The sequence below is a fragment of the Mycobacterium celatum genome (assembly GCF_002101595.1).
Classification (GTDB): Bacteria; Actinomycetota; Actinomycetes; order Mycobacteriales; family Mycobacteriaceae; genus Mycobacterium; species Mycobacterium celatum.
Genome location: NZ_LQOM01000025.1, coordinates 57672 through 288357, shown reverse-complemented (window position 1 = coordinate 288357; position 230686 = coordinate 57672). Strand labels below are relative to the sequence as shown.

Annotated in this window: 188 protein-coding genes, 4 tRNA genes and 12 pseudogenes (1 of these 204 running past the window's edge); 81 read left to right on the top strand and 123 right to left on the bottom strand. The window is 67.3% G+C overall.

The genetic code is table 11. The annotated features are described in order from the left end of the window. Window positions 1-584 carry the 3' portion of a hypothetical protein gene (locus AWB95_RS10850; protein WP_062541081.1) on the top strand. Its footprint begins 10 nt before the window's first position, so the window shows 584 of its 594 coding nt (coding positions 11-594); its start codon lies beyond the left edge, outside the window; it ends in the stop codon at window positions 582-584. Window positions 585-589: 5 nt separating this feature from the next. Here AWB95_RS10850 and AWB95_RS10845 read toward each other — a convergent pair whose 3' ends face one another. The 5 genes from AWB95_RS10845 to AWB95_RS10825 all read right to left on the bottom strand — a co-directional run bounded on the left by AWB95_RS10845 (window position 590) and on the right by AWB95_RS10825 (window position 5673). Continuing rightward, entirely contained in the window at window positions 590-1282 is a 693-nt protein-coding gene (locus AWB95_RS10845) for a sensor domain-containing protein (RefSeq protein WP_062541082.1), read from the bottom strand. 172 nt (window positions 1283-1454) lie between these two features. Further along, window positions 1455-3236, bottom strand: a complete 1782-nt coding sequence (ngg, locus tag AWB95_RS10840; protein ID WP_062541083.1) for an N-acetylglutaminylglutamine synthetase — start codon at window positions 3234-3236, stop codon at window positions 1455-1457. A 23-nt stretch (window positions 3237-3259) separates the two neighbouring features. Then, window positions 3260-4441: an acyl-CoA dehydrogenase family protein gene (locus tag AWB95_RS10835; protein ID WP_062541084.1), complete on the bottom strand. Its 1182-nt coding sequence runs from the start codon at window positions 4439-4441 to the stop codon at window positions 3260-3262. Window positions 4442-4449: 8 nt separating this feature from the next. Continuing rightward, window positions 4450-4884 carry an SRPBCC family protein gene (locus AWB95_RS10830; protein WP_062541085.1) on the bottom strand — a complete coding sequence of 145 codons (435 nt, stop codon included), beginning with the start codon at window positions 4882-4884 and terminating at the stop codon, window positions 4450-4452. A 21-nt stretch (window positions 4885-4905) separates the two neighbouring features. Next, window positions 4906-5673 (bottom strand): SDR family oxidoreductase, encoded by a 768-nt coding sequence (locus AWB95_RS10825; RefSeq protein WP_062541086.1) that lies wholly within the window; start codon window positions 5671-5673, stop codon window positions 4906-4908. Between the two features lie 73 nt (window positions 5674-5746). Here AWB95_RS10825 and AWB95_RS10820 point away from each other — a divergent pair, with 73 nt between their 5' ends. From AWB95_RS10820 to AWB95_RS10805, 4 genes and pseudogenes are all read left to right on the top strand, one after another. Continuing rightward, window positions 5747-6718 (top strand): aldo/keto reductase, encoded by a 972-nt coding sequence (locus tag AWB95_RS10820; protein ID WP_062541087.1) that lies wholly within the window; start codon window positions 5747-5749, stop codon window positions 6716-6718. A gap of 2 nt (window positions 6719-6720) precedes the next feature. Further along, a complete protein-coding gene (locus AWB95_RS10815; RefSeq protein WP_062541088.1) occupies window positions 6721-7107 on the top strand; it encodes a DUF2237 family protein in 387 nt (128 codons plus the stop codon). A gap of 379 nt (window positions 7108-7486) precedes the next feature. Then, window positions 7487-8176, top strand: coding sequence for a Type 1 glutamine amidotransferase-like domain-containing protein (locus tag AWB95_RS10810; RefSeq protein ID WP_062541089.1), 690 nt, complete (start codon window positions 7487-7489; stop codon window positions 8174-8176). Between the two features lie 30 nt (window positions 8177-8206). Further along, a pseudogene (locus AWB95_RS10805) lies at window positions 8207-8494 on the top strand (biotin carboxylase); the annotation flags it as partial. Here AWB95_RS10805 and AWB95_RS24115 read toward each other — a convergent pair. The 4 genes and pseudogenes from AWB95_RS24115 to AWB95_RS10790 all read right to left on the bottom strand — a co-directional run. Then, window positions 8479-8636: pseudogene (locus AWB95_RS24115) on the bottom strand (IS982 family transposase); the annotation flags it as partial. The pseudogenes AWB95_RS10805 and AWB95_RS24115 sit on opposite strands and share 16 nt — an antisense overlap. Window positions 8637-8776: 140 nt before the next feature. Further along, window positions 8777-9418, bottom strand: a complete 642-nt coding sequence (locus AWB95_RS10800) for an ATPase (protein ID WP_062541091.1) — start codon at window positions 9416-9418, stop codon at window positions 8777-8779. Between the two features lie 13 nt (window positions 9419-9431). Next, window positions 9432-9788, bottom strand: a complete 357-nt coding sequence (locus AWB95_RS10795) for a type II toxin-antitoxin system Phd/YefM family antitoxin (protein ID WP_062541092.1) — start codon at window positions 9786-9788, stop codon at window positions 9432-9434. A gap of 113 nt (window positions 9789-9901) precedes the next feature. Next, entirely contained in the window at window positions 9902-10666 is a 765-nt protein-coding gene (locus tag AWB95_RS10790) for an RsiV family protein (RefSeq protein ID WP_085168185.1), read from the bottom strand. Window positions 10667-10824: 158 nt separating this feature from the next. Between AWB95_RS10790 and AWB95_RS10785 the strand changes: the two genes are divergently transcribed. The 4 genes from AWB95_RS10785 (at window position 10825) to AWB95_RS10770 (ending at window position 12444) form a co-directional block, all read left to right on the top strand. Beyond that, window positions 10825-11082: a ribbon-helix-helix domain-containing protein gene (locus AWB95_RS10785; protein ID WP_099539739.1), complete on the top strand. Its 258-nt coding sequence runs from the start codon at window positions 10825-10827 to the stop codon at window positions 11080-11082. Then, window positions 11079-11456, top strand: a complete 378-nt coding sequence (locus AWB95_RS10780; protein WP_062539881.1) for a type II toxin-antitoxin system VapC family toxin — start codon at window positions 11079-11081, stop codon at window positions 11454-11456. Before AWB95_RS10785 ends, AWB95_RS10780 begins: the two co-directional genes overlap by 4 nt. A 301-nt stretch (window positions 11457-11757) precedes the next feature. Then, complete coding sequence (locus tag AWB95_RS10775; protein WP_062539880.1) at window positions 11758-12174, top strand: ferritin-like domain-containing protein; 417 nt, start codon at window positions 11758-11760, stop codon at window positions 12172-12174. 15 nt (window positions 12175-12189) lie between these two features. Continuing rightward, the gene (locus AWB95_RS10770) at window positions 12190-12444 is read left to right on the top strand and encodes a hypothetical protein (RefSeq protein WP_062539879.1); all 255 of its coding nucleotides are present in this window, start codon (window positions 12190-12192) and stop codon (window positions 12442-12444) included. Window positions 12445-12513: 69 nt separating this feature from the next. Here the strand turns inward: AWB95_RS10770 and AWB95_RS10765 are convergent. From AWB95_RS10765 to AWB95_RS10740, 6 genes are all read right to left on the bottom strand, one after another. Continuing rightward, window positions 12514-12590 (bottom strand) — tRNA-Ile (locus tag AWB95_RS10765). A 37-nt stretch (window positions 12591-12627) separates the two neighbouring features. Further along, entirely contained in the window at window positions 12628-13458 is an 831-nt protein-coding gene (locus AWB95_RS10760) for a carboxymuconolactone decarboxylase family protein (RefSeq protein ID WP_062539878.1), read from the bottom strand. A gap of 43 nt (window positions 13459-13501) precedes the next feature. After that, window positions 13502-13903 (bottom strand): type II toxin-antitoxin system VapC family toxin, encoded by a 402-nt coding sequence (locus tag AWB95_RS10755; RefSeq protein ID WP_062539877.1) that lies wholly within the window; start codon window positions 13901-13903, stop codon window positions 13502-13504. Continuing rightward, window positions 13903-14157: a type II toxin-antitoxin system VapB family antitoxin gene (locus tag AWB95_RS10750; RefSeq protein ID WP_084707099.1), complete on the bottom strand. Its 255-nt coding sequence runs from the start codon at window positions 14155-14157 to the stop codon at window positions 13903-13905. Before AWB95_RS10750 ends, AWB95_RS10755 begins: the two co-directional genes overlap by 1 nt. A 42-nt stretch (window positions 14158-14199) precedes the next feature. Beyond that, window positions 14200-15564 (bottom strand): TldD/PmbA family protein, encoded by a 1365-nt coding sequence (locus AWB95_RS10745; RefSeq protein WP_085168183.1) that lies wholly within the window; start codon window positions 15562-15564, stop codon window positions 14200-14202. Beyond that, the gene (locus AWB95_RS10740) at window positions 15561-17078 is read right to left on the bottom strand and encodes a TldD/PmbA family protein (RefSeq protein ID WP_062539876.1); all 1518 of its coding nucleotides are present in this window, start codon (window positions 17076-17078) and stop codon (window positions 15561-15563) included. Before AWB95_RS10740 ends, AWB95_RS10745 begins: the two co-directional genes overlap by 4 nt. A gap of 33 nt (window positions 17079-17111) precedes the next feature. Here AWB95_RS10740 and AWB95_RS10735 point away from each other — a divergent pair, with 33 nt between their 5' ends. The 3 genes from AWB95_RS10735 (at window position 17112) to AWB95_RS10725 (ending at window position 20158) form a co-directional block, all read left to right on the top strand. Beyond that, the gene (locus AWB95_RS10735; RefSeq protein ID WP_062539875.1) at window positions 17112-17975 is read left to right on the top strand and encodes a carbohydrate ABC transporter permease; all 864 of its coding nucleotides are present in this window, start codon (window positions 17112-17114) and stop codon (window positions 17973-17975) included. Further along, entirely contained in the window at window positions 17962-18777 is an 816-nt protein-coding gene (locus AWB95_RS10730; protein ID WP_062539874.1) for a carbohydrate ABC transporter permease, read from the top strand. The genes AWB95_RS10735 and AWB95_RS10730 overlap by 14 nt, the downstream gene beginning before the upstream one ends. Window positions 18778-18838: 61 nt before the next feature. Then, a complete protein-coding gene (locus AWB95_RS10725; protein ID WP_062539873.1) occupies window positions 18839-20158 on the top strand; it encodes an ABC transporter substrate-binding protein in 1320 nt (439 codons plus the stop codon). Here AWB95_RS10725 and AWB95_RS10720 read toward each other — a convergent pair. Together AWB95_RS10720 and AWB95_RS10715 are read right to left on the bottom strand one after the other, a co-directional pair. Next, complete coding sequence (locus AWB95_RS10720; RefSeq protein ID WP_062541856.1) at window positions 20155-20985, bottom strand: CbiQ family ECF transporter T component; 831 nt, start codon at window positions 20983-20985, stop codon at window positions 20155-20157. The genes AWB95_RS10725 and AWB95_RS10720 overlap by 4 nt on opposite strands. Next, the gene (locus AWB95_RS10715) at window positions 20982-23015 is read right to left on the bottom strand and encodes an ABC transporter ATP-binding protein (RefSeq protein ID WP_085168181.1); all 2034 of its coding nucleotides are present in this window, start codon (window positions 23013-23015) and stop codon (window positions 20982-20984) included. The genes AWB95_RS10720 and AWB95_RS10715 overlap by 4 nt, the downstream gene beginning before the upstream one ends. A 126-nt stretch (window positions 23016-23141) precedes the next feature. On the opposite strand from AWB95_RS10715, the gene AWB95_RS10710 reads away from it, so the two are divergent. Together AWB95_RS10710 and AWB95_RS10705 are read left to right on the top strand one after the other, a co-directional pair. Then, on the top strand, window positions 23142-23630 hold the full coding sequence (locus tag AWB95_RS10710) for a MarR family winged helix-turn-helix transcriptional regulator (protein WP_062541896.1): 489 nt from the start codon (window positions 23142-23144) through the stop codon (window positions 23628-23630). 116 nt (window positions 23631-23746) lie between these two features. Further along, entirely contained in the window at window positions 23747-26281 is a 2535-nt protein-coding gene (locus AWB95_RS10705; RefSeq protein WP_169714665.1) for an ATP-binding cassette domain-containing protein, read from the top strand. Here the strand turns inward: AWB95_RS10705 and AWB95_RS10700 are convergent. Continuing rightward, entirely contained in the window at window positions 26262-26957 is a 696-nt protein-coding gene (locus AWB95_RS10700; protein ID WP_062541266.1) for a VIT1/CCC1 transporter family protein, read from the bottom strand. The two genes, AWB95_RS10705 and AWB95_RS10700, sit on opposite strands and share 20 nt — an antisense overlap. Window positions 26958-27013: 56 nt before the next feature. Between AWB95_RS10700 and AWB95_RS10695 the strand changes: the two genes are divergently transcribed. Together AWB95_RS10695 and AWB95_RS10690 are read left to right on the top strand one after the other, a co-directional pair. After that, the gene (locus tag AWB95_RS10695) at window positions 27014-28930 is read left to right on the top strand and encodes an acyl-CoA dehydrogenase family protein (RefSeq protein ID WP_062541265.1); all 1917 of its coding nucleotides are present in this window, start codon (window positions 27014-27016) and stop codon (window positions 28928-28930) included. Window positions 28931-29270: 340 nt separating this feature from the next. Continuing rightward, on the top strand, window positions 29271-33377 hold the full coding sequence (locus AWB95_RS10690) for a bifunctional nitrate reductase/sulfite reductase flavoprotein subunit alpha (RefSeq protein ID WP_062541264.1): 4107 nt from the start codon (window positions 29271-29273) through the stop codon (window positions 33375-33377). Between the two features lie 12 nt (window positions 33378-33389). Here the strand turns inward: AWB95_RS10690 and AWB95_RS22985 are convergent, their stop codons facing one another. Continuing rightward, on the bottom strand, window positions 33390-34991 hold the full coding sequence (locus tag AWB95_RS22985) for a hypothetical protein (protein ID WP_139818480.1): 1602 nt from the start codon (window positions 34989-34991) through the stop codon (window positions 33390-33392). Window positions 34992-35366: 375 nt separating this feature from the next. Further along, window positions 35367-35442, bottom strand: a tRNA-Asn gene (locus AWB95_RS10685). A 130-nt stretch (window positions 35443-35572) separates the two neighbouring features. Here AWB95_RS10685 and AWB95_RS10680 point away from each other — a divergent pair. Then, window positions 35573-35815 carry a hypothetical protein gene (locus tag AWB95_RS10680; RefSeq protein ID WP_062541263.1) on the top strand — a complete coding sequence of 81 codons (243 nt, stop codon included), beginning with the start codon at window positions 35573-35575 and terminating at the stop codon, window positions 35813-35815. Between the two features lie 7 nt (window positions 35816-35822). Here AWB95_RS10680 and dnaG read toward each other — a convergent pair whose 3' ends face one another. Both dnaG and AWB95_RS10670 read right to left on the bottom strand, forming a co-directional pair. Then, window positions 35823-37715 (bottom strand): DNA primase, encoded by a 1893-nt coding sequence (gene dnaG, locus AWB95_RS10675; RefSeq protein ID WP_169714667.1) that lies wholly within the window; start codon window positions 37713-37715, stop codon window positions 35823-35825. Window positions 37716-37823: 108 nt separating this feature from the next. Next, window positions 37824-39068, bottom strand: a complete 1245-nt coding sequence (locus AWB95_RS10670) for a deoxyguanosinetriphosphate triphosphohydrolase (RefSeq protein ID WP_062540825.1) — start codon at window positions 39066-39068, stop codon at window positions 37824-37826. A gap of 48 nt (window positions 39069-39116) precedes the next feature. Here AWB95_RS10670 and AWB95_RS10665 point away from each other — a divergent pair, with 48 nt between their 5' ends. Next, window positions 39117-41108, top strand: a complete 1992-nt coding sequence (locus AWB95_RS10665) for a TPM domain-containing protein (RefSeq protein ID WP_062540824.1) — start codon at window positions 39117-39119, stop codon at window positions 41106-41108. Between the two features lie 76 nt (window positions 41109-41184). Here AWB95_RS10665 and AWB95_RS10660 read toward each other — a convergent pair whose 3' ends face one another. Together AWB95_RS10660 and AWB95_RS10655 are read right to left on the bottom strand one after the other, a co-directional pair. Next, entirely contained in the window at window positions 41185-42072 is an 888-nt protein-coding gene (locus AWB95_RS10660) for a type IV toxin-antitoxin system AbiEi family antitoxin (protein WP_062540823.1), read from the bottom strand. A gap of 136 nt (window positions 42073-42208) precedes the next feature. Further along, entirely contained in the window at window positions 42209-43600 is a 1392-nt protein-coding gene (locus AWB95_RS10655; protein WP_099539535.1) for a glycine--tRNA ligase, read from the bottom strand. Window positions 43601-43699: 99 nt separating this feature from the next. Between AWB95_RS10655 and AWB95_RS10650 the strand changes: the two genes are divergently transcribed. Both AWB95_RS10650 and AWB95_RS10645 read left to right on the top strand, forming a co-directional pair. Beyond that, complete coding sequence (locus AWB95_RS10650; RefSeq protein WP_062540822.1) at window positions 43700-44077, top strand: ArsR/SmtB family transcription factor; 378 nt, start codon at window positions 43700-43702, stop codon at window positions 44075-44077. Beyond that, window positions 44074-44466: a Fur family transcriptional regulator gene (locus AWB95_RS10645; RefSeq protein ID WP_062540821.1), complete on the top strand. Its 393-nt coding sequence runs from the start codon at window positions 44074-44076 to the stop codon at window positions 44464-44466. Before AWB95_RS10650 ends, AWB95_RS10645 begins: the two co-directional genes overlap by 4 nt. On the opposite strand, the gene AWB95_RS10640 is transcribed toward AWB95_RS10645, so the two are convergent. From AWB95_RS10640 to recO, 3 genes are read right to left on the bottom strand one after another with little or no spacing between them, the layout of a single operon-like run. Continuing rightward, window positions 44463-44855 carry a hypothetical protein gene (locus AWB95_RS10640; RefSeq protein ID WP_062540820.1) on the bottom strand — a complete coding sequence of 131 codons (393 nt, stop codon included), beginning with the start codon at window positions 44853-44855 and terminating at the stop codon, window positions 44463-44465. The two genes, AWB95_RS10645 and AWB95_RS10640, sit on opposite strands and share 4 nt — an antisense overlap. Continuing rightward, complete coding sequence (locus AWB95_RS10635; RefSeq protein WP_062540819.1) at window positions 44855-45736, bottom strand: decaprenyl diphosphate synthase; 882 nt, start codon at window positions 45734-45736, stop codon at window positions 44855-44857. The genes AWB95_RS10640 and AWB95_RS10635 overlap by 1 nt, the downstream gene beginning before the upstream one ends. Next, a complete protein-coding gene (recO, locus tag AWB95_RS10630; protein WP_085168175.1) occupies window positions 45711-46526 on the bottom strand; it encodes a DNA repair protein RecO in 816 nt (271 codons plus the stop codon). The genes AWB95_RS10635 and recO overlap by 26 nt, the downstream gene beginning before the upstream one ends. A 50-nt stretch (window positions 46527-46576) precedes the next feature. Between recO and AWB95_RS10625 the strand changes: the two genes are divergently transcribed. Next, a complete protein-coding gene (locus AWB95_RS10625; RefSeq protein ID WP_099539534.1) occupies window positions 46577-48046 on the top strand; it encodes an amidase in 1470 nt (489 codons plus the stop codon). A gap of 4 nt (window positions 48047-48050) precedes the next feature. Here AWB95_RS10625 and AWB95_RS10620 read toward each other — a convergent pair whose 3' ends face one another. Continuing rightward, window positions 48051-48695 carry a TetR/AcrR family transcriptional regulator gene (locus AWB95_RS10620; RefSeq protein WP_062541490.1) on the bottom strand — a complete coding sequence of 215 codons (645 nt, stop codon included), beginning with the start codon at window positions 48693-48695 and terminating at the stop codon, window positions 48051-48053. Between the two features lie 63 nt (window positions 48696-48758). On the opposite strand from AWB95_RS10620, the gene AWB95_RS10615 reads away from it, so the two are divergent. Together AWB95_RS10615 and AWB95_RS10610 are read left to right on the top strand one after the other, a co-directional pair. Then, window positions 48759-49802, top strand: coding sequence for an oxygenase MpaB family protein (locus AWB95_RS10615; protein ID WP_232315756.1), 1044 nt, complete (start codon window positions 48759-48761; stop codon window positions 49800-49802). A 17-nt stretch (window positions 49803-49819) separates the two neighbouring features. Beyond that, window positions 49820-50278 (top strand): LGFP repeat-containing protein, encoded by a 459-nt coding sequence (locus AWB95_RS10610; RefSeq protein WP_232315757.1) that lies wholly within the window; start codon window positions 49820-49822, stop codon window positions 50276-50278. Window positions 50279-50282: 4 nt separating this feature from the next. On the opposite strand, the gene era is transcribed toward AWB95_RS10610, so the two are convergent. The 10 genes and pseudogenes from era to hrcA form a co-directional block, all read right to left on the bottom strand. Next, window positions 50283-51179: a GTPase Era gene (gene era, locus AWB95_RS10605; protein ID WP_062541492.1), complete on the bottom strand. Its 897-nt coding sequence runs from the start codon at window positions 51177-51179 to the stop codon at window positions 50283-50285. Window positions 51180-51252: 73 nt separating this feature from the next. Next, window positions 51253-51516 (bottom strand): cytidine deaminase, encoded by a 264-nt coding sequence (locus AWB95_RS10600; protein WP_238600885.1) that lies wholly within the window; start codon window positions 51514-51516, stop codon window positions 51253-51255. A 49-nt stretch (window positions 51517-51565) separates the two neighbouring features. Then, complete coding sequence (locus AWB95_RS10595; protein WP_062539968.1) at window positions 51566-52864, bottom strand: hemolysin family protein; 1299 nt, start codon at window positions 52862-52864, stop codon at window positions 51566-51568. Continuing rightward, window positions 52861-53397, bottom strand: a complete 537-nt coding sequence (gene ybeY, locus AWB95_RS10590; RefSeq protein WP_062539974.1) for an rRNA maturation RNase YbeY — start codon at window positions 53395-53397, stop codon at window positions 52861-52863. The genes AWB95_RS10595 and ybeY overlap by 4 nt, the downstream gene beginning before the upstream one ends. A gap of 7 nt (window positions 53398-53404) precedes the next feature. Next, window positions 53405-53755: pseudogene (locus tag AWB95_RS23720) on the bottom strand (PhoH family protein); the annotation flags it as partial. A gap of 279 nt (window positions 53756-54034) precedes the next feature. Continuing rightward, a pseudogene (locus tag AWB95_RS23715) lies at window positions 54035-54412 on the bottom strand (LAGLIDADG family homing endonuclease); the annotation flags it as partial. Between the two features lie 261 nt (window positions 54413-54673). After that, window positions 54674-55378, bottom strand: a pseudogene (locus AWB95_RS23710) (PhoH family protein); the annotation flags it as partial. A gap of 167 nt (window positions 55379-55545) precedes the next feature. Next, window positions 55546-56280 (bottom strand): 16S rRNA (uracil(1498)-N(3))-methyltransferase, encoded by a 735-nt coding sequence (locus AWB95_RS10580; RefSeq protein ID WP_062539970.1) that lies wholly within the window; start codon window positions 56278-56280, stop codon window positions 55546-55548. A 6-nt stretch (window positions 56281-56286) separates the two neighbouring features. Then, window positions 56287-57426 carry a molecular chaperone DnaJ gene (gene dnaJ, locus AWB95_RS10575; protein ID WP_062539971.1) on the bottom strand — a complete coding sequence of 380 codons (1140 nt, stop codon included), beginning with the start codon at window positions 57424-57426 and terminating at the stop codon, window positions 56287-56289. 47 nt (window positions 57427-57473) lie between these two features. Then, window positions 57474-58517: a heat-inducible transcriptional repressor HrcA gene (gene hrcA / locus AWB95_RS10570; protein WP_062539972.1), complete on the bottom strand. Its 1044-nt coding sequence runs from the start codon at window positions 58515-58517 to the stop codon at window positions 57474-57476. 126 nt (window positions 58518-58643) lie between these two features. Between hrcA and AWB95_RS10565 the strand changes: the two genes are divergently transcribed. The 3 genes from AWB95_RS10565 to AWB95_RS10555 all read left to right on the top strand — a co-directional run bounded on the left by AWB95_RS10565 (window position 58644) and on the right by AWB95_RS10555 (window position 60562). Beyond that, window positions 58644-58949 (top strand): type II toxin-antitoxin system VapB family antitoxin, encoded by a 306-nt coding sequence (locus tag AWB95_RS10565; protein ID WP_062539973.1) that lies wholly within the window; start codon window positions 58644-58646, stop codon window positions 58947-58949. Between the two features lie 150 nt (window positions 58950-59099). Further along, window positions 59100-59696, top strand: coding sequence for a carboxymuconolactone decarboxylase family protein (locus tag AWB95_RS10560; protein WP_085168169.1), 597 nt, complete (start codon window positions 59100-59102; stop codon window positions 59694-59696). Next, window positions 59693-60562 carry a sigma-70 family RNA polymerase sigma factor gene (locus AWB95_RS10555; RefSeq protein WP_085168203.1) on the top strand — a complete coding sequence of 290 codons (870 nt, stop codon included), beginning with the start codon at window positions 59693-59695 and terminating at the stop codon, window positions 60560-60562. The genes AWB95_RS10560 and AWB95_RS10555 overlap by 4 nt, the downstream gene beginning before the upstream one ends. On the opposite strand, the gene AWB95_RS10550 is transcribed toward AWB95_RS10555, so the two are convergent. Further along, window positions 60559-61065, bottom strand: a complete 507-nt coding sequence (locus AWB95_RS10550; protein ID WP_062540125.1) for an MTB12 family secreted protein — start codon at window positions 61063-61065, stop codon at window positions 60559-60561. The genes AWB95_RS10555 and AWB95_RS10550 overlap by 4 nt on opposite strands. Before the next feature lie 48 nt (window positions 61066-61113). Then, window positions 61114-61605: an MTB12 family secreted protein gene (locus AWB95_RS10545; protein ID WP_062540124.1), complete on the bottom strand. Its 492-nt coding sequence runs from the start codon at window positions 61603-61605 to the stop codon at window positions 61114-61116. A gap of 148 nt (window positions 61606-61753) precedes the next feature. Between AWB95_RS10545 and AWB95_RS10540 the strand changes: the two genes are divergently transcribed. Then, entirely contained in the window at window positions 61754-63112 is a 1359-nt protein-coding gene (locus AWB95_RS10540) for a SagB family peptide dehydrogenase (protein ID WP_062540123.1), read from the top strand. Here the strand turns inward: AWB95_RS10540 and AWB95_RS10535 are convergent, their stop codons facing one another. The 3 genes from AWB95_RS10535 to AWB95_RS10525 are packed head-to-tail and all read right to left on the bottom strand — an operon-like array spanning window position 63113 to window position 76085. Further along, window positions 63113-66559 (bottom strand): non-ribosomal peptide synthetase, encoded by a 3447-nt coding sequence (locus AWB95_RS10535; RefSeq protein ID WP_062540122.1) that lies wholly within the window; start codon window positions 66557-66559, stop codon window positions 63113-63115. It lies immediately after the preceding gene. Next, a complete protein-coding gene (locus AWB95_RS10530; RefSeq protein WP_062540121.1) occupies window positions 66556-71094 on the bottom strand; it encodes a non-ribosomal peptide synthetase in 4539 nt (1512 codons plus the stop codon). The genes AWB95_RS10535 and AWB95_RS10530 overlap by 4 nt, the downstream gene beginning before the upstream one ends. Next, window positions 71076-76085 (bottom strand): non-ribosomal peptide synthetase, encoded by a 5010-nt coding sequence (locus tag AWB95_RS10525; protein ID WP_062540120.1) that lies wholly within the window; start codon window positions 76083-76085, stop codon window positions 71076-71078. The genes AWB95_RS10530 and AWB95_RS10525 overlap by 19 nt, the downstream gene beginning before the upstream one ends. 101 nt (window positions 76086-76186) lie before the next feature. Between AWB95_RS10525 and AWB95_RS10520 the strand changes: the two genes are divergently transcribed. The 4 genes from AWB95_RS10520 to nbtC all read left to right on the top strand — a co-directional run bounded on the left by AWB95_RS10520 (window position 76187) and on the right by nbtC (window position 82086). Continuing rightward, window positions 76187-76792, top strand: a complete 606-nt coding sequence (locus tag AWB95_RS10520; protein ID WP_232315679.1) for a GNAT family N-acetyltransferase — start codon at window positions 76187-76189, stop codon at window positions 76790-76792. A gap of 68 nt (window positions 76793-76860) precedes the next feature. Beyond that, window positions 76861-77688 (top strand): thioesterase II family protein, encoded by an 828-nt coding sequence (locus AWB95_RS10515; protein ID WP_062540127.1) that lies wholly within the window; start codon window positions 76861-76863, stop codon window positions 77686-77688. Further along, window positions 77685-79061 carry a beta-ketoacyl [acyl carrier protein] synthase domain-containing protein gene (locus AWB95_RS10510; protein WP_084707122.1) on the top strand — a complete coding sequence of 459 codons (1377 nt, stop codon included), beginning with the start codon at window positions 77685-77687 and terminating at the stop codon, window positions 79059-79061. Before AWB95_RS10515 ends, AWB95_RS10510 begins: the two co-directional genes overlap by 4 nt. Window positions 79062-79068: 7 nt before the next feature. Then, entirely contained in the window at window positions 79069-82086 is a 3018-nt protein-coding gene (nbtC, locus tag AWB95_RS10505; protein ID WP_306306555.1) for a nocobactin polyketide synthase NbtC, read from the top strand. Here nbtC and mbtG read toward each other — a convergent pair. Continuing rightward, a complete protein-coding gene (gene mbtG / locus AWB95_RS10500) occupies window positions 82083-83405 on the bottom strand; it encodes an NADPH-dependent L-lysine N(6)-monooxygenase MbtG (protein ID WP_062540118.1) in 1323 nt (440 codons plus the stop codon). The two genes, nbtC and mbtG, sit on opposite strands and share 4 nt — an antisense overlap. A gap of 112 nt (window positions 83406-83517) precedes the next feature. Here mbtG and AWB95_RS10495 point away from each other — a divergent pair, with 112 nt between their 5' ends. The 7 genes from AWB95_RS10495 (at window position 83518) to AWB95_RS10465 (ending at window position 91789) form a co-directional block, all read left to right on the top strand. Beyond that, a complete protein-coding gene (locus tag AWB95_RS10495; protein WP_238600884.1) occupies window positions 83518-85119 on the top strand; it encodes a (2,3-dihydroxybenzoyl)adenylate synthase in 1602 nt (533 codons plus the stop codon). 55 nt (window positions 85120-85174) lie between these two features. Then, entirely contained in the window at window positions 85175-86200 is a 1026-nt protein-coding gene (locus AWB95_RS10490) for an alpha/beta hydrolase (RefSeq protein ID WP_062540497.1), read from the top strand. A 2-nt stretch (window positions 86201-86202) separates the two neighbouring features. Next, window positions 86203-87045 carry an SDR family NAD(P)-dependent oxidoreductase gene (locus AWB95_RS10485; RefSeq protein WP_062540498.1) on the top strand — a complete coding sequence of 281 codons (843 nt, stop codon included), beginning with the start codon at window positions 86203-86205 and terminating at the stop codon, window positions 87043-87045. A 19-nt stretch (window positions 87046-87064) separates the two neighbouring features. Continuing rightward, complete coding sequence (locus AWB95_RS10480; protein WP_062540499.1) at window positions 87065-87985, top strand: hypothetical protein; 921 nt, start codon at window positions 87065-87067, stop codon at window positions 87983-87985. A gap of 3 nt (window positions 87986-87988) precedes the next feature. Further along, complete coding sequence (locus AWB95_RS10475; RefSeq protein ID WP_062540500.1) at window positions 87989-89479, top strand: flavin-containing monooxygenase; 1491 nt, start codon at window positions 87989-87991, stop codon at window positions 89477-89479. Continuing rightward, on the top strand, window positions 89479-90390 hold the full coding sequence (locus tag AWB95_RS10470) for a MerR family transcriptional regulator (protein WP_062540501.1): 912 nt from the start codon (window positions 89479-89481) through the stop codon (window positions 90388-90390). Before AWB95_RS10475 ends, AWB95_RS10470 begins: the two co-directional genes overlap by 1 nt. Window positions 90391-90577: 187 nt before the next feature. Next, window positions 90578-91789: a sodium-dependent bicarbonate transport family permease gene (locus tag AWB95_RS10465; protein WP_062540502.1), complete on the top strand. Its 1212-nt coding sequence runs from the start codon at window positions 90578-90580 to the stop codon at window positions 91787-91789. On the opposite strand, the gene AWB95_RS10460 is transcribed toward AWB95_RS10465, so the two are convergent. After that, complete coding sequence (locus AWB95_RS10460) at window positions 91786-93135, bottom strand: salicylate synthase (protein ID WP_062540503.1); 1350 nt, start codon at window positions 93133-93135, stop codon at window positions 91786-91788. The two genes, AWB95_RS10465 and AWB95_RS10460, sit on opposite strands and share 4 nt — an antisense overlap. A gap of 332 nt (window positions 93136-93467) precedes the next feature. Here AWB95_RS10460 and AWB95_RS10455 point away from each other — a divergent pair, with 332 nt between their 5' ends. The 3 genes and pseudogenes from AWB95_RS10455 to AWB95_RS24110 all read left to right on the top strand — a co-directional run. Continuing rightward, on the top strand, window positions 93468-93668 hold the full coding sequence (locus AWB95_RS10455; protein ID WP_062540504.1) for a hypothetical protein: 201 nt from the start codon (window positions 93468-93470) through the stop codon (window positions 93666-93668). A gap of 237 nt (window positions 93669-93905) precedes the next feature. After that, a pseudogene (locus AWB95_RS23705) lies at window positions 93906-94019 on the top strand (hypothetical protein); the annotation flags it as partial. Next, a pseudogene (locus AWB95_RS24110) lies at window positions 93992-94114 on the top strand (sodium-dependent bicarbonate transport family permease); the annotation flags it as partial. The pseudogenes AWB95_RS23705 and AWB95_RS24110, both read left to right, overlap by 28 nt. A 25-nt stretch (window positions 94115-94139) precedes the next feature. On the opposite strand, the gene AWB95_RS10450 reads toward AWB95_RS24110, so the two are convergent. From AWB95_RS10450 to AWB95_RS23490, 9 genes and pseudogenes are all read right to left on the bottom strand, one after another. Further along, window positions 94140-95972 (bottom strand): phosphoenolpyruvate carboxykinase (GTP), encoded by a 1833-nt coding sequence (locus AWB95_RS10450; protein ID WP_085168167.1) that lies wholly within the window; start codon window positions 95970-95972, stop codon window positions 94140-94142. A 107-nt stretch (window positions 95973-96079) separates the two neighbouring features. Beyond that, entirely contained in the window at window positions 96080-96445 is a 366-nt protein-coding gene (locus AWB95_RS10445; protein WP_062541235.1) for an ArsR/SmtB family transcription factor, read from the bottom strand. Between the two features lie 81 nt (window positions 96446-96526). Beyond that, window positions 96527-98005 (bottom strand): hydrogenase large subunit, encoded by a 1479-nt coding sequence (locus AWB95_RS10440; protein WP_062541236.1) that lies wholly within the window; start codon window positions 98003-98005, stop codon window positions 96527-96529. Beyond that, window positions 98002-99474 (bottom strand): proton-conducting transporter transmembrane domain-containing protein, encoded by a 1473-nt coding sequence (locus AWB95_RS10435; RefSeq protein WP_062541237.1) that lies wholly within the window; start codon window positions 99472-99474, stop codon window positions 98002-98004. The genes AWB95_RS10440 and AWB95_RS10435 overlap by 4 nt, the downstream gene beginning before the upstream one ends. Beyond that, the gene (locus tag AWB95_RS10430) at window positions 99474-100136 is read right to left on the bottom strand and encodes a hypothetical protein (protein WP_062541238.1); all 663 of its coding nucleotides are present in this window, start codon (window positions 100134-100136) and stop codon (window positions 99474-99476) included. The genes AWB95_RS10435 and AWB95_RS10430 overlap by 1 nt, the downstream gene beginning before the upstream one ends. 10 nt (window positions 100137-100146) lie before the next feature. Continuing rightward, window positions 100147-101091 carry a respiratory chain complex I subunit 1 family protein gene (locus AWB95_RS10425; RefSeq protein WP_062541239.1) on the bottom strand — a complete coding sequence of 315 codons (945 nt, stop codon included), beginning with the start codon at window positions 101089-101091 and terminating at the stop codon, window positions 100147-100149. A 5-nt stretch (window positions 101092-101096) separates the two neighbouring features. Then, window positions 101097-103052, bottom strand: coding sequence for a proton-conducting transporter transmembrane domain-containing protein (locus AWB95_RS10420; RefSeq protein WP_099539533.1), 1956 nt, complete (start codon window positions 103050-103052; stop codon window positions 101097-101099). After that, window positions 103049-103528 carry an NADH-quinone oxidoreductase subunit B family protein gene (locus tag AWB95_RS10415; RefSeq protein WP_062541182.1) on the bottom strand — a complete coding sequence of 160 codons (480 nt, stop codon included), beginning with the start codon at window positions 103526-103528 and terminating at the stop codon, window positions 103049-103051. Before AWB95_RS10415 ends, AWB95_RS10420 begins: the two co-directional genes overlap by 4 nt. Window positions 103529-103698: 170 nt before the next feature. Next, a pseudogene (locus AWB95_RS23490) lies at window positions 103699-103815 on the bottom strand (type II toxin-antitoxin system death-on-curing family toxin); the annotation flags it as partial. A gap of 95 nt (window positions 103816-103910) precedes the next feature. Here AWB95_RS23490 and AWB95_RS10405 point away from each other — a divergent pair. Continuing rightward, window positions 103911-104171, top strand: a complete 261-nt coding sequence (locus AWB95_RS10405; RefSeq protein WP_062541180.1) for an AbrB/MazE/SpoVT family DNA-binding domain-containing protein — start codon at window positions 103911-103913, stop codon at window positions 104169-104171. Next, window positions 104152-104577, top strand: a complete 426-nt coding sequence (locus AWB95_RS10400) for a PIN domain-containing protein (RefSeq protein ID WP_062541179.1) — start codon at window positions 104152-104154, stop codon at window positions 104575-104577. The genes AWB95_RS10405 and AWB95_RS10400 overlap by 20 nt, the downstream gene beginning before the upstream one ends. Before the next feature lie 77 nt (window positions 104578-104654). Here AWB95_RS10400 and AWB95_RS10395 read toward each other — a convergent pair whose 3' ends face one another. From AWB95_RS10395 to AWB95_RS10380, 4 genes are all read right to left on the bottom strand, one after another. Further along, window positions 104655-105863: a cytochrome P450 gene (locus AWB95_RS10395; RefSeq protein WP_062541178.1), complete on the bottom strand. Its 1209-nt coding sequence runs from the start codon at window positions 105861-105863 to the stop codon at window positions 104655-104657. Continuing rightward, window positions 105860-107581, bottom strand: coding sequence for an N-acyl-D-amino-acid deacylase family protein (locus tag AWB95_RS10390; RefSeq protein ID WP_085168165.1), 1722 nt, complete (start codon window positions 107579-107581; stop codon window positions 105860-105862). Before AWB95_RS10390 ends, AWB95_RS10395 begins: the two co-directional genes overlap by 4 nt. Then, window positions 107566-108762, bottom strand: coding sequence for an amidohydrolase family protein (locus AWB95_RS10385; protein WP_062541403.1), 1197 nt, complete (start codon window positions 108760-108762; stop codon window positions 107566-107568). Before AWB95_RS10385 ends, AWB95_RS10390 begins: the two co-directional genes overlap by 16 nt. Window positions 108763-108825: 63 nt before the next feature. After that, window positions 108826-110262 carry an aldehyde dehydrogenase family protein gene (locus AWB95_RS10380; RefSeq protein WP_085168163.1) on the bottom strand — a complete coding sequence of 479 codons (1437 nt, stop codon included), beginning with the start codon at window positions 110260-110262 and terminating at the stop codon, window positions 108826-108828. Between the two features lie 49 nt (window positions 110263-110311). Here AWB95_RS10380 and AWB95_RS10375 point away from each other — a divergent pair, with 49 nt between their 5' ends. Beyond that, window positions 110312-111397 (top strand): Zn-dependent alcohol dehydrogenase, encoded by a 1086-nt coding sequence (locus AWB95_RS10375; RefSeq protein WP_085168161.1) that lies wholly within the window; start codon window positions 110312-110314, stop codon window positions 111395-111397. Here the strand turns inward: AWB95_RS10375 and AWB95_RS10370 are convergent. After that, window positions 111394-111708, bottom strand: coding sequence for a hypothetical protein (locus tag AWB95_RS10370; protein WP_062539354.1), 315 nt, complete (start codon window positions 111706-111708; stop codon window positions 111394-111396). The genes AWB95_RS10375 and AWB95_RS10370 overlap by 4 nt on opposite strands. A gap of 129 nt (window positions 111709-111837) precedes the next feature. Between AWB95_RS10370 and AWB95_RS10365 the strand changes: the two genes are divergently transcribed. After that, window positions 111838-112488 (top strand): TetR/AcrR family transcriptional regulator, encoded by a 651-nt coding sequence (locus AWB95_RS10365; RefSeq protein WP_062539355.1) that lies wholly within the window; start codon window positions 111838-111840, stop codon window positions 112486-112488. On the opposite strand, the gene hemW is transcribed toward AWB95_RS10365, so the two are convergent. Genes hemW through AWB95_RS23255 form a run of 3 tightly spaced genes read right to left on the bottom strand, consistent with a single transcriptional unit; the run spans window position 112485 to window position 114596 of the window. Beyond that, window positions 112485-113657 (bottom strand): radical SAM family heme chaperone HemW, encoded by a 1173-nt coding sequence (hemW, locus tag AWB95_RS10360; protein WP_085168159.1) that lies wholly within the window; start codon window positions 113655-113657, stop codon window positions 112485-112487. The two genes, AWB95_RS10365 and hemW, sit on opposite strands and share 4 nt — an antisense overlap. Before the next feature lie 31 nt (window positions 113658-113688). Then, window positions 113689-114066 (bottom strand): transglycosylase family protein, encoded by a 378-nt coding sequence (locus AWB95_RS10355; protein WP_062539356.1) that lies wholly within the window; start codon window positions 114064-114066, stop codon window positions 113689-113691. Continuing rightward, entirely contained in the window at window positions 114063-114596 is a 534-nt protein-coding gene (locus tag AWB95_RS23255; RefSeq protein ID WP_099539532.1) for an Mce protein, read from the bottom strand. The genes AWB95_RS10355 and AWB95_RS23255 overlap by 4 nt, the downstream gene beginning before the upstream one ends. Window positions 114597-114761: 165 nt before the next feature. On the opposite strand from AWB95_RS23255, the gene AWB95_RS24105 reads away from it, so the two are divergent. From AWB95_RS24105 to AWB95_RS10330, 4 genes are all read left to right on the top strand, one after another. Beyond that, window positions 114762-114857: an Ms4527A family Cys-rich leader peptide gene (locus AWB95_RS24105; protein ID WP_420799413.1), complete on the top strand. Its 96-nt coding sequence runs from the start codon at window positions 114762-114764 to the stop codon at window positions 114855-114857. Window positions 114858-114970: 113 nt separating this feature from the next. Beyond that, on the top strand, window positions 114971-116638 hold the full coding sequence (locus AWB95_RS10340; protein WP_062539357.1) for a nitrite/sulfite reductase: 1668 nt from the start codon (window positions 114971-114973) through the stop codon (window positions 116636-116638). Beyond that, window positions 116635-117363 carry a phosphoadenylyl-sulfate reductase gene (locus AWB95_RS10335; RefSeq protein ID WP_062539358.1) on the top strand — a complete coding sequence of 243 codons (729 nt, stop codon included), beginning with the start codon at window positions 116635-116637 and terminating at the stop codon, window positions 117361-117363. Before AWB95_RS10340 ends, AWB95_RS10335 begins: the two co-directional genes overlap by 4 nt. Continuing rightward, window positions 117342-118106 (top strand): sirohydrochlorin chelatase, encoded by a 765-nt coding sequence (locus AWB95_RS10330; protein ID WP_084707024.1) that lies wholly within the window; start codon window positions 117342-117344, stop codon window positions 118104-118106. Before AWB95_RS10335 ends, AWB95_RS10330 begins: the two co-directional genes overlap by 22 nt. A 76-nt stretch (window positions 118107-118182) precedes the next feature. On the opposite strand, the gene AWB95_RS10325 is transcribed toward AWB95_RS10330, so the two are convergent. The 6 genes from AWB95_RS10325 to AWB95_RS10305 form a co-directional block, all read right to left on the bottom strand. Next, a complete protein-coding gene (locus tag AWB95_RS10325; RefSeq protein WP_085168157.1) occupies window positions 118183-119235 on the bottom strand; it encodes a sulfate/molybdate ABC transporter ATP-binding protein in 1053 nt (350 codons plus the stop codon). After that, window positions 119232-120047 (bottom strand): sulfate ABC transporter permease subunit CysW, encoded by an 816-nt coding sequence (gene cysW / locus AWB95_RS10320; RefSeq protein ID WP_062540849.1) that lies wholly within the window; start codon window positions 120045-120047, stop codon window positions 119232-119234. The genes AWB95_RS10325 and cysW overlap by 4 nt, the downstream gene beginning before the upstream one ends. Beyond that, window positions 120044-120871 (bottom strand): sulfate ABC transporter permease subunit CysT, encoded by an 828-nt coding sequence (cysT, locus tag AWB95_RS10315; RefSeq protein ID WP_062540850.1) that lies wholly within the window; start codon window positions 120869-120871, stop codon window positions 120044-120046. The genes cysW and cysT overlap by 4 nt, the downstream gene beginning before the upstream one ends. Next, window positions 120868-121896: a sulfate ABC transporter substrate-binding protein gene (locus tag AWB95_RS10310; RefSeq protein ID WP_062540851.1), complete on the bottom strand. Its 1029-nt coding sequence runs from the start codon at window positions 121894-121896 to the stop codon at window positions 120868-120870. Before AWB95_RS10310 ends, cysT begins: the two co-directional genes overlap by 4 nt. 123 nt (window positions 121897-122019) lie before the next feature. Next, window positions 122020-122112 (bottom strand): Ms4533A family Cys-rich leader peptide, encoded by a 93-nt coding sequence (locus AWB95_RS24100; RefSeq protein WP_373280794.1) that lies wholly within the window; start codon window positions 122110-122112, stop codon window positions 122020-122022. Window positions 122113-122223: 111 nt separating this feature from the next. Then, window positions 122224-122427 carry a hypothetical protein gene (locus AWB95_RS10305; RefSeq protein WP_062540852.1) on the bottom strand — a complete coding sequence of 68 codons (204 nt, stop codon included), beginning with the start codon at window positions 122425-122427 and terminating at the stop codon, window positions 122224-122226. A 103-nt stretch (window positions 122428-122530) separates the two neighbouring features. On the opposite strand from AWB95_RS10305, the gene AWB95_RS10300 reads away from it, so the two are divergent. Both AWB95_RS10300 and AWB95_RS10295 read left to right on the top strand, forming a co-directional pair. Next, complete coding sequence (locus AWB95_RS10300; RefSeq protein ID WP_062540853.1) at window positions 122531-124531, top strand: glycoside hydrolase family 15 protein; 2001 nt, start codon at window positions 122531-122533, stop codon at window positions 124529-124531. A gap of 143 nt (window positions 124532-124674) precedes the next feature. Further along, window positions 124675-125262 carry a PepSY domain-containing protein gene (locus AWB95_RS10295; RefSeq protein WP_139818477.1) on the top strand — a complete coding sequence of 196 codons (588 nt, stop codon included), beginning with the start codon at window positions 124675-124677 and terminating at the stop codon, window positions 125260-125262. A gap of 89 nt (window positions 125263-125351) precedes the next feature. Here AWB95_RS10295 and lepA read toward each other — a convergent pair. Then, window positions 125352-127272 (bottom strand): annotated as a pseudogene (lepA, locus tag AWB95_RS10290) (translation elongation factor 4). 29 nt (window positions 127273-127301) lie between these two features. Between lepA and AWB95_RS10285 the strand changes: the two are divergent. Then, a complete protein-coding gene (locus AWB95_RS10285) occupies window positions 127302-127889 on the top strand; it encodes a type II toxin-antitoxin system PemK/MazF family toxin (RefSeq protein ID WP_062540855.1) in 588 nt (195 codons plus the stop codon). A 3-nt stretch (window positions 127890-127892) separates the two neighbouring features. On the opposite strand, the gene AWB95_RS10280 is transcribed toward AWB95_RS10285, so the two are convergent. After that, a complete protein-coding gene (locus AWB95_RS10280) occupies window positions 127893-128321 on the bottom strand; it encodes a CBS domain-containing protein (protein WP_062540856.1) in 429 nt (142 codons plus the stop codon). Between the two features lie 93 nt (window positions 128322-128414). Beyond that, a complete protein-coding gene (locus tag AWB95_RS10275) occupies window positions 128415-129080 on the bottom strand; it encodes a hypothetical protein (RefSeq protein WP_211279756.1) in 666 nt (221 codons plus the stop codon). 166 nt (window positions 129081-129246) lie between these two features. Here AWB95_RS10275 and rpsT point away from each other — a divergent pair, with 166 nt between their 5' ends. Further along, complete coding sequence (gene rpsT / locus AWB95_RS10270) at window positions 129247-129507, top strand: 30S ribosomal protein S20 (RefSeq protein ID WP_045376222.1); 261 nt, start codon at window positions 129247-129249, stop codon at window positions 129505-129507. Window positions 129508-129568: 61 nt separating this feature from the next. On the opposite strand, the gene holA is transcribed toward rpsT, so the two are convergent. The 3 genes from holA to AWB95_RS10255 all read right to left on the bottom strand — a co-directional run bounded on the left by holA (window position 129569) and on the right by AWB95_RS10255 (window position 132982). Then, window positions 129569-130519, bottom strand: a complete 951-nt coding sequence (gene holA / locus AWB95_RS10265; RefSeq protein WP_084707464.1) for a DNA polymerase III subunit delta — start codon at window positions 130517-130519, stop codon at window positions 129569-129571. Between the two features lie 82 nt (window positions 130520-130601). Next, complete coding sequence (locus AWB95_RS10260) at window positions 130602-132098, bottom strand: ComEC/Rec2 family competence protein (protein ID WP_085168194.1); 1497 nt, start codon at window positions 132096-132098, stop codon at window positions 130602-130604. Between the two features lie 47 nt (window positions 132099-132145). After that, complete coding sequence (locus AWB95_RS10255) at window positions 132146-132982, bottom strand: ComEA family DNA-binding protein (RefSeq protein WP_085168155.1); 837 nt, start codon at window positions 132980-132982, stop codon at window positions 132146-132148. A gap of 206 nt (window positions 132983-133188) precedes the next feature. Between AWB95_RS10255 and AWB95_RS10250 the strand changes: the two are divergent. From AWB95_RS10250 to AWB95_RS10225, 6 genes and pseudogenes are all read left to right on the top strand, one after another. Then, window positions 133189-133600 (top strand): annotated as a pseudogene (locus AWB95_RS10250) (phage holin family protein). After that, window positions 133587-133808 carry a DUF3618 domain-containing protein gene (locus AWB95_RS10245; protein WP_062540367.1) on the top strand — a complete coding sequence of 74 codons (222 nt, stop codon included), beginning with the start codon at window positions 133587-133589 and terminating at the stop codon, window positions 133806-133808. Before AWB95_RS10250 ends, AWB95_RS10245 begins: the two are co-directional and overlap by 14 nt. A gap of 1 nt (window position 133809) precedes the next feature. Further along, a pseudogene (locus tag AWB95_RS10240) lies at window positions 133810-134139 on the top strand (NAD-dependent epimerase/dehydratase family protein); the annotation flags it as partial. 87 nt (window positions 134140-134226) lie between these two features. Next, window positions 134227-135384: an acyl-CoA dehydrogenase family protein gene (locus AWB95_RS10235; protein WP_062540369.1), complete on the top strand. Its 1158-nt coding sequence runs from the start codon at window positions 134227-134229 to the stop codon at window positions 135382-135384. A gap of 8 nt (window positions 135385-135392) precedes the next feature. Further along, window positions 135393-136484, top strand: coding sequence for an acyl-CoA dehydrogenase family protein (locus tag AWB95_RS10230; protein ID WP_062540370.1), 1092 nt, complete (start codon window positions 135393-135395; stop codon window positions 136482-136484). 2 nt (window positions 136485-136486) lie between these two features. After that, window positions 136487-136909, top strand: coding sequence for a PPOX class F420-dependent oxidoreductase (locus tag AWB95_RS10225; protein ID WP_062540371.1), 423 nt, complete (start codon window positions 136487-136489; stop codon window positions 136907-136909). A 14-nt stretch (window positions 136910-136923) separates the two neighbouring features. Here the strand turns inward: AWB95_RS10225 and AWB95_RS10220 are convergent, their stop codons facing one another. Next, the gene (locus AWB95_RS10220) at window positions 136924-147720 is read right to left on the bottom strand and encodes a type I polyketide synthase (protein WP_062540382.1); all 10797 of its coding nucleotides are present in this window, start codon (window positions 147718-147720) and stop codon (window positions 136924-136926) included. A 302-nt stretch (window positions 147721-148022) separates the two neighbouring features. Here AWB95_RS10220 and AWB95_RS10215 point away from each other — a divergent pair, with 302 nt between their 5' ends. Genes AWB95_RS10215 through AWB95_RS10195 form a run of 5 tightly spaced genes read left to right on the top strand, consistent with a single transcriptional unit; the run spans window position 148023 to window position 156078 of the window. Then, a complete protein-coding gene (locus AWB95_RS10215) occupies window positions 148023-149444 on the top strand; it encodes a condensation domain-containing protein (RefSeq protein ID WP_062540372.1) in 1422 nt (473 codons plus the stop codon). 7 nt (window positions 149445-149451) lie between these two features. Beyond that, the gene (locus AWB95_RS10210) at window positions 149452-152439 is read left to right on the top strand and encodes an MMPL/RND family transporter (protein WP_062540373.1); all 2988 of its coding nucleotides are present in this window, start codon (window positions 149452-149454) and stop codon (window positions 152437-152439) included. Between the two features lie 44 nt (window positions 152440-152483). Then, entirely contained in the window at window positions 152484-153614 is a 1131-nt protein-coding gene (gene pe / locus AWB95_RS10205) for an acyltransferase PE (protein WP_062540374.1), read from the top strand. Window positions 153615-153662: 48 nt separating this feature from the next. Beyond that, on the top strand, window positions 153663-155396 hold the full coding sequence (locus AWB95_RS10200; RefSeq protein ID WP_062540375.1) for an AMP-binding protein: 1734 nt from the start codon (window positions 153663-153665) through the stop codon (window positions 155394-155396). Window positions 155397-155427: 31 nt separating this feature from the next. Further along, entirely contained in the window at window positions 155428-156078 is a 651-nt protein-coding gene (locus tag AWB95_RS10195) for a GAP family protein (protein WP_062540376.1), read from the top strand. Between the two features lie 20 nt (window positions 156079-156098). Here AWB95_RS10195 and AWB95_RS10190 read toward each other — a convergent pair whose 3' ends face one another. Beyond that, window positions 156099-157334: an enhanced intracellular survival protein Eis gene (locus AWB95_RS10190; RefSeq protein ID WP_084707158.1), complete on the bottom strand. Its 1236-nt coding sequence runs from the start codon at window positions 157332-157334 to the stop codon at window positions 156099-156101. A 36-nt stretch (window positions 157335-157370) separates the two neighbouring features. On the opposite strand from AWB95_RS10190, the gene AWB95_RS10185 reads away from it, so the two are divergent. From AWB95_RS10185 to AWB95_RS10175, 3 genes are all read left to right on the top strand, one after another. Beyond that, complete coding sequence (locus AWB95_RS10185) at window positions 157371-158420, top strand: NAD(P)H-dependent amine dehydrogenase family protein (RefSeq protein ID WP_099539530.1); 1050 nt, start codon at window positions 157371-157373, stop codon at window positions 158418-158420. 131 nt (window positions 158421-158551) lie between these two features. Beyond that, window positions 158552-158971: an MmpS family transport accessory protein gene (locus AWB95_RS10180; protein ID WP_062540378.1), complete on the top strand. Its 420-nt coding sequence runs from the start codon at window positions 158552-158554 to the stop codon at window positions 158969-158971. Beyond that, the gene (locus AWB95_RS10175) at window positions 158968-161853 is read left to right on the top strand and encodes an MMPL/RND family transporter (protein ID WP_084707159.1); all 2886 of its coding nucleotides are present in this window, start codon (window positions 158968-158970) and stop codon (window positions 161851-161853) included. The genes AWB95_RS10180 and AWB95_RS10175 overlap by 4 nt, the downstream gene beginning before the upstream one ends. Here AWB95_RS10175 and AWB95_RS10170 read toward each other — a convergent pair. The 8 genes from AWB95_RS10170 to AWB95_RS10130 all read right to left on the bottom strand — a co-directional run bounded on the left by AWB95_RS10170 (window position 161850) and on the right by AWB95_RS10130 (window position 169031). Further along, a complete protein-coding gene (locus AWB95_RS10170; protein WP_062540380.1) occupies window positions 161850-162683 on the bottom strand; it encodes a DegV family protein in 834 nt (277 codons plus the stop codon). The two genes, AWB95_RS10175 and AWB95_RS10170, sit on opposite strands and share 4 nt — an antisense overlap. Beyond that, window positions 162671-163402 carry a diglucosylglycerate octanoyltransferase gene (gene octT / locus AWB95_RS10165; RefSeq protein WP_062540381.1) on the bottom strand — a complete coding sequence of 244 codons (732 nt, stop codon included), beginning with the start codon at window positions 163400-163402 and terminating at the stop codon, window positions 162671-162673. The genes AWB95_RS10170 and octT overlap by 13 nt, the downstream gene beginning before the upstream one ends. Beyond that, window positions 163392-164063, bottom strand: coding sequence for a glucosyl-3-phosphoglycerate phosphatase (gene gpgP, locus AWB95_RS10160; RefSeq protein ID WP_085168153.1), 672 nt, complete (start codon window positions 164061-164063; stop codon window positions 163392-163394). Before gpgP ends, octT begins: the two co-directional genes overlap by 11 nt. Further along, window positions 164060-164428, bottom strand: a complete 369-nt coding sequence (gene rsfS, locus AWB95_RS10155) for a ribosome silencing factor (RefSeq protein ID WP_062539431.1) — start codon at window positions 164426-164428, stop codon at window positions 164060-164062. The genes gpgP and rsfS overlap by 4 nt, the downstream gene beginning before the upstream one ends. Beyond that, complete coding sequence (nadD, locus tag AWB95_RS10150; RefSeq protein WP_269745723.1) at window positions 164425-165030, bottom strand: nicotinate-nucleotide adenylyltransferase; 606 nt, start codon at window positions 165028-165030, stop codon at window positions 164425-164427. The genes rsfS and nadD overlap by 4 nt, the downstream gene beginning before the upstream one ends. A gap of 422 nt (window positions 165031-165452) precedes the next feature. Beyond that, complete coding sequence (locus tag AWB95_RS10140; protein ID WP_085168149.1) at window positions 165453-166898, bottom strand: vWA domain-containing protein; 1446 nt, start codon at window positions 166896-166898, stop codon at window positions 165453-165455. Further along, on the bottom strand, window positions 166898-167773 hold the full coding sequence (locus AWB95_RS10135; RefSeq protein WP_062541015.1) for an AAA family ATPase: 876 nt from the start codon (window positions 167771-167773) through the stop codon (window positions 166898-166900). The genes AWB95_RS10140 and AWB95_RS10135 overlap by 1 nt, the downstream gene beginning before the upstream one ends. 10 nt (window positions 167774-167783) lie before the next feature. After that, window positions 167784-169031 (bottom strand): glutamate-5-semialdehyde dehydrogenase, encoded by a 1248-nt coding sequence (locus AWB95_RS10130; protein ID WP_085168147.1) that lies wholly within the window; start codon window positions 169029-169031, stop codon window positions 167784-167786. A 106-nt stretch (window positions 169032-169137) separates the two neighbouring features. Here AWB95_RS10130 and AWB95_RS10125 point away from each other — a divergent pair, with 106 nt between their 5' ends. Further along, entirely contained in the window at window positions 169138-169989 is an 852-nt protein-coding gene (locus AWB95_RS10125; RefSeq protein ID WP_085168145.1) for a ribokinase, read from the top strand. 14 nt (window positions 169990-170003) lie between these two features. Continuing rightward, window positions 170004-170828, top strand: coding sequence for an enoyl-CoA hydratase/isomerase family protein (locus AWB95_RS10120; RefSeq protein WP_062541424.1), 825 nt, complete (start codon window positions 170004-170006; stop codon window positions 170826-170828). 78 nt (window positions 170829-170906) lie between these two features. Here AWB95_RS10120 and AWB95_RS10115 read toward each other — a convergent pair whose 3' ends face one another. Continuing rightward, a complete protein-coding gene (locus tag AWB95_RS10115) occupies window positions 170907-172949 on the bottom strand; it encodes an NAD(+) synthase (RefSeq protein WP_062541422.1) in 2043 nt (680 codons plus the stop codon). Between the two features lie 58 nt (window positions 172950-173007). Here AWB95_RS10115 and AWB95_RS10110 point away from each other — a divergent pair, with 58 nt between their 5' ends. Both AWB95_RS10110 and AWB95_RS10105 read left to right on the top strand, forming a co-directional pair. Continuing rightward, a complete protein-coding gene (locus tag AWB95_RS10110) occupies window positions 173008-173547 on the top strand; it encodes a cysteine hydrolase family protein (RefSeq protein ID WP_062541423.1) in 540 nt (179 codons plus the stop codon). Between the two features lie 86 nt (window positions 173548-173633). Next, window positions 173634-174470, top strand: a complete 837-nt coding sequence (locus AWB95_RS10105; RefSeq protein ID WP_062541421.1) for an NAD-dependent protein deacetylase — start codon at window positions 173634-173636, stop codon at window positions 174468-174470. A 31-nt stretch (window positions 174471-174501) separates the two neighbouring features. Here AWB95_RS10105 and AWB95_RS10100 read toward each other — a convergent pair whose 3' ends face one another. Next, window positions 174502-175746: a cytochrome P450 gene (locus AWB95_RS10100; RefSeq protein WP_232315749.1), complete on the bottom strand. Its 1245-nt coding sequence runs from the start codon at window positions 175744-175746 to the stop codon at window positions 174502-174504. Between the two features lie 59 nt (window positions 175747-175805). Here AWB95_RS10100 and AWB95_RS10095 point away from each other — a divergent pair, with 59 nt between their 5' ends. Then, on the top strand, window positions 175806-176438 hold the full coding sequence (locus AWB95_RS10095) for a TetR/AcrR family transcriptional regulator (RefSeq protein ID WP_062541419.1): 633 nt from the start codon (window positions 175806-175808) through the stop codon (window positions 176436-176438). A 64-nt stretch (window positions 176439-176502) separates the two neighbouring features. On the opposite strand, the gene proB is transcribed toward AWB95_RS10095, so the two are convergent. The 12 genes and pseudogenes from proB to AWB95_RS10035 all read right to left on the bottom strand — a co-directional run bounded on the left by proB (window position 176503) and on the right by AWB95_RS10035 (window position 191788). Next, on the bottom strand, window positions 176503-177600 hold the full coding sequence (gene proB, locus AWB95_RS10090; RefSeq protein WP_085168143.1) for a glutamate 5-kinase: 1098 nt from the start codon (window positions 177598-177600) through the stop codon (window positions 176503-176505). 16 nt (window positions 177601-177616) lie between these two features. Then, entirely contained in the window at window positions 177617-179086 is a 1470-nt protein-coding gene (obgE, locus tag AWB95_RS10085) for a GTPase ObgE (RefSeq protein ID WP_085168141.1), read from the bottom strand. A gap of 41 nt (window positions 179087-179127) precedes the next feature. Continuing rightward, window positions 179128-179388, bottom strand: a complete 261-nt coding sequence (gene rpmA, locus AWB95_RS10080; RefSeq protein WP_062541680.1) for a 50S ribosomal protein L27 — start codon at window positions 179386-179388, stop codon at window positions 179128-179130. 18 nt (window positions 179389-179406) lie between these two features. Beyond that, entirely contained in the window at window positions 179407-179718 is a 312-nt protein-coding gene (gene rplU, locus AWB95_RS10075) for a 50S ribosomal protein L21 (protein WP_045374535.1), read from the bottom strand. Window positions 179719-179870: 152 nt separating this feature from the next. Beyond that, window positions 179871-182588: a ribonuclease E gene (gene rne, locus AWB95_RS10070; protein WP_085168139.1), complete on the bottom strand. Its 2718-nt coding sequence runs from the start codon at window positions 182586-182588 to the stop codon at window positions 179871-179873. A gap of 342 nt (window positions 182589-182930) precedes the next feature. Continuing rightward, a complete protein-coding gene (gene ndk, locus AWB95_RS10065) occupies window positions 182931-183341 on the bottom strand; it encodes a nucleoside-diphosphate kinase (RefSeq protein ID WP_062538616.1) in 411 nt (136 codons plus the stop codon). A gap of 73 nt (window positions 183342-183414) precedes the next feature. Continuing rightward, window positions 183415-183753, bottom strand: a complete 339-nt coding sequence (locus AWB95_RS10060; protein ID WP_084706928.1) for a DUF4233 domain-containing protein — start codon at window positions 183751-183753, stop codon at window positions 183415-183417. A 35-nt stretch (window positions 183754-183788) separates the two neighbouring features. Beyond that, window positions 183789-185186 carry a bifunctional tetrahydrofolate synthase/dihydrofolate synthase gene (folC, locus tag AWB95_RS10055; protein WP_062538614.1) on the bottom strand — a complete coding sequence of 466 codons (1398 nt, stop codon included), beginning with the start codon at window positions 185184-185186 and terminating at the stop codon, window positions 183789-183791. Further along, on the bottom strand, window positions 185183-187822 hold the full coding sequence (locus AWB95_RS10050) for a valine--tRNA ligase (protein WP_062538613.1): 2640 nt from the start codon (window positions 187820-187822) through the stop codon (window positions 185183-185185). Before AWB95_RS10050 ends, folC begins: the two co-directional genes overlap by 4 nt. 56 nt (window positions 187823-187878) lie before the next feature. Further along, on the bottom strand, window positions 187879-188457 hold the full coding sequence (locus tag AWB95_RS10045; protein WP_062538612.1) for a DUF937 domain-containing protein: 579 nt from the start codon (window positions 188455-188457) through the stop codon (window positions 187879-187881). A gap of 91 nt (window positions 188458-188548) precedes the next feature. After that, a pseudogene (locus AWB95_RS10040) lies at window positions 188549-189803 on the bottom strand (saccharopine dehydrogenase family protein). Further along, window positions 189800-191788 carry a S9 family peptidase gene (locus AWB95_RS10035; protein ID WP_085168137.1) on the bottom strand — a complete coding sequence of 663 codons (1989 nt, stop codon included), beginning with the start codon at window positions 191786-191788 and terminating at the stop codon, window positions 189800-189802. Before AWB95_RS10035 ends, AWB95_RS10040 begins: the two are co-directional and overlap by 4 nt. A gap of 43 nt (window positions 191789-191831) precedes the next feature. Here AWB95_RS10035 and AWB95_RS10030 point away from each other — a divergent pair, with 43 nt between their 5' ends. After that, the gene (locus AWB95_RS10030; protein WP_085168135.1) at window positions 191832-192983 is read left to right on the top strand and encodes an FAD-dependent monooxygenase; all 1152 of its coding nucleotides are present in this window, start codon (window positions 191832-191834) and stop codon (window positions 192981-192983) included. A 50-nt stretch (window positions 192984-193033) separates the two neighbouring features. Here the strand turns inward: AWB95_RS10030 and AWB95_RS10025 are convergent, their stop codons facing one another. The 5 genes from AWB95_RS10025 to clpX all read right to left on the bottom strand — a co-directional run bounded on the left by AWB95_RS10025 (window position 193034) and on the right by clpX (window position 199834). After that, window positions 193034-193582: a transglycosylase family protein gene (locus AWB95_RS10025; protein WP_085168192.1), complete on the bottom strand. Its 549-nt coding sequence runs from the start codon at window positions 193580-193582 to the stop codon at window positions 193034-193036. A 1019-nt stretch (window positions 193583-194601) separates the two neighbouring features. Beyond that, a complete protein-coding gene (mobA, locus tag AWB95_RS10020) occupies window positions 194602-195216 on the bottom strand; it encodes a molybdenum cofactor guanylyltransferase (RefSeq protein ID WP_269745713.1) in 615 nt (204 codons plus the stop codon). A 1-nt stretch (window position 195217) separates the two neighbouring features. Continuing rightward, window positions 195218-196285 (bottom strand): 2-oxoacid:ferredoxin oxidoreductase subunit beta, encoded by a 1068-nt coding sequence (locus tag AWB95_RS10015; RefSeq protein ID WP_062538949.1) that lies wholly within the window; start codon window positions 196283-196285, stop codon window positions 195218-195220. Further along, window positions 196282-198240 (bottom strand): 2-oxoacid:acceptor oxidoreductase subunit alpha, encoded by a 1959-nt coding sequence (locus tag AWB95_RS10010; RefSeq protein WP_085168133.1) that lies wholly within the window; start codon window positions 198238-198240, stop codon window positions 196282-196284. The genes AWB95_RS10015 and AWB95_RS10010 overlap by 4 nt, the downstream gene beginning before the upstream one ends. A 310-nt stretch (window positions 198241-198550) precedes the next feature. Then, on the bottom strand, window positions 198551-199834 hold the full coding sequence (gene clpX / locus AWB95_RS10005; RefSeq protein ID WP_062538950.1) for an ATP-dependent Clp protease ATP-binding subunit ClpX: 1284 nt from the start codon (window positions 199832-199834) through the stop codon (window positions 198551-198553). Between the two features lie 246 nt (window positions 199835-200080). Here clpX and mmuM point away from each other — a divergent pair, with 246 nt between their 5' ends. Further along, a complete protein-coding gene (gene mmuM, locus AWB95_RS10000; protein WP_062538951.1) occupies window positions 200081-200983 on the top strand; it encodes a homocysteine S-methyltransferase in 903 nt (300 codons plus the stop codon). A gap of 24 nt (window positions 200984-201007) precedes the next feature. Here the strand turns inward: mmuM and clpP2 are convergent, their stop codons facing one another. From clpP2 to AWB95_RS09980, 4 genes are all read right to left on the bottom strand, one after another. After that, on the bottom strand, window positions 201008-201643 hold the full coding sequence (gene clpP2, locus AWB95_RS09995; RefSeq protein ID WP_085168131.1) for an ATP-dependent CLP protease proteolytic subunit ClpP2: 636 nt from the start codon (window positions 201641-201643) through the stop codon (window positions 201008-201010). After that, window positions 201640-202224, bottom strand: coding sequence for an ATP-dependent Clp protease proteolytic subunit (locus AWB95_RS09990; protein ID WP_062538969.1), 585 nt, complete (start codon window positions 202222-202224; stop codon window positions 201640-201642). Before AWB95_RS09990 ends, clpP2 begins: the two co-directional genes overlap by 4 nt. A 106-nt stretch (window positions 202225-202330) precedes the next feature. Further along, a complete protein-coding gene (tig, locus tag AWB95_RS09985; RefSeq protein ID WP_062538954.1) occupies window positions 202331-203698 on the bottom strand; it encodes a trigger factor in 1368 nt (455 codons plus the stop codon). A gap of 51 nt (window positions 203699-203749) precedes the next feature. Next, a tRNA-Pro gene (locus AWB95_RS09980) sits at window positions 203750-203823 on the bottom strand. A gap of 126 nt (window positions 203824-203949) precedes the next feature. Here AWB95_RS09980 and AWB95_RS09975 point away from each other — a divergent pair. After that, window positions 203950-204020 (top strand) — tRNA-Gly (locus tag AWB95_RS09975). A 30-nt stretch (window positions 204021-204050) separates the two neighbouring features. Further along, complete coding sequence (locus tag AWB95_RS09970) at window positions 204051-205235, top strand: serine hydrolase domain-containing protein (protein ID WP_062538955.1); 1185 nt, start codon at window positions 204051-204053, stop codon at window positions 205233-205235. A gap of 329 nt (window positions 205236-205564) precedes the next feature. Here AWB95_RS09970 and AWB95_RS24205 read toward each other — a convergent pair whose 3' ends face one another. From AWB95_RS24205 to AWB95_RS09950, 4 genes are all read right to left on the bottom strand, one after another. Then, window positions 205565-205921 (bottom strand): Mtp family mycobacterial-type pilin, encoded by a 357-nt coding sequence (locus AWB95_RS24205; protein WP_084706964.1) that lies wholly within the window; start codon window positions 205919-205921, stop codon window positions 205565-205567. 96 nt (window positions 205922-206017) lie between these two features. Next, window positions 206018-206812, bottom strand: coding sequence for an Fpg/Nei family DNA glycosylase (locus AWB95_RS09960; protein WP_062538956.1), 795 nt, complete (start codon window positions 206810-206812; stop codon window positions 206018-206020). 2 nt (window positions 206813-206814) lie between these two features. Continuing rightward, the gene (locus AWB95_RS09955) at window positions 206815-207294 is read right to left on the bottom strand and encodes a ribose-5-phosphate isomerase (protein ID WP_062538957.1); all 480 of its coding nucleotides are present in this window, start codon (window positions 207292-207294) and stop codon (window positions 206815-206817) included. 91 nt (window positions 207295-207385) lie between these two features. Then, the gene (locus tag AWB95_RS09950; protein ID WP_062538958.1) at window positions 207386-207997 is read right to left on the bottom strand and encodes an Rv2466c family mycothiol-dependent reductase; all 612 of its coding nucleotides are present in this window, start codon (window positions 207995-207997) and stop codon (window positions 207386-207388) included. Between the two features lie 193 nt (window positions 207998-208190). On the opposite strand from AWB95_RS09950, the gene pepN reads away from it, so the two are divergent. Continuing rightward, the gene (pepN, locus tag AWB95_RS09945) at window positions 208191-210767 is read left to right on the top strand and encodes an aminopeptidase N (protein ID WP_085168129.1); all 2577 of its coding nucleotides are present in this window, start codon (window positions 208191-208193) and stop codon (window positions 210765-210767) included. A 57-nt stretch (window positions 210768-210824) separates the two neighbouring features. Here the strand turns inward: pepN and AWB95_RS09940 are convergent, their stop codons facing one another. Genes AWB95_RS09940 through AWB95_RS09930 form a run of 3 tightly spaced genes read right to left on the bottom strand, consistent with a single transcriptional unit; the run spans window position 210825 to window position 212180 of the window. Then, a complete protein-coding gene (locus tag AWB95_RS09940) occupies window positions 210825-211292 on the bottom strand; it encodes a DUF5130 domain-containing protein (RefSeq protein WP_062538959.1) in 468 nt (155 codons plus the stop codon). Further along, window positions 211279-211506, bottom strand: a complete 228-nt coding sequence (gene ctaJ, locus AWB95_RS09935; RefSeq protein ID WP_062538970.1) for an aa3-type cytochrome oxidase subunit CtaJ — start codon at window positions 211504-211506, stop codon at window positions 211279-211281. The genes AWB95_RS09940 and ctaJ overlap by 14 nt, the downstream gene beginning before the upstream one ends. A 38-nt stretch (window positions 211507-211544) precedes the next feature. Then, window positions 211545-212180, bottom strand: a complete 636-nt coding sequence (locus AWB95_RS09930) for an HNH endonuclease (RefSeq protein WP_062538960.1) — start codon at window positions 212178-212180, stop codon at window positions 211545-211547. A gap of 134 nt (window positions 212181-212314) precedes the next feature. Here AWB95_RS09930 and AWB95_RS09925 point away from each other — a divergent pair, with 134 nt between their 5' ends. Genes AWB95_RS09925 through AWB95_RS09910 form a run of 4 tightly spaced genes read left to right on the top strand, consistent with a single transcriptional unit; the run spans window position 212315 to window position 214845 of the window. Continuing rightward, a complete protein-coding gene (locus tag AWB95_RS09925; protein WP_062538961.1) occupies window positions 212315-212713 on the top strand; it encodes a globin in 399 nt (132 codons plus the stop codon). After that, window positions 212713-214278: a glycoside hydrolase family 13 protein gene (locus AWB95_RS09920; protein ID WP_062538962.1), complete on the top strand. Its 1566-nt coding sequence runs from the start codon at window positions 212713-212715 to the stop codon at window positions 214276-214278. The genes AWB95_RS09925 and AWB95_RS09920 overlap by 1 nt, the downstream gene beginning before the upstream one ends. Window positions 214279-214312: 34 nt before the next feature. Continuing rightward, on the top strand, window positions 214313-214546 hold the full coding sequence (locus tag AWB95_RS09915) for a YlcI/YnfO family protein (protein ID WP_084706965.1): 234 nt from the start codon (window positions 214313-214315) through the stop codon (window positions 214544-214546). Beyond that, window positions 214546-214845 (top strand): type II toxin-antitoxin system PemK/MazF family toxin, encoded by a 300-nt coding sequence (locus tag AWB95_RS09910; RefSeq protein WP_062538963.1) that lies wholly within the window; start codon window positions 214546-214548, stop codon window positions 214843-214845. The genes AWB95_RS09915 and AWB95_RS09910 overlap by 1 nt, the downstream gene beginning before the upstream one ends. 14 nt (window positions 214846-214859) lie before the next feature. Here AWB95_RS09910 and AWB95_RS09905 read toward each other — a convergent pair whose 3' ends face one another. The 9 genes from AWB95_RS09905 to AWB95_RS09865 all read right to left on the bottom strand — a co-directional run bounded on the left by AWB95_RS09905 (window position 214860) and on the right by AWB95_RS09865 (window position 230627). Beyond that, entirely contained in the window at window positions 214860-215507 is a 648-nt protein-coding gene (locus AWB95_RS09905; protein ID WP_062538964.1) for a DUF8010 domain-containing protein, read from the bottom strand. Continuing rightward, on the bottom strand, window positions 215495-215908 hold the full coding sequence (locus AWB95_RS09900) for an acyl-CoA thioesterase (protein ID WP_062538965.1): 414 nt from the start codon (window positions 215906-215908) through the stop codon (window positions 215495-215497). Before AWB95_RS09900 ends, AWB95_RS09905 begins: the two co-directional genes overlap by 13 nt. Beyond that, the gene (locus AWB95_RS09895) at window positions 215905-220740 is read right to left on the bottom strand and encodes an NAD-glutamate dehydrogenase (protein ID WP_062538966.1); all 4836 of its coding nucleotides are present in this window, start codon (window positions 220738-220740) and stop codon (window positions 215905-215907) included. Before AWB95_RS09895 ends, AWB95_RS09900 begins: the two co-directional genes overlap by 4 nt. A gap of 49 nt (window positions 220741-220789) precedes the next feature. Beyond that, window positions 220790-222466 (bottom strand): energy-dependent translational throttle protein EttA, encoded by a 1677-nt coding sequence (gene ettA, locus AWB95_RS09890; RefSeq protein ID WP_062538967.1) that lies wholly within the window; start codon window positions 222464-222466, stop codon window positions 220790-220792. A gap of 68 nt (window positions 222467-222534) precedes the next feature. Continuing rightward, window positions 222535-222984 carry a single-stranded DNA-binding protein gene (gene ssb / locus AWB95_RS09885; protein ID WP_062538968.1) on the bottom strand — a complete coding sequence of 150 codons (450 nt, stop codon included), beginning with the start codon at window positions 222982-222984 and terminating at the stop codon, window positions 222535-222537. 214 nt (window positions 222985-223198) lie between these two features. Continuing rightward, window positions 223199-225190 carry a bifunctional copper resistance protein CopD/cytochrome c oxidase assembly protein gene (locus tag AWB95_RS09880; protein ID WP_085168127.1) on the bottom strand — a complete coding sequence of 664 codons (1992 nt, stop codon included), beginning with the start codon at window positions 225188-225190 and terminating at the stop codon, window positions 223199-223201. 30 nt (window positions 225191-225220) lie between these two features. Continuing rightward, the gene (locus tag AWB95_RS09875) at window positions 225221-227560 is read right to left on the bottom strand and encodes a glycerol-3-phosphate 1-O-acyltransferase (protein ID WP_062541441.1); all 2340 of its coding nucleotides are present in this window, start codon (window positions 227558-227560) and stop codon (window positions 225221-225223) included. Continuing rightward, a complete protein-coding gene (locus AWB95_RS09870; protein ID WP_085168125.1) occupies window positions 227557-229155 on the bottom strand; it encodes an HAD-IB family hydrolase/lysophospholipid acyltransferase family protein in 1599 nt (532 codons plus the stop codon). The genes AWB95_RS09875 and AWB95_RS09870 overlap by 4 nt, the downstream gene beginning before the upstream one ends. Next, complete coding sequence (locus AWB95_RS09865; RefSeq protein WP_085168123.1) at window positions 229152-230627, bottom strand: wax ester/triacylglycerol synthase family O-acyltransferase; 1476 nt, start codon at window positions 230625-230627, stop codon at window positions 229152-229154. The genes AWB95_RS09870 and AWB95_RS09865 overlap by 4 nt, the downstream gene beginning before the upstream one ends. Window positions 230628-230686 lie beyond the last annotated feature (59 nt).

Genomic DNA, 230686 nt, shown 5'->3' with positions numbered 1-230686 from the left:
CACTGTTGGCGGCCACCGGAGTCGCTGTAGCGGCCACGCTGGTGGCCGGCTGCCACAGCAATTCGAAGTCGTCGACCGCCACATCGGGAGCAGCCAAACCGACCGCAACCAGTCACGCCTCGACGCCGGCATCACCTGCCGACTACACCAAGCTGCTGATCGGGCCGAAAGACATCAACGCGCCCGACACCTTCACCGCCGGCCCGCCGACACCGAACCCGAATGGCCAGCAGGGCGCGGCGATCACATTCACCGACGACGACGGCAGCCACGTCATCCGCGACACCATCGTGGTCCTTCCGGATCCCGCCGCGGCGGCGAATGCGCTCGATGCGGCCAAGGCGGCGCCGCCCGGCGCCATATCCGGGCCGCCTGTCGCGACGGACGTCGGCGCCGGCGGAACGACGATCTCAGGGGATGCACCCGACAAATCCAAGGGAATCACGGTGTTGATGTTCACCGAGGGCAGGGCGTTCGTCACACTCGAATTCGACGGCCCCAGCGGCATGTCCGCACCGCCGGATTTCGTCAGCGATGTAGGCAAAAAACAAGACGCCGCCATCAAGCAGGGGCTGCACGCCTAACGGCCTTACCGCAGTGGCACTTTCGCGGCGATCTGCCTAGCGAGGTCGACAGCCGAGTTTTTCGGGTCCGGGCTGCAGGTGTTGACGTCGACGATGATGTTGTTTTTCAGCGCCAGCGCGCGTCCGCAGGCCCAGCCACCGGCTCTGGCATTCTGTTGCGTCGCAACCACGCTCAGTATGCCGTCGGCGTTGGATATCGGTCCGGCAGTCCACTCCGTCCCCGACTGAATGTGGCGGTACTGGTGGCACGCCGGCCACTGTTTGGCCGAGTTGTTGAAGAACGCGCCGGCTTGTTTGGCGGTGGGAAACAACACCACCGCCTCCTCGGCGTAATGGGTGAAGTTGTCGCCGTCGTTGAACGCCTGATCGCGCATCGCGGTGAAACCACTGTCCGCATATACCTGGGCCTGCACCGAGCCGTCGATGGCCAGGCATTCCCTGGGTTCCATCGTGGCGCTGTCGTCGGACATCTGGTCGTGTTTCCTGGTGAGTTTCAGTTCGGTCGCGCCCATCACGGGGTTGATCTGCTCGGGAGGCAGCAGCAATCCGTCCAGCTCACGCTCCACAACAGGACGCGGAATGAGCGTCGTGGTGGTGGTGGTTGTCGTCGACTTGGCGCCTTGATTGTCACCGCTGCCGCAACCGGCGGTGAGAATGCAGATGGCGGCGACGGCGAACGCGGTCGCCAGATAGCGCATCTGCGCACCCCCATTCCTGCCGTTGCGAAAACAGATTTCTGCTGCGCCGACCAGAACTTGCGTGTTGTCGAGCCTACCGCGACCGGTGGGGGCCAATGCCAGCAAATTGGCCAATTTCCTGTTCTGCCAGGTGCTCTCAAATTCGCATGCGTGAGGGACTTGAGGGAAGGCCTCAATCCTCGCCGTCGGATTGCGATTCCCCCGGCGTCCACGCCGTCGGCGGGGCGGGCTGACCTGGGAACAAAAAGTCGACGAAAGCCGCGGCCGTGGGTTGCGGTTCGTGGTTGGCCAGTCCGGGACGCTCGTTGGCTTCGATGAAGACATAGTCCTCGCCGGCGATGTCGGGAACCACCAGGTCGATGCCGGTCACCGGGATGCCGATCGCCTCGGCCGCTGCCACCGCGACCCGGCACAATTCGGGGTTCACCTGCGCGGTGACGTCGCGAATCGTGCCGCCCTGATGCACGTTGGCGGTGCGACGCACCCGGAGCCGGGTTCCTTCGGGCAGCACGTCATCCATGATCCAACCGGCCTCGACGACAGTCGCCTCGGTGACCTCGTCGAGCGGGATGGTGGATTCACCACCCGTGGCCTCCGAGCGCCGCCGGCTCTCGGCCGCGATCAGGTCCCGAACGCTGCGATCGCCGGTACCGATGACCTCGGGCGGCAGCCGCAGCGCGGCGGCCACCACCTTGCCGTCGATCACCACCAGGCGAAGGTCCTCGCCGGCGATCCGTTGCTCGATCAGCACTTCGGGATACTGTTCCCGCGCCCGGGCCACGGCGGCGGAAAGCTTCTCCGGGCCGTCCTGCGCGGTGATGCCGACCGTGATGCCCTTGCCCTGTTCGCCGCGAGTCGGTTTGACGACGACCTCGCCGACTTCGGTCAGGAAGGCGTAGTCGGCGTCGTCCAAGGTGGCCAGGCGGGCGCGAGGCACGGTGATGCCGGCCTCTTTGACAAGCCGGCGGGTCAGGCGCTTGTCGTCGCAGCGGCACATGGCGATCGCCGAGGTGTACTCCGACAGCGACTCTCGGGTGACCACGCTGCGGCCGCCGTGGGTCAGCCGCATCTCGCCGGTCTCCGCGTCAAGGACCTCCACCCGGATTCCGCGACGCAGCGCCTCGTCGGCGATGATCCGGGCATAGGGGTTGAGGTCGTCGATCGTTTCCGGCCGCGGGGTGAACAGCGGCTCGTTGATCGCGTTCTTCCGCTTGATCGCCATCACCGGGATGCGGCGAAAACCCAGCTTCTCGTAGAGGGCGATGGCCGCATCGTTGTCGTGCGCGACCGACAGGTCCAGGTAGGCGCGGCCCGTGCGGCGGAAGTGCCCGGCCATCGCGCGGGCCAGGGCTTCGCCGACGCCAGGAAGCGCCGCGGCCGGGTCGACGGCCAGGGTCCACATGCTCGAGCCCCGCTCCGGATCGGAGAACAGCACCTCGTGGTCGACGCCGGTGGCGGTGCCCACGACGGCGCCGTCGTCGTCGCGGACCGCGACCAGGTAGGTCACTGCCTCGGCATGCAGATGGTTGTCCCAGAGCACGTCGACCGGTGCCGGGACCATTCCGCAGCGCACGTACACCCGGTTCATCGCGTCGGCGTCGGACCGGTCGTTCAGCGTCCGCACCGTCACGCCGGGCGGCGCGGCGCCCTCCGGGTCAGAGTCGGTGAAGCGCAGCCGATAGGTGTGGCTGGGATCGATGAAGAACTCGCTCGGCGATTCGGCGACGACGACGTGCGGCTCGCGCGGGTAGATGGAGATGTCGCGCCGCCCGGGCTGTTCCCGTCGCAGCGCCTCGGCCAGGCTCGCGGAATTGGCAAAGGTTTGGCCGAAAATGAGTCGGCCCCAACCCAATTCGAGCTCGACACTTTTGACCATCGCATCCATCAGGTGAGCCGGCGGCGCGTCGTGCAGGCTCAGCGTGATCGCCTCGTCCGAGGGATCGATGGTGCTCATGTCGCCTTGTCTACCCACTTCGCTCAGAGTCCGAACTGGTCGTCGATGATGCCGAGCCAGATCCGCGCGACGTCGATGGCGACCTTTTCGCTGATGAAGGCATGCTGAGTTCCGGTGTACATGTCGCGGAATGCCCGTTCGAAGCGGCTGCCTTCGCGGATCGCGGTGGTGCCGGCCGCCAGATGCGCCCACTCCGCGCAGCTTCGGGCGGTGTCGGTGGCGTGCACGGCGGCCACCCGCATGTCGGCCCGCAAGGTCGGGGTCAGGTCTGCACCGGAGGCGACGGCGGCCTCGGCCGTGCCGAACGCGTCGAGGACCAGCAAGCGGGCGGCGCGCCATGCCGCGACGTGCTGGGCGAGGCCTTTCTGGAATGTCGGGCGGCTGGCCAGCGACTCCCCCATGTCGCTCATTCGATATTTGGTGGCCGCCAGTTCGGTGACGTCGTCGAGCATGCTCTTGGCGACCCCGAGCGCCCACGACGCGTGACCGGCGGCGGTCACCGCCATCAGCCCCATGCGGGTGGCCGGCGACGAGCCGCGGTACGGCTCCCGGCGAAACAGCGGGAACGTCCGGCTTTCCGGCACGAACACGTCGTCGGCGCTGTAGTCGTAGGATCCGGTTCCCTTGAGCCCCTGGACATACCAGCCGTCGCCGAGCGAGATGTCTTCCCGCGCAACGACGGCCACCTGCATGTCGGGAACACCGTCGCTGACCCAGCGCATTTCGCCGTCGTCGAGCGGCAAGAACCCGGCGGCAACGTATTGCGAATGCCCGACACCCGAACCGAAATTCCACGATCCACTCAACCGGTAACCGCCGTCGACCGCAATCCCCTGCCCGTTCGGGAAGAACTGGCCGCCCAGCGTGACGCGGTTGTCGTGGGCCGTGAACACCTCGGCAAAACCTTCGTCGGGCAGGTAGCACGCCGCGGCGAACGTCGACGGCAGGTTCGCGATGCCGACCCAGCCGAACGACCCGTCCTGCCAAGCCATTTCGATCCAGGTCTCGATCATCTCGGCAAACGACGGTTCGACGCCGCCGGCCGCGACGGGATTGAACGCCGACAGCAGCCCGCTGGCCCACATCCCCTCGACAATCGGGGCGGTCAGGGTGCGCTGGCGCTCCGATTCGGCGGCCTCGGCGCGCACGAGCTCCCGCATGCCCCGGGCCAACGCGACGAGCTGAGTACTCGCTGTCGACGTCACCAGGGTCGCTAGCCTTCCAGTGCTTTGGCGGCGCCGGCCAGGATCGCGTTGAAGCTCGAGCGGAGCAGCCGGGAGCTGACCGGCTCCATCAGACTGCCGCCGAAGTACGCCGGATGGGTGTAGCGGGTGACCCAGTCGACGTGCGTGCCGTCGCCGCGCGGGGTGAACGTCAGTGTGCCGCCCTCGTGCTCGAACGGCGGAAACGATCGGAGGATGAGGTAGGAGTAGCTGCGCGGCGGGTCGTACGCCGTGATCTCTTCGCGAAACCAGGTGCCCAGCCCGATCACCCGCCGCACCGCGCCCTCGCCGGGGCCGGTCGTGCCGGGCTCCCAACGGGCTCTAAAGACTGGCGGAGCGGCGGTCAGACTGGCCGGGTCGGCCAGCCAGTCGAAGACCCGTTCAGCAGGTGCGGCAATTGTGCGTTCGATGTGAAGCTCGACCATGAGACCTCCCGTGTCGTCATGCTAAACGCCAAAGACCGGCGCGCCGGCGGGCCCGCCCCGGGCGACCACGAGCGGCATCGACGTGGCCGCATCGGTGCGCAGGATCGTGTGCACCACTTCGATGAGGTCTTCGACGGGCATTAATTTGCCCGGCATACAGCCGCGCGACAACCACAGCGGCACAGCCTGTTTGGCGAGTTCGGGATCCCAGCCCACGTTCATTCCGGTTTGCGCGTCACCTTCACCGCCCGCGCACTCGCCCACGATCAGACAGGTGAAGCCGATGTCTGGGTGTTCGGCCCGCCAGGCTTCCACGAGTCGTTCCAGCGCCGCCTTGCTGACGCCGTACGCGCCGAGGCCCGGCCACGGCGGCCCGAAGGTGCCGGCGTCGGACGAGAGGTAGACCGCTTTGCCGGCGGAGGCGCTCAGATGCGGCATCGCCGCCGCGGTCGCCAGCGCCGCGCCGATGACGTTGGTGTCGAACACGCGCCGCCAGGTGGCCGCGTCGGTGTCGACCATGCGGACCAGCGGCCCGACGGCGGGCGTGTACACCAGGTGGTCGATGCCGCCGAGCGCGTCGGCGGCTTGGCTGATTGCCGCCCGGCACGACGCCTCGTCGGTGACGTCGCATTCGATGGCGGTTGCGCCGGGCCCCGCCTCCTTGGCTGCGGCCTCGATGCGCTCGCGACGGCGGGCGAGAAGCGCGACCCGAGCGCCTCGCTGCGCAAGACCGACGCCGATGCAACGCCCGAGCCCGCTCGAGGCGCCGACCACAACTGTCCTTGACATATTCGCCCTCTCTTGTAACGCCTGCTGCAGGCACAGCGTACAGATCGCGGTGGGTGTCAGTACCGTGAGCGATATGAAATATCTGGACGTCGAGGGAATCGGAAAAGTCAGCCGGATCGGGCTGGGCACCTGGCAGTTCGGCTCGCGGGAGTGGGGCTACGGGGACCAATACGCCTCGGGTGCCGCGCGCGAGATCGTGCAGCGTGCACTTTCCTTGGGAGTCACGCTGTTCGACACCGCTGAGGTGTACGGATTCGGCAAGAGCGAACGAATCCTCGGCGAAGCGCTCGGCGACAAGCGCGCCGAGGTGGCGGTGGCCAGCAAGATCATGCCGGTCGCGCCGCTGCCCCCGGTGGTCAAGCAGCGCGAGCGTGCCAGCGCGCGCCGGCTGCAGCTCGACCGCATCCCGCTCTACCAGGTCCACCAACCCAACCCGGTGGTCCCCGATTCGGTGATCATGCCCGGGATGCGCGATCTGCTCGACAGCGGCGCGATCGGCGCGGCCGGCGTGTCCAACTACTCGCTTGCGCGATGGCAGAAGGCCGACGCCGCGCTCGGTCGGCCGGTGATCAGCAACCAGGTGCACTTCTCACTCGCGTACCCCCGCGCGCTGGACAACCTGGTGCCGTTCGCCGAGCGCGAGAACCGCATCATCATTGCGTACAGCCCACTGGCGCAAGGACTTCTGGGTGGCAAGTACGGCGTCGACAACCGGCCCGGCGGCGTCCGGGCGATCAACCCGTTTTTCGGCGCCGAGAATCTCCGCCGCATCGAACCGCTGCTGCAGACGCTGCGCGCCGTCGCCGCCGACGTCGACGCCAAGCCAGCGCAGGTGGCGCTGGCCTGGCTGGTCAGCTTGCCCGGCGTGGTCGCCATTCCCGGGGCGTCCAGCGTCGAGCAGCTCGAGTTCAACGTCGCCGCCGCCGACATCGAGCTGCCCGCGGATTCCCGCGACGCGCTGACCGACGCGGCCCGCGCGTTCCGGCCGGTCTCGATGGGGCGCTTCGTCACCGACACCGTCCGCGAGAAGCTTCTTCGCCGCTGACGATGCTTGAGCGCAACGTGCTGGGCGGCCCGCTGGAAGAGTGCGGCACCGAGCCGCTCACCGGGTTCTACCGCGACGGCTGCTGCGCGACGGGGCCCGAGGACATCGGCCTGCACACCATCTGCGCGGTGGTGACCGCCGAGTTCCTGGAGCACCAGCGCTCGATCGGCAACGACCTGGTGACGCCGCGGCCCGAGTACCGCTTCCCCGGCCTCACGCCCGGCGACCGTTGGTGTGTCACCGCGTTGAACTGGCTTCGGGCCCACCACGACGGCTACGCCGCCCCGGTCGTGCTGGCCTCCACTCACGAACGCACCTTGGAGGCGGTGCCGCTGGAGGTGCTGCGGGAGTACGCCGTCGACGTGCCCGACGACCTGGGCGAGTTGTAGCGACGCCGTCCTGGCGCGGTCCGGGACCGGTAAACTGGCGCTCTCGACTCCGCGAGAGCAACGACTTGAAGGAATGGCCTCGGTACTACGCCGAGTGATGGAGGATCATGAAGCATCTTGTATCGAACGCGATGCGCGCGGCGGTGTTCGCAATCCCGGTTGCGGTGATGATCTGGGGTGCGCCACTTGCCGGCGCAGTCACGGACGTTGAGGACAATTGTCGTGGCGCCGGTGGCGACTACACGTCGCAGGAGGTGCAACCGCACTGGGGTGCCGCCCCGGTTCTGATCGAGACGTGTTGCACCGCAGGCCAATGCGTTACGTACCGCGACGGCGTAAAGGGACCCACCTACGGAGGGGGTTAGGCGGCCGCGCCGCGGTGACTGGGACGGCGCCGCAACTTCAACCGCTCTATCTGCTGGCGGACAGCCAGCTGCTGTTCTGGAAGCGGCAGGACCGGCTGCTCCTGGATGCAGCGCTCGACGGATTTGCTTGGGACACAGCGTTTAGCGCGGCCTACATCGGCGCCTGCAACGGCGACCGTCCCGAGTTCTACGAGATCTTCGAGGCGGCGATCGAACCGATTGGAATCACCGACCGTCGCATGATCGCTTCGTCGTTCGGCCCCGATGACCGCGCCTTCCTGGAGCGTGCCGAGCTGATCGTGCTGGCAGGCGGCGATGTGCGCAGGGGCTGGAATACGTTCGAAAAGACCGGCATGAAGAACGTGATCCGGCAGCGGTATGCCCAAGGGGCGTTGCTGGTGGGTATTTCGGCCGGCGCGGTCCAACTCGGGCGGTATGGAATCGTCGAGAAATCCGAGCTGCTTGATGTGTTCAATCTTGCGCCGGTGGTCATCGACACGCACGACGAGCGATCCGAGTGGGCACGGCTGGCACGCACCATCCAGTCGCTGGAGGGCGGGGCCACCGGACTCGGATTGCCCTCCGGCGGCGGCGTCGTCGTGCACCCGGATATCACCATCGAGCCGCTACGGCGGCCCGCACACGAATTCCGTTTCGACGGCACCGGCGTCACGCATTCGCTGTTGTACGCCGAAGACGCGTAACCGGCCGGTTCGGCCGTGCACACTTGTGGCATGGACATACGCACCAGCGGGCCTGAGTCCGAGCCACGCCGCACGCTCAACGGCATCTCGGACGTCCGTGCGTTCTTTCACACCAACACCGTGCCGCTGTATTTCATCTCGCCGACGCCGTTCAACCTGCTCGGCATCGACCGCTGGATACGAAACTTCTTCTACCTCACGTACTTTGACTCCTTCGAAGGCGAACATCCGCGGGTGTTCGTGCCGCGGCGGCGCAACCGCATGGATTTCGACTCCATGGAGGATGTGTGCAATTACCTCCTGCGCGATCCCAGCAGCACTTGCGCCACGGCCAAACACACCACAACTCGGCGTCGGTGAGCCGCTTGGGCCGTCCCGGACCACGCCGCGCGGGTCCGAGCACATGATCGTCGATGGTCACATACAGTTCGGTAAGGAGGGCATCGAGGTTCGTCGTCACAAACGTCCATCGATGCCCTCCCACCACATCCGTCACAAGCCGACACGCCGGGACACGCCGCTGCCAGGTCGAATGTGCACTGCCGGCGGGCACGCTCGACGCTTGCCGCAGTCAGTGCACACCGGACGGACAATTGGGAATTACTCATCTAGCGCGGCCGCGACGATGGGCTTGGCCCAAGCCGGCGTGGACGTTAAATCGGACGGCCCGACGATGCGGCCGCGTTCCATGTGCAGCACCAAGACCGGCTGCGGTGCCTGCCCGGCCGCGGGATCAGCGTTCGCTGAGTTGTCGTACACCCGTAGCTCAGTCAGTTCGGGTAGCAATGTCACCAGGTTGATCAGGCTGTGGCGGCAGCGACGGCGGATGTCGGCTTCGGGAATGTCGTGCCCGCCGGCGCGGACCCGTTGTCGCACCCGCTCGATGTGGGCTTCGGCGCTGCCGAGCCCTACGTAGAGGATGTGGACCTCGGCACCACGCTTGGCGGCCTCGGCGAGTAGTCGCGGGATCGTGTTGCCGCCGAGGGTGGTCTCAAAGATGAAGTCGAGGCCTTGATCAATCGCGCACTGCAAGAGCTTTCGACCCTGTTGCCATGCCGCCGCATTAGCCTCGGTCTGGCCAAGTCCGGGATTGGCCGCCATGATCTCGCGTGCCGCCTCGTCAGGGTTGTAGTACTCACCGCCCTTATCGCGGATCGTCGCGCCGACGATGCTGCTTTTGCCGGCGCCATTGACCCCTGCCAGCACGTGTACCTGCGCGGGCCTCGTTGTTTTTCGAGCCATCGGCCGCGCGGGCTCACCGTGGCTGCGCGGTGCGCGCCGCCCTCACCGCGGCGGCGCCCAGTTCCTCCGGCGTGGCATCGAAGGCCGCAGCGACTCCGGCCTTCGCTTTCGGTGTCTGCATGGTGGCCAGCAGCTTGTCGAAGCGCTCAGTGAGATCGTCGAGCGCAGGCGTGGCCGATGCTGTCAGAGCCTCGAATTCGGCATACGACAGCAGTACGGCCCGGGGAGTGTCGTGCTTGGTGATCACCACGGCACCGTTGACGGCAGCCTGTTCGAATACCGCGCCGAACTCGTTTTTGAAGCGACTGGCGGCCACCGTGGGTACATCGACCAGCTTGCCGTCGTGGTTGCGGAAGGAGACCGTGGACATGGCGCTCCCCTCCTTCGTTATCGACACCACACTATTCTAGCCGTTTTGGCTATTTTGTCCGAACGAGACATTTTGTCGAACGTCTCCGTCGTGTCCGGCCGCGAAACCAGGTTTTATGCGAGCATCGGGTCGATCGCCGATCGAGGCACAAGCACCTGCAAGGCTCCGGCCGAGGCGGGCAGCAGTGCGCCCTGATCGAAGAAGAAGTACACCCCGTCGTTGACCACCGCGAAATTCTGGTAGTTGTCCGGGTTGTACAGCGCGCCCGGTGCGATCGGCAAGGGCGGCGGCGTGGGCGTCGCGGCCGCCGGCTGTCCCGGTTGCGCCGGCGGCGCGGCAGGCGGTGCCTGCTGCTTCTGCAGTTCGGCCTGGACGATCGGCCCGACGGTCTTTAGCGGATCGTCCACCCGCCACAACGGCGTGTGTTCTTTGTCGTCCGAAGCGGCCGTGTAGGTGATCGCCTTGCGATAGGTCTGGTCCCAGTTGAACGCCTTCCACGTCGTCTTCGGGCCGCCGACGTTTTGGTACACCTTGAACACGACGGCCTGCGTGCCGCGCGGGGGAATCGCCGAGTTGTATTCCGTCGGCTTCATCGTCAGCTCATAGGGTGTATCGCTGGGCGCGCCCGACTTGGCCGTGTTGAGGAATCCGTCGCGCGTCTGGGATACGTATTCGGCGACCGACTTCTGATCGGGATAGTCCAGCGGGATGCTGATGTCGACGTTGTACCTGGGGTCGGACAGCTGGATCTCACACGTACGGCCGGTATTGGCGCCCTTGAGGTCGGCGCAGTAGTCCTTCGGGGCAGCCTCGGCAATACCGGCAGAGCCGAAGATGGCGGTGGCCGCGACGAGCACGACGATGCTGAAGAAGCGCATAGGTTGAATCCCTCCAAGCAAACGTGGCACCGCGCCGCGGACGAGATGGGCGGGCGGAGCTACCGCTGCATACCGTAGTCCAGGGCCGAGCGGCGTCGGTGTGCTCCGGCCGTGTCGCGCCCGAGGCGGTTATACATCACTAGATGTATGGTGATGTCGTGCGCACGCAAATCACCCTTACGGATGAGGAGATCGAGCTTCTCGATCGCGCCGCCAAAGCAAGCGGTGCATCGCGGGCCGAACTCATTCGTCGGGCAATTCGCGCCACTTACAGCAGCGGAAGCAAAGAAGACCGGATGGCGGCGCTGAAGCGAAGTGCCGGCAGCTGGCGTAGACGCGACTTCACCGGCTCCGAGTACGTCGACGCGGTTCGCGGCGACCTCAACGAACGCCTAAACCGGCTCGGCCTGGCGTGAAGCTGCTCGACACCACGATCGCTGTCGACCACTTGCGCGGCGAGCCGGCCGCTGTCGGCTTTCTCGCGACGGTCATCGAGAGCGGCGAAGACTTAGTGGCCAGCGAATTGGTCCGATTCGAGCTCCTTGCAGGCGTACGCGATAAAGAGCTCGATGCGCTCGAGGAGTTCTGCTCCGCCCTGCGTTGGGCCGCAGTAACCGAGGAAATCGCCCGCGTTGCCGGAGGGCTTGCCCGTCGCTACCGACAAAGCCACAGCGGTATCGGTGCCGTTGATTACTTGATCGCGGCCACCGCAATCGTCATCGACGCCGAACTGCTCACGACCAATGTGCGCCATTTTCCGATGTTCACCAGGTTGGAGCCGCCGTACTGACCTCGTTGGGGCCTTCAGCTGGTCGGCGCCACGATGACGCCGCCTTGGCCGAAAAGCTCGGTGGCCCATTGGTGATGCCGCTGCTCCGTTAGTGTCCTGAGCCAGTAATTCGACACCAGCCCGGAGCGTGCCTCAGAACCGTCCAAGGCGCGCCGAGCGTGGGGGGAAGTACACAATCCGCCCACTTCTCGTCCATATCCCCCACGTTCGACGAACCGAAGGGAACTCGGCGCCCAGCCGTCATCGGTGCTGGTGAGGCGAATACGTTTCAGCGCGCGGTCTTCGGTGAAACCTAAGCCACATGGACACCGGCACTTTTCTCGAACGGCTCAACGAGGATCTGGCTACCGAGTATCAGTCGATCGTTCAGTACACCCAGCACATCGCAACGATCAAAGGACCCGAATACCACTCGATCACCGAGGAATTGGATAGGCACCTCGCCCAAGAGCTGCAGCACGCCAAGATCCTCGCTCAGCAGATCGATTTCCTCGGCGGTACGCCGACCGTGACAGTGCCCGACGTCCCGGACGCTACCGACGGCGCGTCGGCGTTGAAGGCCGATGTGGAACTGGAACGGCGTCAGCTGGACCGCTACCGCCAGCGCGTGATGGAGGCAACCGACTTGGGATTGCCCGATGTCGCCGAGGCATTACGGCCGTTGCTGCAGCAAACGCAGGATCACGTGCGGGAACTGGAAGACGCACTCGGCGGCTGAATCCCCCATCGACTAATGCCTGAAGTATTTGGCGACGACCGCATCGACGACGTCACACCTGGCGACATGATCGCCGTCGACCGCGGCTCTGGCGAACAGCTCTACAAAGTGGTGTTCAAGGACGCGGGCAACGACGGCTATGTCGTGACGCTCGAAGACGACGACGGTGAAACCTTCCAGCTCGAACTAGCTGCAGGCACAGTGGTGCGAACGCATCTGGAATCGAAGTGGGAATCACCGCAAAGTCCTACACGGCACACCGAGGGCTAGCCTATAGACGGTGCCGACGCCGCGGCGGCCTGAAGTCAAGCAAGCATCAGCCGAGGTCATACAGAAATATGGTGGGGCGGGCGGGGCTCGAACCCGCGACCAACGGATTATGAGTCCGCGGCTCTAACCAACTGAGCTACCGCCCCTGGCGCGTCGGCACCATGTTGCCATGGCCCGGCGCGGTCAGCTGAACACCGTCTGGCCGTCAGCATCGAGAAGATACTGCTCGGTGCCCTGCTCGACCCGTGGCGCGTCGGCGCCCAAGGATACGGCGATCTTGTTGCTGGCATTGCGCATCACGTCGAAGGTCAGCTCGACGGCCTCAGTCTCGGAGAAATGCGCCCGCACCGCAGCGGCCACGCTGCGGTCGATGTGCCCCGGCGACCAGATCAGCGCGTCGACATACCGCAACGCCGCCTTCTGACGATCGGTCAGCAATGCCGACGCCTCAAATCGCTCGATGTCGCCGTACAGCGATTCCGACCCGCCGGCATGCAGTGCCGTCGTTTCCCGCAGCGACTTGCACAACCGGCAGTTGTGCTGCGCCGCCCCGCGAAGCCGGACCAGCTCCGACGTCAGCGCGTCGAGCTCACGCAGCCGCGCCACGGCGGGCAGAAATCCGTTGAACACCGCGCCGGCGGGGTTGGTGGAGTGATCCCACGCAATCGGCTCGGTGACCCACCCTAGGTGCTCCTGGCCGACCCCGAGCACTTCCAGCCCTGCCCGCACGCGGGGAACGAAGTCGGCGATGTACATCTGCACCACGGCGCCAAAGGTCTTGTCCCCCAAGGCGGACGACAATCGCGACCGCTGCTCGTCGCCGATCATCGACACGTCGATGCTGAATTGCTCGGCGAACTCGGCCACCACCGTCTCGGTGTCCGACTCCGGCCTGTCCACCGCAACCTCGGATGGCAGCGGCGGCAACGACAACGCTCGCGCGCAGACACTCCGAACCAGCGTCGCGATCCGACCACCGGATAGTGCCACCAACGGCGTCAACAGTCCGTCCATCAGGGAACTATTGCGCCTGGTCGGCTGGGAATCGTCGCGGCGGTCATTCTGCGCCTGTTGCAACCAGGCGGATGTCGGTGTGCGGGAAGTCGTCCCCTTTGGACAGAAGAGGCTCACTACTGATCTTGGCAAGGGCGTAGGAGAAGCAGTCGCCGTAGTTCAGGCCTGCGCGATGCCGTCCCTTGCCGTATCGGCGGTAGGCGACTCGCGCGGCGTCTGCCTGGTCGGCATCGACGGCAACCAGATCGACTGCGGCGCGATGCAGCCACAGATCCAACTCCCGTCCGCCAGGTTCACCGAAGCGAGTCTCGATCACGATGGCCGTCTCCAGGTATGACGCCACCGACATCAGGCGGACATGGTCGGCCTCGACAGCGGCCTCGAATCGTTCCGCCTCCGGCTCATCGCTCAGCATTGCTACCAAAGCGGAGGTATCAATCACCATCAGACAGGTAGTCCGCGCTGGTCATAGCCGAGAATTTGGTCTGCGGACCGGTCATCGACTACCGGCAAGGCCGCGCAGCGGCGGCGGACGGCGGCAAGCTCCTCGCGCAGCGGAATGGCCCGAGTACGCCCGGTTTCACGGGCTAAGCGCTCGCGCAGTGCGATCACTACCGCTTCTGTCAAGCTTTCTCCCGTCCGAGCTGCGAGTTCTCTGGCAAGCCGGTCGGCTTCAGGATGCTTGATGCTCAGCGCCATAGGACAGATTATATACAATCGGCTGGATTCTAGAATACCAGTTTATTGCGCCTGACTGACCGACGACATGTGAAAGTCCGGGATCCGCAGCGACGGCATCGCCGCCCGGGTGGCCCAATCGCCCCACTCACGCGGCAGAGTCACCTCGCTGGCCCCGACCTGGGTTGCCCGCCGCAGCAGATCCAGCGGGCTCTCGTTGAACCGGAAGTTGTTGACCGCCGCGACTACTTCGCCGTCGGCGACAAGGTAAACCCCGTCGCGGGTCAGCCCCGTCAGCAGCAGCGTGGTGGGGTCGACCTCGCGGATGTACCAAAAGGTAGTGAGCAGCAGCCCGCGCTCGGTCTCGGCGATCATGTCGGCGAGCGTGGAATGGCCGCCGGTCATCAGCAGGTTATCTGCGGCCACCGCAACGGGAACGCTGAACTCGGCGGCCGCCGCTCGCGGATAGGCCAGCGCGTTGATCACGCCCTCGCGCAGCCAGTCCACCCGCCCGATGTCCATGCCGTTGTCGAAGATCGACACCGTCTCCGACGAACTCGTGGCGGCGACGAACGGCCCGCATTCCAGCCCGGGTGCAAAGGGGTCGGAGTACAGCGTCAGCGGCATGTCGCTGAGCCGCTCCCCCACCCGGGTTCCCCCGCCGGGCGCCGAAAACGCAGTCCGGCCTTCCTGCGCGCCTCGGCCACTCATCGTCCAGCCCAGATAGATCATCATGTCGGCCACCGTCGACGGCGGCATGATCGTCTCGTAGCGACCCGCGGGCAGCTCCAGAGTTCGCTCGGCCCATCCCAGCCGGGTGGAAAGCTGCTCCAAAAGCGAATCCGTTGGCACATCGGCAAAGTCAGGCGTGCCGACACCGGCCCAGGCGCTGGCACCGCCGCGCTTGGCGTTGATCTCCACCGAGCCGGTGGGCTGTGTGTAGCGTCGTCGCAGCCCGGTCGACGTCGCCACGAACGTCGTCTGCAGCTCGTGGCGGGCAAAGCCGTACAGCTGATCCGCGCCACGAAATCCCAGGCGCAACGCCCCCGCGACGTCCGCGAATACCTCGGCCCCGGTCGCGCGGACCGGGGCATCCCAGTCCTCGGGCACGCCGGTACCGGGCAGCAGCGGCGCGGCGTCACGAGCCTCCGGCGCCGAGCGGGCGGCCTCCGCCGACTCTTCGACCAATCCGGGAATCAGCGAGGGGTCCACCTCGGCTGTGCTGAGCGAGCCAACACGGGCGCTGTTACCTTGGCGGGCAATCGAAATCACCGTGGTTTTGCGGCTGGTCGACACCCCGTTGGTGGTCATCGAGTTGTTCGCCCAGCGCAGCGACGCCTCGCTGCGGTCGCTGACGATCACGATCGTCTCGTCGGCGCGTCGCGACGCACCCAACGCCGCCTCGACGACCTGCTGCGCCCCGATCATCGGCCCGCCTCCGCCCGAGTGTTGAGCACGCTGACCCCGCGGAACAACGCCGACGGGCAGCCGTGGCTGACGGCGGCCACCTGACCGGGCTGGGCCTTGCCGCAGTTGAAGGCCCCGCCCAGCTGCCATGTCGACCGCCCGCCAACGACTTCCATCGAATTCCAGAAATCGGTGGTGGTGGCCTGGTAGGCCATATCGCGCAGCTGACCGTCCAACCGCCCGTTGCGAATCCGGAAAAACCGCTGCCCGGTGAACTGAAAGTTGTAGCGCTGCATATCGATTGACCAGGACTTGTCGCCGACGACGTAGATGCCATCCTCGACCCGGCCGATCAGGTCGGCGGTGCTCAGCTCGTCGGTGCCCGGCTGCAGCGACACGTTGGCCATCCGCTGGATCGGTACATGGTGCGGCGAGTCGGCATACGAACAGCCGTTGGACCGCGACTGCCCGAGCCGCGGCGCGAACACCCGGTCGAGCTGGTAGCCGACAAAGATCCCGTCGCGCACCAGATCCCAGCTTTGCGCGGCCACTCCCTCATCGTCGTAACCGATGCTCGCCAAACCGAATTCGACGGTGCGGTCGGCGGTCACATTCATCACCGGTGAGCCGTAGCGCAGTGTGCCGAGCTTGTCGGGAGTGGCGAAAGATGTTCCGGCGTAGGCGGCTTCGTAGCCGATCGCGCGGTCGTATTCGGTGGCGTGCCCGATGGACTCGTGGATGGTGAGCCACAGGTTGGTCGGGTCGATCACCAGGTCTTTGCGGCCGGGCGTCACGCCGGGCGCTTTGACCTTCTCGGCCAGCAGCAACGGGATCTGAGCCAGCTCGTCGCTCCAGTTCCACACCTCGTCGCCGGCCACCACCTCCCAGCCCCGGGCCGTCGGCGGCGCCAGCGTGCGCATGGTGTCGAAGCCGCCCGCTGCGGCGTCGACGTTGACCGCCTCCAATCGCGGCAGCAGCCGCACCCGCTGTTGAGTGATCGTCGAGCCGAACGTGTCGGCGTAGAAGGTCTGCTCCTTGACCGCGGTCAGCCCGGCTGTGACGTGGTCGACCCCGTCGGCCGCCAGCAGGCGGCCTGAATACTCCGCCAGCACGGCGACCTTGGCGGCGGTGGACACCGTGAACGGGTCGACCTCGTAGCTCGATACCCAGCTGGCGTCGCGGTACACCGGCTCGGTGGCGAGCTCGATGCGTTCGGCGTTCAGCGGCGCCAGCGCGGTGGCCACTGCCACCGCCCTGTGCGCGGTCTCGGCGGCGACGGGCGCCGACAGCTCGGCATGTGAGGCGAATCCCCAGGTGCCGTCGACGATCACCCGCACGGCCAAGCCGAGTTCGCGGCTGATGACCGCGGTCTCCAGCTCGCCGTCGCGCAGCCGGATGACTTCGCTGGTGATGCGGTGAATCCGCAGGTCCGCGTGGCTGGCCCCGGCCGCTTTGGCCGCCGACAGCGCGGCATCGGCCAGCTCGTGGCGGGGCAGGTCGAGAAAGTCGTCGTCGATTCCCCGGGTCGGCGTCACGATTCCACCGTAGCGAGCGGCTTTAATACACCCATGGCGCGACGCTCGACTGCGCTGGGATATGCGCTGCTGGCCCCCAGCCTGTTCGGCGTGGTCACGTTCCTGCTGCTGCCCATCCTGGTCGTGGTGTGGCTGAGCCTGCACCGCTGGGATCTGCTGGGACCCATCGAGTATGTCGGACTGGACAACTGGCGCTCGGTGCTGGCCGACTCGACGTTCGGCAACTCGCTGCTGGTGACGCTGATCTTCGTGGCGATCGTGGTGCCGGCGCAGACCATGTTGGGGTTGGCGGCCGCGGCGCTGCTGGCGCGGGAGCTGCCCGGCAGCGCCGCGTTTCGCACGCTGTATGTGTTGCCGTGGATCTGCGCGCCGCTGGCGATCGCGGTGTTGTGGCGCTGGATCCTGGCGCCGACCGACGGCGCGGTCAGCACGGTCTTGGGGCATCGCATCGAATGGCTCACCGATCCGGGTCTGGCGTTGCCGGTGGTGTCGGCGGTGATCGTGTGGACGAATGTCGGCTACGTCGCGCTGTTCTTCGTCGCGGGCATCCTTGCGATTCCGGCCGAGATCCACGCCGCGGCGCTGACCGACGGCGCGACGGCCTGGCAGCGGTTCTGGCGCATCACGTTGCCGATGCTGCGGCCCACCACATTCTTTGTGCTCGTCACCGGAATCGTCAGCGCGGCACAGGTTTTCGACACTGTGTATGCGTTGACCGGCGGCGGACCGGCCGGGCGCACCGATTTGGTCGCGCACCGCATCTACGTCGAGGCGTTCGGGGCGGCGGCGATCGGGCGGGCCGCGGTGATGGCGGTGGTGCTGTTCGTGATCCTGGTCGGCGTCACCGTCGTGCAGCATCTGTATTTCCGGCGGCGGATCAGCTATGACCTCGTCTAGGGCCGCGGCCGTGTATGCCGGGCTGGGGCTCGGCGCGCTGATCACGTTGGCGCCGTTCGCGCTTGCCTTGCTGACGTCGTTCACCTCCGCACGCCAGTTCGCGACGGGCACCCCGCTGTCGTGGCCCCGCCCGCCGACGCTGGCCAACTACACCGACCTGGCTGGCGCCGGTTTCGGCCGGGCGCTGGCGGTCACCGCATTGATGACGGCGGTGATCCTTCTCGGCCAGCTGAGCTTTTCGGTATTGGCCGCATACGCCTTTGCGCGGCTACGGTTCCCCGGCCGTGACGCTCTGTTCTGGGTCTACATCGCAACGTTGATGGTGCCTGCGACCGTGACCGTGGTGCCGCTGTATCTGATGATGGCCCAAGTGGGTCTGCGGAACACGTTCTGGGCGTTGGTGTTACCGTTCGTCTTCGGTTCGCCGTACGCGATCTTCCTGTTGCGCGAGTACTTCCGCGCCATTCCCGACGACCTGATCAACGCCGCCCGCCTCGACGGCGCCAACACGCTCGATGTGATCATGCACGTGATCGTGCCGGCGAGCAGACCCATCCTGGTGACGCTGATGCTGATCACGGTTGTGTCGCAGTGGAACAACTTCATGTGGCCGCTGGTGATCACCAGCGGCGCCAAGTGGCGGGTGTTGACGGTCGCGACAGCGGCGCTGCAGTCCCGCTACAACGCCCAGTGGACGTTGGTGATGGCAGCCACGACGGTGGCGATCGCGCCGCTGATCGTGCTGTTCGTGGCATTCCAGCGTCACATCGTGCGCTCGATCGTCATGACGGGGCTCAAATGACTGTCGAGATTGCGCTGAGGGCTGTGATTTTCGCCGATTTACGACCCTGGACGCGATCTCGATGACCCGCCCGAGGCGTTCCACACTGGTTGCGGTCGGAGTGCTTCTGGTGGCCGCCCTGCTGGCCGCGGCGGCGGTGCTGCTGGACATCTCGGCCACCCCGCGCGGCGGCAAAACCGCGGTGACCGTCCGACTGTGGGACGAGCAAGTCGCCGCGGCCTACCGGCAGTCGTTCGCAGCGTTCACCCGAACCCATCCCGGCATCGAGGTGCGCACCAACGTGGTGGCCTACTCCACCTACTTCGACACCCTGCGCACCGACGTGGCCGGCGGCAGCGCCGACGACATCTTCTGGTTGTCCAACGCCTACCTCGCCGCCTACGCCGACAGCGGACGGCTGATGAAAATCGACGCGAAGCCGGACTGGGAACCGTCTGTCGTCGACCAGTTCACCCGTTCCGGAATTCTGTGGGGGGTGCCGCAACTGACCGACGCCGGCATTGCCGTGTACTACAACGCAGACCTGCTCGCCAGGGCCAGCGTCGACCCCGGTCAGCTCAGCACCGTGCGGTGGCGCCCCGACAACGGCGACACCCTGCGGCCGTTGCTGGCTCGGCTCACCCTCGACGCCAACGGGAACAGCGCTGGCACAGCGGGTTTCGACGCCGGGCGGGTACGGCAATGGGGCTACAACGCGGCCAACGACCCGCAAGGCATCTACCTGAACTACATCGGGTCGGCCGGTGGGGTATTCCAGAACGGCGACCGGTTCGCGTTCGACAACCCCGGCGCCCGCACCGCGTTCGGCTACCTGGTCCGATTGATCAACGACGACCACGTCGCACCGCCGGCCTCGGACACCAACGCCAACAACGACTTTTCCCGCAACCAGTTCCTGGCCGGCAAGATGGCGCTGTTCCAGTCCGGCACCTACAGCCTCGCGGCGGTGGCCGGGCAGGCCGGCTTCCACTGGGGAATCGCGATGCTGCCGGCCGGCCCGAATGGCCGGGTCAGCGTCACCAATGGCATTGCCGCGGCAGGTAATTCGGCTTCCAAGCATCCAGATGCGGTTCGGCAGGTGTTGGCCTGGATGGGCAGCAAACAGGGCAACGAATACCTGGGCCGCCAGGGCAGCGCCATCCCCGCGGTCCGGCCGGCGCAGCGGGTCTACTTCGACTTCTGGGCCGGCAAGGGCGTCGACGTCACACCGTTTTTCGCGGTGCTGAACGGACCGCGGATCTCGGCGCCGGGCGGGGCGGGTTTCCCCGCCGGCTACCAGGCCCTCAAACCGTACTTCGACGAGATGTTCCTTGGCCGCGGCGACGTGGCGACAATCGTGCGCGAAGCCCAGGACGCGGCCAACGCCGCGGCACGCCGCTAAGCGCCGAGCATCAATTCCGCCGCCAGCGCAGCGGCGCACACCACGGCGGTGATCGAAAGTGCCACCCAGTCAGCCAGCTTGGGCCGCGACGGGGCAGCCGAGATCTGGCCGGTGCCGCCGCGGGCGGTGATCGCGTCGCCCATCTCGTCGGCGCGCCGCAGCGTCACGGTGACGGCCGTCGCGAGCAGGTCGACCAACTCCACCCAGCGGCGTCGCCGACGCCCGCGCCGGGTCCGCGGTACCTGCCTGGGCCGCAACCGGCGAGCGGCGTACAGCACCCGGAATTCGTCGATCAGCATCGGGAAAGCCCGTAACGCCAGCGCCAGCGCGATGGCCCACTCGTCGACCGGAATCCGCAAGATCCGCAGCGGACGGCCCAATGTCGCAACGGCAGGCGCGATCTCGGCGACATTGGTGGTCCACGACACCATCGCACCCAGGCCGAGCAGCACGATCGACAGCGCGGTGATGCGCAGGAAGTTCAGCAGCCCGCCGAGTCCCAGGGAGAGAGCGCCCAGGTGAATCACCGGGTCGCCGCCGGCCAATGCCGCGGTGATCCCGCCGAACGCCAGCATGATCCACAACCAGGGCGGCACCGACGGCAGCGCACCCCGCGGAATGCGGGCGGCGCGGGCCGCCGCCAGCACCAGCGCGGCCACCAGCGCGATCGACGCCCATCCCGGATAGAACGTCATCAGCACCGAAATGCCGAATACCACAATCAGTTTGGTGCCGGCCCACAGGTCGTGGACGGGTGAGCCGTGCGGCACCGGACGCAACAGCACGACCGGGCGCGACGGCCGGCGGGTGGGCGCGGCGGTCGTCATGACACACCTCCGGCAGTCGCCGATGCCGCTTCGAGCATGCCGTCGCGCAGATGCAACGTGCGCGGGCACAACTCCTCCATGCCGGCAAAGTCGTGGGAGATCACCACCACGGTCAGCCCTTGGTCGCGGCGCAGATCCTCCAGCAGCCGCAGCAGGCCGCGCTGACTGACCGCGTCCAGCCCGGCGAGCGGCTCGTCGAGGATCAACGCCCGCGGCGACCGGGCCAACAGTCCGGCCAGCACCACGCGGCGCATCTGGCCGCCGCTGAGTTGGTCGATCCGCCGTTGTGCCAGCGCAGCGTCCAGTCCGACCACGACCAGCGCGTTCGCGATCCTCTCGTGGTCGTCGGGCGAAAAGCCCGCCGCCGAGGCCACTTCCCGATCTACCCGGCTGCGCATCAGCTGCAACCTGGCCGCTTGGAACGACAACGCCACCGCGCCGACCTGCTCGTGGGTGGGTCGCCCGTCCAGCAGGCAGGTGCCGCTGGTCGGCACCGTCAGCCCCGCCATGATCCAGGCCAGCGTGGACTTACCGGATCCGTTGCCGCCGTGGATCAGAACCCCGTCGCCCTGATACACCGAGAAGCTGACGTCGCGCAGCGCGGTCTTCTGCCACGGTGTGCCACTGCCGTATTCGTGGCCGACGCCGGCCAGTTCGAGCACCGGCGTGGTGTCCGAGTGGTCGACAGGGGTGGCTGCCGGCGCGGCCGTCGTCTCGACCATCTCGGTATTGTCCGGTGAATCGCTGAGATTGATTGTGCGGTCGGCGGATTGGGCCTCGTCGTTGTAATGCGTGATGTGGATCAGGGCGGTGCGGTGCCGCTCGGTCAAGCCGGACATGATGCCCAGCAGCGCTTCGCGGCCCCGCTGGTCGACCATGCTGGTGACCTCGTCGGCGATCAGCAGCGCCGGCTCGCGCGCCAGCGCGGCGGCCATGGCCAGCCGTTGCAGTTCGCCGCCCGAGAGGCTCCCGGTGTCGCGTTCGGCGAGCCCGTCGAGCCCGACTTCGGCCAGCAGCCGGTCGACGTCGGTGGTGGTGCCCGGCGGCAGTCCCCACACCACGTCGTCGCCGACCCGGGTTCCCAACACCTGGCTCTCCGGGTGTTGCATGATGACCGCGGTGCCGCCCAGCCGACCCAGCCCGACCACACCCGGACGTTCGACGCTGCCTGACGTGGGTTCCCGCCCGGCCAGGATCAACATCAGCGTGGTCTTGCCCGAACCGTTGGCACCAGTGACCGCGACGTGTTCGCCGACGTCAACCTCTAGGCTCACCGGCCGCAGCGCGTCCTGGTGCGTGCCCGGATACCGATAGCGCACCCGATCCAACCGCACCGGAACCGGTGCGATCGGCCCGGTTTCGACCAACGCGTCGAGTTTGTGCACGTCGGGCACGCCGCGCATCCGATCCAACACCCGCGACAGCGCCCACCAACCGATCAGCGACACGATCATGATCGATATGACGAAGTTGGCCAGCAGCAGCCACGGCCAGTAATGCGCCGCGGCGGCGAAGAAGCGCTTGAGGTCGGCGGCGGACTGCTCCAAACCCGACCGCGCCATGACCGCCGCGATCCCGTCGACGTTGGCGGCGACCGCCGCGAAGATCAGGTGCCGAAGCCGGGCCAGCACCGCCAGCGCGGCCACCACCGCCGCGCCGAACACCGCGCCGGCAACCAGGGACGCGGCGATCACGGTCGGAGTGCCGCGGCGGCGGCGCTTGACGATCCCGGTGAGCCCGCCGATGTACGCGCTGTGGACGACGGTCATGAAGCCGCCCATGCCCGCGATCAGGAAGGCGATGATTCCGGCGGCCACGGTCGCAGCGATCAGGACACGTAGCCGGTAGCGGTAGGCCAGCAGGCCCATCGGGACGGTGCCCAGCAGCGCCAGACCGGCCGCGAACGGGACGACCACCGCGATGATCGCGGTCGCCGCACACAGGGCGGCCATCACCGACGCCTGCGCAAGTTCGTGCGGGCGCAGCGATCGCGCCCGTCGCGCGGGAGTCGCTGTGCCGGCGGCGGTCATTTCACTGATTCTGCCAGTTGTCGCCGGGTGTGCGGTGTTCGCACGCCGTGCCGTCCGCCCGGTGTTTGCCGCCGCGAACTCGCCCGACACGTGGTGTATATAGCCAAGCTATGCAATTATGGAGGCATGACGTCATCCGCCACGGCCCGGCCCGGTCCGGCCCGCGACCCCGGCGAGGCCGTGCCGGGTCTGGGCGCGGATTTGCTGGCAGTTGTTGCCCGGCTCAACCGCTACGCGACCCAACGCGTCCAGATGCCGTTGCCGGCGGCCCAGGCGCGGCTGCTTGCCACCATCGAAGCCCAGGGCGAGGCACGGATCTGCGATTTGGCCACCGTGGATCACTGCTCGCAACCCACGATGACCACCCAGGTGCGACGGCTGGAAGACGCCGGCCTGGTCACCCGGTCCGTCGACCCCGGCGACGCTCGGGCGGTACGCATCCGGATCACGCCGGAGGGGATGCGCACCCTCAACCGGGTTCGGGCTGATCGGGCGGCCGCGATCGAGCCACAGCTCGGCCGGCTCGAGCCCGCCGACCGCAAGACGCTAGCCGAGGCCGTTGCCGTCCTGCATCGGCTTCTCGACGACGCCGCGCCACCAACTCGCCCGCGCTGACCGCCCGGCCGCCGAGATTCTGGGCGCATGATGGCGGGTAGACAAACCGTTGATCGGCCCAAAACGATGGGTGCGAAAGGTGGTGAACTATGCGGCCGGAGGCGCAGGCTTCCCCGTTGACCGTCTGGGTCGGATCGAAGCGCTACACCTTCCCCGCCGGCCGCGACGTGACGGTCGGCCGCGACACCCGCTCGGATATCCACCTCGACGGCATGGAGCCCACCACCTCGCCCACCCACCTGGTGCTCCACCACGACGGCCGGCAGTGGGTGGCGCTGGATCGCAGCCAACACGGCATCTACGTCGACGGCGTGCGCATGTCGACCGTCTTCATCCGTGACGGCCGGGCCATCACGCTAGGTGATCCGCGACACGGCCCGAAGCTGGTGTTCCAACTGGCCACGCCCGCCCCGCCGCCACCCCGCAGAGGCGCGCCGGTACCGCAGGCCGGGCCGCCGCCACGCGGGCGGCCGATGCCGCCTCCCCCGCCACCGAAGCGGCCCGTCCCGCCGCGGATGCCTGCATCCCCCGGACCGCCGCCACGTGTCCAGCCACCACCTGCCGACCAGCCGAAAAGCCCGCCCTCCCAGGCGCCTACACAGCGATTCCGCTTGCCGCGGCCACGGCAAGAACCGGCGCGGCCACCGGCCCCCGAGCCGCGGCCGGCCGCGCCGACGCCGCCTTCTCAATTGCCCACCACGCGTTTTCAGGCGCCACCGACGCCGGCGCCACCGCCGCCCGCGCCGCCGCCTCCACCACCACCGCAGGCCCCGCCACCGCCACCGGCGGCTCACCCGAAACCTCCTGAGCCGCAACTGGAATCGCAGCCGTCGCGGCCGCAGACCGCCCAGCGCAAGGGGCAGGACCTGGTCGGGCGCATGACCGGAGCCATGCAGCGGCTGATCCCGAATCGGCCGGCCCCGCGGCCGCACGAGACGGCCCCCACCAGCCGGTTGCCGCGCGCCGAGGTGGCCGGTACCGGGGGCCCGTCGCGCCCGGCGCCTAAACTCGGTGCACTGCATGCCCGACGCCTGACTTTGGGCATCGAGGGCCAACCGGTGCTCTCCGAAGTGTCGTTCACCGCTGCGCCTGGCACCTTGACCGCGATCGTCGGGCCGTCGCCAGCCGCCGGGTCCGCCCTGATCGATCTGCTCGGCGGCGCAGTGCGACCCACGGACGGCACAGTCACCGTCGGCGGCCACGATGTGCACGGTGAGTACGGCACGATGCGGCCCTACATCGGCATCGTGCCGCAAGCCGACCTTGTGCATCCGCAACTCACCGTCGAGCAAGCGTTGGGCTACGTCGCCGAATTACGGCTGCCACCAAGCACTTCGGGTGACGATCGCCGCAAAATAGTGGACCGGGTCATCGCCGAGGTGGGGCTGAATTCGCGGCGCACCATTCAGGTCGGCAGGCTCGCGATCGAACAGCGCAAGCGTGCCTCGCTGGCCTCCGAATTGATCACCGAACCGTCGCTACTCGTTCTGGACGAGCCCACCGCCGGCCTGGACCCCGAGGGTCAACAGCAGATTGTGGCGGTATTGCGACGGCTCGCCGACGCCGGGCGTGTCGTGGTGATGTCGACCACGGCGGTCGACCACGTCGGCGTGTGCGACCAGGTGTTGTTGCTCACCTCCGCCGGCACCGTCGCCTTCGTCGGCCCGCCGGCACAGATCGACGCCGGCTGGCCGGAGATCTTGGCGCAGGTCACCAGCGACCCCGACGGTGCCCACCAGAAATTCCTCGCACGCGGGCAGGAGCCGCCCGCTGCCGCGGAAACCGTTGAGCCGCTTGGCCCGCCGGAACATCTCGGGGTGTGGCGGCAAATCGTGGTCGCCGCGCGGCGGCAGGCCTGGCTCCTGGTCGGGGACCAGCGTTACCTGATCTTCTTGACGATCCTGCCGGCGCTGTTCGGCGCATTGGCGTTGGTAGTGCCCGGCCATGCCGGGCTGGGGCGAGCCGACCCGTACGGCGACAGCCCGGACGAGGCCGTCGAAATCCTGGTGGTGCTGAATCTCGCTGCGGTGGTGATGGGTACCGCGCTGGCCATTCGCGATCTGTTCCGCGAGCGCTGCATCTTCCAGCGCGAGCAGGCCGACGGGTTGTCGACGTCTGCATACCTGGCCGCCAAGGTCATCGTCTACGGTCTGGTGGCCCTGGTGCAGACCGCCGTCATCACCACCGCCGCGGTCGCCGGTAAGGGCGCACCGGTGAAAGGCGCGGTGCTGCTGGGCAGCTCGGCGTTCGAGCTCTATGTCAGCCTGGCGGCCACGGCGATTGTGTCGGTGATCGTCGCGCTGGTGCTCTCGTCGCTGGCGAGGTACGCCGAGCAGCTTGTGCTGATGACCGTGGTGTTGATCTTGCTGTCGTTGCTATTCTCCGGCGGGGCTTTTCCGCTGGCCGGGCGCTTCGGGTTGGAGCAGCTCGCCTGGCTGGTGCCGTCGCGGTGGGGTTTCGCGGCCGCGGCGTCCACCGTCGACGTCCACGCGATCAACCTGTTGGCCAGCTACGACGAGTCGTGGACCCATTCGGCCGGCTGGTGGCTGCTCGACATGGCTATCCTGATCGGGTTCGGTGTGGTGGGCGCCGTGCTCGTGCGGTGGCGGCTGCGTCGCGTCGAAACTACCGTCACACCGCCATCCCGATGAGCTTCCCCACGACATGGGTGGCGGCGATGGCGACGGCGCCGAACAGCAGTTGGCGCGACGCGCCCCACCAGATCGGCTTGCGGGTGAACCGGGTCGCCACGCCACCCGCGATCAGCAGCCCGATGCCCGCGCAGGCCAGTCCCGCCGCCAGCGACTCGAAACCGAGCAGGTAGGGGACCAGCGGGATCACCGCACCGACAGCGAACATCGCGAACGACGACAGCGCGGCGAGCCAGGGCGACGGCTTTTCGCTGGGGTTGACGCCGAGCTCCTGCGCCAGATGGAAGGTGATCGCGCCCTTCTCGTCGCGGTGGATCTCGTCGGCGGCGACCTCGGCGGTGTTCTCGGTCAGGCCCAGCTTCACCAACATGTCGACGAGCTCCGCCCGCTCGGCCTGCGGACGGGTCCGCAATGCGCGACGTTCGACATAGACCTCGGAGTCGATCTGCTCGTTGGCGGTGGTCACCGACGTGTACTCGCCCAGTGCCATCGAAAACGCGCCGGCCAGCAGGCCGGCGATACCACTGAGCACGACGGCCTGGGTGCCGGCACTGGCGGCCACCCCGGCGATCAGCGCCGAGTTGCTGACCAAACCGTCCATGGCACCGAAGCTGGCCGCCCGCAACCAGCCACCGCTCACATCGGAGTGGGTGTGACCGACGTCGTACTGGGTCATGGCGATATCTAAGCTCACCGGCCTGTCGGCGCCCCGATCGCGTTACGGTCAGTGGTATGACCACCATTGCCGAACATCTGCGCAACACGCTTGACGGGCGTTGGCGCGACGTGAAGAACCAGATGCGGGAGCGGCTCAGCGACGAGATCTTCGCCCCGCACTACACGCCCAACACGGTGATCGCCCGTACCAAGGTCGCGGAGCAGATGAAGATCATGGCGGACGCCGGCGCCGCCGACGACGGGTTCCGCAAGGAGCATGGCGGCACCGGCAACGTCGGCGCGGCGATCACGATGATCGAGATGCTGGCCATGTCGGACCTGTCGCTGATGGTCAAGGCCGGCGTGCAGTGGGGTCTGTTCGGCGGCGCGGTGGAGAATCTGGGCACCGAACCCCATCACGAACGGTATGTGCCGAAGATCATCAACCTCGAACTGCGCGGCTGCTTCGCGATGACCGAATGGGGTCACGGCAGCGACGTGCAGTCGCTGGAGACGACGGCCACCTACGACCCGGAGACGCAAGAGTTCGTCATCGATTCCGCGACCCCGTCCGCGCGTAAGGAGTACATCGGCGGCGCCGCCGAAACCGCCACCATCGCAGCGGTATTCGCGCAACTGATCACCGGTGGGGAGAACCACGGCGTGCACTGTTTTCTGGTGCCGATTCGCGACGCCGACGGCAACGACCTACCGGGTGTGACGACGTCGGACAACCACTACAAGGGCGGTCTGCCCGGTGTAGACAATGGCCGCATCGTGTTTGACCACGTGCGCGTACCGCGGGAGAACCTGCTGAACAAGTACGGCGATGTGGCGCCGGACGGCACCTACAGTTCGCCGATCGACAATCCGGGTCGCCGGTTCTTCACCATGATCGGCACGCTGATCCGCGGGCGGGTCTGTGTGGGCGGCAGCGCCGGCAACGCGGCTCGGCTGGCGCTGGACATCGCCACGCGATACGCGTTGCAGCGCAGGCAATTCAGCGCCCCCGATGGCGAAGGCGAGGTGCTGATCATGGATTACCTGGTGCATCAGCGCCGGCTGCTTCCGCTGATCGCCAAGTCTTATGCGCTGCAGTTCGCGCAGAACGAGCTGGTGGCCAAATGCCACGACATCCAGACCGCGGACGCCCCGGACGCCGAGGAGCAACGCGAACTGGAATCGCGCGCCGCCGGGCTGAAGGCAGCCAACACCTGGCACGCATCGAAGGCCATCCAGGAAGCCCGCGAGGCATGCGGCGGCGCCGGTTACATGGCCGAGAACCGGCTGATCGCGCTGCGGGCCGACACCGACGTGTTCACCACCTTCGAGGGCGACAACCACGTGCTGACTCAGCTGGTGGCCAAGGAGCTGCTGACCGCCTACGCCGACGACATCCGCAGCATGAGCCCGGTGGAGTGGGTTCGCTTCGCCGCCAACGCCGTTAGCGATCGGGTGATGAAACGCACCGCGGCCGAGGCGATCATGCAGCGGATCATCGATGCCCGGCAAGACAGCGAGGAAGAGGGCAGCCTGTTCAACCGCGGCACCCAGGTCAAGATGTTCGAGGACCGCGAAGAGTACCTGCTGTCCTCGGTGGCGCGCCGGCTGCAGGCCAAATCCAACGAGATGTCGGCGTTCGACGCGTTCAACGCGGTGCAGGATCACGTGCTGCACGCAGCGTCCGCACACATCGACCGGGTGGTGCTGGAGGCGTTCGTCGCGGGCATCGACTCGTGCGAGGACGAGAAGGCCCGCGAGATCCTCGATCTGGTGTGTGACCTGTACGCGTTGACGGTGATTGAAGACGACAAGGCGTGGTATATCGAGCACCGGTATCTGTCCACCGAGCGGGCCAAAGCCGTCACCCGCGGCATCAACGACCGGTGCCGCCGGCTGCGACCTTACGCCGAAACGTTGGTCGACGGATTCGGAATCCCCGAGTCGCTGCGCTACGCCGAGATGCTGCATCCGGAAAACCTGCCGGAGTGATTCGCGCCACGCCGGCGCGCGCAGGCAAGCTTGGCGAAAACTGGGAATTCGCGGGGGGTTTGGTGAATCCCCTGCAACGATCCGCCAGCTGAGCCCACCTCGGCGGTAGGTTGATTACGCACCCGCTCGGCGGGGGTTAACTCGCAGTTTCGTGCCGATCACCACGGTGCTGCCGTGCCGGCGAGAAAGCCGTAAAACCTGCGCAACCTCGCCTCACCGATCTCGAAACAACCCCGCTGCACGCTGGTGCGCAGCTGCCGCTTGCACATCGAGGAGGACGCGCCGCGTGGGGTCGGACACTGTCGACAGTTTGTGCGCCTACTGCGGTGTGGGATGCGGCATGGTCTTGCAGGTCGACACGGATCCGCACAGCGGGCAGCGACGGGTGGCCAAATCGACCGGGCAGAAGACACATCCGACCAACTTCGGCCGGTTGTGCACCAAGGGCGCAACCACCGCGGAGATGCTTGCCGCGCCGGGCCGCATGGACTCGGCGTACCGGCGGCCCCACCGCGACGAGCCGATCGAGCCCACCGACGTCGACGCCGCGATCACCCAATGCGCGCAGCGACTCCGGGCGATCGTTGACCAACACGGGCCCGACGCCGTCGCGCTGTACGTGTCGGGGCAGATGTCGCTGGAGGCCCAGTACTTGGCGAACAAGCTGGCCAAGGGCTTCATCGGCACAAACCAGATCGAGTCCAACTCGCGGCTGTGCATGGCCAGCGCCGGTTCCGGTTACAAGCTGTCCCTGGGCGCCGACGGGCCGCCCGGCTCATACCAGGATTTCGATCGCGCCGACCTTTTCTTCGTCATCGGCGCGAATATGGCCGACTGTCACCCGATCCTATTTCTGCGGATGATGGACCGCGTCAAGGCCGGCGCCAAACTGATCGTCGTCGACCCGCGGCGCACCGCGACCGCCGAGAAGGCAGACCTGTTCCTGCAGATCGCGCCCGGCACCGACCTGGCGCTGCTCAACGGACTGCTGCACCTGATCGTCGAAAATTGTCACATCGACGGCGAATTCATCGCCGAGTTCACCGAAGGCTGGGAGGTGATGCCGAGCTTCCTGCAGCAGTTTCCGCCCGACGTGGTCAGCGAAATCACCGGTATCCCCGAGGCGGACATCCGCACGGCCGCCCGCTGGATCGGCGAGGCCGCCAACTGGATGAGCTGCTGGACCATGGGCCTCAACCAGAGCACGCACGGCACCTGGAACACCAACGCGGTGTGCAACCTGCATTTGGCCACCGGCGCCATCTGCAAACCCGGCAGTGGCCCGTTTTCCCTGACCGGCCAGCCCAATGCGATGGGCGGCCGCGAAATGGGCTACATGGGACCGGGTTTGCCCGGTCAGCGATCGGTGACGTCCGAGGAGGACCGCGCATTCGTCGAGGCTGTCTGGGGCGTGCCCCGCGGCACGCTGCGCACCGAGGTGGGTGGCGGCACCATCGACATGTTCTCGCGCATGGCCGACGGGCAGATCAAGGCGTGCTGGATCATCTGCACCAATCCGGTTGCCACCGTGGCTAATCGGAAGACCGTGCTGGAGGGTCTGGAAAAGGCCGAGCTGGTGATCACCCAGGACGCATTTCTGGACACCGAGACCAACGAGTATGCCGACGTGCTGTTACCGGCGGCGCTGTGGACCGAATGCGACGGCGTGATGGTCAACTCCGAACGCAACCTCACCCTGTTTCAGCAGGCGCTCGAACCGCCGGGGCAGGCGTTGCCGGACTGGCGCATCGTCGCCCGAATCGCCTGCGAAATGGGATATGCCGAGGCGTTCAGCTATGACTGCGCCGAGGACGTGTTCGAGGAGATCAAGCGATTCTGGAATCCGGCGACCGGCTACGACCTGCGCGGCATCAGTTACGACCGACTGCGGCAGACCCCGGTGCAGTGGCCCTGCCCGCCCGGCAGCACGAATGACCGCAACCCCATCCGCTACGTCAACGACGGTGGGAGTCAGACGCAGCTTGTGCGAGACGACGACAGTGTGCCGCGCCTGGCATTTCCGACGCCCAGCGGACGCGCGATGTTCTTCGCCCGGCCGCACTTGCAGCCCGACGAGATGCCCGACGACGACTACCCTTTCCTGCTCAACACCGGGCGTCTGCCGCACCAATGGCACACGATGACCAAGACCGGCAAGGTCGCCAAGCTCAACAAACTCAATCCCGGCCCGTTCGTCGAAATCCATCCCCACGATGCCGCCCGGCTGGACATCGGCGACGACGATCCGGTCGAAATCGCTTCACGCCGTGGCCGTGCCGTGTTGCCGGCGGTGATCAGCGACCGGGTCCGGCCGGGCAACTGCTTTGCGCCGTTTCACTGGAACGACGCGTTCGGTGAATACCTGTCGATCAATGCCGTCACCAACGACGCTGTCGACCCAGTCTCGCAGCAACCGGAGTACAAGGCCTGTGCAGTCACCCTGACGAAAGTCGCCGCGGGCCCCGACCATCGTAATCCAGCGTCAGTCGATACGCCGCCCACGGAGGAGCTCAGCTTGTCGCAGGTGGACGCCCTCTCCGAACTCCTCGGCCAGACTGAGGAATTCGCGATCGAGTTCGATGAGCTGGAACGCCGCTACCTCGCCGGTCTGGTGACCGCGCTGCGAACCGAGGCCGGGCGCCGCACGCCCGGGGTGCCGACTCTGCCGCTGAGCGCGCCGTTCGAGCCGGGCAAGCGGATGTGGGTGGACGGTGTGATGGCGGGCCTCTTCTCCCGCAGCCCGATACCGGGCGGTCAGGATGCCCGCCCCGCCGACCCGGTTACCCCCAAAAGCCCTGCGCCAGAGCGTGACCCGGTCGTGCTGTTGTGGGCGTCGCAAACCGGCAACGCCGAGCAGTTCGCCGCCGAATGCGCCGCACAACTCGGCGCGGCCGGATTCCCCGTTGCACTGCACGCCATGGATCAATTCCCGAGGGCCGACCTGGCGACAACCAGGGAGCTGCTGGTCATCACCAGCACCACCGGCGACGGGGAACCACCCGATAACGGCACCGCATTCTGGGAGAAGCTGTCGGCAGACGACGCTCCCCGGCTTGTCGACACCCGTTATGCAGTCCTGGCTTTCGGCGATTCGAGCTACGCCGACTTTTGTGGTTACGGCCGCAATGTCGATGCACGCCTGGCCGAACTGGGCGGCGCCCGCATGCTTGACCGTGTCGACTGCGAACCCGACTACGAGGAGGCCGCCGCCGGATGGCTGACCGCGGTCCGCGAAGTCCTGACCAAAACGCCGATGCTCGTCGGCGGTGGTGCTACCGCGCCCGTGAGCACCACCGCCATCGTCGCGCCGGCCAAACCGGAACCGCAGCTCTACAGCCGCAAGCGGCCGCTGAGCACGCGACTGGTGCGCAATACCCTTCTCAGCGGCGCCGGTTCGACCAAGGAAGTGCGTCAGTTTGCGTTCGATTTGCCCGAGGGCACGCTGACCTATCACGCCGGTGACGCCCTGGGGGTGTGGCCGCGCAACAACCCCGCGCTCGTCGACGAGTGGCTGGAGGTCACCGGCCTGGACGGGAACACCACCGTCGAGGTACCCAACCATGGGTCGATGCGCCTGCGCACTGCCCTCACCGAACGATTCGAGATCGCCCGCATCACAGGCGACCTGCTGCGGTTCGTCGCCCAACGCAGCGGCAACGCCGAGTTGGCGGCCTTGGTGAAGCCGGAGAACAAGACGGCGCTCGCCGACTGGATGTGGGGCCGGCAAACCGTGGACGTGCTGGCCCAATCCCCCGTGAAGGCATCTGTTGACGAATGGTTGTCGGTGCTCAAACCGCTTGCACCGCGGCTGTATTCGATCTCCTCAGCGTCCGTCGACAATCCTCGGGAGGTGCACCTGACCGTCAGCGCCGTACGTTACGAGTGTGAGGGTGTCCCACGGGGCGGGGTGTGCTCGACGTACCTGGCCGATCACGCCGACGGCGACGAGATCGGGATTTTCGTGCAGCAGGCTAACCACTTCCGGCCGCCAACCGATCCGGACGCACCGATGATCATGATCGGCCCCGGGACCGGGATTGCACCGTTCCGCAGTTTCCTGCATCGGCGCCGCGTGCTGGGCCACCCCGGGCCGAACTGGTTGTTCTTCGGAGAACGCAACGCCGCCAGCGACTTCTACTACCGCGATGAGATCGAGGCGATGCACGCCGACGGTTTCCTCAGCGAACTCGACCTGGCGTTCTCGCGTGATCAGCCGGAGAAGGTCTACGTGCAGGACCTGATGCGCCGGCGCGGGGCAGAAATATGGCGGTGGCTGCAGGCCGGCGCGCACCTCTACGTCTGCGGCGACGCCCATCAGATGGCCAAGGAAGTCGACCGCGCGGTCCATGACATCGTGGAATGCCACGGCGCACTGGACGCCGAGGCCGCCAATGCTTACGTGCGGAACCTCTCCGCCGAGAAGCGCTACCAGCGCGACGTCTATTGAGATAGCTATCTCCTAAGCTGGCGTGGTTGTCACACGGAGCAAGGGAGTAGCCAGATGGCGTGGTTCCTCGCGCTGCAAGGAACGCCCCACGAGTCGCTGACCTACGAATTGCACAAGTCGGCGAACGTCGAGCGGATCGCCCACGAGATGAGCACGTCGGCGACCATCGATCGCGCCGTCGCTATCCCGGCCATTTTCCACAACCGCCCCGACCCGGTGAAGCTCTACGTTCGGCCCGCGGCCTGGGGCGCGTGGGCGTTCTCCGCATGCGATAGGTGTTTTCCGACGGACCGCTACACCTCGCTGTGGGCGTGCCGGTGGGTCAGAACTGCCGTACCGCCGCGTGGTGCTCAGATGACGGCTTGTCCTGGCCGGTGGTTTGCCCGCATCGGTCCTCTGTCCGGTGCGGGGCCCTGCCGGTCGTCGCCGGATCGCCAATCCGAGACCACGCCTCCCGATCGCGACCGCCGCCCCATGATGGGAAGTGACGGTAGCCGGGTCGGAAGTCTGCTGCCGCAAGGGTTGGATCCAATGCTGGGCTCCCCAGCGGCTGGTGTAGGCCGCATCGACCCCGATCACGTAGATGCCCCGGCGGGCCGCCATGCCAATCAGCCGTCTGCGGAACTTGGCGGTAGGGATACCGGCCACGGTGCGCCGCAACCGTTTTCCGCGCTTTCCCCGCCCTAGGGTTTCGCGGCCAGTGGCTCGGCTGTCGTTGAAGTCAAGGTTCTCAATCACGACTGCACGGCAATTGTGCTGCTGGGCCAAATTCAGAAGTGTGACGACGGCGGCGCGCACGCGCCCGTCGCGGTGAAATCCGGTGAGCCCCAAGGTAACGACCTCGATGCTGTTCGGTCCTCCAATCGGGTTGCCCGACGCGTCGAGCACACAGCAGGCCAAATGGTCAGCGTTTAAATCCACCCCTAGCACGCGTTCGGAACGCAGTTCCTCGAGGCCGGGTACCGGTTTGGGACTTGTCCTCCACGAGGCGTCCAAATACCAGCGGCCTCTTTTGGTATCCAAATGGACGTCGTAGCGCACTGCCTGCCGGGCTGCTACCCGCTCAGCCCATTCATCGCCGCCGTAAGCAAAATGCACCGGCTGTTCGATCACCACATGCGAGCCAAATTCCGCGGTCAATGCCGCGGGGACCTTGATCCGCAGGCAGCCTTCCGGATCGACGCGGATCGTCTCGTTGCCCCCGATCTTGCCCGCCTCGCCGTCGGCGGTGATGAACATCCGGGCCGCATCCCATTGCTGTCGCCATTGCAGCTCAGCCAAGTCGGAGTGAACAAGATTGTGGCGCTGGCGCCAGAGGCGTTTGCCGCCAACCACAATCGAGGGGCGACCCGCTGCCAATGCCTCCTCCGCGGCGTGCAGACGTTGCCGCAGTACAGCGAGTCGGCGTGTCTTGGTGAACCGCTCCGCCTTGCTGCGATAACCCCTCCGCACACCACTCCGGCGAGCCGACGCGATACGAGCATGATCCAGCTCTGCGGTGCTGCGTTCACCGGGGTTCAGCGCGCACCGCTCAGACAACACGCTCACCGCCGCTTTAAGGTCCGCGACATGGGCTATCAAACCCCGCATCCCCAACTGAAACTGGTCCTCCACGGCCCGGGTAATCGTCCCGGCCCATCGCGAAGAGGACACAGCGGTGACTGCGCGCTTACGCCCGGCCCGCCAAGCCGCTCGGGCAGCACCATCTAGGACACCGCAGCGGATGCGGCCCGCCAACTCAGCTCGATAGACGGACCCGAGGAATGCCCCGATTGTGGTCAAAGCCACAGCCTCGTCCGCGCTCACGTGAATTCTGGTACGAATGCGCACACCGCTCGGGGCTGCCGCCACCATCGGCTCAGCAATCCGCCGTAACCGCGCAGGTCTGCTCATGCACCACATGCTGGCAGTAACCACCGACAACATCGGTGCGGTCGGAACGCGATGTGGATCCAGCTACAACGCGGGCCTTCAGTGGCTCCCCTTCAGTGGCTCCCCCGGGTGGACTCGAACCACCAACCCTTCGGTTAACAGCCGAATGCTCTGCCAGTTGAGCTACAGGGGACTGCCCGTACGACGAGGGATGACTCTAGCTTACGGGCCCTCGGCTTCGCCAAGTCACCGCCGCCGCCGGGCGCCGGTCTGGACACGTGAGGCAGGATGGAGCCACGCACCGTTTTCTGGAGGGGGCCGCTTTGATCCGGTATTTCGTCGTGCTGGGACTGGGTTACGTGTTGGGCGCTAAGGCCGGCCGCCGCCGCTACGAGCAGATCGTCGGCACCTACCGCGCCCTGACCAGCAGTCCCGCCGCCAAATCGGTGATCGAGGCGGGGCGCCGCAAGATCGCCAACCGGGTCTCACCCGACGCGCGGATGGTGACGTTGACCGAGATCGACGAGGCGACCAGCGTCGTCGAGCCTCAACGGAACGCTCGCTAGCCCGCTGCTAGGCGGTCAGGTCGTCGCCGCTGGCCTGCTCGAGCAGGCTGCGCCGATAGGCCTCCATCGCAACCAGGTCACCGAACAGCGCGTGATACTCGTCGCCCTGCTCCACCGGTGACATCCGCTGCAGCTTGGACTTGACCTCGGCAATCTGGCGGCCCACCCAGACCTCCTGTAGCCGGGCCAGCACCCCGGCGATGTAGCGGGGCAGTTTGTCGTCGTCGTCGACCCGGATTGCCTCCACGCCCAGCTCGCTGATCAGCCCGGCAGCCGCCGGTGACGGGGCCTTTTGGCGCACCGCGTCCAGCCACTGCCCGCCGGTGATGCCGGCGCCGGTGCCGCCGGCCGCGTCGATAGCCCTGCGTACGGCGGCATAGCCGGGGTGGGTGAAGCTCTCGACGGTCAGCGCGTCGAAGACCGGGCCCGCCAGCGCCGGATACTGCAACGCCGACTTGAGCGCCTCACGCTGGGGCCACAGCGTCGGGTCGCGGGGATCGGGCCGTAGTGCGGCGGGCTCGGCGGTGTCGGCGGCGGTTGCGGTGCGACGGGGCTTCCCCCGGCCGCCCCCTTTGGCCTCCTCGCGCACCCGGCCGACCACCTGCGCCATATCCGCCCAGCCGACCCAGCCCGCGAGCCGGCGCGCGTACTCGTCGCGCAGCATCGGTTCTTTGATCTGGGCGACCATCGGCACGCAGCGCCGCAGGGCGGCCACCCGGCCCTCGGCGCTGTCCAGGTCGACTTCGGCCAGCGCGCTGCGGATCGCGAACTCAAACAACGGAGTTCGGCGTGCCACCAGGTCGCGCAATGCGCCGTCGCCGTGGGCCAACCGCAGGTCGCAGGGGTCCATGCCGTCCGCGGCCACCGCCACGAACGACTGGCCCGCCAGGTGCTGTTCACCCCCGAACGCCTTGAGCGCGGCGCCCCGGCCCGCCTCGTCGCCGTCGAACACGTAGATCAGTTCGCCGCGAAAGAAGTTGTCGTCCATCATCAGTCGGCGCAGCATCGACAGATGCTCGTCTCCGAACGCGGTGCCGCAGGACGCGACGGCCGTCGTCACGCCGGCCAGATGCATCGCCATCACGTCGGTGTAGCCCTCGACGACGACGGCCTGATGCCCCTTGGCGATGTCGCGCTTGGCCAGGTCGAGGCCGAACAGCGCCGACGACTTCTTGTACAGCAGCGTCTCGGGCGTGTTGACGTACTTGGCCTCCATCGGGTCGTCGTCGAACAGGCGCCGCGCGCCGAACCCGATCACCTCGCCGGCCGCGCTGCGGATCGGCCACAGCAGCCGCCGGTGAAAGCGGTCGATCGGGCCGCGGCGACCTTCCCGCGACAGCCCCGCGGCCTCCAGCTCCTTGAACTCAAAGCCCTTGCGCAGCAAGTGTTTTGTCAACGCGTCCCAGCCAGACGGCGCGAACCCGCAGCCGAAGTGGCGGGCGGCGTCGGCGTCGAAGTTCCGCTCGGTCAGATACTGCCGAGCAGGCGCAGCCTCCGTCGACTCCAGGGCTTCGGCGTAGAACTGCGCGGCGGCGGCGTTGGCGGCGATGAGTCTGCTGCGGCTGCCGCGGTCACGCTGCACGCTAGTGGCCGCGCCGGTGTAGGTGATCGTGTAGCCGATCCGGTCGGCCAGCAGTTCGACGGCCTCGACGAAGTTGACGTGCTCGATCTTCTGGACGAACGCGTAGACGTCGCCGCCCTCGCCGCAGCCGAAGCAGTGGAAGTGGCCATGGTTGGGCCGCACGTGGAAGGACGGCGACTTCTCGTCGTGGAATGGGCAGAGCCCCTTCAGCGAGTCGGCACCGGCGCGGCGCAGCTGGACGTAGTCGCCGACGACCTCGTCGATGCGGACTCGTTCACGGATGGCGGCGATATCGCGATCGGAGATACGGCCGGCCATCGGGTCAGTGTAGAGCGCATCCACTATTCCCATCCCCGCGAGCGTGCACAGTTGCACACGTTTCTTCGGCGTGTCGTGTACAAACACGCACGCTCGCCCGGAAAGGTGTTACGCCTCGATCCGTTCGAGCCGTCCTTCGGTATACGAGGCGATCTGGTCGACGATGACCCGCAGCCGGGCGGCGTCGTCGGCGGCGGTGTTGAACGCCGGCACGAACACCGGGTCGAGGGTTCTCGGTGCGCCCGCCAGCAGCCATTGCGCCACCCGGTGAATCCGCTCCCGCTGGGCGACCTGCATTTCCAGATGCCGTGGGTCGGACATGATGAACTGCAACGCCAGGATCTTCAGCACCGCGACTTCGGCGCGGACCAGCTCGGGCACGTGCAGTTCTGCCCGATAGCGGGCCAGCGGGCCGGGTCCCGCCGCCGCCCGGGTGGCCGCGATTGCCGCCGAAGCGAACCGGCCCACCAGCTCGCTGGTCAACCTTTTGAGCGCCACCGACGCCGCCAGGGTCCCGTCATACTTGCCCACCGCGGCGACCACCGGCAGCCCCGACAGCCGCTGCGCGGCGGCCATCAGATCGTCCGCACCCACCTTGGCCAATTCGCGCTCCCCCAGCTTGGCCAGCGTGGCGGCCTCGTCGTCGTCGGCGAGCACCCGCAGGTCGATGCGGCCGGAGACAACGCCGTCCTCGACGTCGTGCACCGAATACGCGACATCGTCGGCCCAATCCATCACCTGCGCTTCCAGGCAGGCCCGCTCGGTCGGCGCACCCTGTCGCACCCAGGCGGCCGGCTCGCCGTCGACGTCGTAGAAACCGAACTTGCGTCTGCGGTTGCCGCGGGTCCACGGGTACTTGGTCACCGCGTCCAATGCGGCCCGGGTCAGGTTCAGCCCGGCGCTACGCCCTTGCGAGTCAAGGACTTTGGGCTCGAGGCTGGTCAAGATCCGGAAGTTCTGTGCGTTGCCTTCGAAGCCGCCGCACGAGGCGGCAACGTCGTCGAGCGCCTGTTCCCCGTTGTGCCCGTAGGGCGGATGCCCGATGTCGTGCGCCAAGCCGGCCATGTCGACCAGGTCCGGGTCGCAGCCCAGCCCGATCGCCATCCCCCGCCCGATCTGGGCGACCTCCAGCGAGTGGGTCAGCCGGGTTCGCGGGGTTTCACTTTCCCGGGGCCCGACAACCTGTGTCTTGTCGGCGAGCCGGCGCAGCGCGGCGCTGTGCAGCACCCGGGCGCGGTCCCGGGCGAAGTCGGTGCGGTGCTGGCCCTCGGTGCCCGGCAAGCCGGCGGTCTTCGGTGCTTCGGGCACCAACCGCTCACGGTCGAACTCGCTGTAGGGATCCTGCGGGGTCATCGACGCTCAGTCTGCCAGCACAGTCCAGCCAGCATTAGATTGGCGAGCATGCGCGTTGTCCGCCTGCTGGCCGTGTTGCTGGCGACCCTGACCACCGGAGTGCTGCTGGCGCCGTCGGCCGCCGCGGAGCCGCCCTTCCGGCTCTCCGGTTACCTCACCGACAAGGCAGGCGCGTTGAGCGGCTCGGGTCGCGGCGCGGTCGGGTCGGCCGTGAACAAGCTCTACGGCGACCGCCACATCCGGCTGTGGGTGGTCTACGTCGACGACTTCTCTGGTCAGCCGCCGATGAACTGGGCCCAGAACACGTGGCGCGCCAGCGACTTGGACGGCAACGATGCGCTGCTGGCGGTGGCAACGGTCGACCACGCGTACGCGTTTTTGGTGCCGTCGAGCGTCAAAAGCGTCAGCTCCAGCCAGGTCGACGACTTGCGGCGCAACCAGATTGAGCCCGCGCTGCACCGCGGCGACTGGAGCGGCGCGGCGGTTGCCGCGGCCAACGGGCTCAACCCCGCGCCGGGCTCGCCGAATTGGGCGCCGCTGTTGATCGCGCTCGGCGTGGTCGTGATCGCGGTCCTGGCCTTGCTGCTGGTGATGCGGTATCGGCGGCGGCGCCGCCGCGCCGCCGAGTTGGAGGCGGCCCGACGCGTCGATCCGACCGACCCCGACGCGTTGGCCGCCGTGCCGTTGGGCGCCCTCGACGACTTGTCGCGGTCGATGGTGGTCAACGTCGACAACGCGCTGCGCACCAGCACCAACGAGCTGGCGCTGGCGGTCGAGGAATTCGGCGAACAGCGCACCGAGCCTTTCACCCGTGCCGTGGACAAGGCGAAACAGGCTTTGGCGCAGGCTTTTTCCGTCCGCCAGCAACTCGACGACGCAATACCGGAAACGCCGGCTCAACGGCAGGAGCTGCTGACCCGGGTGATCGTCTCGGCGGCCCGGGCCGATCGCGAACTCGAAGAGCAGCGCGAAGCTTTCGAGCAATTGCGCGACCTGCTGATCAACGCGCCCACGCGGCTCGACGGGCTCACCCAGCAGTTGGTTGAGCTGACCGCGCGGATTTCACCCGCCGAGCAGCGATTAGCCGCACTGCACAACGAATTCGACGCCGCCGCACTGACTTCGGTGTCCGGCAACGTCGCCTCGGCCAAAGAGCGGCTGGCCTTCGCCGAGCAGAACATCACCCGGGCGCGCGACCTGACGGCGCGACCGATCAGCGACACGCAGACCGGCCTGGTCGACGCCGTCCGCGCCGCCGAGTCGTCGCTGCGGCAGGCCCGCGCACTGCTCGACGCCGTCGACAGCGCCGAGAGCGACATCCACCACGCCGTCGCCACCTTGCCGTCGCTGATCGCCGACGTCCAGGCCGGTATCGAACAGGCCAACACGCACCTGGCCCAGAACCTCAAGGCGCCGCACGCCCGCGAACTGGCCGGTGCGCGCGATGCCGCGGTGAAGGCCGTCGACGCCGCCCGCACCGCGGGCTCAACCGATCCGCTCGGCGCGTTCACCCAGTTGACCAAGGCGGACGCCGATCTGGATCGGCTGCTGGACACCGTCGCCGAAGAGCAGGCCACCGCCGAACGGCTCAACCGCACACTGGAACAGGCGTTGTTCACCGCTCAATCGCGGGTGCGGGCGGTGTCCGAATTCGTCGACACCCGCCGCGGCAGCATTGGCCCGGAAGCGCGTACCCGACTCGCCGAGGCAAACCGGCAATTACAAGCGGCACAAGATAAACGACGGACCGATGTCAGCGACGCGATCGCCCACGCCAATAGCGCCGCGGCGCTGGCGGCTCAGGCGCAGTCGCTGGCCCACGACGATGTCCAGTCGGTTCAGCGCGCCTACGCCGGGCGATACGGTGGCAACGACATGGGCGCAATGATGGGCGGGATCATCATCGGCGACCTGCTCGGCGGGGCGATGCGCGGCGGTTACGGCGGCTGGGGCGGTGGCTGGGGCGATAGTGGCTGGGGCCCAACGTCTTTCGGTGGTTCGTCTGACGGCGGCTTCATGGGCGGCGGCGGCCGGTTCTAGCGCGGGCGCCCCTCCTTGCCGCGAGCGTGCGTGTCCCCGGTCGACACGCCGACGTTATCGCCGGGTTTGCGCACGTTCACGCCGCTCGCGAGCGGGCCAACTCCCATTCGATCCGTTGCACCATCTGCCAAGAACGGCGCCGTACATCGTCGGCCACAATCGACAGCGCGGTCCAACCGACTTCTTGCAGCGCAGTACGCTTTTGCCGATCACGGCGCAGGTCTTCGGGACCGCTGTGCCAGTCGAACCCGTCATACTCGACAGCCACCCGGCGGTCGGGCCAGGCGAAGTCGACCCGCCACGTCTGCCAGTTGCGGTCGACGATCTCGTATTGCAGCACCGGGGGAGGAAGCCCACCGTCGAGCATCGCCAGCCGCGCCTCGCTTTCCATCGGCGATTCCGATTCAGCGGCGGCCAGTGGGATCAGCTCCCGCACTTTCACGATTCCGCGTCGTCCGGCCTGACGGGCAGCCGCCGCGCGTAGCTGGCGCCGATCGCATGTACCGCTGCGCAGGGCGGCGTCCAGCGTTGCCAGCGCGCGCGGGCGACGCAGGCTACGTGCGACTTCCACTGCGGTCCAACCCGGTTCGGTCGCCGGTCTGCCGTCGACCATGCTCAGCGGCGCTCCCTCGCGGCGGTGCACCAACAGGCCGTCGGAGTTGCGTAGCTGATGGCCGACGGGGTTCAGGACGTGGAGGTCGATGCTATCTTCAGTGTCGAATCCGTAAGCGCGGGCGGCTGTTCCGAGACAGATCGCGACTCTCTCACCGGCGCGCAGGTCCAGGCCGCACAACCTGATCAAGGTGTCGGGATCTTCCCGGGCGTAGACCCCCGTCCACACGGAGGCGAGTTCCCCGCGGGCAACGCGCGCTTCGAATCCGGCGCGCCCGAGGTGTCGCAGCAATTGGGCAGTAGTCGCCACTCCGCCTTGGTTCGATAGGAGGGTGTCCAGGTCGTTGGGCATCGCTGGATCGTGCAGGCGCCGCGACTACCGCGGTAGCCAGGCCTGTGGATGGCGAGCGTGCGAGATCTACGAAAATTGCTCGGCGTGTCGGCCGCGGACACGCACGCTCGCGCAACAGGGCTCGCCCAAGAAGGGGCTAGCAGCCTTTGAGGCGCTTGGCCAGGTAGTCGGCGACGGCGTCGATTGCCACCCGCTCCTGGGTCATCGCGTCGCGCTCGCGCACGGTCACGGCCTGGTCGTCGAGGGTGTCGAAGTCCACCGTCACACAGAACGGCGTGCCGATCTCGTCTTGACGGCGGTAGCGGCGCCCGATCGCGCCGGCATCGTCGAACTCGACGTTCCACCACTGCCGCAACTCGGCGGCCAGGTCGCGCGCCTTGGGACTCAGATCGGCGTGCCGCGACAACGGCAACACCGCGGCCTTGACCGGCGCCAGCCGCGGATCCAGCCGCAGCACCGTTCGCTTGTCCATCCCGCCCTTGGCGTTGGGCGCCTCGTCCTCGCTGTAGGCGTCGATCAGAAACGCCATGAACGAGCGGGTCAGCCCCGCCGCCGGCTCGATCACATACGGCACGTACCGGGTGTCGCTAGCCTGGTCGTAGTACGACAGGTCGACACCGGAATGCTTTGAGTGCGTGGACAAGTCGAAGTCGGTACGGTTGGCCACACCCTCCAGCTCGCCCCACGGGTTGCCCTGGAAGCCGAACTTGTACTCGATGTCCACTGTGCGGTCGGAGTAGTGCGACAGCTTGTCCTTGGGATGCTCCCACAGCCGCAGATTCTCGGCGTTGAGGCCGAGGTCGATGTACCACTGCAGCCGGGTGTCGATCCAATACTGGTGCCACTCCGGCGCGGTCGACGGCTCGACGAAGAACTCCATCTCCATCTGCTCGAACTCTCGGGTGCGGAAGATGAAGTTGCCCGGGGTGATTTCGTTGCGAAAGCTCTTGCCGATCTGCCCGATACCGAACGGCGGCTTCTTACGCGCCGTCGTCACCACGTTGGCGAAGTTGACGAAGATGCCTTGCGCGGTCTCCGGCCGCAGGTAATGCAACCCCTCCTCGGTTTCGATCGGGCCGAGATAGGTTTTGAGCATCATGTTGAACTCGCGCGGCTCGGTCCACTGGCCGGGCTCGCCGGTCTCCGGGTCGCGAATGTCCGCCAGGCCGTTGGGCGGCGGATGCCCGTGCTTTTGCTCGTAGGCCTCGATGAGGTGGTCGGCGCGGTAGCGCTTGTGGGTGATCAGCGACTCGACCAGCGGATCGTGGAACACCTCGACATGCCCGGAGGCAACCCAGACCTCGCGCGGCAAGATGATCGACGAATCCAGGCCTACAACATCGTCTCGGGCCGTCACGACCGATTTCCACCACTGCCGTTTGATGTTCTCCTTGAGTTCCACCCCCAACGGCCCGTAGTCCCACGCCGATTTGGTGCCGCCGTAGATCTCCCCGGAGGGATAGACCAGCCCCCGCCGTTTGGCCAGGTTGACGACGGTGTCGATGACGGACGCCACGAGGTGGTGCACTCCTTGTCTACGGATGAGGGGGCGGTGAGCACCGTCATCGTAGCGAGCGACCCGGGATTCTTTGACATGCGTCATTACGCATGTGACAGTGGAGGCAACATGTCCCCCACCTCGTCAACGGCCGCCGACGGCGACGAGCTCGTCGAAGGCCACGAGCACAGCGGATCGGCCGCGTTTCCGCCGCCACCCCCGCGGGAGATTCTCGACGCCGCCGGCGAGCTGCTGCGCGCGCTCGCCGCGCCGGTACGGATCGCGATCGTGCTGCAGTTGCGCGAATCCCAGCGCTGCGTGCACGAGTTGGTCGACGCGCTGGGTGTGCCGCAGCCGCTGGTCAGCCAGCATCTGAAGATCCTCAAAGCGGCGGGCGTGGTGGCCGGGGAGCGTTCGGGCCGCGAAGTGCTCTACCGGCTTGCCGATCACCACCTCGCGCACATCGTGATCGACGCCGTGGCGCACGCCGGTGAGGACAACTCGTGACCGGCCCGAGTGTGCGCGCCACCCGGCAGCGGGCGGCGATCTCGACGCTGCTGGACACGCTCGACGACTTCCGCTCGGCCCAAGAGTTGCACGACGAGTTGCGCCGGCGCGGCGAGAACATCGGCTTGACGACCGTGTACCGCACGCTGCAGTCGATGTCGGCGGCGGGACTGCTCGACACGCTGCGCACCGACACCGGCGAATCTGTTTACCGGCGCTGCTCGGAGCACCATCACCACCACTTGGTGTGCCGCGGCTGCGGGTCCACGGTCGAGGTCGGCGGTAACGAGGTGGAAAAGTGGGCGGCGCAGGTTGCGGCCGAGCACGGGTTTTCCGAAGTCAGCCATACCATCGAGATCTTCGGCACGTGCGCGGCCTGCCGAAGCTAACTGGTTAGCGCGCGGCGGATTTCGGCACCCCGCTCCAGCACCATCAGAATCAGGGTACGCAGCGCCTCGTCGGTCAGGCCGTTGCCCGGGAAGTTGTAGCGCAGCATCACGTCAGCGGACTTGCCGGAGTCCTTCTCCACCAGCGCCACCGAGCCCAGCAGCGTGTTGTGCGCCGCGTCGGCCACACGGTCACGAATCTTCTTGTTGAGCACCAGGTCCCACGCCAGGATCTGCGTGAGCGAGATCAGGTCGAGGTCCTCGATGATGCTCACCGCCCGCAACGACGCATAGGTGCCGTTGTGGCGGATGGTCAGCGCGCCGTCGGCTTCTTCCTCGACGGGCAGGATCTCGCCCAGCACCGCCGCCACCCGTTCCTGCAACGACGGCATCACGCGCTCCCGAAGCGACGATGCCGCGATGCGTACTCCTCGCAGGCCGCCCACAGATCGCGCCGGTCGTAATCGGGCCACAGCTTGTCGTCAAAGATGTACTCGGCGTAGGCCGCTTGCCACAGCATGAAATTGCTGGAGCGCTTTTCGCCGGAGGTCCGCAGCAACAGGTCGACGTCGGGGATGTCGGGGCGCTGCATGTGACGGGCGATCGTGGCCTCGGTGATCCGCTCGGGTTTCAACCGGCCCGCGGCGGCTTCGCGTGCGATATCCCTTGCTGCTTCGGTGATTTCGGTTCGCCCGCCGTAGTTGACGCAGTAGTTGACCGTGATGACGTCGTTGTCGCGGGTCATCTCCTCCGCGATGGCCAATTCCTTGATGACGCTGCGCCACAACCGCGGTCGCGAACCGACCCACCGGATCCGCACACCCATCGCCTTGAGGTTCACCCGCCGGCGCCGCACCACGTCGCGATTGAAGCCCATCAGGAAGCGGACCTCCTCGGCGGAGCGCTTCCAGTTCTCGGTGGAAAACGCGTACAGGCTCAGCCATTTGATGCCCAGTTCGATTGCGCCACAGACAATGTCGATCACCACGGCCTCCCCCATTTTGTGGCCTTCGACACGCGGCAGTCCGCGCGCCGTGGCCCAGCGCCCGTTGCCGTCCATCACGATGGCCACGTGCAGGGGCAATTGGTCGGCCGGAATCCGCGGCGCGACCGCTTTCGACGTGTGCTGCGGAGGGCGGCACGGACCGCCGTCGGGCGACGGCGGCAGCTCCGGGAAGACGACAGGCCAGGTGGACGTGTCCGGGAAAGTCGGGTAGTCGTCGGGGGCCGGGGGCAGTTGCGGGAAGTCAGCCGGCTTCTGAGTCCGCACCATGGGGCACATCCTGCCCGACCAGCGAGATCCGGCGGTCGGCGACCGTTCGATCAACCCGGTAGACCCGCTCCACCAGCGGCAATGTTCGCAGCTGCCGCTCCAGATGCCACTGCAGATGCGCGGCCACCAATCCGCTGACGTGACTGCGGTGCGCTTGCGGCGCGGCCTCCGCCGCCTCCCAGTCACCGTCGCGCAGCGCGGACATCAGCTCGAGCACACCCATCGGCGGCGTGGTGGAGCCGGCCGGGCGGCAAAACCCGCAGACGCTGCCGCCCGCGGCGACGTGAAACGCCCGGTGCGGGCCGGGGGTGGCGCAGCGGGCACACTCGGTCAGCGCGGGCGCCCAACCGGCGATCCCCATGGCGCGCAGCAGGTAGGCGTCCAGCACCAGCTCGCGGGGGCGTCGTCCGTCGGCGACCGCGCGCAGCGCGCCGACGGTCAGCCGGTGCAGCGCCGGGGCCGGTGCCCGTTCCTCACCGGCCAGGCGTTCGGCGGTCTCCAGCATCGCGCAGGCGCAGGTGTACCGGCCGTAGTCGCTGACGATGTCGGTGGCGAATGCGTCCAGGGAGACGACCTGGGTGACGATGTCGAGGTTGCGGCCCGGGTGCAGCTGCACGTCGATGTGGGCGAACGGCTCCAGCCGCGCGCCGAACTTGCTGCGGGTGCGGCGCACACCCTTGGCCACCGCACGGACCAGTCCGTGGTCGCGGGTGAGCAGGGTGACGATCCGGTCGGCCTCGCCGAGCTTGTGCTGGCGCAGCACGACCGCCCGGTCCCGATAGAGCCGCATCACACCAGTCTGTCATCGCGCCGAGACATCGCCGGTATCGCGCGCCGATAATGTCGATAACGATGAGTAACACCGTTAACCCCCGTTTTCCTACCCTGACCGAGCAGCTCTACCAGCTGGCCAACGGCGAGGTGACCTCCGACGAACTGGTGCGACGCTCGCTGCACGCGATCGACCTCAGCCAGTCCACGCTGAACGCCTTCCGGGTGGTGCTCACCGAGTCGGCGCTGGCAGATGCTGCCGAGGCCGACCGTCGTCGCGCCGCCGGCGACCAGGCACCGCTGTTGGGGGTGCCGATCGCGGTCAAGGACGACACTGACATTGCGGGCGTCGCTACCTTTTTCGGCACGTCGGGGTACGTGCCACCGGCGACGGCCGACGCCGAGGTGGTGCGCCGGCTCAAGGCGGCCGGCGCGGTGATCGTCGGGAAGACCAACACCTGCGAGCTGGGCCAATGGCCGTTCACCAGCGGTCCCGGATTCGGGCACACCCGCAATCCGTGGTCGCGCAAGCACACACCGGGTGGGTCGTCCGGCGGCAGCGCGGCGGCGGTGGCCGCCGGCCTGGTCGCCGCCGCGATCGGCTCCGACGGCGCCGGCAGTGTCCGCATCCCGGCGGCGTGGACGCATCTGGTGGGCATCAAGCCGCAGCGCGGCCGCATCTCGACCTGGCCGCTGCCGGAGGCGTTCAACGGCATCACGGTCAACGGTGTGCTGGCCCGCACGGTCGAGGACGCGGCGCTGGTGCTCGATGCCGTCTCGGGCAACGCCGAGAGTGATCTGCACAAGCCGCCGCCGGTGACGGTGTCCGACCACGTGGGCAGGGCACCCGGCGAACTGCGGATCGCGATGTCGACCCAGTTCCCGTTCACCGGTTTTCCGGCCAAGCTGCATCCCGAGATCCGCGCCGCGGTGCAATCCGTGGCCGATCAACTGCAGCTGCTCGGCCACAGCGTGATAGTCGGCAACCCGGATTACGGGCTGCGGTTGTCGTGGAACTTCCTGTCCCGCTCCACTTCGGGACTGCTGGACTGGGCCGAGCGGCTGGGCGACGGCGTCGAATGGGATCAACGCACCGTGGCCAACATGCGGATGGGCCGGCTGCTCTCGCAGTGGATTCTGCGCTCCGCCCGTGCGCACGAAGCGGCCGACCAGCGTCGGGTGGGCTCGATCTTCCGCTTCGTCGACGTGGTGCTGGCGCCGACCACTGCACAGCCACCGCCTCCCGTGCACGCGTTCGACGGGCTGAGCGGGCTGCAGACCGACCGGGTCATGATCGCGGCGTGCCCGGTGACCTGGCCGTGGAATCTGCTGGGTTGGCCGTCGATCAACATCCCCGCGGGGTTCACTTCCGAGGGGCTGCCGATCGGTGTGCAACTGATGGGACCGGCGAACAGCGAGCCGTTGTTGGTGTCGCTCGCCGCCGAATTGGAAGCGGTCGGCGGCTGGGCCGCCAAGCAGCCGGAGGTGTGGTGGAACACCGGCACCGATACGCCGCCGGTGTCCAGCGGCCGGACGTGACGTCTTAGGCCAGTTCGCGGACCGCCCGATAGGCGGCGCGTCCGACCAGCTCGCCGAGTTCGTCGGGGGTGTAGCTGTTGTCGGGGGCGAGCAGGCTGCGCACGCCGGCTTCGCCCATCGAGACGAACAACTCGACGACGACGGGCAGCTTACGCTCGATGTCCTCGGTCCCCCAGCGCTGCAGGTCGGGCTTGACCAACTCGGCGAATTGCTCGGCCGCCCTGCGGCGTCCGCGCGCGAACAACTCCGCGACGTCGGGCCCGGGGTTGCAGCAGAACAGCGTGCGCCAGGTGTCGGGCTGGTCGGCGACCGTGCGCAGCCACGCCCGCATGCCCCCGATGTACGCGTCCTGTGTGCTGGCATAGCCGCCCGGCGTGGGATAGGCGGCCAGCATGCCGGTCAGCAGCTTCTGTTCCTCGCGCGCCAGCAGCGCCTTGATCAGTTCGATCCGATCCGGGAAGCAGGCATAGACGACCGGACGGGTCACGCCGAGACGCTCCGCGACCGCGCCGATGGTCACCGCCGGAAACCCGCCTTGCAGCGCAATCTCTTTGGCGGCGTCCAGGACTTGTGGGCGCCGCCGTTGCGGGCCCAGGTGCGCGGCGCGGGGCCGGTGAAGTGCCGGCCGCGAAACGGTTGCGTCACCCATAACCGCCAATGCTACAGTGCTGTAGGAATGGCCGTTAACTTGGCCAGGGGAAGGACGACACTCATGCCTCAGCCCGCCGAAGACTACGGCTTCTTCGGTCCCGACTCGGTCACCTGGAAAGTGTGGAGCTATCCGACGTCACTGACCGTCGGGTTCATCCGGGCTGTGGTGATCGAGGAACTCGACCCGGCGCTGGTCGCTTCCGTCGACCACACCCACGACATCTACAACCGGCCGCGTACCCGCTACGACCGCACGCTGCGCTACTTCGCGATGGTCGCGTTCAGCGATTCCCGCTCCACCTCGCAGGCCGCCGACGTGCTGGTGAAGGTCCACTCCAAAGCGATCGGCACCGAGCCGTACAGCGGGCAGCGCTACGACGCGAACGATCCGCAGTCCCAGCTGTGGATCCACCTGACCGCGTGGCACTCGATCCTCTACGCCTACGAGAAGTACGGGCCCGGCAAGCTCTCCGCCGAAGAGGAAGCCCGGTACTGGGAGGAATGTGCGGTTGCCGCGGAGCTGCAGACCTGCGATCCGGCCGACGTACCGCGCAGCCGCGAGGGGATCCGCGACTACTTCGAGCGGATGCGTCCGCAACTGTCCGGTTCGCCGATCGCCCGCCAGGCGATGGAGCACCTGATCAACGGCGCCGCACTGATCTCGCCGCTGCCCCGCTATCTTGCGCCGCTCACCTGGGTCATCAACCGCACTCTGCAAGCCGGCGTGATGGCCACGATGCCCCACTGGATGCGCGCGATGAGCGGCCTGAGACAGCCGCGACTCGCCGACGTTGCCGTCGTCCCGATGCTGCGCATCGCCTTCGCGGCACTCAACGCCAGCCCGCCCACGGTTCGGCTGCAGGTGCTGCGGCTGTTGTCACCGGCGACCGTGCCGGTGGTCGCTCCGGTGCTGCTCGGCGTGCCGCCGCGTAACCCGGTCGTGGTCTCCCCCGCCGAAGCGCGCGCTCGCTACGGCTACGACAAGCCCGCCGAGGCACATCGGGAGTGGCGCGCCAAACAGTACCGGCGGGTGTTCGCGGAAGGCGGTGCGCCGAGCGACGACGGTCTGCTCGAGTCACAGGCCATTCTGGGGTCGATCAGTTGATGGTTCATTGTCGAAAAGTGCTGGCCTGCATCGCGGTTTCGGTGGCCGCAACAGTGGCAGCCGGCTGCAACAGCGTCGACCCCTCCAGCCTGGCCGAGTCCGGCACACCCGTGTCGACCAGCCGGATCCCCACTCCCAGTGGGCAATACGTTGTGCAGGGCGAAATTTTGCGCAAGTACGCCGACGCCGATGGGCCGAGCGGACCACTGGGCACGCCGATCTCCAACGAGCTGCCCGCGCCAAACGGCGGTCACTACAGCAAGTTTCAGACCGGGGTGATCTACTGGTCGCCGCGTACCGGCGCCCATATCCTGTCGGGCGCCATTCGCGCGGCGTGGGAAAGCAGCGGCGGCCCCGACGGGCCGCTGGGCTACCCGGTGAGCGATCAACGGCCCATCCCCGGCGGGTCGGTGGTGGATTTCGAGCACGGCACCATCACCGACACCGGGGGCCAGCCCCAGATCGTGACCCGTTAGGGCCTCAAAACCCTAGTCGGCCAAGCTGTTTGGGGTCACGCTGCCAGTTCTTGGCGACCTTGACACGCAGGTCGAGATAGACCTTGGTGCCCAGCAACTTCTCGATCTGGCTGCGAGCGGCGGTGCCGACGTGACGCAGCCTCTCGCCGCCCTTGCCGATCACGATGCCCTTCTGGCTGTCGCGTTCGACATAGAGCACCGCGTGCACATCGATCAGGTCGTCGCGGCCTTCCCGCGGTTCGACCTCGTCGATCACCACCGCGAGCGAATGCGGCAACTCGTCGCGCACGCCTTCCAGGGCCGCCTCGCGGATGAACTCGGCCATCAGAACCTCTTCGGGCTCGTCGGTCAGCTCGCCGTCGGGGTAGAAGGCCGGTCCGGGTGGCAATGCGGCGGCCAGCACGTCGATCAGCACGTCGATCTGCTCGCCGGTGACCGCGGACACCGGGACGATCTCGGCTTGGTCGGCGAGTTCGCTGACGGCCTGTAGTTGTACCAGCAGCTTGTCCTTGGGGACCTTGTCGATCTTGGTGACGACGACAATCAGCTTTGTGTTGGGCGCGATGGTGCGGATCTGCTCGACGATCCACCGGTCCCCCGGGCCGATCGCCTCGTCGGCGGGAATGCACAACCCGATGGCGTCGACCTGGGAGTAGGTGTCGCGAACCAGGTCGTTGAGCCGCTTGCCCAGCAGTGTGCGCGGTCGGTGCAGCCCTGGTGTGTCGACCAGGATGATCTGGAAGTTCTCCCGATGCACGATGCCGCGAATGGTGTGCCGGGTGGTCTGCGGCCGGTTCGACGTGATCGCGACCTTGGAACCGACCAGTGCGTTGGTCAGCGTCGACTTGCCGGTGTTCGGACGGCCGACGAAACAGACGAAGCCGGAGTGGAATTCGCTCATGGCCACCAGCTCGCCGAACGTGTAATCAGGGCGATCTTCCGCGCTGATATCCGCCGTGAGTACACTCTCGGCGTCATGACGGGTTGCCGTCGCGGTCGGTGACGATGATCGCCGCCGTCGGGGTGAGCTCCCGGACGGCCGCGATGCCGGCGTCGTCCGCCGACCCGGCCACCAGCACGGCGGCCTCCAGACCCGCGGCGCCGCTGGACACGGCCGCGGCCACCGCCGTCTGCAGCGCGGTCAGTTGCAGCGCCGAAAGGTTCACCGGCGCACCGGCATAGGTGCGGCCGTCGACGTCACGCACCGCCGCGCCGCTGCCTGCCTCGGCGCGTGCCATCGCCGATCGGGCCAGCACCACCAGTTTCGCGTCGTCGGCGCCGAGCGGCTCAGCCGTCACCGTTGGCCTCCTGTCCGTCGGAGTCGATGCGGCTCAGCAAGACCGTGCCGACCCGGACTCGGCCCCGATGGTCGGGGCCGCCTTCCGCGCGCAGCCGCAACCCATGTGATACCACTTCGGCGCCGGGTAGCGGGACCCGGCCCAGCTCCAGTGCCAACAGGCCGCCGACCGTGTCGACGTCGAGGTCGTTGTCGAATTCCACGCCGTACAGCTCGCCGACGTCTTCGATCGGTAGCCGTGCCGATACCCGAAACCGGTTGTCGCCCAAGTCTTCTATCGGCGCAGTTTCGGCCTGGTCATACTCGTCCGCGATTTCGCCGACGATCTCCTCCAGCACGTCCTCGATGGTCACCAGTCCGGCGATCGCCCCGTACTCGTCGACCAACAACGCCATGTGGTTGCGGTCGCGCTGCATTTCGCGCAGCAGCGCGTCGAGCGGTTTGGAGTCCGGCACGAACACCGCCGGACGCATGACCTGCGCCACCGTGGTGTCCCGCCCGCCGTTGGTGGAGTAATACGTCTGCTGGACAAGGTCTTTGAGGTACACCACGCCGACGATGTCGTCGACGTTCTCGCCGATCACCGGGATGCGGGAATGGCCGCTGCGCACCGCCAGCGAAGTCGCCTGGCCAGCTGATTTGTCGCTTTCGATCCAGATCATCTCGGTGCGCGGCACCATGACCTCGCGAGCCGGGGTGTCGCCGAGTTCGAAGACCGACTGGATCATTCGGCGTTCGTCGGCGGCAACCACGCCGCGCTGCTGGGCCAGGTCGACAACCTCGCGCAGCTCGATCTCGGACGCGAACGGCCCATTGCGAAACCCACGACCCGGGGTCAACGCATTACCGAGGACCACCAGCAGCCGGCTGATCGGCATCAACAACCACGAAATCGCCTGCAACGGAAAGGCCGCCGCCAATGCGATGGAGTACGCGTTCTGGCGGCCCAGGGTGCGCGGTCCGACGCCGACGACGACGAAGCTGGTCACCACCATGATCGCCGCGGCGGCGATGCGGCCCCACTCCAAGTTGAGGCTTGCGCGGAGGAATACCACCAACAACACAGTGGCCGTGATCTCACAGGTTATTCGAAGCAGCACCACCAGGTTGATGTAGCGCGGCCGATCCGACATGAGCCTGGCCAGCCGAACCGCGCCGGGCCGTTCGTCGCGCACCAGCTCTTGGACCCGGGCCAGCGACACCGTGCTGATGGCGGCGTCGATTGCCGCAAACAGCCCGCCCAGGCCTATCAGCGCGATCGCGCCGAGCAGCGGCGCAAATACGTTCACGGCTCGTCGAAATACCTTGACTTGTCGAGCAACCGGCGATCTTTCTCGCTCTGGCGATCTAGGTGGTAGGCCTCGACCTGATCGGCGACCCACTCCTCGAGCAGCCGTTGTTGCAGGGCGAACATCTCCTTTTCCTCGTCCGGCTCGCCGTGGTCGTAGCCCAGCAGGTGCAGCACGCCGTGGATGGTCAGCAGCGCCAGCTCGTGGCCCAGTGAATGCCCTGCCGCAGCGGCCTGTTCGGCGGCGAATTCCGGGCACAGCACGATGTCGCCCAGCATGGCCGGTCCCGGCTCGGGCGCATCGGGCCGGCCGCCCGGCTCGAGCTCGTCCATCGGGAAGCTCATCACGTCCGTCGGACCGGGCAGGTCCATCCAGCGCATGTGCAGATCGGCCATCGCCGCGGTGTCCAGCAGCATCATCGACAGCTCTGCGGCCGGGTTGACGTCCATCTTGGCCAGGACGAACCGCGCGACGCTGATCAGTTCGGTCTCGGAGACGTCAACACCCGATTCGTTGGATACTTCGATGCTCATGGCGCTCTCACCGGCGGTGGCGGGTGGCCCCACGGGCATTAGCGGTGCGCCGCGCGGCCCGGTTCATCGTCAGGCCGGGCTCTTCGTATTTGGCGTAGGCGTCCACGATTTCGGAGACCAGACGATGCCGCACCACGTCGGTGCTGGTCAGCTCTGCGAGGTGGATGTCGTCGATGCCCTCGAGGATATCGGCCGCGACGCGCAGTCCGGAGCGTGCGCCGCCGGGAAGGTCGATCTGCGTAACGTCGCCGGTGACAACGACTTTGGAGCCGAAGCCCAGGCGGGTGAGGAACATCTTCATCTGTTCGGCGGTGGTGTTCTGCGCCTCGTCAAGAATGATGAAGGCATCGTTGAGGGTGTTGTGGGTAAGCAGGAAATCTTCGGTGACGTAGAGCGAGTCGGCGGCCGCGACCCGGATGCACACCGCCTCCTCGGTACCTGCCGGCTCGATGCGGTCGACGAAACGCATCGGCCGGCCGCCGCCGGTCGGGTCGTACTTCGCGGCCTTGCGGGCCAGCCGGAACGGGACGACCCCTGCAGGCAATCGGATGTCAAGGATGTGTGCGTCGGACCGATGATGTACGTCGCGGCCCCGCGCCAGTCCGGGCTTGCGCCCGTCGGCGAGCCTGGTGCGCTGGTAGACCACACCGCCGAGCGACTGGACCAGAAACACCACGTCGTCGCGCAGCCGGTCCGAGACCGTCGTGAACTGAATGCGGCACGTCCGCCCCTGCTGAGTGACCGGGCCGCCGTCGGAGTCTAGGAGCCCCTGCAGAACCGCCAGTCGCACATCGGGCGAATTGAACAGGTATTCCTCGGGAATGAACTTCGTGCTTGACTCCAGGTCGGTCGTCGCGAAAGTCGGTGTGGCTCGGCAGGAAAAGCAGCCATCGCCAAGCAGCAGGCCGAGCGCATACGGATCGAGCGGCACCGGCCGTACGGCGAAATTCACCGGTGCGCTCAGCAGTGGCAGCTCGTAGCGGTGGTAGTGCGCGGCGCGGAGATTGCCGATCATCTCCTTGGTCTGCAGCACACGTGGCGGCTTTCCGCGGCGGCGATCTGCGCGCGTGTAGACCGACCAGAGGTGGTCACCCGATGCGAGCGTCGACGCCCCGTCCTGCGCGTAGACCCGGTAGATCTCCTTGAAACCTTGCGGATAAACGCCGAGGACTTCGGTGGGCCGGCCGTCCGAGCCGATCACGAAATCCCCGACCTGCAAGTCTCCGATCGGCCGGAAACCAGTGGGGCTCAACACTTTGGCCGATACAGGCTGCGCCCGCCCACGCATGTAGGCCAGTGGCGCGACCTCAATTACCCCGGCGTTCATCAACTTTGGGATCAGCTCGGGATCCATCATGTCGTAGAGCGCGTCATACAGAGGGCGTAGATACGGGTCGATCTTTTCGCTCAGCGTGCCCGGCAGAAAGCCGAGGCGCTCACCGGCTTCTACCGCCGGCCGGGTCAGGATGATCCGGGTCACCTGTTTGGTCTGTAACGCGTTGACGGCCTTGGCCATTGCCAGATACGTCTTACCGGTGCCTGCCGGTCCGATTCCGAAGACAATGGTGTTGGCGTCGATCGCGTCGACATAGCGCTTCTGGTTGAGCGTCTTGGGCCGAATCGTCTTGCCGCGACGCGAAAGGATGTCGAGAGTCAGCACCTCGGCCGGCGACTCGTTACCGGTGCCGACCAACATGGCGACGCTGTGGCGCACCGCCTCCGGTGTCAGGGCGTGGCCCGTGGCGACGATCGTGACCAGTTCCGAGATCACCCGCTCGCCCAGCGCGACGTCGGCCGGCTCACCGGCCAGGGTGACGGCGTTGCCGCGCACATGCAGATCGGCGGCCAGGATCCGTTCGAGTGCACGCAAATTTTCGTCGGCTGAACCGAGCAGGCCCACGACGAGGTCGGGCGGAACATCGATGCTGCTGCGAACCTGGGACGAGGAGGAGTCAGCGGCGTTGGTCTCGCGGGGCGTCACGTGGTTTCTAATGCCTGCTTTCTGGGTTGTCGGTGACGACGCTCGGTAGCTCAGTTTACCGCTGAGGACCGGCAGCCGGAGCTGGTCAATGCATCGAGCCTGTAATGGGCGTGCAGAAGTGCGAGTGGGGACCACCGTAGTTACAGGCTCGGCGATGAGGCATTGCGCTAGCCCCACCGCCGCGTCAGCACCCCGAGCGCCCCCAGTGCCACCGCGGCCGCCGTCGATGTCCGCAACACGGTGGGACCGAGCCGGACCGCGACCGCACCCGCATCGGTGAGCGCATCGATCTCGTCGGGCGCAATGCCGCCTTCGGGGCCGACCAGAAGGGTCAGCGAATTCGCTTGCGCCACATCGATGTCCGCCAGCCGATCGGTCGCCGACTCGTGCAGCGCCAACACCACAGCCCCCTCCTCGCGCACACGCTCGACCAGCTCCGCGGTCGACAACACGCCGTCGACCGGCGGGATGTGCGCCCGACGGGATTGCCGGGCCGCCGACCGGACCACCGCGCGCCAGCGGTGCAGCCCCCTGTCGACGCGTGTCCCCTCCCAGCGGGCGACGCAACGCGCGGCCTGCCACGCCACAAACGCATCGGCGCCCGCCTCGGTGGCCAGCTCGATCGCCAACTCGGAGCGGTCAGCCTTCGGCAACGCTTGCACCACCGTCACCAACGGCTGGGCAGGTGCGACGCTCCAACGGTCGAGCACCCGGGCGGTAAGGCCGTCGCGCCCGGCCTGTTCGACGACGCAGCTGGCCAGGCCGCCGGCGCCGTCACCGAGCGTCAGCTGCTCACCGGGACGGATTCGCCGCACGGTTGCGGCGTGGAAGCCCTCGTCGCCGCCGACGACGGCCAGTCCACCGGTTTCGGGCAGCGCGTCGACGTAAAACAGGCCCGGCACAAGACGTCAGCGGCCGGTGAAGGTTTCCCGCAGCCGGCTGAACAATCCGCTGGCCGTGGCGCCGGCGTGCGTCGAGCGGACTTCGGCAACGTCGCGGGTGCGGCGGCTCTTGAACTCGCGCAACAGTTCCGCGTCGCGGTGGTCGAGCCTCTCTGGCACCACCACTTCGACATGCACGTGCAGATCACCGCGCACCCCGGAGCGCAGGTGCGGCATCCCGTGGCCGCGCAGGGTGAGCACCGAGCCGGGCTGGGTGCCCGGCGGGACGGTGACCTCGGTGAGCCCGTCGAGAATCGCGTCGAGAGTCACCGTGGTGCCCAGCGCGGCGTCGACCATCGGCACCGATACCGTGCAGTGCAGGTCGTCGCCGTCGCGCATGAAGATGTCGTGCGGCTGCTCGTGCACCTCGACATACAGGTCGCCGGCCGGTCCGCCACCGGGCCCGACCTCGCCCTGGGCCGCCAGCCGCACTCGCATGCCGTCGCCGACACCGGCGGGAATCTTGACGCTGATCTCGCGGCGGGCCCGCACCCGGCCGTCGCCGCCGCATTGGTTGCACGGGTCGAGGATGACTTCACCGACACCGCGGCAGGTCGGACACGGCCGCGAGGTCATCACCTGCCCCAGCAGCGAGCGCTGCACCGTTTGCACTTCGCCGTGGCCGCCGCAGGTGTCGCACCGCACCGGGCCGGAATTGCCGTTGGTGCCCCGGCCCTGGCAGCGGTCGCAGAGCACCGCGGTGTCGACGGTGACCTGCTTGGTGACCCCGGTGGCGCACTCGGTGAGGTCCAGCCGCATCCGCAGCAGCGAATCCGACCCGGGCCGGACCCGGCCGATAGGGCCGCGGGAGGAGGAGCCGCCACCGAAGAACGCCTCGAACACGTCGCCCAGCCCGCCGAAGCCGGGGAAGCCGTTGGCGGTCGCCGCGTTTTCCAGCGGGTCGCCGCCCATGTCGACAATGCGCCGTTTCTCAGGGTCGGACAGCACCTCGTAGGCGACGCTGATCTCCTTGAATTTCGCCTGGGCTTCCTCGTCGGGGTTGATGTCGGGGTGCAACTCGCGCGCCAACTTGCGATAGGCGCGCTTGATCTCCGTATCGCTGGCGTTCGGGCTGACGCCGAGCAGGCCGTAGTAATCGCGTGCCACGCCTGACCTTTCTTAGGCCGTCAACAAACCTTGGTGCGAGTGCGCAGTCATCGAGCACCCAGCACTTCGCCGATGTACATAGCAACCGCAGCGACACTAGCGATAGTTCCCGGATAGTCCATCCGGGTGGGTCCCAGTACACCCATTCCGCCGTAGACGGTGTCAGAGGTTCCGTAGGCCGTGGACACCACCGCTGCGCCCGAGATCTGCTCGGCTTCAGTCTCGTGGCCGATGCGTACCGTGACTTTGCCGGCTTCCTGCTGCGCGGCCAGCAACCGCAACACCACGACCTGCTCCTCGAGGGCTTCCAGAATCGACCGCAGCGAACCGCCGAAGTCGGCGGTGTTGCGGGTCAGGTTGGCCGTTCCGCCCAGCAGCAGCCGTTCCTCGGTGTGCTCGACCAGCGACTCCAACAACACCGTCGCCGAGCGGCCGACCGCGTCCGACAGGCTGTTGGTTTGACCGCCGTGCCCGTTGAGGTGTCCGGCCAGCTCGGCGACCGCGGCCGACGCCGCCGAAAGCTTCTTGCCCTCCAGCGCCTGGCCGAGCATTTCCCGCAGCTGGGAGAGCTGATGGTCGTCGATGACGTCGCCGAGTTCGACGACGCGCTGGTCGACCCGGCCGGTGTCGGTGATGACCACCATCAGCAGCCGCGCGGGTGTCAGCGCGATCACTTCCAGGTGCCGCACGGTCGACGTCGACAGCGTCGGGTACTGCACGATGGCCACCTGGCGGGTCAGCTGGGCCAGCAGCCGCACGGCACGACGCAGCACGTCGTCGAGGTCGACGCCGGACTCGAGGAATTTCTGGATGGCGCGCCGCTCGGCCGATGACAGCGGTTTGACGTCGTGCAACCGGTCGACGAATTCGCGGTAGCCCTTCTCGGTGGGCACCCGTCCGGAGCTGGTGTGCGGCTGCGCGATGTAGCCCTCGGCCTCCAGGACCGCCATGTCGTTGCGCACAGTGGCGGACGAGACTCCGAGGTTGTGGCGCTCCACCAATGACTTCGAGCCGATGGGTTCCTTGGTGGCGACGAAGTCGGCAACGATGGCGCGCAGCACTTCGAAGCGACGCTCGTCGGCACTTCCCATTCCGAGTCCACCTCCTTAGACCGCGTCCATTTTACGGTGATCAACAGCGGGTTACGGTCACCGGAATCACGGGCTAGCCTTATCAACCATGTTCACGTCGGACCGGACACTCCAGACGGTCGGCGAATGATCTTCAAAGGAGTGCGGGACGGCAAGCCGTACCCCGACCACGGCCTGTCATATCGGGAGTGGTCGCAGATACCGCCGCGCCAGATCCGACTGGACGAGTTGGTCACCACCACCACCGTGCTCGCCCTGGACCGGCTGCTCTCCGAGGACTCCACCTTCTACGGCGATCTGTTCCCGCACGCAGTGAAGTGGCGGGGCATCGTCTACCTCGAGGACGGGCTGCACAGGGCGGTGCGCGCGGCGCTGCGGAACCGCACGGTGCTGCATGCGCGGCTGCTGGACATGGATGGGGCGCCAGCGTAGGCGGCGGCGATCGCAAGCGCGGCGAAGCCGGGCGCTGGGGGCACCCCCGCCCGCCCGGCCGGGGCGGACGGGCCGCCGCAGGACCAGCGTCACGTTTCGGCGGCGTCGGGTGTCGAGCTAGGTGAGACCACTTGCTCTAGGAGGACCACCATGGCACGACTTACCGGAGTCTCCGACCGCGATGCGGGGCTGGGCGCCCGGATCGCTTTCTACTTCACCAAGCGCCGCTTGGCGCAGATGACCGGCCTGCAAACCGCGACGATGCTCGAACCGCTACGGATGTACGCGCACATCCCCAAGCTGCTCAACGCAATCGGCCGACTGGAATTGGCGGAGTCGAAATTGGACATGCTCAGTGCCCGCCACCGCGCACTCGCCGAGCTCAAGGCGGCGACCACGGTGCGCTGTGAGTACTGCATCGACTTGGGTTCGCAGATCGCGCGCGAGTGGGGCATCACCGACGAGGAATTGCTCGCACTGTCCGACTACAAGAGGGCCTCGTGCTTCTCCGACGTCGAGAAGTTGATCCTGGACTACGCCACCGCGATGAGCCGCACGCCTGTCGAGGTGACCGACGAGCTTTTCGACGCGTTGCGCAGGCACTTCGACACTCCGCAACTCGTCGGCCTCACCCACGTCATCAACTTGGGGAACTTTCGGGCCCGCTTCAACCTGGCCCTCGGGATCGGGTCGTCCGGCTTTTCCGAGGGCAGAGTGTGTGCGCTGCCGGACGCGGCTGGCCGGTGACGACCTCGCTGGCGGCGCGTTTCGAGGCGGCTCGTCCGCAGCTGGGTGCGCTGGCCTACCGCATGCTGGGTTCGGTCGACGACGCCGAGGACACTGTGCAGGAGGCGTGGCTGCGGCTGAGCCGGGACCGGGACGACGACATCGAGAACCTGGACGCGTGGCTGACCACCGTGGTGGCGCGGATCTGCCTGAACACGCTGCGCAGCCGGCGCGCCCGTCGCGCCGAGGAACTCGTCGCCCATGTTCCGGATCCGGTTGTCGACGCCGTCGGCGAATTCGATCCCGAACACCAGGCGCTGCTGGCCGACGCGGTGGGGCTGGCCTTGTTCGTTGTGCTGGACACTTTGCCGCCGGCTGAGCGGCTGGCGTTCGTGCTGCACGACGTCTTCGCGGTGCCGTTCGACCAGATCGCAGCGATCGTGGACCGGTCGCCGGAGGCGGCTCGCAAACTCGCCAGCCGGGCACGGCGGCGCATCCACGATGCGGCGCCGGACCCGGACGCCGACCTGAGCGCGCAACACGCCGTCGTCGACGCCTTTTTCGCGGCGGGGCGCGCCGGTGATCTCGACCGCCTGGTCGCGGTGCTGGACCCGGACGTGGTGCTGCGCGGCGACTTCGGGCCCGACCAAACCCGCTGGGTGCGCGGCGCGTCGGCAGTGGCCGGCCTGGCACGCACGTACGCCGCCCCAGAGCGCGAAGCGCGCGCCGCCACCGTCAACGGCGCCGCCGGCGCGGTGATCTTCGTCGACGGTCACCCCGCCGCGATCATGGGCTTCGTGGTGCACGGCGAATGTATCGCCGCGATCGACGTGCTGGCCGACCCCGCGCGCATCGCACGGATCGACCTGAGCGCGCTGGCCGGCTAATTAGTGGCCGTGGCCGCCTGGATCAGTGCGATCGCGGCGTCATGCTGCATGATCCAGTTGCCGTTTTCGTTGACGAACGCGAGTTGCTTGGTGACCGGTCCGGCGAACTTCGGACCCGAGATGGCCACGTCGGCGGTGGCAGCGTTCGGCCCGGCCGGCGCGATGTTCGTCACGTTGAACTGTTCGGGGAAGTTCCCGTTCCGGTAGGCCTTTCGCAGGTCGTGGTCGGCCACCATGCCCTCATTCTGAGGGATGCCGCCTTGGACGAAATTGTTCTTGTCGGTGTACCTCACGCCAGGATCTGTGACTTGGTTGCACAGGTTTGCCAACTGGTCAGCGCTGGGCAGCTGCTCCTGCCCCGGCGGCGGGGGCGGCGGGTCGAGCGGCACGCTGAAGACCACGGGCTGCACCTGGGCTGCTGGGCTAGCAGGGGTGAATCCGGCTGCTGCGGCACCCAGCGCGGCGACGGCTGCCACACCGGTGGCGAGAGCTTTGACTGTCATGGAGGTCCCTTCGATTCAGAGGTCGGTGTGCAAAAGGTGTGCAAAAGATTAGTGGCCCGAGGCCGCGTGGAGGAGCGTCATGGCCGAGTCGCGTGACAACATCCAGCTGCCCTGGTTCACAAACGTGACGTTCTGCGTGACAGGCGCGGCCAGCTTGGGACCCGAGACCGCGACGTCGGCGGTGGCGCTCCCCGGAGCGGCAGCCTGGATGTTCGAGATGTTGAACGACAACGGCAACTGGCCCTTTTTGGCTGCCTTTTGCAGCGCGTGGTCGGCCAGCGCAGCCTCGGACGGGCTGACGCCGCCCTCCACGAGCCCGGACTTGTTCGCGAACGGGACATTGGGGTCGGCAAGGCTGGTCAGCACGGTGGAAAGCTGCCCGGCCGTCGGCAACGTTGTGGTCTGGTCCAGTGGCAGCGGCGCACTGAAGACGACGGGCTGCACTTGGGATGTCGTCGGGTAGCTGGACGCGAGGCTGGCGGCTGCGGCCCCGATTGCGGCGACGGCCGCCACACCGGCGGCGAGGGCTTTCACGGTCATGGGTGTCCCTTCGGGAGCTGTTGTTAGTGGTGACGCTGATACTGGTGTGTCGTTTCGTGCGGCCGTCGTGTTACACCGGCGCGCGGCTGGCCTACGCTCATGGGCTTGGCACGGTGAATTCCGTGAGAGCAGCGAAAGAGGTCGCGGATTGTCCGCCGTCAGGTACCCCGATCAGACCACCTATGCGTTTCGGTCCGGCGTCACATGCCTGACCACACCCGCGGGCGCAGTACTGCTGAATCCTCCCCGCAGCGAGAAGCTGACCCGACCCAGCCCCGGTCAGCTGCGCGTGCTCAAGACCCTCAACCTCGGGCCGGCAACCATTCCGGAACTGTCGGAGGGCGGCGACATCGGCGCGCTCGTAGACCAGCTCACCGCGGGCGGCTGGCTGACCGTCACGGTGCGCGACGGCACGCGCGAGCTGTACTCCATAGTCCCGTTCGGCCAACCCGCCGCACGTCCAAAATCACCGTCGCCAGATACCACTCTGTCGAAATTCGCTGTGCTACACCGAGATTCAGAGGGCTTCGTGTTGGAGCATCCGCTGGCGTGGTGTGATATACGGATCCATGATCCGGCTCTGCTCCCGCTGCTCGACGGTCCCGTGCCGGCCGACCCGGCTGTGCGGGCTGCCGTTGCCGCACAGTTCGTCGACGACCTGCACTGGTGCGGCTTCCGGCGGCCGGCCGGCGAGGAAGACCGCAGCTTCGATTCGCTGGCCTGGAGCACACCGGACCTGTGGTTTCACCGCCGCAGCACGCTCGGTGAACGCACGGTCACCTGGGAGCATTTCGGGCCGACCAAGTGGGCCAAGGACCGATTCCCGCAGCCACCTGCGCGCCGGCCGAACTACTCCGGCGAACCGATCGACCTGTTCGCCCCCGACCTGGCGGCCAAACGAACCGAAGACCCGACACTGACAGCTGTTCTCGAAGACCGTGTTTCGACCAGAACCTTCGACGACGCCGATCCGATCACCGTCGAACAACTCGGCGAGTTGCTGTACCGCACCGCACGCACGCGGCGAACCCAGCCGGTCGGCCCTGGCGAGGAACTGCTGTCGCGGCCTTACCCGTCCGGCGGCGGTCTCTACGAACTCGAGCTGTACCCGGTGGTGCGCAATGTCGCCGGACTACAACCGGGCATGTACCACTACGACTCGTTCGACCACGTGCTGCGACCAGTGGCCGGCACGGAGTCGCAAGCCGTGTCCCGGCTTGTCAAACCGGCTTCGGCGACGTTGACCGGTGGCGCCGAGCCACAGGTGCTCATCGCGATGGCCGCACGAAGCGGTCGCATCATGTGGACCTACGAGCAGATCGGCTACGCCGCCATTTTGAAAGATGTCGGCGTCCTGATGCAGACGATCTATTTGGCGGCAACCGCGATGGGCCTCGGCGCGTGCGCCCAGGGCTTCGGTGACGCCGCAGCGTTTGTCGCGGCCACCGGAGTCGACGAACGCCAGGAGTGCAACGTCGGCAGCATCATCGTGGGCTCTGTCGCCTGACTACTCCTGGGCGAGAACCTCTTCGTCGGTCAGTGCCGCAACCTCGAGGTAAGCGCGCGCGATCACGGCCAGGCGATCCGGCGTACCGCGCTGAGCCTCCCGTTCACCCAGCCGCTCGGCCAACCCGGCGACGGTACGGGCGGCAAAGAGATCGGCGACCACCGCATGATCGATTTCCAGCCAGTCGCGCACGCGTGCGATCACGGTGGTAGCCAGCACCGAATCGCCGCCCATGGCGAAGAAGTCGTGGTGCGCGCCAACCGAATCCACGCCCAGTACCTCGGCGACAATCGCTGCGAGCGCCGCCTCGACGTCATTGGCTGGCGCGCCGTCATCGGTTGTGGCGGTCTCCGGTTCGAGCTGCCCAATCACCGCTTTGCGGTCCAGTTTTCCGTTGGACGTCAAGGGAATTCGGTCGAATACCACGATGCGCTTGGGAACCATGTAGCCCGGCAACAGTTCCGCCACCGCCGCACCAACGTCGTCGACCGAGCCCACCTCGCCTGAAACCGCGGCGACCAGCGTGGGTGCCGCGTCGCCGACCACAACAGCGACGGCGTCGCGTACCCCGGGCACGGTGCGCAGTGCGCTCTCGACCTCGCCGAGTTCGACGCGGTAACCGCGAATCTGGACCTGGTTGTCGGCGCGGCCCAGGAACTCGATGGTGCCGTCGGGCCAGTACCTGGCCATGTCACCGGTTTTGTACCAGCGAACACCCTGGTACTCGACGAAGCGTTCCGCGGTCCGCTGGGGGTCGTTGCGGTATCCCGCGGCGACGTTCGCGCCGCCGACCCACAGTTCGCCCGCGACCCAATCGGGGCAGTCGCGGCCCGACGGCGCGACCACCCGGCACCGCACATTGCGTAACGGAACGCCGAACGGCACCGTCGCCCAGTTCGCTGGTGGTTCGCCGACGACCTCGCAGATCGTGTGGTGGATCGACGTCTCGGTCGCACCGCCCAAACCGGCGAACCGGGATCCCGGGACTTGCCTGGCGAGCCTGCGCGCAAGGTCGGCATCGACCCAGTCACCGCCGAGGGTGACTGCTCGCAACGAGTCACCGAGCCGGTCGCCCCCGAGCTCCAAGATCATGTCGAGCATGCTCGGCACACAGTTGAGGACCGAAACCCGATGCTCGCGAAGCAATTCCACCCAGGTGGTGGCCGCGGCGCGCTGTTCGGAGTCGACCGCAACCAGCGAGCCGCCCACCGAGAACATGCCGAAGATGTCGTAGACCGACGCGTCGAACTCCAACGCGGACAGCGCGAGCACCCGGTCGGCGCTGCCGACGCCGAACCACGCGTTGACGGCGTCAATCGTGTTCATCGCCCCGCTGTGGCGCACATCGACGCCCTTGGGCAGCCCCGTGGAGCCGGAGGTGAAGATCACGTAGGCGATGTCGTCGGCGTCAGGTACGACCGGCGCGGGCAGCGGTGCGGGGTGCTTGCCCGCGTCGTCGATGGACAGGCACGGCACCGACTCCATCTGGACACCCTCGGTGGTGAGTGCTGCGACGACGTCGGCCGTCTGAAGGATCTTGGCGCGCCGCGCAATTGGCTGATCGAATCCGATCGGTACATACGTTGCTCCGGCAGCGAGTACGCCGAGCACGGCCAGCACTTGGTCGCGCCCCTTGGGGAGTTGGACGGCGACGGCGTCACCGCGACCCACACCTCGGGCATGCAAGGCGCCCGCGACCGCGAGCGAGCGTTCTGCGAGCTCCCGGTAACTCCATGCGCCCGCGCCGTCGCCGAGTCCCCACACCACCGCCGGCGCCTCCGGATCGGCGGCGGCATGGTCAAAGAAACCCTGGTGCAGGCACCGGCCGCTGACCGGGCCGTCGGTCGCGTTGACCGCTGCACGCACCTTCGCCTGCTCGCTCGGCAATCGCGCCGACGCCTCGGCGTCCCAGCCCGCGTCGCCCTCGGCAAGGCGTTCGACGGCGTCGGTGAATCTGGCGAACATGGCGTCGATCAGTCCCGGCGGGAATGCCGGCTCGCGCACGTCCCAGTTGAGCAGCAAACCCCCACGCAATTCGGTGATTTGGGCGTCTAGCAAGACCTGGGGGCCCTGCGAGACGATCCACACCGGTTCGCCGAAGGTGTCGATGACTGTGTCGGCGAACAGCTCACCGAGATCGAGCGCACTGGTGAACACGACGGGCGCCAGTACGGGTTCGCCGCGGTGTCGGCCGAGATCACGCAGCACGTCAAGCCCGGAATAGGCTGCGTGGGAGGCGCTTTCGTACATCCGGCGCTGAATCTCGCGGGCGCGGTCGGTGACCGAGACGTTCTCGGTGACGTCTACCTCGAGCATGACCGACGAGGTGAAGTCGCCCACCACCCGGTCGATGTCGCGGTGCACCGAGTCACGGTGGAACAACGGCACGTTCAGCAGAAACCTGCTCTGCGCGGACCAGCCGCCGATGGTGTCTGCGAACAGCGCAGCGACGGCCATCGCCGGTGTGACGCCGCGGCGATGCGCGCCGGCCAGCAGCTGTTGCCTGGCGTCGGGTCCCAGCCAGTGCGCGTAACGCACGGTGCGATCCGACGCCGTGGAGTTCATTGGCACGGTCGGGAGTTCGGGCGCACCGGGCATCTGGGCTATCCGCTGCTGCCACCAATGCCGGTCGCGCTCCCGTGCCGCGTTGTCGCCGCTGTGCTCGGTGCGATAGCGCCGGTAGGTGTAGCCGGGCGCCGCCACGGGGGCGCCGCGGTACAACTCGGCCAGGTCGGAAACCAGCACCCGGTAGCTCATCGCGTCTCCGGCCAGCATGTCGATGTCCAGATGCAGGCGGGTGCGGTCGCCGTCGCACACGGTTAGCGTGACGTCGATGACCTGACCGTCTGCTATTGCCAAGCGCTGGTGGGTTTTCCGGTCGCGCAACTGTGCGAGCGTGGCGTCGACGGCTTCGGTGCTTTGCCCGCGCAGGTCGACGACGTGGAACACCGGCCGAGCCGGCCTGGGCATGGTCTGCTGCGTCCCGTCGGGGAGGAACCGGGTGCGAAGCATCGGATGGGTGGCGACGAGCTCGGCGACCGCTCCCTCCAGATTCGCGGGGTCCACTGCGCTGCCGTCGAATTCGACGTAGAGGTGGGCCGCGACCCCGCCGAGCTGTTGTTCATCGGAGCGCCCGATCCAGTAGGCGTGCTGCATGGTGGCCAACGGGAAGGGGGTGTCCTCTGGCGCGACGGGCTCGTCGGGAACCGGTTGCGCCGCGCCGGCCGCTCCCTCCACCAGCAGGCCGTGCCACGACTCGACGGTGGGGTTGGCCGCGAGTTGCGCGAACGTGATGTCGGCCCCGCGTTTGCGCCACCCTCCCGCAAGCGCCATCATCCGGATCGAGTTGAGCCCCAGTTGGATGAGATCGTCGTGGTCGGCCACATCTGCTGCGGCGCAGTCGAGTTGGGCCGCCACCGTGGCCCTGATCTCGTCCCTGCTGATCATGACTTGCGCTCCAGGCCAGCTGCCAGCGCTTCGACGCCGCGCCGCCAAAAACCCGCCAGCACGTCGATGTCGGCGGCGCTGAACAGCGCATCGCTCCAGCGCAGGTTGGTGATCAGTTGTGAGCCCTGCTCCGTCGTTCCCACCAGCGTGCTGATGTTCAGCGCGAAACGCAGCGGCAGGTCGGGTTCGGGGTCGACCGGCAGCGCACCGATGTAGGGCTCGGTCAGCAACGACCACGGCTGATCGCTGACGCCGCTGAAGTCCAACCGTCCCAGATAGCCGAACTGGATCTGAGGTTCGGCGTCCTGCAATTCGGGGACGCGCTCGACGTAACGCAGTAGCCCGTAATCCAGGCCGTCGTGCGGGATTGCGCTCAGATGTGCGGCCACCGAGTCGAAGAGCGCGCGCGCCGCGTGCGGATCGTGTTCGGCTTGCTCGACGTCGACCGCGGACCCGCCCGATCCGAGGCGCACCGGAAACGCCGTGGTGAACCAGCCGACAGTGTTCGTGGTGTCGGTGTCGAGGATGGCGTCGGCCCGCCCGTGGCTTTCCAGCGCGAGAAGCGTGCCCGGAGCCGGGTCCTGGCCGCGTGCCCGGCGCCAACTCGCAACCGCCATCGCGGTGACGGTGAGCAGGAATTCGCGCACGCGCTCCGCGCGGGCGAGCGCACGCTCGGTGGTTTCGACCGGTGTGACGACCGGGGTCACGCGAAGGGTGGACCAGGTGTCGCGGGTGGGGTCGGGCCGCCGCACACCCAGCGCGGGGTCGGGATCGCGGACCTGTGCAGCCCAGTAGTCGCGCTGCGCCGCCACCTCCGCCGTCGCGGCCCGCCGCCACATCAGCTCCGACCACCGGCGGTAGGAGGTAAACTCCGGCAGCGTTTTCGGCGCCGCACCGGCTTGCACGGCGCGCCACGCCTCGGCGAGATTGCCCAGCATGATGTGCCAGGAGACGACGTCGACCACCAAGTGGTGGGCGGAGATCAGCAGTATCGGTGCGCGATCGGCGCCCGAGAGCCAGACCGCCCGCACCATCTGCCCGCGACGGGGATCGATCGCGTCATTGGCCTGGCGAGCATGACGTGTGATAGCCGAGGTGTTTTCGGCGTCGGTCGCCAGCTCGACACGAGTCAGGATGTCGGCGGCACTGATCACACCGGGTGGACGGGTGATCAGTCGCGTTCCCTCCGGGGTGTCGTGCAGGGTCGAGCGCAATGTGTCGTGGCCGTCGAGCAGCAACTGCAGCATCGACTGGATCGACGATTCGTCGATGTCGGTGGGCAGGCGCAGCAACACGGTATGGGTGAAGCGACGGTAGTTGCCGTACTCGTAGAGCCAGGACACCATGGGCAGCGGTGGCACTTCGCCGTATTCGGCGTGCTCGGCAGCCGCGGGCGAGCCTGCGCCGTCGTCGATGGCGGCGGCGAGTTGGCGAATTGTCGGGTACGCGAACACCATCCGTGGACTGACGGTGCGGCCGCGCCGCTGAAGCTTGTGCACCAACGAGATAGCCACGATGCTGTCCAGCCCGAGCGAGAAGAAGTCGTCGTCGAGGTGCGGCGTGGTGCCGCCCAGCTGTTCTTCGAATACTTCGCACAGCAATCGTTCGGTCTCGGTGCTCGCCGACGTCGCGCCGTTCCCGTCGCCGCTGAACGCTTCCTCCGCCAGCCGAGCCAGGGCATGGCCGTCCAGCTTGCCGTTGGCGTTCACCGGCAGCGCAGGCAGTGCGACGATTCGCGCCGGAACCATGTACAGCGGCAACAGCTCGGTGAGGCCGGCCCGCAGCCGGACCGCGTCGCCTACGGAGTTGTCCTGCCACACAACGAAACCCACCAATTGGGCGCCGCCGCCACGGCGCAGCACCGAAACCGCCGCATCGTGCACCTCGGGCCGGCCGCGCAGCGCAGCCTCGATCTCGCCGACTTCGACGCGGTAGCCGCGGATCTTGACCTGGGTATCGCCGCGGCCGATATAGGCGTAGCCGCCGTGCGGGAGCCGGCGGACCAGGTCACCGGTCCGATACATGCGTTGTCCCGGGCGCAGCGGGTCGGCCACAAAGCGGCCGGCGGTCAGCGCCGGCCGGCCGGCATAGCCGCGGGTAAGCTGCGCGCCCGACAGATACAGCTCGCCGATCACCCCGGTGGGCACCATCCGGAGCGCCGAATCCAGCACGTAGGCAACGGTTCCGGCATTCGGCGTGCCGATCGTCGGCGCGGGGTAGTCCCGGACCGGGGCCACCACCGCCTCGACCGTCATCTCGGTGGGCCCGTAGCAGTTGTAAGCCGCGGTCGGCGCCAACGCGCGCAGTTGCTCCCATAGCGCGGCGTCGATCGCTTCACCTCCCAGGGCGAGCACCGACAGCGGGCTGTCCGATAGGCCTGCGGCACGGAGGTGGGCGAACATCGATGGGGTGGTGTCGATCATGTCGATGCGGTGTGCGGCCATCCCGCGCACCAGCCGGTCGGCGTCGCGCATCTCGTCGGCGTCGAACAGGTGCAGGGCGTGTCCGTCGAGCAGGCCGACCATGGGCTGCCAGGAAGCGTCGAAGCTGAACGACCAGGCGTGCGCGATGCGCAGCGGGCGGGCGAGCCGCTCCCGGGCCGGCTGGTAGACGCGCTCTCGGTGATCGGCGAAGTAGCCGATTAGCGCGGCGTTGGTGCCGACAACGCCTTTGGGTTCACCGGTGGAACCGGAGGTGAAGATGACGTAGGCGCTGTGCTCGGGGTGGCGATGAACTGCGGGTGCGGCGACGGGGAAACACGAAATCCGTTCGGAGACATCGTTGTCGTCGAGGAGCACCGACGGCAACCCGGCGGGCAGCAGCTTGTGGTAGCCGACGTCGGATATCGCCAGCGTCGGATTAGCTTGACACACAATGGATTCGATGCGTGCCTCGGGAAGTGTGATGTCGACCGGGAGGTAGGCGCCGCCGGCGGCGAGAACAGCCAGGATGGCGACGATGTATCGCGGCGAACGTGGCAGCGCCAGCGCGACCACCGTTTCCGGGCCCACGCCGTGGGCGGCCAGCTCGCCCGCCAGCCGGCATGCTTGTGCGTACAGTTCGGAATAGGTATACAGCTCACCACTGCCGGCGCTCAGCGCGTCGGCTTCCGGGGTGGCGCGCACCTGCCGTTCGAACATCTCCCATACCGTCGCGTGCTCCACGGCCGGCGCCGGCCGCACCGCGATGTCGCAGAGTTCGGCACGCTCGGCCGGTGTGAGAATGTCCAGTGCATCGGGAGTGCTTTCGCCGGCATCGGGCAGCTGACGCAACACGGCAAGCAGTCGTTCGCCGAGCTCGGCAGCCGGAAGATGCGGCAGCGCTTCACGAATCGCTTCGACGACCACCACCAGCGCGTCGTCGCTCAGGTGCGACACCACGGTCAGCGGATAGTGCGTCAGGCTCTCCATCTCCACCGGAGTGAAGCGTGCGCCGTCGGGTTCGGTCACCGTTTTGATGGCATCTTCGATGGGCGCGTTCTCGAACACGAACATGCTGTCGAACAGGTTGCCCTGGCCGTGCGCGCGCTGTAGTTCCGACAGGCTGAAATAGCCGATGTCGCGCATCGTCGACAGTTCGCGCTGCAACCGCAGGCATTGCCCGGCCACCGATTCGGCGTCGCCGAGCCGGTGCACGACCGGCACGGCATTGATGAACAACCCGACCATGTTCTCCACACCGGCCAAGTTCTCCGGGCGGCCGGAAACGATGGTGCCGAACACGACGTCGCGCCGGTCGGTGATCCTGCCGAGCACGACGGCCCAGGCGAAAAGGACCGCGGTTCCCAGCGTGATCCCGGAACTGTTTGCCCAGTAGCGCAGCCGCGTCGCATCGGCGGGCGGCAGCAGCAGGGTCGCCTTTTCCGGGGTGCGCTCGCCGGCAATCACGGTGGTGTCGGCCACCATCAGGGGCCCCGACGCACCCTGCAGGTATTCCCGCCACTTCGCCAACGCCGCCGCCTTGTCCTGCCCGGCGAGCCAGACGATGTAGTCCCGGTAGGGCCGCGCCGGCGGCAGGGCCTGAAGCGATCCGCCGGCCCGGTACACGGCGAGCATTTCGGTGAAGAACACCGCCAGGGCCCAGCCGTCCACCACGATGTGATGCGCGGTGAAGATCATCCGCCGCCTGGTCTCGCCCGGCACGCTGAGCAGCAGGACGCGCAGCGCCGGGCCGCGGCTCAAGTCAAACCGGCGGCGCCGCTCCGATCGTGCGATGGCGTCGAATTCCGTTGGCATGGCGATGCGTTCGGACCACGGCAACGCTGCCTGGGCCGGCACGATCTGAACCGGTTTTTCTACTCCGCGATCCCAGAAGGCGGCCCGCAGGTTGGGATGCCGGTCCAGCATGGCCTGCGCGCTGCGGCGCAGCAGTTCCACGTCGACCGGCCCGTCGATGTCGACCACGAACTGCATGCTGTACAGGTCGACGCTGTCCTCGGCCAGTCGGTAGAGCGCAAACAACCCTTCCTGCAGCGGCGTGAGGGCCAGCACGTCCTCGATCTGCGGCGGCGCGCTGCTCACGACTGTTCTTGCCATGCCGCGGTGAGCTCGGCCAACGCATCGGCGCTCAGCCCGGATGCGCTCATCGGCGTGTATTGCTGCTCGGACGTCGGATCCTCCTGACGCGCAGGCTGATCGGCGGCTGCGTCGACGGCCGCGGCCAGCTCGCCGATGGTCATGTGCTCGAAGACCATTGCCGGTGTCAGGGTCAGACCCTGCGCGGCCGCCTGCGCCGACCATTTGATGGAGATGATGCTGTCGCCGCCCAGGGCGAAGAAGTTGTCGTCGCCCTCGACGCCGGTGATGTCGAGAAGCACCTCCAGCATCGCGATCAGGCGCCGCTCGGTTTCCGCCGAGCCGTGGCGCGCCGGCTGCGACGGGCCGGCGGTGGCGGGCTTTGGCGGGGCCAGTACTTTCGCCAAGTCCGCGGGTGCCAGCAGGTCCACGGTCGATACCGGACAATCCGGTGTCGTCGCGAACGCGTCGAGGGCGGCTTTCAGCGCGTCGGCGATGAGCCGAACGGTCTGCGGTTCGTAGAGATCGGAGTTGGCGACGACCCGCACGTCGAGTTCTCCGTGCGACGTCACGTGCATGCTTACGTCCAGGTCCAGCAGCGACACGTCGAAATCCATCGGCAGCGCCGCGACGGTGGTTTGACCCGTTGCGGTGAGGTCGCGGGGTGTGGATGCCCAGTCCGGGCCGCGGAAATGGATCGTGTTCTGGTACAAGGGGTTACGGAATCGCGAGCGCGCCGGTTTGACCGCCTCGACAACGCGTTCGATGGGGACTTCCTGGTGCGCGAACGCGTCGAGCACCATGTCGCGGCTGCGCGCCACCATGGCCCGCAGACTCGGGTTGCCGGACAGGTCGTTGCGCAGCACCACGATGTTGGCAAAGAGCCCGACGAGGTTAACGGTGGCCGGCTCGACACGGGAGGCGACCGGGCTGCCCAGCGCGATGTCCGCGCCGCCACCGAGCTTGTGTACCACTACCGCGACGGCGGCCTGATACAGCATGAACTCCGTGGCGCCGTTGTGCTCGGCAAGGCGCGCCAGGGCCGCCCGCTGGGCCGCGGAGATCGTGAACGTCGCGACTTCCCCGCGCTTCCCGATGACCTGTCGGCGTTCGCGGTCTGGCACTATCGACGTCTCGTCGGGCAGGCCGGCCAGTGCCTCGCGCCAATAGTCGATCTCGGAGCAGCCCCACCCGCTCGGCGTATCAAAGGCGTTGCGCTGCCACAGCGCGTAGTCCACAAACTGGATTGGCAACGTGCTCCACTGCGGCGGCTGCCCCGCCAGCCGTGCCCGGTAGGCCGTGACGAGGTCGTCGTAGATGATTCCGAGCGAAGCGTGGTCGCCGACGATGTGGTGGACGATCACCAGCAGCACATGAGTGTCCCGGTCGACGGCCAGCAGGGTGGCCCGGATCAACGGTCCGGCCTCGGGTGTCAAGACTTCACGACGCAGCTCGGCGATCATCTCGTCGACCTGAGCCGACCCGACCTTCCGGACGGGTAGTTCGACACCCAGCGTCGGGTGTACGAATTGGTAGGGAATTCCTTCGTGCTCAACGAAATTGGTGCGCAGCGCCTCGTGGCGGGCCACCACGTCGTTCAGCGCCTCCGCCAGCGCGGTGGTGTCCAGCGGACCACTGAACCGCAGCGCCAGCGGCAGGTTGAAGGCATCGCGGGCGCCGTCCATCCGGTACTGGAACCAGGCGGCGAGCTGCGAGTAGGACAGCGGGATCCGCTCGGGTCGCGCGGCCGCGACGAGTTCCGGACGCCCCGAATCCGCCGCATCGTCGAATGTCTCGTCGGCGTCCAGGTCGTCGAGGTCGATATCGAACTCCGCACGGAACTGCTCAACGAGCCGGGCCGCCAATCCGGCCGGCGTCGGCGCGTCGAACACGGCACGAACCGCGAGTTCCACGCCGAATTCCGCACGGATCTGTGCGACCAGGCGTGCCGCGAGCAGTGAGTGACCGCCCAATTCGAAAAACGAGTCGTCGGCGCTGACTCGCTCGCAGCCGAACAACCGGGCGAAGATCGAGCAGATCCGCCGCTCGGTTGCCGTGGCCGGCTCACGGTAGGCGCGTGCCGCGACCGGCGTCGGTGGCGGCAGCGCCCGCTTGTTCAACTTTCCGCTGACGGTCAGCGGAATCTCGGGGATCATGGCAAACGCACTGGGCAACATGTAATCCGGCAGCAGCGTGGCGGCATGGTCGCGTAGCTCATCGAGGTTCAGCGGCGCCCGGGGCACCACGTAGGCGGCCAGCGCCGGCCCTGCTGCGGTGTCGGTGGCGAGGACCAGACACTGTTGCACCGCCGGATGCGACGTGATCGCGGACTCGACCTCGCCCGGTTCGATGCGAAAGCCACGCACTTTGACCTGCTCGTCGGCCCGGCCGACAAACTCCAGCTCCCCCGCGAGGTTCCGACGGACCAGATCGCCGGTGCGATAAAGCCGCATCCCGGGATTGAACGGGTCGGCGACGAACCGTTCGGCGGTCAGGCCCGGGCGCCCGAGGTAGCCGCGCGCCAATTGCGCACCGCCAAGGTAGAGTTCGCCGACGACTTCCGCGGGTACCGGCTGCAACTCCTGGTCCAGTACATAGGTGTACACGTTGCGGTTCGGCACGCCGATCGGCACCACACCGGTCCCGTATGACCGCTCCACCAGCTTGTGTGTCGAGCAGACCACTGCCTCGGTCGGGCCGTAGTGGTTGCGCAACTGGGCGTCGAAGTAGGTGGCGAACTTGTCGGCCACCTGGCCCGGCAGCGCTTCTCCGCCCACCGGCACGTGCCGCAGCTGCCGCCACTGCTTGACCTCCGGCAATGCCAGCAGCGTACTGAGCAACGACGGCACCATGTGCACCACCGTGATCCCGTGGCGGTCAATGAGATCGGCGATGTAGTCGATGTCGCCGAACGCCTCGGGTCTCGGAACGACCAGCCGGGCGCCGATCGACAACGTCATGAAGATGTCGGGCAACGACGCGTCGAAGCTCACCGACGACGACTGCAACATCCGGTCTTCGGCGGTCATGCTCCACTCGGCGATGAACCCGTCGACGTGCTCGGCGATTGCACGGTGGGAGACGGCGACGCCCTTGGGCCGCCCGGTCGAGCCGGACGTGTAGATGACGTAGGCCAGGTTGTCCGGGTGTAGCGGGCGGACACGCTCGGCGTCGGTGATCGCGGCGTCCGGCAAGTGAGCGGCGGCCGTTTCGGCGGCGTCGAGTTGCTGCCGGCCGATGACCATGCGCGGACGGCTGTCCGTGATCAGGTAATCGATGCGCTCTTGCGGGTATGCCGGATCGATGGGCAGATACGCCGCACCGGCCTTGTGTACGGCCAGAACGGCGACGATGAACTCGATGGAGGTGGCCAACCGCAGGCCGATGACGTCTTCCGCGCCGATCCCTTTCCCGATCAGCCAGCGCGCCAAGCGATTCGCGCGGCGATGCAGTTCGCCATAGGTCAGCTCTGCGTCGTCGGAAGCCACCGCGACCGCGTCCGGCGTGGTGGCCGCGACGGACTCGAGCATGGCGACCAATGTGGTGGCCGGCGTGGCGAGGAGTTCACCGTGGGACTGCGCCAGCACGGCGGCCCGCTCACCGGCGCCGAGCATGTCCAGACTGGTGACCCGGTGCGCTGGCTCACCGAGGGCGCTGTCCAGCAGCTGCAGGTAATGGGCCAGCATCTGGTCGACGAGTTCTCCGGGCAGCACGTCGACCTGGTACTCGATCTCGGTGAACACGCCCTCGGGCTCCAGCACGATCGCCATCGCGAGCGGAACCTGCGCGGCCACCGCAGCGAGCTCGAGTGGCCGAATGACGATGCCGTCCAACGAGAATCCGCTGACGCTCTTGCGCATGCTGAAGCCCAGCCGGACCAGGTGCGCCATGCCGTCGCGCCCCGATGTCCGCTCCGGATGCGCCTCGCTGACCACCCGGTCGATGCCCACAGACTGGTGCGCGAAGCCGCCCAGGCAGATCTCGCGAACCCTGTCGACGAACGACGCGAACGAATCGTGCGGTTCCGCGGCGAGCCGCAGCAACAGCGTGTTACCGAAATAGCCGATGGCGTGCTGTGCGGCGGCCCGGCGCTCGGTGACCGGGACGGCGACCACAAAGTCTGCGGCGCCGGTGTAGCGACGGATCAGCACCCCGAATGCCGCCAGCAACACCGTGAACGGTGAGGTGGCGTGCTTGCGGGCGAAGGTTTCGACGCGGCCGAACAGCTCGGCGGGCACTGCGCTAGTCCGGCGTGCTGCGCGGCGCGACGGATTTGCGGCCGCGGGCCCGGGCAGCTCCACGGGATCGGGCATCGGCTGCAAGGAATTTCGCCAGTATTCGACGTCGGCCTCGGTAGGTTCGGCAGAGGGTTCGAGCACCTCCACCGCGACATACTGGGGCGCTTGGCCATCCGCCGAATGCCCGTTGTACGCGGCGCTCAGCTCGCCGAAGAAGAGATCCCAGCAGTCGTCGTCCCAGCAGATGTGGTGTACGACAAGGCTCAGCACGGATTCGTCGGCACAGGTGCGCGCCAAGGTCACTCGCAGCGGCAGTTCGTTGCCGAGATCGAATGGCCTGCCGAACTCGGCGGACACGAGCGCCTCGAGTTGCCGATCTCGATCTTCTTCGGACAGGCCGGCCAGATCGTGTGTGTGCCATGGAATCTGGACGTCGTCGTGGAATTCCTGATACGGCTCGCCCACGTCGTCGACGCGATAGGTGGTGCGCAAAATCGCGTGGCGCGCAACGACTTCGCTCACGGCGTTGCGAAAGCGGGCCTCGTCCAGGGGGCCGGTCAATCGGTAGGCGACGCAGATGTTGAGCGTGGCGTCCGATGGATCCATGGCCTGCAGAAACCACATTCGGCGCTGGCCGGTGGACAGCGGATAACGCTCGCCCGGGCGGATGGCCGCATGCTCGCCCGGTTGACCCGCCGGCACGCCGATTTGGGCGATGCGCTTGCGCAGCAGTTCCCTGCGGCGGTCCTGCACGGTTTGGGCGTTGTCTGTCATTGGCTGGTCTCACTTCATCCGGTTTGCACGAGTCGCGTCAGCCACCAAAGCATCGCCTTAGCATAGGCTATGCTAACCATGCCAAAGCGCGAGGAGAGCCAGTGACCTACGTCGACCGATCCGGCGCGGCGGGCGCGAGGCTGGCCTCACTGGACCTACAGCACCGCCGACTGGTGTTGGACCATGAAACGTTCTCCGGGGAGTTCTCGCTGCGCCGGCTGGACCCGGACGGCGACCTCGATCTGATGCACTCCTGGATGAACGATCCGGAGGTGGCCCGGTTCTGGCGAAAGCCCTGGCCTCGCGACCGAATCGGCTCGTATCTGCGCGAGCAGGACCGCAGCACGCACTCCGTCCCCGTCCTGGGTGAACTCGACGGGGTGCCGATCAGCTACTGGGAGCTCTATCGCGCCGACCTCGACCCGCTGGCCCGGTACTACCCTGCCCGTGCCCACGACGTGGGCTTTCACATGCTGCTCGGTCCGGCCCGGTACCGCGGCCGCGGGCTGGCCGCGCGGCTGATGGGGGCGGTCTCCGCCTGGCTGCTCGACGCCGACCCGAACGCCACCCGGGTGGTCACCGAGCCCGACGTCACGAACGAACGGGTGGTCCGGATGCTCGAACGGGCCGGGTTCTACCGCCTCGCGGTCGTCGAGTTGCCGGACAAGCGGGCGGCCCTCATGGTCCGCGATCGGGAGCAGCCGTAGAGCCGCGAGCTTATGTTAGCCTTCGCTAAGTTTTAGGCCGCGGGCCAGGCGATCGAGAGGTGGTGCCCATGCCGCGCACGGTGGGTTGGATCAGGCAGTTCCACAAACCCGATTCGCCCGAGCGGCCCCCGCTGCTGGTCTTTCCGCATGCCGGCTCTGGCGCATCGGCCTACCGCGACTTCTCCAAAGTCCTCAGCGGCAAGTTCACCGTCCTGGTCTTTCAATACCCGGGCCGCCAGGACCGGGCCGGCGAAGCGCCGCTGCCTTCCCTGCCCGCGATGGCGGCCGCAGCGTTCGAAGAGTTCTCACGCTCGGAGCACAACCGCGGCATTCCGATCGTCACCTTCGGCCACAGCATGGGCGCGTTGATCGCTTTCGAGTTCGTGCGGATCGCCGAGTCCAGCGGGATCGACGTGCGCCAACTCAACGTCTCTGCCGCAGTGGCGCCCAGCCTCGTCGCGGCCAAGCCGCCGCATCCCACCGACGACGACGCCATCCTCAATCACCTCGCGACGTTGGAGGGCACCGAGACGGACGTGTTCGCCAACCGCGAGCTGATGAGGCTGGCGCTGCCGGTCATCAAAGCGGACTACCAAGCTTTCGACGCCTACGACTGCGCGGCAGACGTCAAGGTGGCGGCGCCGATTCAGGCGATGGGCGGCGACCAGGACCCCTATGTCACGCTGGGCGATCTCTACGGGTGGGGCAAACACACCGACAGGGTGACCGTCACGGTGTTCGACGGCGGGCATTTCTACCTCGCCGATCACGTGGGCGCGGTGGCGGAGTTGTTGACGGCGCCCGCCGACTGTGCGGTTTCATCCGCAACACGCCGTGACGGGCGTACGAATCCGCACACTGGCGGGGACGTCCACGTGTCGAGTGAGAGCGCGTGACCGCCGACGACCCAGTTGTCATTTCCGGGATCGCCGTCGAGGCGCCCGGCGGAATCGACACTCCCGCCGCGCTGTGGTCGGCGCTGGCCGAATCGCGAGAGTTGATCACCCCGTTTCCGCGCGATCGCGGCTGGCCGCTTGACCAGCTGCTGTCGGTGTCCCGGCTCGACGGCTGGGGCCGGGTGTGCGACGCCGGCGGATTCCTCGAGGGCGCAGCGATGTTCGACCCGTCGATGTTCGGCATCACCTACCGCGAGGCCCTGGTGATGCACCCCCAGCAGCGGGTCGCGATGCGCGTGGCGTGGAAGGCGCTGGAGAATTCCGGGATCAACCCCGCCGCACTCGAGGGCGAAGAGGGTGGCTGTTTCATCGGAATGTCGCCGATGGAATACGGCCCCCGTGCAGCGACCGCCGACGCCTACAGCGGCCACCGGATCGCCAGCCTGGGACAGTTGGGTGCGGCCGGTCGCATCTCGCACAGCCTCGGCCTCACCGGCCCGTCGATGTGTGTCGACTCGGCGTGCGCATCGTCGTTGACGGCGCTGCACCTGGCGGCCTCTGCGGTGCAGATCGGCGAATGCGACTGGGCGCTCGCCGGCGGGGTCTGCGTAATGGGCTCTCCCGGTGCGTTTTTCGAGTTTGCGCGACTCAACGCTCTTTCCGAGGACGGTCATTGCCGGGCGTACGCCGACGACGCCAGCGGCACGGTCTGGGGCGAAGGCGCGGGAGTGGTTCTTGTCGAACGGGAGTCGCGGGCACGGCAGCTGGGACACCGCGTCTACGGGCGCATCCTGGCCATCCGCACCAACCACAACGGCAAGGGCAAGCCCATCCTGGTTCCGCGGGTGCGCGCTCAAGAACAGCTCATCCGCAAGACGTTCGACGCGGCCGGGATCGATCCGGCCGATGTGGGCATGATCGAGGGGCACGGTACCGCTACCCTTGCGGGCGACCCCGTGGAACTGCTCGCGCTGTTCAAGACTTACGGCGCAGCGGGATCCACCGCGCTGCTGGGCTCGATCAAGTCGAACGCCGGACACGCGCAGGCGGCATCCGGCATCCTCGGGCTGATCAAACTATTGCTCGCGGGGCAGCACGGCTTCATTCCGCCAACCCTGTTCTCGGACAATCCGACCACCAAGCTGGACTGGGAGCTCGTCGGTATGCGATTAGCCACCAAGCTGCACCGGTGGGAGCCGAAGAACGGCGTCCGTTACGGCGCCGCATCCTCGTTCGGCGCCGGAGGCGCCAACGCGCACGCCATCATTGCTATGCCCGCCGGCGAGCAGACGCAAAAGGCCCGAATTCGGCCTGAATCGGGGACTTTTGCGTCTGCTCGCCGCCCCAGGAGTGAGCACAGTGACGATTCGTAGCTACCGGCTGCCCGACGGCACTGTTCCCGTCCCGCTGTCCGCGCCGACGCCCGAGCTGGTTCGCGACGAGGCCGCCGCCTTACAGTCCTACGCGACGACTCACCCGGAAACGACACCAGATGCGCTCGCCGACATGCTGTTTCGCACTCGGACCGCCCGCTCGCATCGGGCGCTGGCCATGGTCGCCAGCCGCGACGAGATGCTCGGCGCGTTTAAGGCGATCGCCGGTGGCCACGACCATCCTTCGGTGGTGCGGAACGACACCCCCGCCACAGTGCGCCACCTCGCCTTTGTCTTTCCCGGTCAGGGCAGCCAGCGACCCGGGATGGGACGAATTTTCTACGAATCGGTACCCGCGTATCGAGCCGAGATCGATCGCTGCGTGGCCGCCTTCCAGGGGTCGAGCGGCGAATCACCGCTGGATTACCTTCTGGCCGAAGACCTCCCGGCCGACGACACCGCCAGTACTGTTCAGCCCGCGTTGTTCGCCCAGATGGCGGGCCTTGCCGCGATGTGGCGCTCATTCGGCGTCGAACCGAACATCACGATCGGCCACAGCCAGGGCGAGATCGCCGCCGCGTACGTGTCCGGAGCGATCACCCTGGCGGATGCCGTGCAGCTTGTCGAAATCCGGGCACACGCGGCCGACGAGTTCATCACCGGTGACTACGCGATGGCCGTACTTGCCGCCGACCGCGACACCTGCGAAACCGAACTGGCACGCAGCACGGGCTGGGTGGAGCTGTCTGTCGTCAATTCGCCTGGAATGACCGGGATCTCGGGTGAGCGCGACGCCGTGCAGCGTATCGTCGACAGACTTACCGAGCGCGGCACGTTCGCGCGGGTCATCCGCGTCCGCTATCCCGCGCACACCAGCATGATCAACGCGCTCGCAGAGAAGGTCCGCGCCGCCGCGCAGCGCCAGCTTCAGAACTGCGCGTTCCTCGACACGGACACCCCGTGCGTGGGTGCCACCCTCGGCGCTACGATCACCACCGACCTGCCGGTCGACCACTACTGGTTCTGGAACCTGCGCAACACCGTTCGATTCGACAAGGCAATCGCGGCGGCGTTGCCGTTGGGCGCCGACACCTTCGTCGAGTTGGCCGAACATCCCACGCTGCAGTTGGCGATCGAGGAAAACCTCGCCGCCCTGAATGACGAAGCCGGTGACCCCGCGACCATGGTGATCGGCACGTCGAACCGAAATGCACGCGATCTCGGCGATTTCACCCGCAACCTCGCGCTGCTGGCGGTCCGCGACCAGGATTACCGATGGGAAAGCCTGTGCACGGAGTCGGCCGGTCCGGCCCCGCTGCCGCTGCCCGATTTTCCCAACACCCGCATGAACGAGGTGCCGCTGTGGCTTCCCTATGACGGCGCCTCGCCCGAGAACAAACCGACGGTTGCCCCGCCGACGGAACATTCCCCGCCGCGGTTGTTGGCGGAACACTGGGTCCGGCTATCGCAGCGCTCACTGGTACCGCCCCGTGCCATCGGCATCGTCGATCACACCGGGTCGTGCTCCGAACTGGCCGCCGCACTATGTGGGGCGGCGGGAGACGTCGGCGCCACCGTACGTGTCGTCAGTACCGAAAGCACCGGCGACACAGCAAAACTCGATACCTACGTCATCCTCGTCCCACCATCGCCGGAACAGGACGACGCCGCAGCGGCGGCCGAGGTCGCCTTGTTCTTCGGGAATCGCGCTTGGTGGCCGGACATCACCGACACGATCGCCGACTGCTGGCTGGTGACCGTGGGCGGCGAGAAGGTGGTCGTCGGCGACCCGCCGCCGGATGTGGTGCATGCGGCGGCCAGCGCCGGCTTCCGCAGTATCGGGGCCGAATTTCCGCGGGTCCGGTTCCGGCACCTCGATCTGCCGGCTGAGACGACGTCCGCCGAATCCGCGACCGCGGTCCTCGCCGCGCTGCACACCAACGAGGAATCCGAGCTTGCTCTGCGCGACGGCGCTCTGTACGCCAAGCGGATCACCGAAAGCACTGCGGGCGACGCTGCCAACCCCACCCCTCCGGAGCACGTGCTGATCACCGGGGGAACCGGAAACCTCGGGCTGGAATTCTGCGAACACCTCGCTCGCCGCGGTGCGCAGCGCATCACGCTGGTGAGCCGGTCGGGCGAAACCGCCGCGGTCGCCGATCGGCTGCGGCAGATCCGGTCGACCACCTCGACGCGGATCGACACGCCCACTTGCGATGTCGGCGATCACGCAGCGTTGACCCGGCTGGCCGACGAGCACGGAGACGTGCCGGCGGATCTGATAATCCACGCCGCGCTGGCATATTCGGATGTCGAATGGCGCGAGGTCACCGCCGAAAAGGTCGAGGATGCGTTGCGCGCCAAGGTGGTCGGCATTTCGGGGATACTGCGCACGTTCCCGCGGACTGACAGTTGTCGCGTCGTGCTGTGTTCCTCGGCGGCAGCGACGATCTGCGGTCGCGGCCAGATCGTTTACGCCGCTGCCAATCGAATGCTCGACGCCATGGCGCACCGGCTGCGGTCCGAGGGCCTCGATTGCGTTTCGGTGCAGTGGGGTCAGTGGACGGTCCACAGTCTGGACGCCGCCGGCCTGGCGAAGGTGACCGCCACCGGTTTGCTGCCGATGCGCCCAGCCGACGCTCTGGCGGTGGAACTGAACGGGCTTGAAGGCAACGCGATTGTCGCGGCGTTCGATTTAGACCGCGCACAGCCGGTGCTGGCGGCCTACGGCTACGGTCCGCTGATCTCCGAACTGGTTTCCCCGGCTGCCGATGCCCCGGTTGCGGCGCCAGTCGAGGGTGGCGATCTCAAGCAGCGGCTGACCAGCCTCCTGGCCGGAGCCATCGGCGTCGACGGCCCGGACGCGATCGATGCTGACGTGCCCATGGTCGCGATCGGCCTGGATTCCTTGCAGGCGCTGGAGTTTCACCGCCGCGTCAAGAGCGAGTTCAATTACGACCTGGAGGTCTCGGATCTCCTTGGCGGGGCGTCCATCGCGGACGTTCTGGCCCGGATAGGCGGCTAGTTTTGGCGAGCAGACGCAAAAGTCTCCGAAAACCCTTGGTTTTGGGGGCTTTTGCGTCTGCTCACGCAGGGCTCGGTGACGCCGATTCCGGCGCCAAGGACACGGTCGGACAGTAGTCCCAGGCAGCTCAGGTTGGGAAAGCCCGGGCCCTCGTTGAGACCGGATAGGTTGGGCAGCACCAACTTCGGGCTGGCACCCCGAACTGCCAGGTCGGGGCCGATGGACTCCTCCAGTCGTTCACTGGTCAGCGGTCCGCCCAGCCAGAGTTCCAGGCTGTCGACGGCGTCCTGGCTCAACAGCGGCAGGAACCAGAGCGGGTCGGCACCGGATCCGTCGATCACCAAGTCGAAGCCGTGCACGGTCTCGATCGGTTCACCACCGCGGTCGGTGTGCAATGTGATCCAGATCCGGTTGTCCTGGTCGACTGCGTGAACGACGCGGCCCCGCAGGTGCTTGATCCGCTCGTCGGCAAGCAGCGACTCCTGAACCCGCGAGGAGAAAACCCCGCGGTCGGTGCGGGCGATACACTCACGCCTTTCGGCCAGGGTGAGGCTGCGCCAGTTCGTCGGATCGGAAAACAGCGAATTCTCGAAGTAGCCCTCACCGCGAGTGAACAACGTTGCCTGAGGCGAGATGGCGGTGATCGCCGAAACCCGGTGGTGCGACAGCTCGTTGAGCATCGAGGCCGCGGTCTCCCCACCACCGATCACCGCGACATTCTCGGCGGTGATCCGGTCCTTGCATGCGGTGCGTTGCCAGAACTGCGCGATCGACAACATGCGCGGATCACCGGAAAGGATGGACCGTTCCGGCTGGCCCGGACCGGTGATCATCAAGGTGTCGGCGGGCAGGCGCGAATCGTGCGTGTGCAGCATCCAGCGCGACCCGTCGATCGAGATTCTCTCCAATTCGCCGTAGATGACGTTCAAGCCGGCCACGTCGGCGACCCAGCGCAGGTACTGCGCCCAGGTGTTGTGCGTCGGCGCCGGCCGGCCCCGGTCGACCCAGCCGACGAATTGGTCAGTGGCGACCAGGTAGGACTGCCAACTCCACTGCATCATCCGTTCGTTGAGTTCGGCGTTGCGGCCCGGCACCAGAGTCGACCGGTACGGGAAGCCGACGTCTTTTTCGGGACTGGTGCCGAGGCGCTGCAGACCGTCCGTCCAGCCGCCGCCGGCGCGCCAGTTGGCCGCCACGCCGGAGCGTTCGATGGCCACGATGTCGACCGTCTCGACGCCCATCTGGCGCAGCGCGGCCGCCTTTGCGGCCACAGCCACTGCTTTCGCGCCTGCCCCGACGATCGCGAGTGTCCCGCTCATCTGAGCATCACCCACAATCGCACCCCGCTGATTAGCCCAGGCTTCCCTAACTTTCTGTACGCTACACGATGTCCCAGGACCAGAACACACTTGCCCGGAGGGAGTCGCCGTAGTGCCTGTCACCTCTCCGCTGGACGGATTCGTGCCATTTCCGCCGGACCGGGCGGCACGCTACCGCGCTGCCGGGTACTGGGCCGGCCAGACCGTCGATTCGCTGCTGCGCCGGGCCGCGGCGGCCCGGCCGGACCGCCTCGCCGTCGTCGATCCCGTCCGCAGCCATACATTCGCCGACCTGGACAAGCGCGTCGACGCGGCGGCCGGCGGGTTTGCCGCGATCGGAGTCGCGCCCGGCGACCGGGTGCTGTTCGACCTGCCGAATTCGTGTCAGTTCGCCGTTGCGTTCTTCGGTTTGCTGCGCGCCGGGGCCATCCCGGTGATGTGTCTGCCGGGCCATCGCTTCGCCGAGCTCAGCCACTTCGCCCACGCGAGCGAAGCGGTCGGGTTGGTCATCGCCGACACGGCGAGCGGATTCGACTACCGCGCGATGGCCGAGCAGCTCGTTGGAGCGCATCCGCAGTTACGTCACGTCGTCGTCGACGGCGATCCCGGTCCGTTCACGTCGCTTGCCCGGCTGCCCGCGAGTGACCCACCCGAGATCGTCTGCGACACAACGCTTCCCGCCTTGCTGCTGGTGTCCGGCGGTACCACCGGGCTGCCCAAACTCATCCCCCGCACTCACGACGACTACGTCTACAACGCCACCGCAACCGCCGAGCTGTGCCGACTGACGAGCGATGACGTGTACTTGGCGGCACTGCCGGCCGCGCACAACTTTCCGCTGGCCTGCCCCGGCCTGCTCGGTGCGATCAGCGTCGGCGCAACGACCGTGTTCGCCACCGATCCCAGCCCCGAGTCCGCGTTCGCGACCATCGCCCGCCACGGCGTCACGGTCACCGCACTGGTGCCGGCGCTGGCCAAGCTGTGGGCCCAGGCCTGCGAGTGGGAGCCGGTCACGCCGACGTCGTTGCGGCTGCTGCAGGTTGGCGGCTCCAAACTCGCCGCCACGGACGCGCGCCACATTCGCACCACCTTGACGTCGGGACTGCAGCAGGTGTTCGGGATGGCCGAGGGACTGCTCAACTACACCCGCCTCGACGACCCGCTCGACGTCGTGGAGACCACCCAGGGCCGGCCGCTGTCCGAGGCCGACGAGCTGCGGGTGGTGGACGAGGCGGGCACGGAGGTACCCGAGGGCGAGCTGCTGGTGCGCGGCCCCTACACGTTCAACGGCTACTTTCGCGACGACGCGGCCAACGAGCGGTCGTTCACGCCCGGTGGTTTCTACCGCACCGGCGACCGGGTGCGTCGCCGCGCCGACGGCAACCTCGAGGTCACCGGGCGGGTCAAAGACGTCATCCACCGCGCCGGCGAGACCGTCGCCGCCGCCGACCTGGAGGAGCACCTGCTCACCCACCCTGCGATCCGGGCGGCTGCGGCGGTGCCGCTACCCGACCAGCATCTCGGCGAAAAGATCTGTGCTGCGGTAGTTTTCAGCGGCAAGTCAGTGACATTGGCGGAGCTGAACCGCTATCTGGACGACCGCGGGGTCGCCACCCACACCCGACCCGACGTCCTGGTACCGATGACAGCCTTGCCCACCACCGCAATTGGCAAGCTCGACAAGAAGCGGATCGCAGCACAGCTGCAGGCGTGAGCCGACGCCAACATTGCCATTGACTAATGTCACCATTAGTTGTTGACTGAGTCGCATGACGGACGGTGTGCCGGCCCGCGGATCGCTACGGTCCCGCGGCGCGGCGGTCGCGAGCACATTGACATTGCGGCAGCTCAGCGCCGTGCTACCACCCGAGCGGGCCTGGGGTCTGTGGCTGTCGCGCCAAATCGTGGCCGGCATCATGGATGCCTTCGGGCCGTCGTTGGCCGGAGCCCGTGTCGAATCGATCGACACCCGACTCCCGGACGGGCGGCGCGTCGTCGGCGAATGGGTGCGCGGCCCGGGCGTCCGGCGCACCGACGCAGTCGTGTACTTCGTCCACGGCAGCGGATATGCCTTGTGCTCGCCGCGCACCCACCGCCGGGTGACGGCGTGGCTGTCGCGATTGACCGGGCTGGCGGTGTTTTCCGTCGACTACCGGCTCGCGCCGCGGCACCGCTTCCCCACCGCCGCCGACGACGTTCGCGCGGGATTTGATTGGCTGACGCGCCAAATATCGCCGGAACGCATTGTGGTAGCCGGGGATTCGGCTGGCGGACATCTGGCGGTGGACCTGCTGCTGCAACCGGAGGTTGCCGCTGCCCGCCCGGCCGCACTGGTGTTGTTCTCGCCGCTGATCGATCTCACCTTTAGCTTGGCCGCGCAGCGTGAACGACGCCGCCGCGACCCGGCCATCCGGGCCGCCGACGCCATACGACTGGTCGAGTTGTATTGCCGTGGAACCGATCCCACGCATTGTCGGCTGTCCCTCGACGTCGCGGGCGGCCCCGTGCTGCCACCGACGCTGATCCAGGCCGGCGGCGCCGAAATGCTGGCCGCCGACGCCGAGCGCCTCGCCGCCGATATCACCGCGGCCGGCGGAAGCTGCGAACTGCAGGTGTGGCCGGACCAGGTGCATGTGTTCCAAGCCCTGCCACGGCTGTCCCCCGAAGCCGGCAAGGCGATGGCCTATGTGGCGAAATTCGTGGCCGATTCGTTGCATGTCGGCACCGTCGGGCCGATGCGCGCCGGCTCTCCTCGCGCGCACGCGCGCTCGTCGACCGGCGCGGAGGCTAGCTAGCGATGCTCGGCCGGAAGTCCCCCAGAACCAGCCATGGCGCGTCAGCGGTGGTGACCGGCGCCGGCAGCGGGATCGGTGCGGCGTTCGCCGCCGAACTCGCCCGTCGTGGCGGCGCCGTCGTCTGCAGTGACATCGACGAAGCGGCCGCCACCGCAACGGCGGACGGCATTACCGCCCATGGCGGTCGCGCCATTCCAATCCACTGCGACGTCTCCCAATACGACGACGTGGCCGAACTGGCCGCCAAGTCGCAGTCCTGGTTCGGCGGCCCACCCAGCCTGGTGATCAACAACGCCGGCGTCGGCGCCGGCGGTATGCCCGTCGGCGAAGTGCCCCTTGACGATTGGCGCTGGACTCTGGGCGTCAACCTGTGGGGGCCGATCCACGGTTGCCACGTATTCGCCCCGATCCTGCGAGAAGCCGAACCGTCGAAACCGCCGCGCGGCATCATCAACGTCGCCTCGGCCGCAGCATTCGGCGCCGCCCCCGGCATGGCCGCCTACAACGTCAGCAAGGCTGGTGTGTTATCGCTGTCGGAAACGCTGGCCGCCGAATTGTCTGGCAGCGGCGTCAAAGTCACCGTACTGTGCCCTACCTTCGTCAAGACCAACATCGTCGAGTCCGGCCGGATCACCGCCGAATCCACTGAACTGGCCGCGAGACTGATGCGCTGGACCGGCTTTTCACCGGACAAGGTTGCGCGCATCTGCCTGGACGCCCATGACCGCGGCGACCTGTACTGCATGCCGCAGTGGGACGCCAAGATCGGCTGGAACATCAAACGGCTCGCCCCGGGCGCATACACCCGGGCGGTCGGCTTGATATCCCGCGCCGGCCTGCCATGAAATCGCGAAGGAGAAGCCTGTGACTATCGATATGGACACGATGCTGGCCAAGATCAAGGACCGGCAGTGGGCGCTCGCCGACATCGATTGGGACGCACCGGGTGCCGAGACGATCAGCGACGAGTTCCGGCCCAAGCTGAAGGCTTTCATGGCCGACCTGTGCTGGATCGAGAACATCGGCGCGCGTGGATTTGCGGCGCTGGCCAAGAAGGCACCAACGACGACGCTGGCCGAGATCTACCGGTATTTCCACGCCGAGGAGCAACGGCACGCCAATGCCGAGCTGGCGCTGATGAAGCGATGGGGAATGCTCGACGACGGCGAAATGCCCGAACCCAACGTCAACATCCGGCTGGCCATGCAGTGGCTGGACACCTATGCCGACGGAATGTCCCTGTCGATCCTGGGCACCGTGATACCGATGCTGGAGGTCGCGCTGGACGGCGCCCTGCTGAAGTTCCTGCTCGACGAGGTCGAGGACCCGGTCTGCCACCAGGTGTTCGAGAAGATCAACAACGACGAATCACGGCACCTCGCAGTTGACTTCGAGGTGCTCAACATGATCGGCCACGCCAAGGCACGCAGGCTGGCAATTGACTTCGTCGGCAATGTCGCCTCACCGGGCCTGATCATCGGCGCGCTGATGTATCTGCCGCTGCTCAACCGGGTGCGCAACGAGATGGAGGACATGGGCATGGAGCCCGAGCGGCTTTACAACGCGGTCAAGCGGTTCAAGCAGCTCGGTGAGCGCGGCGAATACACGTGGCGGGTGCCGACGTATCAAGTCCTCAAGCGGCACGCCGCCATGGTGGTCAACCCGCGGCATCCCTATCATCTGCTGGCCAACTCCATGGTGTGGCTATCTGAGCGCTATCCCCGGCCGCTGCTCAAACCGGTGCCCAGCTGGTTCAAAGAGCTGACCTACGAGCCGGCGGCATAACCGATGACCCAGACTTACGCAACGCTGATCGTCGGCGCCGGCTTCACCGGCCTGGGCGCCGCGATCAAACTGGCCGAGGCGGGTGTGCAGGATTTCGTCATCCTCGAGCGCAGTGACCGGGTGGGCGGAACCTGGCGCGACACCACCTATCCCGGCGCCAGTTGCGACATCCCGTCGCTGCTGTACTCGTTCTCGTTCGCCAAAAACCCGAGTTGGTCGCGGACCTACTCCCCCGCCGAGGAGATCCGCCGTCACATCGAAGACATGGCCACCCGGTTCGACCTCCGCCGTCGCATCCGGTTCGGTCAGGAAGTCAACGGGTTGTCGTTCGACGAGGGCGCCGGGGTCTGGACGGCAACCACGGCCGGGCGCAAGCGGTTTCGGGCCCGCACGGTGATTCTGGCGTCGGGCCCACTGCCGGACTCCAGCTTCCCCGACATCCGGGGCCTCGATACGTACCGCGGGCACAAGATCCACAGTGCCCGGTGGGACCACGACTACGACTTCGCCGGTAAGCGGGTCGCCGTCGTCGGCACCGGTGCCAGCGCCATCCAGATCATTCCCGAACTGGTCAAGCAAGCCGAATTCGTCAAGGTGTTCCAGCGCACGCCGGGCTGGGTGCTGCCGCGCCTCGACGTTGCCACACCACCGGCCCTGCAGACTTTGTTCGCGAAAGCGCCTGCAGCCCAAGAGCTTGCCCGGCAGGCGTTGTTCTGGGGTCACGAGGCCAGCGCTACCGCGCTGGTGTGGAAGACCCCGCTGACCTCGCTGGTGGCGCGCCTCGGCAAGGCCCATCTGCGGCTGGCAGTCAAAGACCCGTGGCTGCGCCGGCAGCTGACGCCCGACTTCGCGCCGGGCTGCAAACGCATGCTGGTCTCCAGCGATTACTACCCTGCGCTGCAACGCCAGAACTGCAAGCTCATCGACTGGCCGATTGCGACGCTGAGCCCGGCCGGGATCCGCACCAGCGACGGCGTCGAGCATCACTTGGACTGCATCGTGTTCGCCACCGGCTACGACGTGCATCTGACGGGTCCGCCGTTCCCCGTCACCGGGCTCGGCGGACGGACGCTGGCCGCCGAATGGGCCAGCGGCGCGCAGGCTTACAAGAGCATCAATGCCCACGGCTACCCGAACCTGTTTTTCATGACCGGCCCCAACTCCGGGCCCGGCCACAATTCGCTGCTGGTCTACATCGAGGGCCAGCTCGACTACGCGGTGCGCGGCATCACCACCATCCTCGAGGGCGACCTGCGCTACCTCGACGTGCGCGCCGACGTCCAACGCCGATACAACCAACGTATCCAGAAGCGGCTGACCAAGACGACGTGGATGTCCGGTTGCCGCAGTTGGTATCTCACCAAGGATGGTTTCAACGCGTCGATGTACCCGGGATTCGCCACCCAGTATCTTCGACAGATGCGGGATTTCCGGTTTGCCGACTACCAGGCGGCGGCACGGCCCGCCGACGTTCGGGTCAGTTCGTCGGCCTGATGGCTCCCGACCGACCGCCACGAGCAGAGACCGGCACCATCGCGGGTGTGCTGGCCAACCTGCGGCGCGCGCCGAAACGTGTTCGGCGTCAATCCCGGGAAGTCATCGAAACCGCGGTGTCCCAATTGTTCGACGCGGCGGTACGTCACCCGCACGGATCCCCGGTCTCCGGGGAATACCGGATCGACGACCTGGCCCGGCTGGCCGGGACCACCACCCGCAACATTCGGGTCTACCGCGATCGCGGGCTGCTGCCGCCGCCGCTGCGCGTGGGCCGGATCGCCCTGTTCAACGACACCCACCTGACCCGGCTGCGGCTGATCACCTCGATGCTCGACCGGGGATACAACATTGCGCACGTGCGGGAAATGCTCAGCGCCTGGGAGGAAGGCAAGAATCTCGGCGACGTGCTGGGCCTGGAGACGGCGATCGTCGGGACCTGGACCACCGAAAAACCGGAAACCATACCGCTTTCCGACGCGCAGCGGCGTATCAACGATGCGGCGGCATTCGACCGGCTGGTGAGGCTGGGTGTGATTCGGGTCGACGGCGAGCAGGCCACAATCGTCCGGCCGAAATTGATCGAGGCATTCAACGAGATCCGCAGCTACGGCGTGAGCATGGACAAGCTGATCGATCTGCACGAGCAAATCGTGCCGCTGGTCGACCAGATCAGCGAACTGTTGGTGCAGGCGGGCGCCGAACACGTCGCCGACCGCGTCAAACCGGGCGAGGCTCTGCCCGCCGACACCGAAATCGCCGAATTGATCACCATGTTGGTGCGGTTCCGCACCCAAGCCGTCGCGTCGGTCACCGCAACCCTCGCGTCGTCAATCGAATCGACCATCGAATCGCTGGTCAGCAGCATCCTCGCCGACTACATGGAGCGGTCATCGGCCCCCGCAGACTGAGTCGTTGGGCCCCGTTGTTTGTCCAGCGTTGGCCTGCTGGTGAGCAATCGGTCATCCGACGTTGACAAAAGGTTCATTCTCACGAAGCGCAGCCCCAAGCTAATCCCCAGCTTGGCCTGTTTATGCTCTTAGCGCCACGCGGCGGGAACGCGCCCGCCGCCGCCCCCTGATAAGGGAGAGAAACCTGATGCTTCTCGAGTTCTGGCAGAACTTCACCCACAATCTGTTCAAGCCGCTGCTGCTGTTTTTCTATCTCGGATTCCTCATCCCAATTCTCAAGGTGGAGTTCGAATTTCCCTACGTGATTTACCAGGGCCTGACGATGTACCTCTTGCTGGCCATCGGCTGGCACGGGGGTGAAGAGCTCGCCACGATTCATGCATCGAGCGTCGCCAACATCGCGGGATTCATTGTGCTGGGGTTCGCACTGAACTTCCTGATCGGGCTGCTCGCCTACCAGCTGCTGAACCGGCTGACAACAATGCGCCGGATCGACAAGGCGACCGTAGCAGGTTACTACGGGTCGGACTCGGCAGGGACGTTCGCGACCTGCATCGGCGTGCTTGGCACCGTCGGAATGGCTTTCAACGGTTTCATGCCGGTCATGCTGGCCGTCATGGAGGTGCCCGGCTGCCTGGTTGCGCTGTACCTGGCGGCTCGACTGCGGCACAGGGCAATGGACGCGGCCGGCAACATGCCGGGCGAGCCCGGGTACACCCCGCCGGTGAGACTAGGTCCCGGGGCGGCCGCCCGGCCGGCTCCCGGCGACGACCTCGAGACCCGCGGACGCGCGATCGAGCAGGAAGCCGAGTTTGCGCTGGAACGCCGCGAGCATCCTGACCATGCCGGCGCAGACGGCAAAAAACCGCGCATGGCCACCGTCCAGTTGCTCAGGGAGGTCCTGCTCAATCCAGGTCTCTATCTCCTCTTCGGCGGCATCATCATCGGCCTGGTCAGCCGGTTGCAGGGAGCCAAGGTCGTGCACGACGACGACAGCGTGTTCGTGACGGCCTTCCAGGGTGCGCTGTGCCTGTTCTTGCTCGAGATGGGTATGACGGCCTCCCGCAGGCTCAAGGACCTGAAGGCCGCCGGGCCGGGGTTCATCTTCTTCGGACTGCTGGCGCCAAACCTTTTCGCCACACTCGGCATCATCACCGCCCACAGCTATGCGCACCTCACCCACACCGAGTTCAAACCGGGAACGTACATCCTGTTCGCGGTGCTCTGCGGCGCGGCGTCGTATATCGCGGTTCCCGCGGTGCAGCGTCTGGCGATTCCGGAGGCCAGCCCGACGCTGCCGCTGGCCGCATCACTGGGGTTGACGTTCTCCTACAACGTCACGATCGGGATCCCGTTGTATATCGAAATCTCCCGCATCGTCGGTCAGTGGTTCGGTTAGCGCGGAACCAAATACGGCGCCAGCGTGGTCAGCTTTTCGCAGGTTTCCTCGAATTCGCGGTCGGGCTGCGAAGCCTCGATGATGCCCGCCCCGGCGCGTAACCACGTTCGGCCGTCGCGTTCGTAGGCCGCCCGCAGCGTCAGCGCCGCATCAAGTTCGCCGTCGGCCGAAAACATCACCACCGCACCGGAATACAGGTCGCGCGGACTCTCGTCGAGACGCAGGATCGCATCGACGCTTGCGGCCTTGGGAATGCCCGACGCGGTGACCGCGGGAAACAGCGTCTCGAGGGCGTCCATCCGGTCTTTCGACGTGTCAAGCCGCGCACGGACAGTCGAGCCGAGATGTTGCACGCTGCCCCGCTCGCGCACGGTCATGAAATCGGTGATCACCGCACTGCCCGGCGTCGCGACCTCGCTGATCTCCAGCAGTGAGCTGCGAACCGAAATAGCATGCTCGACAATCTCTTTGGAGTTCGACTCAAGGTCGACGCGGGCCTGCCCGTCACACGCCGCGCCGCGGCCCAGCGCCCGGGTGCCGGCCAGCGGCTCGGTGATCACGGCGCCGTCGCGGTGTACGGCCGTCACCAGCTCGGGGCTGTAGCCCACGGCCCGAACACCGCCGAGGCGCAACAGAAATGACCGCGCCGGCGTGTTGTGCCGACGACCCAGCCGGTAGGTGGATGGGAAGTCCAGCTTGAACGGCACGTCGACACACCGGGACAGGATCACCTTGTGGTATTTGCCGGTCGCGATCTCGCCGATGGCCGCGGCTACCCGGGCGTGATAGCCGGTGGCGTCACCGGCCACGTCGATCGCCGATGCCGACGGCGTGGCCGGCAGCCCATCGCGCAACAACCGGTCCACCGCCTCGCGGTGGCGTTCGTCGCCGTCGGCCACGCGAACCGCCTCGGCGCTGACCACGATGCGGGTGCGCGGCCAGAACACCCGCGCCAACGGCGTGTGTGGCGCCAACCGGTTTTGCAACCCGAAGCGGTAGGCGCCGAATTCGAAGGCGACCCAGCCGAAGGCCTGGTCGGTCTCCAGCAGCAGCCGGTCGACGGCCTCGCCGAGAACCGGTCCCGGCCGGCCCGTCCAGGTCTGGCGCTGGGTGACACCGGCACGGATGACGCGCAGCTCGTCGCGATCCAGCTCGACCATGGCCAGCACACCTATGGCCAACACCCACTGACCGTCGTGCTCGTAGAGCAGGTATTCCTCCCCGTCGCGCTCCGGCAGCGCCGCAGCCAGCTCGGCGGCCAGGTCGGCCGGGGCGATGCCGGGGGGGAGCTCAAACGACAGTGACGCGGCGATTGCGGGACTTGCTTCGACACCCAGCTCGGTCACGGTTAGTAAATGTAGCCTAACCTATGAAGCCTTGGGGTTCCCCCTGCCAGAGCAGCGTGGCGCGGCAGTTTTGCTGGCGCTGACTTTAACTAGCGCCGACGGCGTGCATACCGCCGGTGAGCGCGGTGTTCGGAATGGTCCAGACCGCCGAGTGGCGCCGCCGCCCGAGGTAACCGGTCGCAACCGGACAACGCATGTGATTTGTTGGTCACGGAACGTTTCCCGGACGTTCATGTTCCAGTCCCGCAATGGATCTGGTCCGACAGCGGACCAGCCGTAGGATCAACTCGGCCGCACCGCGATCGACGCTAGCGCGAGAGGAGCACCGCATCGTGTTCATCATCCGGCTCCTTGACGGAGAAGAGGTCCACGCATCGGACGGCGACAAGCTCACGATCAACCAAGACACCGGCGTGGTCAGCATCTCCCGAGTCGACGGATTCGAGGAAGTCACGACGCATTACTCGCCATCCGCATGGGGGTCCGTGACGCATCGCGTCAAGGAGGTCGCGGTGAAGAGGGCGTCGGCATAAAGCCCTCGGTTCGTTGCGGCAACGCGGCAACAATCCCACGGGTGTCCATCCGGACGACCCGCGACCCCGGAGTGTCCGGTCGCGTCTGGTCGTCACCGAGCGTGCACGGCAGCCAGTGCCCCGATTGCCATCCGGGATGACCCCCCGGTCGAGCCCCGGGCTGGGGTCCTCTGGCCGTAGCCGCATTCCCGCGGTCGCGGTTCTTGTTGTCGCGGCGCACCTCAAGGGAGACATTTGATGCTCCACGAGTTCTTGCAGAACTTCACCCACAACCTGTTCAAGCCGCTGCTGCTGTTCTTCTATCTCGGATTTCTGATCCCTATCCTGAAGGTGGAGTTCGACTTCCCCTGGCCGCCTCGCTGGGTTTGACGTTTTCGTACAACGTCACAATCGGGATCCCGCTCTATATCGAAATCTCACGCATGGTTGGGAACTGGATCACCTGACGCGCCTAAGCCGACCGCGCCGGAATTACTGGCTTGTGCGAAGCCGGTCCTTGAGTTCAGCGAGTTCCTGGCGCAGGGCGTCGGGCAATTTGTCGGCACCGATGGTGGCGTACCACTGGTCGATTGATTGTGCCTCGGATGTCCACTCGGTGACGTCCACCTGCAATGCGGCTCGAACGGTTTCCTCGTCGTAGCCGGCGCTGTCGAGCCCGTCGAGATCGAGGCTGCCGAGGGAGGGAATATCGCCGATCGGGGTCCGCACGGCATCGGCGGTACCGTCGATGCGGTCGAGCGCCCACTTGAGCACCCGCGCATTTTCTCCGAATCCCGGCCACAGGAACTTGCCGTCACGACCGCGGCGGAACCAGTTGACGTAGAAGATCTTTGGCAACTTCGCCGGTTCGGTTTTGGTACCGATGTCGAGCCAGTGCTGGAAGTAGTCACCGACGTGGTAGCCGAGGAAGGGCAGCATCGCCATGGGGTCGCGGCGGACCACGCCGACGGCACCGGCCGCGGCCGCGGTGGTTTCCGAGGACAGCGTGGAGCCGAGGAACACTCCGTGCTGCCAGCTGAGAGATTGAGTGACCAACGGAACGGTGCTGGCGCGGCGACCGCCGAAGAAGATCGCCGAGATGGGCACGCCGTCGGGGTCGTTCCACTCCGGTGCGACGGTGGGGCATTGCGCGATCGGGGTGCAGTACCGCGAATTAGGGTGTGCTGCTGGCTCGTTCGAGTCGGGGGTCCAGTCCCGCCGCTTCCAGTCGGTGAGGTGGTCGGGTTTGTCGACGGTCATACCTTCCCACCAGACGTCGCCGTCGTCGGTGAGGGCGACGTTCGTGAAGATGGAGTTGCCGCGCTCGATGGTGGCCATCGCGTGCGGGTTGGTGTGGGCGCCGGTGCCGGGGGCGACACCAAAGAACCCGGCCTCGGGGTTGACGGCATAGAGGCGGCCGTCATCGCCGAATCGCATCCAGGCGATGTCGTCGCCGATGGTCTGGGCGGTCCACCCGTCGAGGGCGGGTTGCAGCATCGCCAGGTTTGTCTTGCCACACGAGGACGGGAACGCCGCGGCGATGTAGTGCACCCGCTGCTGGGGCGAGGTGAGTTTGAGGATCAGCATGTGCTCGGCGAGCCAGCCCTCGTCTTTGGCCATCCTCGAGGCGATCCGCAGGGAATAGCATTTCTTGCCGAGCAAGGCGTTGCCGCCGTAGCCGGATCCATAGCTCCAGATCATGCGTTCCTCGGGGAAGTGCGAAATGTATTTGGTGTGGTCACACGGCCAAGGCACGTCTTGCTGTCCCGGATGCAGCGGTGCACCGACCGAATGCAGGCACCGGACGAATTCTGCTCCGTCATCGAGCTTGTCCCACACCGCGGTTCCGGAGCGAGTCATGATCTGCATGGCGACCGCGACGTACTCGGAGTCGGTGATCTGCACGCCGAACTTAGGTTCGCTGGCATCCAGGGGACCCATGCAGAAGGCGATCACGTACATGGTGCGTCCGGCCATGGCGCCCCGATACTCCTCAACCATCACCGTTTTCATGTCGACCGGATCCATCCAGTTGTTGGTAGGTCCGGCGTCTTCGGGGCGCTGCGAGCAGATGAAGGTGCGGTCTTCCACACGTGCCACGTCGTCGGGGTCGGAGGCGCACCAGAAGGAATTGGGTTTTTTCGCCAGTCGCACGAACGTACCCTTGTCGACCAAATCAGTGGTTAGCGCGTGCCATTCGTCGGCGGAGCCGTCGCACCAGACGATCCGGTCGGGGGTGGTGAGCTCGGCTACGGCGGTGACCCAGTCGGTGATCGCGGCGGCTGTGGTGGGTGCCGAGTCGAGACCGGTGGTGGCGGTTGTCATAACGGTTCTCCTCCGAGGTGACGGTCGTGGGTTGTTGGTCCGATATCGATAGTTAAGAAAGTTGGCAAGTAGTTGACAGGACTTGACGTGATCGTGGCCGCGAGTTTTCAGCCAGCCGACCGGCTGGGCAGCGACGGCGGGCCGTGGTCCTCGTCAAGGAGTTCGGCCTGACCGGCCACCACGCCAGTCAGGATGGCCCGGGCCACCCTTAACAGTTCCGCGACTTCGGGTGAGGTCAGCGCGTAGGACACCGTCAGTCCCTCGCGGCGTGCGCTGACCAGTCCGGCGCGACGCAGGATCGACAGCTGCTGCGACAGGTTGGCGGGTTCGATGCCGACCTCGGGGACCATCTCCGAGACGGCGTGGTCACGCACGCTGAGCAGCTCCAAAATTCGGATGCGGGCGGGGTGGCCGAGCGTCTTGAAGAATTCCGCCTTCATTCGGTACAGCGGCTGACGCGAGTCTGCCACGATGCCTCCCTCGAAGGATCCCGCGAATAGGGTTAATTGCGAATCTTAGCAATTTGATCAGGTTGACGGAACGGGTGCCGCGGGTCAGAGGTCGTTGCCGGCATAGGACAGGTTGAAGCTTTTGTTGGCCAGCGGGAAGTCGGGGACGATCGTGTCGGTCATCGCGACGGGCAGCGCGGGCCAGTTGAACCAGGACGGGTCGACGATTTTCGCGCGGGTGATGCGTGCGTCGGCACCGAGTTCGACGCGATGCACGATGGTGCCGCGCCAGCCCTCGACGATGCCGATGCCGCTTCCTCTTGCAGGGGGCGACGGGGTGGTGCCGGCATAGCGGGTCGGTCCGGTAAGTGACTCGACGAGGTAACCGGCCAATCCAGCCGATGCGGCGAACTCGTCGCGTCTGACCGTGTAGCGGGCGAGGACGTCTCCCGACGATGCGCCGGTCTCTGTAACGGGCAGCGGGGTCGTGGGATGCTCGATTCGCGCGTCGGTGCGGATACCGCTGGCCCGGGCGACGTATCCCAGACAGCCCATGCCGCGGGCATCGTCACTGCCCAAGACGGCGGTGCCGGCGAACCGGTCGTAGGCAACGGAGTTGGCCAGCGTCAGCTGGGCGACCTCGGCGAGGTCGGTGGCGATGGAGTGCAGTTGTGCGGGGTCGGGAAGCGCGCGAAGCGTGACCCCGCCCGGCTGGATAGCGCCGCGCAGCAGCCGGTGCCCGGTCACTGCGGCGTTGATCCGCAGCAGTTGTTCGCGGATGCGTTGGGCGTGGGCGTTGGCTATCCCGAAACCGACGTCATTGGCCAGGGCGCCAAGGTCGGCGGCGTGGTTGTAGAGCCGTTCGAGTTCGACGAGCAGGGCCCGCAGCCGGTGCGCTTCGTCGGGCAGGTCGATTCCGAGCGCGTCTTCGATGGCCAGGCTATGGGCGAGCGCATGCGCGGCGGAGGTGTCGCCGCTGATCCGTTCGGCGAGGTCGACGGCGTCGGTGGCCAGGCGGCCCTCGAAGAGTTTCTCGAGGCCGCGGTGCACGAACCACAGTCTCGCCTTCAGGCGCAGGACGGTCTCGCCGACGACGGAGAACCGGAAGTGGCCGGGCTCGATCAGGCCGGCATGCACTGGCCCGACGGGGATCTCATAAACGCCGAGTCCCTCGACCGTGAGAAACGGGAAGCGGCCGCCGGGCGCGAACTGCGGCGCGGACCCGGCGTCGGCCCGCATGGGATACCACGCTTCGGGCCAGTGCGCGTGCCGCACCAGCCGGCGTGGCCGGGGATGCCCGATCGGCCGCAGCCCGAACAAGTCGGCCATTTCGCGCTCGAAACGGCCGGCCGGGAAGGACAGGTAGGCAAGCGATCGCAGCGCCGGATCGGCTGCCGGCACAACACATTCCAGCTCGATTCTGCGGTCGGGCCATCCGGCCAGGAACAGGTAGACGATCCGCAGGCGGTCGCCGTCGTCGTGGGCGGCCACCAGGCCCAGCCGGAAGCCCTCGGCTAACAGCCCCTCGGCCCGGTCTGCCAGCGCATCGCCAGATACCCTGTGGCGCAGCCAATTCGATTTCATCGCACTGCCCCGGCGTAGCCGGCCGCGGCGCTGAACAGCTCGGTCAGCGGCCCTGCGGTGACACCGAGCGCGACGCAGGCGGTGACGCCGACGAACAGGGCCGTCGCCACCGAGGCAGGCACCACGATCGCGGGCGCGCCAACAGGGCATGCGCCCAGCAACATGCGACCCGAATTGCGTGCCAGCGCGGCGAATGCGATAGCGATCATCACCAGGGCCGCCCCGAGCACCCATGCGAGCCGCGCGTCGGAGAGTGAACGGGCAATGGCCAGCTCGCTGGCGAACATTGCGAATGGGGGCAGGCCGAGCAGCACGAGCACCCCGGCCGTGAACGACACCCCGATCAGCCGCGAGCGTCGCACCACCCCGGCGATGTCAGCGATGGCCGTCGAATCATGCGCGGTCTGCAGTTGGCCCGCGGCCACGAACAGCACGGTCTTGCCGATGCCGTGGGCGAGCACGTGCAGCAGCAGCGCGGCAATCGCCAGCGGGGTCCCAGCGGCGGCCGCGAGGCCGATCAGCCCCATGTTTTCCATCGACGAGTACGCCAACATCCGCTTCACGTCGGCCGTCACGGTTAGCATCAGCGCGGCGACCAGCAGCGTCGCCAACCCGATTACCAGCAGCCCGGTCCGCACGAAGCCGGGGCCGACGGCGGCGTCGATGATCGGTTTGATCCGGATCAGCACCGAGAACGCCACCGATAGCAACACCCCGCTCATCAGCGCACTCACCGGCGCCGGGGCCTGGCTGTGTGCGTCGGCCAACCAGGTGTGGAACGGGAACAGGCCCACCTTGGCGCCGTATCCGATCAGCAACAGACCGCCCGCCAGCCGCGCCACCCCGGGATCGAGGCTGCCGGCGTGCGCGACGAGAACGTCAAGGTCCAGCGCGTGCGTCGGTGGTGCCCCGCCGCGCTCCGCCGCAAAGTACAGCAGCACCGTGCCCAGGAAGGCCACCGCGATCCCGACCGAGCAGACGATGACGTATTTCCAAGTCGCTTCGAGCGCAGTGCGGGTGCGGCGATGCCCGACCAGAAAGGCGGTGACGACGGTGGTGGCCTCGATCGCGACCCACACGACGCCAATGTTGTTGGCGCACACCGCCACCACCATCGCGGCGAGGAACGCCGGGGTCAGCACTGCGTAGAGCCGCGCCCCGGCGGCATCGGTGTGGCCGTCGGCGAGTTCGGCATCGACGTAGCCGATGCTTGCCCAGGTGGCCAGTGTCCCGACCACCCCGATGACGATCAACATGGTGGCCGTGAGCGCGTCGGCGCGCAGCAGCGTGCCCACTCCCAATTGCTGGCCTGAGCCCACCTGGAAGCCGAGCACCACGCCGCAGGCCAGCACCGTCGCCGCCGACAGCACAATGACCGTCGCGGTCCAGCGACGCCATCCCCTGGCCATCGTGATGATCGACGCGGCGGTAGGCGCCAGGATGGGCGTGAGCAGCAAGGCAGTGGTCATCAGTCGCGCAACTCCCGCAATTGGTCTAGGTCGGCGCCGCCGAATGCGCGGCGCAGCCGGCCGGTGAGGATCCCGATCACGATGACCGCGAACAACACATCCAAAGACGCGCCGAGTTCGACGATCAGCGGCACACCGGCTGTGAGCAGAAATGCAGTTGCCGCGATTCCGTTGTCCAGCATGAGGAATCCTGCTGCTTGTGAGATCGCGTGACGCCGGGTCACCATCACGAACAACGCAATGAGCACCACCGCGAAAGCCGCGGGCACCGCCTTCGTGGTGGCATTAGGTTCCAGGTTCACCACTGGGCGGGTTATCGCAAATGCGACGACGGTCAACGTGGCCGTGATCAGCAGCGAACTGGAGGTGTTCACCAGCGGGGTAGCCTCGCGTTGGCTCGGCGGCTCTGCGGCCAGCGCGCGTGCCAGTAGCCACGGCAGCGCCACGGCGCGCAGCGCCAAGATCGCGACGCCGACGACGATCAGCGCGCCGTCGCGGTCGTGGCTGCCGGCGACGACCGGAATCGCGGCCAGCGCAACACCTTGCCATGCCAGCATCCGGGCGATAGCGCGTAGGTCGCGGCGCCACACGATCAGCACCGCCGCCAGCGTGAGTCCGCCTGCCGCGAAGTCGATCAGGACGGCAAAGTTGTTGTCGGTCATCGGCGCTGTCTCATGCGGTGAAGAAGTTGGCGGCCGTGACCGCGAGCAGGGCAAGCAGGAATGACCCGGCGAGCAGCTCGGGAACCCGAAACAGCCGCAGCTTGGCGATGAACACCTCCATCGTGGCCAGCGTCACCGCCAACGCAGCGACCTTGCCCACGACGGCCACGACGCCGATGACAATATCGATCGCGTTGGGATGGCCGCCGGCAATCCCCCACGGCAGGAACAGGTTCGCCAACAACGCCAGCAGCACTGTCAACCGCATCCCCGACGCCCATTCGACCAACGCGAGTCGTGGGCCGGCGTATTCGAGCACCATCGCCTCATGCACCATTGTCAGCTCCAGGTGAGTGGCTGGGTTGTCGACCGGAAGTCGCCCGGTCTCGGCGATGATCACAATCACCAGCGCAACAAAGGAAAGCACGCCGGTCAGCGACGCGACGTGGCCGGGATGTTCAAGCGTATTCGCTACCAGCGCACCAAGATTCGCCGATCCAGCCGGTATCGACAGCGCGAACACGGCCAGCAGGATCGTCGGTTCGACCAGCGCGGCGATCGTGATCTCGCGGCTGGCGCCCATTCCACCGAACGATGTGCCGGTATCGATGCCGGCAAGGCTCAACGCGACGGTGCCCAGGAACAGCAGGCCCACCACGGCGAACAAATCGGCCACCGGGTCAAGCGGTGACCCGGTGGCGACGATCGGCGCGATCGCGGCGATGAGCATCGTGGTGCCGGCCACGACCGCTGGCGCGGCCGCGAACACCGCCGTGGTGCCCCGTGGTGTGATCTGTTGTTTGCCAAGCTGTTTACGCAGATCGCGCCAGGGTTGCAAAACACCCCCACCGGCACGACCTTCCCACACGGCGCGCACTTGGCGCATCGCGCCGATCACCAGCGGCGCGCCAACCATGACCGTGACCAGCTGCGCCGCACCCGCGACATAGGACAGGACGTTCACCGGGCCACCACCAGCACCACCAGAACGCCGAGGGCACCGTAGCCGAGGTAGAGATGCACGCTGCCGGTATGGGCGCGCCGTACCAGGCCGGCGACCGCGCCCACCGCGCGGATCACCGGAGTGTAGAGGCGTGCCTCGATCGCGTCGGCGATCCGGGCCCGGTAGGTGACGGCCTCGATCATGTACCGCGATTCGCCGTGATGGGTGACCTCAACATCGGTGTCCGGGCGCAGCACGTCGTCGAAGACCCGTTGCAGCGGCTCCGCGAATGACGTTGCCGTGTATTGCATCCGCGCCGAAAGGTCGTCGGAGCCGCATGCCCACAGCGGCAGCGCAGCCGGTCGCGGGCGGCTACGCGACCGCCACCTCGTCAGCCCCACCGCAACCGCGAGTGCGATCACCAGCGCGCCGGCGATCAGCCCGGGCGCGACCGACCCGGCCAGCCCGGGCAGCCGCACGACAGCGCCAAAGTCGGTGAACTCCACGCGCCGGGCCGCGGGCACGCCGTCGAGCACCCGGCGCAGGGCGGGCGCGGCCACCATGGGCGCCAACGCCAGCACCAAGCAGCCCGCCGCCGCGATCGTCATACCGGCCAGCATGCTTCCGGGCGCCTCCTGCGCGTCTTCGGCCAATACAGACCGCGGGCGAGCGAGGAACCCGATGCCGAACGCCTTGACCATCGCCGCCACGCCCAGACCGGTGGTCAATGCCACCGCGCCGACCGCCAGCGGCGCCGTCAGCGCTACCAGCGTGTTGTGGTCCGACGCCGCGTGCACTAAAGACTGAATCAGCAACCACTCGCTGACAAACCCGGCGCCTAGGGGAAGCCCGGACGCGCCGATGGCCGCGATCCCGAACAGGACGGTGGTCGCCGGCATTTTCCGGACCAGGCCGCCGAGCCGGTCAAGGTCACGCAGCTCGGTCGCCACCAGCACCGAACCCGCCCCCAGGAATCCGAGGCTCTTGAATGCCGCATGCGCAATCAGATGCAGCATGGCGGCGGCCATCGCGATGGTCGCTGGACTATGCGCCCCGGAATCCGCGAAGAGCGACGCCGCGCCCAACGCCAGACTAATCAACCCCATGTTCTCGGTAGTCGAATAGGCAAGCAGCCGTTTAAGATCCGAGGCTACCGTGGCTTGCAGCACACCGTACGTCGCCGACGCGCCGCCGACCACCAGCAGCACCAGCCCCCACCAGCGGGGTCCCGGCCCCAGCAATTGCAGATCGAACCGGACGATGCCATAGATACCGAGGTTGACCATCGCCGCGCTCATCAGCGCCGACACCGGGCTGGGCGCTTCCGGGTGTGCTCGCGGCAGCCACGCGTGCAGCGGCAATAGACCCGCCTTCGACCCAAACCCGGCCACCGTCAACACGAATACGGCCCCGCGTACGCTCTCCGGCACCTGCGACCGGCCCTCCGACAGGCCGGCGAACCGGTCCGCACCAGCCGATGCCGCCAACACCATCAACCCGACCAGGATGATGACGAACCCCAATTGGGTCATCGCCGCGTAGAACAGGCCCGCCGACCGGACCTCGGGCCGGCGGTGCTCGGTCAGGACGAGCACCAGCGATGCCACCGCCATCAACTCCCACGCGAACAGAAACGTCGTCAGCGATCCCGCCGCCGGCACCAGCAACATGGCTGCAACGAACAGCGGAAGCACCGCGAGCGGGACCCGGCCAAGCTGCTCGCGGCGCGCGTAACCGACCGAATAAACGCCCACTGGAACCGCGACCGCACCAACCAACGCAATAAAAAAGCCGCCAAGCGGGTCCAGATCGAGGTAGACGCCCGACAGTGGAAGCAGCCAGCCGAGGTGCAGCGGCCGCACCGTTGCGAATATCGCGAGAAGGCCTGCCCACACTCCTGCCGCACCGAGTCCTGATGTCACGATCCCGGCCGCGGCCGAGCGAAAATTGTTGGCGCACTTGGTGGCAGTCACTTGCCGGTCACCGATCGCAGAGCCGCGACGATCTCCCCGGGTGTCGGTGGGCAACCCGGAATCTCGACGTCGACGGGCACTACTTCCCCCACCGCGCCGACGATCCCGTAAGCGTCGGCGAATACGCCCCGATTCAGCGCGCAATCGCCGCACGCGATCACCACCCGTGGCTTGGGGGTGGCTGCAACCGTGTTACGCAGCGGCTCAGCCATGTTGCGGGTGACCACACCGGTGACCAACAAAGCGTCAGCGTGCCGCGGGGAGGCAACCAACCGCGCCCCGAAACGTTCGGCGTCGTACACCGGCCCGAACGCGCCCGAGATTTCGACCTCGCACCCGTTACATGAGCCGGCGTCGACATGGCGAATCTGTAACGAGCCACGCACGCCCGTGAGCGGCTCCATCACCGTATCGGGTGCCTGGCCGGCGGGCTCCACGACGCGCCCCACGCGAAGCACCTTGGCAACCCAGCCCAACACGCTGCTACCGCGTACCCTGCCCGCCCCGACGCACACGTGACTCCCCACGGTTCAAGCCAACTCCTCGAAAGGAAGATCCGACGGATCGAGCAGCAGGCTACTAGACGAAGCAACTAATTGCTAATATTCGCAAGTCTCAAGGGCATCGACTGAACCCACATCGCCAAGCGCTCGTCCTCGGGCGCGCTCATCCAGTGACCGTTGATGACCAGGAACGTCCGGCAGGCAGTCCAGGCAGCTCGCTTGTTTCCGTCTACGAGCGCGTGGTTCCGTGCCAGGGAATGTGCGGCAGTTCGTCGTGTAATGGTGAGACCCACCAAAATGGTAAAGTTGTGGGGCCACTCTGGGATGCCAACGGTAAAGGGCATGTGATTCCACCATGAAGACCACCATCGACAAAGCCGGTCGGGTAGTGATCCCCAAGTCGATTCGCGACCGGCACCGACTGGCGCCTGGTACCGAGGTCGACGTCATCGACAGCGGTGACCGCCTTGAGTTCATCCTTCCCGACGACCGCGACGACGCGGTGCTGGCGGAGAAAGGTGGTCGCCTGGTCATTTCCGCGGCCGCCGGTAAGCCGACCACCCTAGAGGAAATGCTGACCGTGCGGGATAGGTTGCGTGAGAGCCGATTCCCCTGACCGGCCCACCGCGCTGGTCGATACCAGCGTCGCGCTGCCCGCGCTGTCCGAACTGCACGAGTTTCACGACGTCGCCTTCGCCGCGGTCAGCGAACATCGAGCGGGAATCGCGGCGCACGCGTTGTTTGAGACCTATGCGGTGTTAACCCGCCACCCGAATCTTCGCGTCCTGCCAGCCCAGGCGCTGGCCCTGCTCGACAGCACATTCAAGCACCGGGCCACGCCCACCGCGGCGGCGATCGATCGTGCTCTCGAAGCGCTGGCCGCTGCGGCGATCAGCGGCGGAGCCACCTACGACGGCCTGGTCGCCGCGACCGCGGTCGAAGCCCGGCTGCCCCTACTTTCCCTGGATCGGCGAGCGCGGCGCACATACGAAGCGATCGGTGCCGACGTTCGCTACCTGTGATTGAGATTCCCACAACTGGGATGCGCACCAGGCATCAAGCTACGGGCGATACGGAAAGCCTTGCGGCAGTGTTAGTTTCAGGCTGGCGTGAACTGCACCGGCAGCGCCGCGGGCGAGCGGAATGCCACCCCGACCACGTGCGGCGGCGGGGCGCCGGGGTCCAGTCGCAGATCCGGCAGCCGGTCGAGTAGCGCGTTGATCGCGACGGTGGACTCCATCCTTGCCAGGTGCATGCCCAGACACAGGTGCGGGCCACCGCCGAACGTCAGGTGGGTGATGTTCGTGCGGGCCGGGTCGAAGCGGTCGGGGTCCGGGTAGCGCGCCGGGTCCCGGTTAGCGGCCGCGACGCTGACGCTGACGTTGGTTCCGGCGGGAAGCGCGACCCCGCCGAGCTCGCAGTCGTGCGCCGCCCTGCGCATTACCGTGGTGATCGGCGGCTCCCAGCGCAGCGCCTCCTCGATGGCTCCATGAACAAGGGCGCGGTCGTTGCGTACCGCCTCCCACAGCGCCGGCTCGGTGAGCAAGCCGACCAGCAGATTGCCGGAGGCACGGTAGGTGGTCTCGACTCCGGCCGGCAGGATCAGCAGCAGGAACGCGAAGATCTCGTCGTCGGTCAGCCGGGCGCCGTCGATCTCGGATTCGGCCAGCGTGCTGATCAGATCGTCCCGCGGGTCGCGGCGCCGCGCAGCGAGGATTTCCCCGAAATACGACTTCAGTTCCGCCGAGGCGGCGATCCCGCAATCCCAGTCGTAGACCACGTTGAGCAGCTCGATCGACAACCGCTGGAAGCGCAGGTAGTCCTGGCGCGGCAAGCCCATCATCCGGGCAATGACCTGCACCGGGAAGGCGAAGGTGAACTCGCGCGCCAGCTCCGCCCGGCCCCGCGGAGCGAACCGGTCGATCAGTTCATGCACGACGACTTCCACCAGCTCGCTGCGCCACCGCTCGAGCAGCGCCGACCGGAACGACGGCGATACCAGCGCGCGGCTGGCCCGGTGCTCGGCGCCTTCGAGTTCGAGCAGGGTGCGGCCCATGACCGGGCCCATGATCTGCTCGTAGATCGCCGACGAGAACGTGTCGGGATGGGTCAGCACCGTCTGGCACTCGTCGTACCCCAATACTGTCACGCCTGCGGAACCCAGTGTCTGGCTGGCGGTTTCGCTGAACGGGTTGCCGACCATGACCCGGTGCTTGGCGCGTGCCTCGCGTAGCCGCTCGTGCACGTTCTCGACCTGCATCAGCAGCCCGCCCTGCAGCTCCGCGGGGTCGAACTCGTCGATGGTCATGACGCCGTCACCGTCTCGGTGTCACGCCCGGACCGCAACACTGTCCCGGGCATCGCGCCGGTGGCCACGCCGTCGCGGCACACCTCGACCCCGCCGACCAGCACCGAGCTGATCCCACGGGCGTCGGCGACCAGCCGCGGCGCGCCGGCCGGCAGGTCGTAGCGGGTGCGCTCGGGCCCGTGGCCGACGGTCGCCGGGTCGAACAGCACCAGGTCGGCGTGCCAGCTCGGCGCGATCCGGCCGCGGCCGGTCAGGCCGTAGAGTCGGGCCGGCACATCGGTAATCAGCCGCACGGCCTCCTCCAGCGTCACCACCTGATGCTCCCGAACCCCGTGCCCGAGCAACGATGTCGTGTAGATCGCGCCGCACATCATGTCCAGGTGCGCCCCGGCGTCGGAGCCGCCGATGACCGCGTCGCGGTGCCGCCACACCTCGGCGCGCGCCCGCCAGTCGGCGGCGTCGTCGCCGCTCGACGGCGGCGTCAGCCCGGTCCGCAGCTCGTCGGCGACCACGATGTCGCACAGCGTGTCGAACGGCTCTGTCCCCCGCTTGGCGGCGACTTCACCGACTGAAAGCCCAGCGGCGTCGGCGTTTTCGGGCGCGAAGGTTTCGACGACGATCAAATGCTCCCAGTGCGCCAGGCCGCGCAGGATGCCCGCCTCCTCCGACTGGGCGCCAGCGTTGAGGCGACGACGGATTTCTGGATCGTGTAGCGCCTTGAGCCGCTCGGGCACCGGCAGGTGCATGGTGTCGCGCCAGCCCGGCAGCCCGTCGAGCACGAACCCAGTGAGGAACGACAACCGGATCTTCATCGTGTGGGGCAAGGTGAGTGCGACGACCCGCCCGCCTCGCTGAGCGGCGACCTCCGAGGCCCGCAGCTGGCCCTGGTACCCGGCCGGATTGGCCGCCGACACCCCGAGCACATTCCAGTTCAGCGGCCGGTCGGCGGCCCGCGACATGTCGGTGAGCAAGCCGATGTCGTCGTCGGTGAATCCCGACAGGCAACCGGGGATGATCGCCTCCAACGTGGTGCCCCGGTGAGAGCGAAGACCGCCGGTCAGTGCCACCAATTCCTCACGTGACGCGGCCCGCGACGGCACCGGCCGGCCGGAACCGTCGTTGTGGGTGTGTGACTGCGACGTCGAAAACCCCAGCGCCCCAGCGGCTAGAGCGTCGTCGAGCAGCGAGGCCATCCGCTCGATCTGTTGCGGCGTCGCTGCGCCGCCAACCGCGTCGTCACCCATCGCCGCCAGCCGTAATGCCGAATGACCAACGAGGAAACCGGCATTCACGGCGATGTGCCCGTCGAGCCGTTTCAGCCAGTCGCCGAACGACGACCACTGCCAATCCAATCCGGCCCGCAGCGCATCCAGCGGCATGCCCTCGACCCGGGCCAGCATTCGGGTGAGATAGTCCTGGTGATCGCCCGACGCTGGCGCCAGTGTGAACCCGCAGTTACCGCCGAACACCGTGGTGACGCCGTGCTGCAGCGACGGGCTCGCGGTCGGATCCCAGAACAGTTGCGCGTCGTAGTGGGTGTGCAGGTCGACGAAGCCCGGTGCCAGCGTCTGTCCTTGGGCATCAAGGGTTTTCGTGGCCAGTTCGTCGACCTCCCCCACCGCTGTGATGCGGCCGTCCTTGACTCCGACGTCCCCGTGTCGGGCGGCCGCCCCGGTACCGTCGACGATCTCGGCGTCGCGGATCAACAGGTCGAGCATGTCAGCCAGCCGTTCTCTGGCAGCGGGTGGCGGAAAAGCTCCGCGGCGTTGCGGTGGGTGATGCGGGCGGCGTCGTCGGCGGACAACCCCGCAACGTTGCGAGCAATGACCTCCTGAGTGTCCGGCCACGTCGAATCCGCATGCGGGTAGTCGCTTTCCACCAGGATCCGGTCGGCGCCGATCGCGTCCAGCGCGCCGAACGCGTGCGGGTCGTCGATCGAGCAAAACCAGAAGTTGTGCCGCAGCACCTCGCTGGGCAACAGGTCGCTCTTCCAGGAACCGCCCTCGTGCCCGGATGCCGAGTGCGCCAGCACATAGTCGGCGCGGTCGCCGAGCATCGCCGCCCAGCCGAGCCCGCCTTCGGCCAGCGTGATGTTCAGCCGCGGGAAGCGCACCGGGATCCCCGACCACAGCATGTCGGCGCAGGCCACCAGCGCGTTGACGGGGAACAGCGTGGTGATGGTCTCGAATGGGGTGTCCGGCGCGGGAATTGGCGCCCACTGTGCCGATCCGGTGTGCAGGCACACGACGGTGGCGGTCTCCTCGCAGGCAGCAAAGAACGGATCCCACACCCCGGTGTGCAAGCTGGGCAGTCCACACTGGGCGGGCAGCTCCGGGAAGCTGACCGCTTTGAAGCCGCGCGCGGCGTTGGTGCGGATTTCCTCGGCGGCCAGTTGCGGGTCGGCCAGCCACGGCAGTTGTAGCGGGATGATGCGCTCCGGGAAGCTGCCGGCCCACACCTCCAGATGCCAGTCGTTCCAGGCCCGCAGCACCGCCAGCCCCAGCTCGGGGTCTTTGGACTTCCAGAACACCGTGCCGGAGAACCCTGCGATCAGCGACGGGAAGTTCAGCGACGCCCAGATGCCCGCCAGGTCCATGTCGGCGATGCGAGCCTTGATGTCCCAACAGCCGCGGCGCATTTCGTCGAAGCGGGCTGGCTCCATGCTCCATTCCTCCGGCGGCCGGCCGACCACCGCGTTGAGGCCGATGTTGGGGTAGTCGCAGCCCTCGTAGCGCCACACCTGGCGTCCGTCGTCGGTCTCGACGACGCACGGCGCCCGGTCGGCCAGCGCGGCCGGTAGTCGCCCGTCGAACATGTCGGGCGGCTCGATGACGTGGTCGTCGACCGAGATCACCACATGCCGTCGCTCCCGCGGAGCCGGGTTCGGCAGCAGCGCCATACGTGAAGCTAACGACGGGTTTTTGCGGCTGTCAATGCTATCTATGCAATGAAAGGAAGATTGCTACCGCGGCGCCGGATGCCGCACGAACGCCCGCGGCTGGGTGAACGCGCGGATGCCGTCGACCCCCAGCTCGCGGCCCAGACCGGACTGGCCCACACCGCCGAACGGCAGCCGCGGGTCCTGCGCGGCCATGCCGTGGCAGTTGACGCTGACGGTCCCGGCGACCAGCTGGGCGACCACCCGGTCGGCCAGCGCGTCGTCGCCGGTCCAGACGGACGCGGTGAGCCCGAAGTCGGTGCCGTTCGCGGCGGCCACCGCGTCATCGATGTCCCGGTAGCCGAAGATCGGCAGCACGGGACCGAACTGCTCCTCGGTGGCCAGGGCCGAGTCGGGCGCCAAATCCGTGACAACCGTGGGCAGTACGAAATAGCCGCCGGCGTCGGCGTCGGCCTCCCGGATCCGGCCGGCGGTGCGGACCGTCGCGCCCTGCGCGCGGGCGTCGGCGACCAGCGTGTGGACCCGGTCGCGCCCGGCCGAGGTGTGCAGAGGGCCGAGTGTGGTGTCCTCGGCCAGGCCGTCGCCGACCACCTCCTTTTCACAGCGCGCCAGCACCGCGTCGGCAAGCTCGTGACCCCTGTGCCGCGGGACGTAGAGCCGTTTGATCGCCATGCAGACCTGACCGCCGGTGGTGTAAGTCGCGGTCACCAGGCGCTCGACGAGCTCGTCGCTGACGTCGAGGTCCGGGCCGATGATCGCGGCGTCATTTCCGCCGAGTTCCAGCAGCACGGGGGTGAGCCGCGACGCGGCGGCCGCCATCACCGCGCGGCCGGTGGCCACCCCTCCGGTCAACGAGATCACGTCGATGCCCGGATGGGTGACCAGCGCCTGCGCCAGTTCGGCGCCCGGACCGGCGAGCACGTTCACCACTCCCGGTGGCAGCGCCGCGGCGAACGCCGCGCCCAGCTGCAACGCGGCCAGCGGACATGTCGGCGGCACCTTGACGACGGCGGTGTTGCCGGCGGCCAGCGCCGAGGTCAGCTTGGTCACCGTCAGGGCCAGCGGCCAGTTGAACGGAAGGACAAGCGCCGCAACGCCATACGGCTCGCGCTGCAGCCGCGGGTAGGCCTGTTGGGGGTCGATGCGCTCGGGCGCCAGCGCTGTCTCGGCCATCGAGCCCAGCAGCGAGGCGAGGACCGGCGCGGTGTCGATTTCGAAGCGCGCCTCGGACAGCACCTTGCCGTGCTCGCGGGTGTAGAGCCGGGCTTGCCCGCTGAGCTGCTCGGCGGCCTGTGACGCCGCCGCGGTGACGGCAGCCACCCGCTCGGCGACATCCAGCGCGCGCCAGCCCGGCGCTGCCCGTCGCGCCGCGCCCACCGCGGCGTCGAGCTGGTCGCGGTCGGCGGCCGGGGCGTCCCCGACGACCTCGGCCGGGCGCGCCGGGTTGCGCACCTGGTAGGTGGTCGCGCCGGGTCGGGCCTCGCCGTCAATGGTGAGCATCGGGCTGCCTCCTTGACCTGGTGCGGTCGTGTCGCAATCGTAGGTCGCTATGCGGGCGGTTGTGCTGCGTCAGGTCGGACAACCCGGTGCGGTTGAGGAGCTCACGCTGCGCCCGATCGCGAGCCGCGAAGTGCGCGTGCGGCTGGCCGCCAGCGGTGTGTGCCATACCGACCTGTCGCTGCGCGACGGCGGCATGCCCGCCCTGCTGCCGTGCACCCTCGGCCACGAGGGCGCTGGCATCGTCACGGAGGTCGGCGACGACGTCGGCACCGTCGCGCCGGGCGATCACGTCGTACTGACCTGGAACGTGCCGTGCCGGTCATGCCCGCACTGCCTGCGTGGTGATGCCCAGCTGTGCCCGCACGGTCTCGAGCACGCCTTCGGCGAGCCGTACGCCCAGAACGCGGCCGGGCCGGTATGGCCGGCAATGGGCGCGGGCACCCTGGCCGAGGAGACGCTGCTGCCGGCCGCCGCGGCGGTGCCCGTCGACCGCTCGCTACGCCTCGACCACGCCGCGCTGCTGGGCTGCGCGGTGATCACCGGAGTCGGCGCGGTGCTGCGCGCCGCGGCGGTCCGGCCCGGCCAGAGCGTGCTGGTAATCGGTTGCGGCGGTGTTGGTTTGGCCGCGATCCAGGGCGCGCGGCTCGCGGGCGCGGCGCCGATCATCGCCGCCGACCGGGCTGCCGGCCAGTTGCCGGCCGCAACGGCCAACGGCGCCACCGACGTCGTCGACGCCGACGCTGCGGATCTGGTCGCCTCGGTGCGCGAACTGACCGGCGGTGAAGGCGTCGACCATGCGATCGAGGTGGTCGGCAAGCCGGCCACCATCCGCGCCGCCTACGACGCCGCCCGCCGCGGCGGCACGGTCACGGTGGTGGGCGCCGCCGGCATCGAGGAGACCGTGAGCTTTCCCGCGCTGTCGATGATGGCCGACGGCAAGACGATTCGCGGCAGCGTGTACGGCGGCGGCGACCCGGCCCGCGACATCCCGATGCTGGCCGCGCTGGCGCGCCGCGGCCGGCTCGATCTTGAGGCACTGGTGACGCGGCGCATCGGTCTCGACGACGTCGAAACGGCTTTCACCGACATGGCCGCCGGACGCGGAGCGCGCAGCGTGGTCTGCTTCGGCGCCTAATAGCCAGGCCAGGACAGGATCTCGTCGACCGCGGCGCGTTCGGCGTCGGTGAGCGGCCGCATGGTCGGGTCAATCGAGTAGCCCAGGTACCAGTCCAGGGTGGCGTAGTGGGCTCTCGCGTAAGGCCCATCGGTCAGATTGGCGACGGCGTCGCGTCTGCTGCGGTGCGAGCTGATATAGGTGCCGTCGGCGGCGGTGACGCACCAACCGGCCGGGTGGCGGGCGATGCACCAGGTAGCGGGCGGGTTCGCGAAATACCATGCCGCTACCCGGATGAACGCATCCAACGTCGCATTGATCGGCTGGCTCATGCTGATCTCCGAAAAGCGAGCGCCTACGTATCTCGTCAGATGTCGGCAATGTGATACAGGGCGTATCGCGAACCGACGATACATTGCGTATCACCGGTTCGCCAGGCTCAATCTCGATAAGGTGGGTCGGTGGCCGCCCGGCTTCCGGGGTCGTCTCGACGCGGCGGGGATTCCCCGGCGTCGGCGCGGCGCGAGCAGATCCTGGCAGCCGCACGCGCAGCGATCGAGGAATACGGGCCGAGCGCGTTGACCGGCCAGATCGCCCAGCACGCCGGGCTGGCCCGCCCCAACGTGTACCGGCACTTTTCCTCCAAAGACGACCTCGACCTCGCGCTTGCCCGCAGCGCGTACCAGGAGCTGCGCGCCGAGATCCGCGGCGGGCTGGACCTTTCCGGCACCCCGCTCGACGTGATCCGGGCGCCGATCGCCGCACAGGTCAACTGGGCGGATCGCCACCCCAACCTGTACCGGTTCCTGGTCAGCCGGGGCTATCAGCGCAACTCGCAGCGGTTGCGGGTCGACCGCAGCGACTTCGCCGCCGAGCTCGCCGCGGCCGGGGCGCGCTACTTTCCGCGGTTCGCCGAAGACCCCGATGCCGCCGAGGCGATACTGGTCGCGCTGATCGGGCTGGTCGACGCGTCGGTGCTGCGCTGGTTGAGCCGGCCGGTGGGCACCCGCGAGCAGCTCATCGACCGGCTCACCGCCCAGGCGTGGCTGATGATCGACTACCATCTGCGCGGGTTCGGCATCGAGGTTGACCCGTCCGTGCCCCTGACCTAGTCGAGCAGCCTTCGCACCACCGCGTCGGCCAGCAGCCGTCCACGGTCGGTGAGCACCAGCCGCTCACCGTCGCGCACCAGCAGGCCGTCGTCGACGGCAACCGCGGCCCGCTCCCGCTCCCCAGCGTCCAACCGGTCCAGCGGCAGCCCGTCGCGGATCCGGATGCGCAGCATGACCTCCTCGGTGTGCAGGGCCTCGGCGTCGAGTTGCTCGAAACCCGCCGCCGGCAGCGTCGCGTCGGCCAGCCGCTGCGCATAAGTATTGGGGTGCTTGACATTCCACCAGCGCGTCGCTCCGATGAAGCTGTGCGCTCCCGGCCCCGCACCCCACCACTGCCCGCCGTGCCAGTAGCCGATGTTGTGCCGGCACTCTGCCCCGGGACGGCTCCAGTTGGACACCTCATACCATGCCAAACCCGCTGCGCGCAGCCGCTCGTCGACCAGTTCGTAGCGATGAGCCAACACGTCGTCGTCGGGGGCGGCCAGCTCGCCGCGGCGGATCCGCCGGGCCAACGCCGTACCGTCCTCCACGATCAGCGAGTACGCCGACACATGGTCGGCGCCGGCGTCGATCGCGACATCCACCGAGCGGCACACGTCGTCGTCGGATTCGCCCGGCGTGCCGTAGATCAGGTCAAGGTTGACGTGCTCGAAGCCGGCCGCCAGCGCCTCACCGGCCGCGGCCGCCGCCCGCCCCGGCGAATGCACCCGATCCAGTGTCGCCAACACCCGCGGCGCCACCGACTGCATGCCCAGCGATATCCGGGTGTAGCCCGCCGAGCGCAGCGCCTCGAAGAGCTCCGGTGACGTCGACTCCGGGTTGGCCTCGGTGGTGACCTCGGCGTCCGGGGCGAGACCGAAGTGCCGGCGCACCATCTCCAGCAGCGTGCATAACCGCTCCGCGCCCAGCAGCGACGGCGTGCCGCCCCCGACGAAGACGGTGTCGGCCGCCGGCCCACCGAGCCGCGCGGCCGCCAACTCGAGTTCGGATCCCATTACCTGCAGCCAGGCGTCGGGGTTGACCCCGCCCAACTCCGCCGGGGTGTAGGTGTTGAAGTCGCAATATCCGCAGCGAGTCAGGCAAAACGGCACGTGCACGTACAGCCCGAAGCGGGTGCCGGGGCTCAAATGGACGTCCGGCAGACCGGCCGGGGCGGAAGGTGCCGTCATGCCACGACATCATCCCACCGTGGACCAGGTTCTATTTGATCCCGTCGAGCTGGGTGAACATATAGGTCAACAAGTGGTTCAGCGAACCGACCGGCGCCGCCCTGCGCGCAGGAGAAGCGCATCCGGGCCACGCCTTGGGCCCCTGGGTCGCCATGATCCGCTGCGCCACCCGGATCTGCTGGGCCCGTGAGGCGTTTTCCGGCGCACCAACCCCGCCGTTGGCCTCCCAGGTCGCCTGACTGATCTGCAGGCCGCCGTAAAAGCCGTTGCCGGTGTCGGCAGACCAGTTCCCGCCGGATTCGCATTGGGCAAGGGCGTCCCAGTTGACCGGTTCGGCGGATGCCAGGTTGCTGAAGGGAATGATCGACGCCGCCGCAAGCGCGATTGCCGGCTTCACCCTGGCTTTCATCGGAGTGCCACCTTGCTGGCCAGCCACCGGCCGTCGACTTTTTCCATCGTCATGTTGACGCTGCTGAAGTCGACCAGCGAATCGGGCGCCTCGAGGTTGCTCACCAGTTGCTCGACGAACAGCTGAACCTCGACCTTGTTGGTGCTGGCGGACTTGACCACCGACTCGACGACCTGACCTTGCGCGTTTGCCTGGTGGTCGAGCAACACCATGCGCAGCAGTCCATGGGCTTTGTCGTAACGCTGTCTGAATTCGCCGGTCGCGCCGTCGCGGAGCACCGCGATATTACGGTCCATCGCCTGGCTGTCGAAATTCGTCAGCGCGACGGCGTATTTGACCGCCGCGGCCACGGCCTGCTGTGCGGCGACGTCCGTTTGGTGTCGCTCGACTTGCAGCCGCCCTGCGTAGCCCCCTGCCCCGGCCAGCGCAACCGCCAATGCCGCGGCGGCGAGCCAGCGTAGGTGTGCTCGCCGGGGAGCGGAGTGGCCTTCGTCACGGGCGCCGGCTTGCGGAGCCTCGACTTCATTCATATCAACGCCTACCTGCCCGCGCCGAAATGCGCACACGCAGGTAGTTTGCGGCAGTTCACCGGCTATTTCGGCGATCGACACGCCTGTCTGCGGGCTTTTCGCTCACGGTGACAAAAACTTCGACCTGTTGAAACGGCCCGCCGCGGTCTGTGGCACAATGGCCGAGTGATCGCCGCCCACCGCAGCCAATTCCGTATTGCCCTGGTGGCGCGTCGGCATATCGATCTCAAGCGTGTCTGCAGCTGTCGCTGTCTGCCTTGATGTCGTAGACCCGCCCACCTGTACTTGCAGCTGGCTGCCGGATCTGCGCCGCCGGGACAGCCACCGGTGATCCGCGCGGTCCATGCCGGCCCCTCCGCGAAGGAGACCGCCGAATGACGACCACCCGCCCGGCCAAGAGCCGCAGCGAAGGCCAGTGGGCGCTCGACGAGCGTGAGCCGCTCAATGCCACCGAGCAGCTCAAGTTCGACGATGCACCACTGAACGTGCGTGCCCGCATCGAAAACGTCTACGCCCAGCAGGGTTTCGACAGCATCGATAAGACCGATCTGCGTGGCCGGTTCCGTTGGCTGGGGCTCTACACCCAGCGCGCGGAGGGCTACGACGGGACCTGGACCGGCGACGAGAACGCCGACCTCCTCGAGGCCAGCTACTTCATGATGCGGGTGCGCACGGACGGCAAGCCGTTGTCGGTCGCGGCAATGCGCACGCTGGGACAGATCTCCACCGAATTCGCCCGCGACACTGCCGACATCTCGGATCGGGAAAACCTGCAGTGCCACTGGATCGAGATCGAAAACGTCCCGGAGATCTGGAAACGGCTGGAGGCCGTCGGCCTGCAGACCACCGAGGCGTGCGGCGACTGCCCCCGCGGGATGCTCGGCTCGCCTCTGGCCGGTGACTCCCTCGACGAGGTCCTCGACGCCACCCCGGCGCTCGACGAGATCGTGCGCCGCTACGTCGGCAAACCGGAGTACGCCAACCTGCCCCGCAAGTACAAGACGGCGGTGTCGGGCCTGCAGGATGTGGCGCACGAGATCAACGACGTGTCGTTCATCGGCGTGCGGCATCCCGAGCACGGGCCGGGCCTGGACCTGTGGGTCGGCGGCGGACTGTCCACCAACCCGATGCTGGCCCAGCGGGTCGGCGTCTGGGTGCCGCTCGACGAGGTTCCCGACGTGTGGGAAGCCGTCACCTGTGTGTTCCGCGACTACGGCTATCGACGCCTGCGCTCCAAGGCACGGCTGAAGTTCTTGATCAAGGACTGGGGTGTCGAAAAGTTCCGCGAAGTCCTCGAAACCGAGTACCTCAAGCGGCCGTTGATCGACGGACCGGCCCCCGAACCCGTCAAGCACCCGATCGACCACGTCGGCGTACAGCGACTCAAGAACGGGCTCAACGCGATCGGGGTTGCCCCGATCGCCGGGCGGGTGTCCGGTAGCACCCTGTCGGCGGTGGCCGACCTCATGGAGCGCGCCGGCTCCGACCGCGCGCGTTTCACGGCGTACCAGAAGCTGATCATCCTCGACGTGCCTGACGCGTTGCTCGACGAGACGATCGCGGGCCTGGACGCGCTGGGCCTGCCGTCGCGGCCGTCGCACTGGCGCCGAAACCTGATGGCCTGCAGTGGAATCGAGTTCTGCAAGCTGTCGTTCGCCGAGACCCGCGGCCGCTCCCAGGTGCTGGTGCCCGAGCTGGAACGCAAGCTCGAGGACGTCAATGCACAACTCGACGTGCCGATCACGATCAACATCAACGGCTGCCCGAACTCGTGTGCACGAATTCAGGTCGCCGACATCGGTTTCAAGGGCCAGATGGTCGACGACGGCCACGGCGGTTCGGTGGAGGGCTTCCAGGTGCATCTGGGCGGCAGCCTCGGACTGGACAGCGGGTTCGGCCGAAAATTGCGCCAGCACAAGGTCACCAGCGACGAACTGCCCGACTACATCGACCGCGTGGTGCGCAACTTCGTCAAACAGCGCGACGAAGGGGAGCGGTTCGCGACATGGGCGGCACGGGCCGACGAGGCGGATCTGCGATGAGCTTCACCGAGGCGGAGCTGCGGGAGCTGGCCGAGCGCGGCGCAGCCGAGTTGGACGGCGCCAGCGCCACGGACCTGCTGCGCTGGACCGACGAGAACTTCGGCGGGGTCCACGGACCGCGGCCGTCGGCGACCTGTAACTACGTGGTGGCCTCCAACATGCAGGACGCGGTGCTGGTCGATCTGGCGGCCAAGGTGCGCCCGGGTGTGCCAGTGCTGTTCTTAGACACCGGGTATCACTTTGTGGAGACCATCGGCACCCGCGACGCGGTCGAGGCGGTCTACGACGTCCGGGTGCTCAACGTGACCCCCGAACACACCGTCGCCGAGCAGGACAAGCTGCTGGGCAAGGATCTGTTCGCCCGCGAGCCCAACGAGTGCTGCCGGCTGCGCAAGGTCGAGCCGCTGTCCAAGGCACTGCGCGGCTACTCCGCCTGGGTGACCGGCCTGCGCCGCGTCGAGGCGCCCACCCGCGCCAACGCGCCGCTGATCAGCTTCGACGAGGCGTTCAAGCTGGTGAAGGTCAATCCGCTGGCGGCATGGACCGACCAGGACATGGACGACTACATCGCCGAGAACGACGTGTTGGTCAATCCGCTTGTCTACGAAGGTTATCCGTCGATCGGTTGCGCTCCGTGCACGGCCAAGCCAGTGGAGGGGGCCGATCCGCGCAGCGGCCGCTGGCAAGGGACCGGCAAGATCGAATGCGGGTTGCACGCGTCGTGACTTCGCTGATATTTGGCGCCGACCCGCGGCACTCGGCCGCGCCGAGCTTGCGATCGCCGCTTGTGCTAACCGCCCACGGCAGCAGGGATTCCCGGTCGGCGGCCAATGCCCGGGCCGTCGCCCGTCGGCTACGCGTGTTGCGACCGGGCCTTGACGTGCGCGTCGCGTTCTGCGAGCTGAACACGCCGGCCCTGCCCGAAGTGCTGACGCCGGGTGCGGTGGTTACCCCGTTCTTGCTGGCCGATGCCTACCACGCCCGCATCGACATCCCTTCGCAGATCGCGGGTTTCGCCGGTGTGCGGCAGGCCGAGGTGCTCGGAGAGGACGATCGGCTGGTGGCGGTAGTGCGCGAAAGGCTAAGCGGCGTCGGAGTTTCGCCGCTTGATTCCGGGCTCGGCGTGGTGGTGGTCGCGATCGGCTCCTCGCATGCATTGGCGAACGTGCGCACCGCGTCCGTCGCGGCAAAGCTGTCGGCGGGCACCCGCTGGGCGGGTGCGACGACGGCGTTCGCCACCTCATCTGATTCGATCGCCGGCGCTGTTTCCGATTTGCGGCGGCGTGGCGCCCGGCGACTGGTGATAGCGCCGTGGTTTTTGGCGCCGGGACGGCTGCTCGACCGGGTGTCGGACTACGCGCGCGACAACGGTATCCCGATGGCCGCAACCCTGGGCGCCCACCGGATGGTCGCGGAAACCGTGCTGGACCGCTACGACGAAGCATTGGCCGAGCCCATCGCGGCGTGACGGACTCACCCAGATCGACGTTTTGCAGCCAAAGCTCGGGTAGCGGCCTGTAAAACGTCGATCTCGACGCGAAAACCTATGCCAGCGCGTCGGCCACCGGTGATCTGACTTCCCCTGCGATCGGCGGCACCCGGGTGGCGGCCACGTAGACGGTGTCCCCCTCCCGCAAGGCCAGCGCCTCGGCGTCGCCGCGGGTGATCTGCGCGGTGAACGGCCCGCCCGTGGCCGCATTGGTCAGCTCCACCCGAACCTCGAAGCCCAGCATCACGACTCGATCGATCGTGGCTCGGACCACGCCGGCCGCCTCGGCGGCAGCGTCGCTGGCGGCGATCTTCATGTCGGGTCTGCGCCCGACACGGATGTCGTGCGGACGAACCAGTGTGCCGTTGAGCGAGGACACCGCTCCCAGGAAGGACATGACGAACGCGTTCGCCGGAGTGTCGTAGACCTCGGCCGGCGACCCGACCTGCTCGATACGGCCCTTGTTGAGCACCGCGATGCGGTCGGCGACATCAAGTGCCTCGGCCTGGTCGTGGGTCACCAGCACGGTGGTGACATGCACTTCGTCGTGCAATCTTCGCAGCCAGGACCGCAGATCCTCGCGGACTTTGGCATCCAGTGCACCGAACGGCTCGTCGAGCAGCAGCACCTGCGGGTCGACGGCCAGCGCGCGGGCCAGCGCCATCCGCTGGCGCTGTCCGCCGGAGAGTTGGTTGGGGTAGCGGTTCTGAAATCCGGACAGGCCCACCACCTCGAGCAGGTTGTCCACTTTCTTGGTGATCTCGGCTTTGGGCCGCCGGCGGATCTTCAACCCGAACGCGACGTTGTCGCGCACGCTCAAATGCTTGAACGCCGCGTAGTGCTGGAACACGAACCCGATACCGCGCCGCTGCGGTGGCACCCGGGTGACGTCGCGGCCGTTGATCGTGATGGTTCCGGTGTCGGGCTGGTCGAGTCCGGCGATGGCGCGCAGCAGTGTCGACTTGCCCGACCCGCTGGGTCCCAGCAGTGCCGTCAGCGAGCCCGCGGGCACCGTGAAGTCGACGTTGTCGAGCGCGACGAAGTTTCCGTGACTCTTGTTGGCGCCCTGCACGATGATCGCGTTGGTCCCATCGGTTTTCGCGGTCATGCGACCTCCTTGCCTACCCGCCTGACGTCCAGCAGCACCTGGACGATCAGCACTACCACCGATACCGCCATCAGTAACGTCGACAACGCGTAGGCCCCGTACTCGGCGCCCCGGTTGTAGCGGTCGGATACCAGCAGCGTCAATGTCTGCGACTTGCCCGGCAGATTGGACGACACCATCAGCACCGCGCCGTACTCGCCGAGCGTCCGGGCGATGGTCAGCACGATGCCGTACGTCAGGCCCCACCGGATCGACGGCAACGTGATCCGCCAAAACGTCTGCCACCACGACGATCCCAGCGTTGCCGCCGCCTCTTCCTGATCGGTGCCCAGCTCGTGCAACACCGGTTCGACTTCGCGCACCACAAACGGCAGGGTGACGAAAACACTGGCCAGCACAATTCCCGGCAAACTGAAGATGATCTTCAGACCGAAATCTCGCTCCACAAAGCCCAGCACGCCGGCCGACCCCCACAGCACGATCAACGCCACGCCCACGATGACGGGTGAGACCGCGAACGGCAGGTCGATGATGGCCTGCAGCAGGCCCTTGCCGCGAAACCGGTTGCGCGCCAGCATCAACGCCGTCGGGATACCGAAGATCACGTTCAGCGGCACCACGATCGCGACCACCAGCAGCGACAGCTGCAGCGCCGAGATCGCCGCGGGGGTGCTGACCCAGGCGTAGAACTGGCCGAGGCCGGGTGAAAAGGTTCGCCACAGGATCAGCGCCACCGGCACGATCAGCAGCACGGCGATATAGCCGAGCGCAACAGAGCGCAACAAATAGCGGACGCGCGATGAGTTCGTCATGGCGCCAGCTCCTCGCGTTTGGCGGCGCGCGCTCCCACCGTACGCAGTATGAACAACACCACAAACGAAATGCTCAGTAGCACAATGGATATCGCCGCAGCTCCGGTGCGGTCGTCGTTCTCGATCAGGGTGCGGATCCACTGGGAGGACACTTCGGTCTTGCCCGGCACCGCCCCACCGATCAGCACGACCGAGCCGAATTCACCGATGGCCCGCGAAAACGCCAGCCCGGCACCGGACAACAGCGAGGGCGTCAGCGACGGCAGCACCACCGAGGTGAAGATCGTCGTGTCGTTGGCGCCCAGTGACGCCGCCGCTTCCTCGGCCTCGCGGTCGATTTCGAGCAGCACCGGCTGCACGGCGCGCACCACGAACGGCAACGTGACGAATGCCAGGGCCACCGCCACGCCCCATCCGGTGTGCTGCAGATGCAGGCCGACGGGACTGTGCGGACCGTAGAGGGCCAGCATCACCAGGCTGGCGACGATCGTCGGCAACGCGAACGGCAAATCGATGATGGTGTCCACCAGCCGCTTGCCGGGGAAGTCGTCGCGCACCAGCACCCAGGCGATCAACAGGCCGAACACCAGATTCAAAACGGTGACGCCGGCCGAAATCAACAAGGTCACCCGGAACGACTCCAGCGCGGCATTGGAACTGACCGCCAGCCAGAACGCGCGCCAGCCGCCGCCGACGGCCTGCCAGCAGATTGCGGCCAGCGGCAACAGCACGATCACCGACAGCCACCCCATCGCCACGCCGACGCGCAGCGACGTGCCGCCGCGGCGCGCGTCGCTCAGATTGGGTATCAGCGTCGCCGTCATCCGGTGGCCCGCATGTAGATTCCGGTGATGCTGCCGCTGTTCTTGTCAAAAAGTCGGGGGTCCACAGTGTCCCAGCCGCCGAGATCGGTGATCGTCCACAACTTGAGCGGCACCGGGAACTGGCTGCGGACCTCGGCGGCCACGGCCGGGTCGACGGGCCGGAAACCGGCCTGCGCCCACAGCTTCTGCGCCTTTTCGGTGTACTGGAAGTTCTTGAACGCGGTCGCGGCGTCCAGGTGGGCGCTGCTGGTCACCACCGCCAGCGGGTTCTCGATTTTGAAGGTCTGCGGCGGGTTGATGTGCGTGACCGGCTTGCCTTGCCGCTCAGTGGCGATGGCCTCGTTCTCGTAGCTGATCAGCACGTCGCCGCTGCCCTGCACGAAAACGTCGGTGGCCTCGCGCCCCGAGCCGGGACGCAGTTTGACGTGCTGGCTCACCAATTTGTTGACGAAGTCGACACCCGCCTGGGGATTTCGGCCGCCCTCACTCTTGACCGCGTACGGGGCCAGCAGATTCCATTTGGCCGACCCCGAACTCAACGGGCTGGGCGTGATGACTTCCACGCCGGGCCTCAACAGATCGTCCCAGTCCTTGATGTTTTTCGGATTGCCCTGCCGCACCACCAAGGTCACCACCGACCCGAACGGAATGCCCTTGGTGGCGTCCTTGTCCCAATCCTTGGAAACCTTGCCCGCCTTGACAAGCCGGGTGATGTCCGGTTCGACCGAGAAGTTGACGATGTCGGCGGGCTTACCGGCGGCGACGCCGCGCGACTGGTCGCCCGAGGCGCCGTAGGAGCTGATCACCTGCACGCCCTTGCCCTCCTGGGAGGCGTTGAACGCCGGAATCACCTTGCTCCACCCCGGTTCCGGTGCTGAGTAGGCGACCAGCGTGATGCTGGTGCGCGCATTGGCCGGCCCGCCGCCGCCGACGACGTCGCTGGCGCCCCCCTGGCACGCCGCCGCCACACCGACGCCGGCGGCGACGGCGATGACGCGCGAGGCAGCCTTGACGAAGTTGAGCATTGGACCTTTCCGTGCCGGGCTTTCGGATAACAATCCCGTCGCTACGGAAAGGCTCTGGTCTGAGTGATCAGTGATTGCCGGATTCCGCCGACACCGACGCCAGACCGCGCGCGGGTATTTCAGTCAGCGACAACAGTGCACGTCGGCTACAGCGCAATCCCCCACGGCAATGAGCGCCAAGACATAGCACTCTTTGTTGCCGGTCGCTGTATGCATGGCGCGAAGCCTAACAGAATCCGCCGGATCAGCGCGTCAGCCACCAGGTGACGATCACCAGGACCACCAGTGTGACCAGCACCAACGTCACCTGCGAGCGCGGCATGCCGGTCATCCCGCCCCTTCGTCGCTATGACGGGCGCGGCGCATCAGCCGAATGCCGCGGCCCAGCAACGCGTCCAGCACGAACGCGACGAGGTAGGCCAACGCCAGCACAACCGGCATCACCACGATGGTCTGCAGGACGAACCCGAGCCCGGATAACCACAACTCGACGCCGTCCCACCAACTGAGGAACCCGTCCACCGGGCTCACCCTATTCCCCGCGGCGGGCTAAACCAACGCACCCGAGTTCGCCAGGCGGGACACACCCCGGCCCTAGTGGACGCCGGCCAGGCCGGCAGATGATGATGTCGGCATGGTCCTGCACGCCGAGTCTGCCGACGCGACCTCCGAAGGCAGCGTTGCGCCGTTCACCCTCACGTCCCCGGTGCCGTTCACGCCCGGCGGCTCGCTGCGGAACCCTTTCCCGCCGATCGCCGACTACGCGTTTTTGTCCGACTGCGAGACGACGTGCCTGATTTCGCCGGCCGGTTCGGTGGAGTGGCTGTGCGTGCCGCGGCCGGACTCGCCGAGCGTCTTCGGCGCGATCCTGGACCGCAGCGCCGGCCACTTCAGGCTGGGCCCGTACGGCGTCTCGGTGCCCTCGGCGCGGCGCTACCTGCCCGGCAGCCTGATCATGGAGACCACCTGGCAAACCCACACCGGCTGGCTGATCGTGCGTGACGCGCTGGTGATGGGGCCCTGGCACGACATCGAGCGGCGGTCCCGCACGCATCGGCGCACCCCGATGGACTGGGACGCCGAGCACATCCTGCTGCGCACTGTGCGCTGCGTGTCCGGCACCGTCGAGCTGATGATGAGCTGCGAGCCGGCGTTCGACTACCACCGGGTCGGCGCCGCCTGGGAATACTCGGCCAACGCCTACGGCGAAGCGATCGCACGGGCCAAACAAAACCCCGACGGCCATCCGACGCTGCGGCTGACCACCAATCTGCGGATCGGGCTGGAGGGCCGGGAAGCGCGGGCGCGCACCCGACTCAAGGAGGGCGACGACGTGTTCGTCGCGCTCAGTTGGTCCAGGCACCCGGCGCCGCAGACCTACGAAGAGGCCGCCGACAAGATGTGGCAGACCACCGAGTGCTGGCGGCAGTGGATCAACATCGGCAACTTCCCCGACCATCCGTGGCGGGCGTATCTGCAGCGCAGCGCGTTGACGCTGAAGGGTTTGACGTACTCGCCGACCGGCGCGCTGCTGGCGGCCAGCACCACCTCGCTTCCGGAAACCCCGCAGGGCGAACGCAATTGGGACTACCGGTATGCCTGGATCCGCGACTCGACGTTCGCGTTGTGGGGCCTCTACACGTTGGGTCTGGACCGTGAGGCCGACGACTTCTTCGCGTTCATCGCCGACGTGTCGGGCGCCAACAACGGTGAACGCCATCCGCTGCAGGTGATGTACGGCGTCGGCGGCGAACGCAGCCTCGAAGAATCCGAACTGCATCACTTGTCCGGCTATGATCACGCCCGCCCGGTCCGGATCGGCAACGGCGCCTACAACCAGGAACAGCACGACATCTGGGGCAGCATCCTCGACTCGTTCTACCTGCACTCCAAATCGCGTGAGCAGATTCCCGAGACGCTGTGGCCGGTGCTGAAAAAGCAGGTGGAAGAGGCGGCCAAGCACTGGCGTGAACCCGACCGCGGCATCTGGGAGGTGCGCGGCGAACCGCAGCACTTCACGTCGTCGAAGGTGATGTGCTGGGTGGCGCTGGACCGCGGTGCCAAGCTGGCCGAACGGCAGGGCGAGAAGAGCTACGCCCAGCAGTGGCGGGCGATCGCCGAGGAGATCAAGGCCGACATCCTCCAGCATGGAGTCAACTCGAACGGGGTGTTCAAGCAGCACTACAACACCGACGCGCTGGACGCCTCGCTGCTGATGGTGGTGCTCACCCGGTTCCTGCCGCCGGACGACCCGCGGGTGCGCGCGACGGTGCTGGCCATCGCCGACAACCTCACCGAACAGGGCCTGGTGCTGCGCTACCGGGTCGAGGAGACCGACGACGGGCTCACCGGCGAGGAGGGCACGTTCACGATCTGCTCGTTCTGGCTGGTGTCGGCGCTGGTCGAAATCGGCGAGGTGAGCCGCGCCAAGCATCTGTGCGAACGGCTGTTGTCGTTCGCCAGCCCGCTGCATCTCTACGCCGAGGAGATCGAGGCGCGCACCGGCAGGCACTTGGGCAATTTCCCGCAGGCGTTCACCCATCTGGCGTTGATCAACGCGGTCGTGCACGTGATCCGCGCGGAGGAAGAGGCCGACTCCACCGGAGGCTTCCAGCCCGCCAACGCACCGATGTAGATCGCTTTTTTGCGCGAGCGTGCGTGTCTCCGGTCGACACGCCGACGCGCGCGCCGGGAATACGCACGCTCGCGCCAAAGGTGGAAATCCTTGGGCCCCCGCGCGTTCCACTCAGCCCGGCGTCGGCGCGGTACGGTGCATTAATGGCTGCTATGAGACCTCGATTCGCGGTTCGGACCGCATTCGTTTGCATCACACTGCTGGCACTGGCTGGGTGCGGCCACGGCGGCAAGCCCGCCGCGACGTCGGCGACCACCACCTCCGGCGCGTCGTGGGCCCGTCCGGACGCGCCGCCCGACCCGCACACGTTGTTGCGTGCCGGCGCCACAGCGGTGGGCACCGTGCCGAACAGCGTCCTGACCTACATCGCAAGCGAAACCGAAGACGAGGGAACCTGGAAGACGCGGGTGGTCGCGCCGGATGGCACCGAGCAGCAACTGAAAATCGGGGTCGACGGTGTCACGGTGCTGGTGGGGCCGACGCCGAAGAACGATAGCGACGCCGACAAGGCCCAGCACCGCTCACTTGTCCAAGCTGCCCATCTGGACTATCAGGCCGCCGTGAACAAGATGCTGGCCGTGGTCCCCAACGGCTCCATCACCGAGTTGAAGCTCGACAACACCGACAACACCACCGTGTGGGACGGCCACGTCTGGGACACCAATCTGGTCGGGCACAAAGTCACGATCAGCGCGGCGTCGGGTGAACTGGTCGCGAACAAGCAGGAGTAGCCGCCCCGTGCTTCTGGGCGAGCGTGCGTGGACCCGGAATCCTTCCGTATTTGAACCTGGGACACGCACGCTCGCGGGAGAAGTGGGCGCTACTTCTTCGCCTTGTCCCCCGCCGCGTCGGCCGACAGCGCGGCGACAAAAGCTTCCTGCGGCACATCGACCCGCCCGATGGTCTTCATCCGCTTCTTGCCTTCCTTCTGCTTTTCCAGCAGTTTGCGCTTGCGGGTGATGTCACCGCCGTAGCACTTGGACAACACATCCTTGCGGATGGCCCTAATGTTTTCCCGCGCAATGATTTTCGAGCCGATCGCAGCCTGCACCGGAACCTCGAACTGCTGGCGCGGAATGAGTTCTTTGAGTTTGGTGGTCATCTTGTTGCCGTAGGCAGCCGCGGCGTCGCGGTGCACGATCGCGCTGAACGCGTCGACGGGCTCACCCTGCAACAGGATGTCGACCTTGACCAGCGCCGCCTCCTGCTCGCCGGCCTCCTCGTAGTCGAGGCTGGCGTAGCCGCGGGTCCGCGATTTCAGCGAATCGAAGAAGTCGAAGATGATCTCGCCCAACGGCATCGTGTAGCGCAGCTCGACCCGCTCCGGCGACAGGTAGTCCATCCCGCCCAGCTCGCCGCGCCGTGACTGGCACAGTTCCATGATCGTGCCGATGAATTCGCTGGGCGCGATGATCGTGGTCTTGACCACAGGTTCGTAGACGGTGCGAATCTTGCCCTCCGGCCAGTCCGACGGATTGGTCACAATCGTCTCCGTCCCGTCGTCCTTCACCACCCGGTACACCACGTTCGGCGACGTCGAGATCAGGTCGAGGTCGAATTCGCGTTCCAGCCGCTCGCGGGTGATCTCCATGTGCAGCAAACCCAAAAAGCCGCAACGGAATCCGAACCCGAGCGCCACCGAGGTTTCCGGTTCATAGGTGAGCGCCGCGTCGTTGAGCTGCAACTTGTCCAGCGCGTCACGCAGGTCCGGGTAGTCCGACCCGTCGACGGGATACAACCCCGAATACACCATCGGCTTGGGTTCGCGGTAGCCGATCAGCGGTTCGGTGGCGCCGTGGCGGGCGGTGGTCACGGTGTCGCCGACCTTGGACTGGCGCACGTCTTTCACCCCGGTGATCAGGTAGCCGACCTCACCCACGCCCAGCCCGTCGGAGGCCTTCGGTTCCGGCGAGACGATGCCCACCTCGAGCAGCTCGTGGGTGGCGCCGGTCGACATCATCGCGATCCGCTCACGCGGGGTGATCTTGCCGTCGACAACCCGCACATAGGTCACCACGCCGCGATAGATGTCGTAGACCGAGTCGAAAATCATTGCCCGGGTGGGGGCTTCGGCGTCGCCGACTGGCGGTGGAACCTGCTTGACGACGGCGTCGAGCAGTTCGGGCACCCCCTCGCCGGTCTTGCCGGAGACCCGCAGCACGTCGTCGGGTTCGCAGCCGATGATGTGGGCGATCTCGCCGGCGTAGCGGTCCGGGTCGGCGGCCGGCAGGTCGATCTTGTTGAGCACCGGGATGATCGCCAGGTCGCGGTCCAGCGCCAGGTACAGGTTGGCCAGCGTCTGCGCCTCGATGCCCTGCGCGGCGTCCACCAGCAGCACCGCCCCTTCGCAGGCGGCCAGCGCGCGGGACACCTCGTAGGTGAAGTCGACGTGGCCCGGGGTGTCGATCAGGTGCAGGACGTGGTCGGTGTCCCCGACTCGCCAGGGCAGGCGCACATTTTGCGCCTTGATCGTGATCCCCCGTTCGCGCTCGATGTCCATCCGGTCCAGGTACTGCGCCCGCATGGACCGCTCGTCGACGACTCCGGTCAGCTGCAGCATCCGGTCGGCCAGCGTGGACTTGCCGTGGTCGATGTGGGCGATGATGCAGAAGTTCCGAATCTGCGCCGGCGCGGTGAAGGTCTGGTCGGCGAAACTGCTGATGGGAATCTCCTGGTACGACGGGTGGCAAGGGGCGGCTCGCGGGTAAGTCCAGGGTATCGAGGCAGCACCTTCGGGACACAATCGCGCCGGGCGTCCTATCCTGCGAACATGGCGTCACAGTGGAGGACGTTGCAGCGTTTTCAGAGGAACCTCGAGAATTTGGTGTTCAACGAGGCGCCCAAATTCATCCGCCAGCTGCAGAACTCACCGGGAATCCAGCGCGGCATCAAGCTCGGCATCGACGTCATCGCCGGCACGGCGTCGTCGCCGCCTACCGAGATCGCCGCGGGCCGGCCGGTCACTCGCACCAGCGTTCCCACCGCGCACCGGGCCCGCAAGCTGGTCTACGCGCCCGACCTCGACGGTCGTGCGGACCCCGGCGAGATCGTGTGGACGTGGGTGGCCTTCGAGGAGGACCCCACCCGCGGCAAGGACCGCCCGGTGCTGGTGGTGGGCCGTGACCGGCAGACGTTGCTCGGCCTGATGCTGTCCAGCCAGGACCGGCACGCCGACGATCGCGATTGGGTCGGCATCGGCAGCGGCAGCTGGGACGACGAGGGCCGGCCGAGTTGGGTGCGGCTGGACCGGGTGCTCGACGTGCCCGAGGAAGGGATCCGCCGCGAGGGCGCGATCCTGCCACGCGAGATGTTCGACGTGGTGGCCGCGCGGCTGCGGGCCGACTACTCGTGGAGCTGAGCGCTAACCCTGGGTGATGTAGGACTGCAGCTGCGCCTGCTCGGCCTCCAGCTCTTCCATCCGGCTCTTCACCACGTCGCCGATGCTGACGATCCCGATCAGCTTCCCGTTGTCGATGACCGGGACATGGCGCACCCGGTTCTCGGTCATCAGCATGCTGATGGCGTCGACCGTGTCGGTCTTCTTACAGGTGGACACGACGGCCGTCATGATCTTGGAGACCGGGCGAGAAAGCACCGACGGACCGTGGGTGTGCAGCTGGCGCACCACGTCACGCTCGGAGACGATGCCCACGACACCGTCGGGTCCGACTACCACCATCGCGCCGATGTTGTGTCTGGCAAGCCCCGCAAGCAGTTCGGTCACCGTTGCCTCGGGGTTGATCGTCACCACCGCCGCACCCTTGTTACGCAGCACGTCTGCTATCCGCATCGGGGCCTCCCGTTGTGATCCGGTTCACACCAGGCTACGGCCAACTCGGTCGGCGTGAAAGCGGCCGGTCGAAATGGGCACTGCCGTCCCAGGTCAGCACCCCGAGTGACGGTGGCTGCGGCCCAGGCGCGCGCCGGCAACCAGCAGCCATGCCAGCGCCGAAACCCTGGCGATCGGCAGCATCACGCCCAGAATCGGCCAGATCAGCACCAGCGTCGTCAGCCCGGCCAGGACAGCGACCGCCACGCCGCAGTAGGCCAGCGGGCGCGGCAGTAGCCCAAGCGTCACGCCCGGCACCGACATCCCGGCGACAAGCAGGCCGAGCGCCACGATGTGCGCCGGTCCCCCCGTGAGAAACGCCAGGTAATACAGCACCCGAACCAGGGCGGCGTCGGCGCCGACGCCGGGCCGCGACAGCACCCAGCCCACCAGGCCCGTCAAACCGAGCGTGCCGGTCGCCAGGGTTCCGCCGGTCAGGGCGATTGCTCCGGGCACGGCGGCCCCCAGCTCACGCAGCCTGGCGCCCGCCGTCGCCGCGTAGACAGCCAGCGGCACCGCAGACGCGAACACCCCGACGGCGATGACCTGCACCGCCGCTGGCTGCTCGGCCACGTACTGCTCAACCGGGGCGGCCGGCCCGTACGGCAGCGGCATGACGCCGCCGAGCACGACGCCGATCGCCACCGCTCCCAACAGCAGGCCGATGCAGATCGCGGCCCACAGCGCCAGCGGCGGTTCCTGCTGTGGTCGGGCGTCCATAACCGAACGATATGGTGGCGATCCCCTGTCGACGACCGTTTCCGCAGGCCAGTGGGCTCGGCTTTGGGAGAACGCCGCGGCTACTGATAGCCTGGTCAGTCGCTGCCGCCTGACCCGGCATGTGCAGCCCAAATACTCCCGTTGAGATCGACGAAGGAACTACCGCGTGGCCAACATCAAGTCGCAGCAGAAGCGTAACCGCACCAACGAGCGCCGGCGACTGCGCAACAAGTCGGTGAAGTCGTCGCTTCGCACGGCTGTTCGCGCGTTCCGCGAGGCCACCGAGGCCGGCGAGAAGGACAAGGCCGCCGAGTTGCTGGCTGCGACCAGTCGCAAGTTGGACAAAGCCGCGAGCAAGGGGGTCATCCACAAGAACCAGGCGGCCAACAAGAAGTCGGCGCTGGCGCGGGCATTCAACAAGCTCTGAACCCAAACCCAAAAGGCACCCTGCGACCACCGGTTCAGGGTGCTTTTCGTTTGTTGTGCCCTCAGCGGCCTCGGTCGGCGACCAGTTCGGCGACCCTCCGCACTGCGGCTTCCAGCGCATAATCGGCGTCGGCGGCGGCGCCCTTGACGTCGGCGTTCAACGCGGCCACCCATCTCATCGCGGTCGCCACCATGTCGCGTGACCACCGCCGCGCCTGCTTCTGCGCCTTCTGCACCCGCCAGGGCGGCATGCCGAGCTCCCCGGCCAGCCGGTAGGGATCACCCGATAGCGGCCCCACCCGGCCGATGGTGTGCACCGCCTCGGCCAGCGCATCGGCCAACACCACGTGCGGTTCGCCGCGCATCATCGCCCACCGCAGCGCTTCGGCGGCCCCTTCGACATCACCGGCCACTGCCTTGTCGGCGATGTCGAAGCCCTTCACTTCGGCCTTGCCGCTGTGATAGCGGCGCACCGCCGCGGCGTCCACACGGCCCCCGGTGTCGGCGACCAATTGTGAACACGCCGAGGCTAGTTCGCGTACGTCCGAGCCGACCGCGTCGAGCAGAGCATTGACGGTCTCTTGGTCGACCTTGGCCTGCAGCGACCGGAACTCCTTGCGGACGAAGTCGGCGCGTTCACTGGGTTTGGTGATCCGGGCACACGGATGCACCTCTGCGCCAAGCGTTTTCAGCTGATTGGCCAACACCTTGGCCCGCCCGCCGCCGGAATGCACGACGATCAGCACGGTGCCTGCCGGAATGTCGCCCGCTGCGGCGGCGATCAATTCGGCAGCGTCCTTGCCCGCTTCACCCGCCGCTTCGAGGACCACTATCCGCTCGTCGGCGAACAGTGACGGGCTCAGGAGTTCGGCGAGCTCGTAGGTGCCGACCTCGCCGGCCCGAAGCCGGCTCACCGGAATGTCGTCGGTGCCGGTCCGCTGCCGCACCGACCGCAGCACCCCGGCCACCGCGCGCTCGACTAGCAGTTCCTCGTCTCCCAGCACGAGGTGCAACGCCTGGCTCACAGTTCGATCGTGTCATGCGCGGCCGACAATGAGTCACTGGGTTGGATTGGCGGCGACCCGCCGCACTCGGCTATGCCGAGTTTGCGATCGCCGGCAGTACGAGGCCCGACAGCGACCAGGCCACCAGCCCAACAGCGCCGACGGCCATCACCACGCGAAACCACCGCCACCGCCACAGCACGACGGTCAGCGCCGCGGCAGCCGCGACAAGTACCACGCCGGGAGTGCCGGACGGCACCGGCACGCTTGCGGCCGGCACGCTCGCCGCCCAGTGCGCGATGTGCAGCACCCACCACAATTCCGGACCGGTGAACCGGATCAACAGTTGCGCGGCGGCCGGCCAGACCATGCACAGCGCAGCGGCGGCGCTGCCCAGCACGGTGATCGGGGCGATCAGCGCCGCGACCGCGAGGTTCGCGGCCGCGGCCACCAGGCTGACCCGCCCCGAGATGCCCGCGACCAGCGGGGCGGTCACCACCTGCGCGGCCCAGGCCACGCAGACCGCGTCGGCGAGCGGTTTGGGCCAGCCGGCCGATACCAGGCGCGCCGACCAGGCCGGCGCGATGACCACCAGCGCGGCCGTGGCGACCACCGAGAGCGCGAAACCGACGTCGACCGCCAGCTGCGGAGCGATCACGAGCAACAGCAGCACGGTGGCGGAGAGCGCCGGAATCGCTTGGCGCCGCCGCGAACTCAGTACGCCCGCCAGCGCGATGGCGCCCATCACCGCCGCGCGCAGCACGCTCGCCGTCGGCTGCACCACGATCACGAACGCCAGCAGCGCGACCGCGGCCAGCGCGACCGCCGCCCGCGGCCCGATCAGCGGCGCGGTGAACAGCACCGCGCCGCACACGATCGTGATGTTGGCACCCGACACCGCCGTGAGGTGCGTCAGCCCGGCAGTCCGGAACTCTTGGCCGGTGATAGCGGTGACCGTCGACGTGTCGCCCAGCACCAGCGCCGGCAGCATCGCGGCTTGGTCGGCCGGCAGCACGCGACGCGCTGCGGCGACGAACCGGTCACGCACGGCGTGTGCGCCACGATGCACCGGCGCGGCGCGGCCGGGCGTGGGCTCCCCGATCGCGTTGACCACCGCCACCGTCAGGTCATGGCGGGTGGGACGGGTGATCCGCGCCCGAAACTGCATCGGCTGACCCACCATCAGGTCGTGGAAAGTGGTCGCCGGCGCGAAAACCACTACCCGACCGCTGGTTTCGTCGTTTCCGAGCCGCTGGACGGTGGCGCGAAACATCAGCCGACCCCGCCCCAGCGACAGTTCGCTCTCGCTGGGTGTGACCGTCACCCGCGTTGCCGTTCCGAACGCCGCGGTGATCGGGTGGTGAGCGACCGCGTCGGCGCGCAAGCCGATCGCCAAGCCGAACCCCGCCCCCACCACACCGATTGCGACCAGACCGATGCCGACGGTGCGCAGCCGAGACGCGCGCGCCGACAAAGCACCCGTTACCGCGGTCAGAACCCCCAGCACCGCAAGGAGATTGCCGACCGGCCAGACGATTCCGGCGGCGGTGACCAGCCAGCCGGTCAGCGCGGCCGGCGCCAGCCGCACATCCAGCCGCGCCGGCGCCGGGCCGCCGAACGGGTACTGCACTGCCCTCAGACACGGACCAGTGCGCGCAGCTTGTCCAGCCGCGCCGGGCCGATGCCGTCGACCTCGGCGAGCTGGTCGACGCTGTTGAACTTGCCGTTGGCCTCGCGCCACGCCACGATCGCGGCCGCCGTCACCGGCCCGATGCCGGGCAGGGTGTCCAGCTGTTGCACCGTCGCGGTATTCAGGTCGATCACCTGGCCCGGCTTCGACGAGGTGGGTCCGGACGGCTTGCCCGGCGCTGCCGGCGCCGCCGGCGCGCCCGAGCCCGGGTTGACCGAACTGCCCAGCGCCGCCGGTTGCCCCTTCGGCGGCGCGATGCCGACCACGATCTGCTCGCCGTCACCGACTTGGCGGGCCATGTTCAAACCGATCGTGTCGGCGCCGTCCACTGCGCCGCCGGCGGCGTTCAGCGCGTCGGCGATCCGCGCCCCGGGCGCCAAGGTGACCAGTCCCGGGCTGTGCACCAACCCGACCACGCTGACCACCACCGGTTGGGCCGGCCCCACCGACGGACTCGGGCTCGGACTGCGGGTCGCCGACGACACCATCTCCACCGGCGGCAACTTCGCCGACACCACCGGCGCCGGCCGGTCGCGCACCAGCGTGAAAACGGTGACCAACACGGCGATCGCGGCGATCACCGCCAACGCGATCGCGCCGGCACGACCGGGATCGGCGCGCACCCTGGCGAGCAGGCCCTGCTGCGCGGAGCCGTCCGGAACCCAGCGAGGCAGCAGGGAATTCGGGTCGCCCTCGCCGTCATCGTCGCTCGCGTCGCCATCGGCGTCGGGTTGGGCGCCGAGGCGCCGGTGCAGCCGCTCGGCAGGCAGTTCTGTTCGCATGGCACGACGGTAGGGGCGCCGACCGTCACCGGCACCCGCCGCGCGGCCTGCCGAGGCCGCGCTGTGGAGGAATGCTCAACTGTGGACAGCCCGGGTTTGACGATCCACCACACGGGTAGCCGGGCGCTATGGCTTTGGCTCTGATCACCGGCCGCAGCATTGAACGCCGCCGGTGACGTACACGCAACCAGCACGGAGATGACCCGATGAGCCTGGAGGCAAAACCGAAGTCCGACGCCTCGATCGGTGAATTGATGGCCCAGTTGTCGTCACAACTGTCACGGCTGGTACGAGACGAAATGCGCTTGGCGCAGAAGGAGTTTCAGCAGTCCGCCAAACACGCCGGCGCCGGCGCCGGTCTGCTCAGCACCGCCGGCTTGCTGGCGTTTTTCGGGGTAGCCAGCCTGATCGCGGCCGCCAATCGCCGTCGTCGCGCTGGCATTGCCGGTGTGGGCGGCCGCACTGATCGTCGGCGCTGCACTGCTGACAGCGTCCGGTTTGGCGGCGCTGTCCAGCAAGAAGCAAGCCGACGAGGTCACCCCCGCTGCGCCGCAAACCACGGCCAACATGAAGAAGGACATCCAGGAAGTGAAGGACGCCAGCCGTGGCCGGACCTGAGCCGGGACCGGACGCCCGCATCGGCGACATCCAATCCGACATCGAGCGCACCCGCGGCGAGCTCGGCGACACCGTCGACGCGCTGTCGGCCAAAGTCGACCGCTCGAAGGCCGCTGCCAAGCCGTCCCTCGCCGTCGTCGCTTCGGTTGCCGGCATGACCGTTGTCGGCATCTTCTGGTGGCGCTGGCGTTCCGGCCGTCGCCGCTGACATGGGACTGACCGTCGCGGTCACCGGGCCCACCGGCGAGATCGGCACCTCGGCGGTGGCGGCGCTGGAGCGCGACCCGGCCGTCGACCGCATCATCGGCATGGCCCGTCGGCCGTTCGAGCCGTCGTCTCGCGGATGGACCAAAACGACTTATCGCCAGGGCGACATCACCGACCGCACCGCGGTCGACGCGCTGGTCGCCGACGCCGACGTGGTCGTCCACTTGGCGTTCATCACCATGGGATCGCGCGAGGAAAGCGCCCGGGTGAACCTGGCCGGCACCCGCAACGTCTTCGAAGCCTGCGCTGCCGGTGCCGCCGAAGGACGCCTGCGGCGAGACGTTGCAGGCGCTGGCTGCGTCGCTGTGAGGACATGCGGCTAACCTGCTGGGCAGAGTTCCCAACTACAGGAGACAGCCATGCAACTGGCGCTCACCGCGGAGGAAGCCGACTTCCGCGACGAACTGCGCACCTTCTACACGACGCAGATCCCGGCCGACGTCCGCGAGCGGGTGCGGCTGGGGCAAGTCAACCGTGACGACATTGCCACCAGCCACAAGATCCTGCACCAGCACGGGCTGGCGGTGCCCAACTGGCCGGTGGAATGGGGCGGCAAGGACTGGACGCCGGCCCAACATCAGATCTGGCTCGACGAGATGCAGCTGGCCTGTGTGCCCGAACCGCTGAACTTCAACGCCAAGATGGTCGGCCCGGTAATCGCCGAGTTCGGTTCCCAGGAGACCAAACAGCGCTTTCTACCGCCCACGGCAAGCCTGGACATCTGGTGGTGCCAGGGATTCTCCGAACCGGAAGCCGGCTCGGACTTGGCGTCGCTGCGCACCACCGCAATCCGCGACGGCGACAGCTATGTCGTCAACGGGCAGAAGACCTGGACCACGCTGGGCCAGTACGCCGACTGGATCTTCTGCCTGGTTCGCACCGACCCGCAGGCACCCAAGAAGCAGGCCGGCATCTCGTTCCTGCTGATCGACCTGGACACCCCGGGGATCACGATGCGCCCGATCAAGCTGATCGACGGCGGCCACGAGGTCAACGAGGTGTTCTTCGAAGATGTCCGGGTGCCGGCCGATCAGCTTGTCGGCGAGGAGAACCAGGGCTGGACCTACGCAAAGTTCCTGCTGGGCAACGAACGAACGGGCATCGCCGGCGTCGGCCGCACCAAGGTCCGCCTCGCCGAGGTCAAAGCGCGCGCCACCGAGACCGGCCTGCTCGACGATCCGCTGTTCGCAGCCCGACTCGCCGAAGCCGAAAACGACGTGCTGGCATTGGAACTCACCCAGATGCGGGTAACGTCGAGCTCGTCGGGTGGCAAGCCCAACCCGGCGTCGTCGGTGCTCAAACTGCGCGGTAGCCAGTTACAGCAGACGGCCACCGAACTTCTGGTCGAGGTGGCCGGGCCGGATGCGCTGCCGTTCGAGGCAGGCGACGACATCGCGTCACCGACATGGGCGCAGCGCAGCGCGCCGCATTACCTGAACTACCGCAAGACGTCGATTTACGGCGGCAGCAACGAGGTGCAGCGCACGATCATCGCGTCGACGATCCTGGGATTGTGAGGTAAGCCATGGACTTTCAGTTGAGCGACGAACAGGTGCTGCTGCGCGACACCACCCGCGATCTACTGGCCCGCAGCTACGATCCCGAAAGCCGGCTCAAGGTCGTCGACACCGAGCTGGGCTGGAGCCGTGAGGTGTGGAGCCAACTGGCCGACACCGGGATACTCAGCCTGGGTTTCGACCCCGCCGAGGCGGGCCAGCTCGAAATCATGGTGGTGCTCACCGAAATCGGACGCCGGCTGGCCCCCGAACCGGTGGTACACGCGGCGCTGGGCCCGGGCGCGATCATCGCCGAGTTGGGCACCGAGCCGCAGAAGCAGCTGCTGGACGAGGTGGCGGCCGGCCAGCGGTTGCTGGCGTTCGCACACCTCGAGCCGCGCGGCGCCGACGCGACCACGGCTGTGTCGCACGGTGATTCGTGGGTCTTGAGCGGGCGTAAGAACCCGGTGCTGGCCGGCGACTGCGCCGACCTGCTGGTGGTCAGCGCCGCATTGCCCGACGGCGGGACGGGACTGTTTGTGGTCGACGCCGGTGCCGTCGCCCGGCATCCGTATCCGACGTTCGACGGTCAGCGCGGCGCCCAGATCGACCTGGACCAGACGCCGGGCGAGCCGCTGGGTGAGGCAGGCGACGCGTCGGCGGCCATCCGCAATGCCGTGATCCGCATCCAGTCGGCATTGTGCGCCGAGGCGGTCGGCGCCATGGAAGAAGCGCTCCGGCTGACCACCGATTACCTCAAGACCCGCAAGCAGTTCGGCGTCACACTGAACACCTTCCAGACGCTGACTCAGCGCGCCGCCGACATGTACGTCTCGCTGGAATTGGCCCGCAGCATGAACTACTACGCGGCGATGTCGATCGCCGACGGCAACCTCGACCCGGTGATCGCGGCGCGGGCCAAACTGCAGATCGGCCGCTCGGGCCGGCATATCGGGCAAGAGGCGATCCAGCTGCACGGCGGCATCGGCATGACCGCGGAATACCCGGTCGGCCACTATGCGGCCCGACTCACCGCTATCGAGCACACGCTGGGGTCGTCGCAAGACCAGCTGCATGTCCTGGCCGACCAGGTCGGCGACTACGAGGTTGTCACCCTATAGGCATGACCGAACTTTCCGCGGAAGTCATCGAATTCCTGTCGGCGGGCACCCGCACCGGCATGCTGGGATATGTTGCCTCCGACGGTCGTCCGCTGGTCGCTCCGGTGTGGTTCGTCGTCGACGACGGCGAGCTGGTGTTCAACACCGGCCGTAACACCGCCAAAGCCCATGCGCTGGCCCGGGATTCCCGAGTGGTGATCTGCGTGGACGACCCCCATCCGCCGTACTCGTTCGTCCAGGTGCAGGGAATTGCGACGATGACCGAGGACGCGCCGGAGCTGCTCGACATCGCCACCCGGATCGGCGGACGCTACATGGGAACCCACCGGGCAATCGAGTTCGGCCGGCGCAACGCTGTCCCCGGCGAACTCGTGGTGCGGGTCCGGCCGACCAAGGTCAACTCGGCCTTCAACATCGCCGACTAAGCGACCCGCCAAACTCAACTCGGCTCTGGCGCAGCGACCGATTCTTTCTCACCCGACGGTGAATCCGACTCCGGCAGCTGGCCGGCCAGGTACTCGGCGAGCCCGCCGATCGTCGGGTAGTCGAATACCGCGGTGGCGTTGATCGTGAAGATGCCACCGAATTGGCTGTGCAACCGGTTGCGGAGTTCGATCGCCATCAGTGAGTCCGTACCCAGGTCCAAGAACCGACTGGTCGCGGCGGGCGGTTGCGCGAGCCGCAGGAAGCCCTGCACTTCGCGCTGCAGGAATTCGGTGATGAAGCTGGCGCGCTGCGCGACCGGTATCTCCTGCAGTTGCCGAAGCAACTCAGCATCGCCGGTTGCCTCCCCAACCGCGCTCGGCAACACGAGGTCCAGAATCGGTGGACGAGAATTGCCCAGCACCTTCATGGCACGCTGCCAATTGGCCTTGATGACGGTTGCCTGCGCAGTTCCGTTGGCGACAACCTCGGCAAGCGCCCCGAGTGCTGCCGACGGCTCCAGCGGAATCATGCCCTGCGCACTGAGATTGGCGCGTGCGGCCTCTGACGAGGCCATGCCCCCTTGTGCCCAGGGTCCGAAGTTGACGCCGGTCGCCGGCAAGCCTCGCGCCTGGCGGTGCGCCACCAACCCGTCCAACAGCGCGTTGGCAGTCGAGTAGTTGGCCTGGCCGGGTGAACCGAGCAAGCTGGACACCGAGGAGGACACGACGAAGAAGTCGAGATCATCGTTCTTCGTCAGCCGATCCAAGTGCCAGGCACCGAACGCTTTGGGCGCCAACGTCGTTCGGAAGCGCTCCAGGCTCTGATCAGAGAGCAGCGCGTCATCGAGCACGCCCGCCAGATGCGCCACTCCCGCAAGCGGCGGGCACTCCACACGAATCCGGTCCAGCAGGTTTGCGACTTCCGACTCGTCGCCGACGTCGGCCGCGAAGGTGTGGATGCGGCACCGGTAGCGCTCGGTGATGTCCTCGATTGTCCGCTGTGCGTCCGCGTCGGGTGCGCGCCTGCTGGTCAACACGATGTCACCGGCACCCAGTTGGGCCAGATACGACGCCATGTGCAGGCCGATCGCACCGAGTCCGCCGGTGATCAGATAGCTCCGATCGCCGCGCGGCTGCAGCGGTTTCGGCATCTGCAGGACGATCTTGCCGATATGTCGCGCCTGCTGCATGCGGCGAAACGCCGTCCTGGCTTCGGTCAGCGGGTAGATCTCGGCGGGCAGCGGCTTCCACTCGCCGCTGGCCAACCCGTCCGACACCTCACCCAGCAAGCGGCGAATGCGCTCGGGCTCTTGGAAGGTCACCGTGTCCAGGGCAACGATTTCGTAGGCGATGTCGGGACGGATCGCCGCCATCTGTTCCGGTGTCCAGATGTCTCGCTTGGCGATCTCGGCGAATCGGCCGTTCTGGGCGGTGGCCCGGACCGTTGCCTCGATAAAGCCCTCATTGGTCAGGCTGTTGAGCACCACATCAACACCCGCGCCGCCGGTATCCGCCAAGATTTGGCCGGCGAAATCCGTACTGCGCGAGTCGTAGACGTATTCGACGCCAAGCTTGCGCAGTGTCGCGCGTTTGTAGGTGCTGGCGGTGGCGAAGACGATCGCACCGTGCTGGCGGGCCATCTGGATCGCGGCCAGGCCGACACCGCCGCTGGCGGCGTGGATGAGCACGCGGTCTCCGGGCTTCAGTTGCGCCCAGTCGAATGCGAGCCGGGCGGTCAGTGCCGCGGCGGGAATGGTCGCCGCATCGATCGCGCTCACCCCGTCGGGAATCGGCGCCAGCAATTGGGCCGGCACGTTGAACCGGCTGGAGAACGCGCCCTGCATGAAGCCGTAGACGCGTTGGCCGACCTCGAGTCCGGTGACACCGTCACCCAATTGTGTGACGATGCCCGCAAAGTCGCCGCCGATCGGGCCCGGATCGCCCGGGTAGAGGCCCAACACATTGAGCACATCCCGGAAGTTCAGCCCAGCGGCCTCGACCCGGACCTGCACATAGCCCTCGCCGGGCGCCTGCACTTCGGTCTCGGTCAGGCGCAGGTTGTCGATCGCGCCCCGTTCGGTGGGTGCCAGGACGTATTCGGCTGTACGCGGTACCGCGAGGTGACCGTTGCGTGCCCATTGCAGTAACCGGGACGCAAGGAACTTTCCTTGACGCAGTGCGAGTTCCGGCTCGCCGATCGGAATGCCGAGAAGACCGGCCAGCGAGTGCACGGCCTCCTGAGAACCGTCGTAGTCGACCAGCCTGCAGTGCAGGCCCGGTTCCTCGTTGATGATCGTGCGGCCGAGTCCCCATAGCGCCGCCTGCACCGGGTCGACCGGTTCGCCGGATTCGGTTGCCACAGCCCGTTCGGTGATGATCCAGAGTCCGCCCGGAAGCTTGGCCGCTCCGTCGCTCTGCAGCGTGTGCACTGCGCTGAGCAGGTGGGCGATCTCTGTCTCCAGCCGTGCGGCACATTCAGCTATCGACTCGTCGGCACCCGGCCCGGCGCCGCGCCAGACGACGCCGGAGAACGGCATACCGCGCTCGCGAGCCTGGGCCAACAGCGCACCCAGCAGTTCGGTAGTGCGGTCAAACGAGACGCAGCCCGGCAGTTCGGCTGCCAGTTCGTCGAATCCGGCGACTAGCCATGTGCCGCTTGCCTTTCCGGCGCCGTCACTCGATGGTGGGGGCGGCACCTCGTGCCAGCCGAGGCTGTACAGCAGCCTGGTGGCGTCGCCGCCGAGCCCGCGCAACAACGCCTCCCGGGGCGCGCGTTTGACCGTGAACTCGCGAATCCCGCCGAGGTGGCCGCCATCCCGGCTGACGAAGTCGAGGTCGAAGACTTGGGTTTCGCTGTCGAGGCCGTTGGTGTGCCACTTTGCGCGGCAGTAAAACCTGCGAGGCATCTTTTCCCGCAGCGCCACTTGCCCGTAGCGCAACGGCAGGAACAGATCGCTCACGCCTTGTTCGGCGGCAAGAAGTGCCGGGAACGCCGGGAAGGCGACTCCGGTGCACAGGTCGAGCAGCACCGGATGCATGGGCTCGGTGCCGAGCTGCTCGGCCAGCTCTTCGCCGACGGTGATGTCGCCGATCGCCTCACCCTCGCCGAGCCACAGCGACTTCAGGGAACCGGACCAGGTGGGCCCCCACGCCAGTTCCATGTCGGCGAAGGTCTCGAACAACTCTTGCGGACGCATGCGGTTCGAGCGCTCGATCACTGCGTCGATGGGGTCCGCTTGCTCGGGCGTCGCCTCGTCGTCGACGCCGGTGGTGACGGTGCCGTCGGCGTTCAACGACCACTCGGAATCGGGAACGCCGTAGGGGCGGCTGTGCACCTGGAATTTCCAGCCGCCGCCCTCGAGCGGATGCAGCGTCAGCTGCACCTCGCGGGAATCTTTCTCGGGCAGGATGATCGGCTCGTAGAAAAAGACGTCTTTCACCCGCGCCGGGGGGCCGACGGCGGCCAGGGCCATCGCCGCATAGGTCGCCCCCGGAACGACGACGGTGCCGTAGATGACGTGGTCGGAAAGCCACGGCTGCGATTTGACGGACAGCCAGCTGGTGTATACGCAGTCGCCGGAGGCGAGATCCTTTGCGCTGCCCAAGATTCCGGATGACACGGCACCGTTCACGGAGATGCCGGACGTCTTGGGCCAGAAACGACGGCGCTCGAACGGATACGTGGGCAGCTCGAGTCTGCGGCGGGGCTCATGCTGCAACGCAGCGAATTCGGGCCGATGGCCGCTGACGTAGGCCCCCGCCAGCGCTTCGGCGATCTGACGCCGGTCCCCTACGCCTTTACGCAGCGACACGATCGCACGCGGCGCGGCCAAGTGTTCCGGCCAGACCTGTACGGCAGCCCCGGTCAGCACCGGTTGCGGACCGATCTCCATCAACACCGAGCAGCCCAGCGCCGCCACGGTGCGCACGCTTTCGGCGAACTGCACCGGCTGGCGGGAATGCCGCCGCCAATAGTGAGCGTCGAGTGGGGTTGCCGCCGTCAGCACGGTGCCCGTGCGGTTGCAGACCAGCGGCAACGTCGGCGCAGCGAACTCCAACCGCGCTGCGTACGACTCGAATTCACCGAGCACCGGTTCCAGCAACTCCGAATGGAAGGCGTGGCTGGTTTCCAGCCAGCTGCAGCGGATTCCGTCGTTTCCAAATCGGGCGACTATCTCTTCCAGGTCCGCTCCCGGGCCCGACAGCACCGTATTGGGGCCGTTGTAGGCCGCGACCGACACCCGGGGAAATTCGGTGGCGACTTCCTCGACGTTCTTGGCGTCGGCGAAAACCGCAACCATGCGCCCGCCTTCGGGCAGGCCGCCGAACAGCCGACCACGCTCGGCGATCAGCCGTGCCCCGTCCTCGAGGCTGAACACCCCGGCCACACACGCCGCCGCGTATTGGCCGACGCTGTGCCCCAGCACCACATCGGGCTCCACACCCCACGACTGCCATAACCGGGCCAGGCCCATCTCGACGGCGAAAAGCGCCGGCTGCGCAAACGAGGTGTGCCGCAACGTCTCTGCGGTGTCCCTGTCGGTGGCGAACATCACCTCCAGCAACGGGCGCGGCAGGATCTCGTCGGCCGCGTCCGCGCAATGTGTCACGGTTTCCGCGAAAACCGGCTCGGCATCGAACAACTCGCGTGCCATTCCCGGATACTGACTGCCCTGGCCGGTGAACAACCACGCCGTCGTCGGCCGGTCGGTGCACTCGCCGCGCAGCACACCGGGGCGCAGCCGGTTCTCGGCCACGTCGGCCAGGCCGTCTCGAGCTGACCGGACCGAATCGACGACCAGCGCGGCCCGGTGTTCGAAATGCGAACGACCCACCCCTGCCGTCAGGCACACATCGGCGACGTCGGCTTCCGGGTGGGCGTCCAACCAAGAGCCGTACCGCTGCGCCAACGCCACCAGTGCCTGCGGCGACCGGGCCGAGAGCGGCAGCACACTCACCGATTCGTCGTGAGCGTCCAACTCGGGCTCCGCAGTGGACGCCGGTGCCTCTTCGATCAGTACGTGTGCGTTCGTGCCGGTGAATCCGAAGGAGCTGACACCGGCGCGCCGCGGCCTGCCATTGGGCTGCCAAGGAGTCGGCTTGTCCACCACCCTCACCGGCAGCGAGTCCCACGGGATATGCGGCGACGGCGTGTCGAAGTGCAGGCTGGCCGGCAGCACTCCATGTTGCAGCGACAACACGACCTTGATCAGACCGGCGGCCCCGGATGCCGACTCGAGATGGCCGATGTTGGTCTTCACCGATCCCATCAACAGTGGGCGGGCCGAGTCGCGGCCGGCGCCATAGACGGTGCCGGCCGCCTGCGCCTCGATCGGATCACCCAGCGGGGTGCCCGTGCCGTGCGCCTCGAGGTAGTCGACATCCTCGCCGGCCAGCCCGGCACGGGCCAGGGCTGTGGCGATAAGCCGTTGCTGTGCACCACCATTCGGCACAGTCAAACCGCTGGACGCGCCGTCCTGGTTGACCGCGCTGCCCGGGATCACGGCGGCAACCCGGTCGCCGTCACGCACCGCGTCGCTGAGCCTCTTGAGCACCAGGATCCCGCAGCCCTCGCTGCGGACGTAGCCGTCGGCGGAGGCGTCGAAGGTCTTGCATCGCCCGCCCGGCGACAGCATCCTGGCGCGTGAGGCCGCCACAACGGTTACCGGACTCAGTAAGACATTCACACCGCCGGCCAGCGCCAGATCGCAGTCGCCGGAATGCAATGCCTGGCAGGCCTGGTGGACGGCCACCAGCGACGAGCTGCACGCGGTATCGACCGCCACCGCCGGTCCTTCGAACCCCAGCGCGAAGGCAACCCGACCGGAAATGGCGTTGAGCGCGTTGCCGGTGATGAAGTAGGGCTCGATTTTGTCGATCGACTCGGCGGACAGCAGATGCGCATATTCATTGGCGGCCACCCCCGCGAAGACGCCGGTTCGGCTGCCGCGCAATGCGGACGGCGCGTACCCGGCCCTTTCGAGAGCCTCCCAGACCGTTTCGAGCATCAGCCGCTGCTGCGGCTCGATCCAGACCGCTTCACGCGGCGAGATTCCGAAGAATTCCGGGTCGAACCCGTCGATGCCGTCGAGGAATCCGCCGAAGCGCGTGTAGGTCTTGCCCGCGGTATCCGGGTCCGGGTCGTAGAACTCGTCGATGTCGAATCGGTCCTCCGGGACTTCCCGGATCGCGTCGACACCGCCGGAGAGCACCTCCCAGAACGCCTCCGGGTTGGGCGCGCCCGGGAAGCGGCATGACACCGCGATGATCGCGATCGGCTCGTCCGTGCGCGTTGTCGTTACCGCCGCCGGCTGAGGCGCCGAAGCTTTCTCGCCGAGCTCGAGCACGTCGCCGAGTAGGTAGTCGACCACGTCGGACAGGCGTGGGTAGTCCATCGCCAGGGTCGCCGGGATTTCCTTGCCCACTCCTTGCTCGATGCGGCGCCGCAGTTCGACGGCCATCAGGGAATCCATGCCGAGATCGAAGAATCCGGCGTCCTCGCGGATCTCCGCGGCATCGACGCGCGTCACCTCGGCTACCGAGTCGCGCAGGTAATCGGTCAACAGTTTCTTGCGCTGCTGCACCGGGGCGTTGGTGAGCCGCTCGACCAGCGGGGTCTTCCCAGACGCCGTTGTCACCGGCGCCGCATCGGGCACTTCACGCTCCAACTCCGTGAGGAATCCGCGCCTGCCTGCTTGCTGGTATAGCGGCAGGAATCGGGCCCAGTCGATGCGGGCCACGACCCCCTGCGCCGACGACGCCGCCATGACATCGGCCATCCCTGCAAGTGCGTCGGCAGGTGACAATGTCCGGACTCCGCGCTGATCCAGCCGCGCGCGAGCGTCCGCGTCGGCCATGCCAGCCGACCAGGGACCGAAATTCACACTGATCCCCGCAACGCCCTGTTCGCGCAGCCGCCAGGCCAGCCCGTCGAGGAAAGCGTTGGCCGCGCCGTAAGCGGTCTGACCGAAGCTCCCCCACACCGAGGCGATCGAGGAGGTGCTCAAGAAGAAGTCCAGTTGAAGGTCGGCGGCTGCTTCGCTCAAATGCCAAGCACCCCAGACCTTCCCGGCAAAGACGCGATCTACTTCGGCGTCGTCCAGGGCGCTCAGTGGGGTGGTACCGACCTCCCCCGCGGCATGGACGATGCCGGCCAACGGCGGTAGTTCGGACCGCACGGTAGTTAACAGGCGCGCGACGTCGTGCGCATCGCCGACATCGGCGGCGACGGCCCGGATTTCGCAACCGTGCTGTTTGCTCAACGCATCGATGCGCCGTTGTGCGGCATCGCTGGGCTCGCGTCGACTGGTCAGCACCAGATGCCGGGCACCGTGCGCGGCCAGGTACCCGGCAATTTCCAGTCCGACCGAACCGAGCCCTCCGGTCACCAAATACGTTGCGTCACTGCGCAGTGCCGGCGGTGTCGCGCTCGGCTGCCCGACGCGTCGAACCAGCCGTGGAACATAGACCGTTTGATCGCGCAGCGCGACTTGGTCCTCTCGGCGCGGTTCGGCCGCCACCTGGTCGATCAGCCGCGACCATTCCTCCACGGTGCCGTCAGCCAGATCCGCGAGTCCGCCCCACACCTGCGGATGCTCGAGTGAAGCGGCACGACCGAATCCCCAGAGGCAACTCTGATCCGGTGACACGGTGTCGGCTTCGGTGACTCGTTGTGCGCCGCGGGTCACCAGCCAAATGGGCGTGCGCAGTTCGGCCGCGACCGCGGCGCGGAAGAGTCGCCTTGTCCCGCCCAGGATTTGGTGCTGCATCCGCAACAGCGACCGCATCGACGGTGCGATGTCGGAGCCGACGGCCGCGACATGCAGGATTCGTAGCGCCGGTTCGTGCGCCGCCGCTGCGCGCAGCGCCGCCGCGAGCTGTTCCTCGTCCGCGTCGGACACCGGCAACCCGAGCAGCCGAGACTGGTGCCCGCGCGCGCTCAATGCGTCGACCAAAGGCTGAACTACACGGGCGTCGTCGCCGATGAGAAGCCAGGTAGATCCCTCACCGGCTGTCGCATCCGAGACCGTGGATTTCTCCCATCGAATCTCGTAGCGCTCGTCCGCGATCGACTGCGTTTTACGCTGCCGGCTGTGTTGCGCCCCGTTGGTTTGCTGGCCGCGATTGGGGCGATTGTCCCGAAACCAGTACTGGCGACGCTGGAATGGATAGGTGGGCAGGTCGAGTTTGCGCGCCGGTCCCGAGACGGCGCCGAAATCAGGGCGGTGGCCCAGGACGTACGCGTCGGCAAGGGCTTCGGTGATCTGTCGGTGGTCAGCGGTGTTTCGGCGCAACGACGCAATCGCCCGCGGCGCGGTGGCCGGGTCAGGCCATGCCCGCAGAGCTGCGGCGGTGAGCACCGGCTGCGGGCCGATCTCGAGCAGCACCTTGCAACCCAGCTCGGCCAGGGTGCGCACGCTCTTGGCGAATTCCACCGGCTGGCGCGCGTGGCGACGCCAGTAGTTGCCGTCGAGTTTCACGCTCCTGCCCAGCGTGGAACCGGTGCGGTTGCACACCAAAATGCGTTGCGGCGGGCTGAAATTGAACTCACTCGCATACGACTCGAACTCGTCGAGGATCGGATCCAGCAGTGCCGAATGAAACGCGTGGCTGGTGTCGAGCCAGTCACACCGGACACCGTCGGCGCTCAAGCGAGCCACCGCCTGCTCCAGATCCTGCGCGGGTCCGGACAATACAGTGTTGGCGCCGTTGTAGGCGGCTATGGACAAGTTGGGGAGCTCGTCGGTGAGGCTCTCGACGCGCTCGGCGGCGGTGAACACCGCGGCCATCCGACCGCCCGCAGGCAAGCTGCCGAAAAGACGGCCGCGCTCGGCCATCAGCCGCATGCCGTCCTCGAGGCTGAACACACCCGCGACGCAGGCAGCCGAATACTGGCCGACGCTGTGGCCCAGCACCACGTCGGGTTCGAAGCCCCACGATTGCCACAGCCGCGCCAGGCCCATCTCCACCGCGAACAAGGCGGGCTGGGCGTAGGAGGTCTGCCGCAGCGTGGCGTCGCCGTCTGCATCGAAAATCACGTCCAGCAACGGTTTTTCGAGAACGTCAGCGACCACTGCCGCGCAACGGCTCAGGGTCTCGGCGAAAACCGGCTCGGTGTCGAACAATTCGCGAGCCATCCCCGGGTACTGGCTGCCTTGACCGGTGAACAACCACGCCGTTTTCGGCGCGTCGTCGGATACTCCGCGCACCAAACCCGGTGCCGGACGGTCGTCCGCGAGCGCACCTAGCAATTCGCTGGCAGATTCCTTGGAATCGACCACGAGCGCGGCCCGGTGCTCCAAGTGTGCTCGCCCTGCCCCGGCGGTAAAGCACACGTCGGCCAAAGTGGCCTCCGGGTGGGAGCTCAACCATGTGCGGTATTGATCGGCAAGCTGCACCAAAGCGGCGGGAGTGCGCGCCGATAACGGAAGTACGCGGAAGCGCCGGTTGCCGGGCCCCTGGATCGGAAGCGGCGCCACAGCGGGCTCGCGCACTTCCTCGGGCGCTTCGGAGAGGATGACGTGCGCGTTGGTTCCGGCGAACCCGAACGAGCTGACTCCCGCAATACGGGGTTGACCATTGCGTTCCCAGGCGGTGGCCTCCTGCACCACCTGCACCGGAAGCCGGTCCCAGGGAATGTGCGGCGACGGATTGCGGAAGTGCAGGTGCTGCGGCAATAACCCGTGCTCGAGCGACAGGATGACCTTGATAACGCCTGCGATCCCGGCGGCCGCTTCCAGATGCCCGATGTTCGTCTTCACCGAGCCGATCAGCAGTGGCCGGCTGGCCTCGCGTCCGGCACCGAGCACCGCACCCGCGGCCTGGGCCTCGATCGGGTCGCCCAGCGATGTCCCCGTGCCGTGTGCCTCCAGGTATTCGACGTCACGGGCGGCCAGACCGGCGCGCTTCAGCGCGTCGGCGATAACCCGTTGCTGGGCAACACCATTCGGCACGGTCAAACCACCCGATGCGCCGTCCTGATTGATTGCGCTGCCCCGGATGATGGCCCGGATTCGGTCGCCGTCACGGACCGCGTCCTCGAGGCGCTTGATGACGATGACGCCGCAGCCCTCGCCGCGCACGTAGCCGTCGGCGGCCGCGTCGAATGTCTTGCACCGCCCGTCGGGTGCGAGCATGTGCGCGCGGGAAAACGTGATCATCGTTGCGGGAGTGAGCAAGACGTTGGCGCCGCCGGCCAACGCGAGGTCGCATTCCCCTAAGCGCAGCGCTTGGCATGCCTGGTGGATTGCCACCAACGACGAACTGCACGCCGTGTCGACCGCGACCGCCGGGCCCTGCAGCCCCAACCGGTAGCTGATCCGGCCCGCCGCTGCGGCATTGGACGTCCCGATTGCCATATAGGCTTCGATCTCGTCGTAAGTCAGCTCGTCGGATGCCATTCCCAGGTAGTCATGGGTGGCCAAACCGACGAAGACACCGGTGTTCGTGTTTGCCAGAGCCGTTGGCGCGGTGCCGGAATGCTCCACCGCCCGCCACGCCGTCTCCAGCAAAAGCCGATGCTGCGGGTCCATCAACCTGACCTCGCGCGTCGAGATACCGAAAAACGGCGCGTCGAACCCCGTCACGTCGTCGACGAAACCTGCACGCCGGGTCACCACCTTCCCGGGCGCACCGGGTTCCGGGTCGAAGAATTCGTCGGCATCCCAACGGTCTTGCGGCACCTCCGATATCGCATCCCGGCCTTCGCGCAGCACATCCCAAAACTCGTCTGCACCCGCCGCACCGGGGAAACGCGCCGCGTAGCCGACGATCGCAAAACTTGACTGCTGCTCGCCCTCGGCGGATGCCATACCGCTGTCCTCTCTGTTGGGGACGGTGAAGATTCGGTCGCCGCGCGCGTTCACGCGGCCCGGTCGCGCATCAGAATTGCTGCCGCGGGCCAGTATTGCAAGTGCTACGCCGGCGCCGGTGCCGCGCACCGTACCGCACGGTATGGCTGCTGACAAGCGTTGCGTGCCCGGGTGATTTGGTGTATTCGATCTCAGCGGCCACCTGCCGGCGACACCAGGGCGACAGTCAGTGCGCAGCGGGCTATGTTGGGTCTCGCTGCCAACCTGACCGGACGAGCCGATCACATCGAGGAGGAGAAGTCTTGCGGATCGGGAAGATAACGATCGGCTCACTCGATGATTGGACGCTGACGCCCGGCGCAGTGACTTCGTGGCACCCGACGCAGATGGCTCTGGCAAAGGTTCGCCAAGCGCCGGTCAGCTCGGTGCCAGTCAGTTACATGCAAGGTCAACATCTTCGCAACTACCACGAGCGGACATCTGCGGGGCTGGACTTCTCCCGACAAATCATCGCTACCTGCGAAGTGCCTGGCCAGTGCGACATTTCCGCGATGGATGAGGCCCTCAACGCATACCTGCGCCGGCACGACACCTTTCGCAGCTGGTTCGAGCACACCGGCGATTCAGAGTTCATCAGGCACACCCTCAGCGATCCGGTTGATATCGAGTTCGCGCCGCGCACGCACGGCCAGATGACTGCTGACGAGGTACGCGCTCACGTCGTGGCCATACCGAATCCGCTGGAGTGGGGCTGTTTCAGCTTCGGGATCGTCCAAAGCGAGAACCACTTCACCTTCTTTGCCGCAATGGATCATGTGCACGGGGACGCGACGTTGATCGGCACCACCATGCTCGAAGCCAACGGCATGTATTCAGCGTTGAGCGCAGGCGGTGAGGCACTTGCGCTTCCCGAGGCCGGCAGCTTCGACGACTTCTGCGCCCGCGAACGCCGGTACACCTCAACGTTAACCGTAGATTCACCGGAGGTGCGCGCGTGGATCGAGTTCGCCGAGAACAACAATGGCGGCTTCCCTGAATTCCCGCTCCCCTTGGGCAACCCGTTGGAACCGTGCGGCAGCGGGATGGTCTCCGAACTGCTGATGGACGCCGAGCAGACGGAGCGATTCGAATCAGCCTGTTCAGCGGTGGGCGCACGCTTCGTCGGCGGTTTGTTTGCCTGCCTTGCGCTGGTGGAGCACGAGTTCACGGGTGCTCTCACGTATTACGGTCTTACTCCCCGGGATTCCCGCACCGCCACGGACAATTTCATGACGCAGGGCTGGTTTACCGGCTTGATCCCGATCACCGTGCCGATAGCTGCGGCCTCGTTCGGTGAGGCGGCATGGGCGGCGCAGGCTTCCTTCGACTCAGGTCTGGACATGGCAAAGGTGCCGTATTACCGCGTGTTGGAACTGGTGCCCTGGCTGAGCTGGCCGCAACCGAACTTTCCGGTGTCGAACTTCTTTCATGGCGGTGCCGCTCCGCTGAACGCCGTGCTTGCGGCGGCCGACCTGGGTCTTGCCGACAACATCGGAATCTACTCGGACGGCCGGTATTCATATCAGCTGACCATCTACATATTTCGGTACGGCGAGGGCACGGTCATGGCGATCATGCATCCCGACAATCCCGTCGCCGAGAAATCGGTCACCCGTTACATGGAGGCGATGAAGTCCGTGTGCGTGCGGGTCGCCGCCAGCGGGCACTGGGGACGCGTCGCATGAGAGCGATATGCAGCGGCTAGCCGATTTTGTGGTGCGGTGGCCGTGGGTCGTGATCGGGATCTGGGTCGCGGTCGCAGTGGCGCTACCGCTGACGTTCCCGTCGCTGGGCGAAATGGCCCAAAAGCATCCGCTCGCCATCTTGCCCAGCGATGCACCGTCGAGCGTCACGGCGCGAAAGATGACCGAGGCGTTTCACGAATCGGGCTCAGACGATCTCCTGCTGATAGTCCTGACCGACGACAAGGGGCTTGCCCCCGCCGACGAAGCCACTTACCGCAAACTGGTGGACGCGCTGCGCCGGGACACCCGAGATGTGGTCATGTTGCAGGATTTCGTCAGCGCGCCGCCCCTGCGCTCGGTCGTGACCAGCAAGGACCACAAGGCGTGGGTGCTGCCGGTCGGGGTTGCGGGCGAGTTGGGCACTCCAGGGTCTTACGCCGCTTTCAACCGGATCAGCGAAATCGTCGAAACCGCCTTGAAACAGGCCCCAGCCGGAACATCCCTGACCGCAAACATCACCGGCCCCGCGGCCACCGTGGCCGACCTCACGGTCTCGGGCGAACGGGACCGGATGCCGATTGAGCTCGCGATCGCCGTCATGGTGCTGATCGTCTTGCTGGTGGTTTACCGCAGTGCGGTCACCATGCTGCTGCCGTTGATCACGATCGGGTTGTCCCTGGTGATCGCGCAGGCCGTGGTGGCCGGATACTCCCAGCTGACGGGCTCGGGAGTGTCGAACCAGTCCATCGTATTCTTGAGCGCGATAATGGCCGGCGCCGGAACGGATTACGCCGTATTCCTGATCAGCCGCTATCACGACCATTTGCGGTCAGGAGCGGATTTTGACCGGGCGGTCAAGGCGGCGATGATCTCGATCGGCAAAGTGATCGCCGCATCCGCCGCCACCGTGGGAATCACCTTTCTGGTCATCAGCTTCGCCCGGATGGGCGTGTTCAAGACGGTCGGAGCGTCGTCGGCGATCGGGATCGGCGTGGCGTTCCTGGCCGCGGTGACGTTGCTGCCGGCGATCCTGGTGCTGGCCGGGCCCCGCGGCTGGGTGAAGCCCCGGCGCGAGTTGACTGCGCGGTTCTGGCGGCGCTCGGGCATCCGCATTGTGCGCCGGCCGAAGGTTCATCTGGTTGCCAGCCTGCTCGTGTTGCTCGCGCTGGCCGGCTGCGCCGCGTTCCTGCGCTACAACTACGACGACCGCAAGGCCGTGCGAGCCTCTGCGCCGAGTTCCATCGGATACGCCGCGCTGGATCGCCACTTCCCGGTGAATCAGTCGATTCCGGAATACATCCTTGTGCAGTCACCGCATGACCTGCGCACGCCGCAGGCCCTTGCAGACCTCGAGCAAATGGCGCAGCGAGTCAGCCAACTGCCGAATATCGCTGCGGTCAGCGGCATCACCCGTCCCACCGGGACGGTGCCGAATGAATTCAAAGCCACCTATCAGGCGGGCGCCATCGGCACCGTCCTGGCCGACGGGTCCACGCTGATCAACGACCACACCGACGACCTCGATCGGCTGGCCGACGGGGCCGGCACGCTGGCCGACAACCTCAACCACGTACGCGGCCAGGTCAGCCGCCTCGCTGTCAGTGTCCAGAGCTTGGTCGACTCTTTGTCCTCGATGAAAAACCAATACGGCGGCGACACTTTGGTCAAGGAGGTCGACACCGCGGCCAAGCTCGTCGACCACGTGAATTCGCTCAGCAATGCCATGGGCTGGAACTTTTCGGCCGGCAAGAACATGTTTGCCTGGATTGGCCCGGTGTTGACGGCGTTGCAGGGCAATCCGGTCTGCGATCTCGACGAGTCTTGCAGCGCCACCCGCGGAACGTTCGAACGGCTGGTCGGAGGCCGCGATCAGGAAGACCTCGACGCGATCAGCGATCTGTGGGGACAACTGCAGTCGTTCCCGGACAAAAAGTCCCTGAACGCATCGATAGAGCGCGTGCGTGGTGCACTCACGAACCTCACCAAGGTGATGCATTCCATGGGAATGGACCAACCCGGTGGCCTGCAAGCGAACCTGAGCAGCATGCAAGACGGCGCGAATCGATTCGCCGGTGGGAGCCGGCAAGTGGCCGAGGCGGTGACGCAACTCGTCGACCAGGTCAAACAGATGGGTGCCGGGCTCGATCAGGCGTCGGCCTTCTTGTTGTCGCTGAAACGTGATGCCGCGCAACCGGCGATGTCAGGGTTCAACATCCCGGCCCAGTTGCTGCACTTGAAGGCGTTCAAGATCGCCGCCAAGGTCTTCATCTCGCCGGACGGCCACTCGGCGCGTTACCTGGTTCAGACCAAACTCAATCCGTTCAGCAGCGAAGCCATGGATCAGGTCAGCACGATCACCCAGACAGCTCGGGGGGCCCAACCGAATACCGCGTTGGTTGACGCCACGGTATCGATGGCGGGATACACCGTCGGGCTGAAAGACACCCGCGACTACTACCGACACGACATCCGGTTCATCATCGCGGTAACCCTCGTCGTCGTGCTACTGACCTTGATGGCGCTGCTGCGTGCGATTATCGCACCGCTGTATCTGGTTGCTTCCGTGGTGATTTCGTACCTTTCCGCGGTGGGCATCGGCACGCTCGTATTTCAATTCATCCTCGGCCAGCAGTTACATTGGAGTGTGCCGCCACTGGCCTTCGTGGTATTGGTCGCGGTGGGCGCCGACTACAACATGCTGCTGGTCTCCCGGATGCGTGACGAGTCTCCACACAGCATGCGTTACGGCATCATTCGCACCCTGAGCTCGACCGGCGGTGTGATCACCGCGGCCGGTCTGATCTTCGCTGCGTCGATGTGCGGGCTGTTGTTCTCCAGCATCGGCACGGTGGTCCAAGGCGGTTTTGTGATCGGTGTGGGAATTTTGCTGGATACCTTCGTCGTTCGCACCATCACGGTTCCCGCCATCGCTGCGCTCGTCGGGCGGGCCAACTGGTGGCCGTCGCGGCGCAACCCAGTTAGCGCGCACACCTGATGTATGTGAAACTACGAGGCGATGCCGAGCGGTCAGGAGTGGGTATGAAGAAACTCCTCGCAGGAGTCACGGCAGTGGTAACTGTCGGTGCCACAGGCTATTTCGGTGTCAGGACCGCGTCGGCTGACGACACGCCCATCGGCGGGCCGCCCACCCCCGGTGCGCCGGGCGATCAGACCGCGTTCGCCCTCGGCGGCGCCCACGTTCTCGGCATTCCCTACGACGAGTACATCCGCCAGGAGGGAGCCCAATGGTTTCCCGGCCAGAAGCGTGAAATCGTCCGCTACCCGGCCGGCCAGGTCCAGGGCCACGTGCTGGAGCGACTCTTCCCGGGCATCGGCAAGATCGGCGAAGAACTGCTCCCCGGCCTGGGTCTGGACGGCCCCAGCGTCGGCGAGTCCGTCGACGTGGGTGTAGACAACCTCGATGCGGCGATCCGCAGCGGTCGCCCCGGCACGGCGATCGGCTTGTCGGAGGGCGGTTTCGTGGTCGACGGCGAGCAGGCCCGGCTGGCCCGTGACCCCGCCGCTCCCCCGCCGGGCACACTGAACTTCGCGACATTCGGCGACCCGATCGGGCGCCACGCCTTCGGGCAGAGCTTCCTGACCGCCATGTTCCCGGTCGGCAGCGTCGTTCCCGCGCTCGACTACACCATGCCACCGCCGTATGAGAGCCAGTACGACACAAACCGTTTCGTGGCCGCCTACGACTCGATCGCAGACTTCCCCGACCGGCCGGACAACATGTTCGCCCTCGCCAACACGCTGATGGGCCTCGCCACCGGTCACACCGCGGTGGCCTTCACCAACCCGAGCATGGTGCCGCCGCAAAACATCCGGACGACGATCAACTCGCGGGGCGCCAAGGACACGACGATCATGGTCCCGGAAAAGCACCTTCCGCTCGTCATGCCCCTGGCCTACATCGGGATCCCGGAAGACACGCTGAACAAGCTCGACGCGATCCTGATGCCCCGGGTGAACGCGGGCTACTCGCGCAACGACGACCCGGCGACCGCTCCGGTTCAGGTGGACCCGGTGCACGGCTTCGACCCGGCGGAAGTAACCGCGCCGGCCAACCAGGCGACATTCGGCGGCGGCGCCGACCCGCTCTCACAAATCCTCAGCGGTGCCATGTCCGTGTTGTCCCACGGCGCAGCACAATCTGACCACTGACTGAAAACCGACAGATCGACGACCCAGTACGGACATGACGTGACCCCTATGCCTCAGTCATCCATCCTCTCGATGCTGCACGGACGTGCCAGCCTGCGCCCCAACGACATAGCCTTCACCTTTACCAATTACGACGACGACTGGGCGGGTGTGCCCGAGAATCTCACGTGGTCGCAGTTGTCCCGGCGAACACACAATGTGGCCCGCGAGCTCAGCTTTCATGGGTCGGCCGGAGACAGGTCAGTCATCCTGGCTCCCCAGTCGCTTGATTACATTGCGGCGTTCCTGGGATCCATGCAGGCCGGACTGATCGCGGTTCCGCTTCCCTTGCCACACCGCGGCTCGAGTCATGAGCGTGTGGGCGCGGTCCTTGCCGACACGTCGCCCTCCGTCGTTCTCACAACGTCCGCGGTGGCCGAGGATGTCGCCCAATACGTCGACGAAGCACACATGGACTCCGTGCCGAAGATCGTCGAAATCGATTCGATGAACCTGGACGCGGACGGCGAAGCAAGCGTGCGGACAGCAGAGTTGCCGAGCACCGCGTACTTGCAGTACAGCTCGGGTTCAACCCGAGTGCCGACCGGGGTCATGGTCTCGCACCGCAACCTCCAGGCGAATTTCGAGCAGCTGATGCGCAGCTTCTTCGCCGACGTGAAAGCCCCATCGGATGCCACGATCGTGTCGTGGTTGCCCTTTTACCACGACATGGGTCTCGTGCTGGGCGTCTGCGCACCAATCCTGGGCGGCTACCGCGGCGAGCTGACGAGCCCGGTTTCGTTCTTGGAAAGGCCGGCCAGATGGATCCAGTCCCTGGCCCGAAGTCCTCACACGTGGTCAGCGGCGCCGAATTTCGCCTTCGACTTGGCCGCCCGCAAGACCACCGACGGCGACCTGGCCGGGCTCGACCTCGGTGACGTGGTAGGCATCATCAGCGGCGCCGAAAGGGTCGAGCCGGCAACACTGCAACGATTCGTCGATCGGTTTGCGCACTTCAATTTTCGGGACCATATGCTGCGTCCTTCATATGGCTTGGCGGAGGCAACCGTCTTCGTGGCGACAGGCACCTGGAGTGAATCATCGCCGGCGGTTCATTTCGACAGCGAGAAGCTGGGTGCGAACCGCGTTGCTCGGTGCGCGGCCGGGAGCGGCACCGCGCTGGTCAAATACCAACTGCCGCAATCCCCCACGCTGCGGATCGTCGACGTCGACACACATCGCGAGTGCCGGCCGGACGTGGTCGGCGAGATCTGGGTCCATGGCGACAATGTCGCCGAGGGCTACTGGCGCAAGCCGCCGGACGAGCAGCGCTGCTTCGGCGCAACGCTCGTCGGCCCTTCGCCGGGCACGCCGGACGGGCCCTGGCTGCGAACCGGCGACCTCGGTTTTCTCCACGAGGGTGAGCTGTTCATTGTCGGGCGCATCAAGGATCTGCTGATCATCCGTGGGCGCAATCACTATCCCGAGGACATCGAGACGACGGTCCAAGAGATCACAGGTGGCCGGGTTGCGGCGATATCGGTTCCGGTGAACAGCACCGAGAAGCTTGTCACCGTCATCGAACTCAAGAAGCGCGGCGACTCCCACGAGGACGCGACGCACTGGCTCACCTGTGTCAAAAGCGACGTCACCTCCGCGATATCCAACGCACACGGCTTGAACGTCGGGGACCTCGTCCTGGTCCCGCCCGGCTCGATTCCCACCACGACGAGCGGCAAGATTCGGCGCGCCGCCTGCGTCGAGCAGTACAGGCGGGACCAATTCGCCCGGTTGGACGCTTAGCGGGCCGCGCCGGACGCGCCCCGGAAAACGAATGCTTGTCACTGTCCTGGTCATGGCCCTGGCCGTCAGCATCGAACCGTTCCGGATCGGGATGACCGTGCTGATGCTCAACAGGCCCCGCCCCGCGCTGCAACTGCTCGCGTTCTTATCCGGCGGTTTCGTCATGGGAACGACCGTGGGTCTGGTCGTGCTGTTCGTCTTTCGACGCAGCCTGCTCGGGTCTACCTACTTCACGTTGCCCAAGGTCCAGATCCTGATCGGGTTCTTGGCATTGTCGATCGCTGTGCTGGTGGCCATCGACGCCCGCGGGCGGTTGGGTTCGCGCCCGGCAAGGTTGGCGACGCCGGGCAGGCGCCTGGTCAGCGGCGATTCGCTGTCGGTCGCGGGCATCGCCGGTCTCGGCATCGCGTTGCCGTCGGTCGACTATCTCGCGGCGCTGGCGGTCATCCTCGCCTCCGGCGCGGCAGCCCTGACCCAGGTGGCCGTGTTGTTGATGTTCAACGTGGTTGCGTTCGCGCTGATCGAGATTCCGTTGCTGGCTTACCTGTTGGCGCCGAGGGCAACCGCCAGATCGGTGGCCGCGCTGCACAACTGGATTCGATCGCGGCGGCGCCGTGACGTCGCACTTCTGCTGGCCGCGTTGGGCTGTGTGTTCCTCGCGGTCGGCGTGGCTGGGCTGTGAGTTGATTACGAGCGCAGGCGTCAGAAGCCGAAACCCAACTGGGCGGGTATATCGCTGACGAACGCCGCGTCGAGACGTCGCACCAACGCAGAGTCCTTGGCGCGCAACCGGTTCGCCGCGGCAAAAGCCGACGCGTGATGCGCGCCCAGATACAGACTGCCCAGCACGTCGAGGTCCATCTCGGCCTCGGCCGGCGCATCGGTGGTCGTGCATCGTGCGCGACCGTCCTCGATCTCCAGCGTGAACCGGCCGCCGTCGCCGCGGAACCCGTCGGACACCTCGAACACCGTGGACAAGTCCGCCCCGTAAGTACGGGCCTGAAGCGCGGCGGGAATGTCCATGATGCGCAGCCACAAATCGTCCTGGCGTCCGGTAGTGCGCGCCAGCCGGCTGTCGGCTAGCAGGTAGGGCAACGGGTCGGCCGGATGAGTATCGACGGTGACGGTCTCTATCAGGTCCAGCCCCAGCAGCGTCCGCCACAACGCGACGTGCGCGTCCGTGGTCACCGCCTTGAGCTCGCTCACGCGGGCGGTGCGCCGGTCGCCGCCGTGCACCCGGTACAGCGCGTAGCCATCGGGATGGACGAACGCAAACCACGGGGTGCCGCCGCGGCGGGTGGTCTCCCTGTCGGCCAGCAGCTCGTCCCACAAGGCCTGCGGGCGCACCAACCCACCCGGCGTGCGCCGGCGCCACCGCTCGTAGATGGCCGCGAGCGCCTCTTTCTGCTGCGCGGGTCTGACCAGGCGGACGCCGCCCGGATCGGGAGCGCCGTCGTGAAAGCGAGCGAAGCGGCGGTCGAGGGTCAGTTCGTGCTCGATGGTGGCCGGGCCGTAGCCGAACCGTCCGTAGATGCCGCCCTCGCTGGCCGTCAGCGCCGCCATCGGATACCCCGAATCGGCTATGCGCCTGTGCAATTCGGTAAACATCGCGCGCAGCAGGCCGCGCCGGCGGTGGGTCGGTGCGACGGACACCCCGCTGAGCCCGGAGGCGCGCAGTGCCGTTCCGCCGGGCACGGTGAGCTGCAGGTCGAGATAGACCGCAAACCCGACCACGGCCTCGCCTATCGAGTGGTCGCACACCACCACCGCAGCGTCGGGCGGCGTCAGAGCCCGGAACGCGGAGATCGAATCCGGATGCGTGGACACGCCGAAACTGGTGTCGTCCAACAGCAGGATCGCGGGCCAGTCGTCGTCGGTGGCCGTGCGCAGCGTCAGAGGCTCGGGCAACTCGGCGGTCACAGAATTCGACGGTGGCACAAACAACGGCCGATCGCACCCGAATATCGTGGGGCGGTGACCACACCGCTACGGGTAATTCAATGGGCCACCGGCAACATCGGGCGGCGATCGCTGCACGCCATCATCGGCAGACCCGACATGGAACTGGTCGGGGTGTACGCCCACGGGCAGGACAAAGTCGGCGTCGACGCCGCAGAACTGTCCGGCTGGCCGGAGCCGACCGGCGTAAAGGCCACCAACGACGTCGACGCGCTGCTGGCACTCAAACCCGACGCCTGTTGCTATAACCCGTTGTGGCCCAACGTCGACGAGCTCGTACGGCTGCTCGAGTCCGGAGTCAACGTGTGCTCCAGCGCGGCATGGATCACCGGCGGCAAACAGACGCCCGAAGACCGCCGGCGCATTGTGGACGCGTGCGAACGCGGCGGCTCGACGATCTTCGGCAGCGGCGCGCATCCGGGCGTCACGAACATGGTCGGCATGGTGCTGTCCGGCTGCTGCGAACGCGTCGACGAGATCCGCATCACCGAGTCGGTGGACTGCTCGACGTATGAGTCGGCGGGCACCCAGACCGCGATGGGCTTCTCCCAAGATCCGGACACGCCGGGTCTGGCCGAAAGCGTGCGGCGGGAAAGCGAGGTGTTCGCCGAGGCGGCCGCGATGATGGCCGACGCGATCGGGGCGACGCTGGACAAGATGACGTTTGACGTCGCGTTCACCGCAGCCACCGCCGACACCGACCTGGGCTTCATGAAGATACCCGCCGGCACAGTCGGCAGCGTCTACGGCTACCACCGCGGATGGGTGGGCGACCGCAATGTGGTCAGTGTCGGGTTTAACTGGATCATGGGTGAGCACGTGACACCGCCGAAGCCGCTCGAACATGGGCATGTCATCCAGGTATTCGGGCTGCCCAACATGCGCACGGTGATTCATTGCCTGCCGCCGAAGGACTGGGCGGAACCGGGCTTCATGGGTTTGGGAATGATCTACACCGCGATGCCGGTTACCAATGCCGTCCCCGCGGTGGTGGCAGCCAGACCGGGCATCGTGGCGCTGGCCGAGCTGCCGCCGATCACCGGCCGGGTGACCGGGACCGGATGAACGGTGCCGTGCTCTACGGTTTACGATACTTAGGCAAGCGAAGGGTCCGTTGACGGCGCGGACAACGGAGGCGAGTTTGCGCGAGAGGCCACGGTGGACCTGGAGGTGACGAGGTGAGTGCGATTGCCAGGATGGCCAAAAGGGCATGGATCCCCATCGTCCTGGTGGTCGTACTCGCGGTCTCCGGACTGATCGTGTCGCGGCTCCACCGCATCTTCGGTTCGCAGGACCTCAACGCGGGTGCCGGCGCAGGGATTGAGATCGTGCAGTTCAACCCGAAGGTCGTCACCTATGACGTCTGGGGACCCTCTGGGACCACCGCGAGCATCAACTATTGGGACGCGGAAGCCAACACCCATCAGGTTGACGGAGCGCCACTGCCGTGGTCCTACACGATCAGCACGACCCTGCCCGCGGTCAGCGCCAACATCATGGCCCAGGGCGACGGGGATCAAATCGGCTGCCGCATCACCATCGACGGTGTGGTCCGCGAAGAGAAAACCGCTGACGGCGAGAATGCCCAGACCTTCTGCCTGGTGAAATCAGCATGAGCACTGCGACGCCAAACCCCCACCCCCGCCGGCCCATCATCCCGCACACCATCCGGTGGTTGGCGTTGCCGATCATCGTGGGCTGGGTGCTGCTGACCGTCGTCGTCAACACCATCGTGCCGTCGCTGGAAGTCGTGGGCGAGGCACACTCGGCGCCGATGGCCCCGATGGACGCACCGTCGATGAAGGCGATGATGCGTCTGGGTCACAACTTCAAGGAATTCGATTCCAACAGCACGATCATGGTGGTGCTGGAAGGCCAGCAGCCGCTCGGTGACGCCGCGCACCGCTATTACGACGACATCGTCCGTCAGCTGCGCAAGGACCCCGAGCACGTGCAGCACATTCAGGACTTCTGGAGCGACCGCCTGACGGCGGCGGGCGTCCAAAGCGCCGACGCCAAAGGCGCTTACGTGATGCTGAACCTTGCCGGTAACCAGGGCACCACGCAGGCCAACGAATCCGTCGAGGCCGTTCGGGATGTCATCAAGCACACACCCGCACCGCCCGGCGTGCAGGCCCACGTGACCGGTTCTGCGGCGCTGTCCGATGACATGCACGTGATCGGTAACGCCAGCCTGGCCAAGATCACGTTGTTCACGCTGGGCGCGATCGCGGTCATGTTGTTTCTGGTCTACCGCTCCATCGTCACCACGGTGGTCCAGCTTTTCATGACCGGTGTCGCGCTGGCGTCGGCGCGAGGCATCGTCGCGGTGTTGGCCTACCACAACGCATTCGGGCTGACCACGTTTGCGGCGAACATCCTGACGATGCTGGCGATCGCTGCCGGCACCGATTACGGGATCTTCCTCATCGGCCGCTATCAAGAGGCGCGTCGAGCCGGCGAGGATCGTGAAACCGCCTACTACACCACGTTTCGCGGGGTGGCCCCGGTCGTGTTGGGATCGGGGCTGACGATCGCCGGAGCGGTGTACTGCCTCAGCTTTGCGCGGCTGCCGTGGTTCCACACGATGGGCGCACCGGCGGCGATCGGCATGCTGGTCGTGGTGGCGGCCGGCCTCACCCTGGGACCTGCGGTTCTCTTCGTGGGCAGCAGTTTTGGTCTGTTCGAGCCCAAGGGCGCGGCGCGGGGCCGGCTGTGGCGGCGCATCGGCACCGCCGTGGTGCGCTGGCCCGGACCGATTCTGGCGGTGAGTGGGGCGGTGGTGCTGGTCGGCATGCTGGGCCTGCCCAGCTATATCACCAGTTACAACGACCGCTACTACCTGCCGACCAGCGCGCCGTCCAATATCGGCTACGCCGCTGCGGACCGGCATTTCTCCCAAGCCAGAATGAATCCGGACATGTTGATGGTCGAGGCCGACCACGATATGCGCAACCCCGCCGACATGCTGGTGTTGGACCGGGTGGCCAAAAACGTGTTGCGCGTCCACGGCATCGTGATGGTCCAGGACATCACGCGTCCGCTCGGGATTCCGATCCAGCACAGTTCGATACCGTTCCAGAACAGCATGCAAAGCCAGATGCTCATGCAAAACATGGCGTTCCTCAAGGACCGCATGGCCGACATCCTCAAGATGGCCGACGAAATGCAGGTCACGATCAACTACCTGGAACGCATGCTGGACATCACCAGGGGGCTGTCCGACACCACACACGACATGTCCGGTGTCACCGACGACATGGTCGCCGTCACCGACAAAATACGGGACCACCTAGCGGATTTCGACGATTTCTGGCGGCCGATCCGCAGCTATTTCTACTGGGAAAAACACTGCTTCGATATTCCGATCTGCTGGTCGTTGAGGTCGATCTTCGACGCCCTGGACGGAATCGATCAGCTCGACGAACAGTTCGGCCGCATGTCAAAGGACATCCACAGTATGGATGCCCTGCAACGCGAAATGGTCGCGATCTTGCCGCCGCAGATCCAAAGCATGAAGACCACCCACGCGTTGACGCTGACCATGCACAGCACCTTCCAGGCGATGATCAACCAGATGGAGTCGATGAGCGACACCGCCATCGTCATGGGGCAAAGCTTCGACAATTCCAAAAACGACGACTTCTTCTATCTGCCGCCCGAGGCCTTCGACAACCCGGACTTCAAGCGCGGTCTGGTGCAGTTCTTGTCCCCGGACGGCAAGTCGGCCCGCTTTTTCATCACGCACCAGGGCGATCCGATGACGCCGGAAGGGATCTCGCGCGTCGACGCGGAGCGAACGGCCGCCCAGGAGGGGTTGAAGCAATCGTCGCTGTCCGATGCCAAGGTTTATCTCGGCGGTACGGCCGCGACGTTCCGTGACATGCACGACGGCGCCAAATATGACCTGATGATCGCGGTGGTGTCGTCGCTGACGCTGATCTTCATGATCATGCTGCTGCTCACCCGCAGCGTCGTTGCCGCGCTGGTCATCGTCGGCACCGCGGCCAGCTCGATTGCCGCATCGTTCGGGCTCTCGGTGCTCATCTGGCAAGACCTGTTCGGCATCAAGATCCACTGGATCGTGATGGCGCTGTCCGTCATCATCCTGCTGGCCGTCGGATCCGACTACAACCTGTTGCTGGTCTCCCGGTTCAGGGAGGAGATCCACAACGGCCTCAAGACGGGATACATCCGATCGATGGCGGGCACCGGTGGGGTGGTGACCGCCGCGGGTCTGGTGTTCGCGTTCACCATGGCCGCCATGCTCGGCAGCGATTTGCGGGTGCTGGGCCAGTTCGGATCCACGGTCTGCATCGGTCTTCTGCTCGACACATTGGTCGTGCGCACGTTGTTCATGCCTTCGATGGCCACGCTGTTGGGCCGCTGGTTCTGGTGGCCGCGGGTTGTCCACCCCCGCGGAGACCACGCCCGGCGCCGCCGGTCCGAACCGCTGAGCGAGGACACCGCGCCGCTACCGGTACCGGCCCAGCGCTAGCCTGCTACTTCGACGCACACGGCGAGCGCTCCGGCGCCGACGTGCGACGCGAGCACCGGGCCCAGGTCGGTCACGATCGGCGGTTCGCAGGCCGGCAGCCGCTCGGCCAGCGCGGCGACGACGGCGTCGGCGCCATCCGGGTTGGCGACATGATGCACCGCAAGCGTCGCGGAACGGTCCCCGACCACGTCGCCAACCCGGTCGATCATCGCCGCCACCGCCTTGCTGGCGGTGCGAACCCGTTGGGCCAGAACAAGTTTGCCGTCGTCGATGCGCAGCAGCGGCTTGAGAGACAGCGCGGTGCCCAGCCAGGCCGCAGCGCCGCCGATCCGCCCGCTGCGCCGCAGGTTGTCCAGCCGGTGCACGACGATGAAGCCGTGATTGCGGCTCACCGCGGCCGCGGCGGCCTGCGTGACGGTGTCGAGGTCGGCGCCGTCGGCCGCGGCCCGGGCCGCGGCCAGCGCGACGAAACCGGTGTTCATCGCTGTCGACCTCGAGTCGACGACCCGTATAGCAGGGCCGATCTCGGCGGCCGTGGCCTCGGCGGCGCCGACGGTTCCGGACAGCGCCGCCGAAAGGTGTACCGCCACTACCCCGTCGCCGCCGCTGTCGTTCAATGCCTGTCGGTACACCTCGGCAAGTTCGGCCGGGGTGGCCGCAGCGGTTGTTGCCCCGGGGCGCAGGTGAACGTCGTCGGGAACCTCATCAATGCCGTCGCGCAGGTCGGCGTCGTCGAGCAGGATGTGCAGCGGGACTTGGCGAATCCCCCACTTGCGCCGCAGGTCGTCGGGAAGGCGCGACGACGAGTCGGTGACGACTACGACGGGCATGGATCCACGCCGGCTTCGGCGAGTGCCTTGAGCATCAGCTCCGCAACCGCCTGGTGGGCCTCGAAATTCCAATGGATGCCGTCGGGATTGCCGCGGCCGCTCATGATGTGTTCGGCGACTGCGGCTTTCAGGTCGACCAGCGGAATGTCGTGCTGCTGCGCCCATTCGGTGATGGCGGCGGCCGTGCCGGACCGGCCGTGATGGGCCTTACCGTAGGTCTCGGCGATGTGCACCGACGGCAGCGACGCCACGATCGGGATGCCGGGGCGGTTGAAATCGATTGCGCCGCGGGTCGCTTCGAGGTATTCGGCGCTGAGGTGCGGCGGCAGTGCGGGCCGGGCGAACGGGGACAGCCGCGGCTGCAGCCAGCCGTACCCGTCGCGCACCCAGCGCCGCAGCCACGGCGGGCGCACGTAGCGGATCAGCTCGCGCAGCGCGGTCGGCAACACCGACGGCAGCGAGTCCATCCCGCCGGTGGCGAAGATCACCGCGCCCGCTTTCGGCAGCGCCGCCCAGGCCCGCGGGTCCTGGGTGGCCGCCCACCAGATGTCGCGGCAGGTCCAGCCGATGCGGCCGATCAGCTCGATCTCCCAACCCAGTTGCGCGCCAACAATATTGGGCCAGATGCGGGGGTCGTCGGCGGGCAGGCCGCCGGTCGGGCCGTAATAGGCCAGCGAATCGGCGAAGATCAGCAGCACCGGCCGCGACTCAGAGGACATCGTCTGCGACCTGTGCCGAAGCGTTCCACACGTCCAGGCGCCAGCGAATTGCGCCGAGATCGGCGCTGGAATCGCAGTCACCGGAGTGGCCGGACAATTGCGTCCAGCTGGCGTTGCCCATTCCGCCCAGCGCGGGCCAGTTTTCGACCGGCAGCCCCAGCAGTGCAGCGGTCAGCGCGGCGATCAGGCCGCCGTGCGCCACCAGCACCACCGGTCGCTCGTCGGCCCCCCAGTCCGGTTCGCCGGTGACCAGGTCGTCGATCAGCGGCATGCTGCGCGCGGCCACGTCGACCCTGCTCTCGCCGCCGTGCGGCGCCCAGTCGGCGTCCTCGCGCCAGGCCAGCCGGGCCCCGGGCGCGGCCGCGTCGATCTGCGTGTGCGTCATGCCCTGCCAATCGCCGAGATGCGTTTCGCGCAGCCGGTTGTCGACACGCAGCGGCAGTCCGGTGCGCTCGCCCAGCACCACCGCGGTGTCGTAGGCGCGCCGCAAATCCGAGGTGACGATCAGCAGCGGCTGATGCTTGCTCAGCACCTCGGCCGCGGCGACGGCCTGCGCGCGGCCCAGCTCGCTCAGCTCGGTGTCCAGCTGGCCCTGCATCCGGCTGCCGAGATTGAAGTCAGTCTGCCCGTGCCGCAGCATCAGCAGCCGGCGGATTTTCACGGCGTGCCCTCCAGGTTCACGTCCACCGTCGGGCAGTCGCGCCAGAGCCGGTCGAGGGAGTAGAAGTCGCGCTCGTCCTGGTGCTGGATGTGGACGACGATGTCGACGTAATCCAGCAGCGTCCACCGGCCCTCGCGGGCGCCCTCGCGGCGTGCCGGCTTGTAGCCGGCCCGGCGCATTTTCTCCTCGACCTCGTCGACGATGGCGTTGACCTGCCGCTCGTTGGACGCCGACGCGATCACGAAGCAGTCGGTGATGACCAGCTGCCCGGAGACGTCGATGACGACGACGTCGTCGGCGAGTTTGGCCGCGGCGGCACCGGCGGCCACCGTCGCCATGTCGATGGCTTCCTGGGTGGCCGTCACGTCTCGTCCCGGGGTTTGCGGTAGAGCTCGCGTTTGGAGATGTACTGCACGACGCCGTCGGGCATCAGGTACCACAGCGGCCGGCCCTCCGCGGCGCGGCGGCGGCAGTCGGTCGACGAGATCGCCAGTGCCGGAATCTCGAGCAAGGTGAGCGCATCGTCGGGCAGCCCTTCCAGCACGTCGGCCAGGTGTTCGCGGCCCAGTTCGTAGCCGGGCCGGCTGACCCCGACGAACCGCGCCATCGCGAACAGTTCCTCCAAGTCATGCCAGGACAGGATCGATGCCAGCGCGTCGGCGCCCGTGATGAAGTACAGGTCTGAGTCGGGGTTGAGCGTGTGCAGATCCCGCAAGGTGTCCTTGGTGTAGGTGAGACCGCCGCGGTCGATGTCGACCCGACTCACCGAGAACCTCGGGTTGGACGCGGTCGCTATCACCGTCATCAAGTAGCGGTCCTCCCCTGCGCTGACCTGCCGACCCTTCTGCCAAGGCTGGCTTGTCGGCACGAACACCACTTCGTCCAGATCGAACCGGTCAGCCACCTCGCTGGCCGCGACCAGGTGGCCGTTATGGATGGGATCAAACGTCCCACCCATCACTCCCAGCCGCCGCTTTCGCACGATTTGCCAGCTTACTGGAGCTCCCCCTCTCTGCCGCGACCGTGCGTGTCGCCGGGCGACACGCCGAAGAAATCACCGGGTTTGCGCACGCTCGCGGGGCGAATGGGGGCGCCTACTGTTAATCCTCGCCGAGGAATCTCCGGTTCGCCGCACTTGCGCGTCCGTGCAGCGGTCTCGTCCTGCCCGATGATTGCAAGCACGTGGATGCCGCTCGCCGTGAGCGGCTCGATCTTGCGGAGCCGACCGGCGCTAGCCAGGACGTCGGCGATCCAAGTGGATCACGCGAGGTCTACCGTGAGCGCCGGCAGGAGGGCCAGCTACATCGTCGACATGGCGTGCCGTGCGGCGAGCGTGCGCAGAAACGTGTTTCGACCCAGCGTGTCGACCGGTGACACGCACGCTCGCGGCTAAATGGGCAGCAGTTGGTCGATAACCGCGGCCAGCTGTTTGGCCGACCGGCATTCGTGCATGGTGATCACCTCTTGGTAGCGCGGCACCGCTGAATCCCCGCTGCCCCATAGGTGTTTGGGCTCGGGGTTGAGCCAATGCGCATGCCGGCTCGCGGTCACCATGTGCGACAGCACGTCGATGGCCGGGTCGCGGTAGTTGGTGCGGCCGTCGCCGAGCACCAGCAGCGAACTGCGCGGCGACAACGCATTGTGGAATTGGTCGGTGAACGACACGAACGCATTGCCGTAATCCGAATGCCCGTCGCGGGTGTAGACGCCGGCCTCCCGGGTGATCCGCTGGATGGCCACCGCCAGGTCGGCGTCGGGCCCGAACAAGTGCGTTACCTCGTCGGTGGTGTCGATGAAGGCAAACACGCGCACGCGCGAGAACTGTTGGCGCAGCGCGTGAACCAGCAGCAGCGTGAAGTGGCTGAACCCGGCCACCGATCCGGACACGTCGCACAGCACCACCAGCTCCGGGCGGGCCGGCCGCGGTTTGCGCAGCACCAGGTCGATCGGCACGCCGCCGGTGGACATCGAGCGGCGCAGCGTCTTGCGCAGATCGATGGCCCCCGCGCGGGCGCGGCGGCGCCGCGCCGCGAGCCGGGTTGCCAGGGTGCGGGCCAGCGGCGCGACCACCCGGCGCATCTGGCGCAACTGGTCACCGGAGGCGCGCAGGAACTCGACGTTCTCGGAAAGCTGTGGGATGCCATACATCTGAACGTGGTCGCGCCCGAGTTGTTCGGCGGTGCGCCGCTTGGTTTCAGCGTCCACCATCTTGCGCAACTGGGTGATGCGTTGTGCAGCCAGCGCTTTGGCGATCTCCTCCTGCGTCGGAGTGGGCTCGTCGCCGTACGGGGCGAGCAGCCCGGCCAGCAGCCTTCCCTCGAGCTGGTCCAGCGCCATCGCCTTGAGCGCCTGATACGACGAGTACGACGGGCCACGGCTGGAGCTGTATTTGCCGTAGGCCTCGACGATTTGGGCGATCATCGCGACCAACCGCTCGTCCATGTCGGCCAGGTCGGCGTTCTCGGTCAGCAGATCCACCAGCATCTGACGCATCGCCTCGACGTCGTCGGGCGGCAACTGCAAATCGGGAAGGGCGTCCTCGACCTCGTCCGTCACCACCGCCCGCGTGCCCAGCGCCGCCGGCCACCACAGGTCGAACATCGCGTCGTAGGTCTCGCGGTGGTCGGGCCGGCGCAGCACCGCACAGGCGATGCCCTCACGCAGCACCTCCCGGTCACCCAAGCCGAGCACCGCCATCACTCGACCGGCGTCCACCGTCTCCGACGGGCCGACCGAAATGCCTTGCCCGCGAAGGGCTTCCACGAACTCTACCAGATGGCCGGGCAGCCCGTGCGGGGCCAGCGGCTGGCTGGGACGAACGCGGCGAACGGCCATCAGTTCAAGCGAAGCTCTGCGCCAGCACGTTGCTGGTCGGACTGATGTTTGAGCACGACGCCCAGCGTGGCAGCGATCGTCGCGTCGTCGATGGTGTCCAGGCCCAACGCCAGCACCGTGCGGCCCCAGTCGATGGTCTCGGCCACCGACGGCAGCTTCTTGAGCTGCATGCCGCGCAGTACGCCGATGATGCGCACCAACTCGTCGGCGATGTGCGCCGGCAGCTCGGGCACACGGGACAGCAGGATTCGGCGTTCCAGCTCGGGGCTGGGAAAGTCGATGTGCAGGAAGAGGCAGCGACGTTTGAGCGCCTCGGACAGCTCGCGGGTGGCGTTGGAAGTCAGCACCACGAACGGCGCCCGCTCGGCGGTGATGGTGCCCAGCTCCGGCACCGTCACCGCAAAGTCGCTCAAAACCTCCAGCAGCAGGCCCTCGATCTCGATGTCGGCCTTGTCGGTCTCGTCGACCAGCAGCACGGTCGGCTCGGTGCGCCGGATCGCGGTCAGCAGCGGCCGCGACAGCAGGAACTCCTCGCTGAACACGTCGGTCTTGGTCTGGTCCCAGTCGCCCGAACCGGCCTGAATGCGCAGGATCTGCTTGGCGTGATTCCACTCATACAGGGCGCGGGCCTCGTCGACGCCCTCGTAGCACTGCAGGCGGACCAGGCCCGATCCGGTGGCCTGCGCGACGGCGCGGGCCAGCTCGGTCTTGCCGACCCCGGCCGGACCTTCGACCAGCAACGGCTTGCCCAGCCGGTCAGCCAGGAATACTGCGGTCGCGGTGGCGGTGTCGGGCAGGTAGCCGGTTTCGGCCAGCCGACGGCCGACGTCGTCGATGTCGGCGAAAAGGGGCACGGGCCGGGCGGGAACGGTCACGGGGATTCTCCTAGGGGACACGGGTGTGGCCGTCTCCCCAGACGATCCACTTGGTCGAGGTCAATTCCGGCAGCCCCATCGGGCCGCGGGCGTGCAGCTTCTGCGTGGAGATGCCGATCTCGGCGCCGAAACCGAACTGCTCGCCGTCGGTGAACGCCGTCGACGCGTTCACCATCACCGCGGCGGCGTCGACCCGTTCGGTAAACCGGTGTGCCGCAGCCATATTCGTGGTGACGATCGATTCGGTGTGTCCGGTGCCGTATTCGTTGATGTGGTCGATCGCGGCGTCGACGCCGTCGACCACCGCCACCGCGATATCCATCGAGAGGAATTCGCGGCGCAGCTCGTCGTCGGAGGCGTCGAGGTGCACGGTGACCCCGGCGTCTTGCAGCGCCCCGACCAGCCGGGGCAGGGCCTGGCCGGCGATCGCCGTGTCGACCAACAGCGTCTCGGCGGCGTTGCACACGCTGGGCCGCCGCGTCTTGGAGTTCAGCAGCACCCGCTCGGCCATCTCCAGGTCGGCGGCGCCGTCGACGTAGACGTGGCAGTTGCCGACACCGGTTTCGATGGTCGGCACCTGCGCGTCGCGCACCACGGCGTCGATCAGGCCGGCTCCCCCGCGCGGGATCACCACGTCGACCAGCCCGCGGGCCTGGATCAGGTGGGTGACGGTCGAGCGGTCCGAGCTGTCGAGCAGCTGGACCGCGTCGGCCGGCAGGTCCTCGGTGCGGAGCGCAGCACGGAGCACGTCGACCAGCGCGGCGTTGGATTTGGCGGCCGACGAGCTGCCACGCAGCAGTGCGGCGTTGCCGGATTTGAGCGCCAAACCGAACGCGTCGACGGTGACGTTGGGCCGGCCCTCGTAAACCATGCCGACCACGCCCAGCGGGACCCGCTGCTGGCGCAGCTGCAGCCCGTTGGGCAGGGTGTAGCCGCGCAAGATTTCCCCGACCGGGTCGGGCAGCCCGGCGACCTGGCGTAACCCGTCGGCGATGCCGTCGATGCGTTGCGGGTTCAGCGCGAGCCGGTCGAGCATGGCCTCCGGCGTGCCTGCGGCCCGGGCGGCGTTCAGGTCGTCGGCGTTTGCCCCGACAATCTGGTCGACGTGGGCCACCACTGCGTCGGCTGCGGCGCGCAGCGCGTGATCCTTGGCGACCGTCGGCAGCGTGGCCAGCGCCCGCGCGGCGACGCGTGCCCGGCGGGCGGCGTCGTGGACCTCTTGGCGCAGGTCGGGCCGCGGCGGTGCGTGCACACTCATCAGATCAGGGTATCGGGCGTCGAGGAACTGCGACGACACGGCTACCCGCGACGTGCGACGGGCCAACTCGTTGTGTAACCAGATGCGACTCCATAACGTCGGCGCAATGACGGCACGGATTTGCGTGGTGGGCAGCGTGAACATGGACACCGTCTTCGACGTCGAGGCGTTGCCGCGCCCAGGTGAAACAGTGCTGGCGACATCGGTTCGCACCACGCCCGGCGGTAAAGGCGCCAATCAGGCAGTGGCCGCGGCCCGCGCGGGTGCGCGGGTGCAGTTCGTCGGTGCGGTCGGTGACGATGCGGCGGCCGAGCGCCTGCGCGCACACCTGGCCGCGAACGGAGTTGGCACCGAAGGGCTGATCGCCGTGGCCGGGCCCAGCGGGACGGCGGTCGTGATGGTGGATTCCGCCGGCGAGAACGCGATCGTCGTCGCAACGGGCGCCAACGGCCACGTGACGGTGGACTCGGATGCGGTCCGCACGATCGTCGCCGAGTGCGATGTGTTGTTGCTGCAGTTGGAGATTCCGGTTGCGACTGCGGCGGCGGCCGCCCGGCAAGCGCGCGCGGCCGGCGCGGTCGTCATGGTCAACGCCTCACCGGCGGGCCGCGACCCGCACGAGCTGGCCGAGCTCACCGACGTGCTGATCGTCAACGAAACCGAAGCCGAGCACTGGGTTTGGCCGGTGGAACATCGGGTGATCACCCGCGGCGCCGCCGGCGCAACCTATACGGGCCCCGGGGAGAGCTTTGCGGTTCCGGCGCCGACGGTTAAGGCGGTCGACACCGCCGGCGCAGGCGATGTGTTCGCCGGTGTGCTGGCCGCCGGATGGCTGACCGGTCGCGACTACGCGTTGCGGCGGGCCTGCGCGGCCGGTGCGCTGGCGACGCTGGTGCCCGGCGCCGGGGACTGCGCTCCGCTGAGCAAGGCCATCGACGATGCCGCCGTCGGCGCCTGAGTTATCGTCCTGTGATGCCGAGCGCAGACAGCAGTCCACGCCCGCCCGAGGGCGATTGGTTGGGAACCAAGTTCCTGAAATTCACCCGCGAGGGCCCGTTCGCGATCGTCACGCTGGACCGGCCGCAGGCGCGCAACGCCATGACGCCGGCGATGTACTTCGGCATCCGCTACGCGGTCAGCCGGGTCAACGCCGACGCCGATTTGGCGGGGCTGATCATCACCGGCAGCGGTGATGTGTTTGCGCCCGGCGGCGATCTTGGCGGCGGGGGCGACGACAACTGGATGCAGTGGGGCTCGGCGCTGTCGCTGGATGTGACACCGTTTGACACGCTGCGCAAGTCGGCCAAGCCGGTGGTGTCCGCGGTCAACGGCCTGTGCCAGGGCGGCGGGTTGCAGATCGCGATGTGCAGCGACGTCGCGGTGGTCAGCGACCGCGCGACGTTCCGGGTGCCGGAGTTGTACCGCGGTATCGCCGACACCTACTACAGCCAGATGCTGGCGCGCATCGTCGGGCCGGTCCGCACCCGCGACCTGATGTTCACCGGGCGCACCCTGACCGCGGCGGAGGCCGTCGAGTGGGGCATGGTTGCGCGGATGGTTGCCCATGACGAGCTGATGGACGCCGCGCGCGACGTGCTGGCCCGGTGTTGTCGCACCGCGCCCGGCGCGCGACGGGTCGTCAAAGCAAGCCTGGACAACTACCTCGGGCTCTACGACCGGATCGGCATGGAGGCCAGCATCGAAGGGCCGGAGGCCGTCGAAGGCTTCCTTGCATTCAGCGAACGACGATCGCCGAACTGGGTACATCCCGATCTGCGGGTCGACGGCCGGTTGTGACCATGGCGTCCAGCGTCGAGTTGTTGTGGTGAAACGGCACGATCTCCCTCAACAACCCCACACTCGACGCAAAGGCCCTCACTCCTCGGGGATGTCGCGCTCGATCTCCTCGAGCCAGGCGCGCGCCGACATGTCCGACGGTGCTCGCCAGTCCCCGCGCGGGGACAGCGAACCGCCGTGCGACACCTTGGGCCCGTTGGGCAGTGCCGAACGCTTGAACTGGCTGAACGAGTAGAACCGCTGCACAAAAACATGCAGCCAGTGCCGAATCTCGCTCAACGAGTACGACGGCCGCTTGTCTTCCGGGAAGCCGGGCGGCCAGCTTCCACGGTCGGGATCGCTCCACGCGTGCCACGCCAAAAACGCGATCTTCGACGGGCGGAAGCCGAAGCGCAACACCTGAAACAGCGAAAAGTCTTGCAGCACATACGGTCCGACCTTGGCCTCGCTGCTCTGGATCTCCTCGTCCTCGCCGGCGGGCACCAGTTCCGGGGTGATTTCGGTGTCCAGCACCGACTGCAGCGTGTCGCACACCTCCTCGTCGAACTGTCCCGACGAAATCACCCAGCGAATCAGATGCTGGATCAGCGTTTTCGGTACCCCGCTGTTGATGTTGTAGTGCGACATCTGGTCGCCCACACCGTAGGTTGACCAGCCCAGCGCCAGCTCGGACAGATCCCCGGTGCCCAGCACGATGCCGCCCCGCTGATTGGCCAGCCGGAACAGATAGTCGGTGCGCAGGCCCGCCTGGACGTTCTCGAACGTGACGTCGTAGACCTCTTCGCCGCGCGCGAACGGGTGATCCATATTGGTGAGCATCAGCTTGGCCGTGTCGCTGATGTCGATCTCTTCGAACGTGACGCCCAGCGCCCGCGACAGCCTGACCGCGTTTTTCTTGGTGCGATCGCCGGTGGCGAATCCCGGCAACGTGAACGCCAGAATGTCGCTGCGGGGCCGGTTTTCCCGATCCATCGCCCGGGCGGCGACGATGAGCGCGTGCGTCGAGTCCAGCCCGCCGGAAATGCCGATGACGATCTTCGGGTAGTCCAGGGCGCGCAGCCGCTGCTCGAGCCCGGCAACCTGGATGTTGTAGGCCTCGTAGCAATCCTGTTCCAGCCGGTTCGCATCGGACGGCACAAACGGGAACCGCTGGGTCTCCCGCAGCAGGCCGATGTCGCCGCCCGGTGGATCCAGCCGAAACTCGATGCGGCGGAACGACGCTGCCAGTTCACGATGGTGGCGACGGTTGTCGTCGAACGTACCCATCCGCAGCCGCTCGGAGCGCAGCAATTCGAGGTCGACGTCGGCAACTGAGCGTCGTTCGCCTTTGGGGAAGCGTTCCGACGTGGCGAGCAGTACCCCGTTCTCCCAGATCATCGTCTGGCCGTCCCAGGCCAGGTCGGTGGTCGACTCCCCTTCCCCGGCGGCGGCGTAGACGTAGGCGGCCAGGCAGCGCGCCGACGCCGAGCGTGCCAGCAGGCAGCGGTCTCCGGCGCGACCGATCGTGATCGGGCTGCCGGACAGGTTGGCCAACACCGTCGCACCGGCCAGCGCCGCCTCCGCGCTCGGCGGGATCGGCACGAACATGTCCTCGCAGATTTCGACGTGCAACACGAAATCGGGCAGATCGGACGCGGAGAACAGTAAGTCGGGCCCGAACGGGGCTGCCACGTCGCCGATCCGGATGGTGCCGTTCTCGCCGTCTCCCGGTGCGATCTGGCGGCGTTCGTAGAACTCGCGGTAGGTCGGCAGGTACGACTTGGGCGCCACCCCGAGAATCGCGCCGCGATGGATGACGACGGCGGTGTTGTAGATGCGGTGCTGGCGGCGCAGCGGCGCGCCGACCACCAGGACCGGCAGCAGATCCGTGGAGGCCACGACGATGTCGAGCACCGCATCCTCGACGGCATCGAGGAGGACGTCCTGCAGCAGGATGTCCTCGATCGAGTAACCGGACAGCGCCAATTCGGGGAAAACGGCCAGGCCGACGCCGTCGTCGTGGCATTCCCGGGCGATCCGAAGGACCGAGGCGGCGTTGGCCGCCGGGTCGCCGATCGTGGTGTGCTGCGTGCAGGCGGCGACGCGGATAAAGCCCTGGCTGTAGGCGTTGTAGAAGTCCATCGTCCCCTCATTGTCGCCCGGCCGGTGTCAATAGTTGCCCATCGGGTATCAACTGATCATGAGCGACACCGCTGTGCTGGTCGTCGACATGCTGAACGGGTATCAGCATTCCGACGCCGAACTACTGATACCCAATGTCGAAGACATCATCGATCCGCTGGCCGATCTGGTCCGCCGGGCGCGTGAGCGCGACGACGTCGACCTGGTGTACGTCAACGACAACTACGGCGATTTCACCGCCGAGTTCTCCGACATCGTCGCGTCGGCGCTCGACGGCGCGCGTCCGGATCTGGTGCGCCCGATCGTGCCGGCCGAGGGCAGCCGTCAGGTGACCAAGGTGCGCCACAGTGTGTTCTATGCGACCCCGGTGGCGTATCTGCTGGGCCGTCTGGACACCAAACGGTTGATTTTGACCGGGCAGGTCACCGAGCAGTGCATCCTCTACAGCGCGCTGGACGCCTATGTGCGCCACTTTCCGGTCGTGGTGCCGCGCGATGCGGTCGCCCACATCGACGCCGAGTTGGGCGCGGCGGCGCTGAAGATGATGGAGACCAACATGGAAGCCGAGCTGACGACGGCGGCGGACTGTCTGGACTGAAGTGCGCGAGCGTGCGCAAACCCGGGAATTGTCCGCACGCCACTTGCGACACCCCACGCTCGCGTCGGGTGGTTAGGCTCGGACGGGTGGAATCCCCTGAGCTGGTTGCCGCGCTGGCCGGTCGCCGGGTGGCGGTGCTGACCGGCGCCGGAATCTCCACCGATTCGGGCATCCCCGACTACCGCGGGCCGGATTCGCCGCCCAGCAATCCCATGACAATCCGCCAGTTCACCTCCGATCCGGTGTTCCGGCAACGGTATTGGGCCCGCAATCATGTCGGTTGGCGGCACATGGACGACACGCTGCCCAACGCCGGGCATCGCGCCCTGGCCACGCTCGAGGAGGCCGGCGTGGTGACCGGCGTGATCACCCAGAACGTCGACCTGCTGCACACCAAGGCCGGCAGCCGGACGGTGGTCGATCTGCACGGAAGCTACGCGCAGGTGGCGTGTTTGCGGTGTGGGCTGACGATGTCGCGGGCCGCGCTGGCCGAGCAGTTGGAGGCTTTGAATCCAGGCTTTATCGAGCGAGCGGAGGCCGTCGGCGGGCTGGCGGTGGCTCCCGACGCCGACGCCGTCGTCGCGGACACCGCTTCGTTCCGCTACCTGGACTGCCCGTCATGCGGCGGGATGCTCAAGCCCGACATCGTCTACTTCGGCGAAAATGTGCCCAAAGACCGTGTTGCCCAAGCCTATTCGCTGGTCGACGGCGCTGAGGCGCTGCTGGTGGCGGGGTCGTCGCTGACGGTGTTCTCCGGCTACCGGTTTATCCGGCATGCCGCGGCGCGCGGCATGCCGATCGCGATCATCAACCGCGGCCCCACCCGCGGCGACGATTTGGCCACCGTCAAGGTCGACGGCGGCTGCTCGGAGTTGCTGACACTGCTGGCCGACGGGCTCACCGCCGCGAATTCGGCGCGATAATCAGCGCTAAGCGCAGACAATCGCGCCGAACTCACCAGCTGCATGGCATCTTGCGGATGCCGTGAATGAAGCTGCCCGCCAGGTATTCCGGATCGCCGGCCTCGATATCGGGTAGCTGCCGGAGCAACTCACCGAAGATGGCGCGCAGCTGCGCCCGGGCCACATGTGTCCCTAGGCAGTAATGCTGTCCGCCGCCGCCGAAACCGATGTGCGGGTTGGGGTCTCGGCTCAGGTCGAAGCGGTGCGGTTGTTCGAACACCCGGTCGTCCCGATTGCCGGACGCATAGAACATCGCCACCTTCTCGCCGGCACGAATAGTCTGGCCCCCCAGCTCGTAATCGGTTGCGGCCGTGCGCCGGAAGTTCATCACCGGCGAAGCCCACCGGATGAACTCCTCGACCGCCGTCCCGATGCGTTTGTCGAAATCCTCCCGAAGCCAGGCTCGTTGGTCCGGGAAGTCGGTGAGCGCCTTGAGGGCGTGGCTGGTGGTTTGGCGGGTGGTGTCGTTGCCGGCCACGGCGAGCAACACAAAGTACGCGGCCACGTCGGCGTCGGTCAACCGATCGCCGTCGACTTCGGCGTTGACCAGGCTGCTGAACAGGTCGTCGCCGGGATGCGCGCGTCGCTCTGCGGCCAGCCTGCCGGCGACCTGGTGCAGATACATCACGTTTTCGAACATGACCTCCAACGGGTTGCGACCGCCGAGAAAGACCGGGTCGGTTGTCGACACCAGGGCGTCGGCGGCTTGTGCGACGCGCTCGCGCTCGGCATCCGGAATGCCGACCATGTCCGACAACGTGCGCAGTGGCAGTTCCTTGGCGCAGTGCTCGACGAAATCGGCGCCGCTGCCGGCGGCGCGAAGTTCCTCGACGATGGTTTTCGCGTTCGCCTTGATCGAGTCCTCGATCCGCCGGACCTGCCGGGGGGTGAACGCGGCCGTAGCGAGCTTGCGCAGCATGGTATGCCTCGGCGGGTCCATGGCCAGGAAGGACTGAGTCGATTCGAGCACTTCCTCGGGATAGTTCTCGAACATCACGCCTTTGCCGGACAGGAACACGTCGTTGGTGCGGCTCACCGTGACGATGTCGGCGTGGCGGGTGATCGCCCAAAAACCGGAGTCGTCGGGATCGTTCAGCATGGCGTCTTCGACCGGTGGGTGCCAGCTGACCGGTCGTTCGGCTCGCAGCACGGCAAACGAGCGTTCCCGCTCCGCGGCAGTGGTGGACCAGAACGCGCGCGAGGACAAGTCGATCGGGTCGTAACGGCGGGCAGTCATAGCGGCGACGCTAAGCCTAGACATAGTGTCTAGTCAAGATGTCAGCTATTCTTTGATGCATGCCCTCGGTAACCCGCAAGCCGCAGGCCAAGCGGCAGGAGCGGCGCGAGCAGATCGAGCGGCGATTGCTCGACGCCACGGAGCGGCTGATGCGCGACGGCGCGAGCTTCACCGAACTGTCCGTGGACCGGCTGGCCACCGAGGCCGGTATGTCACGCGCCAGCTTCTACGTCTACTTCGAGGACAAGGGCGATCTGGTGCGCCGGCTCGCCGGCCAGGTCTTCGGTGATCTCGCCGACGCCGCCGAACGCTGGTGGGGCACGGCGTCCCGGCGCAATCCCGACGATGTCCGTGCCGCGATCACCGGCATCATCGCCAACTATCGGCGTCACCAACCGCTCCTGGTCGCGTTGAACGAAATGGCCGGTTACGACGCATTGGTCGGCGCGGCTTATCGCGATCAATTGGACTGGATTTCGGGGCGGGTGACCCGGGTCATCGAGGATGGCCAGGCCGACGGCTCCATCCGGCACACGCTGCCGGCGGCCACTACCGCCAAGGCGCTGACCTGGATGGTCGAGCGGACCTGTCAGCAGAACCTTCCGGGTTCACCGCCCGACTATGACGCCGAGTTGGCGCAGGCGCTCACCGAAATCGTCTGGAGCGCCTTATATCTGGAGCCCGTTCGGTAGCGCGAGCAGACACAGAATCGCACGTTCGGGCGCCGGATCGTGCGATTCTGCGTCTGCTCGGACGCTAGAAGGCGACCAGGTCGTCGGCGTGCACGGCTGGCCGACGCAGTTCGGCGGGCAGCTCGGACGTCGAGCGTCCCATCATCGTGGCCAGCTCGGCGGCGTCGTAGGCGACGACGCCGCGCGCCACCGTGGTCGCGTCCGGGCCGCGCAGCTCCACGACGTCACCGCCGTAGAAGCGGCCCGACAGCGCCGTGATCCCCGCGGGCAGCAGAGAGCGGCGTTGTCCGAGCACCGCGCGCACCGCGCCCTCGTCCAGCGTCAGCGAGCCGGCCGATTCCGCGGCGTAGCGCACCCAGAACCGTCGCGCCGACATGCGGTCGGGCCGCGCGGCGAACACCGTGCCCACCGAGGCGTCGGCCAGCGCGGTGGCGGCGTCGGCGGCGGCGGCCAGGAGCACCGGAACGCCTGCGTCGGCGGCCAGCATCGCCGAGGACACCTTCGACGCCATTCCACCGGTGCCCAGTTGGCTGCTCTGCCCGGCGATCACACCATCCAGGTCGGCCGGACCGGACACCTCCGCAATGAACCGCGCTGGCCCCTTGCGCGGGTCGGCGTCATAGAGACCGTCGATGTCGGAGAGCAGCACCAGCGCGTCGGCGCCCACCAGATGCGCGACCAGCGCCGAGAGCCGGTCGTTGTCGCCGAACCGGATCTCGTTGGTGGCCACCGTGTCGTTCTCGTTGACGATCGCCACCGCGTGCAGGGCCCGCAGCCGGTCCAGGGTGCGCTGAGCGTTGGTGTGCGAGACCCGCATCGAAATGTCGTGCGCGGTCAGCAGCACCTGCCCGACCGTGCGCTGATAGCGGGCGAACGCCGCGCTCCACGAGTTCACCAGCGCCACCTGCCCGACGCTGGCCGCCGCTTGCTTGGTCGCCAAATCGGTTGGGCGGCGCGATAATCCGAGCGGCTCGATGCCTGCTGCGATCGCGCCGGAGGAGACGATCACGACGTCGGAGCCGGCCTTCATCCGCGCCTCGATCGCGTCGGCCAGCCCGGCCAGCCGGCCGGCGTCGAACATCCCGGTGGGCGTGGTCAATGCGGTGGTGCCAACCTTGACGACGACGCGCCGCGCGGTCCGGATAGCGTCGCGCGCGCTCATGTTTGGTGCGCATTGGTCATATGCGCCGCTCCTCCTCATCGCTTCGCTCTGCATCGTCGCCGGCGCGACGTTGGCGGCGTGCGGCCTTGCGTTCGGCGGCCCCGACGCGCTCGGTGCGGTCCAGGCGCGCGTCGGTGCCGCGGCTCGACAATTGAACATCCACGCCTGCGGCTGTCTGGGGCTCCCAGTCAAATGTCATGTCGCCGATGGTGACTGCGCATCCCGGCTGGGCGCCGAGCCGCAGCAGTTCGTCCTCGACGCCGAGCCGAGCCAGTCGGTCACCCAGATAGCCGACCGCCTCGTCATTGTCGAAGTCGGTCTGCGCGATCCAGCGTTCGGGCCGCTCGCCGCACACCACGAATCCGCCCTGCCCGTCGGGCTGCACGGTGAAACCAGTCTCGTCGACCGGGACGGGGCGGATCACCGGCCGCCGTGGCACCACCACCGGCTGGGCCGCGTGATATTCGTCGACCATGTCGGCCAGCGCGAAGATCAACGGCTGCAAGCCTTCTCGCGTCGCCGTGGAAACCGAGAACACCGGCCAGCCGCGCTCGGCGATGTCGTCACGGACGAACTCGGCAAGCTCGCGGGCCTCCGGCACGTCGACCTTGTTGAGCACCACCGCCCGTGGTCGCTCGGTGAGGTCGCCGAGCGTCGAATCCCCTTGCAGAGTCGGCTGATACGCGGCCAGCTCGGCTTCCAGCGCGTCGATGTCGGAGACCGGGTCGCGGCCGGGATCCGCGGTCGCACAATCCACTACATGCACCAGGACCGCGCATCGCTCGATGTGCCGTAAGAAATCCAGGCCCAGGCCGCGGCCCGCCGACGCGCCCGGTATCAGGCCCGGCACGTCGGCAACCGTGTAGGTGCGCTCCCCCGCCGAGACCACCCCGAGGTTGGGCACCAGCGTGGTGAACGGGTAGTCGGCGATTTTCGGCTTTGCCGCCGAAATTGCCGACACCAAAGACGATTTGCCGGCCGACGGGAATCCGATCAGCCCGACGTCGGCGACGGTCTTGAGCTCGAGGGTCAGGTCGCGGGCTTGCCCCTTTTCGCCGAGCAGCGCGAAACCCGGCGCCTTGCGGGCCCGTGATGCAAGCGCAGCGTTGCCCAGCCCGCCGCGGCCACCGGCGGCAGCCAGGAAGCGGGTGCCGGCGCCGACCAGATCGGCGAGCAGTCGGCCGTCTTCGTCGAGCACGACCGTGCCGTCGGGAACCTTGACTTCCAGATCGGCGCCGGCGGCGCCGTCGCGGTTGCCACCCATCCCCTGCTTGCCGGACGGTGCGACGACATGCGGGTGGAAGTGAAAGTCCAGCAGGGTGTGCACCTGCGGGTCGACAACCAGGATGACGCTGCCGCCGCGCCCGCCGTTGCCGCCGTCCGGGCCGCCGAGCGGCTTGAATTTTTCGCGATGGACCGAGGCGCAGCCGTTACCGCCGGAGCCCGCTCGCGCGTGGATGACGACGCGGTCGACAAACCGAGCCATCGGGCTTCCTCTTACTCATCGAGTGCGAACACTCGCGACGCTTAGTCCCGGCCGGCCGGCACAATGCTGACGGTCTTGCGGCCCCGCTTGACACCGAACTGCACGGAACCGGCCGCCTTGGCGAACAGCGTGTCGTCGCCGCCGCGGCCGACGTTAGTGCCGGGATGGAAATGAGTACCCCGCTGCCGCACCAAAATCTCGCCGGCCTTGACGAGCTGGCCGCCGAACCGCTTCACGCCGAGCCGCTGGGCGGCTGAATCGCGGCCATTGCGTGAGCTGGAAGCGCCCTTTTTGTGTGCCATGTCGTGTCGCCTCCGCTGCTACTTGATGCCGGTCACCTTCAGGACCGTCAGCTGCTGACGGTGACCCTGACGCTTGTGGTAGCCGGTCTTGTTCTTGAACTTGTGGATACGGATCTTGGGGCCCTTGGTGTGCTCGAGCACTTCGCCGGTCACGTTCACCTTGGCCAGCGCGGCAGCGTCGGTGGTGACGTTGGCGCCGTCGACCACCAGCGCGACCGGCAGCGACACCTTGGCGCCGGGCTCGGAGTCGAGCTTCTCGACCTTGACGACGTCTCCGACCGCGACCTTGTACTGCTTGCCGCCGGTCTTGACGATTGCGTAGGTCGCCATCACGTCTGCCCTTCTTCGTCGGGATCTTCGGGCGCGCGTTACCCGGGGCTGCGCGCGGTGGGTCTGAGGGTTCGCCTAGCTGAGCCTGGCGACAACTGATCAAGGATACGTGACCAGCGGCTACAGGATCAAACCGGCTCAGTTCGGCCCGGTCAGTCCTCGTGGATTGGCGGCCCGGCGGGACGGGCCGCGGCGCGCCGCCGCCGTGGTCGCTCCACGGACGCGGTGACGACGGATTGATCAGCGGTGTCCTCCGACTCGTCGGAGTCGTCGTCGAGATCCTCGTCGTCGATGTCGTCGATGTCGTCGAGGTCTTCGTCTTCGTCTTCGTCGTCGAGATCCTCGTCGATGTCCTCGTCGATGTCCTCGTCGTCGTCGAGTTCGACCTCGTCCTCGTCGTCTTCGGTTTCGGTTTCGTCGAAGTCGGTGTCGTCCAGGTCCTCGTCCGCGACCTCGCGGGCAACGTCCTCGTCGGTCTGCGTGTCGGGTTCTTCACCCGGTGTCGGCGCCTCGGCATCCTCGGTGTCGCCGTCGTGGCGGCCGTTGGCGGCGGCCATCGCCTTGAACATCGGGTGCTCGCCGGGCGCGTGGGCGGGCACCTTGGCCACGGGCACCTCGTCGGCCTTGCCCTTCTTCGACCGCCGGCCCCGCCGGCCGCCTTCGGACTTGCGACCGGTCGCCGAGGTGGAGTCGACGGGGTCGGCGTGCAGCGTGATCCCGCGGCCGCTGCAGTGCGGGCAGGTGGTCGAGAACGCTTCGATGAGCCCGGTGCCCAGCCGTTTGCGGGTGAGCTGCACCAGGCCCAGTGAGGTGACTTCGGACACCTGGTGACGGGTGCGGTCGCGGGCCAGGGCCTCAGTGAGCCGGCGCAGCACCAGGTCGCGGTTGGACTCGAGGACCATGTCGATGAAGTCGATGACGATGATGCCGCCGATGTCGCGCAGCCGCAGCTGGCGCACGATTTCCTCGGCCGCTTCCAGGTTGTTCTTGGTGACGGTCTGCTCGAGGTTGCCGCCCGAGCCGGTGAACTTGCCCGTGTTGACGTCGACGACGGTCATCGCCTCGGTCCGGTCGATCACCAGGGTGCCGCCCGAGGGCAGCCACACCTTGCGGTCCATCGCCTTGGCCAGCTGCTCGTCGATGCGGTGCACCGCGAACACATCGGGCCCCTCCTGGCCGTCCGAGCCGGGCGCCTCGTATTTCGTCAGCTTCGGAAGAAGTTCGGGCGCAACGGAATTCACGTACTCGTTGATCGTGTTCCAGGCCTCGTCGCCGGAGACGATGAGCTCGGCGAAGTCCTCGTTGAACAAGTCGCGGATGACCTTGACCAGCACGTCGGGTTCTTCGTAGAGCGCAACCGCTGCCCCGGCGGCCTTTTCCTTGATCTCTGCTGCCTTGGCCTCGATCTGAGCCCACCGCTCCTGAAGGCGGTTCACGTCGGCGCGGATGTCGTCTTCTTTGACGCCTTCCGACGCGGTGCGGATGATCACCCCGGCGTCGGACGGCACCACCTCGCGCAGGATTTCCTTGAGCCGCTGGCGTTCGGTGTCGGGCAGTTTGCGGCTGATCCCGGTCGACGACGCGCCCGGCACGTACACCAGGTAGCGGCCGGCCAGCGACACCTGGGTGGTCAACCGGGCACCCTTGTGGCCGACCGGATCCTTGCTGACCTGGACGACGACGTAGTCGCCGGGCTTGAGGGCCTGCTCGATCTTGCGGTTGGCGCCGCCCAGGCCCGCGGCCTCCCAGTTGACCTCGCCGGCGTAGAGCACGCCGTTGCGCCCGCGGCCGATGTCGACGAACGCCGCCTCCATCGACGGCAACACGTTCTGCACGATGCCCAGGTAGATGTTGCCGACCAGCGAGGCAGAGGCAGCCGACGTCACAAAGTGCTCGACGACGATGCCGTCCTCGAGCACGGCGATCTGGGTGTAGCGGGCGCCGGGGTGCGGCGGCTCGGTGCGAACCTTGTCGCGCACCACCATCACCCGCTCGACCGCCTCGCGACGAGCCAGGAACTCGGCCTCGCTCAGGACCGGTGGGCGCCGGCGTCCCGCGTCGCGCCCATCGCGGCGGCGCTGCCGCTTGGCCTCCAGCCGGGTCGAGCCGTTGATGCCCTGGATCTCGCCGCTGTCCTTGTCGTCGGTGTCCTTGTCGGTGCGCGGGGTGCGCTCGTGCACCACGGTGTTGGGCGGGTCGTCGGGCGACGGGCCGTCGTCGGTGTCCTCGGCCGAGCCGGCCTTGCGGCGACGACGGCGCCGGCGGCGACGGGTCGCCGTTTCGGTCGCGTTGTTGTCGTCGCCGCCGTCGGTGTCGTCGCCATCGGCGTCGGCGTCCTGGTCGTCGTCGCCGTCGTCGGCCTGCTCGCGGCTGTCTCCTGCGCCCTGCTCACCGCGGCCGCGGCCACGACCGCGACGGCCCCGGCGGCGGCGCCGACCGGCCGGCCGGTCGGTCTGCTCCTCGTCGGTGTCGGCCGCGTCGTCGTCGTCCGCGTCGTCCTCGGAGCCCGCAGAGTCGTACCGGTCGTCGCCCACCTCGATCGGTTGCGGCGCGACGAACAGCGGCATGTATTCGGGGCGCTCGACCGTCGTCTCCAGCATCAGCCTCGACTCGGGTTCGGCCGCCTCATCGACCCCAGCGTGGGCCGCCGGCGCGGCGGCCAGCAGATCGCGCACCCGGACCGCGTCGGCGCGGTCCACCGTGGAATGCGCGCTGCGGATCCGGCCGTCCAGTTCGGTGAGCGCGTCGAGCACCCGTCTGCTGGTCGTGCCCAGCGCTCGGGCCAGCGAATGGACCCTCAGCCGGTCGGGCAGTTCCTCGCGCTGGGACGGGTCTTCTGGAAGGTCTGAGGATGGGGCACCGTCTATCACGTAATCTCCTCAAGCCCCCGGGCGCGTCGTGCAGACGCGGCCACGCGAGGGCTTCGCTATGTGCCCGGGTCACTTCTCCCGGGCTTGTGCTGGTCTCGCGCCGAGCGGCTCGTGTCGAACTCGCTTGGCGCCCGGTCTGAATGATGGCTGGACAGTCGGCGCCGCATCGCGGGTAGCGGTGGTCGCGCTTGTCGAAGTCTTCATTCGGGCGTCGGAAGCCGGTCCGGCGACGTTCACCCGTGCTCCAGTATCCCATACGGTCAGTCCGGGGCCGACCCCTCCGACGGGAAGACGCAGAATCGCACGATCCGATCGAGATTTGTGCGATTCTGCGTCTGTTCGCTAGGCCTGCGGGAACCACAGCGCGATTTCACGCTCGGCCGACTCCGCCGAATCGGAGCCGTGCACCAGGTTGAACTGCGTCTCCAGCCCAAAGTCGCCGCGGATGGTGCCCGGCGCCGCCTTCTCCACCGGGTCGGTGGCGCCGGCGAGTTGGCGGACCGCCGCGACGGCTCGCGGCCCCTCGACGATTGCCGCGACCACCGGCCCCGACGTGATGAACTCCAGCAACGGCGTGAAAAACGACTTGCCCTCGTGCTCGGCGTAGTGCCGGCGGGCCAGCTCGTCGGCGACGTCGCGTAATTCCAGGGCGGCGAAGGTCAACCCCTTGCGCTCGATGCGGCCGATGATCTCGCCCACCAAGCGCCGCTGCACGCCGTCGGGCTTGATCAACAGCAGAGTCCGCTCAATCATCAAGCGCCGCTCCTCCTCATCGCTTTGCTCTGCATCGTCGCCGGCGCGCATCGCGGACAGCGTACCTGGCGAATCACTCCGGAGGCCGCTGCTGGCCGGGCAAAAGGCCGCGTCGCTGCCGGCGCAGTACCTCGGCGCGGAAATAAGCAATCAGCGCCCACACCCCGGCGAAGAGCAACCCGATGAACCCGACCCCCGGATACACCAGAAACCCGGCAATCGCCACCGCCTGCACCGCGAGGTTCGCCCAGATGGCCCAGGACCGGCCCTGCACCCCGGCGAGCAGGACCAGCACCACCGCCAAGCCGATCAGATATGTCAGCGCGGCCGGCGTTAGGCCGCCGCCGACCGCGCCGACCACGGGCAGGGCAAGCAGCACCACGATCGCCTCGAGGATCAGCGTGCCGGCCATCACGCCGCGGAAGCTCTTCCACGGGTCCGGGGCGGTCACGCCGGATCCTTGCCGAACAATGTGCGGGCCGCCCCGGCGGTGACCACCGAGCCGGTGATGACGATGCCGGTTCCGGAGAACTTTTCGCCCTCGGCGCCGGCCTCGTCGACCAACGCGGTTGCGGTGTCGATGGCGTCCCGGAGGTCCGCCGCGGCGAGCACCCTGTCCGGCCCGAACCGCTGCTGCGCCGTCAACGCCAGCGACTCGACGTCCAGGGCCCGCGGCGACCCGTTGTGGGTGACCACGATCCGGTCCAGCACGGGCTCGAGCGCGGCGAGGATGCCGTCGACGTCTTTGTCGGCCAGCACGCTGATCACTCCGACCAGAAACCGGAAGTCGAACTCTTCGGCCAGTGTCTGGGCCAGCGCGGCGGCTCCGGCCGGATTGTGCGCGGCGTCGATGTACACCGTCGGGGCGCTGCGCATCCGCTCCAGCCGGCCCGGGCTGGTGACGGCGGCGAACCCGGCCCGAACAGAGTCGACGTCGAGCTGACGGTCTTTGCCGGCACCGAAGAACGCCTCGACCGCCGCCAAGGCCAGCGCCGCGTTGTGGGCCTGGTGTTCGCCGTGCAGCGGCAGGTGGACGTCGGAGTACACCCCGCCGAGACCCTGCAGCGTCAAAAGCTGCCCCCCGACGGCGATCTGGCGGTCGGCCACCGCGAACTCGGAATCCTCGCGGGCCACTGCGGCGTCGGCCCGAACCGATTGCGCCAGAAGCACTTCCATCACTTCGGGCCGCTGTCGGCCGATCACCGCGACCGTGTCGGACCCGGTGATGATGCCAGCCTTCTCGCCCGCGATCCCGGCGAGGTCGGCGCCCAGGTAGTCGACGTGGTCGATGCTGATCGGGGTGATGACGGCGACCGGCGCGTCGATGACGTTGGTGGCGTCCCAGCGGCCGCCCAGCCCGACCTCGATGACCCCGACGTCGACCGGCGCGTCGGCGAACGCAGCGAACGCCATCGCGGTGAGCACCTCGAACTTGCTCAGTCGCGGGCCAGCCTCCCCGAAAACACCAGCCTGCGACTGCTGGTCGATGATCTGCACGAACGGTTCGATCTCCCGGTAGGTCGCCACATACCGTGCCGGGCTGATCGGCTTGCCGTCGATTGCGATGCGCTCGACCGCCGACTGCAGATGCGGGCTGGTGGTGCGGCCGGTGCGCCGGTTCAGTGCGGTCAGCAGCGCGTCGACCATCCGCGCCACCGAGGTTTTGCCGTTGGTGCCGGCGATGTGAATGCAGGGATAGCTGCGCTGCGGGGAGCCGAGCAGGTCCATCAGCGCGCTGATGCGGGTCAGGCTGGGCTCGATTTTCGTTTCCGGCCAACGCTGATCGAGCAGGTGCTCGACCTGCAGCAGCGACGCGATCTCGTCGGGGGTGGGTGTTTCGGTCACATCGCGGCCAGGCGGCTGGTGATGCGGTCCACTTCCTCACGGGCCACCCGCTGGCGGTCGCGGATCTTGTCGACGACGGCCGCGGGCGCCTTGTCCAAGAAGGCCCTGTTGTCGAGTTTGGCGCTGGTGCCGGCCAATTCCTTTTGCGCGGCGGCCAAATCCTTTTCCAGGCGCCGTCTTTCGGCATCCAGGTCGATGGTGCCCGAGGTGTCGAGTTCGACGACGACGGTGCCGCCCTCCAGGCGCACCTCCAGGGAAGCCGACGGGCTGAACTGCTCGCCAGGCGCGGTCAGCCACGCCAGCGACGTCACCGCACCCACCTGGGTGCCGAGATCGGCGTCGTCGATGCCGGAGAGCCGGGCCGGCACCTTCTGCCGATCGGCCAGACCCTGGTCGCTGCGGAACCGACGGACCTCGGTCACCAGCTTCTGCATATCGGTAACGCGTTGTGCGGCAACGGAATCCAATGCGATACCGGACGGCTTGGGCCAGTCGGCGATCACCAGCGACTCCTGGCCGGTCAGAGCCTGCCACAGCGCCTCGGTGATGAACGGGATCACCGGGTGCAGCAGCCGCAGCAGCGTGTCCAGCACCGCGGCCAGCACCGCGTTGGTGTGCGCGAGCCCCTCGGCCAGTTGCGTCTTGGCCAGTTCGACGTACCAGTCGCAGAACTCGTCCCAGGTGAAGTGGTAGAGCGCCTCGCACGCCCGGCTGAACTCGTAGCGGTCGAACGCCGAATCCGCTTCGGCGCGAACCTCTTCCAGCCGGCTCAGGATCCAGCGGTCGGCGTCGGTCAGCTCCTCGAGGTCGGGCAGCGGCGCGACGGCCGCGCCGTTGAGCAGCGCGAACCGGGTGGCGTTGAACAGCTTGGTGCCGAAGTTGCGCGAGGCCCGGACATGGTCTTCGCCGATGGACAAATCTCCGCCAGGGCTGGCGCCGCGGGCCAACGTGAAGCGCAGCGCGTCCGCGCCGAACTTCTCCACCCAGTCCAGCGGGTCGACGCCGTTGCCCTTCGACTTGCTCATCTTGCGCCCGAACTCGTCGCGGATCAGCCCGTGCAGGAACACGTCGGTGAACGGCACCTGCGGCCCGCGACGCCCGCCCAGCGTGATCGCGTCGTCGTCGCCGACGAAGGTGCCGAACATCATCATCCGGGCCACCCAGAAGAACAGGATGTCGTAGCCGGTGACCAAAACGCTTGTCGGATAGAACTTTTCCAGCTCAGGAGTGCGCTCGGGCCAGCCCATGGTGGAAAACGGCCACAGCGCGGAGGAAAACCAGGTGTCCAGGACGTCGTGGTCCTGCTCCCAGCCCTCGGGCGGGGTTTCGTCGGGCCCGACGCACACCTGCTCGCCGTTGGGGCCGTGCCAGATCGGGATGCGATGCCCCCACCACAGCTGCCGGGATATGCACCAGTCGTGCATGTCGTCGACCCAGCCGAAGAAACGCGGCTCCAGGCTGGCCGGGTGAATCACGGTGTCGCCGTTGCGCACCGCGTCGCCGGCGGCCTTGGCCAGCGATTCCACTCGCACCCACCACTGCAGCGACAGCCGCGGCTCGATCGGCTCGCCGGTGCGGTCGGAGTGCCCGACGCTGTGCAGGTAAGGCCGTTTCTCGGCCACGATGCGGCCCTGCTGCGCCAGCGCCTCCCGCACGGCGACCCGGGCCTCGAAGCGGTCCATGCCGTCGAATTGCGTTCCGGTATCGGAGATCCGGCCCCTGCTGTCCATGATGGTGGGCATCGGCAGCTCGTGGCGCAGGCCGATCTCGAAGTCGTTGGGGTCATGGGCCGGCGTGACTTTGACTGCGCCGGTACCGAATTCGGGGTCGACATGCTCGTCGGCGACGACAACGAGCTGGCGGTCGACGAACGGGTGGGGCAGGGTGGCGCCGACGAGGTCGCGGTAGCGTTCGTCGTCGGGATGCACCGCGATCGCGGTGTCACCCAGCATCGTCTCCACCCGGGTGGTGGCCACCACGATGCTGGGCCCCTCGGGTGAGCCGTAACGGAACGACACCAGCTCGCCCTCGACGTCTTCGTAGCGGACCTCGAGATCGGAGATCGCGGTTTCCAGTTCCGGCGACCAATTCACCAGCCGCTCAGCCTGATAGATCAGCCCGGCGTCGTAGAGCCGCTTGAAAATCGTGCGCACCGCGCGGGACAGGCCCTCGTCCATGGTGAACCTGTCGCGGCTCCAGTCCACCCCGTCGCCGAGCCGGCGCATCTGCGCGCCGATGGTGCCGCCGGAGTCACGCTTCCAGTCCCACACCTTGTCGACGAACAGTTCGCGGCCGAGGTCCTCTTTGGTCTTGCCGTCGACGGCGAGTTGCTTTTCCACCACGATCTGGGTGGCGATGCCGGCGTGGTCCATGCCCGGCAGCCACAACACCTCGTAGCCAGCCATCCGCTTGCGGCGGGTCAACACGTCCATCAGGGTGTGGTCCAGCGCGTGGCCCATGTGCAGCTCGCCGGTCACGTTGGGCGGCGGCAGCACGATCGAATACCCGGGTTTGGCGCTGGTCGGATCCGCTGTGAAGTAGCCGGCGTCCACCCACCGCTGGTAGATGGTGCTCTCGACCGCGCCCGGATCCCAGGACTTGGGCAGGGCATCGGCGGCGCGGCTCGGGCTGGTCACCGGTCAATTCTATGGAGGGCGACGGCCCGCCTCGACCTCCGCCCTTGTGGGGCGCGTTACTTCTTGCCGAAAAGTCCGCCGAGGATATCGCCCGCTTTGCTGCCGAGCACGTCACCCAAGACGCCGCCCAGCGACTTGTTGCGGCTACCGGACATGCCGCCGAGGATGCTGCCCAGCACCTCGTTGAGCGCGCCGCCGGAGGCCTTCTCCTCGGTCGCGGCCGGCCCGCCCTTCTGCGTCATTTGCTTGCCGATGTAGGCCAGCACGATCGGGGCCAGGATCGGCAACAACTTCTGCATCAAATCGGCATTGCCGGCTCCGGAACCCGAGAGCGCCGCGGCGACCTGGCTGGTGTCGTTGCCGCCGAAGATCTTCGCGATCGCCTGCGCTCCGGCGTTCTCGTCAACTTGGTCGACGCCGGCGCCGGTGTCCATCAGACCTCGGGCCGCGTGGCTGCTGACCTCCGACTCGATCGCCGAGGCGTTGTCGGGATCCTGAGCGCTCTGCTGCACACCGCCGACCAGCACCGGCACCAGCAGTTGAACCGCGTTGTTCACCTCGGATTCGTTGACGCCGAGCTTGCCTGCAATGTCACTCGTGGGAATTTGGGCGAAGAGATCGTCAAGGCCGGCCATGGACCCGTCCACCTAACGTTGCTGGGATGTTGTCGTCATTCGGTGACGACAGTAGTCCAGTTGATCTTGCCGGACAGCGGTTCAGCGCAGCTCAATTCAATCGCGCGGTTGTCAACGTCACGCCTGCGGCCGGTAACCGCGCCAACAGTGCGTCACCCATGGCGGCCGCCGGTGTGAGCACCCCGCGCAGGTCGGACAGCTTGTCGCGGTCCAGCCCCAGCGCCAAACCACTCTCGCCGAGCAGCACCGAGGTCGCCTGGTATCCCGGGTCGCCCTGCTGCGCCATGGTCGCCACATAGCGCGCACCGGTGGTGGTGGTCGCATATGTCTCGACGCGGTAGTGGCCGCGCTCGCGAACTGCCTCGCTGGGACCGGTGCCCGGTTTGGGCGCCAGACGCTCCACCACCCGGCGCGGCAGCAGCCGGAAATAGCGGTTGCCCAGTCCGAACATTACGTTGGTCACGCCGGTGACCATCGCCGACGCCGCGGGCGCGACGAGCGACGAGCCCACACTCATGTGTTCGCTGTAGCGGAATTGCCTGCCGTACGCCCAGTCCAGTAGTGCGTTGCTGCGCCGCACAATTCGGGTGTTGTACGGCGCCATCAGGAATCCGGCGGTCCAGCTGCCGGCCAGCTCCGGCGCGATGTCGCGGCCGCGGCGCCACGGCAGATCGGGCTGCCGGCCGAGATCGGGTTCCGCGCCGCGGTCGGGACTCAGTGTGTAGGGATCGGCGATTTGCCGCCGCGCATCCGGGTCGCTGGACGCGGTCTGCATCATCTCCATCCCCGAGGCGATGGTGCCGCCGGAGAGCCCGCCGGAGAAGCGCCGCAACACGAAGTCGGTCTCGGCAAGCTGCCCGGTGCCGTCGTCGCTGACGGCCCGATACAGCGCGTACACCGTCAAATCCGAAGGGATGGAATCGAATCCACAGGCATGCACAATCCGTGCGCCGGTGTCGGCGGCCTGCTTGTGGCACAGGTCGATGCTGTTGCGCACGAACATCGCCTCGCCGGTCAGATCGGCGTAGTCGGTACCCGCCGCGGCGCAGGCGCCGACCAGCGGCAGCCCGTAGCGGGTGTACGGCCCGACCGTGGTGATGACCACCTGTGTCCGCGCGGCGATCGCATCCAGCGTGGACGGCGCCGAGGCGTCGGCCTCCAGCAACGGCCAGGATTGGCCCGCAGCGCCCAGGGTTTCGCGCACCTTGGCCAGTCGTTCCGTGGAGCGGCCGGCAAGCGCAATGCGGGCGTCACCGCCGGCGCGGGCCAGGTATTCGGCGGTCAGCTTGCCCACGAAGCCGGTCGCCCCCTTACAGCACAATGTCGAACTCGCGCGTTTCCGTCACGAGCGCGACGCTACTCCAAGGACTTCGGGCAGTTCGGCGGTCTCCCCGCGCACGTGTTCGGCCAGGAACGCCAGCACCACCTGATACCAAATCTTGGTGTGCTGCGGTGCCAGTACCCAGTGGTGCTCCGACGGAAAATACAAGAACCGGTGCGGGCTGGTGCCGTCGTCGGCGGCGGGCAGCCCGGACTGCGCGAGCAGCTCGTACCACAGCCGCAGCGCTTCACCGATCGGTACGCGATAGTCCTTGTCGCCGTGGATGATCAGCATGGGCGTGGTGATCCGCTCGACGAATCGGTGCGGTGAATGGGCGGCGGTCATCTGCGGGGTCATCTCGCGGCGCCAGTAGTAGGCCACATCTGTGGTCGGGCCGAATTGGTCCAGGGCCCACAGGCTGGCGTGGCTCACGATCGCGGCGAACCGGTCGGTGTGGCCCGCCACCCAATTGGCCATGTAGCCGCCGAACGACCCACCCATCGCGGCCGTGCGGGTGGCGTCGACGCGCGGGTGCCCACAGGCGGCGTCGACGGCTGCCATCAGGTCTTCGAACGGCGGCCCGCCCCAGGCGCCCCAGCCACGCTGAATGAACGCCTGTCCGTAGCCGGTGGACAGCGCCGGGTCGGGCAACAGCACGGCGTAACCCTTCGCGGCCATCAGCCACGGGTTCCAGCGCCACGACCAGCTGTTCCAGCTGCCCAGCGGCCCGCCGTGGATCCACAGCAACAACGGCGCTGGCGCGGTGTCCTCGGGCAGGACCAGCCAGGAGCGCACCGCGGTACCGTCCGCTGCGGCCACGTCGAGCTCCGTCAATGTCCCTGGCAGCGTGGGCAATTCGGTACACGGCAGCACGGTGATGGCGCCGTCGGGATCGATTCGCACCGGGTGCGGCGGCGTCGCATAGGAGCTGCGCAGTGCGTACAGCACCCCGCCGGGTGCGGCGACGACGTCGGTGTAGCCGAAATCGTCGTCGGTGAGTTGGGTGACTCCCGAGGTGGCGGTGTCGACGGCGAAAATCGGGATCCGCCCGGCCTGGTCGGCCGTCACGATCAGCGTGGCGCCGTCGCGCGACCAGGTCACCGAGGACGGCCAGCGGTCCCAGTCTTCGGCCAGCGTCACCGGCTTCTCACCGGACCGTAAGCATTGCAACGTCGTTCGGGGCGCGCGCTCGGGGGTGGAGATGGTTTCGCGGGTGAACGCCACGGCCGCTCCGTCGGGCGAGATCGCGGGATTGCCGAGGTCGGCGTCCGGATCGTCGGCGATCACGCTGCGTTCGCCGGAGGCCAGCTCGACGCGCACCAGCACGGACCGTTGCGCGGGCCCGGGCCCGGGCACCCGCCACGTGGTCACCAGGAACCGGCCGTCGGCGCTGATGTCGAACCCGGCCTCGCGCAGCGCGCCACCTGGATTCGGGGTCAGGTCCCGCGGACCGGACGCATCGAAGAAGTGCGGTTGGTCGGGGCCAAGATCCTTGTCCCAGAAGCGAACCGGAAACCCGTCGTGCAGGATCGCGGTCACCTTGGCGTCTTTGCGCAGATCCCGCAGCCGCCGATCGCCGTCGACACCGTCGGCCGACGCCAACAGCGGCGCGGCGACCACGGCCGCATCGGCGCCGCGCGCAGTGCGCACCGCGGTGACTCCACCGGGCATGCTGAGCACCTCGACCGCTTCCCCGCCGGCGGCAGGCAACCGCCACAGCGAGGCCGGCGGTCGGTCGTCATCGGATGTCGGACGCGACGACACGAACAACAGGTCGCCGTCGGCGGTGAACGCGGGCGACGACTCACCATGCGCACCGCGGGTCAGCCGGCGCGCGGGCGCCCGGCCGGCCGGGTCGACTTCCCAAACCGCGCTGACGTACTCGGCGCGCTTGTCGTCGAGTTCGGCGACCATGGTCACCAGTCGGGACCCGTCGGCCGACACTGCCAAGCCGGAAACCCGCGGTAGCGCCAGGTAGTCGTCGAGGTCGTCGAATGCCGTTGCAGTCATCCGTCTTGGGTAGCACAGGCGCGCACCCGATAGGTTCGGCCACATGGCGCAACGCATCGCCGTCGTCGGCGCGGGCATCGCGGGTCTGGCCAGCGCGGTGGCGCTACAGCGCTGCGGCCGCGAGGTCTCGGTGATCGAAGAACGCACCGACACGTCGGCGGGGGCCGGGATCAGCATCTGGCCCAACGCGCTGGCCGCGCTGGACCACATCGGGGTCGGGGACGCGGTTCGCCAGGCCGGTGGCCGCGTCACCGCCGGTGCGCTGCGCTGGCGCGACGGCTCATGGCTGCGCCATCCCGCCGACGAAAGATTAGTCACCGCTCTCGGGGAGCCGATGGTGGTGGTGCAGCGCTCGATCCTGCGGGACATCCTTGCCGGTGCGCTGGCGCCCGGCACCGTGGAATACGGGCTGTCCGTCACTGGTCTCGCGGTCGACGGAGACGTTCGACTCGAGCTGTCGGACGGCACGGCCCGCACGTCCGATGCCGTCGTCGGCGCCGACGGGACACGCTCGGTGGTGGCGCGGCACCTCAACGGCCCGCTGACAAACCGCTACGCGGGCTATACCGCCTGGCGGGGGGTCGCCTCCTGCACCATGGACCCGGAGTTGGCCGGCGAGACGCTCGGGCCCGGGGTGCAAACCGGCCACGTCCCGATGGGGCCCGACCGCACCTACTGGTTCACCACCGAACGCGCGCCGGAAGGGCGGGTGTCGCCCGGCGGCGAGTTGGCGTACTTACAGCGAAAGCTGGCCGGCTGGCCCGAGCCCGTCCCGGGCATGCTTGCGGCGACGGCACCCGCCGACATCTTGCGCAACGACCTCTATGACCGCCGTCGTGCCCGATGCTGGGCCCGCGGCCCGGTCGCGGTGGTCGGCGACGCGGCCCATCCGATGCGCCCACATCTGGGCCAGGGCGGGTGTCAGGCACTCGAAGACGCCGCCGTGCTGGCCGCCTGCGTCCGGTGGGCCGGCGACCTGCCGACGGCGTTCGCACGGTTCGGCGTCTTCCGGCGACGACGGGTCACCTCGATCGTCCGGGAGGCGGCGTTGATCGGCCGGGTCATCAACGCCCGTCCCGCGGTGCTGAGCGCTGTCGCTGCGCGGGCCAGCGTGCTTATCCCGGAGGTGGTGCTGAACCGGCATCTGGCGTCGGTCGCGGCCCGGTCGGCGTTCGTGTTGCCGGCCCCGGAATAGACGACGGTGCCGGGCCCGAAGGCCCGGCACCGTGTTGTGTAGCCGTGAGGTCAGCCGCGCCGGCCGCAGACCGGCCAGGCGCCGATGCCCTGCGTACGCAGAACGTTTTCGGCCACCCGGATCTGCTCCTCGCGGCTCGCGTTGGCCGGGGAGCCCGAGCCGCCATTGGCACGCCAGGTGCTCGGGGTGAACTGCAGACCACCCACGAAGCCGTTACCGGTGTTGATAGACCAGTTGCCACCGGACTCGCACTGCGCGATCGCGTCCCAGTTCACGCTGTAGGCCTTCTTCACCGGTGCGGGAGGCGCCTCGGGAGCCGGAGCGGGCTCCTCAGGAGCGGCCTCCGGGGCGGGCGGCGCCTCGGGCGCCGGGGGCAGGTCCTCGGGAGCCGGGGGCAGGTCCTCGGGTGCTGGAGGCAGGTCCTCCGGAGCCGGAGGCAGGTCCTCGGCCGGTGCCGCGTCGCGCATGGTGCCGAGGGCGGCGTTCGAGTCCCAGGCCTCGCCTTCCGCGTAGGCGGTCGCGGCAAAGGGCGCGAGCGGCGCAGCGGCAAGCGCCCCGGTGATAGCGGCCATGATGAGCGTCTTGTGGACGTTCTTCAACATCGTTCCTTTCGCGGTGCGCGCGCCAAAGCAAGCCCACGAATGTGGGCCTGGGGTGCCTGTGCAGGCTGGTTGGTGCTTTGGAACGTGCCGTCTCGTTCAGGCACGACAGCGGGGGCGTGATCCGCCCGGCGGGCTTGCGCCCGATGGCTGCGCGACGGCCGTGCCGCTCGCAGCCCCGCTCACACGCGGGTCCGTGGATTCGATTTTGGGTTGGCCGTTTTAGGGCCGACACGGACCGTACGAGACCGGATTGCATTCGTCACGTCACGCGACACGCATATCTCGGTTCGATAACGTCCAGATTATCCGTGGCGCAGATAATTGTCTTCCCAGGTCACGGATATCTTTTTCGCAGACGTCAAAGCGGCAAAGCAAGCGGCGCGCCGTGAGCCAAATCACGCATAAATTGTGAGCTGGACCACGGATTTGCCCTGGGTCAAACTGCCGATTTCGCGGCTGACACGGTGTCAGCAGGGCCGTGCGCCTTGCGCGCCGGCTTTTGCGCTGACTCCACACAATTCGCCGCCCTGGGCCGGGGCTTTGGTTGTCTCCATGTGCAGGGCACTCCTAAACCCGCTGCGCTGCATACATTTTCATCTCGGACTACGCCCAGACTTGGGCTGTACCAGCGGTGTCAGCATTGGCGAGCGCTAACTATGCTACGCCACAACGGATTTCGTAACTGTTGCGCTGCTCACGACGAAAACCCGCGAACCTGCGCTGACACCGGCCGAGGCCGCACTGGATACTGACTCGCCGCGCAAGACGATCGAATTTCCTCGGCTCGTATCGGCGGCGGCCAACGAGCCGCGAACGCTCTTGAGTAGGCTTCTACGGCTGCAATCCCTTCTGCCGCAAGGGATATCAGCCGGCCCTCCACCGACCCTCCGTCAAATCCAGCCCGGCAAATTTTTGGCGCCAATAGCCGTTTATTGTAATTCTGGCGGCGAATTAGTCAGCGTTTGAGCCGGGAATTTACACAAGAATGGCGGCAAGGAGTCCGAATTGTGCGCGGCTCAGCGGCTGGACTGCACCAGCTTGCGCAAATCGTCCGCAGAATTCACATTGCTCAGCGGCCGGGAGTCGGGCACCACGATCCGTTGAGCGTCGATGCCATCGACCAGCGCACGCATGGTGCGTTCGCCGGAGGCCACCAGGGCGTCGATCCGGTCGGCCAGGTCGGTCCGGTATACCGCGGCCAGGTAGTGGTCGCGGCCGTCCCACGGCAAGGTCACCTCGGCGTCTACCTCAGCGGCCCGGTCGGCCAGCATGTCGATCAAATCGACCGTCAGCAGCGGCATGTCGACGGCGCACACGAATGCCCGCTTTGCGCCGGCCTCGAAAGCCGCCCGAAGTCCGCGTCCGGTAGCCAAAAGCGGCCCCAGCCCGCGGACTTCGTCGCGCAGGACGTCCGCCGGCAGCTCCGGCAGCGGCTGTCCCGGGGCGGCGACGACGAACACCGGCTGGCAACGCTTGCCGACAATCCCGACCACGTGCTCGACCATCGTCGTGGCGCCATCGGAAGCCGCAATCTCCTCGGGTACTGCAAGAGTGGCCTTGTCGCGTCCCATCCGCCGGGATGCGCCCCCCGCCAGCACTACCCCTGCTAACGAGCCCGGAGCGGCTGCCACGTCAGGCGACGGTCCAGGTGTCGCGCCCCCGCAACAACGCTTGCAGTGCGGCGCGATCCGCCGGGGCAGTCGCCGCCGAGGCAGTCACCTGCGCGCGTGCGGCGTCGTCGTACGTGGGCCGGCTGACCTGACGGAAGATGCCCATCACGGTGTGTTCGAGGTTCTGGTCGGACAGCCGCGACAACGCGAACGCGTAGGCCGAATCGGTGGTGTGCGCGTCGTGCACGACGATCTCGTCGGCGCTGACATCGGCGGTCTTGGCCACCTCGAGGCCGAATCCGGAACGCACCACGCAGTATTCGCCGCCCCCGCCGAAGATGATCGGCTCGCCGTGGCGGACGTTGATCACCCGCTCTTCGGAGCCTTCTTTGCGCAGCGCGTCGAACGAGCCGTCGTTGAAGATCGGACAGTCCTGCAGGATCTCGACCAGGGCCGACCCGCGGTGGGTGGCCGCGGCGCGCAGCACCTCCGACAACCCCTTGCGGTCGGAGTCCAGCGCGCGGCCCACGAAACTCGCTTCGGCGCCCAGCGCCAGCGACACCGGGTTGAACGGCTGGTCGAGCGATCCCATCGGGGTGGACTTGGTGACCTTGCCGACCTCGGAGGTCGGCGAATACTGGCCCTTGGTCAGACCGTAGATCCGGTTGTTGAACAGCAGGATCGTCAGGTTGACGTTGCGCCGCAGCGCGTGCACCAAATGGTTGCCACCGATCGAGAGCGCATCGCCGTCGCCGGTGACCACCCACACCGACAGGTCCTCGCGGGCGAGCGCCAACCCGGTCGCAATGGCCGGCGCGCGACCGTGGATGGAATGCAGACCGTAGGTCTCCAGGTAGTACGGAAAGCGGCTTGAGCAGCCGATACCGCTGACGAACACGATGTTCTCGCGGCGCAGCCCGAGCTCGGGCAAGAAGTTGCGGATGGTGTTGAGGATGACGTAGTCACCACAACCGGGGCACCAGCGCACCTCCTGGTCACTGGTGAAGTCCTTGGCCTTCTGCGGCTGGTCAGTGGTGGGCACCCCGCTCAGCGCGCTCAACCCCAGGTCGTGGCCGATCAGGTCCGTCATGCGTCAGCTCCTGCTCCAACCGTCGCCGCTGCCATTCTGGCGACCATCGCCTTGTCTTCCTCGATCTCGGCCAGCGTGCCGCCCAGCGCGGCGCTGATAAGGCGGCTCACTTCGTCGGCCAGGAACGACAGTCCCTGCACCTTGGTGACCGACTGGATGTCCACCAAATACTTCCCGCGCAGCAGCAGCGCGAGCTGGCCCATGTTCATCTCTGGCGCCACCACTTTCGGGTAGCGGCGCAGCACGTCGCCCAGGTTGGCCGGGAACGGGTTGAGGTAACGCAGGTGGGCGTGCGCCACCTTGATGCCCCTCCGGCGCGCGCGCCGGCACGCCTCCCCGATCGGGCCGTAGGTGCTGCCCCACCCGATCAGCAGCAGCTCGGCATCGCCGGTCGGGTCGTCGACCTCCAGGTCGGGAACCCGAATCCCGTCGATCTTGGCCTGGCGCAACCGAACCATCAGGTCGTGGTTGGCCGGCTCGTAGGAGATGTTGCCCGACCCGTTGGCCGCCTCCAGGCCGCCGATGCGGTGTTCCAGACCGGGAGTGCCGGGAATCGCGAACTGCCGGGCCAGCGTTTCGGGGTCGCGGGCGTACGGCTGGAACGGTTCACCGGCCTTGGCGAAGGTGTGCTCGATGGGTTCCAGAGTGCTGACGTCGGGGATCTGCCACGGCTCGGAACCGTTGGCGATCGCGCCGTCGGACAACACGATCACCGGGGTGTGGTACGACACCGCGATGCGCACCGCCTCGACCGCGGTCTCGAAGCAGTCCGACGGCGACCGCGGCGCCAACACCGCGACCGGCGATTCGCCATTGCGGCCGTACATCGCCTGCAGCAGGTCGGCCTGTTCGGTCTTGGTCGGCATGCCGGTCGACGGGCCGGCCCGCTGCACGTCGATCACCAGCAGCGGCAGCTCGGTCATCACGCCGAGCCCGATGGCCTCGGACTTCAACGACAAGCCCGGCCCGGAGGTGCTGGTGACGCCAAGCGCGCCGCCGTAGGCCGCGCCCAACGCGGCGCAGACGCCGCCGATCTCGTCTTCGGCCTGGAAGGTGATGACGTTGAAGTTCTTGTGCTTGGACAGCTCGTGCAGGATGTCGGAGGCCGGCGTAATCGGATAGCTGCCGAGCACCACAGGGATGTTGGCGAGCTGGCCCGCGGTGACGATCCCGTAGGCCATCGCGGTGTTGCCGGAGATCTGCCGGTACTCCCCCGCGGGCAGTTTCGCCGGGGAGACGTCGTAGGTGGTGCCGAAGGCCTCGGTGGTCTCGCCGTAGTTCCAGCCGGCCTTGAGCGCCAGCACGTTGGCTTCGGCGATATCGGGCTTGCGCGCGAACTTCTCGCGGATGAAGGTCTCGCTGGTCTCGATGGGCCGCCCGTACATCCAGGACAGCAGACCTAGCGCGAACATGTTCTTGGCCCGCTGGCCGTCCTTCTTGGACGCGCCGATGGCCTCCACGGCGCCCAGCGTCAGCGTCGTCATCGGAACCGACTGCACCACATACTCGGACAGCTCCCCGGATTCCAGCGGGTTGTCCTGGTAGCCGACCTTGGCCAGGTTGCGCTTGGTGAACTCGTCGGAGTTGGCGATCACCAGCCCGCCGCGCGGCAGGTCGCCGATGTTGGCTTTCAGCGCCGCCGGGTTCATCGCGACCAGCACGTCGGGCCGGTCTCCGGCGGTGAGGATGTCGTACTCGGCGATCTGGATCTGGAACGACGAGACGCCGGGCAGGGTGCCCTGCGGTGCGCGGATCTCGGCCGGGTAGTTGGGCTGGGTGGCCAGGTCGTTGCCGAACAAGGCGGCCTCGGAGGTGAACCGGTCACCAGTGAGCTGCATGCCGTCACCGGAGTCTCCGGCGAAGCGGATGACGACTTGTTCCAGCTTCTGCCGCTTGGATGCGGCCGCGCCGGCTGAATGAGATTCTGACCTGGCTCCGTTCTCGTTCGGACCCACGTCCCCGCCTTCCGTCGCTGTCTCTCGCACGGGCACTCTGCGTTGCGGCTACCGGTACCCGCCGCCGGAGTGAACCCCGGCCGCGTTTTATGTCACTGGCAGTACCGATTATTGCACTGTTCTTAGGGTTTAATTCACGCCCACGCGCAGGACCACCGTATCGCCATCCGTCCAAAAATCGAGGTCAGACGCGCGGCGTGGTGGCATGCACGGGGAAAGTGTGGTGTTCATCACTTTTGCTGGAATGCAAAGTCTAAGAACAAAAGCTACGCATGAGTAACATTAGCTAGCGCCGCGCAGCGGTGGCGAATTACGCGCTCTTGTCACGGCGCTCGGTGCGCGACGGCTTGCGCGGCACGATCGTCGGCAGGACGTTGTCCTGCACCGTCTCCTTGGTCACGACCACCTTGGCGACGTCGTCGCGGCTGGGGATGTCGTACATCACCGGCAGCAGGACTTCCTCCATGATCGCGCGCAACCCGCGGGCGCCGGTGCCGCGGTGGATCGCCTGCTCGGCGATGGCCTCCAGCGCATCGGTGGTGAATTCCAGTTCCACGCCGTCCATTTCGAAGAGCCGGGTGTATTGCTTGACCAACGCGTTCTTCGGCTGGGACAGAATCTTGACCAGCGAGTCCATGTCCAGGTTGGTCACCGACGCGACCACCGGCAGCCGGCCGATGAACTCGGGGATGAGCCCGTACTTGATCAGGTCTTCGGGCATTACCTCGGCGAAGTGATCGGTGGTGTCGATCTCGGCCTTGGAGCGGACCTCGGCGCCGAAGCCGAGCCCGCGTTTGCCGACGCGGTCGGAGACGATCTTCTCCAGCCCGGCGAACGCGCCCGCCACGATGAACAACACGTTGGTGGTGTCGATCTGGATGAACTCCTGGTGCGGGTGCTTGCGCCCGCCCTGCGGCGGCACCGATGCCTGGGTGCCCTCCAGAATTTTCAGAAGAGCCTGCTGCACGCCTTCACCGGAGACGTCGCGGGTGATCGACGGGTTCTCGCTCTTGCGCGCGATCTTGTCGACCTCGTCGATGTAGATGATGCCGGTCTCGGCGCGCTTGACGTCGTAGTCGGCGGCCTGGATCAGCTTGAGCAGAATGTTCTCGACGTCCTCGCCGACGTATCCGGCCTCGGTCAGCGCGGTGGCGTCTGCGATGGCGAACGGCACATTGAGCATCTTGGCCAGCGTCTGGGCCAGGTAGGTCTTGCCGCAGCCGGTCGGTCCCAGCATCAGGATGTTGGACTTGGTCAGCTCGACGGGTTCACCGGAGCGCGAGTCGCGGCCCTTCTCGCCGGCCTGGATGCGCTTGTAATGGTTGTAGACCGCGACGGCCAGTGTGCGCTTGGCGGTGTCCTGGCCGATGACGTAGCCCTCCAGGAATTCCCGTATCTCCGCGGGCTTGGGCAGCTCGTCGAGTTTGACGTCGTCGGCGTCGGCGAGTTCCTCTTCGATGATCTCGTTGCACAGATCAATGCACTCGTCGCAGATGTACACGCCGGGGCCCGCGATGAGCTTCTTGACCTGCTTTTGGCTCTTCCCGCAGAAGGAACACTTCAGCAGGTCACCGCCGTCTCCGATGCGCGCCATGGTGCTGGGGGCCTACTTCCTGTTCACCGTTCGTGTGGTATGCCGCGTGTATTTCCCGACGCTACCCGCTTGCTCCGGCGCGACGCGACCGTTAAGGCCGAATCGCGTCAGTGATATTCGTGCCTGTCCGCTCCAGAACATATCGCCTCTCGGCGCTTGGCGCGCCTCGTAACGCGCCGCCGTATCCCTGGCGTGTCGCGGCCGTTACTGGACCGATTCGCGGGGCCCTACCCTGGGCCCGTGGGAATGGCCGTGCCCGAGGATACCGTGTTGATCGGCGACGGCGGCCTGGCCACCGAGCTGGAGGCACGCGGCAACGATCTTTCCGACCCGCTGTGGTCGGCGAGGCTGTTGGTGGACGCTCCGGCGGAGATCGCCGCTGTGCACCGGGCGTTCTTCGATGCGGGCGCGATGTACGCGACCACGGCCAGCTATCAAGCCTCGTTCGACGGTTTCGCCGCTCGCGGGATCGACCGGAGGCATGCCGTGCGGCTGCTGCGGCGCAGCGTCGAGTTGGCGGCGGCGGCCCGCGACGAGATCGGCGGAGGATCCGTTGCCGCATCGATCGGGCCGTACGGCGCGGCACTGGCCGACGGGTCGGAATATCGCGGGCGGTACGGAATTTCCGTGACGCAGTTGGAGTCCTGGCATCGCCCGCGGTTGGAGGTGCTGGCCGAGGCCGGCGCCGACGTGCTCGCGCTCGAGACCGTGCCCGACGTCGACGAGGCCGAGGCGCTGGTGAACCTGGTCCGCCGGCTCGGCGTGCCGGCCTGGCTGAGCTACACCATCGACGGCGCCCACACCCGCGCCGGGCAGCCGCTGGCCGACGCGTTCGCGGTGGTCGCCGGTGTACCGGAGATCGTCGCGGTCGGCGTCAACTGCTGCTCACCCGACGACGTCTTGCCGGCGATCTCGGCGGCGGCCGAGACGGGTAAGCCGGTGATCGTCTACCCCAACAGCGGCGAGCGCTGGGACGGCTCCCGCCGCGCCTGGGTCGGGCCGTCGCGATTCTCGGCCCAGCTTGTGCCGCAATGGGTTTCGGCGGGAGCGCGAGTGGTCGGCGGGTGCTGCCGCGTACGCCCGGCCGACATCGCCGCCGTTCGCCGAGCGTGCATCCAGGGCGGAAAATCGGCCGAAAGTGCGCCGTGAGTACACGTTCGGCGCGCGGCCAGATCAGGCGGGCTGCGCCGAGAGCTTCCGGTACTCCAGCACCGTGTCGATGATCCCGTAGTCCTTGGCCTCTTCGGCGGTCAGGATCTTGTCGCGGTCGGTGTCCTTGCGGATTTGGGCGGCGTCCTTGCCGGTATGGCGGGCCAGGGTGGTCTCCATCAGCGTGCGCATCCGCTCGATCTCGGCGGCCTGGATTTCCAGGTCGGAGAACTGGCCTTGGATCACGCCCGACAGCGACGGCTGGTGGATGAGCACCCGCGCGTTGGGCAGCGCCAGCCGCTTGCCCGGCGTGCCGGCGGCCAACAGCACCGCCGCGGCCGAGGCGGCCTGCCCCAGGCACACCGTCTGGATGTCGGCCCGCACGTACTGCATGGTGTCGTAAATCGCCATCAGCGACGTGAATCCCCCACCCGGGGAGTTGATGTACATCGTGATGTCGCGGTCGGGGTCCAGCGACTCCAGCACCAGAAGCTGCGCCATGATGTCGTTGGCCGACGCGTCGTCGACCTGGACGCCGAGGAAGATGATGCGCTCCTCGAACAGCTTGTTGTACGGGTTGGATTCTTTGACGCCCCAACTCGAGTGCTCGATGAACGACGGCAGGATGTAGCGAGCCTGCGGCTGGATCTGAGGAGTCATCGGGCTTCTCCATTGACGGGGGCGTTGGTGATGATGTGGTCGACGAACCCGTATTCCAGGGCTTCGGCAGCGGTGAACCAGCGGTCGCGGTCGGAGTCGGCCATGATCCGCTCGAGCGGCTGGCCGGTGAACTCGGCGTTGAGCCGGAACATCTCCTTCTTGATGACAGCGAACTGCTCGGCCTGGATCGCGATGTCGGCCGCGCTGCCGGTCACACCGCCTAGCGGCTGGTGCATCAGGATGCGGGCGTGCGGCAGCGTGTAGCGCTTGCCCTTGGTGCCGGCCGCCAGCAAGAACTGGCCCATTGAGGCGGCCATGCCCATCGCGTAGGTGGCGATGTCGCACGGGGCGAGCACCATCGTGTCGTAGATCGCCATGCCGGCGCTGATCGACCCGCCGGGGGAATTGATGTACAGCGAGATGTCTTTGGTCGGGTCTTCGGCGGCGAGCAGCAGAATCTGCGCGCAGAGCCGGTTGGCGACGTCGTCGTTCACCTCAGACCCCAGGAAGATGATGCGCTCGGAGAGCAAGCGCTCATAGACCGAGTCGACGAGGTTCAGACCCTGCGTGTTCGAACGCATGTCACCGCTCACAGTGGACTACCTGCTTTCTCGTGTTCTGTATGAACGACACTAACCAACCGGCGCCGTGCTGCACTCCCCCAAGTGCCCACGTTCGCTCAGAGCTTCACTCGGCGTCGTCCGCCGGCTCCGCGTCGGCGGCTTCCTCCGCAGCACCGCGACCGAAGAATTCGCTGGTGTCGATCACATTCCCGTCGGTGTCGGTGACGGTGGCCGCCTCGACCACCGCGGCGATGGTCAGGCCGCGGCGCACGTCGGCGAACATGGCCGGCAGCTGGTTGTTCTGCTGCATATAGGCGAGCAACTGCTGCGGCTCGACCCCGTACTGCTGCGCGGTCAGCACCAGCCGCTCGGTGACGTCGTCCTGGCCCACCTGGATGTCCAGGTCGTCGGCCAGCGCGTCGAGCAGCAGCTGGGTCTTGATGGCCTTCTCCGCGCCGGCGCGGGTGTCGGCGTCGAACTCCTCGCGCGACGACCCCTGCTCGGCAAGCGCCTCGGCGAATTTGGCTTCGTCGTGGTCGAAGCGGTGGATGGCGTTGTGCAGGGCGTCGTCGACCTGGGCCTGCACGACCGCCTCGGGAAGCGGCATGTCGACCTGCTCGAGCAGGGCCTCGAGCGTCGCGTTGCGGATCGCCTCCGCCTGCTGGATGCGCTTGACCCGTCGCACCTGCTCGGCGAGGTTGGCCCGCAGCTCCTCGATGGTGTCGAATTCGCTTGCCAATTGGGCGAATTCGTCGTCGGGCTCGGGCAGTTCACGCTCCTTGACCGAACCGACGGTGACGGTGACCTCGGCCTCCTGGCCGGCGTGCGGGCCGGCGGCCAGCTTGGTGGTGAAGGTTCGGGATTCGCCCGCTGACAGCCCGACGACCGCTTCGTCGAGACCCTCCACCAACTGCCCGGACCCGACCTCGTGGGACAGTCCCTGCGTCGTCGCCTCCGGCACGTCCTCGCCGTTGACAGTGGCGGACAGGTCGATCGAGACGAAGTCTCCGTTGGCAGCGGGCCGCTCGACTGACGTCAGAGTGCCGAACCGGGCCCGAAGTGACTGCAGCTCGGCGTCGACGTCCTCGTCGCTGACCTCGATGGGATCGACGGTGATCTTCAACGCACTGAGGTCCGGCAGCGTGATGTCCGGGCGCACGTCGACCTCGGCGGTGAACGTCAGCTCCTCGCCGTACTCCTTGTTGGTCACCTCGATGTCGGGCTGGCCCAGCGGCCGCACCTCCGATTCCGTCACCGCCTGGCTGTAGCGGCTGGGCAGGGCTTCGCTGACGACCTGGTCGAGCATCGCCTCACGGCCGAAGCGCGCCTCGAGAAGCTTGGCCGGCGCCTTGCCGGGACGAAAACCCGGCAACCGTACCTGCTTCGCCAGTTCCTTGTAGGCGCGGTCGAAGTCGGGTTCGAGCTCCGTGAACGGCACCTCGACATTGATGCGAACCCGGGTGGGGCTCAACTGCTCGACGGTGCTTTTCACGGCTGTGCTCCTCGCTGTCTGTTCTGGTGGGCTTCGGCGCTCGGCGCGGAGTCGGGGTGACAGGATTTGAACCTGCGGCCTTCCGCTCCCAAAGCGGATGCGCTACCAAGCTGCGCTACACCCCGCGGTGACCTCGCGATCCTACGGCCCGACACCGCCGTCCCCGGCATCGACCTCACGGCAAGGTCACGGGACGGCGTCATTTGGATTTGATGTCGGACGCGCCGTACAGTCTGGCTCGAGTTGTGCATGCGGGCGTAGCTCAATGGTAGAGCCCTAGTCTTCCAAACTAGCGACGCGGGTTCGATTCCCGTCGCCCGCTCGAAGCGGGGGTACCCGGCAGGAAGGCTCAATGAGCGACGTCGAAATCCAGGGCATATGCGCGTCGGGTTTCGAGAAAGTTCGCGACGCGTTCCAGCAGAATTTCGCGCTGCGCGGCGAGGTCGGCGCCGCGGTCGCCGCCTGGGTGGACGGCGCTCTCGTCGTCAACCTGTGGGGCGGCTCCGCGGACGCCGCCGGCGAAAGGCCCTGGCGGGAAGACACCCTGGCCACTGTGCTCTCCGGCACCAAGGGGCTGAGCAGCACCTGCGTACACCAGCTCGTCGAGCGCGGTGAGATCGACCTCGACGCGCCCGTGGCCCGGTACTGGCCGGAGTTCGGGCAGGCCGGCAAGAAGGCCATCACCATCGCGATGGTGATGAGCCATCGGTCGGGGGTCATCGGCCCGCGGACACGGATGCCGTGGCAGAAGGTCGCCGACTGGGATTTCGTCTGCGAGCAGCTGGCCGCCGCCGAACCGTGGTGGGAACCGGGCACCGCGCAGGGCTACCACATGACCACGTTCGGGTTCATTCTCGGCGAGGTGGTGCGCCGCGTCACCGGTCGAACGATCGGCCAGTACCTGCGTACCGAGATCGCCGAGCCGATGGGGATCGACGTGCACATCGGCTTGCCGGCCGCCGAGCAGCACCGCTGCGCCGACCTGGTCAACAAGCCGCACATCCGCCAGATGCTGGCCGATGTGAACGCCCCGGGCTACCCGACCTCGCTGGACGAGCACCCCAAGGCGGGGCTGGCCGTCTCGATGGGCTTCGCGCCCGACGACGAGCTGGGCTCCAACGACCTGACGAGGTGGCGCGCGCTTGAGTTCCCGGGCACCAACGCGCAGGTGTCGGCGCTGGGCCTGGCGACCTTCTACAACGCGCTCGCCCAGGAGAAGTTGTTGAGCCGCCGCCACATGGAGCTGATCCGGGTGCCGCAGGGCGGTTTCGAAACCGACCTGGTGCTGGGCCCGCGGGTGGCCGACCACGGCTGGGGCCTGGGCTACATGCTCAACCAGCGCTGCGTCAACGGACCCAACCCGCGGATCTTCGGGCACGGCGGGCTGGGCGGCTCGTTCGGGTTCGTCGATCTGGAACACCGAATTGGCTACGCGTACGTGATGAATCGGTTCGACGCCACCAAGGCCAACGCCGACCCGCGCAGTGTCGCGCTGTCCGGCGAGATCTATGCGGCACTGGGCGTCAAAGGACGCTGACGCGCGGCGTTAGTGCCCGCCCCCGCCGCCGGGGCCATACCCCGGCCCGTTGCATTACGGTCCGTTTCCGGGGTTCCAGTCGTCGCCCGGATTGCACGATTAGGTCGCGAATGCCGTCACTTGCGCGTGGACGTCGCTGTCCGCGCCCAGGCCGACCAGGCCTAAACCCGCCGCAAGCAAGGTCGCCGTTGCAGCGACGCGTACAGATTTCTTCATCCGCTGGCGGTACCCCGAGGGTCTGCGCCCCAAACGGATCGCGGATTTCCGGTGAATGAAAAAGCGACGGCCGCGGGGTTGGCCGCGACCGTCGCTTGCGGTGGTCAGGTGCGTTAGTGCCGGGGTCCGCCGGGGTGATCCCTCGGGCCACCGGGCCCGCCTGGGTGGTCGTCGGGTCCACCGGGCCCGGGGTGCCAACCAGGTCCGCCAGGCGGGGGCGGTCCGCCAGGTCCCCAACCAGGTCCCCAGTGCGGGTCGGGATGCGGGTTGGGTCCGGGCCCGCGCCAGTTTTCGTGGCAGCCGTTCCAGTCCCAGTTAGGCCCCCAGCCGGGATCCCAGAAGTCACCCGGGCACCATTGCGGGAAGGGGCCAGGCTGGGCATGGGCGGCAGATGCGGCGCCGATACCAGCCAACCCCAGACCGACGGCGACGACGGCTGTTGCTGCAGTGAGGTGTGCGATTCGTTTCACGCAGTCCTTCGTATCAAACGAACCTATGTGCCAGATGTGAGTACGTTTTGAGTGGAATGCGTCGCGCGCCAGGCTTGATCAACGCGACGGAGTCTGCTAACGCTGACATTCGGGGCACCAGAAGACATTCCTGCCTTCCAGTTCCGCGGTACGCACCGTCGTCCCACACACCCGGCACGGGTCGCCGGCGCGCCGGTACACGTACGTGCGCGGGCGGTCGGGCAGATATGACGGGGCGCCGTGGTCGTGTTCGGGGCGCACCACGATGATCTTGCCGCGGCGCAGGCCCACTTTCATGAGCGCGACCAAATCTGTCCACGCCGCCGTGAATTCGGCTTCGGTGATCGCCCGGCCGAGCCGATAAGGGTCGATGGCGTGGCGGAACAGCAACTCGCTGCGATAGACGTTGCCCACACCGGCGATCACCGTCTGGTCCATCAGCAGTGCGCCGATTGGCCTGCGGGACTTGGTGATCCGCGCCCACGCCCACTGTGGATCTGCGTCGCGGCGCAACGGGTCGGGGCCGAGCCGGGCTACCACGTCGGCCACTTGGGCGTCGTCGAGCAGCTCGCACACCGTCGGCCCTCGCAGGTCGGTGCCGTATTCGGCGCCGACCATCCGCATCCGCACCTGACCTGCGGGGGCGGGCATCGGAGTGGCATGTTCGGTGAAGGTTCCGTAAAGGCCAAGGTGCACATGCACTATCGGGCCGTCCGCGTAGTGGTGGAACAGGTGCTTGCCCCACACACTGGTGCGTCGCAGCACTCGGCCGTCGACTGCGGCCGCCGCTGCCGCGAACCGGCCCTGAGGGCTTGACACTGCAACCGGTGCGCCGGCGAACCGCCGCTGATGCAGCCGCGCCAGCCGGTGCAGGGTGTGACCTTCGGGCACGGTCAGCCGTCGGCGCCGGGCACCGGCGGCGCCTGATGGGTGCGTTCGTACTCGGCGAGGATGTCGATACGCCGTTGGTGGCGTTCGGCTCCCGACCACGGTGTGCTGACGAACGCGTCGACGATGGCCAGCGCCTCGGGGACGGTGTGCATCCGCCCGCCGATACCGATCAACTGCGCGTTGTTGTGTTCGCGTGCCAACGTCGCGGTCTCCACGCTCCAGGCCAGCGCGCAGCGGGCCCCGGGTACCTTGTTGGCCGCGATCTGCTCGCCGTTGCCCGATCCGCCGAGCACGATGCCCAGGCTGCCGGGATCGGCCACCGTGCGCGACGCGGCGGCGATGCAGAATGCCGGATAGTCGTCCTCGGCGTCGTAGCTGAACGCGCCGCAGTCGATCGGCTCGTGGCCTTCCTTCTGCAAGTGTTCGAAGATCTGCTGCTTGAGCTCATAGCCGGCATGGTCGGAACCGAGGTAGACGCGCATCCCGACATTCTTTCACTGCCTTTCCTTGGCGCGAGCGTGCGCGTCCCCGGCCGACACACCGCGCACATTCCCGGGATTGCGCCAGCTCGCGCTAGTCGAATTGCGGCCGTTCGGTGCGGGTCCGCTTCAACTCCCAGAAGTGCGGGTAGGAGGCAAATGTCACCGAGGCGTCCCACAGCTTGCCGGCCTCCTCGCCGCGCGGGATCTTCGACAGCACAGGGCCAAAGAAGGCCACGCCGTTGACGTGGATGGTCGGCGTGCCGACGTCCTCGCCGACGGCGTCCATCCCGGCATGGTGGCTCTTGCGCAGCGCCTCGTCGTAGGCGTCGCTCTCGGCGGCGTCGGCCAGCTCGGCCGGCAGTCCGACCTCGGCCAGCGACTGCTTGATGACGTCGTCGAGGTCCTTGTTGTCTTCGTTGTGAATGCGGGTGCCCATCGCCGTGTACAGCGGCGCGAGGACCTTGGCGCCGTGGGCCTGCTCGGCGGCGATTGCGACCCGGACCGGCCCCCACGCCTTCTTCATGTTCTCCCGGTACTTCTCGGGCAGGTCGTCGCGGTTCTCGTTGAGCACCGCCAGGCTCATGACGTGGAAGTTCACGTCGATGTCGCGGACCTTTTCGACCTCCAGGATCCAGCGCGACGTGATCCATGCCCACGGGCACAGCGGATCGAACCAGAAATCGGCGACTGACTTCTTGGGCATGGGGATCCTCTCGTCGGCGGTGCGGCTAACCGTCCAGCACAACCGTAGCCGCGGCAGGCCTGTTCCCGGCTCCGGGCTATCGCGGCGACCCGCTGCGCCCAGCGCCACCGCGCTTGCGATCGCCGCCGGGCTATCGCGGCGACCCGCTGCGCCCAGCGCCACCGCGCTTGCGATCGCCGCCTAGGTTGGACCCGTGGCTCTTCCCAATCTCACCCGTGACCAAGCAGTCGAACGCGCGTCCCTGATCACCGTCGGCGGCTACCGGATCAACCTGGATCTCACCGACGGCAACGGCGCGCCCGGCGATCGCACGTTCCGCTCGACGACCACCGTCGAGTTCGTCGCGCTGGCCGGAGCGGACACCTTCATCGACATCGCCGCCGAGAAGATTCACAACGCCACCCTCAACGGGCGCGACCTCGACGTGTCCGCGTATGACGAGTCGACCGGTATCGCGCTGACCGGCCTGGCCGAGCACAATGTCGTGGTCGTCGACGCCGACTGCCGCTACACCAACACCGGTGAGGGCCTGCACCGCTTCGTCGACCCCGTCGACGACGAGGTCTATCTGTACTCGCAGTTCGAAACCGCCGACGCCAAGCGGATGTTCGCCTGTTTCGACCAGCCCGACCTCAAGGCGACATTTGACATCACGGTGACCGCGCCCGAGCACTGGCAGGTGATCTCCAACGGGGCCTCTGTCAGTAGCGAGGGCGGCGTGCACACCTTTGCCACCACACAGCGGATGAGCACCTACCTGGTGGCGCTGGTCGCAGGACCGTACACCCGTTGGGACGACACCTACGCCGACGAGCACGGCGAGATCCCGCTGGGCCTATTCTGTCGGGCGTCGCTGGCGCAGTACCTGGACCCTGATCGGCTCTTCACCGAAACCAAACAGGGATTCGGCTTCTACCACAAGCACTTTGGCGTGCCGTACGCGTTCGGCAAATACGACCAGCTGTTCGTCCCGGAGTTCAACGCCGGCGCAATGGAAAACGTCGGGGCGGTCACCTTTGTGGAGGACCTCGTCTTCCGCAGCAAAGTCACCCGGGCCGGCTACGAGCGTCGCGCCGAAACGGTGCTGCATGAGATGGCGCACATGTGGTTCGGCGATCTGGTCACCATGCGATGGTGGGACGACTTGTGGCTCAACGAGTCGTTCGCCACCTTCGCATCGGTGCTGTGCCAAAGCGAGGCAACCGAGTACACCCAGGCGTGGACCACGTTCGCCAATGCCGAGAAGTCATGGGCCTACCGACAGGACCAGTTGCCGTCGACGCATCCCGTGGCCGCCGACATTCCCGACCTTGCCGCGGTCGAGGTGAACTTCGACGGCATCACCTACGCCAAGGGCGCTTCGGTGCTCAAGCAGCTCGTCGCGTACGTCGGGCTGGAGCAATTCCTGGCCGGGCTGCGCGACTACTTCCGCGCGCACGCCTTCGACAACGCCACGTTCGACGACCTGCTGGCCGCGCTGGAACAGGCCTCGGGCCGTGATCTGTCCGACTGGGGACGGCAGTGGCTCAAGACCACCGGGCTAAATACGTTGCGCGCCGATTTCGACGTCGACGCCGACGGCCGCTTCACCCGGTTCGCGGTCGCGCAAGGCGGCGCCCGGCCGGGTGCCGGTGAGACCCGGGTACATCGGCTGGCGGTGGGCATTTACGACGACGGCGGCGACGGCCGGTTGGTGCGAGTGCATCGCGAAGAACTCGACGTGACCGGACCGAGCACGGAAGTGCCTGCGCTGGTCGGTGTTTCACGTGGACAGTTGGTATTGGTCAACGACGATGACCTGACCTATTGCTCACTGCGACTCGACCCGGAATCGTTGGCCACCGCTTTGGAACGGATTGCCGACATCGCCGAGCCGCTACCGCGCACGCTGGTGTGGTCGGCAGCGTGGGAGATGACCCGCGACGCCGAGCTCAAGGCGCGCGACTTCGTGGCGCTCGTGTCGCGCGGTGTCGTCGCCGAAACCGAAGTCGGTGTCGCACAGCGGCTTTTACTGCAGGCGCAGACCGCATTGGGTTCGTACGCAGAGCCGGACTGGGCTGCGTCGCAGGGTTGGCCGGCGTTCTGTGATCGGTTGCTGGAGTTGGCCCGCGGTGCGGAAGCCGGGTCGGATCATCAGCTGGCGTTCGTCAATGCGCTGTGCTCGTCGGTGCTCTCGGAGCGGCACACGGCGGTGTTGTCGGCGTTGCTCTACGGCGATCCCGCCGACCTTGGCCTGGCCGGCCTGGTCGTGGACACCGATCTGCGTTGGCGCATCGTCACCGCGCTGGCCCGGTCCGGGGTGATCGACACCGACGTGATCGATGCCGAAGTCCAACGCGATCCCACCGCCACGGGAAAGCGGCAGGCCGCGCAAGCCTCGGCGGCGCGGCCGCAGGCGCCAGTCAAGGAACAGGCGTGGACGACGGTGGTGGAGGACGACACGTTGCCCAACGTCACCGGCCGGTCGATCATCGCCGGGATCGTCTCGCCCGGACAGGCCGGACTGCTGAAGCCGTTCACCGCAAAGTATTTCGAGGCGATACCCGGTGTGTGGGAACGCCGCTCCAGCGAGGTGGCGCAGACGGTGGTCATCGGGCTTTACCCCTCCTGGGATATCAGCGACGAGGGCATTGCCGCCGCCGACCAGTTCCTCGCCGATTCGGAGGTACCGCCGGCATTGCGTCGACTGGTGCTCGAGGGGCAGGACGGCGTCAAGCGGGCGTTGCGGGCGCGGCAGTTCGACGCCTCTGATCAGCGCGAGCGTGCGTAAAACACGGTTTGCCATCGGCGTTTCGACCGGGGACACGCACGCTCGCGCCGATGGGGGCTAGGCCGGCGAGATGCCCGAGCTGATTTCCCGGACCGCGCTGACCAGCCCGTCGATGAGGTGGCCGTCGGCAAACGCTGCCGCGGCGGCGGCGACCCCCTGCGGCGCGGACGATTCGGCGCCCCGGCGCCTGACCTGGGAGCCGTACACCACCTCGATCGCATGCTGGTCGGGCGATACCGCGATCAGCACCGCGTTGTCCGGCGTCGGCACCTTGGCCAGAAGTTCGCGGGCCCGCGCGGCGGTGTCGTCGCCCAGGTCACCGATGTAGACGGCGAAGCGCGCCCCCGCCGCCCGCGACCCGTAGGTCAGTGCGTCGTCGAGGGCGACCAGATCCTTGATCGGGAACGGGTAGTGCACCGACACATCGCCGGGCTCGGTGACACCGGAGACACGCCCGCTGGCGGTGACCACCCAGCCGTTGGGCAGTTCGGGGGGAGCAATAGTTGCGACTTCACCACTTGCCACTGGCGCCACCTCCCACGCTGAACTCCGACGTGTCGTGCCCGTGATGCCCGCCGCCGATCTTCTCGTCGGTCGCGGCCCACAGGATGGGCGGATGCGTCCACGGCTCGGACATCTTGTAGGTCGGCGGGTGGGCACCCTTATGCGACCAGATCAGTGCCACCAGCACGAGAACCAGCAGCAGCGGGATTCCCACGAAGTAGAGGTGGATCTCCATCATGCTCACGACGCAAACCGTAACCCATCGCGAGCGCGCTAGGCGGCTCCCTCACCCAGATACCGCGCCCACGCCGGGTCGAGCTCCTTGACCGTCGACAACAGCCGCCAGTGCTGTCCCTTCGGCGACGTCGGCGCCAGCCGCAGCGACCAGCCCAGCTCGGTCAGCAGCCGGTCGCCCTTGCGGTGATTGCACGTCGAGCAGCACGCCACGCAGTTCTCCCAGGAGTGATCCCCACCGCGGCTGCGGGGCACCACATGGTCGACGGTGTCGGCCTTGGCGCCGCAGTACGCGCAGCAGAACCGGTCGCGGTGCATCAACGCGGCGCGGGTCATCGGGACCCGCGCCCGATATGGCACCCGCACATAGGTGCGCAGCCGGATCACCGACGGCACCGCGATCGACCTGGTCGCCGAGTGGATGACCGGCCCGGCCGGATCGTCGTGCACCACGTCGGCCTTGCCGCAGATCAGCATGATGATCGCCCGTCGCATCGGCAGCGCGGTGAGGGGCTCGTAGGTGGAGTTCAGCAGCAGCACCCGCCGGCGATTCCAGATGGAACCCGTGTCGTGCTGGGCGGAGGGACGACTGTCGACGCTGTGCAGGCATGCACCGGCCGGGCTGGCCGCGGCACCCGGACTGCGGTGACCGCGGCGTCTCTTATGCTGCGCCATACGTCCTCCGCCGAACAGTCCACCATGATTCGGCGTGGATCGCATACCAAATTGGGCGGTGTTGGCTGGTCATTCCGGTGAACAACCGGTGCGGGTCGGCGAGCACCCGGTGCGATGCCCCACAATGGGAAGCGATGGAACCGGTACAACAGCAGTCGCTTTACGACGCCATCGGCGGCGCCGACACCTTCCATGCGATCGTGTCGCGCTTCTACGAGCTGGTCGCCGAGGACGAGATCCTGCGCCCGATCTACCCCGAAGAGGACCTGTCCGGCGCCGAGGAGCGGTTGCGGATGTTCCTCGAGCAGTACTGGGGCGGCCCGCGGACCTATTCGGAACGACGCGGCCACCCCCGGCTGCGGATGCGTCACGTGCCGTTCCGCATCTCGCCGATCGAACGCGACGCCTGGTTGCGGTGCATGCACACGGCCATCGCGTCGATCGACGCGCAGACCCTCGACGACGCGCATCGCAAGGAGCTGCTCGACTACCTGGAAATGGCGGCCCACTCGCTGGTCAACTCGCCGTTCTGATGGGGGCTCCCTGGTGGCGTAATGGAGTCTTCTACCAGGTCTATCCCCGCTCCTTCGCCGACAGCAACGGTGACGGCGTCGGCGACCTGGACGGGGTGACGGCCCGGCTGGACTACCTCGTGCAGCTGGGCATCGACGCGATCTGGCTCAACCCGGTCACCGTGTCCCCGATGGCCGATCACGGCTACGACGTCGCCGATCCACGTGACGTCGACCCGTTGTTCGGCGGGCTGGCCGCCCTGGAGCGGCTGATCGCCGCCACGCACGACCGCGGCATCAAGATCACGATGGACCTGGTGCCGAACCACACCAGCTCGCAGCACCCGTGGTTTGCCGCCGCGCTGGCCGCCGGCCCCGGCACCGATGCGCGCGAGCGCTACATCTTCCGCGACGGCCGCGGACCCGGCGGCGAACAGCCGCCCAACAACTGGGAGTCGGTGTTCGGCGGGCCGGCCTGGACCCGCGTCGTCGAACCCGACGGCAACCCGGGCCAGTGGTATCTGCACCTGTTCGACGCCGAGCAGCCGGACCTCAACTGGGACAACCGGGAGGTCTTCGACGACTTCGAGAAGACGCTGCGGTTCTGGCTGGAGCGCGGTGTGGACGGGTTTCGCATCGACGTCGCGCACGGGATGGCCAAGCCGCCGGACCTGCCTGATATGCAGTCGGTCGAGCACAACCGGATGCTGCGCAACAAAGACGACGATCCGCGGTTCAACCACGCTGGCGTGCATGCGATTCACCGCGACATACGCCGGGTCGTCGACGACTATCCGGGCGCGGTGACCATCGGCGAGGTGTGGGTCTACGACAACGCCCGCTGGGCGGAGTACCTGCGACCCGACGAGTTGCACCTCGGGTTCAATTTTCGACTGGTGCAGGCGCGCTTCGGCGCCGCCGAGATCCGCGACGCGATCGAGAACTCGCTGGCGGCCGCCGCGATCGAAAATGCAACGCCCACTTGGACTTTGTCTAACCACGACGTCGACCGGGAGGTCACCCGTTACGGCGGCGGGGCGGTCGGCTTGGACCGCGCCCGCGCGATGGCGATGGTGATGCTCGCGTTGCCCGGGGCGGTGTTCATCTACAACGGCGAGGAGCTCGGGCTGCCCAACGTGGAGCTGCCCGACGAGGTTCTGCAGGACCCGACGTGGGAGCGGTCCGGACACACCGAACGGGGACGCGACGGGTGCCGCGTTCCGATGCCGTGGTCCGGTGAGACTCCCCCGTTCGGATTTTCGACGACCGCTGACACCTGGCTGCCGATGCCGTCTGAGTGGACGGCGCTGACAGTCGAGAAGCAGCTCGCCGACGCCGGCTCGACATTGTCGTTCTTCCGCCGTGCGCTCGAATTACGAAGGCAACGCTCAGAATTCGCCGGTGGTGAGATCGAGTGGCTGGCCGCACCGCGCGGCGCGCTGATGTTCAAGCGGCCCGGCGGTCTGGTGTGCGTGCTCAATGCCGGCAGTCGGCCCCTGCGGCTGCCCGACGGCGAATTGCTATTGGCCAGCGCGCCGGTGGCAGACGGCCGGCTGCCGTCGAACGCCGCGGCGTGGTTGGCGTAGTCCCGGTCGCATCCCAACCTGGTACCATTTTGGTATGAGTACCCAGATCGCCGTGCGGCTACCCGATGAAATCGTCGCCTTCCTCGATCGTGAGGTCAGTGAGAACCGCGCACCCAGTCGGGCCGCGGTCGTATTGCGGGCGCTCGAGCGCGAGCGACGTCATGAGATTGCCGCTCGCGACGCCGCCATTCTCGCCGCTAGTGAACCCGATCACGACTTAGACGCACTCGCGCAATTCTCTGCAAAACAAGCCGCTGATATCGATTGATGCGGCCCATCCATCTCGCTCATCTCGATAAGACTCGGCCCGTGGTGATCCTGACGCGCGAACTCGTCCGCCCCCACCTCAGTCGGGTAACCGTTGCACCCATCACCGGTACCGTTCGGGGCTTGTCGACCGAGGTTGTTGTCGGCGTCGAGAACGGGCTTGCGCAGACCTCAGTTGTCAGCTGCGACAGCATCACAACGATTCCTACCGACGCGATAGCACGCCATATAGGCTACCTGCTACCGCACCAGGAACCGGGTCTCGCGCAAGCAATCCGCGCGGCATTCGACCTCGAATAGCGCCCTCGCGAGCGCTACAAAAGTACGCGGCGGCGATACACCGAGCCGAACCGCGCGTCGAGCCGCAACCATGTCGGCAGGATCCGGACCCGCACGATTTCGTCGGCGTCGACGGCCTCCGGTGACTGCGGCAGGAAACCCATTGCGGTCAAGGCGAATACGCAGCGCATCGGAACGCCGACGCTGACGTCGGCAGAGCTGACCCGCAGCACCTCCTGGTCGAGCAGCGACGCCGGCGGGCCGTGGGCGCTGCCGTGCTCCTTGGCGAGCGCGGCGCCGCGCTGCGCCAAATCCAGCATCAGGCGCGCCGGCACGTCGTCGAGGTGAGTGAATCCCGTCTCGGGCGGCAGCGCTCCGCGCCACGCGAAATCCATCGGGAAACCGGGGTCGACGTGACCGGCGCTGTCCATCGCCGACAGCCCGCGCGCCAATTGGTCTGCGCCCACGGACAAATCGTCGGGTCGCATACTGCCGGCCACCACCCTGCTGGCCAGCACGTCGAAACCGGTGGCCACCCAGGCGGTCAGCACCTGATCGGAGCGTGCGCGCAGCCGGATCACCGCGGCGTCGTCCAGTCGCAACGCCCGCTCGACGAATGCGGCCAGATCCGCGCGCTGGGTGGCGTCGCCCAGCCACAGTCCCCGCTCGGCTACCGCAGCCACCGCTGCAAATATTCCCGGTGCTGCGGCGTGAGCCGCACCAGCCGCTGCTCGTCGATATGGACTGCGGCCAACTGTGTTTCGGCGACCACGGCGGGTTTGGCCGCCGGAGCGGCGTTGACCGAGCGCACCTCGTAGCCGATGGTGAAATCCACGGCCCGCATCCGCTTCACCCACATGGTCACCTGCAGCGGCGAATCCGCCAGCCGCAGTTGGTCTTTGTAGGTCACCCGCACGTCGGCGATCAACAAGCCGATCGTGGTGATGTCGGCACCGAAAGGCTCGCGCAGAAACGGGACGCGGGCCTCTTCCAGAATCGTGACCATAGTCGCGTGGTTGATGTGCTGGTACATGTCGATGTCCGACCAGCGCACCGGAACCGGCGCGACGAATCCTGTGTTCACCCTGACGATCCCCGTCCGCTCGTTCGTGTCATACGGCGAATCTGGCGCGCCGCCACCGACAATGTCGCCAAATCCTTTTGACCGCTCTCGTAGATCTCGGTGAGCGTCCGGCGCGCCCGCTCGACCCGCGACGCGCTGGTGTGTTCCCATTCGGCGATCTTCTCTTCCCCGCTCTCATCCGGCTCGCCCACGGCCAGCACGTCGAAACACAATGCCCGCAAAGAGGCGTAGATATCGTCGCGAATCGCCAACCGGGCCAACGAATGCCAACGGTCCCGGCGCGGCAGTTCGGACACCGCGGTCAGCAGTCCGTCGGTACCCAGGCGGTCCATCAGCGCGAAATAGGTGTCGGCGACCTCGGCGGCGTCACGCTCGTCGATGTCGGCGATGTCGATGATGTCCAGCAGGCTGTACCGGTACAACCCGGTGGCCACCAGGTAGGCCAACTCCTCCGATGCGCCCTGCGAAACGAATTCGCCGGCTTCCTTTTCCACGATCGCTTTGTCGTCGCCGCGCAGCCACTCCGACATCCGCGGTGTCAGCTCCTGCACCTTCTTGGCGAATCGGTTGATCTCGGCGCCGACGGCCAGCGGCTGCGGACGGTAGTTGAGCAGCCAGCGTCCGGCGCGGTCGATCAGCCGCCGGGTGTCCAGCGTCATCCGGTCGGACAGCGTGATTGGCAGGTCCGCGTCACGGATCTGCCGCCATATCTCCCCGACCCCGAAGATCGCATCGGTCGCGACGTAGGTGCGGACGGCGTCGACCTGGCTGACCCCGACGTCCTCGGTGATCCGGTAGGCATAGGTGATTCCGCTGGTGTCCACCAAGTCGTTGACCAGCATGGTCGTAACGATCTCGCGACGCAGTTGATGCAAGCGGATCTCGCTGGCGAATCGCTCCCGCAGCATCGACGGAAAGTATTTCGGCAACCGGGCCGCGAACACTTCCTGATCCGGCAGGTCGGTGGCCAACAGCTCGTCTTTGAGCCCGAGTTTGACGTGCGCCATCAGGGTGGCGAGTTCGGGCGAGGTCAGCCCGAGACCGGCCTCGGCCCGCCGGTGAATCTCCTTCTCCGACGGCAGCGCTTCGAGTTCCCGGTTGAGCCCGCGTTCGGCGACCAGGTAGCGGATCTGCTCGGCGTGCACCGGCAACAGGCTTGCGGCGTTGGCCCGGCTGGTGCCCATCAGATCGTTCTGGTCGACGTTGTCGGCCAACACCATTTCGGCCACCTCGTCGGTCATCGACTCCAGCAGCGCGGTGCGCTCCTCGGGCTTGACCTTGCCGGCGGTGACCAGCGCGTCGATCAGGATCTTGATGTTGACCTCATGGTCGGAGCAGTCGACGCCGGCCGAGTTGTCCAGAGCGTCGGTGTTGATCCGGCCCCCGCACAGGTCGAACTCGACACGACCCAGCGACGTGACACCGAGGTTGCCGCCCTCGGCAATCACCTTGGCGCGCAACTGGTTTGCGTTGACCCGCACCGCGTCGTTGGCCCGGTCCCCCACGTCGACGTCGGATTCGGTTTCGGCCTTGACGTAGGTGCCGATCCCGCCGTTGTAGAGCAGGTCTACCGGTGCCTTGAGGATCGCGCGCACCAGGTTCGGCGGGGCCATCTCGGTGACGTCGTCCTCGATTCCCAGCGCGGTGCGGACCTGCTCGCCGATCGGGATGGCCTTGTGCTCACGGCTGTACACCCCGCCACCCTCGCTGATCAGCGATGCGTCGTAGTCGTCCCAACTGGAGCGGGGCAGTTCGAACAGGCGCTTGCGCTCTTCCCATGAGCGCGCGGCGTCGGGATTCGGGTCGAGGAAGATGTGCCGGTGGTCGAAGGCGGCCAGCAGCCGAATGTGCTTGGACAGCAACATGCCGTTGCCGAACACATCGCCGCTCATATCGCCGATGCCGACGACGGTGAAGTCCTCGCTTTGGGTGTCGACTCCCATTTCGCGGAAGTGGCGCTTGACGGCTTCCCACGCTCCGCGGGCGGTGATGCCCATCGCCTTGTGGTCGTAACCCACCGACCCTCCGGAAGCGAACGCGTCGCCCAGCCAGAACCCGTAGGACTTGGCGACGTCGTTGGCGATGTCGGAGAACGCGGCGGTGCCTTTGTCGGCGGCCACCACCAGGTAGGCGTCGTCGCCGTCGCGGCGCACTACCTCGGGCGGGGCGCTGACGTCGCCGGTGGTGTGGTCGACGTTGTCGGTGATTTCCAGCAGCCCGGAGATGAACAGCTTGTAGCAGGCGACGCCCTCCTCACGGACGGCGTCGCGATCGCCGGCCGGGTCGCCGGTGGGCAGCGGCGGCCGCTTGACGACGAATCCGCCTTTGGCGCCGACCGGCACGATGACGGCGTTCTTCACCGCTTGCGCCTTGACCAGGCCCAGGATCTCGGTGCGGAAGTCTTCCCGGCGGTCCGACCAGCGCAGCCCGCCGCGCGCGACGTGGCCGAAGCGCAGGTGCACGCCCTCGACACGCGGTGAGTACACGAAGATCTCGAACTTCGGCCGCGGCAGCGGCAGCTCGTCGACCAGCTGGGCGTCCAGCTTCAGCGACAGCACATTCTTGGCTCGCACCGAATCTTGCCGTGTCACAAAGTAATTAGTTCGCAGCGTGGCCTGGATCAGCGACGCGAATGCGCGCAGGATCCGGTCGGTGTCCAGGCTCTGCAGTGCGTCGATGTCCGCGGCAACGGCGGCGACCGCCGCTTGCGCGTCGCGGTTCTTCGACGTGCCCGACGGGTCGAACAGCGCCTCGAAGAGCGCCACTAACGCCGCTGCGGTGTGCGGGTTCTCGTTGAGCACCGATTCGATGTGGGTTTGGCTGTAGGGAAAAGCCGCCTGCCGCAGGTACTTCGCGTAGGCGCGCAGCACCTCGACCTGCTGCCAGGTCAGGCTTGCCCGCAGCACCAGCTCGTTGAACCGGTCGACCTCCACGCGGCCCTGCCAGATCGCGGTCACCGCGTCGGCGAACCGTTGCGCGGCGGCCTCCCGCTCGGGCCCTTCGGGGGCCAGTGAAATCGTTGGGTGGGGAGAGATCTTGAATTGGTAGATCCACACCTTCAGCGAGTCGGGCCGGGTGACGGTGAACGGTCGCTCTTCGAGCACCACCACGCCCATGGATTGCAGCATCGGCAGCAGTCGGCTCAGCGACGCGGTTCGCCCGCCCAAATACCAAGTGAGCAGCGCGATTCCGTCGTCCTCGTCATGGTCGGAGAACACCAGCTTGACCGAGTCGTCGGTCAGCGATTCGATGACGCCGATGTCTTTGATGGCGTCGGCGGGGCTGACGGCCTGCTTGTAGGCCTCCGGGAAAGCCGCGGCGTAGTGTTCGGCCCGGTCCTGCGCTATTGCACCGGTCTGCACGGCGCCGAGCAACCGGTCGGCCCAGGTGCGGGCGGCCTCGGTCAGCAGGGCCTGGATGCGGGTCCGGTTGTCTTCGGAGGTGTCCACCGCAGCGTGCGCATCAGGCAGGCGAACGACGAAATGCACCAGCGCCCAAGGGGCTTCACTGACCCGGGCGGTGTATTCCAGGCTGGTGCCGCCGAATTCGCGCACCAGGATGTCCTGCATCTCCAACCGGACAGCCGTGGTGTAGCGGTCGCGTGGCAGATACACCAGGCATGACACAAGTTGTCCGAGTTGGTCGGCGCGCAAGAACAGCAGCGCGCGACGCCGCGATCCAAGGTCCACCACGGCCATCGCCATGGTGAGCAGCCGTTCGGCGTCGAGCGCGAACAACTCCGAGCGCGGCACGGTCTGGATGATGTCGAGGAGCAGCTGGCCCGGGTGGCTGGGATCGCGTTCGGCCAGCTCGAGGGCTTGCTGAACCCGGCCGGCGATCAACGGGATCTCCAGCACGTTGGCGTTCATCGCGGCGACCGTGAACAGGCCGACGAAGCGGTGCTCGATGATGCCGTCGCCGGCGTTTTCGCGGATGACGACGATGTAGGGGTAGGCGCCGAAGCGCACATAACTGGGCACGGTGGCCTGGGCCAGCACCAGCAGTTTGCCGTCGCCGGTCAACCGTGGGCGCAACGCCTTGCGCAGCCGCAGCACGCCCAGCCGGGCCGATTCGTCGACCGCGATCTGCCCGTCGCGCACCTCCCCTCGCTGGTAGCCGAGCAACACGAAATGCCCGTCGGCCAACCAGCGCAACAGTGCGGCGACGTCGCGGCGGTCCGGGCCCGAGAAGTGCTCGTCGGCGTTGGTTTCGACCTGCTCTGCCAGGCCGTCGAGGGCAGCGGCCATGGCCGTTGAATCCGCCGCGACCTGGCGCACGTCGGCCAGCACGTTGGGCAACAGGCGTTCGGCTTCGGCCAGCGCCTTGCCGTGTACCGACGGCGAAAGCTGGATGTGGATCCACATCTCGTCCACGCCGTCCGCTGCGCCGTCGCCGACGTCGGGTCCGACGCCCACCAGCTCGCCGTGGGCGGTGCGGCGCACCGCGAATACCGGGTTCATGATGCCGACGTAGGCCACCCCGAGGCGATGCAGCAACACCGCCACCGAATCCATCAGCATGGCGCCGTGTTCGGTGACGACCTGCATCGCGGGGCCGAACCCGGCGGGGTCGTCGGCGGGGTACACCGCAACCCGGGTCTCACCGGGCGCACGGCGGCGCGCCAGCCGAAAGTGGGCGCGCAGCATCGCCGGCGTCACCGCCCTGACGGCTGCCCGGTTGATGACGGCGGTATCGGCGAACTGCCGTTCACTGTCGGGCGCGTCGCCGTGCGGGCCGCGGTAGGTGGCGGTGTATGCCCGCGGAATCCAGGGCGGAAAGTCCTCGGCAGGAGAAGCCGGGCGATCTCGCTCAGCCCGCGGATCACCCGTCATGCCGACTGCTCCCCACTACGCACGCGTACCAGCGCTGGTATCGCCGACCTTAGTCGCGGGTGAGCCTGCGATGCGTCACCCTGTGCGGACGCGCGGCCTCGGCGCCGAGCCGCTCGATCTTGTTTTCTTCGTACGCGCCGAAGTTGCCCTCGAACCAGAACCACTTGGCCTCGTTGTCGGCGTCGCCCTCCCACGCCAGGATGTGGGTACAGGTCCGGTCCAAAAACCAGCGGTCGTGCGAGATCACCACCGCGCAGCCGGGAAACTTCTCCAGCGCATTCTCCAACGAGCCCAGCGTTTCGACGTCCAGGTCGTTGGTCGGCTCGTCGAGCAGGATCAGGTTGCCGCCCTCTTTGAGGGTCAGCGCGAGGTTGAGCCGGTTGCGTTCACCGCCGGACAGCACCCCGGCGGGCTTCTGCTGGTCGGGGCCCTTGAATCCGAACGCCGAGACGTATGCCCGCGAAGGGATCTCGCTTTGACCCACCTCGATGTGGTCCAGCCCGTCGGACACGACTTCCCACACGGTTTTCTTGGGGTCGATCCCCGCCCGGGCCTGGTCGACGTAGCTGATCTTGACGGTCTCGCCGACTTTGACCGTGCCGCTGTCGGGTGGCTCGAGCCCGACGATGGTTTTGAACAGCGTGGTCTTGCCGACCCCGTTGGGGCCGATGACGCCGACGATGCCGTTGCGGGGCAGCGTGAACGACAGGTCCTTGATCAGCGTGCGGCCCTCGAAGCCCTTGTCGAGATGCTCGACCTCGACCACCACGTTGCCCAGCCGCGGGCCGGGCGGGATCTGGATTTCCTCGAAGTCGAGCTTGCGGGTCTTTTCGGCTTCGGCGGCCATCTCCTCGTAGCGCTGCAGCCTGGCCTTGCTCTTGGCCTGCCGGGCCTTGGCGCCCGAACGTACCCAGGCCAGCTCGTCCTGCAGGCGTTTTTGCAGCTTGGCGTCCTTGCGGCCCTGCACCGCCAGCCGCTCGGCCTTCTTCTGCAGATATGTGGAGTAGTTGCCCTCGTAGGGGTAGGCGCGGCCACGGTCGAGCTCGAGGATCCATTCGGCGACGTTGTCCAGGAAGTAGCGGTCGTGCGTGACCGCCAGGATCGCGCCCTGGTAGGCGGCCAGGTGCTGTTCGAGCCACTGCACGCTTTCGGCGTCGAGATGGTTGGTCGGCTCGTCGAGAAGCAGCAGGTCGGGCTTGGAGAGCAGCAGCTTGCACAACGCCACCCGGCGCCGCTCGCCGCCGGACAGGTGCGTCACCGGCTCGTCGGGCGGCGGGCAGCGCAGCGCGTCCATGGCCTGCTCGAGCTGCGAGTCGATGTCCCAGGCCCCGGCGTGGTCGAGGTCCTCTTGCAGCCGGCCCATCTCCTCCATCAGCTCGTCGGTGTAGTCGGTGGCCATCAGCTCGGCGACCTCGTTGAACCGGTCGAGCTTGACCTTGAGGTCGCCCAGCCCCTCCTCGACATTGCCGCGGACCGTTTTCGTTTCGTCCAGCGGCGGCTCCTGCTGCAGGATGCCCACGGTGGCGCCGGTGGCCAGGAAGGCATCGCCGTTGTTGGGCTTGTCCAGGCCGGCCATGATCCGCAAGACGCTCGACTTGCCCGCCCCGTTGGGGCCGACGACGCCGATCTTGGCTCCCGGCAGGAAGCTCAACGTGACGTCGTCGAGGATGACCTTGTCGCCGTGCGCCTTGCGGACCTTCTTCATCGTGTAGATGAACTCAGCCATGCAGCAGTGTTACCTCTCTGGTCTTTGTTGCCCGCCGACCATCCTATGCACGGCTGCGGTGCCGCCGTTCAGGCCGACAGCGGCAACCCGGTCTCGGCCTCGGCTTCGGCGTCGTCGACCGCGGGTTCGGACGCCGGGGGCGCCGCGGTGTCCGCTTCGACGGCGACCGTCTTCTCGACGTGGGCGATGCAGCGAGACAGGTCCGGGCCGACGGACGTCGCGCGCATCTCCAGCGTCGAGCGCCGGATGCCGTCGCGGTCCTCGTATTCGCTGGTGTGGACGTGTCCCACCACGATCACGGCCGAGCCCTTGCGCAACGACGCGCCCACGCCCGAGACCAGCCGGCCCCAGCAGTTGACGCTGACGAACAGCGAGTTGCCGGGCTCCCAGGTGCCGTCGGCGCTACGGCGGCGCGAATTGCTGGCGACGCGAAATTTCATCACCTCCTGGTCACCGACTTGGCGGCGGATCGGATCGTTGACGATGTTGCCGACGACGGTCAGCGGCGTTTCGAACATTGCTCATTCCTTTCTTCGAGGGCGTGGGTTGCTGGCACTCATTCAGCGCCGCGACACCGACAACAGAGGACAGGCTGCCTGGTGTTACCGATGAGCGTGTGGACAAAGCCGCGACTGTGGAGCAACACCACTCACGAAGCAGAAGTCACGGTCGTGATTCTGCGAGAACTACAGCCATAGCCTCTGGTTCGCGGTAAACCACGGCTAACCACGGCTAACCCCGCGGCGACGTGTCGCGACGCGCCAGTTCGGCGAGCATCGCGTTGTAGGCGGCCAGCTCGGCGTCGTCGTCGCGGTCGGCGGCGCGGTCCAGCCGCCGGGCGGTGCGCTCGTCGCTGCGGGTCCACTGCACCAGCAACGCGATCATCACGATCACGAGCGGGAATTCGCCTGCAGCCCAAGCGATTCCACCGCCAAGTCGCTGGTCGCCGAGCAGGTCGGTGTGCCAGTCCAGATGCAGCGACCGGTAGAAGCTTTCGCCGAGTACGTCGCGGGTGCTCATCAGCACCACCCCGAAGAAGGCGTGCAGCGGCAACGACGCGAACACGACGGCCACCTTGGCCAGCGGTGGGATCGGTCGCGGGGTGGGGTCGACGCCGATCACCACCCAGTAGAACAGGTAGCCGCTGAGCAGAAAGTGCACGTTCATCAGAAGATGGCCGATGTGGCTGCCCGCCGCGGCGTCGAAGATGCCGCCGAGGTAGAGCCCGTAAAACCCGCCGACGAACAGCACGGTGGCCACCACCGGGTTGGTCAGGAACCGCGACAGGCGACTGTGCAGCGCGGCCAGCAGCCATTCCCGCATGCCCGGCGGGTCGGCGGGGGGCAGCGCCCGCAACGCCAGGCTGACCGGCGCCCCCAGCACCAACAGCACCGGCACCAGCATCGACAACAACATGTGAGCGGCCATGTGCATGCTGAACATCGCCGGCATGTACCGGCCCACCCCCGACGACGTCGCGAACAGCAGCACCGCGCAGCCCAGCAACCACGAGATCGTCCGGCCCCGCGGCCAGCTGTCGCCGCGGCGGCGCAGCCGCAGCATTCCGGCCAGATACAGCCCGGCGAACACGACGGCCGCGGTGCCGAAGATCAGGTCGAACCGCCAGTCGAAGACCACCCGGGCCACCGTGGGCGGCCCCTCGAAGTCGTAGCCGATCGCGACCTCGGGTATCGAAGGATTGAGGATCGGGGGCGGTGGCGGCGGTGTGCGGCCCAGTCCGACGGCAATCCCGAAAGTCAGGCCGAACACCGCGGCCTCGATCGCCGCCAACCGGATCAGCACGCCGCGCGAGGCCGGATCCGCTTGCAGCGCAATAACTCCGGTGCGACGCTGGCGCCAGCCAGCCACGCCGAGCAGGCACAGTGCGACGACCTTGGCGATCACCAGCCGCCCGTAGCCGGTGCTCAACAGGTCGGCCGGGACAACGCGCACCAGGGCGTTGACGACGCCGCTGAAGCCCATAGCGGCAAAGCACCACAACGCCAGCGTGGAGAACCGCCGCGCGGCCAGGCCGGCGTGCTCGCCGCCGCGGATGACGTGGACCAGCAGCATCAGCAGCCCGCCGGCCCACACGCCGGCGGCCACCAAATGGATCAGCAGGCTGTTGGTAGCCAGGTCATGTGACCCGCCGGCCGACGAGTGCCCGGTCAGCCCGAGCGGCACCAAGGTGACCAGCGACCCGGCCAGCAGCAACGGCGTCGGTGACCAGCGCAGCACCGGCAGACTGGCCAGCATCACCGCGGCGGCCAGCAACGCGGTCCACCGCCACGCCGTCGCGACGTTGATCAGGCTGGCCAGTGACCAGAGCCTCACCGGGTCGAGGTGGGCGCTCAGCGGTTGGCCCGACACGTCGGAAATGGTCAGCGGGACCAGCAGGGCCGCGCACACCGCCCACACACCGGTGGCCACCGTCCCCAGCCGCAACGCCCGGTAGCCGCCGGCGTCCAGCACTCCGTTGTCCTGCGGTGGCACCAGAAACGCCGCAAACAGGAACGACCCGACGGCCAGCGCCGCCGCGATCTCCCCGGCGGCACGCACGAACGGCAGGCCCAGCGTGGTCACCGGGCCCGGATCGGGCAGCCCGGTAGCGGTCAGCGCGTCGGCCAGCGACAACGCCGCGATTCCGGCGGCGGTGCAGCCCGCCAGCGCGGCCACGCCGACCAGCAGCGGCCACACCGCCGCGCGCCGTCGCATTTCCGCCATTACTACAGCGTATGGCCGGTTATGGTGTCGCTATCGCGCCGCCCGTCGGGCCGCGACCTCACGCGCAATGAACTGATTACGCGCAATCCGCGCGACGTGGTCGAAATCCCGGAGGATTCTGCGCAGTTCACCGCGGAATGCGGTCCGCCGCTCGGCGAGGTCTGGAGCGGGCTCCAGCAGATGCTGGTCGGCGACGACTTGACGCGCCGTCGCGAACAGCAGCGTGGACACCGGCTCGCTGCTGCTCACCCGGCCCTGCGCGACGTACTGGCGGCCGACACCGAGCGCCAATTGGGTCAGTTCCTTTTCGCCGATGTCGGCGGGGGCGTCGCGCAGCACGTCGGCGACGATCTCGTACGCCTCGAAGAACACCCGCAGCATCGCATCCGACATCAGTGGTCGTTTGGCGTAGAGGATCGCGTCGATTTCGTCGCCGCCGGCGGCGACGTGGGCTTCCCAATCGGAGTGCCAGGCCATCTCTTCGGCGAGGTTGTTGCGGAACGAGGCCGAATCTGCGAAGTAGAAGTCGAATTTCAGCAGGTCGCGAAGCCGCATGGCCTGCGTCCAGAAGGCTTCCACCCGATCGCCCTCCGCATGTCCGGCGTGTGCCAGCGCCAGCTCGACGATCGAGGTCTCCAGAAAGGCGTGGATCACCGAGTTGCGGTAGAACGCCGCGGTGTGCTCATCTTCGGGTGCGATGCGCCACACCGGTTCTCGCCCGCCGTCGACGCGGGTGACCGGATGCCCATTGGACAGTGCGTCCACCGCCGCGCGGACACCCTCGGGTGTGCGCAGCCGCAACGCACTGGTGGTCACCGGGGTCTGTTTGCGTTCGAGGTAGTCCAGCGAGTCTTGCAGGGTGTGGTGCAGCTGGCCGAGGGTCAACGCCACTCCGTGCGTGGTCAGCAACAGCGCCGACACCAGTCCGGTGGCGTTCACCGGAGTCGCCCGCAGAATACGCCAGGCAACCTCGAACGACATCTTTTGCAGCGCAAGACGTTTGGCGGCCGGATCGGAGGCTGTCGGGCCGCCCGGGGGACCGAGGTACTGCCGCATCGAGACCGCTTCGGGGAAGCGGACGTAGATCTTGCCGTAGTTGCGCTCCCCCTGGGCCTTGATGAAGTTGTACAGCCATCCGACGCCCTCGGCCTTCTTCTCCGCGCCGCGCGCATAGGCGGCGTACTCGGCCGTCTCGTGCAGCTGGTCGAAGCTGATCGAAACTCCTTGCAGCAGAATGTCGTCGCTGCGGCCCTCCAGGTAGGCGTCGGCCACGTAGCTCATCAGACCGAGCTTGGGTGGCAACATCTTGCCGGTTCGCGAGCGGGTGCCCTCGATGGACCAGCTCAGGTTGAACCGCTTCTCGACGACATAGCCCACGTACTCCTTGAGCACGTACTTGTAGAGCTGGTTGTCGCCGATGTTGCGGCGAATGAAGATGACGCCGGCGCGGCGCAGCAGCGGGCCCATCACCCCGAACGCCAGGTTGATGCCGGCGAACACATGCACCGGCGGCAGCCGGTTCTCCTGCATGGCGACCGGCATGACCGCGCCGTCGATATAGGACCGGTGCGAGAAGAGCAGCACCGCCGGATGAGTCTCCAGCGCGGTGCGCATCGCCGCCACTTGATACTCGTCGTAGTCGATTTCGGGATCGAAGCCCCGACTGAGCAACCGGCCCAGCACCGACACTAGGTCCACCGACACTCGGCTCCACCCGGTTGCGAGCTCGTCGAGCATCTTGCCGGCTTCCTCGAGGGTGGCGCCCGGGATCTTTTCCAGGCCGGCGCGAAATCGTGCGGAGGCCAGTATCTCCGGCTTCACCAGACGCGGAGATTTGTATTGCGGCCCCAGGATCCGGTATTCGGCGCGTTCCAGCGCCAAGATGGCGCGACGTGTGACGAAATGCGCAAAATCCCTTGCGTTTTCGCCGACAGTGAGGTCACGCCACTGCTGGCGCAGCTCCGATACCTTCGCCGGTTCGCCGGCCACCACCCGGGCCCGCGACGGCTCGGAGCCCACCACGCGGCGCTGCTGACGCTCGTTGGGGTGGTAGGGATCGCGTCCGGGTAGCAGCGCCGCCACCCTGCTCAGCGCGGACGCACCCGCACGCGGCAGCCAGAACACCCGCACCGGCACGATCGAGCGGTCCTCGTCGGCCTCCAGCTGCTCGACGAGCTGTGCCAGCGCCGCCGGCTCGGGGTTACGCGGCGGCAGCTGCAGCACGTCGATCGTGGTGTCCGGGTAGCGTTTCCGTTGCTGCTCCAGCCAATCCGAAACCAGCTCCGCTTCCACCGGCGAGGAGATCGACGCCAACACCAGCGTGTCGTCGGTGGTGGTGAATGTGCCGATGTCGGCGGCCGGCTTTTTCATGATCGGCCCTTCGGCCGGGGTTGCGCCTTGGCGGCCTTTTTCGCAGGCGACTTGGCGGCCTTCTTCGCGGCACGCTTGCGCGGCGGCGCTTTGGTCACCCGGGTGTACAGGGCGGCTTCGGGTAGCTGGTCGACCGGCCAGTCGGCCAAGGTGTCCAAATACAGTTGGCGCACTTCGGCAATCCGGTCCGGCAGCGTGTCGACGGTCCAGTTGCTGACCGAAATCGGCGGGAACACAGCGACGTCCACCGTGCCCGGGTTCATCGTGGTGGAGTTTCGCGCGGCGACGATCTCCGCGTTGCGGATCACGATCGGCACGATCGGGATTCCGGCTGCCATCGCGATGCGGAACGGCCCCTTCTTGAAGGGCCCGACGGTGGTGGTGTCTATCCGGGTACCTTCAGGGGCGATCACAATCGACAGGCCTTTGCGCGCACGGTCTTCGACCTCGTGCAGCGACTCCACCGCGGCCGTCGGATCGTCGCGGTCGATGAAGACGGCGTCCAGCAGCTTACCGAGCGTGCCCATGATCGGGTCGCTCGCCAACTCCTTCTTGCCCACGCCAATCCAGTTGTCGCGCACCAGCGCCGCCGTAATGATCGGGTCAGCCTGGTTGCGGTGATTGAAGATGAACACCGCCGGGCGCTGCGCGGTGAGGTTCTCCGCGCCAATCACGTTGAGGTGCACGCCGCTGGCGGTCAGCAGCAGCTGCGACCAGGTGGAGGTGAAGAAGTTCACGCCCCGGCGGCGGTTACGGGTCAGCAGCCCGATCCCGACCGCGCCGGCGGCGACCGGGAACAGCGAGCCGATACCGGCGAGTGTCCGCAGCTGCGAGCGGATTCCGACGCTGCCGCGGCTGTTGAAACGCAGAATCGGCCAGCCGCGACGGCGGGCGACGGCGGCCATCTTGCCTTCAGGGTTGGTCGGGCGGGGGTTGCCGACCAGGTACATCAATGCGACGTCCTCGTCGCCGTCGGCGTAGAAATAGCTGTCTTTCAAGTCGATACCGTGCTCGGCCGCGAACTGCTGCACGGCCGCGGCCTTGCCCGGCCCCCACAGGATCGGCTTGACCACATTCCCGGTGAGGATCCCGTTCTCGTCGGTTTCGAACTTGTTGGTCAGCGTGTTGGGGATGCCAAGAAAGCGGGCCACCGGCTCGACCTGCAGTGTCAACGCGGACGAGCTGAGCACCACGGTGTGGCCGCGGGCGAGGTGGGCGCGCACCAATTCCCGCATTTCCGGGTAGATCCGGCTCTCGATTTTTTGCGCGAACAACCGCTCGCCGATCTCCTCCATGTCGGAAAGCGGGCGGCCGCGCAGCGCCTTGGACGCTGTGTGGATGAGTTGCTCGAACTCGATGCGCCCGAGTTGATGATTCAGGCCGGCCTGGATCATGCTGATCAGCTCACCGACCCCCATCTCACGGCGCCGGAACCGTTCCTGGGTGAGGATGACGCCGGTGAACCCGGCCACCAACGTTCCGTCCAGGTCGAAAAATGCGCCGATCTTGGGCCCGGGCGGACTGGCCATGATTTCGGCGACCGACCCGGGCAACCGAAGGTCGCGCGACCCCTTGCGATCCTCGGTGGCGGTCATGATCCCGACGCCGATCGGGTCGACATATCGGGTGCCTGGGCGTCGAAGGACGCGGGCACCGCATGCGGCGCGGGTTCGCCGGCCAGCGCGAGGATCTCGTCGAAACCCTCCACGAGGCATCGGGCCCACAAATCCTCATGCCGGACCGCGGCCCGGTCGTAGCGCGTGGTGATGGTGCAGCAGCCCCCGCGTGATATCAGCACGACCATCATCGCCACACCCGGCAGCGGCCCAATGCCATACTGCCGCAATATTTTTGCACCGGCCAGGTACGTGTCGCCCGGGTAGACCGGCACATTGCTGGCTTGCACGTCCGATGCGACGACCGAGCCGGTCATCGACTCGAGCAACGGCGTCGGCAACACGCTGAGCAGTGGCGCGATCGAACCGATGACGTCCATCGCGGGTTCGTCGCGCCGCTGGGTCATCTGGGCGCGAATCTTGCGCATCCGGGCCACCGGATCGGCGGTGCCGAGGGGCGCGGCCAGGTTGACGCCGGTGAACCGGTTGCCGCCCGCGGGATCGGATTCGGCCCGCAGGTTCACCGGAACCGCCATCGGCAACGTCGCGATCGGCACACCGAGTGCTTCGTGGTAGCGGCCCAGCGCGCCGCACAGCCCGGCCAGGTAGGCGTCGTTGATTGAACCGCCGCCGGCCTTGGCGGCCCGGTGCAGGTCGGACAGTGGGATGTCGATGGCCTCGGTGCGGGTGGCCAGGCTGCGCCGGCGCAGCAGCGGCGACGGCTCGGCGGCCCGGCTCATCACCCGCACGCTGGAGCGGGCGTAGCTCAGCGCCCCGGCCACGGTGGATGCCGGACGCAGCACCGCCCGGCCCACCACCGACGCCGCGCCCCACAGTGCGCCCCGCACCCCGTCGACGACGGCCTCGGGCAGATGGTTGAGGCCTTCGCGCATCAGGTCGGTGGGCGACAAATCCTGTGGAATGGGTTGCGGCGGTGGCGGCCCGGCCGGCGGATCACGCTCCAGGTCGTAGATGTGGGAGAACATCTCGACGCTGCCGACACCGTCAGTGACCGCGTGGCTCAGGTGCAGCAGCGTCGCGGCCCTGCCGTCAGCCAGGCCGTCGATCAAGGTAGCCGTCCACAGCGGACGGGCGATGTCCAGCGGCGACTGCAGCATCACCTCGGCAAGGTCGAACACCTGCCGCAGCGTGCCCGGTTCGGCGACGCGCAGCCGTCGGACATGAAAGTCCAAGTTGAAATCGGGATCTACCACCCATCGCGGCGCGGCCGTCGGCAGCGTCGGCACGACCACCTTCTGGCGCAGCCGCAACACCCGTCGCGACGCGTGTTCGAACCGGGTCCGGAACCGCTCCCAGTCCGGCGTGGTGTCGAGGATTTCCAGCGCCATGATCCCCGAGCGGGTCCGCGGGTTGGCTTCCCCGCGGTGCAGCAGATAGTCGACCGCGCCGAGCGCTGTGGGCAACCCCGCCGCGTCGACGGACTCAGCCACCGGCTCGTCTCCGTTCTGACATCGCCACTGGAGCCTCCCGTTTCGCCACTCCTACCCAA

Excerpts from the sequence above, each read along its gene's own strand:
- AWB95_RS10845 (WP_062541082.1), bottom strand. The coding sequence starts at position 1,282 with ATGCGCTATCTGGCGACCGCGTTCGCCGTCGCCGCCATCTGCATTCTC.
- ngg (WP_062541083.1), bottom strand. The coding sequence starts at position 3,236 with ATGAGCACCATCGATCCCTCGGACGAGGCGATCACGCTGAGCCTGCAC.
- AWB95_RS10830 (WP_062541085.1), bottom strand. The coding sequence starts at position 4,884 with ATGGTCGAGCTTCACATCGAACGCACAATTGCCGCACCTGCTGAACGG.
- AWB95_RS10825 (WP_062541086.1), bottom strand. The coding sequence starts at position 5,673 with ATGTCAAGGACAGTTGTGGTCGGCGCCTCGAGCGGGCTCGGGCGTTGC.
- AWB95_RS10820 (WP_062541087.1), top strand. The coding sequence starts at position 5,747 with ATGAAATATCTGGACGTCGAGGGAATCGGAAAAGTCAGCCGGATCGGG.
- AWB95_RS10815 (WP_062541088.1), top strand. The coding sequence starts at position 6,721 with ATGCTTGAGCGCAACGTGCTGGGCGGCCCGCTGGAAGAGTGCGGCACC.
- AWB95_RS10800 (WP_062541091.1), bottom strand. The coding sequence starts at position 9,418 with ATGGCTCGAAAAACAACGAGGCCCGCGCAGGTACACGTGCTGGCAGGG.
- AWB95_RS10795 (WP_062541092.1), bottom strand. The coding sequence starts at position 9,788 with ATGTCCACGGTCTCCTTCCGCAACCACGACGGCAAGCTGGTCGATGTA.
- AWB95_RS10790 (WP_085168185.1), bottom strand. The coding sequence starts at position 10,666 with ATGCGCTTCTTCAGCATCGTCGTGCTCGTCGCGGCCACCGCCATCTTC.
- AWB95_RS10775 (WP_062539880.1), top strand. The coding sequence starts at position 11,758 with ATGGACACCGGCACTTTTCTCGAACGGCTCAACGAGGATCTGGCTACC.
- AWB95_RS10770 (WP_062539879.1), top strand. The coding sequence starts at position 12,190 with ATGCCTGAAGTATTTGGCGACGACCGCATCGACGACGTCACACCTGGC.
- AWB95_RS10760 (WP_062539878.1), bottom strand. The coding sequence starts at position 13,458 with ATGGACGGACTGTTGACGCCGTTGGTGGCACTATCCGGTGGTCGGATC.
- AWB95_RS10755 (WP_062539877.1), bottom strand. The coding sequence starts at position 13,903 with ATGGTGATTGATACCTCCGCTTTGGTAGCAATGCTGAGCGATGAGCCG.
- AWB95_RS10750 (WP_084707099.1), bottom strand. The coding sequence starts at position 14,157 with ATGGCGCTGAGCATCAAGCATCCTGAAGCCGACCGGCTTGCCAGAGAA.
- AWB95_RS10745 (WP_085168183.1), bottom strand. The coding sequence starts at position 15,564 with ATGATCGGGGCGCAGCAGGTCGTCGAGGCGGCGTTGGGTGCGTCGCGA.
- AWB95_RS10735 (WP_062539875.1), top strand. The coding sequence starts at position 17,112 with ATGGCGCGACGCTCGACTGCGCTGGGATATGCGCTGCTGGCCCCCAGC.
- AWB95_RS10730 (WP_062539874.1), top strand. The coding sequence starts at position 17,962 with ATGACCTCGTCTAGGGCCGCGGCCGTGTATGCCGGGCTGGGGCTCGGC.
- AWB95_RS10725 (WP_062539873.1), top strand. The coding sequence starts at position 18,839 with ATGACCCGCCCGAGGCGTTCCACACTGGTTGCGGTCGGAGTGCTTCTG.
- AWB95_RS10720 (WP_062541856.1), bottom strand. The coding sequence starts at position 20,985 with ATGACGACCGCCGCGCCCACCCGCCGGCCGTCGCGCCCGGTCGTGCTG.
- AWB95_RS10715 (WP_085168181.1), bottom strand. The coding sequence starts at position 23,015 with ATGACCGCCGCCGGCACAGCGACTCCCGCGCGACGGGCGCGATCGCTG.
- AWB95_RS10710 (WP_062541896.1), top strand. The coding sequence starts at position 23,142 with ATGACGTCATCCGCCACGGCCCGGCCCGGTCCGGCCCGCGACCCCGGC.
- AWB95_RS10700 (WP_062541266.1), bottom strand. The coding sequence starts at position 26,957 with ATGACCCAGTACGACGTCGGTCACACCCACTCCGATGTGAGCGGTGGC.
- AWB95_RS10695 (WP_062541265.1), top strand. The coding sequence starts at position 27,014 with ATGACCACCATTGCCGAACATCTGCGCAACACGCTTGACGGGCGTTGG.
- AWB95_RS10690 (WP_062541264.1), top strand. The coding sequence starts at position 29,271 with ATGGTCTTGCAGGTCGACACGGATCCGCACAGCGGGCAGCGACGGGTG.
- dnaG (WP_169714667.1), bottom strand. The coding sequence starts at position 37,715 with ATGGCCGGCCGTATCTCCGATCGCGATATCGCCGCCATCCGTGAACGA.
- AWB95_RS10670 (WP_062540825.1), bottom strand. The coding sequence starts at position 39,068 with ATGACCCCGCAGGATCCCTACAGCGAGTTCGACCGTGAGCGGTTGGTG.
- AWB95_RS10665 (WP_062540824.1), top strand. The coding sequence starts at position 39,117 with ATGCGCGTTGTCCGCCTGCTGGCCGTGTTGCTGGCGACCCTGACCACC.
- AWB95_RS10660 (WP_062540823.1), bottom strand. The coding sequence starts at position 42,072 with ATGCCCAACGACCTGGACACCCTCCTATCGAACCAAGGCGGAGTGGCG.
- AWB95_RS10650 (WP_062540822.1), top strand. The coding sequence starts at position 43,700 with ATGTCCCCCACCTCGTCAACGGCCGCCGACGGCGACGAGCTCGTCGAA.
- AWB95_RS10640 (WP_062540820.1), bottom strand. The coding sequence starts at position 44,855 with ATGCCGTCGTTGCAGGAACGGGTGGCGGCGGTGCTGGGCGAGATCCTG.
- AWB95_RS10635 (WP_062540819.1), bottom strand. The coding sequence starts at position 45,736 with ATGGTGCGGACTCAGAAGCCGGCTGACTTCCCGCAACTGCCCCCGGCC.
- recO (WP_085168175.1), bottom strand. The coding sequence starts at position 46,526 with ATGCGGCTCTATCGGGACCGGGCGGTCGTGCTGCGCCAGCACAAGCTC.
- AWB95_RS10625 (WP_099539534.1), top strand. The coding sequence starts at position 46,577 with ATGTCGATAACGATGAGTAACACCGTTAACCCCCGTTTTCCTACCCTG.
- AWB95_RS10620 (WP_062541490.1), bottom strand. The coding sequence starts at position 48,695 with ATGGGTGACGCAACCGTTTCGCGGCCGGCACTTCACCGGCCCCGCGCC.
- AWB95_RS10615 (WP_232315756.1), top strand. The coding sequence starts at position 48,759 with ATGCCTCAGCCCGCCGAAGACTACGGCTTCTTCGGTCCCGACTCGGTC.
- era (WP_062541492.1), bottom strand. The coding sequence starts at position 51,179 with ATGAGCGAATTCCACTCCGGCTTCGTCTGTTTCGTCGGCCGTCCGAAC.
- AWB95_RS10600 (WP_238600885.1), bottom strand. The coding sequence starts at position 51,516 with ATGGCACGCGCCGAGGCAGGCAGCGGCGCGGCGGTGCGTGACGTCGAC.
- ybeY (WP_062539974.1), bottom strand. The coding sequence starts at position 53,397 with ATGAGCATCGAAGTATCCAACGAATCGGGTGTTGACGTCTCCGAGACC.
- hrcA (WP_062539972.1), bottom strand. The coding sequence starts at position 58,517 with ATGGGAAGTGCCGACGAGCGTCGCTTCGAAGTGCTGCGCGCCATCGTT.
- AWB95_RS10565 (WP_062539973.1), top strand. The coding sequence starts at position 58,644 with ATGATCTTCAAAGGAGTGCGGGACGGCAAGCCGTACCCCGACCACGGC.
- AWB95_RS10560 (WP_085168169.1), top strand. The coding sequence starts at position 59,100 with ATGGCACGACTTACCGGAGTCTCCGACCGCGATGCGGGGCTGGGCGCC.
- AWB95_RS10550 (WP_062540125.1), bottom strand. The coding sequence starts at position 61,065 with ATGACAGTCAAAGCTCTCGCCACCGGTGTGGCAGCCGTCGCCGCGCTG.
- AWB95_RS10545 (WP_062540124.1), bottom strand. The coding sequence starts at position 61,605 with ATGACCGTGAAAGCCCTCGCCGCCGGTGTGGCGGCCGTCGCCGCAATC.
- AWB95_RS10535 (WP_062540122.1), bottom strand. The coding sequence starts at position 66,559 with ATGATCAGCAGGGACGAGATCAGGGCCACGGTGGCGGCCCAACTCGAC.
- AWB95_RS10530 (WP_062540121.1), bottom strand. The coding sequence starts at position 71,094 with ATGGCAAGAACAGTCGTGAGCAGCGCGCCGCCGCAGATCGAGGACGTG.
- AWB95_RS10525 (WP_062540120.1), bottom strand. The coding sequence starts at position 76,085 with ATGACAGACAACGCCCAAACCGTGCAGGACCGCCGCAGGGAACTGCTG.
- AWB95_RS10515 (WP_062540127.1), top strand. The coding sequence starts at position 76,861 with ATGCCGCGCACGGTGGGTTGGATCAGGCAGTTCCACAAACCCGATTCG.
- mbtG (WP_062540118.1), bottom strand. The coding sequence starts at position 83,405 with ATGAGCGGGACACTCGCGATCGTCGGGGCAGGCGCGAAAGCAGTGGCT.
- AWB95_RS10490 (WP_062540497.1), top strand. The coding sequence starts at position 85,175 with ATGACGGACGGTGTGCCGGCCCGCGGATCGCTACGGTCCCGCGGCGCG.
- AWB95_RS10485 (WP_062540498.1), top strand. The coding sequence starts at position 86,203 with ATGCTCGGCCGGAAGTCCCCCAGAACCAGCCATGGCGCGTCAGCGGTG.
- AWB95_RS10475 (WP_062540500.1), top strand. The coding sequence starts at position 87,989 with ATGACCCAGACTTACGCAACGCTGATCGTCGGCGCCGGCTTCACCGGC.
- AWB95_RS10470 (WP_062540501.1), top strand. The coding sequence starts at position 89,479 with ATGGCTCCCGACCGACCGCCACGAGCAGAGACCGGCACCATCGCGGGT.
- AWB95_RS10465 (WP_062540502.1), top strand. The coding sequence starts at position 90,578 with ATGCTTCTCGAGTTCTGGCAGAACTTCACCCACAATCTGTTCAAGCCG.
- AWB95_RS10450 (WP_085168167.1), bottom strand. The coding sequence starts at position 95,972 with ATGACAACCGCCACCACCGGTCTCGACTCGGCACCCACCACAGCCGCC.
- AWB95_RS10440 (WP_062541236.1), bottom strand. The coding sequence starts at position 98,005 with ATGAAATCGAATTGGCTGCGCCACAGGGTATCTGGCGATGCGCTGGCA.
- AWB95_RS10435 (WP_062541237.1), bottom strand. The coding sequence starts at position 99,474 with ATGACCACTGCCTTGCTGCTCACGCCCATCCTGGCGCCTACCGCCGCG.
- AWB95_RS10430 (WP_062541238.1), bottom strand. The coding sequence starts at position 100,136 with ATGACCGACAACAACTTTGCCGTCCTGATCGACTTCGCGGCAGGCGGA.
- AWB95_RS10405 (WP_062541180.1), top strand. The coding sequence starts at position 103,911 with ATGAAGACCACCATCGACAAAGCCGGTCGGGTAGTGATCCCCAAGTCG.
- AWB95_RS10395 (WP_062541178.1), bottom strand. The coding sequence starts at position 105,863 with ATGACCATCGACGAGTTCGACCCCGCGGAGCTGCAGGGCGGGCTGCTG.
- AWB95_RS10390 (WP_085168165.1), bottom strand. The coding sequence starts at position 107,581 with ATGCTCGACCTGTTGATCCGCGACGCCGAGATCGTCGACGGTACCGGG.
- AWB95_RS10385 (WP_062541403.1), bottom strand. The coding sequence starts at position 108,762 with ATGGCGCTGCTGCCGAACCCGGCTCCGCGGGAGCGACGGCATGTGGTG.
- AWB95_RS10380 (WP_085168163.1), bottom strand. The coding sequence starts at position 110,262 with ATGCTCACCATTGACGGCGAGGCCCGACCCGGCGCGACCACCTACCAG.
- AWB95_RS10375 (WP_085168161.1), top strand. The coding sequence starts at position 110,312 with ATGCGGGCGGTTGTGCTGCGTCAGGTCGGACAACCCGGTGCGGTTGAG.
- AWB95_RS10370 (WP_062539354.1), bottom strand. The coding sequence starts at position 111,708 with ATGAGCCAGCCGATCAATGCGACGTTGGATGCGTTCATCCGGGTAGCG.
- hemW (WP_085168159.1), bottom strand. The coding sequence starts at position 113,657 with ATGACGGCACCTTCCGCCCCGGCCGGTCTGCCGGACGTCCATTTGAGC.
- AWB95_RS10355 (WP_062539356.1), bottom strand. The coding sequence starts at position 114,066 with ATGAAAGCCAGGGTGAAGCCGGCAATCGCGCTTGCGGCGGCGTCGATC.
- AWB95_RS23255 (WP_099539532.1), bottom strand. The coding sequence starts at position 114,596 with ATGAATGAAGTCGAGGCTCCGCAAGCCGGCGCCCGTGACGAAGGCCAC.
- AWB95_RS10340 (WP_062539357.1), top strand. The coding sequence starts at position 114,971 with ATGACGACCACCCGCCCGGCCAAGAGCCGCAGCGAAGGCCAGTGGGCG.
- AWB95_RS10335 (WP_062539358.1), top strand. The coding sequence starts at position 116,635 with ATGAGCTTCACCGAGGCGGAGCTGCGGGAGCTGGCCGAGCGCGGCGCA.
- AWB95_RS10330 (WP_084707024.1), top strand. The coding sequence starts at position 117,342 with ATGCGGGTTGCACGCGTCGTGACTTCGCTGATATTTGGCGCCGACCCG.
- AWB95_RS10325 (WP_085168157.1), bottom strand. The coding sequence starts at position 119,235 with ATGACCGCGAAAACCGATGGGACCAACGCGATCATCGTGCAGGGCGCC.
- cysW (WP_062540849.1), bottom strand. The coding sequence starts at position 120,047 with ATGACGAACTCATCGCGCGTCCGCTATTTGTTGCGCTCTGTTGCGCTC.
- cysT (WP_062540850.1), bottom strand. The coding sequence starts at position 120,871 with ATGACGGCGACGCTGATACCCAATCTGAGCGACGCGCGCCGCGGCGGC.
- AWB95_RS10310 (WP_062540851.1), bottom strand. The coding sequence starts at position 121,896 with ATGCTCAACTTCGTCAAGGCTGCCTCGCGCGTCATCGCCGTCGCCGCC.
- AWB95_RS24100 (WP_373280794.1), bottom strand. The coding sequence starts at position 122,112 with ATGCATACAGCGACCGGCAACAAAGAGTGCTATGTCTTGGCGCTCATT.
- AWB95_RS10300 (WP_062540853.1), top strand. The coding sequence starts at position 122,531 with ATGGTCCTGCACGCCGAGTCTGCCGACGCGACCTCCGAAGGCAGCGTT.
- AWB95_RS10295 (WP_139818477.1), top strand. The coding sequence starts at position 124,675 with ATGGCTGCTATGAGACCTCGATTCGCGGTTCGGACCGCATTCGTTTGC.
- AWB95_RS10285 (WP_062540855.1), top strand. The coding sequence starts at position 127,302 with ATGGCGTCACAGTGGAGGACGTTGCAGCGTTTTCAGAGGAACCTCGAG.
- AWB95_RS10280 (WP_062540856.1), bottom strand. The coding sequence starts at position 128,321 with ATGCGGATAGCAGACGTGCTGCGTAACAAGGGTGCGGCGGTGGTGACG.
- AWB95_RS10275 (WP_211279756.1), bottom strand. The coding sequence starts at position 129,080 with ATGGACGCCCGACCACAGCAGGAACCGCCGCTGGCGCTGTGGGCCGCG.
- AWB95_RS10255 (WP_085168155.1), bottom strand. The coding sequence starts at position 132,982 with ATGCGAACAGAACTGCCTGCCGAGCGGCTGCACCGGCGCCTCGGCGCC.
- AWB95_RS10235 (WP_062540369.1), top strand. The coding sequence starts at position 134,227 with ATGCAACTGGCGCTCACCGCGGAGGAAGCCGACTTCCGCGACGAACTG.
- AWB95_RS10230 (WP_062540370.1), top strand. The coding sequence starts at position 135,393 with ATGGACTTTCAGTTGAGCGACGAACAGGTGCTGCTGCGCGACACCACC.
- AWB95_RS10225 (WP_062540371.1), top strand. The coding sequence starts at position 136,487 with ATGACCGAACTTTCCGCGGAAGTCATCGAATTCCTGTCGGCGGGCACC.
- AWB95_RS10220 (WP_062540382.1), bottom strand. The coding sequence starts at position 147,720 with ATGGCATCCGCCGAGGGCGAGCAGCAGTCAAGTTTTGCGATCGTCGGC.
- AWB95_RS10210 (WP_062540373.1), top strand. The coding sequence starts at position 149,452 with ATGCAGCGGCTAGCCGATTTTGTGGTGCGGTGGCCGTGGGTCGTGATC.
- pe (WP_062540374.1), top strand. The coding sequence starts at position 152,484 with ATGAAGAAACTCCTCGCAGGAGTCACGGCAGTGGTAACTGTCGGTGCC.
- AWB95_RS10200 (WP_062540375.1), top strand. The coding sequence starts at position 153,663 with ATGCCTCAGTCATCCATCCTCTCGATGCTGCACGGACGTGCCAGCCTG.
- AWB95_RS10195 (WP_062540376.1), top strand. The coding sequence starts at position 155,428 with ATGCTTGTCACTGTCCTGGTCATGGCCCTGGCCGTCAGCATCGAACCG.
- AWB95_RS10180 (WP_062540378.1), top strand. The coding sequence starts at position 158,552 with ATGGCCAAAAGGGCATGGATCCCCATCGTCCTGGTGGTCGTACTCGCG.
- AWB95_RS10175 (WP_084707159.1), top strand. The coding sequence starts at position 158,968 with ATGAGCACTGCGACGCCAAACCCCCACCCCCGCCGGCCCATCATCCCG.
- AWB95_RS10170 (WP_062540380.1), bottom strand. The coding sequence starts at position 162,683 with ATGCCCGTCGTAGTCGTCACCGACTCGTCGTCGCGCCTTCCCGACGAC.
- octT (WP_062540381.1), bottom strand. The coding sequence starts at position 163,402 with ATGTCCTCTGAGTCGCGGCCGGTGCTGCTGATCTTCGCCGATTCGCTG.
- AWB95_RS10140 (WP_085168149.1), bottom strand. The coding sequence starts at position 166,898 with ATGGCCGTTCGCCGCGTTCGTCCCAGCCAGCCGCTGGCCCCGCACGGG.
- AWB95_RS10130 (WP_085168147.1), bottom strand. The coding sequence starts at position 169,031 with ATGAGTGTGCACGCACCGCCGCGGCCCGACCTGCGCCAAGAGGTCCAC.
- AWB95_RS10125 (WP_085168145.1), top strand. The coding sequence starts at position 169,138 with ATGACGGCACGGATTTGCGTGGTGGGCAGCGTGAACATGGACACCGTC.
- AWB95_RS10120 (WP_062541424.1), top strand. The coding sequence starts at position 170,004 with ATGCCGAGCGCAGACAGCAGTCCACGCCCGCCCGAGGGCGATTGGTTG.
- AWB95_RS10115 (WP_062541422.1), bottom strand. The coding sequence starts at position 172,949 with ATGGACTTCTACAACGCCTACAGCCAGGGCTTTATCCGCGTCGCCGCC.
- AWB95_RS10110 (WP_062541423.1), top strand. The coding sequence starts at position 173,008 with ATGAGCGACACCGCTGTGCTGGTCGTCGACATGCTGAACGGGTATCAG.
- AWB95_RS10100 (WP_232315749.1), bottom strand. The coding sequence starts at position 175,746 with ATGACTGCCCGCCGTTACGACCCGATCGACTTGTCCTCGCGCGCGTTC.
- AWB95_RS10095 (WP_062541419.1), top strand. The coding sequence starts at position 175,806 with ATGCCCTCGGTAACCCGCAAGCCGCAGGCCAAGCGGCAGGAGCGGCGC.
- proB (WP_085168143.1), bottom strand. The coding sequence starts at position 177,600 with ATGAGCGCGCGCGACGCTATCCGGACCGCGCGGCGCGTCGTCGTCAAG.
- obgE (WP_085168141.1), bottom strand. The coding sequence starts at position 179,086 with ATGGCTCGGTTTGTCGACCGCGTCGTCATCCACGCGCGAGCGGGCTCC.
- rpmA (WP_062541680.1), bottom strand. The coding sequence starts at position 179,388 with ATGGCACACAAAAAGGGCGCTTCCAGCTCACGCAATGGCCGCGATTCA.
- rplU (WP_045374535.1), bottom strand. The coding sequence starts at position 179,718 with ATGGCGACCTACGCAATCGTCAAGACCGGCGGCAAGCAGTACAAGGTC.
- ndk (WP_062538616.1), bottom strand. The coding sequence starts at position 183,341 with ATGATTGAGCGGACTCTGCTGTTGATCAAGCCCGACGGCGTGCAGCGG.
- AWB95_RS10060 (WP_084706928.1), bottom strand. The coding sequence starts at position 183,753 with ATGGCCGGCACGCTGATCCTCGAGGCGATCGTGGTGCTGCTTGCCCTG.
- AWB95_RS10045 (WP_062538612.1), bottom strand. The coding sequence starts at position 188,457 with ATGGCCGGCCTTGACGATCTCTTCGCCCAAATTCCCACGAGTGACATT.
- AWB95_RS10035 (WP_085168137.1), bottom strand. The coding sequence starts at position 191,788 with ATGACTGCAACGGCATTCGACGACCTCGACGACTACCTGGCGCTACCG.
- AWB95_RS10030 (WP_085168135.1), top strand. The coding sequence starts at position 191,832 with ATGGCGCAACGCATCGCCGTCGTCGGCGCGGGCATCGCGGGTCTGGCC.
- AWB95_RS10015 (WP_062538949.1), bottom strand. The coding sequence starts at position 196,285 with ATGACGGACCTGATCGGCCACGACCTGGGGTTGAGCGCGCTGAGCGGG.
- clpX (WP_062538950.1), bottom strand. The coding sequence starts at position 199,834 with ATGGCGCGCATCGGAGACGGCGGTGACCTGCTGAAGTGTTCCTTCTGC.
- mmuM (WP_062538951.1), top strand. The coding sequence starts at position 200,081 with ATGGCCGTGCCCGAGGATACCGTGTTGATCGGCGACGGCGGCCTGGCC.
- clpP2 (WP_085168131.1), bottom strand. The coding sequence starts at position 201,643 with ATGACTCCTCAGATCCAGCCGCAGGCTCGCTACATCCTGCCGTCGTTC.
- AWB95_RS09990 (WP_062538969.1), bottom strand. The coding sequence starts at position 202,224 with ATGCGTTCGAACACGCAGGGTCTGAACCTCGTCGACTCGGTCTATGAG.
- AWB95_RS09970 (WP_062538955.1), top strand. The coding sequence starts at position 204,051 with ATGAGCGACGTCGAAATCCAGGGCATATGCGCGTCGGGTTTCGAGAAA.
- AWB95_RS09955 (WP_062538957.1), bottom strand. The coding sequence starts at position 207,294 with ATGCGCGTCTACCTCGGTTCCGACCATGCCGGCTATGAGCTCAAGCAG.
- AWB95_RS09950 (WP_062538958.1), bottom strand. The coding sequence starts at position 207,997 with ATGCCCAAGAAGTCAGTCGCCGATTTCTGGTTCGATCCGCTGTGCCCG.
- ctaJ (WP_062538970.1), bottom strand. The coding sequence starts at position 211,506 with ATGGAGATCCACCTCTACTTCGTGGGAATCCCGCTGCTGCTGGTTCTC.
- AWB95_RS09930 (WP_062538960.1), bottom strand. The coding sequence starts at position 212,180 with ATGGCGCAGCATAAGAGACGCCGCGGTCACCGCAGTCCGGGTGCCGCG.
- AWB95_RS09925 (WP_062538961.1), top strand. The coding sequence starts at position 212,315 with ATGGAACCGGTACAACAGCAGTCGCTTTACGACGCCATCGGCGGCGCC.
- AWB95_RS09920 (WP_062538962.1), top strand. The coding sequence starts at position 212,713 with ATGGGGGCTCCCTGGTGGCGTAATGGAGTCTTCTACCAGGTCTATCCC.
- AWB95_RS09915 (WP_084706965.1), top strand. The coding sequence starts at position 214,313 with ATGAGTACCCAGATCGCCGTGCGGCTACCCGATGAAATCGTCGCCTTC.
- AWB95_RS09910 (WP_062538963.1), top strand. The coding sequence starts at position 214,546 with ATGCGGCCCATCCATCTCGCTCATCTCGATAAGACTCGGCCCGTGGTG.
- AWB95_RS09895 (WP_062538966.1), bottom strand. The coding sequence starts at position 220,740 with ATGACGGGTGATCCGCGGGCTGAGCGAGATCGCCCGGCTTCTCCTGCC.
- ettA (WP_062538967.1), bottom strand. The coding sequence starts at position 222,466 with ATGGCTGAGTTCATCTACACGATGAAGAAGGTCCGCAAGGCGCACGGC.
- ssb (WP_062538968.1), bottom strand. The coding sequence starts at position 222,984 with ATGTTCGAAACGCCGCTGACCGTCGTCGGCAACATCGTCAACGATCCG.
- AWB95_RS09880 (WP_085168127.1), bottom strand. The coding sequence starts at position 225,190 with ATGGCGGAAATGCGACGGCGCGCGGCGGTGTGGCCGCTGCTGGTCGGC.
- AWB95_RS09875 (WP_062541441.1), bottom strand. The coding sequence starts at position 227,560 with ATGAAAAAGCCGGCCGCCGACATCGGCACATTCACCACCACCGACGAC.
- AWB95_RS09870 (WP_085168125.1), bottom strand. The coding sequence starts at position 229,155 with ATGACCGCCACCGAGGATCGCAAGGGGTCGCGCGACCTTCGGTTGCCC.